Here is a 230,686-nt window from a genome sequence, read left to right as displayed (position 1 = left end):
TTTTTCCAGCGCGTGTTCCGCCAGTTTACGGTAAGTCGTCAGCTTGCCACCGAAAACGGAAAGCAGCGGCGCCTTGCCGTCCAGATCATGAACGTCGAGCGTGTAATCGCGGGTGACCGCCTGCGGTGAATCGGATTCGTCATCGCACAGCGGACGTACGCCGGAGTAAGTCCAAACGATGTCTTCGGTGGTCAGCTGTTTCTTGAAGTGATCGTTATACACTTTCAGCAGATAGCCGATCTCCTTATCATCAATTTTAACGTCTTTCGGATCGCCGTGATATTCCACATCGGTGGTGCCGATAATTGAGAATTCATCCAGCCACGGGATCACAAACACAATACGGTGATCTTCGTTCTGCAAAATGTACGCCTGCGGCTGATTGTGCGCGCGTGGCACCACAATGTGACTGCCTTTAATCAGGCGAATACCGTACGGCGATTTCAGTTTCAGGCCGTCGTCGAAGAAATGTTTTACCCACGGGCCAGTGGCGTTCACCAGACCTTTAGCGCGCCAGGTGAAGGTTTTGCCGGTGTCGATATCTTCGGCTTCGACCATCCACATACCGTCTTCGCGCCATGCACGGGTTACGCGGGTGCGGGTACGGACTTCGCCGCCGCGCTCTTCTACTTCCTGCGCGTTAACGACGACTAAGCGCGCATCGTCAACCCAGCAGTCTGAGTATTCAAAGCCTTTGGTCAGTTCAGGTTTGAGCACCGACTCGCTGCCGAATTTCAGGCCTTTACTGGCCGGCAGGCTGGTGCGTTTGCCCAGATGGTCATAAAGGAACAGACCGGCGCGGATCATCCAGGCTGGGCGCAGGTGCGGCTGATGCGGCAAACGGAAACGCATCGGGAAGGCAATGTGCGGTGCCATTTTCAGCAGCACTTCACGTTCAGCCAGCGCTTCGCTGACCAGACGGAATTCATAATGTTCCAGATAGCGCAGGCCACCGTGGATCAGTTTAGAACTGGCCGAAGAGGTCGCGCAGGCCAAGTCTTGCGCTTCAAGCAGCAGTACAGACAGCCCGCGGCCAGCTGCATCTGTTGCGATGCCGGTACCATTAATACCGCCACCAATTACGATCAAGTCTTTGGTTTCCACGTCATCTTCCTCCAGATGTTCGCAATAGCTCTTTTATGTTCGTTTTCGCTCACGATTGTAATCGAGAATCGACAAACAAGCCAAGCGTTAACCAAATAAAAACAATTATGCGTGATGAAGGTAACATTTTTGTGTCGGTTTCGAGCAAAACGGAGAGAAGAGAAAGAAAGCGAACGTAGCTGCGCGTTAAGTTTTTCGAAATTGTTCGTTTAGGGCAAAGGATTAAGAAGAGTGAAAAGCAGGAGCGCCAGCGCGGCGCTCCAAAAGGGCGGGCAATCAGCAGAGTTCGAGCTGGACGTCGTATTTGTCGATAATTTGCTTCACGCTATCCGGCGGCTGTTTGTCGGTAAACAGATAGTGGATCAAATCCATTTTACCGAGGTTAACCATCGCGTTACGCCCGAACTTGGAATGGTCGGTCACCAGCATGACGCAGCGGGAGTTTTCGATAATCGCGCGCTTGGTTCGTGCTTCATGATAATCGAATTCGAGCAGCGAGCCGTCCATATCAATGCCGCTGATGCCGAGAATGCCGTAATCGAGGCGGAACTGAGAGATGAAATCGAGCGTCGCTTCGCCCATGATGCCGCCGTCGCGGGCGCGAACTTCGCCCCCGGCGAGAAACAGACGGCAGTCATCTTTCGCGCTGTAGAGCGTTGCCACGTTCAGGTTGTTGGTGACGATACGCAGATCTTTATGATTGAGCAGCGCGTGCGCCACGGCTTCCGGCGTCGTGCCGATGTCGATAAACAGCGTCGAGCCGTCGGGGATCTGGCTGGCGACGCGTTCGGCGATACGCGCTTTCGCTTCCGACCACATCACTTTACGGTCGTTATACGCCGCGTTCACCGAGCTCGACGGCAGCGCCGCGCCGCCGTGATGACGATGGATCTTGTTCTGTTCAGCCAGATCGTTCAGATCGCGGCGAATAGTTTGCGGGCTGACGGCGAAATGCTCGACCAGCTCTTCGGTGCTGACATATCCCTGCTGACGGACTAAATCGATAATCGCATCATGGCGTTGTGTTTGTTTCACCCGAATCCCCTACTTGCTTTTTTTACGCGGTGTACGCGTATCAACAAATGCCATCACCAGGCCAAGACCCAGACCAAACGCGTGCGCGGCATTGGACACAGCAGCGCCGCCTGTAGCATAACCGATAAACATAAAGATCAGCGAAATCACCAGCAGTCCGCCCGGCACGTACAGCTTGCTTTCCGGTTTCAGCTGGCCGGTCAGCCAGGCGTAACCCATCAATGCGTACACCACGCCCGACAGGCCGCCGAACCAGGCGCCGCTGACCATCGATTGCCCCCAGCCACTGATCAGTGCCGAAACGATCGTGACCGTAAACAGTTTACCGCTGCCCAGATGCATCTCAATCTGGCTGGCCAGATACCACCACCACGCCAGATTAATCAGCAGCGCGATAAAAGAGAAATTCATCAGCGCGGGGGTAAACCAGCGCCAGATCTGGAAAACGCGTGAACTGTCCGGCCACGCCAGCCAGCTCATCACCAGCGGATCGCCGACCAGCTGTTGCAGGATAAACACCGCGAGGCTGAGCACAATCATGCCAATGGTTAGCGGCCCGGCGCGGCTGCGCAGGCTTTTGAGAAATGGCGTGTGTGACATCTTTAAATGCGGCTGCGCCTTGCCGGTTTTCCAGCTGGCTTCCTGATAACGCGGATGCAGCGGATCGCGGACAAACAGCGCGACTTGTTTTTCGGCTTCTTCCAGACGGGATTCGTCATCCAGCCAGATCTGCACTTCCTGGCTCTCGTGTTTCATCGTCAGCGTGAATCCCAGCGTTGCCATGTAATCGACAAACGCCTGAGCGAGACGGGGGTTGTTCAGGTTAAGAATGCGCACCATAGCGTTAAGCGATTTCCCTAATGGTTTGATTTGTTGCCGTCATTTTAGGGCAATACCTTATCTGCCAGCGTGTGGGAAGTCGATTATAACGTCAGTCATTAAAAGGAGGGGAATTTACGAATGCTGTGAAGCCAGTGGTGAAGAAATAATTAACACGGGTGTGAGATGGATCGGGATCTGATGCAACATCGCTGTTGAACGATGTTGCAATCATTAATCTTACAGGCCTTCAAGCGCCTGTTCCAGATCGGCGATCAGGTCATCGGTGTCTTCAATACCGATGCTGATGCGTACCAGTCCGTCGGTGATTCCGCTTTGACGACGAATTTCTGGCGCGACGGCACTGTGCGTCGTGGATGCCGGGTGGCAGGCCAGCGAATCGGTATCGCCAAGAGAAACCGCCTGAGTGATGATGCTCAGCTTATCGAGGAAAGTCCGCGCGGCGTTCAGTCCACCTTTCAACTCGATCGCCATAATCCCGCCGAACAGTTTCATCTGTTGCGATGCCACCGCATGGCCTGGATGCTGTTTCAGCCCCGGATAAAAGACGGTTTCTACCGCGCTGTGCCCGTCAAGGAATTCCGCCACGGCCTGCGCACTCAGCGAACTGGCTTCGACGCGCAGCGGCAATGTTTTCAATCCACGGATAAGCAAACTGGCTTCGAACGGGCTGAGGCAACCGCCGAACTGTTTCAGGCTCAGGGTGCGGATTGGCGTAATCAGCGCCGCTGCACCGGCTACCACGCCGCCGGTTGCATCGCCGTGACCGCTGATGTACTTGGTCGCGGAGTGCAGAACGATATCAATGCCCAGCTCGAGTGGACGCGTCAGGTATGGCGTCGCAAAGGTGTTGTCGGCGACGCTCACCGCACCGGCGGCTTTCGACAGACGGGCGATTTGCGCCAGATCCGCGATATCCAGACCCGGATTCGCCGGTGTTTCGACCAGCACAACTTTGGTTTTTTTGGTGAATGCAGCTTCCAGTTCAGCGACGTTCGCGACGTGAACCGGTTTGATGCCGTAACGCGGCAGCAGATTACGCACTACGCCTTCGGTGCCGCCGTACAGCGTACCGATATGAATGATTTCATCGCCCGGCACCAGCAGGGCAAACAAGGTGGCGCTGATTGCCGCCATGCCGCTGGCACAGGCGACGGCGGTTTCTGCGCCTTCCAGCGCCGCCAGTTTCTGCTCGAAAACGGTCACCGTCGGATTGGCAAAGCGACTGTACATATAGCCCGGCTCTTCACCGCTGAAACGGCGCGCGCCGCTGTCAAAATCGGGGTAAGAAAATGCAGAAGACGCCGTGATGGGTGTTGCGATGGCGCCCGTCTGGGTATCGGGCTGCTGGCCGCCATGAACGGCGAGGGTACGCATCCCTAAAGAACGTGAAGTGTTCAGATGTTTCATCTTGAAATCCTGTCGTTGGTAGAAGGAAATTATATCAAGACTGAAGATGTGTAGCTTTTTCCGCTTAAGAACATTTTCGGCGCAGACCGATCGGGCTGGTTATAAAGAAAAGTGCGTCTGCGCCGGTAAAAACAACCGAAAATCAGGCTTCGATATCCTGAGGGAAGGTTTTTGACCAGGCTTCGAATCCGCCATCGACACTGTAAACCGATTCGAAACCCTGACCGATCAGGAACTGCGCTGCGCCGCGGCTGCTGATGCCGTGGTAGCACATCACCAGCACGGGTTTTTGGGCGTCGGCCTGATCCATAAAGGCACGCATGCTGTCGTTGCTCAGGTGGAATGCACCGGGAGCGTGGCCTGCGCTGAACGTCTGCGGATCACGGATGTCGACCATCACCGCTTCGCCTGATGTCAGACGGTTGTGCGCTTGTTCAACGCTTATTGCTTCAAATTGTTCCATTGGGCCGTGCCTCATTCGTCAGTTATCGAGGCATTCTACCTAATTATCCACCAATCAAGACCAGACAAACCGCATGGGTACCCGTTAAACCAGCACCACTTTGACGCCTTTTTCGCGAAGCTGGCCGATTATCTCAGCGTTAGCTTCTTTGCCGGTGATCAGCACGTCGATCTGCTCAGTTCGGCTGAACAACATGCCTGCGCGCTGACCGACTTTGCTGCTGTCTACCAGCACCGCCAGATTCCCGACGTAATTCAGCATCTTCTGTTCTGCCATGGCGGTCAGCATATCGGTTTTGTACAGGCCATCGGGCGTCAGCCCTGCGCCGCTGGTAAACATCCAGTGACCGGCATACAGGCTGGCGTCGCCGTCCTGCGGGGCGAGGGTGATCGACTGACTTTTATTGTACTGCCCGCCCATGATAACCACGCTGTCATGCTCCTGCTCAATCAGATAATTGGCCAGCGGCAGATAGTTGGTGATCACCTGAATGTCTTTCCCGCACATTTCGCGCCCGAGCAGAAACGCCGTTGAGCCGCAGTTAATGACCACGCTTTCGCCCGGCTGGCACAGTTCGGCAGCGGCTTTGGCGATACGCATTTTTTCGTTGAGATTGTGGGTCTGGTGGATATTCAGCGGCGTCCAGTTCTGACGTGGCTGATTGACGGCTTCGGCACCGTTACGCACTTTGCGCAATTTGCCTAATTCATTGAGTTTGGTGATGTCACGACGCGCTGTCGCCGGTGAAATATCAAAATGATCAATCACATCAGCGACGGAAATCTGCCCCTGACGCTGCAAAAGATCAAGGATGGCATTGTGGCGTTGTGGCTCAGTCATGGTGGCTCCGCGAGTAAATCGAATCAGAATGATTACCGCGTGATTATAAACGAGCAGTAATGGCAATTACATTGTTTATAATGAGGCGGAGTAAATCGTCTCCGCCTCTTCTTAACACGTTTTAAAGGAATGATTTAAACGGTAAATCGGTGTCTGTCGTGAAGCAGTCCTCGAATCCACGCGGATAGTGATATTCGAAATTGTCTTTGTCATTCGGGTAAGTGAATTTGCCTCCGACCTGCCAGATAAACGGCTTGAAACCATATTTCAGCCGGTCTTTTTTCATCTCCCACAGTACGCGTATTTCCTGCGGATCGGCCTGAAAATTCGACCAGATATCGTGATGGAACGGGATCACCACTTTGGTGTTCAGCGATTCCGCCATGCGCAACATATCGACGCTGGTCATTTTATCGGTCACACCGCGGGGATTCTCACCGTAGGAGCCGAGCGCCACGTCTATCTGATACTCGTTACCGTGTTTGGCGTAATAGTTGGAATAGTGCGAATCGCCACTGTGATACAGGTTTCCGCCCGGCGTTTTGAACAGGTAGTTCACCGCGCGTTGGTCCATCATGTCTGGCAGAACGCCAGCCGCTTTCTGGTCGGCGGGCAGCGTGATGAGCACCGTGCGGTCGAAGGAATCCAGCGCGTGAATTTCCACATCTTTGATGCGTACGACTTTGCCCGGCGTCATCACGATGCAGCGTTCAGCGGGCACGCCCCAGCTCATCCACAGATCCACGCAGGTTTGCGGGCCGATGAATGGCACGTCGGAGGCGCAGTTTTGCATGACGGCTGCCGCGACGTTTACGTCAATGTGATCGTTATGATCGTGCGTGGATAACACGGCGTCGATCTCGCGGATCGCAAAGGGATCGAGCACGAACGGTGTGGTGCGCAGATTGGGCTGCAGCTTCTTCACGCCTGCCATGCGTTGCATCTGATGCCCGGTTTTCATCAGCGGACTGCTGTGATTTTGCTTACCGACGCCGCACCACAAATCGACGCAAATGTTCGCGCCGCCTTCTGACTTCAGCCAGATTCCTGTACAGCCCAGCCACCACATGGCAAAAGTGCCCGGCGCGACTTTTTCCTGCTCGATTTCTTCATTCAGCCAAGTGCCCCATTCCGGGAAAGTACTCAGGATCCAGGACTCGCGGCTGATCGTTTCTACTTTGCTCATGGTGTTCCCTCATCGTCATAACAGTGTGAATAAGTCGTCACATTTAATCATTTGGTGACTTGATGTGATTTGTTCATGCGAAAGTTATCACCGAAATATCGTCATGACAATGACTTTTCCAGAGGGTTTTGTGAGGGGGTTGACGTGGGATCCTGACGGGAAATCGAAGGATGCGATCGTTTTAATAGCAGAGGGTTATATTTAATGAATTGAAATATATATAAAAATAATGATTCATGTGACTTGGTGAAAGTTTCCCTGATGACGATAACTTGCGAGACTGCTCACAAATAATCATTTCGAATCTTTACCTGATTCAATGTGAGCATTAGGGTGCATCTGTCCCTCACTTTTTGGCGCAACGTTAGCGCCAAAAAGATCAAACAAGGTCAGACGGAGAGTTTTATGGAAATGCTCTACACCCTCTTTACCGTATTTTTTAATCAGGTAATGACCAATGCGCCGCTGCTGTTGGGTATTGTGACCATGCTCGGTTACATCCTGCTCAGAAAGAGCGCGACGGTAATTATCAAAGGCACCATCAAAACCATTATCGGCTTTATGTTATTGCAGGCCGGGTCCGGCATTCTGACCGGCACGTTTAAACCTGTGGTAGCCAAGCTGTCAGAAGTCTACGGCATCAACGGTGCGATTTCGGACACCTACGCCTCCATGATGGCGACGGTTGAACGTATGGGCGATGCCTATAGCTGGGTCGGTTACGCGGTGCTGATCGCCCTCGGTCTGAACATTCTGATGGTGGTTTTCCGCCGTATCACCGGCATCCGCACCATCATGCTCACCGGCCACATCATGTTCCAGCAGGCCGGGCTGATTGCGGTCTTCTTCTTTATCATGGGTTACCCGATGTGGACGACGATCTGGTGCACGGCGATCCTGGTTTCGCTGTACTGGGGCATTACGTCCAATATGATGTACAAACCGACGCAGTCCGTGACCGAAAACAGCGGTTTTTCCATCGGCCACCAGCAGCAGTTTGCGTCATGGATTGCCTATAAAATCGCGCCATATCTCGGTAAGAAAGAAGACAGCGTCGAAGACCTGAAACTGCCGGGCTGGCTCAATATTTTCCACGATAATATCGTTTCCACCGCCATCGTCATGACCGTGTTCTTCGGCATCATTCTCTGCTCGTTTGGCCTGGATACGCTGCAACAAATGGCCGGTAAAACCCACTGGACGATATACATCCTGCAAACCGGTCTGATGTTTGCGGTGGCGATTTTCATCATCATTCAGGGCGTACGCATGTTTGTCGCCGAACTGACTGAGGCCTTTAACGGCATATCCCAACGTTTAATTCCTGGTGCCGTTCTGGCGATCGACTGCGCAGCGATTTACAGCTTTGCGCCGAACGCCGTGGTCTGGGGCTTTATGTGGGGCACTATCGGCCAGCTGATTGCCGTGGCTATTCTGTTCGGCCTCGGTTCTTCCATCATGATCATCCCCGGCTTTATCCCGATGTTCTTCTCCAACGCCACTATCGGCGTGTTTGCCAACCACTTCGGCGGATGGCGCGCCGCGCTGAAAATCTGTCTGGTAATGGGGATGATCGAAATCTTCGGCTGCGTCTGGGCCATCAAACTCACCGGCCTCAGTGCGTGGATGGGGATGGCCGACTGGTCGATCCTCGCACCGCCAATGATGCAGGGCTTCTTCAGCCTCGGCATGGCCTTTATGGGTGTCATTGCGGTGATTGCATTGATGTACATGTTCTTCGCGGGCCGTACTTTGCGCGCCGAAGAAGACGCTGAAAAACAAGCGCTTAACCAATCCACTTCTCACTAATCAACGAGGTTCCCATGACAGTACGAATTCTGGCGGTATGCGGTTGCGGGCAAGGCAGTTCGATGATCATGAAGATGAAAATCGGCCAGTTCCTGACGCAGGAAGGTGTGGATCACACCATGAACAGCTGCGCGGTGGGCGAGTACAAATCAGAGCTGGGCGGTGCGGACATTATTGTCGCCTCTACGCACGTTGCGGATGAGATTACGGTCAGCGGTAACAAATACGTCGTTGGCGTCCGCAACATGCTCTCGGCGGCGGACTTCGGGCCGAAAGTGATGGAAGTGATTAACGCGCACTTCCCCACCTCGCTGAAAAAGTAGGGAGCGAAAGATGAAACTGCGAGATTCGCTGGCTCAGAACGATTCAATTTGCCTGAATGCAGAAGCAGAAACCTGGCAGGACGCGGTAAAAATTGGCGTCGATATGCTGGTGAAAGCGGGTGTGGTGGAGCCGCGCTATTACCAGGCGATTCTGGACGGCGTCGAACGTTTCGGGCCGTACTTTGTGATAGCGCCTGGTCTGGCAATGCCGCATGGCCGTCCGGAAGAGGGCGTGCTCAAAACAGGTTTCGCGCTGGTGACGCTGAAAAAACCGCTGGTGTTCAACCATGAAGATAACGATCCGGTGGACATTCTCATCACGCTGGCTGCCGTGGATGCCAATGCGCATCAGGAAATCGGCATCATGCAGGTGGTGGATTTGTTTGAGGATGAGGCCAATTTCGATCGCCTGCGTGCCTGTACTACAGCGCAGCAGGTGCTGGATTTGATCGACCAGACGTCCGCCGCGGCGCACTAATTTCCATTACGCTCTCAGAGAAGGAATTCAATATGTCTCATTCATTACCGATGTTGCAGGTGGCATTAGATAACCAGTCGATGGACGACGCCTACAAAACTACGCGTTTGATTGCTCACGAAGTGGACATCATCGAAGTCGGCACTATTTTGTGCGTCGCCGAAGGCGTGCGTGCGGTACGTGATTTGAAAGCGCTGTATCCGGAAAAAATCGTGCTGGCCGACGCTAAAATCGCCGATGCCGGAAAAATTCTTTCGCGCATGTGTTTTGAAGCTAATGCCGACTGGGTGACGGTGATTTGCTGCGCTGATATCAACACCACCAAAGGCGCACTGGAGGTAGCGGAAGAGTTTAACGGTGACGTGCAGATTGAGCTGACCGGTTACTGGACGTGGGAACAGGCGCAGGAATGGCGCGAAGCAGGCATCGGGCAAGTGGTGTATCACCGCAGCCGTGACGCACAGGCTGCAGGTGTGGCGTGGAGCGAAGCCGATATTACTGCCATCAAACGTCTGTCCGACATGGGCTTTAAGGTCACCGTCACCGGCGGGCTGGCGCTGGAAGATTTGCCGCTGTTTAAAGGCATTCCGATCCACGTCTTTATCGCCGGTCGCAGCATCCGCGATGCCAAAGATCCGGTTGGTGCGGCGCGTCAGTTCAAAAAATCCATCAGCCAGCTCTGGGGCTAAGGAATCTCGCATGATGCACAAAGCCGTTCCACTGGGTATCTATGAAAAAGCCCTGCCAGCGGGCGAAGACTGGCTGATGCGCCTGACGCTGGCGAAAGAGCTGGGCTTCGATTTCGTTGAAATGTCGGTGGATGAAACCGATCACCGGCTGGCGCGGCTTGACTGGTCACGCGAGCAGCGTCTGCTGGTGGTCGATGCGATTTCGCGCACCGGTATCCGCATTCCGTCGATGTGCCTGAGCGCGCATCGTCGTTTTCCGCTCGGCTCTGAGGATGATGAAACCCGCAATCAGGGGCTGGAAATCATGCGTAAAGCCATCGTGCTGGCGCAGGATTTGGGTATCCGCGTGATCCAGCTGGCCGGTTATGACGTGTATTACCAGCAGGCTAACGATCACACCCGCGAACGCTTTCGCGCAGGTTTGCAGGAATCGGTCGAAATGGCCAGCCGCGCACAGGTCACACTGGCGATGGAAATCATGGACTATCCGCTGATGAATTCGATCAGCAAGGCGCTCGGTTATACCCATTACCTGAACAATCCGTGGTTCCAGCTTTATCCGGATATTGGCAATTTGTCCGCGTGGGATAACGACGTGCAGATGGAGCTGGCGAGCGGTGCGGGGCACATCGTCGCCGTGCATATCAAAGATACGCAGCCCGGCGTGTTTAAAAACGTTCCCTTTGGCAGCGGCGTGGTGGAATTCGAACGCTGCTTTGAAACGCTGCAAAAAAGCGGCTATCGCGGGCCATACCTTATCGAAATGTGGAGCGAAACCGCCGCCGACCCGATGCAGGAAGTGCGCAACGCGCGTGCCTGGGTGGTGGATAAAATGCAGAAAGCCGGGCTTAACATGAAGGAAATAGCATGACGGAGTCACTGAAGCAGCGGGTGTTTGAGGCCAATATGGCGCTGCCGGCGTTCGGTCTGGTGACTTTCACCTGGGGCAACGTCAGCGGCATCGATCGCCAGCGCGGCCTGATGGTGATCAAACCGAGCGGCGTGGAATACGAAAAAATGCACGCCAGCGACATGGTGGTGGTGAACCTGCAAGGAGAGGTGGTCGAAGGGCATTACAAACCTTCTTCCGACACCGCAACGCATCTGGAACTGTACGCCCGCTTCCCTGAACTCGGCGGCATCGTTCATACCCATTCCACCCATGCGACGTCATGGGCGCAGGCGGGCGTCGCCATTCCGGCGCTTGGCACCACGCACGCGGATTATTTTGCCGGTGCGATCCCTTGTACGCGGGCATTAACGCGCGAAGAAGTCGCCGGGCAGTACGAACTGGAAACCGGCAAAGTGATCGCCGAAACGCTGGCAGGTATTCAGCCGCTGCACATGCCGGGGATTCTGGTGGCGCAGCACGGCCCGTTTTGCTGGGGAACGACGCCGGAGCAGGCGGTTCACAACGCCGTCGTGCTGGAAGAAGTCGCGAAAATGGCGTGGATCACCGGCACTCTGCAACGCGCGCAACCGCCGATGGACGATTATCTGCTGCACAAACATTTCAGCCGAAAACATGGGCCGGATGCGTATTACGGGCAGAAATAAAAAATACGTAAAACAGGTTTAGAAACAAACGACAGTGAGCATTTTTTCGACATAGGGTTTATACATAAGTGTATTGGGATCACACTTTTTACCGCAATCAGGCTTTTTCTCACGGAAATATTCCGTCCCCTCTGACAGAAAAGAGACTGCCCTATGTCGAAGCTCACGCTCAAGCAGGATGTTTTTTTGGCGGCGTTAACCCGCCAGTGGCAAGCGTTCGGACTCACCAGTGCGAAGGACATGACCCGGCATCAGTGGTGGCATGCGGTCAGTGCCGCGGTTGCCGAACAGCTGCCGCCGCAAAACGATACCGTCACCCGTAAAAGCAAAAACGTCACCCGCCACGTTAACTACATTTCGATGGAGTTCCTGGTCGGGAGGCTGACCGGCAATAACCTGATCAACCTTGGCTGGTATGAGAAAATCGCCAGCGCGCTGGAACAGTTTGATATCAATCTGACTGACCTGCTGGAAGAAGAAATCGACCCTGCGCTCGGCAATGGCGGGCTCGGACGGCTGGCAGCCTGTTATCTCGATGCAATGGCGTCGGTCGGGCAACCGGGCATCGGCTATGGCCTGAATTATCAGTACGGCCTGTTCCGTCAGCGGTTTGTCGACGGCAAACAAAAAGAGTCGCCGGACGACTGGCACCGCAACGACTATCCGTGGTTTCGCCATAACAGCTCGCTGGCGGTGAGCGTCGGTATCGGCGGTAAAATCGTCAAAAATGAGCAGGGCGTTCCGCGTTGGGAACCGGAGTTTACCCTGCGTGGCGAAGCCTGGGATCTGCCGGTAATGGGTTATCGCAACGGCGTTACCCAGCCGCTGCGACTGTGGGAAGCCACCCATCCACATCCTTTTGATCTCGATAAGTTTAATGACGGCGAGTTCCTGAAAGCGGAACAACAGGGCATTGACGCCGCCAAACTCACCAAAGTGCTTTATCCAAATGATAACCATCAGGCCGGTAAACGCCTGCGCCTGATGCAACAGTATTTCCAGTGTGCCTGCTCGGTGGCCGATATCCTGCGGCGTCATCATTTTCTTGGCCGCAAAATCAGCGAGCTGCCGGATTACGAAGTTATCCAGCTCAACGATACCCACCCGACTATCGCCATTCCTGAAATGTTACGCGTGCTGATCGACGAACATCAGATGAGCTGGAACGACGCGTGGCACATCACCAGCCGCACCTTTGCTTATACCAACCACACCTTAATGCCTGAAGCGCTGGAAACCTGGGATGAAAGTCTGGTGCGCAGCCTGTTGCCGCGCCATTTCCAGATCATCAAGCAAATTAACGCCAACTTTAAGAAACTGGTCAGCAAAGAGTGGCCGGGCGATGAGGCGGTGTGGGCGAAGCTGGCGGTGCATCACGACAAACAGGTGCGCATGGCGAATTTGTGCGTTGTTGCCGGTTTTGCGGTGAACGGCGTTGCGGCGCTGCATTCGGATCTGGTGGTCAAAGATCTCTTCCCGGAATATCACCAGCTTTGGCCGGAAAAATTCCACAACGTCACCAACGGTATCACCCCGCGCCGCTGGCTGAAGCAGTGTAACCCTGCGCTGTCATCACTGATTGATGACCGCCTGAAAACCGATACCTGGGTAACGAATTTAGATCTGCTGAAAGAGCTGGAAAGCGGCGTTAAAGACAAAAAATTCTGCAAACAGTACCGAAAAATCAAGCACGACAACAAAGTGCGTCTGGCGGAATATGTCTGGCATCGCATGGGTATCCGGCTCAATCCGGATGCGATTTTCGATGTGCAAATCAAACGCCTTCATGAGTACAAACGTCAGCATCTCAACCTGCTGCACATCCTTTCACTGTACCGCCAGATCCGCGATAACCCGAAACTGGATATCGTGCCGCGCGTTTTCCTGTTCGGTGCCAAAGCCGCGCCCGGTTATTACCTCGCTAAAAATATTATTTATGCGATCAATCAGGTCGCGGAGAAGATCAACAACGATCCGATCGTCGCGGATCGTATCAAAGTGGTGTTTATTCCAGATTATTGCGTATCGGTGGCCGAACTGATGATCCCGGCGGCGGACGTGTCCGAGCAGATTTCGACGGCGGGTAAAGAAGCCTCCGGTACCGGCAATATGAAACTGGCGCTGAATGGCGCGCTGACCGTCGGCACGCTGGACGGTGCGAACGTCGAGATCGCCGAGCAGGTGGGTGAGGACAATATCTTCATCTTTGGCCTGACGGTGGATGAAGTTAAAGCGCAGCTGAAAAAAGGCTACAAACCTAAAGCGGTGGTGAAAAAAGATAAACACCTGAAAGCGATCCTCGATGAACTGGCCAGCGGTTTTTACGCTAACGGTGACAAAAAAGCCTTCGATCTGATGCTCAACAGCCTGCTCGACGGCGGTGATCCATATCTGGTACTGGCCGATTTCGCCGGGTACTGCGAAGCACAACAAAAGGTCGATGCGCTATATCGCAACGCTGATGAATGGACGCGCCGCGCGTTGCTCAATACCGCACGCGTCGGAATGTTCAGTGCTGACCGTTCCATCCGCGATTACCAGCAGCGCATCTGGCAGGCCAAACGTTAGGAGCCGACATGGAGGATAAGCAACTTGTTGAAGCCGCCCGACGGGCGGGGATTTTAGACAGCTTTATTAACATGGCCGATGACGTCGAAACGATCTCTGATGACACCCGCATTGCGCTGCTGGCAGCGATGGGACGCGACCCGCAGGACGTCGAAGACATCACGCCGGTTCCGCCGGTGAAAGTATTTACCGCGGGAAAAGAAATGCTGCTAACGCCAGAAGGCAGCGGCATTTTTTCGTGGCAGCTGACGCTGGAAAACGGCGACCAGACGCAGGGGGAAATTCACAGCGGCGACGTACTGGATTTCCGTGTCGATCTGCCAACGGGTTATCACCAGCTGACCCTGTCGCAAAATCGTCAGGTCTGGCAGTGCCGGATTATCGTGGTGCCGCCGCGCTGTTTCGAGCCGCAGGCATTGCGCAAAGGTAAAAAACTGTGGGGCGCGACCCTTCAGCTGTATACGCTGCGTTCGGAGAATAACTGGGGCGTCGGTGATTTTGGTGATCTTAAAAAAATGGTCGAAGAAGTCGGAAAACGCGGCGGTGCGTTTGTCGGGCTTAATCCCATTCATGCGCTTTATCCGGCGAATCCGCTAAGCGCCAGTCCGTACAGCCCGTCGTCCCGTCGCTGGCTGAATCTGACGTATATCGACGTAAATGCCGTGGAAGAGTTTGCTGTGAGCGATTTGGCGCAAAGCTGGTGGCACTCTGTCGAAACGCATGAGGCGTTGTTGCAGGCGCGCAGCACGGAGTATGTCGATTATCCGCTGGTGATGAAGCTCAAATCTGCCGCGCTGAAACTGGTATGGCCGCTGTTTGGTGAGTTGCCAGAGGCCAGTCAGCGTAAGCGTGATTTTCGGCGCTTTGTGCAAAACGGCGGCGACAGTTTACGCCAGCAAGCGCTATTCGACGCGCTGCATACCCACTTGCGGGAGCTGGATTTAGGCCAGTGGGGCTGGCCGGTCTGGCCAGATGCGTACCGTGATGCGAAAGGCGCAGGCGTGGCTGAATTCAGCGAGCGTTACGCCAATGAAATTGAGTTCTACATGTGGCAGCAATGGCTGGCGCATACGCAGTTTTCGGCATGTTATCAGCGCAGCCTGGAACTGGAGATGCCCATCGGTTTATATCGGGATTTAGCGGTCGGTGTCGCCGAGGGCGGGGCAGAAACCTGGTCGGATCCGGCTTTATATTGTCTGAACGCCACCATCGGCGCACCGCCGGACATCCTCGGCCCGCAGGGGCAAAACTGGGGGCTGCCGCCCATCGATCCGCATGAAATGAAAGCCCGTGCCTATCAGCCGTTTATCGATTTGCTGCGCGCGAATATGGCGGAATGCGGCGCGCTGCGTATCGATCACGTGATGGGGTTGCTGCGGCTCTGGTGGATACCGGCCGATCAGGAAGCGGACAAGGGCGCGTACGTGCGTTACCCGCTGGAAGATCTGCTCGGCGTGCTGGCGCTGGAGAGTCAGCGACACCGGTGCATGGTGATTGGCGAAGATCTTGGCACCGTGCCAAAAGAGATTGTCGCCAGCCTGCGCGACAGCGGCGTTTATTCCTACAAAGTGTTGTATTTCGAGCACGACAAAACCTTTACCTGTCGCCCGCCGCAGGATTACGTGGCGCAGGCGATGGCCACGGTTACTACGCATGATTTACCGACGCTGCGCGGATACTGGGAGGGCGGTGATTTAACCCTCGGTGAGTCGCTGGGCGTGTATCCGGATCCGCAGGTATTGGAGAAGTTGCGCGGCGAGCGTGAGCGCAGTAAACAGGGGCTGCTGAACGCGCTGCATCTGCAACACTGTGTGCCGAAAGGGACATCGCGCAATGCCGAAAACATGCCGATGACGCCGGAGCTGAACTGGGGTTTGCAGTGTTATCTGGCAGACAGCGCCAGCGCACTGCTCGGTCTGCAACCGGAAGACTGGCTGGACATGGCGACGCCGGTCAACGTTCCCGGCACCAATACGGAATACCCTAACTGGCGGCGTAAACTCACACATACGCTCGAAGAGATGTTTGCCGACGAGCACATTGAAGCGCTGCTGGCGGAGGTGAACCTGCGCAGGCAGGCATAAAAAAAGCACCCGGTTCACAGGGTGCTTTTTGCATTCTGGCCGATCAACGGTTAATCAGTAGAAGGAGTGCTCGCCGCGCTGGTGTTCGGTCAGATCGCGAACGCCTTTCAGCTCAGGGAAGTTTTGCAGCAGTTCTTTCTCGATGCCGTCTTTCAGGGTGACATCAATCATGGAACAGCCGTTACAGCCGCCGCCGAATTGCAGGATTGCGATGCCGTCGTCAGTGATTTCCATCAGGGAAACACGGCCGCCGTGGCTGGCTAACTGCGGGTTAATCTGCGATTGCAGCTGGTATTCAACACGTTCCATCAGCGGCGCATCGTCAGACACTTTACGCATTTTGGCGTTTGGCGCTTTCAGCGTCAGCTGAGAACCGAGCTGGTCGGTCACGAAATCGATCACCGCATCTTGCAGATAAGGTGCGCTGAGCTCATCGACGAAAGCAGACAGCTTCTCGAACTTCAGTTCGGTATCCGTCGCTTCAACCGCGTCGGGTGGGCAATAGGAGACACCGCACTCTGCGGTTGGCGTACCCGGATTGATCACGAATACGCGGATTTGGGTGCCTTCTTCCTGGTTTGCCAGCAGTTTGGCAAAGTGCTCTTGGGCAGCATCGGTAACAAGGATCATAACATTAGCTCAATAGTTGACTATTCCAGTTGGTTATAATACGCCCTTTGCATTTACCCGTCATCCCTCGTGTTGCCGCAGTGTTAGCAGCACGTGCTCATGCTTACAGCGTCCGGCAAATACAGCCGATTTGCAGCGAAGCAACTCCCTGTTTACGCAGGATTTTACTGATTTCCCGCACCGTGCTGCCGGTGGTGACTACATCGTCAATCAACATCACGTGCTTATTGTGCAGATTTTCATGACAAGTAAACGCTTTGCGCAAATTCCACTTTCTTTCCCGCTCGGTCAGGCTTTGCTGCGGCGGCGTACGCCGGTCGCGGCTGATGGCATAGGGCCGAAAATCGCAGTGCAACCAGTGCGCCAGAGGGCGGGCGAGCAGTTCACTTTGATTATAGCCGCGTGAGAAATAGCGCTTTTGGTGCAGCGGAACGCTGAGGACAACATCCGGCCTTGGCAACGCACTTTCGCGCCGGCGTGCCTGCCAGCGCAGTAAAAGCAGGCGGGCGAGGGCGGTATCCAGCTCAGGCTGTTTAGAGAATTTCAGGCGCAGCACCAGCCCGCTGACCGGCATTTCATAAGGGCTGGCGAAGACCATCGCATCCCACGGCGGCGGTTTTTGCAGGCAACGGCCACACTCCAGATGTGCAGCGGCGCTCGGCAATCCGCAGCGCGGGCAGCAGGGAGGTATAGCGGGCAGATTTTTTAAACACAGACTGCAAATCCCCTGAACTGCAAGATGCAGCGGACACTGGCATAGCCAACAGCGGCTGGCAATTGTTAGCATAGTGGCGGGTTCCTTTTGCCATTCAGACAGACATGGACAATACGCTATGAACACGCTTTACCGGGAGACAATCGGCGAGGGAGATCGCCATCTTGTGCTGCTTCACGGATGGGGGCTGAACGCGCAAGTGTGGCGTTACACCGCCGGGCGACTTGCGCCGCATTTTTGTCTGCATCTGATCGACCTGCCGGGCTATGGTCGCAGTGAAGGATTTGGCGCGATGACGCTCGACCAAATGGCGGAAACCGTGCTGGCCGCTGCCCCTGAAAAATCCGCCTGGCTTGGCTGGTCTTTAGGCGGACTGGTCGCCAGTAAGATTGCGCTGACAGCGCCGCAGCGGGTGGAAAAACTCATTACCGTCGCCTCCTCGCCTTGTTTCGCTGCAGAGGACGACTGGCCGGGCATCCGCCCCGAAGTGCTGCATGGGTTCCAGCACCAGCTGAGTGAAGATTTCCAGCGCACGGTCGAGCGTTTTCTGGCGTTGCAAACGCTGGGCAGCGACAGCGCGCGGCAGGATGCGCGTCTGCTGAAATCCATCGTACTCGGCTTGCCGATGCCTGATGTGGATGTGCTCAACGGTGGCCTGGAGATTTTGCGCAGCGTTGACCTTCGCCAGCCGATGACCGCGCTGACTGTGCCGTTGCTGCGAATTTATGGCGCGCTGGACGGTCTGGTGCCGCGTAAGGTGGTGCCGTTGCTGGATCAACTCTGGCCGTTTTCACGTTCGGAAATCATGGCGAAGGCCTCACACGCGCCGTTTGTCTCGCATCCAGACGCCTTCTGTTCGATTGTTGAGTCCTTCCTGATTGCAGAATGAAAGGCAATGTAAATATTTTTTTCAAATTTCTGGATAATTTCCCAAGGTGACCAATACTTAAGCCGATATGACGGAGTGACTGGCAAGCGTAAGTTGTTACGCCTGCCTGTTTGCGTCTCTGGGGAGTTTACTGGTGTTTAACCATGAAGGTCATGCCAGCGCAACGACACTTTACGTTCATATCCTGACGGCTTTTTTGAAAACTATTCATCTAATTTAAAGGTAATGTCATGAAAACTAATAAAATTATCGTTGCGGCAATGCTGACCGGGTTATTCTCAATTAACGCCATGGCGGCGGATATGATCTCCAAAGAAGAAGCCAAAGAGAAGGGTTACACCAGCCTGGGTGTAGTCACCACCAGCAATGAATACACCGCGCCAATGGATGCCAAAGAAGAGCTGTCCAAACTGGCTGATGAAAAAGGCGGAAAATATTACGTTGTGATTGCAGCCCAAGAGAAAAAGAAAATCACTGCAACGGCAGAAGTCTTCAAATAATGCTGTTGAACTGAACCTGACTGAGGGATGCCACTGCGCATCCCTTTTTATTTCCACGCGTTTTGTGCGTCATCTCCCTTTCTGCATACTCCATTCTGCTGATTTATCGACGTTAATTTTAATCGTTACTCTTAGAGTAACGAAGTGTCAGCGCACTTAATTGATGGGCTCCCTTTAGATTCCTACACTTAACCCGTTACCTAAACAGGTCAAATGTGATGCAACCGCCACTTGCCTGAACCTCCCCCCGTTCTTTCTGTTTCGTCACGTCGGGAAGGCTTCAGCAAGCTCAACCCAGGGAGGTTTGGCATGCCGCAACATCCGCAGACCACGAAAGCGTGGGACACCCGCCGCAATGAAAAACAACGGCGTATCGACAGTGTCCGTTCCGTGGCCGAGGGTAAAGTGTTACCCACCGATAAAATCATTCCTATTCTTGAAGCGCTGATTGCTTCCGGCGACCGCGTGGTGATGGAAGGGAATAATCAGAAACAAGCCGATTTCCTGTCCCGTTCGCTGGCCAAAGTGAACCCTGAAAAGCTGCATGATTTGCATATGATCATGCCGAGCGTCAGCCGTGCCGAACATCTGGATCTCTTCGAACGCGGCATTGCCCGCAAACTCGATTTCGCCTTCTCCGGCCCGCAAAGCCTGCGCATCGCGCAGCTGCTGGAAGACGGTCAGATGGAAATCGGCGCTATTCACACTTACATCGAACTCTATTCCCGCCTGTACGTCGATCTGGTGCCAAACATCGCGCTGATCGCCGGTTTTAAAGCGGACCGTAAAGGCAATCTCTACACCGGTGCCAGCACCGAAGATACGCCCGCACTGGTCGAAGCTGCTGCCTTTAAAAACGGCATTGTCATTGCGCAGGTTAACGAACTGGTTGAAGACGACTGTGACCTGCCGCGCGTTGATATTCCGGGTGACTGGATTGATTTCGTGGTAGTGGCCGATAAGCCGTTCTTCATCGAACCGCTGTTTACCCGTGATCCGCGCCTGATTAAACCGGTTCACGTGCTGATGGCGATGATGGCTATCAAAGGTATCTACGCTAAACACAACGTGCAGTCGCTGAACCACGGCATCGGCTTTAACACCGCGGCTATCGAACTACTGCTGCCGACCTACGGCGAACAACTCGGCCTGCGCGGCAAAATCTGTAAACACTGGACGCTGAACCCGCACCCGACGCTGATCCCGGCCATCGAAAGCGGCTGGGTGGACACCGTTCACTGCTTCGGCGGCGAACTGGGGATGGAAGAGTACATCCGAGCCCGTCCTGACGTGTTCTTCACCGGTTCCGACGGCTCAATGCGTTCTAACCGCGCGTTCTGCCAGATGGCCGGTCAGTACGCGGTGGACATGTTCATCGGGTCTACTTTGCAGGTTGATGGCCTCGCCAACTCCTCCACCGTGACCCGCGGGCGTCTGGCCGGTTTCGGCGGTGCGCCAAATATGGGGCATGATCCGCACGGTCGTCGCCATGCGACGCCTGCCTGGCTCGATATGATTGAAGAGCCGGATCCGATGGCGCGCGGTAAAAAACTGGTCGTGCAGATGGTGGAAACTTTCCAGGCCGGTGGCAAACCGACGTTCGTAGAAAAACTCGAAGCGGTCGATGTGGGTAAAGAATCCGGTATGCCGCTGGCACCGGTAATGATTTATGGCGACGACGTTACCCACGTGCTGACTGAAGAAGGCATCGCCTATTTGTATCGCGCCCGCTCTCTGGAAGAACGCCGTGCGATGGTGGCCGCAGTGGCCGGGATCACCGACATCGGGCTGGGCGTTGACGCCAAACGCGTTGCCGACCTGCGTCGTCAGGAACTGGTGGTCTTCCCGGAAGACATGGGCATTCGCCGCACCGACGCCACCCGTTCTTTACTGGCGGCAGGTAGCGTGAGTGATCTGGTTGACTGGTCCGGCGGCTTGTATAACCCGCCCGCCAAATTCCGTAGCTGGTGACTCCGATGCCGCAGACTTTAACGATTGGCGCTGTGCTGACAGCGGAAGAACTGGCCGGAAGGCTGGCACACACGGCGACGCAGGCGCTGATCGACGAAGCGCGGCTTAGCCCGAAACCGGGGCTGGTGGACAGCCGGAGTTCTGGCGCACATCAGGATTTGAATCTGGATCTGATGGTGCGCTCGGCGCGCAGCCTGACCCCGACGTTTTATGCGCTGGCGTTACACAGCTGGCAGCGCCCGGCGGATATCGCCCTGCGTCAGGACATCGGACGTTTAGGCCGTGCAGGTGAGGCGCAGATGATGGCGGAAACCGGTGGAGTCAATACGCACCGGGGCGCTATCTGGGCGATGGGGTTGCTGGTCTGCGCCGTTGCCATGCAGCCGGAAAGCCTGCTGCCGCAGGATATTGCACAGCGTGCCGCAAAAATCGCGGCGTTGCCCGATGTGTTCAGCCCGAAAAAATTCAGTAAAGGCTCGCACGCCGTGCAGCGTTATCAGGTGCACGGCGCCCGCGAAGAGGCGCAGGGAGGATTCCCGCACATTATCGACTGCGCTCTGCCGCAGCTCCATCGCAGCCGTTCCCGCGGTGCCAGCGAAAGCGAAGCGCAGGTCGATGCCTTACTGGCGGTGATGACCCGACTTTCCGATACCTGCGTGCTGTCGCGTGGCGGATTACCGGCGCTGAATGCCATGCATCAGGGCGCACAGGCCGTGCTCGATGCCGGTGGGTTGTGCACCGATGCAGGCAGACAGCAGTTACGGAGTCTGGAACGCCGGATGCTGGCGGATAACGTCTCGCCCGGAGGAGCCGCCGATTTACTGGCTGCGACCCTGTTTCTGGACCGCGTCAGCGAACCCGACATGATACGAATTAACTAACATCAGTAAAAAGAGGTGTTATGGAACGTTTTGAATTTAATTACCCGGCGGCCAAACCGCTGGCAGTTCACGCCCAGGCGGGCGTGGTAGGTTCCGGTGACTTAGAAGCGCTGTACGAACCCCACGCGACGCAGGCGCTGAAAATTTCAGTGACCACTTCCGTCGATGGCAGCCACAGCCTGTGGCAGCACTTTTTCGACCGTCTGAGCAGCCTGCGTCAATTACCGGCAGGTCGCCTCGACATCCATGATTTTGGCGCCACACCAGGGGTTGCCCGTCTGCGTATCGAACAGGTCTTTGAGGAGGCTGAACATGCAAACTGATGCCGATCAGAGCTTTATCGAGCTAAATGCCCGCCAGCGCGCCCGCAAATTGCTGGACGCCGGGACTTTCCGCGAACTGCTGGGGCCGTTCGACCGCATCATGTCGCCGTGGCTGGAACCGCAGGGTATCGTCCCGCAGGCCGATGACGGCATGGTGGTCGCCAAAGGCCAGATCAACGGCCAGTCTGCGGTAGTTATCGCGATTGAAGGCAGTTTCCAGGGCGGCAGCATGGGCGAAGTGTCCGGTGCCAAAATGGCCGCCGCGCTGGAAATGGCGGCGGAAGATAACCGCAACGGTATCCCGACGCAGGCAGTTCTGCTGCTGGAAACCGGCGGAGTACGTTTGCAGGAAGCCAATCTGGGGCTGGCGGCAATCGCCGACATTCACGCTGCAATTGTCGATTTACGCCGCTATACGCCGGTGATTGGCGTCGTGGCCGGAACCGTCGGCTGCTTCGGCGGGATGTCGATTGCCGCCGCGCTGTGCAGCTATCTGATTGTCACCCGTGAAGCACGCCTCGGCCTGAACGGCCCGCAGGTGATCGAACAGGAAGCCGGTATCGATGAATACGATTCCCGCGACCGTCCGTTTATCTGGAGCATGACCGGCGGCGAAGTGCGTTATCACAGCGGCTTCGTGGATGCGCTGGTGAAAGATTCACTCGCAGAGGTAAAAGACAACGTGCTGGCCTTCATCAAAAAAGGTGTCCCTGCGACTCACCGTTCTGATAATTATGATTATTACCTGCCAAAACTGACCGGTTTTGACACCGCGCAGCAGGCCAGCCGTGACGTGACGGAAGCTTTGTTTAACCGGGAGGATCGCGCATGAGCAATTTTAATAGCAAGACCGTCAGCCGGGGTGATTACTGGTTTGCTGAACTGACCAAAGACGCTACGCCGGTGGCCGGTTTGTGTCCTTCCGTGAAAGCGGCGGACGGCAAAATCAACGATCAGGCCGTGCGTTTTATCGCCGTCGTGCCGGATAAAAACAACCATTATCCGCGCGCCGCAGGCGGTGAGGTCGGTCTGCTGGAAGGCTGGACGCTGGCGAAAGTGGTCAACGATGTGATTGCCGCCGATGCCCACGCTGCCACCAAACGCGCCATCGTGGCGGTCATTGATGTGCCGAGTCAGGCATATGGCCGTCGCGAAGAAGCGTTCGGCATTCATCAGGCGCTGGCCGGTGCCGCAGGCGCTTACGCCAATGCGCGTCTTGCCGGGCATCCGGTGGTCGGGCTGATTGTCGGCAAGGCGATGTCCGGGGCGTTTCTGGCACACGGCTATCAGGCCAACAAGTTGATCGCGTTCAAAAATAACGGCGTGATGATCCACGCGATGGGCAAAGAATCCGCTGCACGTATCACCTTACGCTCGGTGGACGCACTGGAAAAACTGGCCGCGACTATTCCGCCAATGGCCTATGACATCGAAAACTACGCCACGCTGGGTCTGTTGTCGCAACTGCTCGACATTGCTGACCCCGACAGCGCAACACCTGACGATATCGCACGTGTCGAAAACACAGTCTGGCAAAACATTCAGGACGCACGCAAAGAAGGCGTAAGCCTCAGCAATCGTCTGGGTGCCGAAAACCGCGCCAGTTCGCAGCGCGTTCGCCAGCAGATGCGCCAGGAATGGTAATTCGTTAACTACTTTCAGTCTCAACCGGTAACGCACCTGCAAACAGCGTGACGCAGCCGCATTGCGGGTTCCGCCCTGATGATTTTCAGGGTGCGAACCTGCTGTTGTCTGCAACTGGACTGTCATACTAAAAAAACCATCGCACCGGCGCTGACTGAGCATTCATTTTTGTCTCAGGAAACTCGCTATGACTTACGTAATTTTGCACGCGCTTGCCCCTATTTTCGTCATCATGATCCTCGGTTTTTATGCCGGGAAAGCGAAAATGGTGGATAACCAGAATGTCTCTTTACTGAATATTTTCGTGATGGATTTCGCTTTACCCGCTGCGCTGTTTGCAGCGACGGTACAAACGCCGTGGTCGGGCATTGTCGAACAGTCACCGCTGATTCTGGTGCTGGTGCTGGCGATGTGGATAACCTACGCGGCGATCTACTTTATCTGCACCAAAGTGTTTAAGAAGTCCGCGCAGGACGCCGCCGTGCTGACGCTGACCGTCGCGCTGCCAAACTATGCCGCGCTCGGTCTGCCGATTCTGAGCAGCGTAATGGGCGATGCGCCTTCGACGTCGCTGTCTGTGGCGGTTTCGATTGCCTGTGGTTCCGTGCTGATGACGCCATTCTGTCTGCTGATCCTGGAACGTGAAAAAGCGCGTTTAAGTGGCGAAAATCAGGGTTCATCGCTGGCGTTGCTGCCGGTACTGATGTGGCGTTCGGTAAAAAAACCGATCGTCTGGGCACCGCTGCTGGGTGTGATTCTGGCGGCGATTGGGATTAAAATGCCGGAAATTTTCCTGGCATCGATCAAGCCTCTGGGTCTGTCAGCGACCGCGTCTGCGCTGTTCCTGACCGGGGTGATCCTCTCCGCCCGTAAGCTGAAAATTAACGGTCCGGTGCTGTTATCCTGTATCGCAAAAAACCTGATCCAGCCGTTTATCGCCTGGGGTCTGGTCCTGGCGTTTGGCCTGAGCGGTCAGGTAGCGGTGACGGCGATTCTGATGATTGCGCTGTCTGCCGGTTTCTTCGGTATCGTGTTTGGAAACCGTTTTGGTGTGCAGTCGCCGGATGCCGAAGCGTCACTGCTGATTAGCTCGGTGTTGTGTATTGTGACGCTGCCGCTGTTTATCACGCTGACCGCTTCACTTCACTGATAAGAAAGGATGCAGAACGATGTCTCAACCGCGTGCCCATGATTTTATCTGGATCAATGACCGCTCAGCGCTCGACAGTGACGACGCCTTACCCGCGTGGGTAAACAGCAGCTGGCGCACCGCGCTGCCGCTGGTGGTGCGTCGCGATGCGCGTGCTGACGGCGCTGTTCCGGTGGGCATTCGCGGGCTGACCCGTATTCAGCGTGCCGCCGCCTGGGTCAGCCCGGCGGCGATCGTGCGGGTCGTGACGCCTGAATCACTGGTCAGCGACGTCAACGTGCTGCTGCACTCGCCGTTTGTGTCGCAACAACCGGTGCAGGCGTTGATCACGTTGTGCAGAATGCAGCTGCCCTTTACATGGGGCGTGACGGGCAGTTGCGCCTATGCGCTGGCCAGTGATCTTCCGGTGATGCACGCCGACAGCGATCTGGATTTACTGGTGCGCTGTGACGAAGCGGTCAGCCGCGCACAGTTCACCGAATTTTATGACCAGCTTCAGCGGCTTGTCTGCCGCGCCGATGTCCAGATCAATACACCACAAGGCGGATTTGCTCTCAGCGAATGGCTGCGTGGTGGTGATGTGATGCTGAAAACCGACACCGGCCCGTTGCGGGTCCGCGACCCGTGGCAATCGCCGGCAGGCTGATACCTGCTACCAGCAAGGAGTCCGATGAAAATCCTCTTTACCTTCCCCGGTCAGGGGCCGCAGGTGCCGCAGATGCTGCACCGTTTACCGGACAATGCCCTGACGCATTCACTCATTGAGCAGGCCAGCCGCGCACTCGGCGAAGACGTCCTGCACCTCGATACTGCCGACGCGTTACGCGACACTCGCGCGGTTCAGCTCTGTTTATTAATTGCCGGTGTGGTCTGGGCAAAACAATGTCAGGCCGAAGGCATCGACGCCGATTTTTGCAGCGGCCTGTCGATTGGTGCGTTTCCCGCCGCAGTGATCGCCGGTGCGCTGGAATTTTCACAGGCGGTAAAACTGGTCGCTTTGCGCGGCGAACTGATGCAACAGGCGTATCCGCAGGGCTTCGGCCTTTCGGCGATCACCGGCCTGCGTCAGAACCAAATAGAAGTGTTAGTGGCGCAGGTCCATACCCCGGAAACACCGGTATATCTGGCTAATATCAATGCCGAAGACCAGCTGGTGATCGCCGGGAGTGATGTTGCGATGCACGAAGTGATGCATCTTGCTAAAGCGCAGGGCGCGCAGAAAACCCACCGGCTGGCGGTCAGTGTGCCGTCGCACTGTGCCTTGCTCGACGCGCCTGCGGCAAAACTGGTGGACGCATTCAAAGACGTGATAATTTCCCGCCCGACCTGTGGCTATCTTAGTGGGACTACCGGACGGGTTTACTGGCAGCCGGAGAAAATTGCCGACGATCTGGCGATGAACATGGCGCGCACCGTCAACTGGCGTGACGCGATGGTCGCGGCGTATGAGCGTGATGTGCGTCTGGCACTTGAAATGCCACCTGGCGCAGTTCTTAGCGGCCTCACCCGACGCGCGATGGAGCAGGGCGAGGCGCTGTCTTTATGTCAGTCAGGTATGCAGGTCGCGAAACGTCTCGCAGCCCGGTTGCGGGAAAATGAGCGGTAGGACGGTCAGCGCTTGCGGCTCGCCAGCGCATACATCCGGCTTTCGGCTGCGAGGGCAAGCAGGTTTGGATCGTGCTCGCGGCTGTGCGGGAATACCAACGCGATGGTCTGGCGCATCTGGTAGGCTTCGGCCAGCGGCAGTAACCGTACCGTATTCTCATAAACACCCTTCATCCGGCCGGGGATCAGCGTATAGCCGACGCCTGCCTGCACCAGACTCAGCATCGAGAAAATATCATTCACCCGCGTCACAATATCCGGCTCAAATCCGGCAATCTGAAACGCTTCCTGAAAACCGTGATAAGTCGCGAACCCTTCGGCCAACGAGACGAATTTTTCCTGTTTGAAATCCCGTAAATCCGCCGTGCCTTCGGTCGCCATTTCTGAACTGGCGGGCGCCGCGAGAAAAATATCATCCTGAAAAAGTGGCAGCTGATCGTAACGCTGGGCGTCGATACTGGAGTCGCTGGTGGAAATCAGGATGGCATCGAGTTGGCCATCTTCCAGCTTGTGCAGTAAATCATTGTTTGACCCCATCACCAGTTCCAGCTCAAGCTCCGGACGGCGCAGTTTCAGCCCCATGATGAGGCGCGGAATGGTTTCCAGCGTCAGGGAATACAACGTACCGAGCTTCAGTCGTTTGTCGCCAAACCCGGCGGCACGCTGGGTGGCCTGAATACCGTGCTCCATCTGCTCGATGACCTGCGTGGCGTGTTCCAGCAACGCTTCGGCGGCGGGCAGTGGCAGCAGGTTGCGGCCTTTGTGGATGAACAGCGGACAGCGCAAACCTTCTTCCAGAGAATGTAGTGCGCGATGGACACTGACGCTGCTCAGCCCTAGCTGTTCGGCAGCACGGCTGATGTTCTGCTTTTCCATGTAGGCGAGGAAAATTTCGAGTTTGCGGAAAGTGATTTCACTGTCGATCATACGGGTTCCTGCGGCACGTTTGCGGCCTGAGGATAATAGCCGCAGTGCGGCTATTGAGAAAGAATTGGAATCACTGCGGGATGAGCTGATAGCTGACCGTCAGGCATTTTTTCCCTTCGGCGCAGCTTTTGCAGCCGCCGGAGAGGCAACTGTCGTCGGCTTCGACCGCTTCGGCTTTGCGCATCGCGACCAGCCTTTCGAGCATCGCCTGCACCAGCGGCTGTGGAGTATTGAGTTGCAGACTGAGCTGGCGGGCATCTGCCCTGCCAGCCAGTGCGAGGCTGTCACGTACCTGAATCAGACTGGCCATCATGTCTCCTAGTGGCAGTCGCTGCCGGTGGCGGGCGCACAGCAGGCTGCCGCTTTATGCGGTTGCAGATGCACGCTGACACGGCTGCGGGCCTTGCGCAGGGCGATAAGCACCAACGCGTTAAAGGCCAGCACGATAAGAATGAGGGTCATACTGTGTCCCGGATGATCGCGGAAGGTGGCTGCCTGATAGAACAACGTTGCCAATGAATAGGCGACGTTCAGACCCCAGAAGATGGAGAAAGTCATCCAGCTGCGGCTGGTTTCACGGGCAATCGCCCCCATCACCGACACACAGGGCACATACAGCAGCACGAAGATCAGATAGCTGTAGGCCGAAATTGCTGAGCCGAATTTGCTGCTCATTACGCCCATCGAGCTGACACCCATTTCGCCGTCGCCTTTGCTGGCTTCGATTGGGTTAGACAGCACGCTGATGCTGAATGTGTCTTTCAGCCCCTGCCAGGTCTCTTTCACCGCGCCGCCTAGTTCATCCACCAGGTTGAAATTCGCAGCATCAAATTCTTCATTGGTGATGTGTTCGGCGGTGTAAAGGGTGTTCAGCGTACCGACGACCACTTCTTTCGCCATCGCACCGGTCACCAGACCCACGGTCGCCTGCCAGTTATCGGTGTGCACGCCCATCGGCGAGAGTACCGGCGTCAGTACTTTACTGACTGAAGCGAGTGCCGAATCATTGATGTTATTCACCGCATTGCCGCTGAACGAGAAGCTATTCAGTGCGCCAATGAAAATACTGGCGATGACGATGACTTTACCGGCGCGCAGTACGAAACCTTTCAGGCGCTGCCAGGTTTGCAACAGCAGGCTTTTCAGATGCGGAACGTGGTACACCGGCAGCTCCATCACGAACGGTGATGCTTCGCCGCGCATGATGGTGTATTTGAGCAGCAGACCAGTGAGGATGGCGACCACAATGCCTAACAAATACAGTGAGAAGACCACGGAGGCGCCGTCCTGCCCGAAGAACGCTGCTGAGAAAACAGCGAAGATAGCCAGACGTGCGCCGCAGGACATAAACGGCGCCATCATAACGGTGATCAGACGTTCGCGCGGGGCATCCAGCGTACGGGCACCCATAATCGACGGGACGTTACAGCCGAAACCGACGATCAGCGGCACGAAGGATTTGCCTGGCAGGCCGAGCGCCTGCATCAGTCTGTCCATCACAAATGCGGCGCGCGCCATATAACCGGAATCTTCAAGGAAGGAGAGGAACAGGTACATCATGCCGATTTGCGGCACCAGTGGCAGAACGGTGTTGATCCCGCCGCCCACGCCCTGCGCGAGGAAAATCGTCAGCCACTGCGGGAAGTGCAGGGTATAACCAATCCACTGCATGCCCTGAATGAAAATCGCCGCCGAGCCGATATCGAAAATCGGCTGCAATGCACCGCCGATGTTGATCGCCAAAACGAACATCAGGTACATCACCAGCAGGAAAATCGGTACACCGAGGAAACGGTTGAGGATCACGCGGTCCAGCACCTGCGTCAGTTTATTCGGCGCGGTGAGGTGTGAGTTGCTGATTTCAGCACTCAGCTGGGCGATGGACTGATAGCGCGCATCGGCGATCAGCAGCGCCGGGTCATCCAGCTCCTGTACCGCCAGTCGGGCTTTCACTTCCGGCAGCAGCTGTTGCGCATTACCGGCGTGAGTCTGGCTGTAGATATCGCCTTCGAGAATTTGCAAAGCCAGCCAGCGACGTTGTTGCAGCGCCATCTCTGACGGCATGGCAGCAGCCAGCACGTCCACTTCTTGTTGCAGCAGCGGATGATAGGTTACGCGCCCAAGCGTGGTGGCCGGTGGCAACTGGTCGATGGCCATTTTCAGTTCTTTAATGCCGGAAGCGCGGGTAGACACCAGCGCGATGACCGGGCAACCCAGACGTGCAGACAGCGCCGGGATATCGATATTGATGTTTTGAATTTTGGCGATGTCGAGCATGTTCAGCGCGACGATGCACGGAATGCCGAGCTCGAGCAGTTGCAGCGTCAGGTACAGATTGCGCTCAAGGTTGGAGGCATCCACGACGTTAATCATCAGATCGGCATCGCCGCTGAGAATGTAGTGGCAGGCAATCTGTTCGTCGAGCGAGGTTTGTTCGGAAATGGTGGTCAGGGAGTAAGTGCCCGGTAAGTCCACCAGCGTGATTTTATGATCTTCGGTGGCGAACTGGCCTTCTTTGCGTTCGACGGTTACGCCTGCCCAGTTGCCTACGCGCTGGCGGGAACCGGTCAGCTGATTAAAAAGGGTGGTTTTACCTGAGTTGGGATTACCAATCAGGCCAATGGTCAGTGCTTTCATACGTTCAGATCTACGTGTGAGAAAGGAGAAACGCGCAGGGGATCAGTGGGGCCTGCGCAAAAAGTCAGGCCAGCATTTCGAGCTTGAGCAGATCGAGATCTTTCCTGCGCACGACCAGACTGGTGCGGCGGGTCTCGATTTGTACCGGGTCGCCCATCGGTGCAACGCGGATAATGTTGAAGAACGATCCCGGCAGCATGCCGAGTGACAGCAGTTTCTGACGAAAGGCCGGACTGATTTCATGAGAAAAGCCGGTAATTTTGTAAGCACGTTGTGACTGAAGTTGCATGAGTTCCTCGCGAAGCGATCAGGCGTTGTGGGGGCAGCGTTGAAAAGACTACGTCGCGCTTCCCTGCCCGGTTATTCCACTTAAATGCGATTTATGTTGCAAAAAAACTGCTCAGAAATTGTCCCTGGTGGGCAAATGCCAGCGGGTCGCTGACGGCGTACTGAATACGCAAAGTAGTACAAACGAAAATAGTTATCATAATTAGTACGCATGGCGAGACAAAAAGAAAAGAGGCTTGCCTCTTCACGGATGTCCCTACCGCGTTGCTATCCTATGCCTGTGGAATCTCGGTTTTATTGATTTACCGCAGTGATTGATTCATTAGGAGACACTTTAAAAAGTGTCGAAAAAAAGTACATAAAAAAGCCGCTAAAATTCAGCGGCTTTCGTTGGATGGCTTAAAACGTAAAAATTAGCGTTTTTTACCCAATGCGGCAGCAAGTGCATCGGCCATTGCATTATTGCCCGCCGGAGCCGCATTGCGTCCCGCCGGTTTGTTTTGCGCCGGACGTTTCTGACCTTCGCGGTTGTCCCCTGCGGCAGGCGCGGAGGCGCGTCGTCCCGGCGCTTCTCCCGGTTGCTCGTCCAGACGCATGGTCAGCGCGATACGTTTGCGTTGCAGATCGACTTCCATCACTTTGACTTTAACGATATCGCCGGCTTTCACCACCGTGTGGGGATCTTCGACGAATTTGTTGGCCAGAGATGAGATGTGCACCAGCCCGTCCTGATGAACGCCGATATCGACGAACGCACCGAAGTTAGTGACGTTAGTGACCGAGCCTTCAAGGATCATGCCCGGCATCAGGTCGTTCATGGTTTCCACGCCATCGGCAAAAGTCGCGGTTTTAAACTCAGGGCGCGGATCGTGCCCCGGTTTTTCCAGCTCTTTGATGATGTCAGTGACGGTCGGCACACCAAATCTATCATCGGTGAATTCGCTGGCTTTCAGGCCGCGCAGCGCATTCGAGTCGCCCATTAGATCTTTCAGCGCCAGCTGCGTCGCCGCCAGTATGCGCTCCACCACCGGATATGTTTCCGGGTGAACCGTTGAGGCGTCGAGCGGGTTATCACCCTGGTTGATGCGCAGGAAGCCCGCACACTGTTCGAAGGCTTTCGGCCCCAGACGGCTGACTTTCAGCAGCTGTTCACGATTGCGGAACTGACCATTCTCATCACGCCAGTTGACGATATTCTGCGCCATCATGCGGGTCAGACCGGCAACGCGGGTCAGCAGCGGCACGGACGCGGTGTTGAGATCCACACCCACGGCGTTCACGCAGTCTTCCACCACGGTATCGAGCTTTTTCGCCAGCTGTGACTGGCTGACATCGTGCTGATACTGACCGACACCGATGGATTTAGGATCGATTTTCACCAGCTCGGCCAGCGGATCCTGCAAACGACGGGCGATAGACACCGCACCACGAATGGATACGTCGAGATCCGGGAATTCCAGCGCCGCCAGTTCGGAGGCGGAATAGACTGATGCCCCGGCTTCGCTGACGATAACTTTCTGCGCTTTTACCGCCGGGAACTGTTTTTGCAGCTCAATGAAGAAACGTTCGGTTTCGCGCGATGCAGTCCCGTTGCCGATCGCCACCAGCTCGACGTTATGTTTGATGCACAGTGCCGCGACCTGCTGGGCGGCTTTCGCAGCCTGACCAGTGTGTGGATAAACGGTATCGATACCCACCAGTTTGCCGGTGTTATCCACAACCGCGACTTTCACACCGGTACGCAGACCCGGATCGAGACCCATCGTGGCGCGCATACCCGCCGGGGCGGTCATCAGCAGATCGTGCATATTACGGGCGAAAACGTTAATCGCTTCGTCTTCGGCGCGTTCTCGCACGGTGCCCATCAGCTCGGTTTCAAGGTGCAGCAACACTTTAATGCGCCAGGTCCAGTTAACCACCGCACGGCGCCAGACATCAGCCGGTGCGTTGTTGAGGCGCAGGCCCAGATGATCGATGATCAGCTGTTCTGCATAGCTCTCTTTCGGCGGTTCGTCGTGCTGCGGATCGGCATTCAGCGCCAGCTGTAAGACGCCTTCGTTGCGGCCACGGAACATCGCCAGCGCACGGTGCGACGGGACTTTGGCAATCGGTTCGTGATGATCGAAATAGTCGCTGAATTTTGCGCCTTCCTGCGCTTTGCCTTCAACCATTCGCGAAGTCAGATGGGCATTTTTCCACAGGTAGTCGCGGACTTTCGCCAGCAGCGCGGCATCTTCTGCGAAACGTTCCATCAGGATGTAGCGCGCGCCGTCCAGTGCGGCTTTAGTGTCGGCGACACCTTTTTCAGCATCGACAAATTTTGCAGCCGTCGCGTCAGGCTCGTTTTGCGGATCGTTCCACAGCAATTCTGCCAGTGGCTCCAGTCCGGCTTCGATAGCGATTTGCCCGCGCGTGCGGCGCTTCGGTTTGAAGGGCAGGTAAAGGTCTTCCAGCTCGGTTTTGCTCAGCGTGGTGTTGATCGCTTTCGCCAGACTGTCGCTCAGTTTACCCTGTTCCTCGATGGATTTGAGGATAGTCTGTCGGCGGTCTTCCAGTTCACGCAGATAGCCCAGACGGGTGTCCAACTGACGCAGCTGGGTATCATCCAACCCACCGGTGACTTCCTTACGATACCGCGCAATAAACGGCACGGTATTACCTTCATCCAGCAAGCGCACCACGGAAGCAACTTGCTCCGGGCGAACCTGCAATTCACTTGCGATAATGCGGCTCAGTTGATCATTCATAGGTCTGGTATCAGTTTTTCATTAGTGAGTGACGTAAAAAGCAGGGGCACAGTTATACGGTTTGAAGGCTGAAAATGCCAGCCGTCAGGAGGATGTGCCTCACGTTTTGAGAGTTAGCTGATCATTTAACGTATTCAATGTTATTGACGTACCAGGTGGCGTCACCGACGGGCGTGGTGACCACCAGACTGTCACCGACTTCCTTTTTCAGCAGCGCACGCGCCATCGGGGAGTCGATAGAAATATAGTCTTTGCGGCCAAAGATTTCGTCATAGCCAACGATGCGAAAACGCTTGATGTCGCCGTCGTCGTTTTCCACTTCTACCCATGCGCCAAAGAACACTTTGCCGTCCTGCTGCGGCGAGTAATCGACAATGCGCAGCTGTTCCATGCATTTGGTCAGATAGCGGATGCGGCGGTCGATCTCACGCAGGCGCTTTTTGTTGTACTGGTAATCGGCATTTTCGCTGCGATCGCCCAGACTGGCGGCCCAGGTGACCTTTTTGGTGACTTCCGGACGTTCTTCGCGCCACAGAAAGTCCAGCTCAGTTTTGAGTTTGTCGTAGCCTTCGCGGGTTATGAGTTTGGTCTTCATGCTACCTGTCGCCTTCCACACGTGTGTATTCCAAAATTCCTGCAGCCATTGTTTCACACAATCGCATGGCTGACAGCGCAGAAATTGGTCGAAAAATCCGATGGGATGCTACGCTTTATCTGATGGCTTTTTAGTCGAATAATTATTATCCTTCGCCGCGCTATTACGGTTTTGTTAACATTTAAGAAATTTCGCAATATTCTGAATACATAAAAGTTTTACTAAAAAATCACTTCTGGTTACGGGTCACAGGGATTAGGGGTACAGCTACAAATGGATTTACTCAAATTTTTACTTCGTCTGCCTTTTACTTTGATAAGAGGCGTCCTGCGCGCGCTGGCCTTTATTTTCGGGCTGCTTGGTCGTGTCATTAAACCTGTTGTCGGCAACATCGACTGGCGTGCGCCGGTCTGGTGGACGGCAATGTCCGGCGGGCTGAAACGCATTTTTGCGCGTATGGAAGGCGGGGTGGATAAAAATCCGAAAGCCATCAGCCTGTCAATTTTGGTGTTGCTGTGCGTCGCGGGTGCAGGCGTTTATGGCTACCACTGGTGGTTAAACCGCCCGCAGCCGATCGAACCGGCACCGATGGTGTATCAGGAAACCAGCGTGCGCGTCAGCGGCCCGGAAGTGGTGAACTACGCCGCGCAAAAGCCGGCACCGCAGCAAGTGTCGTTTTACTTCAAAAACTCTGTCGCGCCGCTGACTGACGTCGGCAAAGTGGTCGAAAAAGGGGTTTCCCTGAAACCTGCCGCTGAAGGTGAGTGGAAATGGCTGAGCGGCTATACGTTAGCCTTCGTACCGAAAAATCCGCTGCCGATGGGCACCAAATATGAAGTGAATTTCACCCCCGATGTGCTGCTTGCCCCGCAGATCAAACTGGCGGTGACCAAGTATGAATTCACGGCGCCAGCGTTTGATTATCAGCTTGGTGAAGCCGAGTATTATCAGGACCCGCAGGATCCTCAGAAACGCAGCGCGATTTTTAACGTCAAATTCAATGCGCCGGTGGATGTTGCCAGCTTTGAGAAACAGATTTCTCTCGGCCTGACCGAAGGCAAAGCCAAAACCGAATCCAGACTCAACTACTCCGTGGTTTATGACCAGAAAAAACTCAATGCCTGGGTGCATTCCGAACCGCTGAAATCCCTCGATCACGGCGGTGCAGTGCATGTGACGATAGGTGAGGGCGTGAAAGCCTCGGTCGCGTCGAATGCCACCACGCAGGCGCGTAACGGCTGGGTTTCCGTGCCAACGCTCTATAGCCTGGCGGTCAGCGAAGCCAGTGCGCAGGTCGTGGACGCCGAAGGTTCGAAAGGTCAGCGAGCGTTGATCGTCGGGTTCAGTGATGCGGTGAAAGACAAAGATATCCGTCGTGCGGTAAAAGTCTGGCTGTTGCCGCAGCATGACCCGAATGATTCGCAATCTGCGACCGGCCCGGATGATTACGCCAGCTGGGATGTGCAGAGTGTGGAAAACAACGTGCTGGCGCAGTCCACACCGTTAAATATTCAGCTTAATGATGCCGAAAGCGATTATCAGCCACAGTTCAGTTTCCGCTTCGATGCGCCTGCGCATCGTTCCATGCTGGTGGAAATCGATAACGTGCTGACGTCCTCCGGCGGCTACAAAATGCCGGAAAAAGTCTACCGCATTGTACAGGTACCGGATTATCCGAAATCGCTGCAATTTATGTCGCAGGGTTCGCTGCTGTCGGTCAACGGTGATAAACAAATCAGCGTCGCGGCGCGCAATGTGCCGGGCATGCGTCTGGACATCAAACGTGTGATCCCAAGCCAGTTGCAACATATCGTTTCCTTCAAAAGCCGTCAGTACTCTTCGGCGGAATTTAACCGCCTGAACGACGAGTACTTCACCGAGCACTTTAAATACCAGACGGCGGTGAATAACGATAAACCGGGTGAAGTGAATTATCAGGGCGTCGATCTTTCCCGTTATCTTTCGACCGATCCGGCCTCCCATCGCGGCGTGTTCCTGCTGACGCTGTCAGAATGGGATCCGAAGAAGAAAGAAGATAAACCGGCCACCGATGACGATGGCAATCAGTATGAAGAGGGCGATCAGAGTGGGGACGACGCGCCGGTCGGCGATTCCCGCTTTGTGGTGGTTACCGATCTGGGCATTATTGCCAAGCGTTCGCAGGATAAAACCCGCGATGTGTTTGTGCAGTCGATTCACAGCGGTACGCCGGTCAGTAACGCCAAAGTGTCGGTGATTGCGAAAAACGGCGTGACGCTGCTTTCTCAAACTACCGGTGCCGACGGCCATGTGCGGTTCCCTGCGCTGGACGTTTATACCAGCGAACGTCAGCCGGTGATGTTCCTGGTGGAAAAAGAGGGCGATGTCTCCTTCCTGCCTGCCGATCGTGATAACGACCGCGGCCTCGACTTCTCACGTTTTGATGTCGACGGCGAAATCACCCCGAACGACCCGCGCACGCTGAGCAGCTACCTGTTCTCCGACCGCGGCGTTTACCGTCCGGGTGATACGTTCAATATTGGTCTGATCACCCGCGCCGCCGAGTGGAGCAATGGTCTGGCGGGCGTGCCGGTACGTGCAGAAATTCACGACCCGCGCGACAAGCTGATGAGCACTATTCCGCTGACGCTCGGTGCCAGTGGTTTCAACGAACTGAGCTACACCACTGACGAGAATTCGCCGACCGGCGAGTGGAACGTCTATCTGTATCTGATCGGCAAAGATAATGAATCTTCAACGTTCCTTGGGCATACCTCGGTGAACGTCAAAGAGTTCGAGCCGGATCAGCTGAAAGTTAAACTCCAGCTGACGCCGGAACGCAAACAGGGCTGGGTGAAACCTTCAGAATTACAAGCCAATATCGATGTGCAAAATCTATTCGGTACGCCTGCGCAGGATCGTCGTGTGGCCTCGAAACTGACGCTGCGCCCGATGTACCCGAGCTTCGATCAGTTCCCTGAATACGCGTTCTACGAGAATCGCCAGAACAGCGACGGTTTTGAAACAGAGCTGGAAGACCGTACCACCGATGAAAAAGGGGGCGCGACTATTCCGCTGGATCTGAAATCTTACGCCGATGCGACCTATCAGCTGCAACTCCTGTCGGAAGCCTTTGTGGCGGGCGGCGGGCGCTCTGTATCCGCTACCGCACGGGTCCTGGTGTCGCCGTATGATTATCTGGTCGGTGTGAAACCGGACGGCGATCTGGGGTACATCAACCACGGCGCGGTGCGTCATCTGAACGTGATTGCCGTTGACCCGACGCTGAAACAAATCGCCCTGCCTGCGCTGAAAGTGGCGCTGATCGAACAGAAATACATTTCTGTACTGACCAAACAGGATTCTGGCGTTTACAAATATCAGTCGAAAATGAAGGAAGTGCAGCTTTCAGAGCAGCCGCTAGCGCTGACCGCACAGGGCAATGACCTGACACTTGCAACCGATAAGCCGGGTGATTTCGTGCTGGTCGTCGAAGATGCGCAGGGCAACGTTCTAAATCGCATCGGTTATACCGTCGCCGGTAACGCCAACCTCAGCCGTTCGCTGGACAGAAACGCCGAGCTGAAGCTGAAACTGAATCAGGGCGAATATCTGCCGGGCGATGAAATCGAAGTGTCAGTCAACGCGCCTTACACCGGCAGCGGTCTCATTACCATTGAGAAAGACAAAGTCTACAGCTGGCAGTGGTTCCACACCGATACCACCAGTTCGGTACAGAAAATTCGCGTACCGGCGGGCATGGAAGGCAACGGCTACATCAACGTACAGTTCGTGCGTGATGTTAATTCTGATGAAATTTTCATGAGTCCGCTGAGCTACGGTGTGATGCCGTTCAAAATCAGCACCAAGGCGCGTCAAAACTCTCTGCAAGTCCATGCGCCGGACGTGATCAAACCGGGTGAGAATCTGGCGATGACGGTCACGACCGACGGTCCGCAGCAGGTCGCGTTGTTTGCCGTGGATGAGGGCATCTTGCAGGTGGCTCGTTATCGCCTGAAAGATCCTCTGGAGTATTTCTTCCGCAAGCGTGAACTGGGCGTGGAAAGCTCGCAAATTCTCGACCTGATCCTGCCGGAGTTCAGCAAGCTGATGCAGCTGGCGGCGGCACCGGGCGGTGACGGCGGCGAAGGGCTGGATCTGAACGTCAATCCGTTCAAACGCAAACGCGATAAGCCGGTGGCCTACTGGTCTGGCATCACTGAAGTCAACGGCCAGAAGCAGTTCGATTATCAGGTACCAGATTATTTCAACGGTAAAATCCGCGTAATGGCAATCTCCGTCACGCCGGACAAAATCGGCAAAGCGCAGACGTCTGCCACCGTGCGTGACAACTTCATCATGACGCCGAACGTGCCGTCGATGGTGGCGCCGGGCGATGAGTTTGACGTCAGCGTGGGCGTGAGTAATAACCTCGAAGGGCTGAATGGCAAGAGCGTGGCGATCGCCGTGCATCTGGCCGTACCGCCGCAACTGGACGTGGTCGGCAAAGCGGATCAGAGCCTGTCGCTGGCAGAAAAACGCGAGGGCGTGATTAACTTCCGTCTGCGCGCCAACGCCGTTCCTGGCGATGCGCCGCTGGTGTTTGAAGCGACCTATGCAGATAAAACCAGCCGCCGCACCATCAGTACGTCGGTGCGTCCGGCGATGCCGTTCCGCACGCAGTCCGTTATGGGCCGCATGAGCGGCAGCAGCCAGAACGTCGATAATCTGCGTCAAATGTTTGATGCCTACGCGGTACGTAAGGCAGCGGTCTCCAATTCACCGCTGGTGCTGACCAGCGGACTGTCACAGTATCTGGCGGATTATCCGTACTACTGTTCTGAGCAGATTGTCAGCCGTTCGATTCCGATGATCCTCGAAGGTCTGCATCCGGAGATGAAAGGCAGCCTGAGCCAGGCCGAGACCAGCAAAAAACTGAAAGACATGCTGGCCATCCTGCGCTCGCGTCAAAACGACAGTGGCGCGATTGGCCTGTGGCGTTCGTCGCCGGAAACCGATCCGTTCGTCACGCCTTACGTGGTGCAATATCTGCTGGAAGCCAAAGCGGCGGGTGTGGCATTACCGGCCGGCATGCTTGAAGAAGCCAATGCGGCGCTGCGCGTGCTGGCGGCAAATCAGAATGACGATTTGTATAATCTGCGTCTGCGCGCATGGGCGGTGTATCTGCTGACGCGTCAGGGTGAAATCACCACCAGTTCATTGGCGTCGGTGCAGGATACGCTGCAACAACGTTATCCGGACACGTGGAAAACCGATCTCAGTGCGATGTATCTGGCCTCGTCTTACCGCATGCTGAAAATGGATGATGAAGCCAATACGCTGTTGCAGCCGACGTGGAAACAGCTGAGCAAGGCGTACGACAAAGGCTGGTGGACGCAGAGTTACTTCGACCCGCTGGTGCAGGACGCGACGCGGCTGTATCTGATTACCCGTCACTTCCCAGAAAAAGTGTCGGCGATCCCGCCACAGGTATTGGAAAACATGGTCCGGTCGCTGAAAGAAGAGCGTTACACCACGTATTCCTCTGCGATGAGTATTCTGGCGCTGGAGAGTTATTCCGCACAGGTCGCGGCGCAGGCAACTGCACCAGATGCGCTGAAAATCACGCAGATCAGCAAAAACAAAAATGTTGAACCGCAGCTGATTTCAAGCGTTCAGGGGCTGTTTGCCAAAGCCAATTTCACTGCCGATGCCAAAGCCATTCGGATGGAAAACGGTAACGATGCGCCCGCCTGGTATGTGGTCACTCAGGCTGGTTACGATCTGGCGGCACCTAAAAAAGCCATCTCGCGCGGTTTGGAAATCACCCGTGATTACACCGACGAAAAAGGCAATCCGGTCACGCAGGTGACGCTGGGGCAGAAGATCAATGTACACCTGAAGGTTCGCGCTAATTCGAAAGAAGGGCAGAGCAATCTCGCGATTGTCGATTTGCTGCCGGGCGGATTTGAAGTGGTACAACAGACGCCACCGGAACCGGAAGCTGACAGCAGTGACGAAAGCAGTGAGGCCGATGCGTCGGCGTCCTGGCAGTCACCGCTGGCCGCATCGGGCTCGACGTGGGCGCCGGACTACAGTGATATTCGCGAAGATCGCGTGGTCATTTACGGCAGCGCCAGTACCGACGTGCAGGAGTTTGTGTATCAGATCAAAGCCACCAACACCGGTAGCTTTGTGATCCCGCCAGCGTATGGCGAGGCGATGTACGACCGCGAAGTTCAGGCATTGTCGGTCAGTGATAAAAAACTGGTTGTCGTGCCTGCGGCTGACAATAAATAACAGCGGGTGCAACACACTCACTGAAGACTGCGCCCCGCCATTGCTCGCGGGGCGCAATTTTTCCAGAGTAGCCAGACGATGACCTTTCCCGCATTTTCCAAAGCAGCGAAACGCCTGCTGCAAAACATTGCCATGGGCGTCTTTTTACTGGCGCTGATTGTGCTGGCTTTCCGTTTGTGGCCGCATCCGCCGCTTTCTCAGGGGCAACCTTTCTCCTCGGTCTATTACGACCGTCAGGGCATGCTGATGCGCATCACGCTGGCCAACGACGACCGCTACCGGTTATGGACGCCACTGGAGCAGGTTTCTCCGCTGGCCGTCGACGGTTTGTTGCTGCACGAAGACCGGTGGTTCTACGTTAATCCGGGTTTCAATCCGTTCAGCCTGATGCGCGGCTTCTGGCGCAGCTATGTCGCGGGCGGCAAAATGCAGGGCGGATCAACCATCACCATGCAGCTGGCGCGTATGCACTGGCATCTCAATACCCGCACACCGTCGGGCAAAATCATGCAGGTGTTGCGGGCGGTGCAGCTGGAACTGAGTTATTCCAAGCACGACATTCTCGAAGCCTATCTGAACTACGCGCCTTACGGTCGCAATATCGAGAGCATTGGCGCGGCCAGCCTGATCTATTTCGACAAAGTGCCGAAAGACCTGACGTTGCCGGAAGCGCTGACGCTGGCGGTGCTGCCGCAATCTCCCAGTTTTCGTATTGATGCTAAAACCGGCGTGCTCGGCATGGCGCTGACGCAGGCCCGCAACCGGTTGTTCCTTCGCTGGCAGGCGCAGTACACCACCGACAGCAGCCAGCTTTCACTGTTTAAACTGCCGCTGGCGCTGCGTCAGCCTGAGCGAATGCCGTATATCGCGCCGCATTTTATCGAACAGCTTCGCCAGCAAAATCAGCAGTTAATTCAGACGAATAACCGCGTCGATACCACGCTGGACGCCGGTTTGCAGCGGCTGGTCGAGCGGCAGGTGAACGCGTTTATTACCCGTAACCAAAGTCGTGGGATCCGGAACGCGGCGGTGTTGCTGGTCGATACTCGTGATATGGGTGTGCGGGCGCTGATGGGCTCGGCGGATTATTACAACCGCAGCATTCAGGGACAGGTCAACGGCACCAATGCCAAACGCTCGCCGGGTTCCGCGCTCAAGCCATTCATCTACGCACTCGGGATGGAGCAGGGCGTGCTGCACCCGATGACCATCCTGAAAGATGTGCCATCGGCGTTTGGGGCTTACGCGCCGGAGAACTTCGACCGGCGCTTTCTCGGACCGGTCACCGCGACCGATGCCCTGAACTTCAGCCGTAATATTCCCGCCGTGTATGTCGCGTCGCAGCTGCGTCAGCCGTCGTTCTATCAGTTCCTGCGGCTTTCCGGCGTCGCTAACATGTCCAGCGAAAATCACTATGGCTTGTCGCTGGTGCTGGGCGGTGGCGAAGTGACGATGCAGGAACTGGCAAAACTCTATGCCCTGCTCGCCAACCGGGGCGTGCTGCAACCGCTGCGGATGCAAAAAAGTGATTCGACTCCGACCACGCCGGTCCGGCTGTTAAGCGAAGAAGCCAGTTTTATGACGCTGGATATGCTGCGTCAGCACCGCCGCCCCGGCGATACGCTGGCGCAACAGCCGTCTTCTCTGCCGGTCTACTGGAAAACCGGCACGTCCTGGGGATTTCGCGATGCGTGGAGCGTCGGGATTTTCGGGCCCTACGTACTGGTGGTATGGGAGGGAAATTTCGATAGCAAAGGCAACAACGTGTTTGTCGGTGCTGAAGCCGCCGCCCCGCTGTTTTTCAACATTATAGACAGCATCAGTGCCAGCTATCCGGATTTGCAGGAACCTATTCGCCCGTTCCCGAAACAGCTAAAACGGGTGGATATTTGCCTCGCCAGCGGTGACTTACCGACGCCATGGTGTCAACAAAAAGGCAAAACCTGGTTCATTCCCGGCAAATCGCCGATCAAAGTCGATACCGTTTATCGCCCGGTGCGGCTGGATAAACTGACCGGTGACGTGGCCTGTCCGCCTTTTGATGAAGACGAGACCCGCATCGAAGTGTTCGAGTTCTGGCCATCAGATTTGGCGAACGTCTTCGCGCAGGCAGGATTGCCTAAGCGTAAACCGCCGGTGAACAGCTGCAAAGATAACGGCGTCGACGTCAGCGGCAATCCGCCGCGCATTACGTCGCCGCTGAAAAACACCACGTATACGCTGCGACAATCCCAGCAGGGGCGCGACCGTATCGCTTTTAACGCGGTCACCGATGCCGACAGCAAAACGGTGTACTGGTTTGTCGATGATATTTACCTCGGCAGTTCCGCCAGTAAATCGGCCATCGACTGGCGGCCGATCAACAACGGCCAGTACCGCATCCGCGCCGTGGACGATCGCGGACGGGCGGACAGCAGGCTTATCAGTATTGAAATTGTGAATTAGGATTGAGGCCGCAGCAGGAAGTTATTGCGCGGCCTTTGTATCATTATGACATCAGCGGATATCGACTTTGAGCGTTGCAGTGGCGTCAAAATCACCGGTATCCAGTTCGCTGCCGACCAAATTTATCGGAAAGGCGGTCAGCGTAATTTTCCCCAGTCCGTTCTGATTCATTGGCAAAACACCTTGTGCAAATGGCACGTAAGTCCCACCGGCATCTTCTACGACGATCCCTATATCTGCTTTATTGTCGGACTGACGACGCCGGGCTACCAGATAGTACTGATTCTCAACGTCCTGGCCATCGAGGATCATCATGATTTTATTATTGAGAGGAATGACCGGCAGGCCATTTTCCGTACAGTCATAAAGGATATTGAACGTTACGGGCCGATAGCCTTCTGGAGGATTGTTTTTTTTAGTGAATTTACTTGCCTCAATGGTTCCGAAATTAACTGAGATAGTTTCTCCCTGATTGATTTCACAACTTTGCGGTACTGTCATAGTACCACTGAGATAAACAATGGCTACGGGTGAGCCCAACGGGGGAGCAGTGGTAGTTACCGTGGCAGAAGAGGTGTAAATGCGGGCAATTTCCGTGCGTGGGATCGTAATTTCCCCGACGAAAGGTGTAGTGATATAAAATGTCACTTTCCCCTGTGAGCCAGTGTTCAGGTTATCTTGCGAAGTTTGTTGCTGACAGATACCGGTATTTTCTTTATCCCAGTGGTGTGTTCCATCACTGACTGCTTTTCTGGTAGGGACGGTAACATAGTCATTTTTCGGAATAGCAATTTGGGTCATGACATCCAGATGATCATTAATTTTATAGTAATCTGTCGTGTGTCCGAGGGGTAACGACGTTTGCAGACTGTACATAATTAACACTCCATTAGTACTCGCCGCATCGGTATCTGAGCAGTTGCAGGTGATACGATAATTTTGCTGGCTGCTGTTGAGTGCCTCCTCGAAACTATTGCCCCTCGAATTTTCGTCGTCGCGTAAATCGTGCAAGATCATGTTTTCATAAGAGGTCGCACCACCATTGGTGGGTTCACAAATGGCCGTGCTCGCATAACCCGGGGCGATGCAGGCGCCTGTAATCATCAGCACCATTCCCAATATTTTTCCGGCATTCTTCTTCATTATTGTTGTCCTTAAACACAGGGGGCCGTGACGGATTGAACAGAGGCCGCTGCTTGCCTGAGGTTGAGACTGGCTTTGCATTGCTGGTTTGCGCTGGTGCCCCATTTCACATGTAACTTGATGGGTTCATCCACTTTCACACCGGATAGATACAGAACCCCGCCATCATCAACGATATTCTCTAATGTCTGGTCTTCGCTGACCGCCACAGCGCCGAATGGCACAACAGATCCGTCAAACCGAGTGAGTTTAATCAATACACGCACGCCAATACGTGCGTCGAAATGTGCAACGACCATGGCACCTTTATTAGGGATAACCAGTTCTGAAGTATTTGTGACATCCACATCTGCCGGCAGTGTGGTGGTATCAATCACGATGCGATTTTCAGTATAAGAAGTGAGATAAGGCACCACGGCGTAGCCGCGCCAGTCTGTTTTAAGGCCGGGAATATTTTGCACCCGCGCACCGCTGGCGCCATTGGTATCAATTAGTGCAAAAGAGTCCCCAAGCGGCTGAGAAAGTGTGATCCCCTTTTCATGGGCAACAATCCCGCCTGCAAGGCCATAGCTGGTTTGCTGTGAATGGTCGTCGTAGTAATAACCGGCATTCAATGTGCCGTAGGATGAGCGATAGGATGCATTCAGGTTACTGCTGTTGCCACCTCCCTGATCTGCATGGCTTTGCTGAAGAGAATAGCTGAGACGGTAATCATCCAGCGCAGTCCCGCTGAGTCCAACCTGTTGGCGTGTGTCACCATTTTTCTGATGCGTAACGTTATACGTCGCCCAGCTTTGCGGTAGCCATCGACTTAAAGGAACACGAATATTCAGTGCAAGCTGCTGATCGTTTTCCTGATTTTCCATCTGGCTGTAAGAGTAAGAAAGGTTGTAGCTGATCCCGTACCAGCTGGTATTCATGCCGAGGGAGATATTTTTCTCTTTGTTGGTACTGCGCCAGTAGTCTTGCTGATAAGCCGATAAATAGAGACTCGCCCCTTCCCATAGTGCCTGATTAATACTGACCTGGTATTTGCTGCGTTTATGTCCGTCCTGAGGCGCATTGTCCTGAGACTGATTAGCTTCGTCAAAATCGTAAAAACCGCTGGTTGAATAGCGATAGCTGGCCACGGAAAAGTTTGTGTCCGTTGTTTCGACATTTTTTGAATATTGAATACGATAAGACTGACCGCTGCTATTCTGGTCGTTGTCCAGATGGGTCTGAGCCTGAGTGACATCGACAGAGATTGAACCGAGGGCGAACAGGCTGAACCCCATCCCTGCCTGACCCGCGCGATAATCAGGCGACAGTAATAAGCCAACATAAGTGGTTATTTCATTTGAAACCCCGTAGATCACCGTCCCTTGTGCAAATTCTGGTTCTTTATCGCCGCTATCGTTTGAGCGGTAGCGGCCAACGGTGCTGCTGTACTTCAAGCGTCCAGGTCGCTGCATAACGGGCACGGCAGAAAAAGGCTGGTTAAATTTGCGTTCAGTGCCGTCGGCTTCTTTCACCGTTACTTCCAGATCACCACTGTAAGACGAAGGATAAAGGTCATTAATTTCGAACGCACCCGGCGCGACATAGCTTTGATAAATGATGTAGCCGTCTTGTCTGATGGTCACTTCGGCATTGGAATTTGCAATACCGCGAATGGTGGGTGCGAAGCCACGCTGGCTGTTGGGCAGCATATTGTCGTCGGAAGACAATTGAACCCCAGTAAATTGCAGGCTTGGAAAGAGATCGCCCGGCGTGGAGCTTTCCCCTATCAGCAACTGAGACTTGAGGGCTTTAATATCCCGTTGCGCATAAGTGGAGATCGCATCCCAACTTTGTTGGCCATCGCTATTACTATACGTGCTGTAGTTGCGAAGGCGCCATGCGCCCAGATTTAAGCCGTTTTGCAGATTCAAATACTGACTGGAATCATCACTGCCGTTTTTATTGTTCCGTTGTGAGCCTGAAAAAGCGTAGTTAGAAAACAGGACTGGTACGCCATCGTCCCATTTTTTGGGATCAATATAGCCACTGGCTTTTTGTTCCATAGCGGCTTGTGGAATGCTGAAATCCAGACGCATTCTGTTAAAGTCGAACTTTGCGTCCGCTGCCGGAATATATAGGGTCAGGTTGTCGAGTGGTGCGTCATGCGGGTGTTGCGTCAGGGACGGAAATGCGTCAACGCGAACATTCAACGCACGAAGTAAATCAGGGGTGATTTCCGGGATCAAAGAGCCGTCCGACTTTTGGTTATAGCGGATGTTTTGCTGTAATACTTTTTCCTGATTCACGTAAATTGCCGTGTTATAGACACCGGCAACCTGCGCCTTGTCACTTAGCGCGAACACCGAGAGATCTACCTTTACGGCTGCCTGATCATTGTTTTCCAATAATCTCGGATCGAAATAGACTTCCTCAGCGTGGACCGAATGAACAATAAATGTGATCACAAAAAAAATACAACTTACCCCAGGCGCTAAGGTTTTACCTTGCTGACGGGGAGAAGACATGTCGTTTTCCGGTCTTTGTGCATTCGTATCATTACCCATAATCATCTTCCCTGCTCTTCCTGATGGCGAATCAACGCATGGTCAAACTAAAGCGCTCGCTTTTCCGACTCGGTATCTCCGCCGTAGTCGTTGATTGCTCTCCACTCAATGGTATTCCCGGTAGTGTTCGCAGGTAATATCACATTGAGCTGGCTGCCTGGGGCAATCATGTCGGTATCCTTAAGTATGCTGTTACCGACGATCAGGTAGCTGAATACCACGTAATAAGGAGAAGGATTATTGATAATAAGATGGCCGTTGACGCGTGAAAAAGTCAGCAATTTGTAAGCATCAAATGCTTTACCTTGTAATTTATCAGGGCGATAAAAAAGTTTTATTCTTGTCTTAATGACGAGTCGTAACTCGTTTGATTCATTTTTCGGTGTAGAAGGTATAGCCCGGACATTAATGTAAAATATCGATTCTTTGTCATTGGGGAGTTCACCACCTGTATACGATATGCGTAAATTATTCTCCTCATTAGCGTTTAACCTAAATAGCGGTGGAGTCACCACAAAAGGCCCGCGCGTTTTACCATCACCATTATCGATCCACGATTGGATCAGAAACGGCTTACTGTCGGATTTATTACTGAGAGGTAATGAGGCTTCCTTTTTATTTGCTTCATAAATTATCCGTGTGCGACCCACAAGAATTCCGCCACCATAGCTCAGCTGAATCGGTAGAAAAAACAGAAGAGTCAATGTAATGATTGAATTGATGATATTACGCATTTAGATAATTGCATCCAGTAATGAATGATAAATATTCCGTTACTCAGGTAATGAAAAATGGCCCATTTTACTGGGCCTGCCGCTCAGGAGCGGCTTAACGGTAATCGAGTGTCACATTGACGCTGGCATCGGCTGGACCCGCAGTGATCAGATCAGGGGTTTTGTAGGACTGATAATTCGCCAGCAGGTTGATGTTCATGGTCGCGCTGGTGATGTCGTAAGTTATGGTTGGTAATGTATTGAGAAGCATCACGTCTTTTGTTGTGGCATCCAGAATCTGGATCCCTACGCCGTCGGCCATGGTATCGCCAAAACTATTTCCCAATTTCACTAAATTAGGATGCGTTGCGTCTACCGCTTCGGCTTCCAGCCACACACGAAAGTGCGGGATGGGGTCATTTTGCACCTTAGCGACAGGGCAGTTAGCCAGGGGCAGAGTAAAAGGAATATTGGGTGAGGTATCATTAACTTCGCGGAATTGTGCTGCTGAATAAGTACCTAATTCAACTTCAATATCATTACCCCCATTAATGATACAGGCAGTTTTAATAATTTCACCGTGAAAGTTTATTCTCCCATCTATCGCATAACTGTTACCGGCTAATGCCAGCAGTAACCCACTTACTATGAGCTTGTATGTCTTTTTCATTTTCGCATCCATTCTGAAAGAAAAAACTAAGAGTTTAGTCACATGTACGCTTGGCTAATATATTAGCGATACTAATTAAATGCCAGCAAATGCGGATTCTATCAACTGTTGTAGACATTGAATAGAGGGTGGCGATCATTATTATATCAGGTTGATAAGATCGAAGTTGTTATATTCATTTAAATGATCTTTTAGTTAACCTTAATTCACCTCAGTTATTATTTGAAGTATTGATTAAAGAAATTTAGCGAAGAATATTTTTACAGGGATCATTTTATTAGACATTTTAATTTAATGATTAAGGTAAGGAAGTGCCTTAAAAAGTCAGCCTCTGCAAGGAAGGGTTATATTTATTCGTTCATTTTAAAATGATTTAATTTCCGAAATTTCTTTTTATCATGGGATATTGAAAAGTAAGGGTTGATTGTTGAACCGTTAAGTCCCAAGGGGGAGTAACACGCCTCCAACTGGCATCGCGACAAACCGTAACAAACCAACCGTAGATGGCGAGAGATTCCTCTGATATTGTTGATAAATTAGGAAATCCGTATTCATTGTTACAATTTCGACTAGAATATATACCATTAAACGCTGTCTGTTTTGGCTCATATTTCTAACAATAGAAGCTTCAGGCATTCACGCCTTTGGGAGAGTTACATGCAAGAAAATCACAAAATTCTGGTTGTCGATGACGACATGCGCCTGCGCGCACTTTTAGAACGTTATCTGACAGAGCAGGGCTTCCAGGTGCGCAGCGTCGCGAATGCCGAGCAGATGGATCGCCTGCTGACCCGTGAATCCTTCCATCTGATGGTGTTGGATTTGATGTTGCCGGGCGAAGACGGTTTGTCTATCTGCCGCCGCCTGCGCAGCCAGAGTAACCCGATGCCGATCATTATGGTCACAGCGAAAGGTGAAGAAGTTGACCGTATCGTCGGCCTGGAAATTGGCGCTGACGACTACATTCCTAAGCCATTCAACCCGCGTGAACTGCTGGCGCGTATCCGTGCCGTGCTGCGCCGTCAGGCTAACGAGTTGCCGGGCGCACCTTCTCAGGAAGAAGCGGTGATTTCGTTCGGTAAGTTCAAACTGAACCTCGGTACCCGCGAAATGTTCCGCGAAGACGAGCCTATGCCGCTGACCAGTGGTGAATTCGCCGTACTGAAAGCGCTGGTGAGCCACCCGCGTGAACCGCTGTCCCGCGACAAGCTGATGAATCTGGCGCGTGGCCGTGAATACAGTGCGATGGAGCGTTCTATCGACGTGCAGATTTCCCGTCTGCGCCGCATGGTAGAAGAAGATCCGGCGCACCCGCGTTATATCCAGACCGTTTGGGGTCTGGGTTACGTCTTCGTCCCGGACGGCAGTAAGGCATGAGACGAATACGCTTTTCACCGCGTAGCTCGTTTGCCCGAACACTGTTATTAATCGTCACCTTGCTGTTCGTCAGCCTGGTGACGACCTATCTGGTGGTGCTGAACTTCGCCATTTTACCGAGCCTGCAACAGTTCAATAAAGTGCTGGCATACGAAGTACGTATGCTGATGACCGACCGTTTGCAGCTGGAAGATGGTACGTTGCTGGCAGTACCCCCGGCGTTTCGTCGTGAGATTTATCGCGAACTGGGCATCTCGCTTTATACCAACTCTGCGGCCGAGGAGAGTGGTCTTCGCTGGGCGCAGCACTACGAATTCCTGAGTCAGCAGATGGCTCAACAGCTCGGTGGGCCGACCGACGTGCGTGTGGAAGTAAACAAAAACACGCCGGTGGTGTGGCTGAAAACCTGGTTGTCGCCTGATATCTGGGTACGCGTTCCCCTTACTGAAATCCATCAGGGTGATTTTTCCCCGTTGTTCCGCTATACGCTCGCGATAATGTTGTTGGCGATCGGCGGCGCGTGGCTATTTATTCGCATCCAAAATCGACCCCTTGTGGAACTTGAACACGCTGCGTTGCAGGTAGGTAAAGGGATTATCCCTCCGCCCCTGCGCGAATATGGCGCGTCTGAAGTCCGTTCGGTAACGCGCGCTTTTAACCAGATGGCTGCCGGTGTAAAACTGCTGGCCGATGACCGTACTTTACTGATGGCGGGCGTCAGCCATGATTTACGCACCCCGCTGACGCGTATCCGTTTAGCCACAGAGATGATGAGTGACGGCGATGGATATCTTGCGGAGTCGATCAATAAAGATATCGAAGAGTGCAATGCCATCATCGAGCAGTTTATCGATTATTTGCGCACCGGTCAGGAGATGCCTACCGAAATCACCGATCTTAACGGTATTTTGGGCGAAGTGATCGCGACGGAAAGCGGCTATGAGCGTGAGATTGACTCCGGTCTGGCCGACGGTGAATTGCTGGTGAATGCGCACCCGCTTTCCATTAAACGTGCCGTGGTGAACATGGTGGTGAATGCCGCCCGCTACGGTGACGGCTGGATAAAAGTCAGCAGTGGCCGCGAGCTCCAGCGTGCATGGTTTCAGGTCGAAGACGATGGTCCTGGTATTGCACCCGATCAGCTCAAGCATCTGTTCCAGCCATTTGTGCGCGGTGAAAGTGCCCGAACCACCAGCGGTACCGGGCTTGGACTGGCTATCGTCCAGCGTATTATTGATGCGCACTCGGGGACGTTAGATATCGGGAAAAGTGACCGGGGCGGATTGAGAATAAGAGCTTATTTACCGTTACCGGTGGAGATGCTTAAAGCGGTGGCGGTACAGCAGAAACCGGTGTGAATTAAGGGGCCTTAATAATCCCGGCGATGCCTATGCAATGAAGGCTTCAATATTGAACCGGGATTATTTCGGTTTCTCAATGGCAGCGATCACATGACCTCCTGCGCCGAAACCGAGCAGAGGGGAAAGGCTTTTCCCCTCTGCACTCCCCTCGCTTTTTCAAACACGTGCCATGCAGACGGGCTATGTTTCAGGTACTTCTGCTATTGCCGCAAAATCCCGCCGCTGCGCGGTGCCCTTCGCTCGGATTACAACCCGCGCAAAAAGACGCGCGGTTTTTCATCTCTCGCTCCGGCGTAATTTTTGAAAGCGGCTAATGGCTTCTAGGTCAGCTTCACCTGATGGGAGCATTTCAAAAAGCCAAACACTAAACTCTTTTTTTGTTTTAAAAATGGTGAGATGGCGCGATCAAAAAATCCTGCTGAACGGGCGGCTTCGAGACCTGCGGCTCGAAGACCGAGAGAAGGGACGCGCAGCGGCAGGGGTTTGCGCCACCCACGTAAGTATCTGAACATGTCCTTCGACCTAGCGGCAGCGCGCAGTTAAAAAGACGGAGAGATCCAAGAGAGGCCCGTCCTGGCCTCTCTTGGGCGGTTTTGGCGCAGTGAGTTAAGCGATCACTGCTATTGAGAAACCGAAACTTTCTCGTTCTGCTTTAAGGTCGCCAGTGCGCGGCATTCGCACCTAAGAAACCGAAACTTTCCCCGTCGGCTTTAAGCCACCACCGTGCGATGACTCAGCGGGATTAAACGCCCGCCTGCGCTTTAATTCTTCCGACTCATCACATAATACTCCGCCGCTTCCTCCCGCCACCTCGGCGCCTGCACCACGTCCCACGGATTCACCACAACCACGCCCGTGTGTGCAAACATCCCGACGTTATGTGTCACCAGCGACGCCTGATGGTTCAGGCATATCGCGACAAGCTGTGCATCGCGCTCTTCCATCGTCACGCCTGCCTGCTTTGATAAGGTGAGTACGCGCGAATAATGCAGGGCGCTGGCGGCGTCGAACGGCAGCAGGCGTCCGGCGAAATCGTGATTAAACATATCCAGTAAAGCGTCATTAAGCGGTGCTCTGGGCTGCTCATCGGGCAGGCCGTCGACCCATGTGAACAGTTCGGCTACGCTCAGGCTGGTGAGATACAGCTGGCTGGCATCCTGCGCGTCGAGCCACTGCAGAACCGTTTTATGCGGTTTGGGAGTGATCATCTCAAAGATGACGGAGGTATTGAGAATGATCATTTTGGCGGCAATTCCAAAGGACTGATGCTCAGCGCGGAGAAACGCTGGTGCAACTGGCTGCCGAGGCCGAATTCAGGCGGAGTGCTGGTGAGTGCCTGTTTCAGAATTAAACGCGCCTCCTCTTCCATCGAGTGCCCTTTTTTGGCGGCAGCGATGCGCAGCAGGTCTTTTATCTCTTCATCCAGATTGCGAACCGTGAGGGTAGCCATAATTAGCTCCAGTGAAATCAATGCAAGCAGTGCTGCCATAGTGCGACGTGCAGAAATTTTTGCAATAAAAAGGCGCGGGATCCGCGCCTGATAAGTATCGGTAAATTAACGCTGAGGGCCTGCGCTGACCAGCGCTGCACCCGCAGGGGTGTCGGTATATTTATCGAAATTATCGATAAACAGCTGAGCCAGATGCTGTGCCTTTTCCTGCCACTGTTCACGGCTGGCGTAAGTATTGCGCGGATCGAGGATGTGCGGATCAACGCCCGGCAACGCGGTCGGCACGGCGAGATTAAACATTGGCAGGGTGAAAGTCTCAACGTCGTCTATCGTACCGTTGAGTATAGCGTCGATGATAGCGCGGGTATTTTTGAGCGAAATACGTTTACCGGTGCCGTTCCAGCCGGTATTCACCAGATATGCCTGCGCGCCGACGGCTTCCATGCGCCTGACCAGCACTTCAGAGTATTGCGTCGGATGCAGCATCAGGAACGCTGCGCCGAAACAGGCGGAGAAGGTCGGAGTCGGTTCGTTGACACCGCGTTCGGTGCCTGCCAGTTTAGCGGTAAAGCCTGACAGAAAATGATACTGCGTCTGAGAAGCCGTCAGGCGGGAAACCGGCGGAAGAACACCAAAGGCATCGGCGGTCAGGAAGATCACTTTGCTGGCGTGGCCCGCTTTGGAGACTGGTTTCACGATATTCTGGATGTGATAAATCGGGTATGACACGCGGGTGTTTTCGGTTTTGCTGTTGTCATCGAAATCGATTTTGCCGTCTGCGCTAACCACGACATTTTCCAGTAATGCATCCCGCTTAATCGCGCCAAAAATTTCCGGCTCGGCTTCTTTGCTGAGTTTGATGGTTTTCGCGTAGCAGCCGCCTTCAAAGTTGAAGACGCCGTCATCGTCCCATCCGTGTTCATCGTCACCAATCAGCTGACGCTTTGGATCGGTCGAGAGCGTGGTTTTACCGGTGCCGGAGAGGCCGAAGAAGACTGCCACATCGCCTTTTTCACCGACGTTGGCTGAGCAGTGCATGGAGGCGATACCCTTTAGCGGCAGCAGGTAGTTCATCACGGCGAACATGCCTTTCTTCATTTCGCCGCCGTACCACGAGCCGCCGATCAACTGGATGCGCTCGGTCAGGTTGAAGGCGATGAAGTTTTCAGAGTTCAGCCCCTGCTTCTGCCAGTCGGGATTGGTGCATTTCGCGCCGTTCATGACGATAAAGTCAGGCTCAAAATTTTCCAGTTCCCCGTCGGTCGGGCGGATAAACATGTTCTTGACGAAGTGTGCCTGCCAGGCCACTTCAGTGATGAAACGGACTTTCAGGCGGGAGTCGGCGTTGGCACCGCAGAACGCATCAATGATAAACAGCCTTTTGCCCGAAAGTTGCTTGCCGACCAGCGCCTTCAGCGATGACCAGACTTCCTGCGACAGCGGTTTGTTGTCATTCTTGCCTTTGCCCTGATCGGACCACCAGACGGTGTCGCGGGTGACATCGTCGCGGACAATGTATTTATCTTTAGGCGAACGGCCGGTGAAAATGCCGGTATCGACGTTCACTGCGCCTAGTTCTGTCACCTGCCCGCGCTCAAAACCTTCCAGACCCGGTGCGGTTTCTTCTTTGAAAAGGGTTTCGTAATCAGGGTTATAGATGATTTGACTGCTTTGATGAATCCCGTAACGGGCGAGTGTTTCGGCGGTGATACCGAGAGTGGTTGGCATTTCCCTGCTCCTTTCCTGCGCATAGAACCCCAAAGGGCGTAGGCCTTTAGGGATAAATTAGTTGTAATTGTAGGTATTTATCGCGCACGAACAGCGATAGCTATCAAAGATTAACGGGAGATGTGAATTTTTTTCTCGAATTGTGATGGAATACCAACAAATTGTGCAAGGACGTTATAAACAAGCATTAAAAAAGGGACTTTCAGCAGAAAGTCCCTTTTGATTTAGTCAGTTAACGATCAGTGAACGTTATCAGTTCCGGAGATAACGTTGCCGCTTGCCTTCAGTGTCGCCATATCCATCGCGTCAAATGCGTAATCTGAACCGCAATAATCACAATGCATCTCGATTTTGCCATCTTCTTCCAGCATTTCGAGAATCTCGTCATCAGGCATCGTCAGCAGCGCACCGGCGCAGCGTTCACGCGAGCAGGTACAGCGGAAACACACGCTCTGCGGTTCGTACAGGGTGACTTCTTCCTGATGATACAGACGATAAAGCACTTCATTGGGAGGCAAATTGAGCAACTCTTCGGCTTTAATGGTCGCTGTAAGCTGCGCAAGATGGCTGAATTCTTCCGGATCGGTCTCTTCAGCAGGCAGAACCTGTAACAACATACCGCCGGTCGCTGGCTTACCTTCCACTTCACCGCTGCGGATGAAAATACGGGTCGGCAACTGCTCGGACTGCATGAAATAGTTTTCCAGACACTCAGCCAGGTTCTCGCCTTCCAGCCCGACAACGCCCTGATAACGTTCACCCGCGGTCGGAGAAATAGTGATCACCATATAGCCATTGCCAATCATCTCTTTCAGCGAGCTGCCTTCTTTGATTTCGCCTTGCAGACGCGCGAGACCGCGCAATTCCTGAAGATTATTACCGTTAATCACTGCGAGCTTCAGCGGGCCATCGCCCTGCAGTTGCACGGTGATATCGCCGTCAAACTTAAGCATGGCGGTCAGCAGGCTGGTCGCGACCAGCATTTCGCCCAGCAGGTTACGGACGTCTGCCGGATAGTCATGCCCGGCTACGATCTGCTGGAAAGTCTCGTGAAGCGAAACCAGTTCGCCGCGTACAGCGTGATGGTTGAACAGGTAACGGTGTAACTGGTCGTGATTAGACATAACGTTCTCTCTGTTTGGCGACGTTTATTCGGTGTCACCATATTTAAATTTGATCAGGTTGCGGCGTTCCTTTTTATCCGGACGTCTGTCCGGATGGGGCATCGCATTCATTTTCCGTGCCTGGGAAATTTTCTCCCGGCTGGCAATGCTGGCCTCGGTTTCCTGATAAAGCGTTTGTGCTTCTTCCGCACTGCGGCGCTGAGTTGTCAGCCCCAGCACAATGATCGTTTTTGCATCGGTTCCCTGACGCAGGGTAATTTCGGCATTCAGTTCCATCAGCTTGCTCGGTTTCCCTCGCTGGCCGTTGTAATGCACTTTACCGCCGTCAATCATCTCGCGCGCCAGCGCACGGGTCTTATAAAAACGAGCCGCCCACAGCCATTTATCGAGACGTACAGCGTTATCGTCTTCTTCCTTTTTACCTTTCATCTTTCCCCCTGAAACGTGCCAGAACTACTGAGCAGGGCCTGTTATCGGGTGAATCGAAGGCAACAGGTCGCGGTAGTCATTGATCGAAGGATGTCCTTGAAATGACTTGTTCGCACCGCTTGAATCCGGATTCTCTATACCCAGACAATAGCGGATACCAAAGGTTTTTGCCGCATTCAGAATCGGCTCCCCGTCATCGACAAACAGCGTTCTCTCGGGGTTAAAGCCCGTTTGCTTCTGCACGGCAGCCCACAAACGTTGATCTTCCTTTGGATAACCAAATGTGTGGGTGGAAAGTAATAAATCAAGGTGCTTATCCAAACCGGTGTGTTCAATCTTCACTGACAGGCTATGAGGATGCGCATTGGTCAGCAAAATAGTTTCGCGGCCACTTGCCCTCAGATGCTGTAAGAACGGCATCGTATCGTCGCGAAGTTTTGCATTTTTGCCGATGTTAGTCGTCATCTGGTAGATGTCCAGATCCAGCCGCTCGCTCCAGTAGTCAAAGCAATACCAGTTCATGGTGTGCTGGACGGCCAGGTATTCGTCATGAATTATCTGACGGGCATTTTCCAGCGGGATAGCGCGTTGCACGCTCAACGCCTGAGGCACATCTTGCAACCAGAATTGGCTATCGAAGGCCAGATCAAGCAGCGTACCGTCCATATCCAGCAAAACGGTATCGATATTGTTCCAGTCGAGATCAAGGGGCATGAAAACTCCATATCCTGCGGGCCTGGGCATGGCAGAAGATAATAAACGTAAGCAGGGAAGGGCGTCAGAATAGCATAATCTCTCAGGATGGCGCAGAGCTACCCTGAGTTTCAGCTCAGGGTATGCGCAGGTACGGGCATCATCGTGGAGTGAAAGGAGACGTTATAATGCTGCTCAATATCGTCAATACGGCGCTTATCTTTGATAAAACGGCGGATAAAGAGAACGGTATTGACCAGCAGAGTGCCAAGTAGCAAAAACAGCAGCAGGCTGGTGCCCAGATAGCGCCACAGTGTCGAAATATCCGGTTCACTGTGCAGCGATATATGGCGTGTACCGTTGGCATCGATGCTGATACTGGTGATCACCCCCTGAGCGCTGAACGGCGTATGCAGCAGCTGCCTCGAAAGGTGTTGCAACTGCTTCCACTGTTCCTGCGGCGGATTACCGTACAATCCGACCGGCGGTACAGGTTGTTCCACCAGCTGACGACCTTCGTCATTGCTGATAAGGAACCCACCCGGAGGAGGACTGTTCAGGCTTTCTGCGGCGCGGCGGGTTTCCTGCATGAAGAATGAGGACGTCGCGTTATTTACCAGTTCACTCAGTGACTGCGCGCTGACCGGCCGCAACAGGACGTTGATCCCCTGCAACGAGCCCGCTTTCGCACGTTTCACCAGAGTACTCCAGTTATTGGAGTTCCCCAGATTCACCAGCGCATTTTTAAGGCGCACACATTCGTTGGTTTTGCTGCCGCACAGCGTGTCCGTTTTCAGGACAATATCGGCAAAATCATCCAGCAAAATCATGCCAGATTTCTCGATCGCGGTCGCCAGCTGCGGGTTGATGTTTTGTTCCAGATTTTCGCCCGGATGCATTTGGTTGTTCACCGTAGTTTGCAGCGCAGTGGCGGCATCGATAATTTCAGACTGCGGAACCGGCAGCGGTGCGGCGTTGTTCCAGTAAATGCCTGAACAGTCGAATGGCAGAAAACCCGATGCGCTGCGGTTGGCCGCCGGTGGCACGTAACACATGCCTGTACCCTGAACTTTCAGGGTGTCGCCAACGCGCAGTGCTGTTTTTTCCAGATCCTGCACACTGTTGACCTGCGCACTTTGCGCGCCCTGTAACCACGCGATGCTGAGTTTCAGTGGCAAGCCGAGAGGCACATAGACCAACAGCAAAAGCAGCAGCAGGAAGGCGCTGGTCGCCAGCACCAGATTCTTGCCCCAGAGCTGCAGCGGGAATTTTTTTACTTCATCGTGCAACGACAAATAGCTGCCCTGACGGACGACGTGGCTGTTCATGTACAGCTCGATATCCGTTGGCTGGCCGAGATCGCGGCCGATAAACGGTTGCCAGTGTGGCGGATAAATCAGGTCGACGGTGCCGAGCGAAATATTGCTGATATCACCCTGCTTAGATTCGCCAAACAGTCCCCAGCGTTTAGGTAAGCCTCGCAGGCAATGGATTTCTTTGCGGTTTTTACCTAAACGCTCGGAAATCATCCGCCAGCCGATCCAACCTGCGAGCACGGCTGCCAGTGTCAGTAGCCACGGTAAAAATACGACCGGGCTGAGCAATGTAATAAACAGCAGAAGCAAAATACCGGAAACCGCCAGCGCCTCTTTTACACCGTTCGAGCGGGTGAGAGCGTGCTCTTCGCGCGTTTCACGGCGCACCTTCACCATCTCGATATGTTCGCTTTCTTCATGACGAATCGAGGCATTTTGCGGCTGGGAGGGAAGAACAGTTGAAACTGGTACCGGACCTTCATAAACGTGGTCCGCCAGTGTATGACCATTGAGGGAGATCACCAGAGGCATCGATTGCGTTTTAATAAGCTCGACCTGATTTTCCTGCGCTATGTATTGCTCCCAAAAGGGTGGCAGGTGTATTTCAGTCGCATCAAGAAAATAGCGTCCGCTGTTGGTGTCTTCGCTGGCCACGCCGTAGCGAGTGATGGCGCGCTTGAGGCTGTAAACGTGTTCGCTTTTAGTGGTCAGGATGAGTTTATCGCGCAGGATAATCAGATTATTGCGGTGGGTAATCGGCGTTTGTCCCAGCCTTTCACTTTGTCGCAGGTACCGTTCTACGGCGTCGCGCTCTTGTTGCGACAGTTTTCGCTGGCTGGGGGTGGGGAAATGTACAACAGACTCGTCGCGTTGGCGGCGTCGCAAGGCAAACCAAAAGAAACTTCCAGTGGCAATGATTGCGATACACAACAACACCAGTGTCACGACTACTGTGCTCATCCGATCCCCGTTCTGACGTGGGCGACTTACGTCAACTCTGTGAAAGTATTATACATAAATTGAAAAGACATAAACCTCATGCATATTTTGCACGCTACCCTATTTTTTACAGGGTTTTCATTATTTGACTGATATTTATGCACAAGTATTTAAATTATAAAAACACCACGCTAGAGAGTATCCGTAATTGTACTTTAATGGGTATCGGTATAATCCTATTTTGAATCGGTGTGGTTTTTGTTACAGCAAAATTGTGACGCGAACATGGCAACGCGTTCTTTTTGCACGATGTCAGAGATAAAAATCCGACGATTGGCGCTGAATATGGCAGTCTCACGCGAACTTATACGCAGTAAAGATTGCGGTTCAGGCTCGCCTTAACGCACAATGTTTTATGATAGCAATGTTCAATATTCTATATGAACCCATTAAGACACCCGCAGTCAGGTGAATAAAAGCTGGGGATGAAATGACACAACACCTGCAAAAACCAAAAATCCTGAAGGTGGAAACCGTCGCACGTTCGCGTTTGTTCACCATCGAATCTGTAGATTTGGCATTCAGCAATGGCGCGGAACGTGTTTACGAACGCATGCGCCCTTCCGATCGAGAAGCGGTGATGATTGTGCCAGTCATTGGCGATGATCTGCTGCTGATCCACGAATACGCCGTTGGGATCGAAAGCTATGAGCTGGGGTTTCCGAAGGGACTGATCGACGCCGGTGAGAGCGTGCTGGAAGCCGCTAACCGCGAGTTGATGGAGGAAGTTGGCTACGGCGCAGGGCATTTTGACGTGCTGGCAAAGCTGACGATGGCACCCTCGTATTTCTCCAGTCGCATGAACATTGTGATTGCGAAAGGGTTGTACCCGAAGAGTCTGGAAGGCGATGAGCCTGAGCCTTTACCGCAGACTCGCTGGCCGATTGCGCGGATGATGGAACTGCTGCAGCAACCCGATTTTTGCGAAGCCCGCAACGTCAGCGCTTTATTCCTGGCGCATGATTTTCTGACGCGCAACGCCCGCTGAACCGTCCGTTTTCCTGAAAAATCGTCAATAAAAAAGCCGGTCATGCATTACGCAAACCGGCTTTTTTCTATTGGATTGAATCAGGTGTTAAACGCCTGACTCAATATCCCATCAGAACAACTCATGTTCCTGACCGTTATCCATGATGGTCGTTCCGACTTCATGCACCGCATGTTCTGTCGGCTGAGTGCCGTCAATGAAGTACTCCGGACGACTGCCACCGCCACCGTCGGACAATTTCCCGGTGCTCTTATCGATAGTGACCGTCACGATGCCCGGAGGAGGTGTCTGTTTTTCTTCAGGCACGCCTTCCAGTACGGCTTTCATGTAGTCATCCCATGCCGGTTGCGCACTCTTCGCGCCGCCTTCTGCACCGGAGATTTGATCAGGGATCACGCCGGAAGCGGTCGAACGGCCCAGGTCACGGCGGTGATCGTCAAAACCAATCCAGACGGAGGTGACCACGTTCGGGCCATAACCGGAGAACCAGGCGTCTTTTGAACTGTTGGTTGTCCCGGTTTTGCCACCGATGTCGTGGCGCTTGAGATCACGACCCGCGCGCCAGCCTGTTCCCATCCAGCCAGGTTCGCCGAAGATGTTGGAGTTCAGCGCGTCGCTTATCAGGAACGACAGCGGCGTACTGATAACGTGCGGCGCATACTGTTGCTCTGCATCCACCTGTGGAGAATTGGCCGGAACCTGTTCCAGCTGCGGCGTTGGCACGGCGTTGTTGTTGTTATTGACCGAGGTGGCAACGTTTTCCACGTTGTCATCAGACAACACTGCCGATTTCTGCGTATCGCCATAAATCACCGGAATATTACAGGTGCGGCAGGCGATTTTCGGTTTGGCTTCAAACAGAACTTCACCAGATTCCGCTACAATTTTGGTGATGAAATACGGATCAACCAGATAACCGCCGTTAGTCAGCGTTGCATAACCACGCACCACCTGTAACGGGGTGAAGGATGCAGAACCCAGCGCCAGTGATTCGGAATGGACAATGTTGGCAGCCGGGAAGCCGAAGCGCTGCAGATATTCTGCCGCATAATCCACGCCCATCGCACGCATCGCACGCACCATCACCACGTTCTTGGACTCACCCAGCCCCTGACGCAGGCGGATTGGACCCGCATAGGTCGGTGGTGAGTTTTTCGGTCGCCAGTCCTGACCAGCGCCCGGATCCCAGCGTGTAATCGGCATGTCATTGAGGATAGTGGCCAGGGTCAGCCCTTTATCCATCGCCGCGGTGTACAGGAACGGTTTAATGTTTGAACCGAGCTGACGCACAGCCTGGTTCGCACGATTAAATTTGCTCTGGTTGAAATCAAAACCACCGACCAGCGCTTCAATCGCACCGTCGTTTTGATTCAGGGAGACGATGGCGGAGTTCACATCAGGAACCTGCGCCAGCCACCACACATCACCCACTTTACGCACCCAGACCTGCTGACCTGGCTGAACCACGTCAGAGATTTTCTTCGGTGTCGGGCCTTGTGCATTGTCATTACGGTAAGGGCGCGCCCAACGCATGCCGCTGAACGGCAGGCTGATCACGGCGCGATTAGACATCGTCGCGGTGGCTTGCTCATCGTCAATCGAGGTAATGACTGCAGGGAACAGTGGCCCGTAGACCGGCAGCGTTTTCAGCGACTGGACGATTTTATTCTCATCCCACGCCGGTTCGCCCACTTTCCACATCTGATTCGACGGACCGCGGTAACCGTGGCGCATATCGTAATTCAGCACGTTGGTGCGCAGGGCTTCCTGTGCGGCCAGCTGGGTTTTCTTGGTGATGGTGGTGTGAACCATATAGCCGTCGTTGTAGGCGTTATCGCCATAACGTTTCACCATTTCCTGACGTACCATTTCTGTCAGATACGGCGCGGAAAATTCAATATGCGGGGCGTGATAATTCGCGACGACCGGTTCAGCGCGTGCCTGATCATACTGCTCCTGCGTGATGTATTTCTCATCCAGCATACGGGCCAGCACGGTATTGCGACGGGCAACAGAACGATCGTGGGAATAGAGGGGGTTGAAAGTTGACGGCGCCTTCGGCAGACCGGCAATTACCGCCATTTCGCTGAGTGTCAGCTGACTCACGTCTTTCCCGAAGTAAACCTGCGCTGCAGCACCCACGCCATAGGCACGATAACCGAGGTAGATCTTGTTCAGGTACAGCTCAAGAATCTCATCTTTGGTCATCATCTGCTCAATGCGGATGGCCAAAAACGCTTCCTTGATTTTACGTGTCAGCGTGCGTTCAGGACTTAAGAAGAAGTTACGCGCCAGCTGCTGAGTGATGGTACTCGCACCCTGTGAGGCGTGGCCGGACATCAGCGCAACGGAGGCCGCACGGAAGATACCGATCGGATCCACACCATGATGCTCGTAAAAACGGCTGTCTTCTGTCGCGATAAACGCGTGCACCATTTCCGGAGGGATTTGGTCGAGTTTCAGCGGGATACGGCGCTTCTCACCGTACTGGGCGATAAGATCGCCTTCGGCACTGAAGACCTGCATGGGTGTTTGCAAACGCACGTCTTTGAGCGTGGCAACATCGGGTAGCTGAGGCTCGATATATTTATACAAACCGAAGATCGAGGCTGCTCCCAGCAAAATGCAACACACTGCAAGAATCAATAAATACTTTACGAACTTCACCTGAGATTTCCCATTTAGTGTCAATTGGGCAGTTTATAAACAACCGCGCGGTAGTATAAAGGCAAGCCTGCAACATGGATACGTACTTTTATTTACTTGACGATATGGAGATTGGGCGAAAATGCGACTACAAGCATGGCAGGTAGGTCTGGATATTCAAGCCGGTTTTGCCCGTGCGATCGCCGTACAAAGGCGGCGTCATGGCTGGCAATTACGTCACTGGTGGCAGCATCCGCTGCCTGACTTCACGTTGCGGGAGGGGATATTACATGAGACCGCGCCGCTGATCGCCATTTTATCATTCTGGCGCAAAACCTTACCTGCCAGGTTGTCGCTGAGAATCAGCCTGCCCGCCCAGCGCATCATGCAGCAACGCATGGTGGCACCTGATGCACGGATGCAGGAACCCGCCCGTAGCGCCTTTATCTTTAGTCATGCGGCGAAACAATTTCCTCTGGGCGTTGAACATCTGGTGATGGATTACCGTGCAGACCCGTGCGGAGATAATCAGGTCGTGGTCACCGCCGCAAGACAGCAGGAGATAGCGCAGTGGATGCGTTGTCTTGCACAGGCACAGCTTTTTCCTGAGGTTATCGAACTGGTGCCCTGCGCACTTCAGGTGGCTGCTTACGCGGCCCGACTGCCCGGTGACGCGCTACTGATTCATCCGCTGGACGACGCCGTTCTTTGGGCTTCGCCACACAGCCTGCCGTTCCAGTTCGGTTTGTTCGATAGCACGCAAGCACTGTCGGGCATATCCCTTTCTGACCTCGTCCGCTCCCAGTATCGCGCTGGTGCGCTGTGTGCCGGAGCCGGTTATTACAGTGGTGAAAATCCCCCTCCCGGAATGCAATGCTGGTCGCCGCTCAGTGCAATCGGCCAGTTATCCGCCCCTTTGCCCGCCAATCCCGGCGACTTCGCCCCCGCAGTTGGGCTGGCCCTAAGACATAGGGACTGCTGATGCTACAGGTCAACTTATTGCCCTGGCGCAAGGTACATCGACAGCAACGGATGCGTTTCTGGCTGACCGTTTCAGTCTGTTTGCCGACGTTGTTGCTGCTGAGCATGCTGGGTTGTGTCGTTTTTTTGGCTCAGCAACTGACACTTTTGGAGCAGCATCTTGCTGCACTGAAACTCGCTTCTCAGGCACTTTCTCTGCAGCAAAAGCGGGTGGAGACGGCGTCGGCACAGGTAAAAATCCTGCGGGCGCAGCGTCTGCTTAGCCAGCAGCGGGCGCAGCGAAGCAGGGACTCCGTGCAAATGCTGACATTGCTGGCAGAAAAAATACCCGAGGAGGTGCGGCTGAACGAGCTGGTTGAACTTCAGAACCAGCTGACGCTCACCGGCGAAGGGCGGTTTTACCACGACATACTGGCTTTTCGCGACACGCTGGCGGCAAGTGATTTACTCCGGGATGTCACTTTGACCGATGTACGGCAGCATTCCGGTGTGTTGCTGAGCTTTGTGCTGAAGATGCAACTGCGTCAGCCACCTGAACAGGGAGCGTTACCGTGAATCACTTACTTTTGCAGCGGCTTGAGCCGCTGATGCAAAAATCGGGCGGGCAGTTAGCTACGATGCTGACGGGCGCGATAACGCTTATCGCGCTGGTAATATATCAGTGGCTTTTCCGGAGTATCTGGCTGCAACAGACAGAGCTGGAGCAGCAGATAAATGAGAGCCGGCAGGTAGTCACTCATGCGCAGGTTGCCTTACTGCGAGGCGCGCCGCTGTCGCGTTTGCAGCATATGCTGAAAGAAAATTCAGTGGTCGAAAATGACATCCTGCCACTGGACCAGCAATTTGCGCCGCCACTGAAGGCTTCGCAGACCGCGCTGGTACGCTGGTCGCCCGCACCTGATGGGCAAGGCGAACTTCAGCTGCACGGTTCGTTTGGCGCACTGATGCATTTTCTTCAAGTATTACAACAGCGCCAGTGGCATCCGGCGTACAGCGACCTCAATTTTCATGCGACTGAAAACGGCCTCGCAGTGTCTCTATTGCTGACCCAAACAAACGAAGCTGCTGACGGCGGTGAAGTCACTCTCCCGGTGCGTGACCCTTTTGCTCCCTTGCAATCCCAATCTTGTGGCGGTGAAACCCTGGCTCCTGCGTGGAGTCTGGGCGGTATCACGCAATCAGAAGGCCAACAGTTTGGCTGGTTGCTTTCGCCAGATGGCCGGTGGAACAAAGTCGAAACGGGCACGCAGATTGGCACGCCGCTGTGGACGGTCGCATTGCTGGATGCTTCGCAGGTAGAACTCAGCATCAGTGATGCCCGCTGCGGCGAACAACGCCAGACCCTCCGGTTTGGTCACTCAACGATTTCTCCAGAGAATGGAAAACAATGAAACGAGTTTATCTGGCTGCTCTTTGGCTGCCTTTTTTCTTAAATTTCAGCGCCGCCAGAGCGGCAGGGCTTTCGTCGGTGTCTCTTGAGTTTCAAACCGCGCCGATCGAAATGGTATTGCAGGCATTGGCCGATACGCGGCAGCTTAATCTGATTACCGCACCGGGTGTGGAAGGGCAAATCAGCGTAAAGCTCAAAGAAGTGCCGTGGCAGCAGGCGCTCGACATTATCCTGCGCATGAATCATCTCACCAGTGAGCTTGAAGGAAATGTTCTGCTGGTCTCCCCTGCGATGGACCCGCTTGCGCGCCGGCAGCAGATCAAAGATGCCGAAGAACAACAGGCTGACCAGCGGCCAATCGTCAGCCTGACCATTCCGCTTCAATATGCTGATGCCAAAGAAACGGCGCTGAGTCTGAATGCACAAAAAGGCACGCTGTTATCTGTTAAAGGCAATGCGTCCGCGGATAGCCGCACCAATACTCTTCTATTGCGTGATACGCAGGAGGCGCTGGATATCGTCGCGCCGTGGATCAAAGAGTTAGACTTGCCGCTGCAACAGGTACAGCTTGCTGCACACATCGTGACAATGAACAGCGAAAGCCTGCGTGAATTAGGCATACGTTGGGGTTTCACCGGTGAAGAACCGATCACCAAAGCCGTGCGTATGAACAATTTCAGTATGGGTATGCCGGTGGAGAACCCGATATTTACCGCCGGATTTAATCTGGCACATATCAGCGGACGGATTTTGGATCTGGAGCTGACGGCGCTGGAGCAGGAAGACAAAGTCGATATTATCGCCAGTCCGCGCCTGCTGACGGCGCACATGCAAACCGCCAGCATCAAGCAGGGCACGGAGATTCCATATCAGGTGTCCAGCGGGGCGAGCGGCAGTACGTCCATCGAATTTAAAGAAGCGGTACTCGGTATGGAAGTGACGCCAAAAATTCAGCGCGATGGCCGCATTCAGATGGCCTTGCAAATAAGCCAGAATATGCCCGGACGCAGTATCAAGCAGTCCGAAGGCGAGGCGCTGGCGATCGACAAGCAGGAAATCAAAACGCAGGTTACGGTGAAAGATGGCGAAACCATCGTGCTGGGCGGTATTTTTCAGCGCAAAAATCAGAAGACCGACACCAAAGTCCCGGTAATCGGCGATATTCCGGTGGTCGGTTCGTTGTTTAAACACCAGTATATGAATGAACAGCGACGCGAGTTGGTGATTTTCATCACTCCAACCTTAATCCGCGCCCATTAAACGGGTATTTAATGCTAACCTAAATCGCACAATAACGTTGAGCACATGCAACTTTTTGTGTCGTGAGAGGCTTCTGAGTTTGACGCTGCGTTCGATTTAGCTTACAAGGGTTACCGAATTGAGCACCGTGATCTTTTTTTACTGCAGACACGCCGATAAAAACGTACGTTTTCCCTCCTGCGGCGTGCAATGCGATTTATTCGGTTGCCAAACTACCAAGAGTGTTGAGATAATTTTTTTCTGATCTCGCACTATCGCTCATGAGGTTTCAGTTTAGGTCCCGCCGCTAATTTGATTGGCGGGGCGGGTTATCATCAACGAAATAGTCTTAGTAATACCGAAAAACATGGCAGAGAAACGCAATATCTTTCTGGTTGGGCCTATGGGTGCCGGCAAAAGCACTATTGGTCGACAGTTAGCTCAGCAACTCAATATGGAGTTTTTCGACTCCGATCACGAAATTGAGCGACGTACCGGAGCTGATGTGGGCTGGGTATTTGATTTAGAAGGCGAAGACGGATTCCGCGACCGCGAAGAAAAAGTGATCAACGAACTGACCGAAAAACAAGGCATCGTTCTGGCAACTGGCGGGGGTTCCGTTAAATCACGTGAAACCCGTAACCGTTTGTCAGCGCGTGGCGTTGTCGTCTATCTTGAAACTACCATCGAAAAACAACTGGCGCGTACACAACGCGACAAAAAACGTCCATTATTACAAGTGAGTGCTCCGCCGCGTGAAGTGCTTGAAGCACTGGCGAGAGAACGCAATCCTTTGTATGAAGAGATTGCCGATGTCACTATTCGTACCGATGATCAAAGTGCCAAAGTCGTTGCCAACCAGATTATCAACATGCTGGAAAGTAACTGATTATTGGTTTCTATCATTGCCTGAGGGTGTCAGTTAAAGAAGGTCACAGAGCACGACATGGAGAGGATTACCGTAACGTTAGGGGAACGTAGCTACCCCATTACGATTGCTGCCGGATTGTTCCACGATCCGGCTTCTTTTATGCCGGTAAAGGCAGGCGATCAGGTCATGATAGTGACCAACGAAACCCTCGCCCCTCTCTATCTGGACGCTATCCGTTCAGTATTGGAGCAGGCAGGCGTTCGTGTTGATCAGGTGATTCTGCCTGATGGTGAACAATACAAATCCCTGACTGTTCTAAATGACGTGTTCTCCGCGCTGCTTCAAAAGCCGCACGGACGTGATACCACGCTTGTCGCCCTTGGCGGCGGCGTTGTCGGTGATTTAACCGGCTTCGCTGCGGCCAGTTATCAACGCGGTGTGCGCTTTGTACAGGTGCCTACCACGTTGCTCTCTCAGGTCGATTCCTCCGTTGGCGGTAAAACGGCGGTGAACCATCCCCTCGGAAAAAACATGATCGGCGCGTTCTATCAACCTGCGTCGGTGGTGGTTGATCTCGACTGTCTGCGCACTTTACCTGCCCGGGAAATGTCATCGGGACTGGCGGAAGTGATCAAATACGGCATTATTTTGGATGCCGACTTCTTTGTATGGCTTGAAGACAACATGGATGCCCTGTTGGCGCTGGATATGAACGCGCTGGCTTATTGCATCCGTCGTTGCTGCGAGCTGAAAGCTGAGGTTGTGGCGGCCGATGAACGTGAAAACGGCATGCGCGCCTTACTGAATCTGGGCCATACTTATGGTCATGCTATTGAAGCAGAAATGGGTTATGGCAACTGGCTGCACGGTGAAGCCGTCTCCGCTGGGATGGTGATGGCGTGCTATACCGCCCATCGCCTTGGTCAGTTCAGTCTGGGTGATATTGCCCGGGTGAAAACCTTGTTAACTCGCGCGGGCTTGCCAGTGACGGGGCCGCAGGTCATGAAAGCCGAAGCCTATTTGCCGCACATGATGCGTGATAAGAAAGTACTGGCGGGTGAACTGCGTCTGGTTTTACCGAAAGCAATTGGACAGTCCGAAGTACGCTCCGGCGTATCGCATGAAATGGTACTGGCTTCGATTGAAGATTGCCGTTAAGAGTGTGGCCACTTTTTTGGCCAGATAACGACCGATTTCAGCCATGCCAGTAAAGCGTCATATTTTTTAGTCAGGATAGTTGCTCCGCGTGAGGCCTGTTACAGGCTTTTTGCCGGGTTGGAGGTTTTAGATGGATGATTTAACACCGGAAGACGATCTCAAGCCAGATACCAGCGATCGCCGCCCACCGCGCGCGCGCAAACCGTCTCCTTCCCTACCCAAGGTCCCTGTTAATCGTCAGTACGTGATGATTGGCATCGGGATTGTGGTGCTGGTTCTGCTTATCGTCGGCATCGGTTCCGCCATGAAGTCCCCGACATCAAATCAGGCCACTCAGCAGAACAACGGTCCAAAAGACATAAATCTTGCAGGTAATGACGCTGCTGCACCGGCTCAACCGTCAGCACAAGCGCAGGCCAACACTGCACAGGCTGTTAACGGCCAGCAGCCACAAAGTATTGGTTTACCGCCAGTGTCTTCAACCCCTACCGAAGCGCAACCAGTGCCAGACAATGGTCAGAAAGAACGCGTGGATTTGCCTGGTGATATGAGCGATGCCTTATCCTCCCAGCAGAATCAGGTGGATGGCGTAGCGCAGGGCAGTATGGTTCAGGGCGCAGTGGCCACCGGTGCTGCACAATCTCTGACGTCTTTACCTACTGCTGCGGCGACCGTCAACGGTTCAGCGCGCACGCCGACGTCTGGCGTTTCCCAGCCGCAAACCACGCACACCCGTCCGGCTCAAACTGCACGTAATCAGCAGCCTGCCCATACGACGAAGCCGGTTGAGCACAAACCTGCGGCGACGGCCTCGCACACGGCGAAACCTCAGGCGACCAAATCTCAGGCAACCTCAGCACCAGCAGTTTCTGCGCCAGTAGCCTCAGGCAGCGCGTCAGCCATTAAGTCTGCGCCTGGCACACACTTCACCCTGCAATTAAGCGGCGCTTCGCAGTCCAATACGCTGAACGCATTTGCAAAACAGTCAGGCTTGAAAAACTATCTGGTTTATCAGACCGCCCGCGACGGGAAGCCTTGGTATGTGTTGGTGAGTGGTAACTATGCGTCTTCTGCGGAAGCCAAACGCGCAATTGCCAGCCTGCCAGCGGAAGTTCAGGCGAAAAAACCGTGGGTTAAACCTGTACATCAGGTACAGCAAGACCTGAAAAAATGAATTTGATCTCAACGCGATTTGCTGTCTAAAAACAGGATACAATCCGCGGCTGTGAATTGTATAAGTAGCTAACTGACGGCATGAAGAAGAACCGCGCGTTTTTGAAGTGGGCTGGCGGCAAATACCCGCTGATTGATGACATCAAACGTCATCTTCCGGCGGGAGATTGCTTGATCGAGCCTTTTGTTGGCGCGGGCTCAGTGTTTTTAAATACTGAGTATGACGCCTACATTTTGGCGGATATCAACAACGACCTGATCAATCTCTACGATATCGTGAAAACACGCACTGAAGAATTTGTGCGTGATGCCCGTGTGCTTTTCACGCCAGAGTTTAATGATGCAGATCGTTTTTACGTCCTGAGGGCAGAGTTTAATGCCAGCAGCGATCCTTATCGTCGTTCGGTACTCTTCCTCTATCTGAACCGCCATTGTTACAACGGCCTGTGTCGTTATAATCTCAGTGGGGCGTTTAACGTGCCTTTTGGCCGTTATAAAAAACCGTATTTCCCGGAAGAAGAACTCTACTGGTTTGCTGAAAAAGCCAAGAATGCCCTGTTTGTTTGTGAGCATTATGAGGAAACGTTGCTGAAAGCGAAGGCCGGTTCGGTGGTGTATTGTGACCCACCGTATGCGCCCCTCTCAGCAACCGCGAATTTTACGGCGTACCATACCAACAGCTTTAGCATGGACGATCAGCGCAAACTGGCGCGTCTGGCGCACCAGCTCTCCAGTGAGAATGCGGTGCCGGTGCTGATCTCCAATCATGAAACACCCCTGACGCTGGAATGGTACGCAGAGGCGGAACTGCATCGCGTATCTGCCCGACGTACTATCAGCAGCAATATTGCCCTGCGCAGCAAGGTGAATGAACTTTTAGCGCTCTATCGCTGATTGCCGGTTTACGCCGCAGTCAACAGGTAACCTTATCGTTTGGAGAAGCGGATGAAACAGTTTTTGATTGCCCCGTCCATTCTGTCGGCTGACTTTGCCCGTCTGGGTGAAGATACGGCGAAAGCACTGGCCGCTGGTGGCGACGTGGTTCATTACGATGTGATGGATAACCACTACGTCCCGAATTTAACGATGGGGCCTGCCATCCTCAAAGCGTTGCGCGATTATGGCATTACCGCGCCGATTGACGTTCATCTGATGGCTAAACCGGTAGATCGCCTGATACCAGACTTTGCCGAGGCGGGCGCGACCTATATCTCTTTCCATCCTGAAGCCTCCGAACACGTCGACCGCACGCTGCAACTGATTAAAAGCCTCGGCTGTAAGGCCGGTCTGGTTTTCAATCCGGCCACGTCGCTGAGCTATCTCGATTACGTGATGGATAAGCTGGATGTGATCCTGCTGATGTCGGTGAATCCCGGCTTTGGCGGACAGTCGTTTATTCCGGGCACGTACGACAAACTGCGTCAGGTGCGCAAACTGATCGACGACAGCGGATATGATATTCGTCTGGAAGTCGACGGCGGCGTGAAAGCTGAAAACATCCGTGAGATTGCAGCCGCAGGCGCAGACATGTTCGTCGCCGGTTCTGCCATCTTCAACCAGCCGGATTATCGCACCGTGATTGACCACATGCGCAGTGAGCTGGCGCAGGTGTCACATGACTAAAACTCTGACCGCACGTGGTGTAGCATTTGATCTGGACGGCACGCTGGTGGACAGCGCACCGGGTCTGGCGGACGCCGTGGATATGGCGCTGCGCGATTTTGATTTACCTCCTGCGGGCGTTGAACGCATCAGCACCTGGATTGGCAACGGCGCGGATATTATGGTCGAGCGCGCCGTGCGCTGGGCCGAAGGCGATACGTCGCCCGCGTTTTTGCAAAAAATCCGCGACAAGTTCGATCGCTACTATGCCGACACGGCAGCGTCCGGCAGCCGCCTCTATCCGCAGGTAAAAGAAACCCTGGCCGCCCTTGCCGCTCAGGGTTTACCTTTGGGGCTGGTGACCAACAAACCGACGCCGTTTATCGCACCTCTGTTGGAATCACTGGGCATCGGCAACTATTTCACGCTGGTGTTGGGCGGTGATGACGTTGTAGCGAAGAAACCGCACCCGGCGCCACTGTATCTGATGCTGGGCACGCTGGGCTTACGCGCCAGTGAACTGGTGTTTGTTGGCGATTCCCGCAATGACATTCAGGCGGCGCAGGCGGCGGGTTGCCCTTGTGTCGGTATGACTTACGGATATAACTACGGTGAAACCATCGCGCTGAGTAAACCCGATCGCGTGCTGGAAAATTTTGCCGACCTTTTGCCCGCTTTGGGGCTGTCATCTTTAAAAGATCAGGAAGCATAAAATGAGTAAACCCATCGTATTTAGTGGCGCACAGCCCTCCGGCGAATTGACCATTGGCAACTACATGGGTGCGCTGCGTCAGTGGGTCAAAATGCAGGACGATTACGAATGCATTTACTGCATCGTCGATTTGCACGCGATCACCGTGCGTCAAGATCCGGTGAAACTGCGTAAAGCGACGCTCGATACGCTGGCGCTTTATCTGGCCATCGGCATCGATCCGAAGAAAAGTACCATCTTCGTGCAGTCTCATGTTCCTGAACATACACAGCTGAGCTGGGCGCTGAACTGCTACACCTATTTCGGCGAGCTGGGTCGCATGACACAGTTCAAAGACAAATCTGCGCGCTACGAAACCTCTAACAGCGAAAGCATTACTGCGGGTCTGTTCGATTATCCGGTGCTGATGGCGGCCGATATCCTGCTGTACCAAACTAATCAGGTACCGGTCGGTGAAGACCAGAAACAGCATCTGGAGCTGAGCCGCGATATTGCCAGCCGCTTCAATGCGCTGTACGGCGATGTATTCACCGTGCCTGAACCGTTCATTCCGAAATCCGGTGCGCGCGTGATGTCTTTGCAGGAACCGACCAAGAAGATGTCCAAGTCGGATGACAACCGCAAAAACGTGATCGGCCTGCTGGAAGATCCGAAAGCGGTAACCAAAAAAATCAAAAGCGCGATGACCGACTCCGAAGAGCCGCCAGTCATCCGTTACGATGTGAAGAATAAACCAGGTGTGTCGAACCTGCTGGATATTCTGTCCGGCGTGACCGGCCAGACCATCGCAGAACTGGAGGCGCAGTTCGAAGGCCAGATGTATGGTCACCTGAAAGGGGCAGTTGCCGAAGCTGTATCGGGCATGCTGGCAGAGGTCCAGGAACGTTATAACCGTTTCCGCAGTGACGAAGCGCTTCTGCAACAGATCATGCAGGAAGGCGCGGAGAAAGCCCGTACACGCGCCAGCGTCACGCTGAAAAAAGCCTATGAAGCTATTGGTTTTGTCACGTTGCCGTAATCTGGAATTTTGCTGTAAACCAAAAAAACCACGCCTTTGGACGTGGTTTTTTGTTTTCAGGCCAGCTAACGCCCGGCTACGAACCGGCGCTGAAGTTATAGGTAAATGTGGCGTTATAGCGCCAGTCGCGAGAGTTGCTGTCGACCGGCAGATCACCAATTGGCCGCGCCGCTTCTACCGATAACGTATAGTGACGGTTATCACCAAACATCACGCCGATTGCGTATGACGACAGATTTTGCTTCGGTAGCCCCTGCTGATTAAATTCGGTATGGGCTGCATCGACCACCGTGTAAGGCTGAATGGTTTTCACCCATTCGCCCTGATCCAGATTGTGGATGTAGCGCATTTCGACCTGCCCGCCAACGCCATAATCACCCTGGGCATCGCTGTCCGGATATCCCCGCCCGTAATGTAGCGCGCCGAAATTCACCCGTTCAGGCTCTGGTAAGTCATTATCTGACCAGTCACCTTCCACAGATGTACTGAGTCGCCATTTCTTGTCGAACAGGTAGGCCGCGTCACCGTTAAATTTCCAGCGGGTAAACGTCAGATCGGCATTTGGCGTGCTGTTGGTCGCGCCGAGTCCGTCCATCCCCTGGCGCACATCGAATTTGGCATTCCAGTAAGCCTGATCGTATTCGCGGTAACCGGTCAGCGATACTTCCGCCGCCGGATAGCGTATCCGCTGATTGATGCCCGGCAGTTGCACCTGTCGGTCGCCGCGTCGCGCCACTAAATCGTAATCATATTTTTTATCGAGATAATCCAGTTCGCCGCTGACTGTCCACTGCTGTTTGCGCGTCAGCATAAGCGGGTAGCTGAACACCACACCGCCGTTATATTGTGTTTGGGTGCTCTGCGATCCGACGGTAATGTCATCGGGCAACGAGAGTATGGTGTTGTAATCTTTATCTTTTTGTTTGTAATAGCTGCCTTTGAGTTGCATAAGCAGGCCATCGTCGCCGAGATATTGTTGATAGTTCAGCCCGGCGTAGGTTTTGCGGGTATCACTTTCCAGCGGGATGAGCGTCGCGATGCCGAGTTGTTCGCCGTAGGTGCTCAGGCCGCTCAGCGTGGCGTTGACCACTGCGGAGCTTTCGCCTTTGCGGGTATCGACGGCGGTGGCGATGTTCCAGTTACGCGGGCGCAGCGCCTGCACGTCCAGCGTCGTTGCGCCGTAGATGTTATTAGGATTGCTGGCAGACGCGGTTACTTTAGTGTCCGGCGTGCGGCCCATCAGGATCGTATAACGCTCGAAGGTATCCTGCGTCAGGGGCTTTTCCGCCATGATGTGCTGAGACAATTTACTCAGCCAGCGGCCCACCTGCTGATTATCACTGTGGATCTGCGTGCCGGAAATATACCCTTCAACCAGCCCGATTTTCACCACACCGTCCTGGAAATTATCTGCCGGTAAGTAGGCGTAAGAGAGCACAAACCCGTCGCGGTGATAGCGCTGGGTGATCGAATCGGTCGCCGCCAGCAGAGAGGATAAGGGCACTTTCTTGCCGACGTATTGGCTAAAAGGCGCGGCCAGTGAATCCAGTGGATATTCGGTACCGCCGACAAACTGAATATGCTTCACGTCGATCAGCGTCTGTGGCGTCATGCCTGAGCCCGGTTTTTGCGTGGGTAAATTGATTTTCTGCGATTTGGGCGGAGGCTGGGAAATCGGAGGAGCCAGTTTGGCCGGGTTATTCGGGTCGATTAATGTAGGGAACATGTCTGCCGAGCTGTACCCAATGGCAGAACCCAATAAAGCCACTATGCAGGATTTTATTCTCATAAACATTCCTTTGAGCGCACAGGCAAATGTGGGAATTCAGCGAGCGTTGACCCACTTCCGGACGTGCCGGAAGCGGGCTTTTACTGCGTGTTTAACGATAATTAACTACTGCGGTTTGTTCAGCTTCAGCCCAAGGCCGCTGGTCAGCCCACCGACGGTGGTGCCTACACCGGCAATCAACCCTCCAGATTGAGAGACTGACGCGCCTGCACCTGCCGATATTCCGCCGGAGTTACTGGCAGTTGTCGTGGTGGTGTTGCTGGCGGGTACCAGAATTGTCCCTGTTTTAGAGACGGCCTGGCCGGTGTCGGTAACCGCAGTTCCCAGCCCGGCAAGTGCTGGAGTGCTGGTCGACAGCTGCGTACCGGCGGAGCTGACGGTGCCGCCGACCTGATTCAGCAGGCCGTTAACCGGCGCACCCAGACCCGTTGCGCCACCAACCGTTTGGGTGGTGTTCTGTACCTGTGCCACAACCGGTGTGACAATCCCCGTCGCCCCGGTTGTTACGCCCGAAAGTGCGCCACTTTGCACATTCTGCGCCAGCCCGTTACCGGTGCTGGTCACCAACGAACCAACATTATTCACCAGTCCACCCGTCGCGCCGGTCACGCCGCTGAGCGGGGTTCCTGCCGTGTTGGTTGCCAGTGACGTGCCGAGACCCGATACACCGGTGCCTAAATCAGCCACGGCTTTCGGTACGCCCGCGACGGTGGTGCCAATGGCATTTGGATTGGTGCCCAACTGCCCGACGCCGTTCTGTACTCCGCTGCCGACGTCAGTGACGGCTTTGCCCGTGCTGTCGATGATCGTGACAACACCGGTTCCCGCAACCGGAATATTACCGATTGGCGTCTGGCTGGCTATGCTGCTGACCTGGGTTCCCAGTCCGCTGACCGCACCGCCTGCGCTGCTGAGAATGGTACCGCTGGCGAGCGTAGTCGATGTGGTACCGCTACCCGTGCCACTACCCGATCCGGTGCCAGTCCCGGTTCCTGTACCCGTCCCAGTCCCTGTTCCTGTTCCATTGCCGGCGGTGGAGGTGCCATCACCGGTCGTTGTGCCGGTTCCTGTTCCCGTAGATCCGTTACCCGCCGTCGTCGTTCCATCACTGCCTGAAGTGGTTCCATCGCCGGACGTCGCAGAGCCGGTGGTGGACGTTTTTGCCGTATGAGAAGAACCGCCGCCACCGCTGCCACTACAGGCAGCCAGAGACAGGGCGACCAAGATTGCGAGCGCAACCTTGTTAACATGACCAACATGAATGATATGGCGCATGATTTGACCCTCCACGGGGAATACGCCACAGTTGGCGTAAATAAAGCTTAAGACGAAGATGCTTAATATTCCATTTGTGTGGGGTGATTATTTTGCAAACAGATCTGGGTGATCGATAAATCAGGAACTATATTCTGTTATAGGAATTTTCTGATAAAACGGGGCGTGGAAGTGAGGGGAGTTTCACTTCCATGAAATGATTAGAAAAATAACTCGAGTTTTGCAGGGGCATTACCGATTTATTGCTGCGTTTTGCTGGCGAACCAGTTCAGTTTCTCCCGCAGACTGACCACACTGCCGACGATGATCAGGCTCGGGCTTTGTACCTGTGTAGCCAGATTGTGTAGCTCAGTCAGCGCGCCGGTGATGACCCGCTGCTGCTGGCTGGTACCATTTTCCACCAGCGCGACCGGCGTTTCTGCTGGCAGACCATTTTCCAGCAGGCGGCGCTGAATTTCTCCTGCTTGCGTCAGTCCCATATAAAACACCAGCGTTTGCTGACCTTGCGCCAGACAGGCCCAGTCGAGCACGCCGTCTTGTTTTGCGTGACCGGTGATAAGCCGGACGCTCTGCGCATGGTCGCGATGGGTCAGCGGAATGCCGCTGTAGGCGGAGCAGCCCGACGCTGCCGTAATGCCCGGCACGACGGAAAACGCGATACCTGCTGCTTTCAATGCTTCCAGCTCTTCGCCGCCGCGGCCAAAGATAAACGGATCGCCGCCTTTGAGCCTGACCACGCGTTTACCCATCTGCGCCTGTTCCAGCAGGATTTCGTTGATACGTTCCTGCGCAACGCAATGATGCCCGGCGCGTTTGCCGACGAAAATCCGTTCGGCGTCGCGACGGACCAGATTCAGCACGGCATCGGATACCAGCCGGTCATACACCACCACATCGGCCAGCTGCATCTGCTGCAAACCTTTGAGCGTCAGCAAACCGGCATCGCCCGGTCCGGCGCCGACCAAAATCACTTCGCCATGCTTATCCACCGGCTCGCTGAACAGCTCTTCCAGATATTGCTCACTCTGTGCGTCGTCATTATTGGCCAGCGACTGCGCCAGGCGGTGATGATTAAACAGTTTTTCCCACCAGCGGCGGCGCTCGGATATGTCGTTGAAATGCGTTTTGACCCGTGCCCGCAATCCGCCCGCCACCTGTGCCAGTTTGCCCAGATGCTGCGGCAAAATGGATTCCAGACGCTCGCGGAGCAGACGCGCCAGCACCGGCGCATTGCCACCGGAAGAAACGGCAATCATCAGCGGTGAACGGTCGATGATCGACGGCATAATCACGCTGGCGCTTTCCGGCGCATCCACCACGTTACAGAACACGCGGCGATGCTCGGCCGCTTCGCTCACTTCCTGATTGACTAAATCGGAATCGGTAGCAGCCACCACCAGCCATTTTTCATCCACCAGCAGTGGAGAGAATTCGCCTTTCAGCAGGCGAACTTTGCCTTCATCTGCCCATATCTCAAACTGCGGCGTGAAGGTGAGGGCGTTAACCGTCAGTTTTGCACCTGCGTCGAGCAGTAAACGCGCTTTACGTTCAGCAACGTCACCGGCACCCACCAGCAGACAGGCTCTGTTTTTTAACTGACAAAAGAGGGGCAAGTAATCCATGAGCGATGATCTCACAAGCAGATGAAAACGCCGCCCGGAGGCGGCGTGAAGGCGCGGAGTTTAGCAGGTTTTAACCTGAAGACTGGCGGTGTCAATTTCAACATTGCCGTCACGCACGCGGACGTCATAGGCAGGAATCGAATATTGATCGTCTTCCATACAGAAGCCGTCGGTCAGGCGGAAATGCTGTTTTTTCAGCGGACTGGCGACCCATAATTCGCCCTGATGCTCGCCGATTATCCCGCGTGATAACACGCTGGCCTGTGCAAAAGGATCGATATTAGAAATTGCGAAAACCTGCTCATCTGCATACGGGCGGAACAGCGCGACCTGCTCATCACCGGCCAGCGCGCAAACGCCACAGCCCGGCAAGATGTCTTCGACAGAACAAAGAGTTAACCACTGGCTCATAATACTTCCTCCCCGTCGGCGATCACCGTCAGCGGAATTCGTTCGTCAGGGCGCGCCGGACGATGTTGTTGGCGTTCAGAAACGAACTGCACATTCGGGTCGCGCTGCCCGCTGTTAATAAAGTGGGTGAAGCGGGTTTGCGCTGCCGGATCATTCAGCGTTTCCTGCCATTCGCAAACGGCGGATTCACGCAGGCGTGCCAGCTCGGCTTCCAGCTGATCGTTCAGACCCAGTTTGTTGTCGATGATGACTTTACGCAGATACTCGATACCGCCTTCGAGGTTGTCCATCCAGACCGAGGTGCGTTGCAGCTTATCGGCGGTGCGGATGTAGAACATCATGAAGCGGTCGAGATAGCGCAGCAGCGTCTCATTATCCAGGTCTGCCGCCAGCAGATCGCCGTGGCGCGGTTTCATGCCGCCGTTGCCGCAAACATAAAGATTCCAGCCGTTTTCTGTCGCGATAATCCCGACGTCTTTACCTTGCGCTTCGGAGCACTCGCGGGTGCAACCCGATACACCGAATTTCATTTTGTGCGGCGTGCGGATGCCTTTGTAACGATTTTCCAGACTGATGCCGAAACCGAGGCTGTCGCCGACCCCGTAGCGGCACCAGGTGCTGCCGACGCAGGTTTTCGCCATACGCAGCGCTTTGGCGTAGGCCTGACCGGTTTCAAATCCGGCATTTATCAGTTTTTGCCAGATTGCAGGTAAATCGTCTTTCTGTGCACCGAACATGCCGATGCGCTGGGAGCCGGTGATCTTAGTGTAGAGATTATATTCGGCGGCAATAGCGCCAATCGCCACCAGTCCTTGCGGCGTGATTTCACCGCCCGGTGAACGTGGGATCACCGAATAGGTGCCGTCTTTTTGCATGTTGGCAAGGAAGATGTCGTTGGTGTCCTGCAACGGCGTGTGCTGCGCTTTCAGCACGTAATCATTCCAGCAGGAGGCCAGCAGCGAGCCGACGGTCGGCTTACAGACTTCACAGCCGTAGCCTTTACCATATTTGTTCAGCAGATCGTCGAACGAGCGAATACCTTCAACGCGGATCAGGTGATACAACTCCTGACGGGAATAGGCGAAGTGTTCGCACAGATGATGATTGACTTCGATGCCTTGCTTACTCAGTTCGGCATTCAGCACCTGCGTGACCAGCGGAATACAGCCGCCACAGCCGGTACCAGCTTTTGTCGCAGATTTGAGAGCCGCCACCGTATGGCAGCCGCCTTGCACCGCTTTGATGATGTCGCCTTTGGTGACATCGAAACACGAGCATATTTGCGCGCTTTCCGGCAGGGCATCGGTGCCGATTACCGCGCCACCGCTGCCCGCATGAGCAGGCAGGATCAGCGCATCCGGGTTTTCCGGCAGTTCGATGCTATTGAGTACGAGCTGGAGCAGATTGCCGTAATCGCTGGTATCGCCAACCAGTACCGCGCCGAGCAATGTTTTGTTGTCTTCGCTGACCACCAGACGTTTATACAGCGCTTTGTTCTCATCGAGATACACGTAGCTGCGTGCTCCCGGCGTGCGGGCGTGAGCGTCACCGATACCGGCCACGTCAACGCCCAGCAGTTTCAGCTTGGCGCTCATGTCTGCGCCGGTGAAGTTGTTTTCACGTCCCAGCAGATGATCGGCGGTGACCTGAGCCATTTTGTAGCCCGGTGCGACCAGGCCAAATGTACGCTGATTCCAGGACGCACATTCGCCAATGGCGTACACGTCCGGATCGCTGGTCTGACATTGATCGTTGATAACAATGCCGCCGCGTGGCGCGATGTCCAGCTCGCACTGACGCGCCAGCTTATCCTGCGGACGGATACCGGTGGAGAACACGATGAAATCGACTTCAAGCGACGTGCCGTCGGCGAATTCCATGGTTTTACGCGCCGTACTGCCGCCCTGAACGATCTCTTTGGTATTTTTCGCCGTATGAACCTGTACGCCCATGCTTTCGATTTTCTGGCGCAGCTGACTGCCGCCCATCACGTCGAGCTGTTCAGCCATCAGGCCAGGCGCGAATTCCACCACATGCGTTTCCACACCGAGGTTTTTCAGCGCGCCTGCGGCTTCCAGACCCAGCAGGCCGCCGCCGACCACTGCACCGCGTTTACTGCGACGGGCACAGGCTTCGATGGCGTGTAAGTCTTCAATGGTCCGGTAAACGAAACAGTCCTGACCCTCAGAACCGACGATCGGCGGTACCCACGGGTAGGAACCGGTCGCGATAATCAGTTTGTCGTACACCACCGTGCGTCCGCTGCTGGAGTGGATCACTTTCTCTTTGCGGTTCAGCGTGATGGCGCGTTCGCCGATCAGCACGTTGACGTTGTGCTTCTCATAGAATCCTTCGCGTACCAGAGAAAGCTCTTCGGCGGTGTGGTGGGAAAAATAGGAGGAAAGATGGACGCGGTCATAGGCCACGCGCGGCTCTTCACACAGTACCGTGATATCGAACTGACCCGGCTCTGCTTTATCCAGTAAGTCTTCGATAAAGCGATGGCCGACCATGCCGTTACCGATAATCGCGAGTCTGACTTTGCTCATAATTGCCTCAATTTTGATTTTCTGAGGCTAAACATAACGCGCGCGTAACAGAGGGTATTGATGCAAATCAAGCCGCTCCCAATATACTCCCTAGGTGGTACTTGACTGATTTTATTGGGTTTTTATGTAACCTTTCGATTTATAAACAGTTTCAGGCTATTGTTCTGTTATTGCATTCTTTCCACCGTCTTTCTGAAACCATGAGGTCGCGCGTGCCGAAAACCCTTTTGCGTACCATTAAAAATGTCCGGATGCCTGACCGTGAGGGGCTGTGGCAAATCGAGATTGAAGACGGTATTGTCCGCCAGATCCTTTCTCAACCGCATAATGATGAGCAGGGCGGGCACATTCTGGACGGCGAAGGCGGGCTGGCAATTCCCCCCTTTATCGAACCGCATATTCATCTCGATACCACGCAAACCGCCGGTCAGCCCGCGTGGAATCAGTCCGGCACGCTGTTCGAAGGTATTGAGCGTTGGGCAGAGCGCAAGGCGCTGCTGTCGCATGAGGACGTTAAACAGCGCGCCTGGCAGACGCTGAAATGGCAAATCGCCAACGGTATTCAGCATGTGCGCACGCATGTCGATGTGTCCGACCCGACGCTCACAGCGCTGAAGGCGATGCTGGAAGTGAAAGCCGAAGTTGCGCCGTGGGTGACGCTGCAAATCGTGGCGTTTCCGCAGGAAGGGATTATGTCGTACCCCGACGGCGAAGCCCTGCTCGAAGAGGCCTTGAAGTTGGGTGCCGACGTAGTGGGAGCGATCCCTCATTTTGAATTCACCCGCGAATATGGCGTGGAATCGTTGCATAAAACCTTCGCGCTGGCCAGGAAGTACAACAAGCTGATTGACGTGCATTGCGATGAGATTGATGACGAGCAGTCGCGCTTTGTGGAAACCGTCGCTGCGCTGGCACTGCGCGAAAATATGGGCGAGCGCGTGACCGCCAGCCACACCACTGCGATGCATTCCTACAATGGCGCATATACCTCGCGGCTGTTCCGTCTTCTGAAAATGTCGGGTATTAACTTCGTTGCTAATCCACTGGTGAATATTCATTTGCAGGGGCGTTTCGATACTTATCCGAAACGTCGCGGCATCACGCGGGTGAAAGAGATGCTCGACGCCGGGATCAACGTCTGCTTCGGCCACGATGACGTTTTCGATCCGTGGTATCCGCTCGGTACCGCCAATATGTTACAGGTGCTGCACATGGGGCTGCATGTTTGCCAGCTGATGGGTTATCAGCAAATTGACGACGGCCTGAAACTCATCACGACCTACAGCGCCCGTACTATGAATTTGCAGGGCTACGGCCTTGACGCGGGCAACGCCGCCAGTCTGGTGATTCTGGCGGCAGAAAGCGGTTTCGATGCAGTTCGCCGTCAGGCACCGGTGCGGTATTCTGTTCGTGAGGGCGTGGTGATTGCGCAAACCCAGCCAGCGCAAACGGTCATTCATCTTGATAAAGATTATTCCGTGGATTTCAACAGCTAAATGCTTGAGAAATCTGATGTAATATTTTGAAATATCTGGATAAATTTTTCGAAAGCGTAAATATAGGTAAAGGTCTGGCGCTGAGCGTAAAGCCTCTTTAGAATCAGTGAGATCTGTTGTTTGTATTCACGAGAAAGGAACCGTCATGTTTAAACGTACTTTAGTGGCCTTCACTGCGCTGCTATCCCTGACTGCAATGTCGCCGGTTTTTGCTGCCGGTGAAACTCACGTAATGCTGACCACTTCAGCAGGGAATATCGAATTGGAACTCGACAGTGCGAAGGCACCGGTTTCTGTGAAAAATTTCATTGATTACGCCCAGAGCGGTTACTACAACAACACCGTATTCCATCGCGTGATCCCAGGTTTTATGGTGCAAGGCGGCGGTTTCTCAGCTGACATGCAGCAGAAAGCGACCAAAGCACCAATTAAGAACGAAGCCGACAACGGCCTGCGTAACCTGCGCGGCACAGTGGCCATGGCGCGCACCGCCGACAAAGACAGCGCGACCAGCCAGTTCTTCATCAACGTCGCAGATAACGCCTTCCTCGATCACGGCCAGCGTGATTTTGGCTATGCCGTCTTCGGTAAAGTCATCAAAGGGATGGATGTGGTAGACAAAATGTCTGCGGTTAAAACTGATAATGTCGGGCCATACCAGAACGTTCCCACTACGCCGATTGTCATTTTGTCTGCGAAAGTACTGCCTTAATTCTTTTTTAAATGCCTATTCGTTCCTTTCTCAAAGCCTCCGCTCCCGGGGGCTTTTTCAATTTCGTTTCTTGACGCCCATCCCGCTGACTAATAGGTTTTAATAAACGCCCTCGCGTCCCACTTTTAAGGAAAATGAAATGAGTGAAGCCCGTCTGATTGCGAAAGCCTTGCGTGAAGGTAAACCGTTACAAGATCTGGTGATCCTCCCCGCGCTGGCGAACCGGCATGGCCTGATAACCGGCGCGACCGGTACCGGCAAAACCGTCACGCTGCAACGTATGGCAGAACAGTTTTCGCGCATCGGCATCCCGGTATTTCTGGCGGACGTGAAAGGGGATTTATCAGGGATTGGCGCAGCAGGCGTGCCGTCAGAGAAACTCAGTGCCCGGCTGAACAACATTGGCGTGGCCGACTGGCAGCCACAGGCATGCAGTATTATTGCGTGGGATATTTTCGGCGAGAAAGGCCATCCGATCCGTGCGACGATTTCTGATCTTGGCCCGCTTCTGCTGGCGCGATTGCTCAGTCTCAACGACGTACAAAGCGGCGTGTTGCAGCTGGTGTTTAAAATTGCTGACGATAACGGCCTGCTGCTGCTCGACATGAAAGATTTGCGTGCCATGGTGCAGTTCACCGGGGATAACGCCAAACAGTTCCAGACGCAGTACGGCAATATTTCTCCGGCCTCCATCGGCGCTATCCAGCGCGGTCTGTTATCGCTGGAAGGTCAGGGCGCGAATCAGTTCTTCGGCGAACCGATGCTGGATATCAATGACCTGATGAAGACCGATAAAAACGGTCATGGCATCATCAACCTGCTGGCGGCAGATAAGCTCATCAATCAACCTGAACTTTACTCTGTATTTCTGTTGTGGCTGCTGGCGGAGTTGTTTGAGCATCTGCCGGAAGTCGGCGACCCTGAACAGCCGAAGCTGGTGTTCTTCTTCGACGAAGCGCATCTGCTGTTCAATGATGCTCCACAGGCGTTGCTGACCAAAATCGAGCAGGTGGTACGCCTTATCCGCTCGAAAGGCGTCGGGATTTACTTCGTCACCCAGAATCCGCTGGATATTCCCGACAGTGTGCTGGGACAGCTTGGCAACCGCGTCCAGCATGCGCTGCGTGCTTTTACGCCACGTGATCAGAAAGCGGTAAAAGCGGCGGCGCAAACGCTGCGCGCTAATCCGGCGTTCGATGCTGAAACGGCGATCACCGAGTTGGGCGTCGGCGAAGCGCTGGTCTCTTTCCTCGATGAAAAGGGGCGTCCGGAAGTGGTTCAGCGGGCAATGGTCATCGCGCCTGAATCCAAAATGGGCCTGCTGAGCGATGATGAACGTAATAAAGCGATTAACCAGTCACCGCTGTACGGCCGTTACGAAGACAGCATCGACCGCGAATCCGCCTACGAGAAAATCGTCCAACAGGGTTTCGGTACGGTGGAAACGCCGCAGTCTGCGGGTGCTGCAAAACCCGCAGACAAAACCAGCCGCGCAGAAGAAGCCTCTTCCGGCGGCGGACTGATGGGCGGCCTGAACGACATCCTGTTCGGCGGTACCGGTCCTCGCGGTGGCAAACGAGATGGCGTGGTGCAATCCGTTACCAAAAGTATCGCACGCGATCTAGGTCGCCAGATCCTGCGCGGTGTTTTAGGCTCCATCATGGGCGGCCGCAAAAAGTAGTTTTCCCCACTTTTACCGGAAGTAGCTGAACCGCGTCAGCTTCTTCCGGTGGATTCCTGCCGGGCATCGCATTTTTCGCTGCAAATAAATCTGTTCTACACTCCAGATTGCCACGCGAGGCACGTTATTCCCGCTGTTTTTGATGCAAAACTCCGCGTAGTGAAGGCTGTCACGTTTTTCCTCCGGCAGGATTTGTAGGCTGAATTGCTTTTGGGCTAAATCAATTCAGCAAAAAGGAGTGGATGTGAAAAAATTACTCGTAACCGGGATCGTGATGGGGCTTTTTTCGTGGCAGGCTGCGGCGCAAACTATCGTGCTGACGGATGCTGAAGCCGGTACCGAACTGGGAAACTGGAAGACTGACAGCAAAAAGCTGAACCTCGCCGGCGCTGATTTCAGCATTGAACAAAAAGTTCTGCACGGGGGAAAACAGGAAGGCTCTAAAGTTATTACTATTACCAGCAAAGGGCTGACCATCGCCCTCAGCCCGACCCGTGGTATGGATTTATTGCACGTCACCGGTGATAACATTCGTTTAGGCTGGGACTCACCGGTTCAGGAAGTGGTGAATCCGGCTTACATCAATCTGGAAAGCCGCAACGGCGTGGGTTGGCTGGAAGGTTTCAACGAAATGATGGTGCGCTGCGGCTTCGAATGGACCGGCCATCCTGTCACCGCCGACGGCATGATCTACACGCTGCATGGCCGTGCGGGCAACACGCCAGCCTCCAAAGTGGAAGTAGAGATTGCCGACAAAGCGCCGTTTGAAATCACCGTGCGCGGCCTGCTAAAAGAAGACACCTTCAAGAAAGCTAAACTCCAGACCTGGACGGAACTGCGCTACGTGCCGGGCAGCCAGTCGTGGACTGTTCACGATACGCTGACTAACGCGTCGGATTACCCGCACGACTACCAGATTATCTATCACAGCAACTTTGGTCAGCCGATCCTTGAACAGGGCGCGCGCTTTATCGCTCCGCTCAAATCCATCTCTCCGTTCAACGATTACGCCAAAAAAGGTCTGACCGACTGGCAGACTTACGCCGGGCCGACCAAAGGCTTCGACGAAATGGTCTTCAACATGGTGCCACTGGCCGATGCGCAGGGCAAAACGGTGGCGGGAGTGGTGAACAAAGCGGGGGATAAGGGCGCGTCGATTGAGTTTGATACTCATCAGCTTCCGTTACTGACCCTGTGGAAAAACACCGACACGCTGAAACAGGGTTACGTGACCGGCATCGAACCGGGGACTAACTATGCGTATCCGGTGACCATCGAACGTAAACAGGGCCGCGTGAAGCAGTTGCAGCCCGGCCAGAGCACGGTATTTGAACTTAAATACTCGCTGCTGCCGGACGCCAAGGCGGTACAACAGCTTGAGCAACGGGTGAAAACCTTGCAGGGTGAACATAAAACTGAGGTCAGCGATCAACCCATCGCTGTTGAATAATCTGAGTTTAGGGTGCCGGACGTGGCGCCCTTTTTTCTCTGTCTATACTTAACTCCACAAGGTATGTGCCCCAATGGCTGTGCCAGGGAGGAAATGATGGCGAAAAAGACGACGCTCAGACAGCAGGAAAAACTCTTTCGTGAAAGGCAACGACAAAACTTTCAGGCCAGCAGTGCACTGGATGGTTTGCAGGTAGAGATAGTGACGCTAGACAACGAGCAAATCGCACAGCGTCTGGTTGAACTGAGGGGGCACTATGAACGATAAACTCGTGACCGGTGCCGATCCTTACTACTATCGCGGCATTCACGTGCTGAAAAACCGGCTGGAAATCCGCGAGGCGCATCGTCTGCGCGAAGCTGAACTGGCCTTCACTGCATTGCGTGCGGCGGTGATGCCCCTCGGGCCCTCGGTGATGGGGTTGCCGCATCTGTGCGCTATCCATCTGGCGCTTTTTCAGGATATCTACCCGTGGGCGGGCGAGTTCCGCGAAATCGACATCTATAAAGACGACACACAGTTTTGCCATTTCGGTTACATCGAAAAAGAAGGCAATGCACTGATGCAGGAGCTGGAAGATGAAGAGTTTCTGGTCGGGCTGCCGCTGGACAAGTTCGCTGAACGGCTGGCGCATTTCTACACCGGCCTGAATCTGCTGCATCCCTTCCGTGAAGGCAATGGCCGCGCGCTGAGGATCTTCACCGAGCAACTGGTGATTCATGCCGGTTATGACATTCAGTGGGCAAACGTCGAACGCGAGCGCTGGCTCGACGCCAACAAAACGGCGGTGTTTGGCGATGAGTCTGAGCTGGTGGCGATCTTTAAGGACGTTGTTAGCGAAATTGCTGATGAACATTGATCGACAATATGCGTAGAATTGCCCGGTAAATTTTCGTCTTTACCGGGAACACTATGCTGCTGCTGATCGACAACTACGACTCCTTCACTTACAACCTCTATCAGTATTTTTGCGAGTTGGGCGCAGAGGTTAAAGTGGTGCGTAACGATCAGCTGACGCTGGCGGATATCGAAAACCTCTCGCCGTCGCATCTGGTGATTTCTCCCGGCCCCTGTACGCCCGATCAGGCCGGGATCTCCTTACAGGCCATCACTCATTTTTCTGACCGTTTGCCGATCCTTGGCGTATGTCTTGGGCATCAGGCGATGGCGCAGGCATTTGGTGCGGAAATCGTCCGCGCCCGACAGGCCATTCACGGCAAAACCTCACCGATCTACCACACCGGCAACAGCGTATTTACCGGGCTGAACAACCCGCTGACCGTGACGCGCTACCATTCTCTGGTGATTGCGCCTGACACGCTGCCGGACTGTTTTAGCGTTACCGCATGGACTGAGCGGGAAGGCGCGCGCGACGAAATCATGGGCATCATGCACAAGACCTTGCCACTGCATGGCGTTCAGTTCCATCCTGAAAGTATTCTGAGCGAACAGGGTCATCAGCTTTTGGACAATTTCCTTAAGATCTAAACGCTTACGCTCATCAAAAAAATTACTTACCTGACAGGTGTGATTTCTGTTTGCCTGTGAGTGATTTATTATGCATATTTTATGATTATATTTTCACATCCTCAGGATCGTGAACTCCAGAACAGCGTTACTACTCACCGACGCAAACAGGTAAGGGAGCAGGGTTATGGCAGAAAAATCAGCGGTAGACCGGAGCACGTTCGACAAAGTTATTTTGCCGATTTATTCACCAGCGAAGTTTATTCCGGTGAAAGGCAAAGGCAGCCGCGTGTGGGATCAGCAGGGTAAAGAGTATGTTGATTTCGCCGGTGGTATCGCAGTGACCGCGCTGGGGCATTGTCATCCTGCGCTGGTGAAGGCTTTGCACGAGCAAGGCGAAACCCTGTGGCATGTGAGCAACGTGTTCACCAACGAACCCGCTTTGCGACTGGCGCAGAAGCTGATCGACGCCACGTTTGCTGACCGCGTATTTTTCGCCAATTCTGGTGCGGAGGCTAATGAAGCCGCATTTAAGCTGGCGCGTTATTATGCCTCGCATCGCCACAGCCCGTATAAAAGCAAAATTATCGCTTTCCACAATGCTTTCCATGGCCGCACGCTGTTCACCGTTTCGGTCGGCGGCCAGCCAAAATACTCAGACGGCTTCGGCCCGAAACCGGCTGACATCGTCCACGTTCCGTTTAACTGTCTGGACGCGGTCAAAGCAGTCATCGACGATCACACCTGTGCGATTGTGGTCGAACCGGTGCAGGGCGAGGGCGGCGTGACGCCTGCCACTCAGGCGTTCCTGCAAGGCCTGCGCGAGCTGTGTGACAAACATCAGGCGCTGCTGGTGCTGGACGAAGTCCAGAGCGGCATGGGCCGCAGTGGTAAGCTGTTCAGCTACATGCATTACGGCGTGACGCCGGACATCCTGACCACCGCGAAAGCGCTGGGTGGTGGCTTCCCTGTGAGCGCCATGCTGGCAACCGAAGACGTGGCATCGGTCATGGAACCGGGTAAACACGGCACCACCTACGGCGGCAATCCGCTGGCCTGCGCCGTCGCCGAAGCGGCACTGGATATCATTAACACGCCGGAAGTACTGGCGGGCATCGATGAGCGTCGCGAGAAATTCATCAAAGCGCTGGAAGGTATTAACCAGAAATATCACCTCTTCAAAGAATTTCGTGGTCAGGGCTTACTGATTGGTGCCGAACTGGCGGATGCCTTCAAAAACCGCGCCGGGGAATTTCATGCAGCAGCAGCCGAGTTTGGGTTGATGATGCTGGTCGCAGGGCCGAATGTGATGAGATTCGCTCCTTCACTGGTGATCGACTTCGCGGATATTGAAGAGGGAATGGGGCGGTTTGAGAAAGCCGTGGGGAAAGTTGTAGGGGCATAGCCCTCATGCCTCTGATGAAATAGGATCGAGAATATTTCGGTTTCTCACCAGCAGTGATCATTTCACTTTCAGTGCTCATTTCACTTTCAGTGCTCGAAACCGAGCAGAGGGGAAATACTTTTACCCTCTGCACTCCCCTCGCTTTTTCAAACACGAGCACTATGTTTAAGGTCCAAACCTTGGGCTGCCGCCCAAACCGGCCTTAAGAGGCGCCTATCGCCGCGCCTCTTAAGAATCTCCGGCTCTTTAAAACCCGTGCCATGCATACTGACTGTGTTTCAGGTATTCCTGTGATTGCCGCAAAATCCCGCCGCTGCGCGGTACCCTCCGGTCGGGTTACAACCCGCGCAGAAAGACGCGCGGTTTTCCACCTCTTCCTCCGGCGTGATTTTTGAAAACGGCCGCAGGCTTTTTAGGTCACAACTTCACCCGCTCGGATCATTTCAAAAACAAAAAACAAAAAACAAAAAACAAAAAACAAAAAACACTTTGCTGATTCTCCATTGATTTTGTCTTTAAAGATGGTGAGATGGCGCGATTAAAAAATCCTGCCGAACGGAGCGGGCTGGAGACCTATGGCTCCAGCACCGAGAGAGGGAACCGCGCAGCGGCAGGGTTTTGCGCCACATGCGGCAGTCACCGAACACGTCCGTCAGCCCAGCGACAGCGCGTGTTTAAAAAAGCGGGGAGGAATCCAAAGGAGGGAAAGCACTTCCCTCCTTTGGGCGGTTTCGGCGCAGCGAGTAAAGTGAGCCCCGCCCATGAGAAACCGAAATAATCTCTGTCAGCAATTAAAAGCAGTCTGGCTGCAAGCCAGAAATCGGGGATTTGAAAGGGGCTTCAACCCCTTTCACGCCTTCCGCGTCAACCAGATCCCATGATGCGGTCTCTGCTTCCATGCCAAAGACGAGATCGTATGCATGACGCTCAGATGTGAAATCACTCGACGCAGGTGGCGCTCCATCTCGGTCAGCGGCATGTCCGGATGCAGATCCGGGGTGTTAATGAGAGTGTTCTCGCTGCTCGGACCGTCGTAGATCAGCCGCTGCTGACAGCTTTGCAAGGCGATTTCGCAGGACTGCAAATACTCCGTCGCCAGCGCCTCCGGCAGCATGTAATGCTCGCGCGCCAGAATGGTCATTGCGTTGATGTGCTCGACCACAAACTGACTGTGTGTCACCCACAAACGCATATCTGCCAGATAATGCGAGTTAAATCCCGGTTCCTGCATCGCCTGATTCAGTGCGGTGAACAGTTTATTGTGCGCCTGAGTGACCTGCATACGGGCGTAGGCCAGTTTTACGGCGTCTGGATTATCTTGCAGGAGCAAGCGGATCGCCTGCTGATCGGTTTCCAGCGCCTGATGGGCATTTTGCCGCAGCAATCCGCTTTGCCACTGCGGCCACAGCCAGATGGTGCCGCCGAAGGCCAACGCGCAGCCGATGAGCGTATCGATTAACCGTGGTACCAGAAAATGTACGCCGTTCATCGCCAGCAGTTGCAGCGTGTAGACCGCCGTCACCGTCATCCCGACCATCGCCAGTCCGTAGTTTTTACGCAGCACCGTGTACGACACCAGCGTCACCACCAGCATGCACAACAGTGTGATGCCCTCGGGCAGCTCCAGTTTCAGCAATCCGGCTGCGATCAGTAATCCGGCCAGCGTGCCGAGTGCACGGTGCTGGATCCGCACGCGCGTAGCGTTATAGCCGTTCTGACTGACCAGCATGATGGTCAGCAAAATCCAGTAGGGTTTCGGCAGATTGAAGAACAGACCAAGGCTGCTGCCAATAGCCAGGATAATGCCGAGGCGTGCAGCATTGCGCAGAGCAATGGATTTGAAAGACAGATAACTTTTCAGCGCTGGCCAGAAAGGCAGGCGCGGCTGAGAATTCATTAAATCGCGGCGGTACAGCGGCCGCTGAGTACGCAGCAGGCGCGCAATGCGGCTGAAATGGTAATAGCAGAACTGCCCGACCGGATTATCGGGATTGCGTGCGGCAATTTTTTCCAGCGCCGCCAGTTCGTTAGCCATCGTGAAACGCTCGGAAAGCCGGTGATAAAGAATGTCGTCGGCAATCACACGCAGCCGGGCGGAAATCACCTGCGCATTGCGACGGATCACCGCTTCCGCATGGCTTTCTTCCACCAGTTTTTGGACTTCTTCCGGCTGGTGCAGGCTGACGGTGATGTGCTCCTGCAAATCAAGCGCTACCTGAAAACGCTGGAACAGCCGTTTGTGGTGATGATGATGTCCATGCTGCGGCAGCATGTGCAGTTGCTGATAGAGCAGGGCGATAAGATCGATGACCTGCTGCTGACGCTTAAGCAGCGGCGGTAAGGCGGTTTCGGGATCAGTATGTTGCGTCAGCAGGCTGTATTTGGCTTCGAAATAATCCGCCAGTTGCAGATACAGCTGGCTGAGGGTTTCACGCATCGGTTGCTCTTTGGAGATGCGAAACCACGCCCAGTTGAACAGGCCGTACCAGGCGGTACCGGCGGCGAACAGGGCGGGAGCCTGCCACATCGGCCTGACGCCGACCATGCTCAGAGTAAAAATGGTCGCCACCAACGCGCCGGGCAAGAGTCGCGCATGCAGCGGACTGATTTCACCGGTGACGCCGAGCAGTAAGGCCAGTGAGAGCATGATGAGCGGCAGCGGTATGTGCCAGTTTTCCAGCATCAGTTGCAGCAAAATACTGCTGACCGCAAACAGCGAGCCACCAATGATGAGACGTTTGAAGAAGCGTTTGTGCGGCGTATCGAGACCGGCGACGTTACAGCAGGCAGGGCAGAGGGAGAACAGCAGCCCCATTTGCAGATTCCCGAACAGCCAGCACAGGCCGACCGGCAAACATAACACCAGCGTCTGGCGCAGTGCGTAGTTCACTTCAGGGTGGTAAAACAGCCTTCTCCATAGCGTCATAGCTGAAGCTTAGCCCATAAAAAAGGCGCGACAGTAAGCTGCCGCGCCAATTTTTGAGGGATTAACGTGTGCCGTAGACGACAATCGTTTTACCGTGTGCGGAGATCAGGCTCTGATCTTCCAGCATTTTAAGAATGCGGCCGACGGTTTCACGAGAGCAACCGACGATCTGACCGATTTCCTGGCGGGTGATTTTAATCTGCATCCCGTCCGGGTGGGTCATTGCATCTGGCTGTTTGGCCAGATTCAGCAAGGTTTGAGCGATACGGCCCGTTACGTCGAGGAAAGCAAGGTTACCGACTTTCTCAGACGTCATTTGCAGACGGTTTGCCATCTGCGCGGAGAGGCGCATCAAGATGTCTGGGTTAACCTGAATCAGCTGGCGGAATTTTTTATAAGAAATTTCAGCCACTTCACAGGCAGTTTTAGCTCGTACCCAGGCACTGCGTTCCTGACCTTCTTCGAAGAGTCCCAGCTCGCCGATGAAGTCACCTTGGTTAAGGTAGGAAAGTATCATCTCTTTGCCTTCTTCATCTTTAATCAGGACGGCAACCGACCCTTTCACGATGTAGTAAAGCGTTTCGGCTTTTTCACCCTGGTGAATCAGCGTACTTTTAGAAGGATACTTATGTATATGACAGTGAGACAGGAACCATTCAAGAGTCGGGTCTGTTTGTGGCTTGCCGAGAACCATTTGCTATTATCCTCTGTTATTATCGCTGCCCAAAATCACAGGGCTCAGAGTTCCCTGTACGGCGTCTGAATATTAATGCGCCCTTTCAGCATATAGCTCCCCAGAAATGCTGCAAGCGGATGTCGGAGTGAAACCGGCTGTATATTGCCGTTATCACCTTGGGTTCTGTTCTTAAACCGCGAAAACCGTCACCGCAATTTGCTGGAAAGTATGTTTCGGCTTTGTTTGTAACACAGGTTTGCAATGCTGTCTTCTGTTGTCTCGCTTCAGCATGATGGCGATCGGGTTACGTTGCCAGATTTTAGGTGAAAGGGTAGTCTGAGGGGAGAATTTGACGAGTTTATTCACCGGGAGAATATGACATGCACGCACGCGTAAAATGGGTAGAAGGGCTGACGTTTTTAGGAGAGTCAGCGTCAGGCCATCAGATAACGATGGATGGCAATGCGGGCGATAAAGCACCGAGCCCGATGGAAATGCTGCTGATGTCCGCAGGCGGTTGCAGCGCGATCGATGTGGTGTCAATTTTGCAAAAAGGCCGCAACGATGTCCGCGATTGTGAAGTGAAACTGACGTCAGAACGTCGCGAAGAAGCGCCGCGTCTGTTCACGCACATTAATCTGCACTTTATCGTCACCGGTAAAAATCTGACGGATAAAATTGTCGAGCGTGCCGTCAGCCTGTCCGCCGAGAAATATTGTTCTGTTTCTCTGATGCTGGGGAAAGCGGCGTCGATCACCCACACTTTTGAAGTGATCGAAGCGGAATAAGTCACGACCAGTCATACGACTGGCACTGATGGCGCAGTAAATCCAAAAATCGCCGCGCGGCAAACGTCAGCGGCGATTTTTGCGAATAGAGCACGCAGTACTCCGCCTGCGGCAGGGTGTCGATATTCAGCAGACACAGCTGCTCCTGCAAGCCGAACGGCGCCCGCATCGCCCGCGCCACGATGGTCAGATAATCCGACTGCAACACCATATTCAGCCCGCACACCACCGAATCAGTGCGCACCGGCGTTTCACTTCCAGTCTGATAAAACCCGTCCGCCAGCTGTAACTGCTGGTAATAGCCCATGTCCGTTTCCGGCAACACCCAGCGCGCATCCTGTAATTCTTCCAGTCGGGTGGCATTTGCCAGCGGATGGTCACGGCGGGCGATAATCCCGAACGGGGCGGAGAACAGCGGTTCGCGTACCAGATCTTCCAGCGGAAATCCCGGCCCGGCGGTACCGACGGCGAAATCGAGTTTTCCTTCGCGCAGCGCCGGAAGCAGCACCGACAGCTGGCCTTCTTTGATCAACAGTTTCGACTGCGGAAACTGCGTCTTGAATTCCCCGTTCAGCGCCGGAAATACCGTCAGCGCCAGCAGCGACGAAAACCCGATCGCCACCGAGCCTTGCGAATACTGATTGATTTGCTGGATTTCTTCGGCGGCGCGCTCCAGCTCTTCGAGAATAAACTGCATTCGCTGGGCAAACGCGCGGCCGGTTTCGGTCAGCGCCATGCCCTGATTGCCGCGTACGATAAGTTGCGTATCCAAAGTTTGTTCCAGTTCGCGCAGCGTTCTGCTGACCGCCGGCTGCGACTGATTCATCGCCCGCGCCGCGCCGCGAATACTGCCGCTGCGGATAACCTGCTGGAAAACCTTCAGTTGCTGGAGTTTCGGCAAATAGCGCATCACGCCCTCTCGTTAATCATTCATACGCCCTATCAGTAAAAGGCATCACCTGCCTAAAAATTGCATCTTATGGCGTGGCTGTAAAGCTGATAGCGTCAGTCCTGTGGAAAATAATGTGTTGTTATTCAGTTGATTACGTGACACATGTCGCATTTTATCTTTCGCCCGCCAGTGAGAAAGTCTGACGCGGTGATAACAAAAAGGGATATCCGCTATGAAAAGTCGTTCCCTGATGATCTTCCTGCTGTTTGTCGGTTATGTGGTGGTGTATATCGACAAAACGGTGATGGGCTTTGCGCTGCTGCCGATCGAGCGCGAATTTAATCTGCAACCGGAGCAGTTAGGATATATCACCGGGATTTTCTTTCTGGCGTACTCTCTGTTTCAGATACCCGCGGGCTGGCTGAACGATCGCTACGGCTATAAAAAAGTGCTGGCATTGTCGCTCTGCCTGCTCGGCGGATTCGCCCTCTGTTTTGGCGCACTGGGTTTTGGCCTTGGCTTGCTCGTGACGTTCCGCTTTCTGTCTGGTGTGGGTCATTCGGGCTATCCCTCATCGTGCGCTAAAGCGGTGGTTTCCAATTTCGCTCTGGAAAAACGTACGTTTGCTCAGTCCGTTCTGCTGTCCTCCGCGGGTCTTGCGATGACTGCCGGACCGCTGATTGCGGTATATGCGCTGGACAGTGTTGGCTGGCGCGGCTCGTTCTCGATCCTTGGCCTGCTGGCGTTCGTGATTGCTGCGGCGATTATCGTCTTCGTGCCGAATCCGCCGACAGCACAATCCCGCACCGGCGCGGTGACAGGCTATCGCGAGTTGCTGAAAAACCCGATCGTCCTGCTGCTATTCGTCTCCATTTTCTGCATCAACATTCCTTCCTACGGGCTGATGGCCTGGCTGCCGAAATATCTGGTGCAGCAGCGCGGGATGTCGCTCGACGTGTCCGGCATGGTGGTCGCCACCGGCGGGCTCGGTATCTGGATTTCGTCGCTGGCGACCGGATGGCTGGTGGGGCGCTACATGCAAGGCAAAGAGCCGAAGGTGATTTTCTGTTGCGCACTGCTCAGTGCGGTATGCATCTGGCTGGTGTACACCTCAACGTCAGCGGTGACTGCCGGACTATGCCTGTTCCTCGGCTACATTTTCCTGATGGCGGCGTTCGTCACCGTCTTCACGCTACCGATGAAACGCCTGCCTTCTGAAGTCATGGGCGCGGCGATGGGGATAATTAACACCGGCGGTACGCTCGGCGGGTTTGTAGCTCCGATTGCGATGGGATATCTGATCACCGTCAGTCACGGATATCTTTCAACATTTGTTTTTCTGGCGCTGGCGATGGTAGTGGCCGGTCTGGCGATCCTGCCGCTGACGATGAAACCGCGCGCAACGCTGCGTGATGCGGCTTAACTGAGGGAAAGTGTGATGACTATTCATTTCGATGCGATGCTGGCTGAGGTTAAAACGGACGTGCTGCGCTGGCGCAGACATATTCATGCTCATCCTGAGCTGTCATTTCAGGAGCATAAAACTGCAGATTACATCGCTGAACAGCTGGAAAGCTTCGGCGGTCTGACTCTGACGCGCCTGACGCCCAATAGCGTGGTGGCGGATTTGCAGGGCGCGCACCCGGGCCCGAAATATGCACTGCGGGCGGATATTGACGCCTTACCGATTCAGGAAGAAAACGACGAGCCGTTCTGTTCGACAGTACCGGGCGTCATGCATGCCTGTGGACACGATGCGCACACTGCAATGCTGCTGGGTGCGGCGAAAGTGCTGACGCAGTGTCAGTCCGCGCTGCACGGGTCGGTGCGGTTTATCTTCCAGCACGCTGAAGAGCTGCCACCGGGCGGCGCGCAGGAGCTGGTGGAGTTAGGCGTGCTCGACGGCGTGGAGAAAATTTTCGGTCTGCACGTGATGCCTAATTCTCCCACTGGGGAAGTCGGTCTGAAAGAGGGCGTCTTCTGTGCATCCACCGATAATTTCGACATCATCATTACCGGTAAAGGCGGCCATGGTTCAATGCCGCATCTGTGTATCGATCCGGTGGTGATTGGCGCACAGGTGGTGACGGCGTTGCAAAATGTGGTGGCGCGCCGTATCGATCCGCTTCAGGTGCCGGTACTGACCATCGCGACCTTCCAGACCGGCGAAAGCTATAACGTTATTCCGGAGCGCGTGAAGCTGGCCGGAACGCTGCGCACTCATCACAGTGGCGTGCGCGAGCAGGTACCGCAACTGATGGAGCAGATTATTGCGGGGATTACGGCGGCGCATGGGGCGCAGTATGAAATCCGCTGGACGCGGGGCTACGTCAATGGCGATAACCATCCCGACGCCTGTGCGATTGCGCGTCAGGTGATTGCTAACACGCTCGGTGCGCAGGCGCTGCGTGAAGTGAATGAACCGCTGTTTGGCGGTGAAGATTTCTCGTCTTATCAGCAAAAAGTGCCGGGCTGTTTCCTGTTTATCGGCAGTGGCAACGAGAAAGTCGGCGCGACGTATGGCGTGCATAACCCGCGTTTCCGCCTGGACGAAGAGGCAATGCAGATTGGCGTGACACTTCACGTCGGTTTCATTCAGCAGTTACTCATGAACGATGCCTGATCCCATTTACTCGATTTTTTTCCCTTCCATCAGGCGCTGCACCAGCGGCGCCATGATCAGCTCCATTGCCAGCCCCATTTTTCCGCCCGGCACGACCAGCGTTTTGATGTGCGAGATAAATGAGCCCTGCAACATCGCCAGCAGATACGGGAAATCAATATCATCCAGCCCCTGAAAGTGGATCACGACGAAGCTTTCATCCAGTGACGGAATGGCTTTGGCGGCAAACGGGTTCGAGGTATCGATGGTCGGCACGCGCTGGAAGTTGATGTGTGTGCGGGAAAACTGCGGTGTAATGTAGCTGATATAATCGTCCATCGAACGCACCACCGAATCCATCACGGCTTCGCGGGAATGGCCGCGTTCGCCGGTATCGCGCACCAGTTTCTGGATCCACTCAAGGTTAACGATAGGCACCACGCCCACCAGTAAATCAACCTGCGCGGCGACGTCAATTTTGTCCGCGACCACACCACCGTGCAGCCCTTCATAGAATAAAATATCGGTTGGCTCAGGCAGCGCCTGCCACGGCGTAAAGGTTCCCGGCACCTGATTGTAAGGAACGGCTTCGTCATAAGTATGCAGATACTTACGCGAACGCCCGGTCCCCGTCTGGCCGTATTCGATGAAGCTTTTTTCGAGCAGACCGAAGTCATTGGCCTCCGGGCCGAAATAGCTGATATGACGCCCCAGATCGCGCGCCTTACGGATCGCCGCATCCATTTCCGGGCGGGTGAAATGATGGAAGCTGTCGCCTTCAAGCTCGGCCGCGCGCAGGCCAAGCTGTTGGAATATCTTACGAAAAGCCAGGCTGGTGGTAGTGGTGCCTGCACCGCTCGAACCGGTGACTGCAATAACAGGATGTTTGGCTGACATAATGCGCTGTTCTCCATAAAGGTGATGCTGGCAGGCGTGCCCCGGTCTTTTCTGTGATCGAAGACCTGGCGTCCACGCTGCGCATAATTAAGCCTATTGTTACCATATCTATTCCAGAAGTGACAGGCAACGACCGGTTATTTCAGTTGCCCGTAATAGGCGTTTTTGCCATGTTTTCGCAGGTAATGTTTGTCCATCAGCGCGGGCTGCATCGGGCGAAGTTCGGGTGTAATCTGGCGCGAGAAAATCCCCATATAGGCGCACTCTTCCAGTACCACGGCGTTATGCACGGCGTCAGCGGCATTTTTCCCCCACGCGAAAGGCCCGTGCGAATGCACCAGCACCGCCGGGATTTGCATCGCCTCCAGCTGACGCTCCCGGAAGGTTTCGATAATGACGTTGCCCGTTTCCAGTTCGTACGCACCGCTGATTTCCGCCTCGGTCATCGGACGGGTGCAGGGAATGTCGCCGTAAAAATAATCCGCGTGCGTGGTACCCCACGCTGGTAAATCCTGCCCGGCCTGTGACCAGATGGTTGCATGGCGGGAATGCGTATGCACAATGCCGCCGATGTCGGGAAATTGCCGGTAGAGCGCCAGATGCGTGTCGGTATCCGACGACGGATTTTTGCTGCCTTCGACGCGTTCGCCGGTGTACAGATCTACCACCACCATATCGTCAGCGGTCATTGCGGTGTAATCGACGCCCGAGGGTTTGATCACCATCAGCCCTTTTTCACGGTCGATGGCGCTGACGTTACCCCAGGTAAATGTCACCAGATGATGGGCGGGGAGCGCCAGATTAGCGGCAAGCACCTGTTGTTTCAGTTCTTCTAACATGTGAATGCTCCTTCCTGCATTTTGGCTTCAATCCACTGTCGCGCTTTGATGATTTCCAGCACCGGCTCGGCGGCGGTTTCCGTCCACATTTCGATCAGAAATGCGCCGCGATAATTCAGTCCGGCCAGCGTGCGGAAGAATCCGGCGAAATCGACGCAGCCTTCGCCAAATGGCACATCGCGGAACTGCCCTTGCGAAGTCGCGGTGACCGGATAGGTATCTTTCAGATGAATGGCCGCGATGCGATCTATGCCGAGCGCCAGCTCCGTCGCCACATCGTTGCCCCACGCGCTAAGGTTGCCGATGTCCGGATAAACGCTGAACCATGGCGAATTCAGACGGGCGTCCCACGCTTTCCACTTAGTTATGGAGTTCATGAATTCGGTATCCATGATTTCCACCGCCAGCGTCACCTGTGCGGCTGCGGCCTGTTCCACCGCCCAAGCCAGCCCTTCGGCGAACCGTTCGCGGGTACCGGGATCGGACGTTTCGTAATAGACGTCGTAACCGGCTAACTGCACGGTACGGATCCCTAAATCCCGTGCCAGTTTGATCGCCTTGAGCATGATCTCCCGCGCGCGCTGGCGGAGGCTTTCCTCGTGGCTGCCAAACGGAAAACGCCGGTGAGCGGAGAGGCACATCGAGGGGATTGCCACGCCGATTTCCATCATCGCTTCGACCAGCGCCACACGCTGCGTGATGCTCCAGTCGAGGCGCGACAGGCGCTCATCGGTTTCATCCACCGACATTTCGACAAAATCGAAACCGCAGCTTTTCGCCAGCGCCAACCTTTCCGGCCAGCTCAGGTGTTTTGGCAGCGCTTTTTCGTAGATGCCCAGCGGATGCTTTCTCATGCGGTCGCCCCCCAGATGGCGTTGATATGCTGATGAAACGCCTGCGCAATCTGCTCAGGCTTTGCGGCGTCCGATAGCGCTCGTCCGGCGATAAACGCCTGTACGTCGATATCGCGAAACAGCGGCAAATCGGCGGGCGTGATGCCGCCGGTCACCGACAATCTCAGACCGATGTCGGACAACTGCTTCATGCGATCCAGATCCTCTTGTCCCCAGGTTTGTCCGCTGGCCTGCGCATCGCGCCCACGGTGATAAATCGCCTGACGGATCCCCGCCGCGTACCAGTCGCGCGCATTGTGCATCGTCCAGTTGCCGAACAGCTCGATCTGGATTTCGCCCTGATACGTGGTGGCGACGTCGTGGGCTTTGATGATGGTAGCCAGCGGTGCGGCGCAGATGACCGTCATCCAGCTGGCACCGGCCTTGAACGCCTCTTGAGCCAGCGTTTCACCCGCGTCCGCGACTTTCAGATCCGCCACCAGAATCTTTGCCGGGCAAAGCTCCCGCAGCGTTTGTACCGCCTGCAATCCTTCGCACAGACACAAAATGGTGCCCGCTTCGATAATATCCACATGATTTTTCAGCGCTTTGGCAGTGCGCAGCGCCGCCGTCAGGTCTGTGTGATCCAGCGCCAGCTGGAGAAGAGGTTTAGTCATGAGCAGGGCTTCCTTGTGATCCCGCCGTCGCGCAGCGGGCGTGATACGCCCCCAGCGCGTCGATCAGGAACTGGTAACGTTGTAATTTCTTCTGATAAACCGCGTACGCGGCTGCGTCCGGTTCCAGCCGTTTCACCTCATAACGCAGGTGTTGCTGAGCCTGTGAAAACGTTGGGTAAACGCCCGCGCCGACCATCGCCGCCAGCGCGGCACCCAGACAGCCGGTTTCTTCGATCTGCGGCAGTTCCACTGGCATACCGCTGACGTCGGCAAGCATCTGCATCCACACGGCAGAGCGCGCAGGCCCGCCGGTGACGCGCAGGGTTTTCGCCTGCGGAAAGCGCTGGCGCATCCGATGGAGATGAGTCATGTGACTGAACACCACGCCTTCGTACACCGCCTGCCACAGATGCTCGCGCTGGTGCAGCGATTGCAGGCCATAGAATCCGGCGGTCATTTCTGCGCCCTGATTGCTGCCGTAAAGAAAGGGCAGGAACAGCACGTCGGTGTTGGCTTTCGGCAAGGCGCTGACGGCGCGGTTGATCTCCTCAAACGGTACGTCGCCCGTTTGCCGGTTCAGCCAGTCGAGATTGGCGGAAGAAGTCGGGCTGGCTTCGTGGATCAGATAACCTTCGCCCCCCGCATAGCGGCCATATACGTAGGGATGATTCTCGTGCGCGGCGATCTGCGCCGAAATTCCGCTGGTCACCGCCCAGGTTCCCATCACCGCATTGAGGGTGAATTCATCCTGAAGACCGGCGCACAGTGCGGTAGAAACAACGTCGAACAGGCCACCGACCACCGGTGTTCCGGCAGCAAGCCCGGTCATCGCCGCCACACTTTCCGTTACCCTGCCGTAGATTTGTGCCGAGCCGACCACCGGTGGCAGCGCGGCGATAATCTCGCCGATGCCCAGCATCTCCGCCAGCTCCGGCGCATAGTCGCCGCGCGCCAGGTGATACAGATTGGATTCGGAGATGTTGGTTTCTTCGCAGCCGCGTTCGCCGGTCAGGCAATAACGCAGATAGTCGTGCGCCATCATCACCGTACCGATTTGTTGATAGCGTTCTGGCTGATGCAGTTTTATCCAGCGCAACAGCGTCACCGGATGCCCGGCCCACAGCGCCTGTCGGGTCATCGGGTAAATGTGCTCGTGCATCCCGTCACGCTGCCAGGCATCGATCACATCCCCGGCGCGGCGATCGGATGACAAAATGCCGCGCCCGAGCGGTTCACCGGATTTATCCAGCAGAAACAACCCTTTGCCTTGCGCTGAAATGCCGATGCCTTTCACCTGCTGGCCGCTGACGTTTTGTTGGTACAGCAGCGTCGCGATGCAGCTGATGCACGAATCCCACAGCGAGTGCATATCGCGTTCCGCCAGGCCGGGATGGTCGCTCAGCACCGGCAGCGGCTGGCGGCTGACGCCTGCCTCCTGACCCGTCTGGTCGTACAGTCCCGCCTTGAGGTAGGTGCCACCGCAGTCGATGCCTAACCAGTATTCCTGTGAGGAAGTTGTCATGGTGATCCCTCAGGCTGCCGACGTGCGGCCGCCGGGCAGTTTGGTGGTGGATTGCGCCGGGACGTCACAGCGCGCAGGCAACAGCAGGGCCATCAGCGCAGCCAGCGTCAGGGAAATCGCCAGACAGTAAACGCCCGCATCTTTGCTGTAGAACGTGATCAGCAGGCCGACGGCGTAAGGGCCGCAGAAGCCGCCGAGGTTGCCGAGGGCGTTGATTACCCCGCGCGCGCCACCCGCCATTTCTGCACTGAACAGCTTGGCAGGAATGGTCCAAAACACACCGGCTGCGGATTGCAGGAAGAACCCGCAGCCGACCAGCGCGGCGTAGGACACCCAGATGTGATTTTTCAGCATCACCGAGAGGAACATGCAGGCGGCGAAGCCAAGCAGCGGCAGGAAGACGAACAGCTTGCGTTTGCCGGTGCGATCCGAGAGGGAAGAGAACAGCAGCATCCCGGCGACAGCGCCGATGTAGGGCAGAATGGCGAGCACGCCGACCTGTCCCATCGACGAATGTGTCAGTTCTTTCAGAATGGTCGGCAGCCACAGGGTGTAGCCGTAAATACCGGTCTGATAAAAGAAGTTGAGGGCGATCAACTGCCACATGGTTTTGTTGGCCAGCACCGCGCCGAGCGAGGCGTTTCTGACCTCTTTCCCGGCGATGGCTTTCTGCTCAGCGGCCAGTGTGGAAATCAGCCAGTTTTTCTCCTCCGGCGAGATCCAGCGCGCTTCCTGCGGCCGGTCACAGACGGTCAGCATCCACATCACCAGCACCACGGCGGAGAGCAGCCCTTCGATGATGAATAGCCAGCGCCAGTCGAGTGCGCTGATGATCCAGCCGGACAGCGGGGCGGTGATGATCCCGGCGATCGGCACGAACATGATCACAATGGCGTTGGCTCTGCCGCGTTCAGCGTCCGGGAACCAGTTGCTGATCATGGTCAGTACCACCGGCAACATGCCACCTTCAGCGACGCCCAGCGCGAAGCGCAGGAACAGCAGCTGGTACTGATTTACCACCAGACCGGTGAGAATAGAAATAACGACCCACGCCACCAGCGACCAGCCGATAAATTTCTTACCGCTGCCGTGCACCGCGATTTTCCCGCCGGGCACTTGCAGGAATAAATAGCCGATAAAGAATATTCCGCCCGCCAGCCCGGCCATTGACGCTGTAATTCCTAAATCGGCATCCATTCCGCCCGGCATAGCAAAGGCGATGTTTACTCTGTCCATATAAGAAATAATACAGGCGATAAGAACAGGTGGAATTATTCTCAGCCAGCGTTGTCTGGGTATTTCTTTTAAAGATGTATGGTTTTGTAGTGTCTCAGAGTTTTTGTTCATACTGATTACCTTTATTATTAGTTACGCAGCCCGTCTTACAGACGAGCGGCTCTCCCCCTCAGATAAAAAGGGTTGTGTAGAAAAAATAAGAATGATGCGTTTGTAATTATTGTTTTTTATTGGTCGCCAGCTTCAAGGCGTTTATTCCATCCTGTAAAATGGCAATGCGATGATCGACGCTGGCGTCTTTATTGATTTCCAGTAATTTAATACCGGCGAAACTTAACGTTTCCAACGGCGCATGGCGGAACATTTCAGCGGCAAGACTGACGGTCATCAGGCTTTCAGGGCAATCCACTTCGCTGCCGGTAAAGGGCGCGAAAGGCGCGTGCAGATCCTGCCATTCGCCGTAAGCGCCGCCGGTCGCGGTGCCCGAGAACATCAGTGCGCTGAGTGCCCCGGCCTGCTGACAGGTTTGCAAATGTTCAAGCGGTAACGTGGTGTTGCGGCCTTCAATCGCAGACCGCGCCCAGTTGATGCACATCCCGGCGCTTTTTCCACTCTGCGCTTTCGCCTCGCTGATGGCCGCCAGTTCGCTCTCCAGCGGCAGAAAACCTTTGCGTGCGCCGGGCTTGTCCAGCGCATCACAATGCTCGACGATCAGCTCGCAGGGCCAGTCCCAGCTGAGGATCTCCTTTAGCGATTCGGTGAAACAGCGCGTGGCTGGCTCAATGTTTTGCGTTCCCGCCAGCGGCGCAGATTGCAATTCCACGGCCAGAATTCGTTTTCTGCCAGCGGCATCATTGGCGCTGCTGACTTTCTCAAAAATATGGCGATAGAAGCTGACGCAGGCGCGACGCAACTGCTGGTCCTCGGAGGCCAGTCCGAATCCTGGCTGCGAGCCGCGGCGGCGCATGGTTTCCATCACGCCGGTGATCACGATGTCCCATTCCTGCGGTAAATGTGTAAATAAATACGCATCTCCGGTGGGGTGTAATTCCGCCAGACAGGGTTGCTCTATTCCACGAATATCAGGAAGGTCGGCGAGTTTACGCCAGAATTCCGTTTCTTTGTTTTCAGGATGCTGATGAAATGAGGGCGCGCAAGGATAAGCGCCGACAATAAAGCTTGCGTGCTTTGGCATAATTAACTTCCCTAATGAATAACAATGGCCTTACATTGTTGAATTAACCGAGTGCATCCACCTTAACTTTGATCACCACTTTACGGATCTGGCTGATGTTATTATGAATACAGCCGGGGCGGTGCACATCCTGCGGGAAAAATATGGCATAGGAACCGGGTTTCATAATAATTTCGGATTCATTTTCCATCTGGTGATAAAAAATAATATCGCGCTCTTCCAGCAATGACTGTGATATTTCATTAGTTCCGCAATCGGCTGCCACGCCAATGATTTCATCACCCCAGGCTAAAAACTGAATATCAATATAACGGCGGTGAACTTCCGGTGGGTTTTCTGCTTTCGGTTTAGTGGTTAAATCCAGAATCTGTGCGTAAATATCTCGGCCTTCGATCTCCACCACGCCGGTGCCGAGTTGCCGGAAATCGGTCGTACGCAAAAAATTAAGCGCTTTCTCAATCGCCGCCGGTAACGGGCAGGGATTCGGGTTGCTAATATGTCCAAATAGCATGTGCCATCTCCTTATAATGCCTGGATTTTCGCCCAGACGCTGTCGTCCACGGTGATGCCGTTGCGACGGTTTTCGTCCAGCAGGCGCGTAAATTCATGCCCGGGCAGGCGAACCGCGACCTCCGGATTGTTGCGCCCGGCGCTGGTGACGTAATCCATGATGCGTTGCAGTTTTGCATCGCGTGTTGCGCCGTCAATCAGGCGGTCCACTTCTATCGCGATGAAAATTTGTGAGATGCCGTATTCGTCCGAGTTGTCTTCGGTGACTTCTGCAACGGATGCGCCGTCGGAGAGCAGGGTGGCGATCATGTCCAGTACGATGGACAAGCCTGATCCTTTCCAGTAACCCATCGGCAGAATGCGACGGTTTTTCTCGATCACGCCGGGTTCGCGGGTCAGCTCGCCGTTGTCGTCAAAGCCGCCGTCCACCGGCAGTTCGTGCCCGGCCAGACGGTTCACTTCTAACATGCCGTAGGAAAACATCGACATCGACATGTCCACCATGGTGATCGGTGAACCGGGGATGGCGATGATGAGTGGATTGGTGCCGATGCGACACTCTTTTGCGCCCCACGGCGGCATGACCGCGATGGAGTTAGTCCAGCAAATCCCGATGTAGCCTTTCTCCGCCGCCTGCCAGCCGTAGCTTCCGCCGCGCATCCAGTGATTGGCATTACGCACCGCAATCAGCCCGATGCCGTGGTCGGATGCCACCGAGATCGCGCGGTCCATCATTTTTTTGGCGGTCAGATTGCCGATCGATCGTTGTGCATCCCACTGTTCGATCGCTCCCAGCGAAAGGATCTTTTTCGCGACGGCGTCCGGGTGAATATCGCCCTGATCCAGCTGCTGAATAAAACGCGGGAACCGGTTTACGCCGTGGGAATAGACGCCGGACTCGGTGGTTTGCGCGAACATTGTGGCGCAATCAGCGGCCATTTCGGGTTTTACACCTCGTGCTAAAAGCACCCGCTCGAACTCCCTTTTTAGCTCATCAAAACTCAGTTTCATGCCTTTCTCCGCACCAGTTGTTAAATGTTTTGAGTGTTTTTAGATCTCAATATTTCACTATGTGGAATTTGATTTCAAAATCTACTCTTGTGCTGTTTATAAAACAATCCATGTGATGATTTTTAAAACGCCTTTAAATCAACAATATAAAAGGCAGATCTCAGGATCGTGATGGAAGGCACGTTTTCAGGCGAGCAAAAGCCAGCGGGGGAACAGGAGTTACTTCGCGCGTGGAGGGACTTTGCGTTACCATCGTTGAAGCATCGGCATAACAGGAAGCCATCGGGTAATGAAAGACATAGAGAATGAGCAAGTGAAGGATAAACCGGCGGGAAGTCAGAGTTTGTTTCGCGGGTTGCAACTGATCGAGATCCTCAGTAATTATCCGAATGGGTGCCCGCTGGCGCACCTTTCCGAACTGGCAGAGCTGAACAAGAGTACGGTTCACCGGCTGCTTCAGGGGCTGCAATCCTGCGGATATGTCACTCCGGCACCGGCGGCGGGCAGCTACCGTTTAACCACCAAGTTTATCTCCGTCGGACAGAAATCTCTGTCTTCGCTCAATATCATCCACGTCGCTGCGCCGCATCTGGAAGCGCTGAACCTCGCGACAGGCGAAACGGTGAACTTTTCCAGCAGGGAAGACGATCACGCCATCCTGATTTATAAACTTGAACCGACCACCGGCATGCTGCGCACCCGTGCTTATATCGGTCAGCACATGCCGCTGTACTGTTCGGCGATGGGCAAAATTTACATGGCTTACGGACATCCGGATTACGTGCCTGCTTACTGGCAAAGCCATCGCGAGCAGATCCAGCCACTGACCCGCAATACGATTGTTGAACTCAAACACATGAATCAGGAACTGGCACAGATCCGCGAACAGGGGTTGGCGATGGATCGTGAAGAGAACGAACTCGGCGTCTCCTGCCTGGCGGTGCCGGTATTTGATATCCACAACCGCGTGACCTACGCCGTTTCGATTTCACTTTCAACCGCCAAACTTGGCGTGATCGGTGAAGACGCGTTACTGAAACCTCTGAAAGACACCGCCGTAGCGATCTCCGGAGAATTGGGGTTGAAGGTGGGGTGAGGGGATGGCAATGGAAGTTACTGATTCTTTATTTTCGATATTCATTGCCACCTATTTTTCTAAATAAAAAACATAATTATTGTGTTTTAAATGAATATAAAATTAAGTATTTCGCCAGCCGCCAGCTTTTACTGATTTGTGGATACTTGTCATCCCAGACACTGGTAAACGCCATCAACGCGGCCTCCTCTTTCGGAGCCTGGTACACCGCTTTCAGCCCGCTCGTTACACGTTTATAGTCTTTCCACGACACATATTTCAGGCTGTTGCGCACCCAATGCACAAAAGCATTGAGAAACCGTGCCAGTTTTAATGATTTCACTGATGACTCATAACGCAGATAAATACAATAAAATCAATGTGATAAATGAATTCGTGGAAAGGTAAACCTGATGGGTGAGATTAACAGAGAGGGCGATCACAAAGAATAAAGCGTTAAGCAGGAATACAATATCGGGGAGAAGCAATAAAGAAAGGGAGTTTTAAAAAATCCGCAATTGCATCAATGGATTACGGATTTTCATGTCGTGAGTGTGTGGGGAGACTAAACTACCTCTTCACCGTCTTCAAAGCTGCCACGCAGCGATCGACCACGCCGTCGAACTTGTGATCGATATTCACACGCAGGACATCCGGTTCATCTTCACCCGGCTCTTCCAGCGCATCGAACTGGCTTCTCAGTAAATCGGTCGGCATGAAGTGTCCGGCGCGTGCTTTCAGGCGGTCGGCGATTACGTCAAAACTGCCTTTCATGTAGATAAACACCATGCCTTCGTTGTCTTTACGCAGCGCGTCACGGTAGCGGCGTTTCAGGGCTGAACAGACAATCACGCCAGTTTCGTTTTTATGGCGCAAGCTATAGGCCGCGTCGTTTAAACGTAACAACCACGGTGCACGATCGTCATCGTTGAGTGGCGTGCCGCTGGCCATCTTTTGAATATTGGCGCGGGGATGAAGATCATCACCGTCGATGAATTTCGCGTTGATTTCTCGGGCCAGTGCCGCGCCGACGGTGGATTTACCGCTGCCTGACACGCCCATCAGAATGATGCTTTGTCCTGCCATAAGTATGATCTCTATCCCAAAATGAAAATTTTGACTGTGTAGTGAGTCCTAATATTAGCATGTTACCGGTATCATGATACCGGTAACAAATGGAGATGTGACTAATATCACAAAGGAATGCACTGCTGTTTTAGCGGTCTCGGTCTGTACCCGTTGCACTGTTAATTCCTACAACATGTTGAAAATTAAAAACAATGCGTCGCTCACTGGATTACTGCACCGGAGCGGCAGCATGAGGGGAAAAATATGCCACTTGTTATTGTAGCGGTGGGCGTCGCACTGCTCTTATTACTGATGATTCGCTTCAAGCTCAACGGCTTCATCGCACTGATTCTGGTCGCGCTGGCGGTGGGTATCATGCAAGGCATGCCGGTCGATAAAGTTATTACCTCCATTAAAAACGGGGTCGGCGGTACGCTGGGTAGTCTGGCGCTGATCATGGGCTTTGGGGCCATGCTCGGTAAAATGCTGGCCGACTGCGGGGGGGCACAACGGATTGCCACCACGCTTATCGAGAAATTTGGTCGTGAGCACATTCAGTGGGCGATCGTGCTGACCGGTTTTATCGTTGGTTTTGCGCTGTTCTATGAAGTGGGCTTCGTGCTGATGCTGCCGCTGGTGTTCACCGTGGCAGCTGCTGCGCGTCTGCCGCTGCTGTATGTCGGCGTGCCGATGGCGGCTGCATTATCCGTTACCCACGGTTTCCTGCCTCCGCATCCGGGACCGACGGCGATCGCCACCATCTTCCACGCGGATATGGGCAAAACACTGTTGTACGGATCACTGCTGGCGGTGCCGACGGTGATTCTGGCCGGGCCTGTGTATGCGCGCTTCCTGAAAGGGATCGACAAACCGGTGCCTGAAGGCCTGTTTAACCCGAAAACCTTTACTGAAGAAGAGATGCCAAGTTTTGGCGTCAGCGTCGCGACGTCTCTGGTGCCGGTCATTCTGATGGCATTCCGCGCCGTCTGCGAAATGATCCTGCCGAAAGGCCACCCGGTGCTGGCGTACGCTGAGTTCTTTGGTGACCCGGTTATGGCCACGCTGATTGCAGTACTGATCGCCATCTTCACCTTCGGCCTGAACCGTGGCCGTAAGATGGAAGACGTGATGGCGACCGTCAGTGACTCCATTAAAATCATTGCGATGATGCTGTTGATCATCGGCGGTGGCGGTGCGTTCAAACAGGTGCTGGTCGACAGCGGTATCGAGAAATATATCGCCGCAATGATGGACGGCAGTACCTTGTCGCCAATCCTGCTGGCGTGGTCGATTGCCGCCGTTCTGCGTATTGCACTGGGATCTGCCACGGTCGCGGCCATCACGGCAGGCGGTATCGCCGCGCCGCTTATCGCCACCACGGGCGTCAGCCCTGAGCTGATGGTGATCGCCGTCGGTTCCGGCAGTGTAATTTTCTCCCACGTAAACGATCCGGGTTTCTGGCTGTTCAAGGAATACTTCAACCTGAGCATCGTCGAAACCTTCAAATCCTGGTCCGTACTGGAAACCATTATCTCCCTGTGTGGCCTCGGCGGATGTTTGTTGTTGTCGATGGTGGTGTGACGGGAAGTTGTTAGCATACAAAAGGCGAGCCATGTGGCTCGCCTTTTTCGTTTCTGACGAGAAAAACCTCGCGTTGAACTCTTACCCTGTGAGAGTATTATCCCGCCATCTTGAGTCATGGAATGAGTCATATGGAATATCTGGAGTTTATCGAAACCCCGACGTTCAGCCGCAAATGCAAAGAGCTGCTGACCGGGGAGGAATATCGCCAGTTTCAGGAATACCTTACGCATTATCCCGATGCAGGCGCGTTGATTGTCGGAACGGGCGGATGCAGAAAAATCCGTTGGGGTTATCAAAAGCGTGGAAAAAGTGCGGGTGTGCGGGCGATTTACTATTACCTGTGCGCTGATGGGCAGATTTTCATGCTGCTGGTTTATCCCAAGAGTGAGAAAGATTCTCTGACGGAAAATGAGAAATCAATTTTAAAAAACATCGTACAAAGTCTGTCGTGACACAGGAGATAGACCATGAATAAAGAATTATTTGAAGAATTGCGGCAATCGGCTGAAGAGATGATCGCTATCCGCAAAGGCGAAATGGTACCTGCGCATATCACGCGTGTTGCGATGCCTGAAGTGAAACAAATTCGTACAAAAGCGGGAGTTAAGCAGGATGAATTTGCCCGTTTGCTTGGGGTTTCGCCTTCACTTGTTCAGGCGTGGGAACAACAAAAGCGTTTGCCAAATGGCGCAGCATTGAAATTATTAAAAATGCTGGAACTGAACCCACACATTATCCAGACGCTAAAAACCATTTAAAACCGATGTAAAAAAGGCGAACCCTGTGGCTTCGCCTTTTTCGTTTTAGTTTTCTGCTAAATCTTCAAATACGCCCTGATGCCATCAAGGAACATCTGGGTCGAAAGCATAACCAGAATCAGGCCCATCAGGCGTTCGAGGGCGCTGACGCCTTTGTCACCGAGCAGACGCAGAAACAGGTTAGAAAGCAGCAGGATAGCCATCGACAGACCCCAGGCGATAAACAATGCCAGTGTCAGGTGGCTCATCTGGTTCGGGTATTGGTGTGATAACAGCATCAGCGTGGCGAGAATCGACGGACCGGCAACCAGCGGGATGGCCATTGGCACCAGGAACGGTTCTTCACCGGCGGATAAACCAGTGCTGCTTTTCTCTTCAGACGGGAAAATCATTTTGATGGCGATCAGGAAAAGAATGATGCCGCCGGAAATCGAGACGGTTTCAGTACGCAGATTCAGGAACGACAGGATTTTTTCCCCGGCGAACAGGAAGATCAGCATTAGCAGCAGGGCGATCAGCATTTCGCGGATTAGCACCACGCGGCGGCGTTTCGGGTCGAGATGTTTTAACACCGACATGAAAATCGGTAAATTGCCCAGCGGATCCATAATTAAAAACAGCAAGATGGTTGCTGAAATCATTTCGGTCATGACTACCTCAGAATGATAAAACGCCTGTTATAAGTTGTGCTGCTATTAAACGCTGCACTATTGATTAAATTCACTTGCCACTTCTAGTACATTTTGTAAGGTGGTAGACCAGCGCGGAAACAGAGCAGGGCGCATCATAAAAAGGCGCCAACTTAGTGCAAACGCGTGTTCAAGCAGTTTTACACAGCTATCACCCTCAGGGCAGGACAGTCATTATGAAAAATGTAGGTTTCGTTGGTTGGCGCGGGATGGTCGGTTCTGTACTCATGCAACGCATGATTGAAGAACGCGATTTCGACGCTATCCGTCCGGTATTCTTCTCCACCTCTCAGCACGGTCAGCCCGCTCCGGACTTTACGGGGCAGACTGGCACCTTGCAGGATGCTTATGATCTGGACGCACTGAGTGCGCTGGACATTATCATCACCTGTCAGGGCGGCGATTATACCAATGAAATCTATCCGAAGCTGCGTGAAATCGGTTGGTCAGGATACTGGATCGACGCAGCATCTTCTCTGAGAATGAAGGATGACGCGATAATCATCCTCGACCCGGTTAACAGCGCAGTGATCCATCAGGGCATCGATAAAGGTATCAAAACCTTCGTCGGCGGTAACTGTACCGTCAGCCTGATGCTGATGTCCCTCGGCGGCCTGTTTGCTAACGACCTGATCGAATGGGCGTCTGTTGCGACTTATCAGGCGGCTTCCGGCGGCGGTGCGCGCCACATGCGCGAGCTGCTGACCCAAATGGGCATGCTGCACAACAGCGTGGCGAAGGAGCTACAAAATCCTGCGTCCGCCATTCTGGATATCGAACGTAAAGTCACCGCGCTGACCCGCAGTGGCACATTGCCAACCGATAATTTCGGCGTTCCGCTGGCAGGCGGTCTGATCCCGTGGATCGATAAGCAGCTCGATAACGGCCAGACCAAAGAAGAATGGAAAGGTCAGGCGGAAACCAACAAAATTCTCGGCACGTCAAGCATCATTCCGGTAGACGGCCTGTGTGTGCGTATCGGCGCACTGCGCTGCCACAGCCAGGCGTTCACCCTGAAACTGAAAAAAGACGTGTCAATTCCTGAAATAGAGCAAATGCTGGCGACGCACAACGACTGGGTTCGCGTCATCCCGAACGATCGTGAACTGTCGATGCGCGAACTGACTCCGGCAGCGGTGACCGGCACCATGAACACGCCAGTTGGCCGTCTGCGTAAGCTGAATATGGGCCCGCAATATCTGTCTGCGTTTACCGTCGGTGACCAGTTGCTGTGGGGCGCGGCAGAGCCTTTACGCCGTATGTTACGCATTCTTCTTTAACTCGCCTGTTTACGGACAACGGCGCCGTTTTCAGCTCAACGGGACACCAGCACGGTGTCCCGTTTTTGTTTCAGTCATCAATCACTTCACCGTTTATCCGCATTTTGCCAGCGCATCTCTCTGTATTTCATTTTGAGATAAATTCCTCGGTTTCTTCCCGCTGATTTCTTCAACCTTTGTCTATGCTTAGTAGAAGAGCTATGCCTCTTTGAGAAGCCGAAACAGACACTTATTTAAAAAGTGTGAGCATGAGCGCAATCGCGCACTTTTTGGCAAAACTGAAACCGGACGAGATCACAAAGCAACGATAAAAAGGGGAGCACACTGGGTTCACGTTACGTATTGAGTACCTGAATGATTTCATTGGATTTATTGATTTAATTAATCATAGGACGAAATTCATGTCTGTACTTCCCGATCAGCACGTCATTAATCAAATTATATCGGGTCACTACGCTGATCCTTTTTCTCTGCTGGGGATGCACGCCGTCGCCGCCGGACTGGAAGTGCGCGCACTGCTGCCGGATGCCGATCAGGTCTGGGTGATTGATGCAGAGAAAGGTAAAAAAGTTGTTGAACTGCGTCGTACTGACGATCGCGGTTTTTTTGTCGGGCTGATGCCTCGCCGTAAGAATTTCTTTCGCTATCAGCTGGAAGTGCGCTGGGGCGAAAACGTCCATGTGATTGACGATGCCTACCGTTTCGGCACGCTGCTGCAGGAGCTCGATATCTGGCTGCTGTCTGAAGGCACCCACCTGCGGCCTTACGAAAAACTTGGTGCGCATCTGCAAACGCTCGATAACGTCGCGGGCGTCAGCTTTGCTGTCTGGGCGCCGAACGCCCAACGCATTTCGGTCGTCGGTGAGTTCAACTTCTGGGATGGTCGTCGTCATCCGATGCGTAAGCGTCGCGAAAACGGCATCTGGGAATTGTTCATCCCGGCGGTGAGCGAAGGCCAGCTGTATAAATTCGAAATTATTGACTGTCACGGCAATGTCAGCCTGCGCGCTGACCCGTACGCGTTTGAAGCGCAGATGCGACCGGAAACGGCATCCTGCGTCCGCAAATTGCCGGACATCGTGCCGTTTTCAGAAACGCGCAAAAAAGCCAATGCGCTGAATCAGCCGGTATCGGTATACGAAGTGCATCTGGGATCCTGGCGTCGTCATACCGACGACAACTTCTGGCTGAGCTACGGCGAGCTGGCGGAACAGCTGGTGTCCTACGCCAAATGGATGGGCTTTACCCATATCGAACTGATGCCGGTAAATGAACACCCGTTCGACGGCAGCTGGGGCTATCAGCCGCTCGGTATGTATGCGCCGACACGCCGCTTCGGCACGCCGATGGATTTTAAAGCGCTGGTGGATGCTGCACACAATGCAGGGCTGAACGTGATCCTCGACTGGGTGCCGGGGCATTTTCCCAGTGATTCCCACGGTCTGGCCGAATTCGACGGCACCGCATTGTACGAATATGCCGACCCGCGTGAAGGCTATCATCAGGACTGGAACACGCTGATTTATAACTATGGCCGTCATGAAGTACGCAACTATCTGGCGGGGAATGGTTTTTACTGGATCGAGCGTTTCGGCATTGACGGCCTGCGCGTTGATGCCGTCGCCTCAATGATTTACCGTGATTACAGCCGCAAAGCCGGTGAGTGGATCCCCAACTATTACGGTGGCCGTGAAAATCTCGAAGCCATCGCCTTCCTGAAATACACCAACCAGACCATTGGTCGCGAGCTGGGCGGTGCCGTGACGCTGGCGGAAGAATCCACCGATTATCCTGGCGTTACCATGCCGCCGGATGCCAACGGGCTCGGCTTCCACTATAAGTGGAATATGGGCTGGATGAATGACTCGCTCAAATATATGCAGCTCGATCCGGTTCATCGCAAATACCACCACAATCTCATGACGTTTGGCGTTCTTTACGCCTACAGCGAGAATTTCATTTTGCCGTTGTCGCACGATGAAGTGGTTCATGGCAAAAAATCCCTGATCGACAAAATGCCCGGCGATGCCTGGCAGAAGTTCGCCAATCTGCGCGCTTATTACGGCTTTATGTGGGCCCATCCGGGGAAAAAATTGCTGTTCATGGGCTGCGAGTTTGCGCAAGGACGCGAGTGGAATTTCAACGCCAGCCTCGACTGGCATCTGCTTGACGATCCGAATGGCTGGCACGCCGGCGTTCAGCACCTGGTACGCGATCTCAACCATACGTATCGCGACAATGCGCCGATGTACGAGCTGGATTTCAATCCTCGCGGCTTTGAGTGGCTGGTAGTAGACGATCACGCTAATTCAATTTTTGCCTTCGCGCGTCGTGACGAAAACGCCGGTGAGGTGATTGTTATCAGTAACTTTACGCCGGTGCCTCGTTACGACTATCGCATTGGCATCAGCCGTCCGGGGGTGTACCGCGAAATTCTCAATACGGATTCTCACTTCTATCACGGCAGCAACGTCGGCAACGCTGGCGCAGTCCACAGTGAAAATATCAGCCAGCATCAGCGTGAACATTCGATAAGCGTGACCATTCCGCCACTGGCGACGGTCTATTTGCGAAGGGAGCCGTAATGAAGCAGCTCGAGCCCGGTCAGCCCGCGCCATTTGGTGCGCATCTCAGAGATAACGGCGTCAATTTTTGCCTGTATTCCGCTCATGCGGAAAAAGTGGAGTTATGTCTGTTTGATGAGACCGGGAGCGAGCAGCATCTGCCGCTGACCGCACGCACAGGCAATTTGTGGCACGGATTTTTGCCGGGTGCCAAAGCCGGACAGCGTTACGGGTACCGGGTTTACGGACCGTTTGACCCGAAAAACGGCCACCGGTTTAATCCGAAAAAAGTACTGATCGACCCCAGCGCGCGGGCGATTGATGGCGTACTGCTCGACAACGCACGGTTCACCGGCGGCGTCGATGCGCCGGACGATCGCGACAGCGCGGTTGTCGCGCCGAAATCGGTGGTCGTCGCCGGGAAATTTGACTGGGAAGACGACAAACCGCCCGCCACGCCGTGGGGCGACACCGTGATTTACGAAGCGCATGTACGTGGCCTGACCCGTCAGCACCCGCGCATCCCGGCGGCACAGCGCGGCACCTACGCCGGGCTGGCGCATCCGGTCATGCTTGAGTATTTGCAGCATCTTGGCGTCACCGCCATCGAGCTTTTACCGGTGCAGCATCATGCTGATGAACCGCGCCTGCAACGCCTTGGACTGACTAATTACTGGGGGTACAACGTGCTGGCTCCCTGCGCCGTAGACCCGCGTTATGCCAGCGGTCTGGGGGGTGTTTCGGCGCTGAGCGAATTTAAATCGGCGGTGAAGGCGCTGCATCAGGCGGGGATCGAAGTGATTCTCGACGTGGTGTTTAACCACAGCGCTGAACTGGCTATCGACGGGCCGTTTATCTCGTTTCGCGGTATCGACAACGCCAGCTGGTACTGGCTGAACGAAGATGGTTCCGATAACAACATGACCGGCTGCGGCAATTCGCTGCGGCTGGTGGATGACGAGGTGATCGCCTGGACACTCGACTGCCTGCATTACTGGGTGCGCGAATGTCACGTTGACGGCTTTCGGTTCGATTTGGCGACGCTGCTCGGCAGAACGCCGGCGTTCACTGCGCAATCGCCGCTGTTCGAGGCTATTAAGCAGGATGCCGTACTGTCGCAGGTGAAGCTGATTGCCGAACCGTGGGACATCGGCACCGGCGGTTATCAGTTGGGGAATTTCCCCGCACCTTTTGCTGAATGGAACGACGTCTGGCGCGATGAGATGCGTCAGTTCTGGCTGCACGGCGATGTCTCTATCGGGAAGTTTGCTGGTCGCGTTGCGGCGTCAGCGGATAAGTTCGACCCGACGCAGCGCGAATCTTATGCCAGCATCAACATGCTCACCGCGCACGATGGCTTCACACTGCGCGATGTGGTCAGTTTTAACCAGAAACATAACCAGGCCAACGGCGAAGAAAACCGTGACGGCCATAACGAGAACTTCAGCCAAAACCACGGCGAGGAAGGGCTGGAGGCTTCTGCAGACGTCTTGCAGCAGCGACGGCTCAGCCAGCGTGCGCTGCTGGCGACGCTGTTTTTGTCACAAGGCACGCCGATGTTGCTGGCCGGTGACGAGCATGGCAACAGCCAGCTGGGCAACAACAACGCCTACTGTCAGGACAATCCGCTGACCTGGCTCGACTGGGAAAATGCGGATGAAAGCCTGACGGCCTACGTTTGCGCGCTGATTGCGCTGCGCCGGAAAATTCCTGCGCTAACGCAAAACCGCTGGTGGCAGGACGACAGTGGCGACGTGCAATGGCTGAATCAACAGGGGCAACCGATGAGCATCGGCGACTGGGAGCAGGGGCCGCAGCAATGGCTGCAAATTCGCCTGTCACAACGCTGGCTACTTATCGTGAATGCTTCTCTGCACGAGGTGGACGTGCAACTGCCGCCGGGAAACTGGCAGCCGGTGGCACCGTTCAACAGCGTGCTTTTTGACGAGGAACCCCGACGCGTCATGGAAGGCTCGCAATGGCGGGCAGCAGCGAAAACCCTCTGTGTCCTACAAGATTTCACTCCACAGAGTCGGTAACTATAAAAACGAAGGAGTCAGATATGGCTACATTAGATAACCGGGACCCGGTCATGCTGGCGCGACAATTGCCGCTGAAATCCGTGGCATTGATTCTTGCCGGGGGACGTGGTTCACGACTGAAAGATTTAACGGCAACCCGGGCCAAGCCTGCCGTTCACTTTGGTGGGAAATTCCGCATTATTGATTTCGCCCTGTCGAATTGCCTGAATTCGGGCATCCGGCGCATCGGCGTGATCACGCAATATCAGTCGCATACGCTGGTTCAGCATATTCAGCGCGGCTGGTCTTTTCTCAACGAAGAAATGAACGAGTTTGTGGATCTGCTTCCGGCGCAGCAGCGCCACAGTACCGAGCACTGGTACAAAGGTACTGCCGATGCGGTGTATCAGAATCTGGATATTATCCGCCGCTATAACGCCGAATTCGTGGTGATCCTGGCGGGCGATCATATCTACAAAATGGATTACTCGCGGATGCTGATCGACCACGTGCAGAAGGGCGGTGAATGTACCGTTGCCTGTCTCGCGGTGCCGATTGCCGAGGGCAGCGAGTTTGGCGTGATGGACGTCAGTGATGACTACCACATCAAAAGTTTTGTTGAGAAACCGCAAAATCCGCCACCAATGCCAGGTCATCCCGATATGGCGCTGGCGAGTATGGGCATCTACATTTTTAATGCAGACTATCTTTTTAGGATCCTCGAAGAAGATATGGCGGATGAAGGATCCAGCCACGATTTCGGTAAAGACCTGATCCCTAAACTCACGGCGCAGGGCGTGGCGCGGGCGCACCCGTTCAGCCTGTCCTGCGTGACGCAAAATGAAGAACTACCGCCGTACTGGCGTGATGTCGGCACTCTTGACGCTTACTGGCGCGCCAATCTGGATCTGGCATCGGTCACGCCGGAGCTGGACATGTATGACCGGGACTGGCCGATCCGCACGCACATGGAACCGCTACCGCCAGCCAAATTTGTGCAGGATCGTTCGGGCAGCCACGGCATGACCATGAACTCGCTGGTAGCCGGAGGCTGCATCGTGTCGGGCTCGGTGGTGGTGCATTCAGTGCTGTTCCCCCGTGTGAGAATCAATTCTTTCTGCAATATTGATTCAACGATTATTTTGCCGGATGTGAACGTCGGGCGTTCCTGCCGTTTACGTAAATGTGTGATTGATCGCGCCTGCCAGATCCCCGAAGGCATGGTGATTGGTGAGAACGCCGATGAAGACAGCCGCCGCTTTTACCGTTCCGAAGGCGGTGTAGTGCTGGTGACGCGCGCGATGCTGGCGAAGCTGTGATGTTGGCCACAAGCCTAAACGGACTTTTTTAGAACAGATTGTGTCATGCAGTATTTTTCGTCATCCCGGTGAAGGCCGGGATGACCGGGATAATCAGGAGCGCGAATGCAGGTTTTACATGTTTGTTCCGAGCTGTTCCCCCTGTTGAAAACGGGCGGCCTGGCCGACGTCGCCGGGGCGTTGCCCGCCGCACAGATCGCCGAGGGCGCGGATGTCCGCGTCCTCATTCCTGCTTTCCCTGACGTCAAAAAAGGCCTCGGAGAAACGCGGGTGATCGGTACGCTGGATACGTTCGCCGGTTATGTCACGCTGTCGCTGGGCTACTTTGACGGCGTCGGTATTTATCTGATTGATGTCCCCGGTTTGTACGATCGCCCCGGCAGCCCGTATCACGATCAGTCATCCTTCGCCTACGCCGATAACCATCTGCGGTTTGCGCTTTTAAGCTGGATGGCGTGCGAACTGGCGCTGGGGTTTGATCATCACTGGCAACCGAATATTGTGCATTCCCACGACTGGCACGCGGGGCTGGCGTCGGCTTATATCCGCGCGCGTCATGCGCCGGTAAAAACGGTGTTTACTGTGCACAATCTGGCGTTTCAGGGGTTGTTTGGCGGGCACCATTTGGATGAGTTGTACATCCCGCGCGAGTTCTTCCAGATGCACGGGTTGGAGTTTTACGGCCAGATTTCCTATCTGAAAGCCGGTTTGTATTACTCCGATCACGTCACGACCGTCAGCCCGACCTACGCCAAAGAGATCACCCGTCCGGAATATGGTTACGGTATGGAGTCTTTGTTGCAGCAGCGGGAGAGGGAAGGGCGGCTGACCGGGATCCTTAACGGGGTCGATGACGCTATCTGGCAGCCACGCGATGATGTGTTGCTTTCCGCGCGTTACGACGCCGAGGATTTACGATCCAAAGCAATTAATAAGGCCTATCTGCAACGGGCGATGGGGCTCGATGTGGATGATTCGCGGCTGGTGTTTGCGGTTGTCAGCCGTTTGACCAGCCAGAAGGGGCTGGATCTGGTGCTTGAGGCGTTGCCGGATTTGCTTGAGCGCGGCGGACAGCTGGCGCTGTTAGGCGCGGGCGACGCGGTGCTGCAACAGGCGTTTCTGGCGGCGGCGGCGGATAATCCTGGGCAGGTCGGCGTTCAGCTCGGTTATCACGAAGCCTTTTCTCATCGCATTATCGGCGGCGCGGACGTCATTATGGTGCCAAGCCGCTTTGAGCCTTGCGGCCTGACGCAGTTGTACGGTTTAAAATACGGCACCCTGCCGCTGGTGCGCCGAACCGGCGGGCTGGCCGATACGGTGGTGGACTGTGCGCTGGAAAATCTGGCTGACGGAACGGCCAGCGGTTTTGTCTTTGAAGAAGCCACGGGGAAATCGCTGGCCAGTGCTATCCGCCGGGCATTTGTTCTGTGGAGTCGTCCTAAACACTGGCGACATGTGCAACAACACGCCATGGGTATTGATTTTGGCTGGAAGGTTGCGGCGCAGGAATATATCACGCTGTATAACCGTCTTATGTCCTGAACCCCTGAACGTAGCTAACTTGATCGGGAATGTAACGTTATGACTTCACCGTTTAATTACAACTCACCGACAGTCAGTGTCGAAGCGCTAAAGCATTCTATAGCCTATAAGCTGATGTTTATTATCGGCAAAGACCCGTCCATCGCGACGCAGCATGACTGGCTGAATGCCACGTTATTTGCGGTACGCGACCGTATGGTCGAACGCTGGCTGCGCTCCAACCGCGCGCAAACCTCACAGGATGTGCGGCAGGTTTACTACCTGTCGATGGAGTTTCTGATTGGACGCACTCTTTCCAATGCACTGCTGGCGATGGGCATTTACGACGATCTCAAAAGTGCGCTCGATGAAATGGGTTTCGATCTTGAAGAACTGATCGGAGAAGAAAACGACCCCGGTTTAGGCAACGGCGGTCTCGGGCGTCTGGCGGCATGTTTCCTCGATTCTCTGGCGACGCTGGCGCTGCCGGGGCGCGGTTACGGCATTCGCTACGAATATGGCATGTTCGCGCAGAACATCGTCAACGGTGAGCAGAAAGAATCGCCTGATTACTGGCTGGAATATGGCAATCCGTGGGAGTTTCAGCGCTACAACACCCGCTACAAAGTGCGCTTTGGCGGTCGCGTCCAGCATGAAGGTGTGAAAACCCGCTGGCTGGAAACCGAAGAAGTCATCGCCTGCGCTTATGATCAGGTGATTCCCGGTTACGATACCGACGCCACCAATACGCTGCGGCTGTGGGGCGCACAGGCCAGTAACGAAATTAATCTGGGTAAATTCAATCAGGGCGACTACTTTGCGGCGGTGGAAGATAAAAACCATTCCGAGAACGTGTCGCGCGTGCTGTACCCGGACGACTCCACTTACTCAGGCCGTGAACTGCGCCTGCGTCAGGAATATTTCCTGGTCTCGGCGACCGTGCAGGATATCCTCAACCGTCACTACACCACCCACCACACTTACGACAATCTGGCCGACAAAATCGCCATTCACCTCAACGACACGCACCCTGTGCTGTCGATTCCTGAGCTGATGCGGTTGCTGATTGATGAGCATAAATTCGAATGGCTGGCCGCGTGGGAAACTGTTTCGCGGGTATTCTCCTACACCAATCACACGTTGATGACTGAAGCGCTGGAAACCTGGCCGGTGGACATGATTGGCAAGATCCTGCCGCGTCATCTGGAGATTATTTTCCAGATCAACGATCACTTCCTTAAAGAAGTGGCTGTGCAGATCCCGGGCGATGACGGTCTGCTGTCGCGGGTGTCGATTATCGACGAAGGCAATGGTCGCAAGGTGCGAATGGCCTGGCTGGCGGTGATCGCCAGTCATAAAGTCAACGGCGTCTCCGCGCTGCACTCTGATCTGATGGTGCAGTCTCTGTTCGCTGATTTCGCGCATATTTACCCAGATCGCTTCTGCAATAAAACCAATGGCGTGACGCCGCGCCGCTGGCTGGCACTGGCTAACAAACCGCTGTCGGCGGTGATCGACGATGCTATCGGGCACACCTGGCGTTCCGATCTCAGCCAGCTTTCTGAGCTGAATCAGAATCTGGATTATCCGAGCTTCCTCCAGGCTCTGCGCAAGGCCAAGCTGGATAACAAAAAACGACTGGCGCTGTATATCGCGCAGAAACTGAATATCGTGGTGGATCCGAAAAGTCTGTTCGACGTGCAGATCAAGCGCATTCATGAATACAAACGCCAGCTGATGAACGTGTTGCACGTCATCACCCGCTACAACCGCATTCTGGAAGAGCCTGATGCCGACTGGGTGCCGCGCACGGTGATTTTTGCCGGTAAAGCGGCCTCGGCGTATTATGCTGCCAAGCAGATTATTCGCCTGATCAACGATGTCGCGACGGTAGTGAACAACGATCCGCGCATCGGCAACAAGCTGAAAATCGTCTTCATTCCGAACTACAGTGTCAGTCTGGCACAGATGATCATTCCGGCGGCCGATCTCTCTGAGCAGATCTCGCTGGCGGGCACGGAAGCGTCGGGGACCAGTAACATGAAGTTTGCCCTGAACGGTGCGCTGACCATCGGCACACTGGACGGCGCGAATGTCGAAATGCTCGAACATGTGGGCGAGGATAATATCTTTATCTTCGGCAACACCACCGAGCAGGTTGAGGAATTGCGCCGTCAGGGCTACAACTCCCACACCTACTACGAGCAGGACGCCGAGCTGCATCAGGTGCTGACACAAATCGCCACCGGTGTATTCAGCCCCGGCGAACCCAAGCGTTACAGCAACGTGTTCGACACGCTGGTAAACCTCGGAGACCATTATCAGGTACTGGCGGATTACCGCAGCTATGTCGATACGCAGGATAAAGTCGACGAACTGTATACGATGCCGGAAGAGTGGACGCGCTGCACGCTGCATAACATCGCCAACATGGGCTATTTCTCGTCAGACCGTACTATTCAGGAGTACGCCGATGAGATTTGGAACATCAAGCCGGTGAGATTGTAGAGGCGTTTTGAGTGAAATGTTGAAAGGCATCCCCGGCCGATGGTCGGGGATTTTTTTTGTACTGAAAAATATGATCACCAGTCCTGCGGCACTTCTTCCTGTCCGGCGCGGAACTGGCCGCGCGGCATGATATTCAGGGTTTCATGAAGTTCGGACCATACCAGTACAATGTCGCCGGTTTTCAGCTGACGTTTCACGTCATCCACTTTCTGTTCGAGAGAGCGTTCCTGCTCGCCGTAATCGGTGCCTTCGCGCAGGACAAAAGATTCCACCACGCTGGTGAGAATTTCCGCGTCCAGTTCTTGCCAGGGAATAATCAAAACTTTGCTTCCTTTGTTGGGGCGTCTTGCTCTAAATACGGGGCGATCCACGCCGGGATGCGTTGCTCCAGCCACATTTGTGGTTTACGCAAACTGCCGGAAACAAACCCGACATGTCCGCCGTGTTCGGTCAGCTGATACTCGACGCAGTCCGGTAAATCTTCGGCTTTAGGGATGACGTCTGGTGTCATAAACGGATCGTCTTTCGCATGGATAATCAGCAGCGGCGTCCGCACCCGCGACAGTAACGGCAGGCCGCTGCACCGGCGGTAATAATCCAGCGCGTCGGCAAAACCATGGGCTTTAGAGGTGATCGCGTCGTCGAATTCGCGCAGGCGACGCATGGATTTCAACTGTGCCAGCGTAACCGGCAGCGTACCCGGATATTTAGCCAGTTTACGTGAGGCGTTCAGTTTGAGCTGATCGAGCAGATAACGCTGATAAATACGCGATGAACCCTGCTCAAGCCGGTACGCGCAGGGTTCAAGCATCAGCGGCGCCGACACCACGACGGCCGCGCTGAGCGTACAATTTTTGCCCTCCTGACCAAGATAGCAGGCCAGCATATTGCCACCGAGCGAGACGCCGACCGCGCCGGTGGGCACGACGCCGAAGGTTTCATTAAGCCAGCGGATGAAAAAACGGGCATCTTCGGTTTCGCCGGAATGATAAATCCGCTGGAGTTTGTTGGGTTCGCCACTGCATCCGCGAAAATGCATCACTACGCCCAGCCAGCCACGGTCTTTCCACGCCTGTAATAAGCCGTGCGCATACGGGCTGTAGAAGCTGCCTTCCAGCCCGTGAAACAGCACCATACGCGGTTTATGGCGCGCCAGCTGCGGATCTTCGCTCCAGGCTAAATCCAGAAAATCGCCGTCGGGCGTGTCCAGTCTTTGCCAATAGGGTTTAAGTTTTGCGTGCCGCCTGACCAGCCGCGGTAACAGCGTCTGGATATGCGGATTACTGGCCCCGCGCAGGGGGCGAAAGGATTCATACATAAGATGAATAAATTTCTCTTTAGAGTCTCTTGTGCGATCAATATCACGCTGTTAGCTTCAATGCTATCGCACAACTGAATCGAACGTCACCGGGTGAGGAGCACCCAATTAAATGGAACTTAGTTTATTTTTATCTATGCTCGGTTTTTTATGGGTCGCGGCCATTACACCGGGCCCGAATAATATGTTGTTAACCACCTCCGGCGCTAACTTCGGTTTCTTCCGCTCAATATGGCTGATGGTCGGCATTATGCTCGGCATGCAAAGTATTTTGCTGCTTGTGGCGTTTGGCGTCGGCGGGTTGATCACGGTTTATCCGGCGTTACACCTGTTCCTGAAAATCGCCGGTAGTCTCTATCTGCTGTGGCTTGCGTGGAAGATTGCCACCTCCGCCTACGAAAAACTGGAAACCGGGGCGCCGCCGCCGAAGCCGATCCGGTTGTATCAGGGCTGGTTGTTGCAGTTCCTGAATCCAAAAGCATGGCTCATGGGGCTGGGCGCAGTGGCGAGTTTCAGTCTGGCAGGCGCGTACTACAATCATTCGATTGCGGCTATCAGCCTCGGCATGTTCATGGTGAATCTGGTTTCCGGGATTATCTGGCTTGGGTTCGGTACGGTGATTGGCCGCCTGTTACGCAGCCGCCGCGCGTGGTACACGTTTAATATCGCGATGGGTATTCTGACGGCGGCCTGCGTGTTGCTGATCTGGCACTGATTATCTTCTTCGTTTTCTGAGGCCTCCGCCGCGAGGCCTTTTTACTGCACCTATATATTCCAAAAATGCATTAAAGATAATTTCTAATTACTTTATCTATTTTTACGCCTCCGCTACAAATGTGAAACACACAATATGACGCCCTGCGCGGAGCTGACCGACATGACCTCTCTCAATACTTTCCTTTTCCCGGCTGTGAAAAAAAGTGGCCTGGCCATCGCGCTCAGCGTAGCGGCATTCTGCGCGCAGGCAGCGGATGTCACCGTGGCTTATCAGACCTCTGCTGAACCGGCTAAGGTTGCGCAGGCAGAAAATACCTTTGCCAAAGAATCCGGCGCGCAGGTGGACTGGCGCAAGTTTGACAGCGGCTCGAGCGTGCTGCGAGCGCTGGCCTCCGGGGACGTGCAGATTGGCAATATCGGCTCCAGCCCGCTGGCGGTCGCTGCCAGTCAGAAGCTACCGATCGAAGTGTTTTTACTGGCGTCTGAACTCGGCAGTTCCGAAGCGCTGGTAGTGAAGAAAAGCATTAACGATCCGAAAGACCTGATCGGCAAACGCATCGCGGTACCTTTTATTTCCACCACCCATTACAGCCTGCTGGCGGCGCTGAAGCATTGGGGTATCGATCCTAAGCAGGTCACCATCGTGAATTTACAGCCTCCGGCTATCGCAGCCGCGTGGGCGCGTGGCGATATCGACGGTGCGTATGTCTGGGCACCGGCGGTGAATGAACTGGAGAAAACCGGCAAAGTGCTGACCGATTCAGCACAGGTCGGCAAATGGGGTTCACCAACGCTGGATGTGTGGGTTGTGCGCAAAGACTTCGCCAAAGCTCATCCTGATATCGTGACTGCTTTTGCCCGCAGCGCCCTGAAAGCGCAGGGCGATTATCTGCAACAGCCGGAAAAATGGTTACAGGATAAGAAGAATCTCGACACATTGTCGCGTTTGAGCGGCGTGCCGGATGATCAGATCCCCGGTCTGGTGAAAGGTAACCGTTATCTGCCGGTGAGTGAGCAGATTACCCAGCTCGGTGAACCGGTGAACAAGGCCATTAAAGACACGGCGGCGTTCCTCAAAGAGCAGGGGAAAATTCAGCAGACCGACGATGATTACAGCGATTATGTGACCAGCCAGTTTGTGAAAGCAGTCCAGTCTGGCCCGAAATCCTGAGGAACTCGCTATGTTAAACGTCTCACATTTGTCGGCTGAATATCAGGGGAAACCTGCTCTGAAAGACATCTCCTTGCAGATTTCCAGCGGTGAACTGGTGGTGGTGCTCGGGCCCTCCGGCTGCGGAAAAACCACGCTGCTCAACCTGATCGCAGGTTTTCAGCCCGCGTCTTCCGGGAGCATTACGCTGGACGGTCAGCCGGTGAACGGGCCGGGAGCCGATCGCGGTGTGGTCTTTCAGCATGAAGGTTTGCTGCCGTGGCGGGACGTGCAAAGCAATGTCGAATTTGGGCTGGAACTGGCGGGCGTGAAAAAAACACAGCGACGCGATATCGCGCAACGCATGTTAAGTAAGGTCGGTCTGGCCGGATATGAAAAGCATTTCATCTGGCAGCTCTCCGGCGGAATGCGTCAGCGGGTAGGGATCGCCCGCGCGCTGGCGGCAGATCCGCAGCTGCTGTTGCTCGATGAACCCTTTGGCGCACTCGATGCTTTTACCCGCGAACAGATGCAGGAATTACTGCTGACTATCTGGCGCGATACCGGCAAACAGATTTTGCTTATCACCCACGATATTGAAGAAGCGGTGTTTCTGGCGAGCGAACTGTTGCTGCTGTCGCCGGGGCCGGGTCAGGTGGTTGAACGGCTGAAGCTCAATTTTGGCCAGCGTTATGCCAGTGGTGAAAACTGCCGGGCGATCAAATCTGATCCCGAATTTATTGCTCAGCGCGAATACGTGCTGGGTAAAGTCTTCCAGCAGCGCGAGGTGCTGATATGAGCCTGCACTCCGCGTTGAAAACCGCTACACCGTCTGCCGTTTCGGGTCGGAGATTTCGCCTGCCGCGCAATGTGCGCCTGAGCATTGCCACATTGGTGGTGTTGTTGCTGGTCTGGTGGGCGATAACGGCGCTGCATCTCATCAGTCCGTTATTTTTACCCGCGCCGCAGCAGGTTTTACATCAGCTGTATGTGATCGCCAGCCCGCAAGGATTTATGGACGCCACGCTGTGGCAGCATCTGGCCGCCAGCCTGACGCGCATCGTGATTGCGCTGCTGGCTGCGGTGATTCTCGGCGTACCGGTCGGAATCGCCATGGGATTGAATGACACGGTGCGTGGCATTCTTGATCCGCTTATCGAACTGTACCGCCCGGTGCCTCCGCTGGCGTATTTGCCGCTGATGGTCATCTGGTTTGGAATCGGCGAAACCTCAAAGATTTTACTGATTTACCTGGCGATTTTTGCCCCGGTGGCGCTTTCAGCGCTGGCGGGTGTACGCAGCGTGTCGCAGGTGCGGGTTCGCGCTGCCCAGGCCATGGGTGCCAGTAAAATACAGGTTTTGCGTTACGTGATTTTGCCGAGTGCGCTGCCGGAAATCCTGACGGGTATCCGCATCGGACTGGGTGTCGGCTGGTCAACGCTGGTCGCGGCTGAGCTGATAGCTGCCACGCGCGGGCTCGGCTTTATGGTGCAGTCGGCTGGTGAGTTTCTGGCGACAGATGTCGTGATTGCCGGGATCAGCGTCATCGCGCTGATCGCATTTAGTCTTGAACTCGGGTTGCGCGCTTTGCAGCGAAAGCTGACCCCGTGGCATGGAGAACAACAATGAACGAACGTCTGACAATCACGCCGTTAGGCCCGTATATCGGCGCGCAGGTCGAGAATGTGATTCTGAGTAAACCGCTGTCTGATGCGCAGTTTGAACAGCTGTATCACGCATTGTTAAAGCATCAGGTGCTGTTCCTGCGCAATCAGCCTGTTACGCCGGTTGAACAACGTGCTCTGGCAGCCCGTTTCGGCGATTTGCATATTCATCCGGTATATCCACATGCGCCGGGTGTGGAAGAAATCATTGTGCTGGATACGCATGATGATAATCCGCCGGATAATGACAACTGGCACACTGACGTGACCTTTATCGAAACGCCGCCCGCCGGTGCGATTTTAGCGGCGAAAAAGTTGCCTTCTTTTGGCGGAGACACGCTGTGGGCCAGCGGGATTGCCGCGTATGACGCGCTATCTGAGCCTTTGCGGAACTTGCTGACGGGCTTGCAGGCTGAACACGATTTTACCAAATCCTTCCAGGAGTTTAAGTACCGCAAAACGGCCGAAGAACACGCTCAATGGTTGAAAGCCAAAGAGAAGAATCCTCCGTTGCTGCATCCGGTGATTCGAACACATCCGGTGAGCGGTAAACAGGCGTTGTTCGTCAATGAAGGTTTTACGACGCGGATTGTTGGGCTGAGTGAAAAAGAGAGTGCGGCGATCCTGACGTTTCTGTTTAGCCACATCACCAAACCTGAGTTTCAGGTGCGCTGGCGCTGGCAGGAAAATGACATCGCGATCTGGGATAACCGTGTGACGCAGCATTATGCCAATGCGGATTATTTGCCGCAGCGGCGGATTATGCACAGGGCGACGATACTGGGCGACAAACCTTTCTATCGATAGTCGCGTGGTTGTGCGGGGCTGCGGCAGCGTTGCCCCGGGGTGCTCACATACTTGAGTATGCTCCGCTCCCAGGGCGTCTTGCGCCTTGCCTCGCTCCCGCACAATCACGCTTCGTCTTGAGACGGTTATGAACCGAAATTAGTTTTCTAAATCAAACGTTTTTGCCAATGTTTCCAGTTGTTCCTGCGCGTCGAGCCAGGTCATTTCGGTATCATCGAGTGCGCCTTTGACTTTGGTCTGCTGTTGCAGGCATTCCGTCAGTTCAGCTTTACGGCTGATATCATAAATCGCCGAGTCGGCCAGACGGTCTTCGAGCGTGGTCAGTTCGGCGGTCAGTTTTTCCATCTGCGTTTCCAGCTTAGTAATCTGTTTGCGCAGTGGCTGAGTCTGGTTGCGGAAATCGGCTTCGCGACGTTTCTGATCTTTGCGCGACTGCGCGCTGTTGATGCTGCCGTCTTTCGAAGGCGCATCCTGCTGATTTTCCTGACGTGAAATATCCACCAGCCATTGCTGATAATCTTCCAGGTCGCCGTCGAACTGTTCGACTTTGCCACCGTGAACCAGATAAAGATCGTCGGTGGTGGAACGCAGTAAGTGGCGGTCATGCGAGACCACGACCATCGCACCTTCGAAGTCCATCAGCGCTTCGGTCAGCGCCTGACGCATATCAAGATCCAGGTGGTTCGTTGGTTCATCGAGCAGCAACAGGTTCGGTCGTTGCCAGACGATCAGCGCCAGCACCAGACGCGCTTTTTCACCGCCGGAGAAACGCCCGGTCGGATCCGTCACTTTGTCGCCGTGGAAGCCGAAACCGCCGAGATAATCACGCAGCTGCTGTTCGGTTTCTTTTGCTGCCAGTCGCACCAGATGTTGCAGCGGAGAATCTTCCGCACGCAGAAACTCAAGCTGATGCTGCGCGAAGTAACCGAGTTTGACCCCTTTCGACAGGCCGATATCGCCCTGCAGCGGCGCCATGGTTCCGGCGAGTAATTTAATCAGCGTCGATTTACCGGCGCCGTTGCGACCGAGCAGGCCGATACGCGAGCCAGGCACCAGATTAAGTTTGATCGAATCCAGAATGGTGGTTTCGCCGTAGCCAGCGCTGACTTTTTCCATGCGCAGAAGAGGATCAGGTAAACTTTCCGGCGAACGGAAGCTAAAATGAAAAGGATTGTCGACGTGCGCCGGGGCAATCAGTTCCATACGCTCCAGCATCTTGATACGGCTCTGCGCCTGCTTGGCTTTGGTCGCCTGCGCCCGAAAACGATCGATATAGCTTTGCAGATGCGCCACTTTTTCCTGCTGACTTTCAAACAATGCCTGCTGCTGCGACAGTTTGGTCGCACGCTGACGTTCGAAAGACGAGTAGTTGCCGGTGTATTCGTTCAGCGTCTGCTGTTCGATATGCAGAATTTTATCGACGATAGGATCGAGGAAATCGCGGTCATGGGAAATCAGCACCAGCGTGCCGGTATAGCTTTTCAGCCATTTCTCCAGCCAGATCACCGCGTCCAAATCGAGGTGGTTGGTCGGTTCATCGAGCAACAGCAAATCTGAACGGCAGATCAGTGCTTGCGCCAGGTTAAGGCGCATACGCCAGCCGCCGGAAAAGGATTTCACCGGCTGCTGCAGCTGATTCTGACTAAAGCCTAAACCGCTGAGCAGGCTGGAAGCTCGCGCCGGAATGGTCCAGGCATTAATCGCATCGAGTTTGCCGTGCAGCGTGGCGATGGCGTGGCCATCATCACGATCGTTCGCGAGCTGTAATTCGGCTTCTAATTGACGAAATTCGCGATCGCCGTCGATAACATACTCTATCGCAGGCACGTCCAGGGCCGGCGTTTCCTGATTAACCCAGGCAAGCGCCCAGTTTGTTGGAAACGTCAGGTTTCCTGCATCGGCGCTCATTTCACCTTTTAACAGAGAAATAAGGGTGGATTTACCGCAGCCATTTTTGCCCACCAGCCCGACTTTTTGGCCGGGATTGATGGTCGCAGACGCGTTGTCCAGCAGCACGTTTGTGCCGCGTCGGATCTGTAAGGAGGAGAAAACAATCATAAAGCGCCGTGTTGAGAGTATGTTAAATTGTCACGATATTAGTTTAAACAAGACGTATCGCGTCCTATTTTGTCTTTGCGAAGCATGGTAACGGAAAAACCGCACCCTGACGACGCTTTGGAGGTATTGATGTCGCAGCCACCAAAGGTTTTGCTGCTGTACGCCCATCCGGAATCACCCGATTCGGTCGCCAACCGCGTTTTACTGCAGCAGGCACAGCAACTCGGCCATGTCACCGTGCATGATTTGTACGCCCACTATCCCGACTTCTTTATTGATATCCACCGCGAGCAACAGTTGCTGCGCGAACATAAGGTGATCGTCTTCCAGCATCCGCTTTATACCTATAGCTGCCCGGCATTGCTGAAGGAGTGGATGGATCGTGTGCTGGCGCGCGGATTCGCCAGCGGGGCAGGTGGCAACGAGTTGCGCGGCAAATACTGGCGTTCGGTGATCACCACCGGCGAGCCGGAGGGCGCGTATAAAGCGGGCGGGTATAACCGTTATCCGATGTCCGACATCATGCGGCCTTTCGAGCTGACGTCGGCGATGTGCCACATGCACTGGATGACGCCCATCATCATTTACTGGGCGCGCCGGCAGAAACCGGATGTGCTGCAAAGTCATGCTGAAGCCTACGGCGAATGGCTTAAATCGCCGCTGCCGCACGGAGGAATCGCCTAATGGATGGTTCGAATCTGCCCACAGCGATCTTGCTGTTTTTATTCGCTGCGGTGGTCGCAGTCCCTCTTGCGCAACGTTTAGGCATCGGCGCAGTACTCGGCTATTTGCTGGCCGGGATCGCCATCGGCCCCTGGGGGCTGGGCTTTATTCGCGACGTTGATGAAATTTTGCATTTCTCCGAGCTGGGGGTTGTTTTCCTGATGTTTATCATCGGGTTGGAGCTGAACCCCGGAAAGCTCTGGGCGCTGCGGCGGCAAATTTTTGGTGTCGGTGCCGGACAGGTGATCCTCACGGCGCTGGTACTTGGCGGGTTGTTGTATCTGACGAAATTCTCGTGGCAAGCGGCGGTGATCGGCGGTATCGGGCTGGCGATGTCCTCGACGGCGATGGCGTTGCAACTGATGCGTGACAAAGGCATGACCCGCAACGAAGGCGGGCAGCTGGGGTTTGCCGTGCTGCTATTTCAGGATATCGCTGTGATCCCGGCACTGGCGCTGATTCCGATTCTGGCAGGCGGCTCTGAGGGGGGCAATAACTGGGAAATGATCGGCATGAAAGTGCTGGCGTTCGGCGGGATGCTGATTGGCGGACGCTATCTGCTGAGGCCGATTTTCCGGCTGATCGTGGCCTCCGGCGTGCGCGAGGTGTTTACCGCCGCGGCGCTGCTGGTGGTGCTGGGCTCTGCGCTGTTTATGGATACACTGGGCTTCTCGATGGCGCTCGGTACGTTTATCGCCGGTATTTTACTGGCCGAAAGCGAATATCAGCACGAACTGGAAATCGCTATCGAGCCGTTTAAGGGTTTACTGCTGGGGCTGTTCTTTATTTCCGTCGGCATGGCGCTCAATCTTGGCGTGCTTTACACCCATATTCTGCTGGTGCTGGCGGGTGTGATTATTCTGGTGACCGTCAAAGGCGCAGTGCTTTACGGGCTTTCGCGGGTGTTTGGCCTGCGTACGTCGGTACGGTTGCAGTTTTCAGCAGTGCTTAGCCAGGGCGGCGAATTCGCCTTCGTGCTGTTCTCGGCGGCGGGTGCGCAGAAAGTCATTTCCTCCTCGCAGCTCTCCCTGTTGCTGGTGGTTGTCACTCTGTCGATGATGACCACGCCTCTGCTGATGCAGTGGGTCGATCGTATTCTGGTGCGCCGTTATAACGACGGCGAAGAGAGTGACGAGCAACATTTTGTGCAGGATGATGAGCCGCAGGTGATAATCGTCGGCTTTGGGCGTTTCGGTCAGGTGATCGGGCGTTTGCTCATGGCCAACAAGATGCGGATCACCGTGCTGGAACGCGATATCAGCGCAGTCGGCCTGATGCGCACTTATGGTTATAAAGTGTATTACGGCGATGCGACTGAACTCGAACTGCTCAGGGCGTCCGGCGCGGAGAAGGCGAAATCGATTGTCATCACCTGTGATGAACCGGAAGACACCATGACTATCGTCCATTTGTGTCAGCAGCACTTTCCGCATCTGAATATTCTGGCGCGCGCCCGTGGCCGCGTAGAAGCGCATGAACTGTTGCAGGCCGGTGTGGCGAACTTCTCCCGTGAGACGTTCTCCAGTGCGCTGGAGTTAGGCAAGAAAGCGCTGGTGACGCTGGGGATGCATCCCCATAGTGCTTACCGTGCGCAGCAGCATTTCCGCCGTCTCGATATGCGGATGCTGCGTGAACTGGTGCCGCAAAACCGCGGCGATGTGGCGCAGATTTCCCGTGTTAAAGAAGCACGACGCGAGCTCGAAGACATCTTCCAGAGCGAAATGCATAACGAACGTCGCCAGCTTGATGGCTGGGACGACGATGAATAGCCTGGCAGACGAAAAATAATTTCGCCATTTGATCGAAAACTGACCGGACGCAATGTCGGAAAATTCAGGAGAAGTAACATGGCTAGTACCCGTAAACGTTTCATCGCCGGTGCGGTATGCCCGAAATGTAAGGCGCTGGATACGCTGGCGTTATGGCAGGAAGATCAGGTTGAAGTGGTGGAATGCATGAAGTGCGGACACCATCAGCGGCAGACGGATGCACAGGTCAGCAAGAAGCTGCGCCCGGAAGAGCAGGTGATCGGTATTTTTGATCCGAAGTAGCGTTATTGCCCGCGATTTTTTATGCTGTGGGGTACAGCGACGCGGATTTCCGCTACACTCTTCGCCAAATTTATCCGGTATCGCTTTTCGGGATGATCTCATCGAAAAGTGGCCGTCACTGAATTAGTCTTGACCGACGTTGCGTACGTTGTTGAGACGTCCGCAGACAACAAATTAAGTTTCCAACGGTAGGAGTTATCATGAAAGTATCAAAAGACCTGGTCATCAGCGTGGCATATCAGGTACGTACAGAAGACGGTGTGTTGGTTGATGAATCTCCGGTGAGCGCACCGTTGGATTATCTGCATGGCCATGGTTCATTGATCTCTGGTCTGGAAACAGCGCTGGAAGGTCATGCAATTGGTGATGTGTTCGACGTGCATGTTGGCGCAAACGATGCGTACGGCAACTACGATGAGAACCTGGTTCAGCGCGTGCCTAAAGATGTTTTCATGGGTGTTGAAGAGCTGGAAGTTGGTATGCGCTTCCTGGCTGACACAGATCAGGGTCCGGTTCCTGTAGAAATCACTGAAGTTGACGGCGACCACGTTGTTGTTGACGGCAACCACATGCTGGCGGGTCAGGATCTGAATTTCCACGTAGAAGTGGTAGCAATCCGTGAAGCGACCGAAGAAGAACTGGCTCATGGCCACGTTCACGGCGAACACGGCCACGACCATGGTCATGATCACGAACATGGCGACGGTTGCTGCGGCGGCCACGGTCACAGCCATGATCACGATCACGGTCATGACGAACCGAAGAAAGGCGGCTGCGGCGGCAACGGCGGTTGCGGTTGTCACTAATCGCTTTGCGCGTTTAGTTGCATACATATAAGAAAGGCGCCTGATGGGCGCCTTTCTTTTTATCTGCATCCGCCACGCTATCAGTAATGCGGCGGTGGAGTCTCTTCTGACTGATCGGCAATCATCGACGGCTGGCTGGCGCGGAGTTTGTCGGTCAGCAGACGCAGATGATCTTGCAAACGGCTCATCTCGAGCTGGTGTTGCGTAACAATCATGTTCAGCTCTTCTATGGTTACTTCCTGAAAAGCCAGCTTGTTTTCCAGCATTTCCAGACGTTGTTCAACGGTATTTGAGTTCATCTTAATTACCTCATCGTGTGGCTCAAGTTGATCAGATTGAGCACTGACCGGAACTTCATTCTGTATTTAGGGAGGCGATTCTACCTGCAAATACGGCCAATTACCTGACCTCTGTGGTGCTTAACCATCGCTTTTCAACGGTTTTGCGAAACTTATTGATGCACAAAAGGTCTGAAATAGACGCTAATGGCATGTATAGAGATTGTTTTGTCGTGAGACGGACAGTTATAGTAACCGCCGAACTTTCGTAATGATTACCAGAAGACAGAAACTTCTGGTCCTGGAGAAATGGATGAAATCACTGTTTAAAGTCACCCTGCTGGCAACGACCATGGCAATCGCCCTGAACGCGACTCAGGTTATGGCTGCTGAAACTGCACCGGCCGCAGCAGCAACCCCTGCTGCCACCGCGCCAGCCGCAGCTGCACCCGCAGCGGCAGAAGCCTCTAAGTTTAAAAGTGATGACGAGCAGGCTGCGTATGCACTGGGCGCTTCATTGGGTCGTTATATGGACAACTCCCTGAAAGAACAAGAAAAACTGGGCATCAAACTGGACAAAGACCAGCTGATCGCCGGTGTTCAGGATGCGTTTGCGAATAAAAGCAAACTGTCTGATCAGGAAATCGAGAAAACCCTGCAAACCTTCGAAGGCCGTGTGAAAGCTTCTGCGCAAGCGAAGATGGAACAGGACGCAAAAGCGAACTCTGATAAAGGTGATAAATTCCGTGCTGACTTCGCCAAAGAAAAAGGCGTGAAGAAAGCAGAATCTGGCCTGCTGTATCAGGTAGAAAAACCAGGTACCGGCGCAGCACCGAAAGACAGCGATACCGTTGTCGTGAACTACAAAGGCACCCTGACCGACGGTACAGAGTTTGATAACTCTTATACCCGTGGTGAGCCACTGTCTTTCCGTCTTGATGGCGTGATCCCAGGCTGGACTGAAGGCCTGAAACACATTAAGAAAGGCGGTAAAATCAAGCTGGTTATTCCACCGGAACTGGCCTACGGCAAAACCGGCGTGCCGGGGATCCCTGCAAACTCTACTCTGGTGTTCGACGTTGAACTGCTGGATGTGAAAGCAGCACCTAAAGCAGATCCTAAAGCAGCCGAAAAACCTGCTGAAGCTGAAGCCGCGCCAAAAGCTAACTAAGCTCACGCTCAGTGGCTGCACAGAACCGTCGCATAACGCGGCGGTTTTTTTTCGCCAGTGACTTTTATCGCCATCAACCCCTCTTTTTTACTGCGGTTACTCTATGATGATTACTTGACGCGTTTGTCCGTCGGGCATAACGTCACAGATCCGTAAACTCGCAAGGCCGTTTTTTCTGTAGTTTTGATACAGTAACGACCCTGGAATGATGAATAATGCGCCCATGGCTCCATGAGAAGGCGCGATGCAGAGGGTGGTAGCTTCAATGTCTAATTCGCTTATAACTGGCGAAACCGGCGAGCTGGATTTGCTGGACCAACGTCCTTTCAGCCAGGTCGATCACGAAATTTTGTCCTCCTACGAAGCCGTTGTGGATGGACTCGCGATGCTGATCGGTGAGCATTGCGAAATTGTTCTTCACTCGCTGGAAGACCTGAAATGTTCTGCGGTGCGTATCGCCAACGGCGAGCACACGGGCCGCAAGATTGGATCACCTATTACCGATCTGGCGCTGCGCATGTTGCATGACATGACCGGTGCGGACAGTAATGTATCTAAAGCTTATTTCACTCGCGCTAAAAGCGGTGTGTTGATGAAGTCGGTCACAATCGCCATTCGCAATCGCGAACAGCGCGTGGTGGGACTGCTGTGCATCAACATGAATCTTGACGTACCTTTCTCGCAAATCATTCAGACCTTCATGCCGCCTGAAACTCAGGAAGTGGCACCGTCGGTAAACTTCGCCTCGTCTGTCGATGATCTTGTGGCGCAAACGCTTGAATTCACGATTGAAGAAGTGAATGCGGATCGCAATGTGTCTAATAACGCGAAGAATCGTCAGGTGGTGCTGAATCTTTATGAAAAAGGTATTTTTGATATTAAAGATGCCATTAATCAGGTGGCTGATCGCCTGAATATCTCCAAACATACGGTCTACCTGTATATCCGCCAGTTTAAAAGCGGAGATCTGGTGGGGAACGAACGTTGAAACTGCGTTACTGCCTGCTGGTCACCGGCCCGGCCTATGGCACTCAGCAAGCGAGTGCCGCCTATCAGTTCGCGCTGGCGCTTCTCTCCAGCGGTCATCAGCTCGAGAGTGTCTTTTTCTATCGCGATGGTGTGCTCAACGGCAATCTGCTTTCAGCACCGGCGTCTGATGAATTCGATCTGGTTCGCTCATGGCAACGAATGGCAGCGGATCATCAGGTGGCGCTCAACGTGTGCATTGCAGCGGCCCTACGTCGTGGTGTAATCGATGAAAACGAAGCGACCAATCAGGGACATGGCCAGACTAACCTGCAACCCGGTTTTTCATTGACCGGACTCGGCAGTCTCGCGGAAGCCTCGCTGACCTGTGATCGTATGGTGCAATTCTGATGTGTTATGGCTGGAAATAATGATGAAGAAGGTGGCGTTTATTTTCACGCAGGGGCCTCACGGGACTTCCGCCGGCCGCGAAGGGCTGGATGCGTTGCTCGCAACCTCTGCGCTCACCGAAGACATTGGCGTCTTTTTCATGGCCGATGGCGTTTTTCAGCTGATGCCCACCCAGCAGCCGGAAAAAATATTAGCGCGTAATTATATCGCGACATTTGGCGTGTTATCGCTTTATGACGTCGATCAGTGCTTTGTCTGCGCAGAGTCTTTGAAGGCGAGAGGATTATCCGCAACGCATGAATGGGTGCTGGATGTGGTGCCGCTGTCTGTATCTGAAATCAGCAGACAGCTGGCTGAATATGATGTGGTGATGACGTTCTGACTCAGGAATTACAATGCTTTTTACTCTTGCCCATTCCCCGCAACACTGTGATTTCCCGCTGCTTATTAAACTGGTCGCTCCGGAAGATGCGCTGCTGCTGATGCAGGACGGTGTACTGGCAGCTATCGAAGGGAGTCAGGCATGTGAACTGTTGTTTCAGCATGTGCAGAGCGTCTATGTATTAAGCGAGGATTTGGCGGCCAGAGGATTGGTTGGTCAAATTTCGCACAACATCACGCTGATCGACTATACTGGTTTCGTCGCGCTGACGGAGAAACATGCCCAGCAAACGGCATGGTGAATCAATGATGTGCTGTATATTTCTTGACACCCTCCATGGTCAGCTCTAAAATTCTGCGTCCCCATATTAGCTAATGCTTTTTATGGGGCGATTTATCACGCGTTTACAAAGTAGTTTATGAATCAAAATCCAGGAGCTTTTTAATGGCAACAATTAATCAGCTGGTACGCAAACCACGCTCTACGAAGGTTGCTAAAAGCAACGTTCCAGCGCTGGAAGCTTGCCCGCAGAAACGTGGCGTATGTACTCGTGTATATACCACCACCCCTAAAAAACCAAACTCCGCATTGCGTAAAGTATGCCGTGTGCGTTTGACTAACGGTTTTGAAGTTACCTCCTACATTGGTGGTGAAGGTCATAACCTTCAGGAACACTCCGTGATCCTGATCCGTGGCGGTCGTGTAAAAGACTTGCCAGGTGTGCGTTATCACACCGTCCGCGGCGCGCTGGACTGTTCAGGCGTTAAGGATCGTAAGCAATCTCGTTCTAAATACGGCGTTAAAAAGCCGAAGTCTTAATGGTTCTCCGTTAAGTAAGGCCAAACATTTTCACATTACTGTCAAAATAAACTCTTAGAGTTTTGGACAATCCTGAATTAACAACGGAGTATTTCCATGCCACGTCGTCGCGTCATTGGTCAACGTAAAATCCTGCCAGATCCTAAGTTCGGATCCGAACTGCTGGCAAAATTCGTAAACATTCTGATGGTAGATGGTAAAAAATCTACTGCAGAAGCAATCGTCTACACTGCTCTTGAGACCCTGGCTCAACGTAGCGGTAAAGGCCACCTGGAAGCTTTCGAAGTCGCACTGGACAACGTTCGTCCGACTGTCGAAGTTAAGTCCCGCCGCGTAGGTGGTTCTACTTATCAGGTTCCAGTAGAAGTCCGTCCGGTTCGTCGTAATGCTCTGGCAATGCGTTGGATCGTTGAAGCTGCTCGTAAACGCGGTGATAAATCCATGGCTCTCCGCCTGGCGAACGAACTTTCTGATGCTGCAGAGAACAAAGGTACTGCAGTTAAGAAACGTGAAGACGTTCACCGTATGGCTGAAGCCAACAAGGCGTTCGCCCACTACCGCTGGTAATCACTTCGCTGTAGTTATGCTAACCAAGCGGGCGCTTCAAGAAGCCAACCCGCTTGGCTTAACCGAACTTGAACGTCCTAGTTATAGAGGAATCAAATGGCTCGTAAAACACCCATTGAGCGCTACCGTAACATTGGTATCAGTGCTCACATCGACGCCGGTAAGACCACTACTACCGAACGTGTTCTGTTCTACACCGGTGTAAACCACAAAATCGGTGAAGTTCATGACGGCGCAGCAACCATGGACTGGATGGAGCAGGAGCAGGAACGTGGTATTACCATCACGTCCGCTGCGACCACCTGTTTCTGGTCTGGTATGGCTAAGCAGTTCGAACCACACCACATCAACATCATCGACACCCCGGGGCACGTTGACTTCACCATCGAAGTTGAACGTTCCATGCGTGTTCTTGATGGCGCGGTAATGGTTTACTGTGCTGTTGGTGGTGTTCAGCCACAGTCTGAAACCGTATGGCGTCAGGCGAATAAATATAAAGTTCCACGTATCGCGTTCGTTAACAAAATGGACCGTATGGGTGCTAACTTCCTGAAAGTTGTTGATCAGATTGAAAAACGTCTGGGCGCAACTCCGGTTCCTCTGCAGCTGGCTATTGGCGCTGAAGAGAAATTCACTGGTGTTGTTGACCTGGTGAAGATGAAAGCAATCAACTGGAACGAAGCCGATCAGGGCGTGACCTTCGAATACGAAGAGATCCCGGCTGATATGCAAGAACTGGCTGAAGAATGGCGCCAGAAACTGGTTGAAGCCGCTGCTGAAGGCTCTGATGAGCTGATGGAGAAATTCTTTGGTGGCGAAGAGCTGACTGAAGAAGAGATCAAAGCTTCTCTGCGTAAGCGCGTTCTGAACAACGAAGTTATCCTGGTTACCTGTGGTTCTGCGTTTAAAAACAAAGGCGTACAGGCAATGCTGGATGCTGTTGTTGAGTATCTGCCAGCACCAACTGACGTTGAAGCTATCAACGGCTTGTTGGATGACGGTAAAGACACTCCAGCAGTTCGCCATTCTGATGATTCTGAGCCGTTCTCTGCTCTGGCGTTCAAAATCGCAACTGACCCATTCGTGGGTAACTTGACGTTCTTCCGTGTTTATTCCGGTCTCGTCAACTCTGGTGACACTGTATTTAACCCAGTGAAATCACAGCGCGAACGTCTGGGGCGTATCGTTCAGATGCACGCTAACAAGCGTGAAGAAATTAAAGAAGTTCGTGCAGGCGACATCGCTGCAGCGATCGGTCTGAAAGACGTGACTACTGGTGATACTCTGTGTGATCCGGATAACGTGATCATTCTGGAGCGCATGGAATTCCCTGAGCCGGTAATCTCCGTTGCGGTAGAACCAAAAACCAAAGCTGACCAGGAAAAAATGGGTCTGGCTCTGGGCCGTCTGGCGAAAGAAGACCCATCATTCCGCGTATGGACTGACGAAGAATCTGGTCAGACTATCATCGCAGGTATGGGTGAGCTTCACCTGGACATCCTGGTTGACCGTATGCGTCGTGAGTTTAACGTTGAAGCGAACGTAGGTAAGCCGCAGGTTGCTTACCGTGAAGCGATTCGTTCCAAAGTGACTGACGTTGAAGGTAAACACGCCAAGCAGTCTGGTGGTCGTGGTCAGTACGGTCACGTTGTGATCGATATGTATCCGTTGGAGCCGGGCTCGAATCCGAAAGGCTACGAGTTTGTCAACGAAATCAAAGGTGGTGTAATTCCTGGCGAATACATCTCTGCGATTGACAAAGGCATCCAGGAACAGCTGAAATCAGGTCCGCTGGCGGGTTACCCAGTAGTAGATCTCGGTGTGCGTCTGCACTTCGGTTCTTACCACGACGTTGACTCCTCTGAACTGGCGTTTAAACTGGCCGCTTCTATTGCCTTCAAAGATGGCTTCAAGAAAGCGAAACCAGTTCTGCTTGAGCCGATCATGAAGGTTGAAGTGGAAACTCCAGAAGAGAACACTGGTGACGTCATCGGTGACCTTAGCCGTCGTCGAGGTATGCTGAAAGGCCAAGATTCTAACGCTACTGGCGTTGTGATCCATGCCGAAGTTCCGCTCTCCGAAATGTTCGGTTATGCGACTCAGCTGCGTTCACTGACTAAAGGCCGTGCATCTTACTCCATGGAATTCCTGAAGTATGATGATGCGCCAAATAACGTGGCCCTGGCCGTTATTGAAGCTCGTGGCAAATAAGCCACAGGTTTAAACACAATGATCCCGTGCTCTCTCTATGAAGGGAGAGCACAAGAGTAAGGAATATATCCGTGTCTAAAGAAAAATTTGAACGTAACAAACCGCACGTTAACGTTGGTACTATCGGCCACGTTGACCACGGTAAAACTACCCTGACTGCAGCAATCACTACCGTTTTGGCTAAAACCTACGGCGGTTCTGCACGCGCATTCGATCAGATCGATAACGCACCAGAAGAAAAAGCTCGTGGTATCACCATCAACACTTCTCACGTTGAATATGACACCCCGACTCGTCACTACGCGCACGTTGACTGCCCAGGGCACGCCGACTACGTGAAAAACATGATCACCGGTGCTGCTCAGATGGACGGCGCTATCCTGGTTGTTGCTGCGACTGATGGCCCTATGCCACAGACTCGTGAGCACATCCTGCTGGGTCGCCAAGTTGGCGTTCCATACATGATCGTATTCATGAACAAATGCGACATGGTAGATGACGAAGAGTTGCTGGAACTGGTAGAGATGGAAGTTCGTGAACTTCTTACTACTTACAATTTCCCAGGCGACGAAATCCCAGTAATCAAAGGTTCAGCGCTGAAAGCACTGGAAGGCGATGCTACTTGGGAAGCGAAGATCATCGAACTGGCAAATGCCCTGGATACCTACATTCCATTGCCAGAGCGTGCTATCGATAAGCCATTCCTGCTGCCAATCGAAGACGTATTCTCCATCTCCGGCCGTGGTACTGTTGTTACCGGTCGTGTAGAGCGCGGAATCGTTAAAGTTGGCGAAGAAGTTGAAATCGTAGGTATCAAGGACACTGTTAAGTCTACTTGTACTGGCGTTGAAATGTTCCGCAAACTGCTTGACGAAGGTCGTGCAGGCGAGAACGTGGGTGTTCTGCTGCGTGGTATCAAACGTGAAGACATCGAACGTGGTCAGGTACTGTCTAAACCAAGTTCAATCAAGCCACACACCAAATTTGACTCAGAAGTTTATATCCTGAGCAAAGAAGAAGGTGGTCGTCACACTCCATTCTTCAAAGGCTACCGTCCACAGTTCTACTTCCGTACAACTGACGTGACCGGTACCATCGAACTGCCAGAAGGCGTTGAGATGGTAATGCCTGGTGACAACGTGAACATGGTTGTTACCCTGATCCACCCAATCGCGATGGATGACGGTCTGCGTTTCGCAATCCGTGAAGGCGGCCGTACTGTAGGTGCTGGCGTTGTTGCTAAAGTTATCGCTTAATCGCTGATAATTAAGAGCAAAAAAAAGGGTGCCTCGGCACCCTTTTTTATTACCTAATATTCACGTAAAAAGTATGCACTACGCATTTGCAATAATAACCATTCTCATTTAAATTTAGGGTAAGTTTTATGCGAGGTGTGGTTTATATGTACGTGTGTTTGTGTAATTCGGTCAGTGATAAAACAATCAGACAGGCAGTAAGACGTTACCAGCCCCAGACGTTTCAGCAGCTGAGAAATTTTGTCCCGGTAGGGACGCAATGTGGTAAATGTGTTCGCGCGGCACGTCAGATAATGGAAGATGAATTACAGCAGATTCCAGAGTTCAAAAAAATCGCGTAAAAATACTTCATTAAAAAGTGTGCCTTTTTTTTGACTTACTCTGTACCGGTTCTACGCTTTAGATACCGGAACGGAGGAGTTACCTATGAAAGGCGATAAAAAAGTCATTGCACACCTCAACAAACTTCTTGGAAATGAACTGGTTGCTATCAATCAGTATTTTTTGCACGCCCGTATGTTCAAAAACTGGGGGTTAATGCGCCTCAATGGTATCGAGTATCATGAGTCGATAGACGAAATGAAGCATGCTGATATCTACATTGAGCGCATCTTGTTTCTGGAGGGCCTGCCTAATCTGCAAGATCTCGGAAAACTTAATATTGGTGAAGATGTTGAGGAGATGCTGAAGTCAGATTTACTTCTCGAATTGGAAGGTGCGAAAGATCTGCGCGAAGCGATTGCTTACGCTGACTCCGTTCATGACTACGTCAGCCGCGATATTATGATAACTATCTTGGCCGACGAGGAACATCACATCGACTGGCTCGAAACGGAGATTGAACTGATTGACCGCATCGGCTTGCAAAACTATATTCAGTCTCAGTTAAAAGAAGAATCACAGTAAGCATTAGAATTGAATTCGTAAAGATTACATCAGCCAGAGGATGTCACCTGTCTGGCTGATGTAGATAAGGAAACCCGCCACAGAAAGGCTTGGGCCAAAAGGAATCAATTGATGGATATGATGAGTCCTTTGCCAACACAATGAAAACACGATCCCACATAATGCCGCTATTGTACAAACAAGCGGTAGCATTTCCCATCCAACCCAAGCTCCAATGGCAGCGAGCAATTTAAAATCACCGTACCCTATGCCTTCATTGCTAGTAAAAATCAAATACAGCCAATAAAGTCCCCATAATGAAAGGTAACCAAACACTGCCCCGCATATAGCAGACTCAGGACGTATTCCGAACCCGGAGACACTTACCACCAATCCTACCCACATTAGCGGTTGAGTGAGCGCATCTGGCAATTGGAGCGTAAAGTAATCAATCATACTGAGGGCTATAAGAAACCATGCCATTACGCAAAGTTGGACGATGGCGACCGGGGAGGGTGCTAAGAAAGAGATACAAAGGAATACTATTCCGCAAAATACCTCCGTCAGTGGATAGCGTAAAGAGGTAGGCTCATCACAACAATAACAGCGCTCCTTAAGAAGTAACCAACTGACTATGGCGATGTTTGGCCATGTGGCGAATGTATTTTGGCATTGTGGACAATATGATGATGGAGTTGAGTTATCGAAAATAAGATGTGGCTCATCGTGGTAGCACTCGTTTAGACAATGCCGGCAGACCACAACCCTCAGATAGCGGCCTAAGAACAATCCGGCTATCAAAGAGGGGATATGTACGCGATTTGTCAGAAAACTAAAACTCCATAGAAAACCTCGCCAGACTTCCTCCATGATTTTACCACCTTCATCCAATGACGATTAATAGCACTGATTTTGGATTGGGCGGATGAAGAACGCTAAAGAATTCAATCTTAACTGTGATTACATTCTGAAACGGATGACTTGTTCGGCGCATATTCGTGGGATGAATTATTGAATGATGGAGTATCAGGCGGCACGACTGACCTCGATGGAGTGAGTAAAGTAAAAGCATGTTGCCATAATTGGTAGTTGCTTATTCCGACAGTTTACGTATAATGCGCGGGCTTACCTAATATTGGTAAGTCTGATTCAATCAGAGTCAGCTGGCCACTGAGGCAACTCGCTGGTCAACAATACTCCCGATATGGGGGTTATGTGAAGAACGATTACACTCTCCCATCAATCGAAATGGGTATGAGGAGTAATCATTTACGTTTAAAATAATTGGAGCTCTGGTCTCATGCAGAACCAAAGAATCCGTATCCGCCTGAAAGCGTTTGATCATCGTTTGATCGATCAATCAACTGCGGAAATCGTTGAGACTGCGAAGCGCACTGGTGCGCAAGTTCGTGGTCCAATCCCGCTGCCGACACGCAAAGAGCGTTTTACTATTCTGATTTCTCCGCACGTCAATAAAGATGCGCGCGATCAGTATGAAATCCGCACTCATAAGCGTCTGGTTGACATCGTTGAGCCAACCGAGAAAACCGTTGATGCTCTGATGCGTCTGGATCTGGCTGCTGGTGTAGACGTGCAGATCAGCCTGGGTTAATCAGGGTCATTGACGATTGAGAGGTTGAAACAATGATTGGTTTAGTCGGTAAGAAAGTGGGCATGACTCGTATCTTCACAGAAGATGGCGTTTCTATCCCAGTAACCGTTATCGAAATTGAAGCAAACCGCGTTACTCAGGTCAAAGACCTGGACAACGACGGTTACCGCGCTGTGCAGGTTACTACTGGTAGCAAAAAAGCTAACCGTGTAACCAAACCAGAAGCGGGTCACTTCGCTAAAGCTGGCGTAGAAGCTGGCCGCGGTCTGTGGGAATTCCGCCTTGCAGAAGGTGAAGAATTTACTGCAGGTCAGAACATTAGCGTTGAAATTTTCGCAGACGTTAAGAAAGTCGATGTTACCGGTACTTCTAAAGGTAAAGGTTTTGCTGGCACAGTTAAGCGCTGGAACTTCCGTACCCAAGATGCTACCCACGGTAACTCCTTGGCACACCGTGGACATGGTTCAATCGGTCAGAACCAGACTCCAGGTAAAGTGTTCAAAGGTAAGAAAATGGCAGGCCAACTGGGTAACGAACGTGTAACCGTTCAGAGCCTGGATGTAGTACGTGTTGATGCTGAGCGCAACCTGCTGCTGGTCAAGGGTGCTGTTCCGGGTGCTACCGGTGGCAACCTGATCGTTAAACCTGCTGTTAAGGCTTAACGTCGAGGAGATAGGAATGGAATTAGTAGTGAAAGACGCGCAAAGCGCGCTGACTGTTTCCGAAACTACCTTCGGGCGTGATTTCAATGAAGCGCTTGTACACCAGGTCGTTGTTGCTTATGCAGCAGGTGCCCGTCAAGGTACTCGTGCTCAGAAGACCCGTGCTGAAGTAACTGGTTCCGGTAAAAAACCTTGGCGTCAGAAAGGTACTGGCCGTGCGCGTGCAGGTTCTGTAAAGAGCCCAATCTGGCGTTCCGGTGGTGTAACCTTCGCTGCAAAGCCACAGGACCACAGTCAAAAAGTAAATAAAAAGATGTACCGCGGCGCGCTGAAAAGCATTCTGTCCGAACTGGTACGTCAAGATCGTCTGATCGTTGTCGAAACGTTCTCTGTAGAAGCGCCTAAAACTAAGCTGCTGGCACAGAAACTGAAAGACATGGCTCTGGAAGACGTGCTGATTGTAACTGGCGAAGTCGACGAGAATCTGTTCCTGGCCGCACGTAACCTTTATAAGGTTGACGTTCGCGATGTAGCAGGTATCGATCCAGTAAGCCTGATCGCCTTCGACAAAGTGGTTATGACTGCTGACGCTGTGAAGCAAGTTGAGGAGATGCTGGCATGATTCGTGAAGAACGTCTGCTGAAAGTGCTGCGCGCGCCGCACGTTTCTGAAAAAGCTTCTACCGCGATGGAAAAGAACAACACCATCGTACTCAAAGTTGCCAAAGACGCGACTAAAGCAGAAATCAAAGCTGCGGTTTCGAAACTGTTTGAAGTCGAAGTCGAAGACGTAAACACCTTGCTGGTTAAAGGCAAAGTGAAACGTCAGGGTCAGCGTGTTGGTCGTCGTAGCGACTGGAAAAAAGCTTACGTCACCCTGAAAGAAGGCCAGAATCTGGACTTCATCAGCGGCGCTGAGTAAGTCGGAGGAGTAAGAAACAATGGCAATTGTTAAATGTAAACCTACATCTCCGGGTCGTCGCCACGTTGTTAAAGTGGTTAACCCTGAGCTGCATAAGGGTAAACCTTTTGCCCCGCTGCTTGAAAAACTGAGCAAAAGCGGTGGCCGTAACAACAATGGCCGTATCACCACCCGTCATATCGGTGGTGGCCACAAACAGCATTACCGTCTTGTTGACTTCAAACGCAACAAAGATGGCATCGCTGCAGTGGTTGAGCGTCTGGAGTACGATCCGAACCGTTCCGCGAACATCGCGCTGGTTCTGTACAAAGACGGCGAACGCCGTTACATCCTGGCGCCGAAAGGCCTGAAAGTAGGTGATCAGATCCAATCTGGTGTTGATGCTGCAATCAAGACAGGTAACGCCCTGCCTATGCGTAACATCCCAGTAGGTTCAACGGTTCACAACGTAGAAATGAAACCAGGTAAAGGCGGCCAGATGGCTCGCTCTGCTGGTGCCTACGTTCAGATCGTTGCTCGTGACGGTTCCTACGTGACTCTGCGTCTGCGCTCTGGCGAAATGCGTAAAGTTCAGATTGATTGCCGTGCCACCTTAGGTGAAGTCGGTAACTCTGAACACATGCTTCGCGTTCTGGGTAAAGCAGGTGCAAGTCGTTGGCGTGGTATTCGTCCTACCGTTCGCGGTACTGCGATGAACCCAGTCGATCACCCACACGGTGGTGGTGAAGGTCGTAACTTTGGTAAGCACCCGGTAACTCCGTGGGGCGTTCAAACCAAAGGTAAGAAGACCCGTAGCAACAAGCGTACTGATAAATTCATTGTACGTCGCCGTAGTAAAAAATAATTAGAGGATAAGCCATGCCACGTTCTCTCAAGAAAGGTCCTTTTATTGACCTGCACTTGCTGAAGAAGGTAGAGAAAGCGGTGGAAAGCGGTGACAAGAAGCCTTTGCGCACTTGGTCCCGTCGTTCAACGATCTTTCCTAACATGATCGGTTTGACCATCGCTGTCCATAATGGTCGTCAGCACGTACCAGTGTTCGTTTCCGATGAAATGGTCGGTCACAAACTGGGTGAATTCGCGCCGACTCGTACTTATCGCGGCCATGCGGCTGATAAAAAAGCTAAAAAGCGCTAAGGTAGGAGGAAGAGATGGAAACTATAGCTAAACATCGCCACGCTCGTTCTTCTGCTCAGAAGGTTCGCCTTGTTGCAGACCTGATCCGCGGTAAGAAAGTGTCGCAAGCTCTGGAAACTTTGGCCTACACCAACAAGAAAGCTGCTGGTCTGGTTAAGAAGGTGCTGGAGTCTGCCATTGCTAACGCAGAACACAACGATGGCGCTGACATCGATGATCTGAAAGTCACGAAGATTTTCGTAGACGAAGGCCCAAGCATGAAGCGCATTATGCCTCGTGCTAAAGGTCGTGCAGATCGCATCCTGAAGCGCACCAGCCACATTACTGTGGTTGTGTCCGATCGCTGAGACTCTGGAGACTAGCAATGGGTCAGAAAGTACATCCTAATGGTATTCGCCTAGGTATTGTCAAACCTTGGAATTCTACTTGGTATGCAAATACCAAAGATTTCGCTGACAACCTGGACAGCGACTTTAAAGTTCGCCAGTTCCTGACTAAGGAATTAGCGAAAGCTTCCGTTTCTCGCATCGTTATCGAGCGTCCAGCGAAGAGCATCCGTGTGACTATTCACACTGCTCGCCCTGGCATCGTTATCGGCAAGAAAGGTGAAGATGTCGAAAAACTGCGTAAGGTCGTAGCGGATATCGCTGGCGTTCCTGCACAGATTAACATCGCCGAGATCCGTAAACCGGAACTGGACGCTAAATTGGTTGCTGACAGCATCACTTCACAGCTGGAACGTCGCGTTATGTTCCGTCGTGCTATGAAGCGTGCTGTACAGAACGCAATGCGTCTTGGCGCTAAAGGTATCAAAGTTGAAGTAAGCGGCCGCCTTGGCGGTGCTGAAATCGCGCGTACCGAATGGTACCGTGAAGGTCGTGTTCCGTTGCATACACTGCGTGCGGATATCGATTACAACACATCTGAAGCGCACACCACTTACGGTGTAATCGGCGTTAAGGTATGGATCTTCAAAGGTGAGATCCTGGGTGGTATGGCTGCAGTTGAACAACCGGAACCGGCTGCTCAACCTAAAAAGCAGCAGCGTAAAGGCCGCAAGTAAGGAGAGTCGCTGATGTTACAACCAAAGCGTACAAAATTCCGTAAGGTGCACAAGGGCCGCAACCGTGGTCTTGCGCAAGGTACGGATGTGAGCTTCGGCACTTACGGTCTGAAAGCTGTTGGCCGTGGTCGTCTGACTGCTCGTCAAATTGAAGCAGCACGTCGTGCGATGACCCGTGCAGTTAAGCGTCAAGGTAAGATCTGGATCCGAGTATTCCCGGACAAACCGATCACCGAGAAACCGCTCGAAGTTCGTATGGGTAAAGGTAAAGGCAACGTAGAGTATTGGGTTGCTTTGATTCAGCCTGGTAAAGTCCTGTATGAAATGGACGGTGTGCCTGAAGAGCTGGCTCGTGAAGCCTTCCAGCTGGCAGCAGCCAAACTGCCTATCAAAACCACCTTTGTAACTAAGACGGTGATGTAATGAAAGCACAAGAGCTGCGCGAAAAAAGCGTGGAAGAGCTGAACACTGAGTTGCTGAACCTTTTGCGTGAGCAGTTTAACCTGCGCATGCAAACGGCAAGCGGCCAGTTGCAGCAAACACACCTGTTGAAACAAGTGCGTCGTGATGTTGCACGTGTGAAAACTTTACTGACTGAAAAGGCGGGTGCGTAATGACTGATAAGATCCGTACTCTGCAGGGTCGTGTAATCAGTGACAAAATGGAGAAATCCATCGTTGTTGCGATTGAACGTGTGGTGAAGCACCCAATTTACGGGAAATTCATCAAGCGTACGACTAAATTGCACGTACATGACGAGAACAATGAATGTGGTATCGGCGACGTTGTAGAAATCAGCGAATGCCGTCCACTTTCCAAGACTAAGTCCTGGACCTTGGTTCGCGTTGTAGAGAAAGCGATTCTGTAATACAGTAGCGCTTCTCAAAAATAGATAAGCGGCTCATGCACGTGAGCCGTTTATTTTTTCTACCCATGATCGGGAACCGGTGTTATAATGCCGCGCCCTCATATTGTGGGGATTTCTTAATGACCTATCCTGGGTCCTAAGTTGTAGTTGACATTAGCGGAGCACTAACATGATCCAAGAACAGACTATGCTGACCGTGGCCGACAACTCCGGTGCACGTCGCGTAATGTGTATCAAGGTTCTAGGTGGCTCGCACCGTCGCTACGCAGGCGTCGGCGACATCATCAAAATTACCATCAAGGAAGCAATTCCTCGCGGTAAGGTGAAGAAAGGCGATGTGCTGAAGGCGGTAGTGGTGCGCACCAAGAAGGGTGTTCGTCGCCCGGACGGTTCTGTCATTCGCTTCGATGGTAATGCTTGCGTTATTTTAAACAATAACAGCGAACAGCCAATCGGCACGCGTATTTTTGGGCCGGTAACTCGTGAACTGCGTAATGAGAAGTTCATGAAAATTATCTCTCTGGCACCAGAAGTACTCTAAGGAGCGAAACCATGGCAGCGAAAATCCGTCGTGATGACGAAGTTATCCTGCTTACCGGTAAAGATAAAGGTAAGCGCGGTAAAGTAAAAAATGTCCTGACTTCTGGTAAGGTCATTGTTGAAGGCATCAACCTGGTTAAAAAACATCAGAAGCCTGTACCGGCCCTGAACCAACCAGGCGGCATCGTTGAAAAAGAAGCTGCAATTCCGGTTTCTAACGTTGCTCTCTTCAACACGGCTACTGGCAAGGCGGACCGTGTAGGCTTTAGATTCGAAGACGGCAAAAAAGTACGTTTCTTCAAGTCTAACAGCGTAACTATCAAGTAATTTGGAGTAGTACGATGGCGAAACTGCATGATTACTACAAAGACGATGTCGTAAAAAAACTCATGGCTGAGTTTGGTTACAATTCTGTCATGCAAGTCCCTCGGGTCGAGAAGATCACCCTGAACATGGGTGTTGGTGAAGCGATCGCTGACAAGAAACTGCTGGATAACGCAGCAGCTGACCTGGCAGCAATCTCCGGTCAAAAACCGTTGATCACCAAAGCACGCAAATCAGTTGCAGGCTTCAAAATCCGTCAGGGCTATCCGATCGGCTGTAAAGTAACCCTCCGCGGCGAACGCATGTGGGAGTTCTTTGAGCGTCTGGTCTCCATTGCTGTACCACGTATTCGTGACTTCCGCGGCTTGTCTGCTAAGTCTTTCGATGGTCGTGGTAACTACAGCATGGGCGTGCGTGAACAGATCATCTTCCCGGAAATCGATTATGATAAAGTCGATCGCGTTCGTGGTTTAGATATTACTATCACCACTACTGCGAAATCCGATGATGAAGGCCGTGCATTGCTGACAGCCTTTAACTTCCCGTTCCGCAAGTAAGGCAGGGTTACTAATGGCTAAGCAATCCATGAAAGCACGCGAAGTCGTTCGCGTAAAACTGGCTGATAAATACCGCGCTAAACGCGAGGAATTGAAGGCTATTATCTCTGGTGTGAACTCATCCGACGAAGATCGTTGGGATGCAGTTCTTAAGCTGCAGTCTCTGCCGCGTGATTCCAGCCCGTCTCGTCAGCGTAACCGCTGCCGTCAAACTGGTCGTCCGCATGCTTTCCTGCGGAAGTTCGGGTTGAGCCGTATTAAGGTCCGTGAAGCCGCTATGCGCGGTGAAATTCCGGGTCTTAAAAAGGCTAGCTGGTAATTGTCACCAATTGAATCACGGGAGTAAAGACAGATGAGCATGCAAGATCCGATCGCGGATATGCTGACCCGTATCCGTAACGGTCAAGCCGCGAACAAAGTTGCGGTCACCATGCCTTCCTCCAAGCTGAAAGTGGCTATTGCCAACGTGCTGAAGGAAGAAGGCTATATTGAAGAATTTAAAATCGAAGGCGACGCCAAACCTGAACTGGAATTAGTACTGAAGTACTTCCAGGGCAAGGCTGTGGTAGAAAGCATTCAACGTATCAGCCGTCCAGGTCTGCGCATCTACAAGAAAAAAGATGAGCTGCCAAAAGTTATGGCCGGTATGGGTATCGCTGTTATTTCTACCTCTAAAGGTGTTATGACTGATCGTTCAGCTCGCCAGGCTGGTCTTGGTGGCGAGATTATCTGCTACGTAGCTTAATCGGGAGGAAAGCATGTCTCGTGTTGCAAAAGCACCCGTCGTCATTCCTGCCGGCGTAGAGGTAAAACTCAACGGTCAGGTTATTTCGATTAAGGGTAAAAACGGCGAGCTGTCACGTACTATCCATGACGCCGTTGTTGTTAAACAGGAAGAAAATACACTGACTTTCGGTCCAAACGAAGGTTTTGTAGACGGATGGGCCCAAGCGGGTACTACTCGTGCACTGTTGAACTCAATGGTTATAGGTGTTACCGACGGCTTCACTAAAAAGCTTCAATTGGTAGGTGTTGGTTATCGTGCTGCTGTTAAAGGCAACGTGGTGAATTTAGCCTTAGGCTTCTCTCACCCGGTCGATCACCAATTGCCGGAAGGCGTTACTGCAGAATGCCCGACCCAGACTGAAATCGTGCTGAAAGGCGCTGATAAGCAAGTCATTGGTCAGGTTGCTGCAGATTTACGTGCCTACCGTCGTCCTGAGCCTTATAAAGGCAAGGGTGTCCGTTACGCCGACGAAGTCGTGCGTACCAAAGAGGCTAAGAAGAAGTAAGGTAACACTATGGATAAGAAATCTGCTCGTATCCGTCGTGCGACCCGCGCACGCCGCAAGCTCAAGGAATTGGGTGCGACTCGCCTGGTGGTACATCGTACCCCGCGTCATATTTACGCACAGGTTATCGCACCAAACGGTTCCGAAGTATTAGTTGCTGCATCTACTGTAGAAAAAACTATTACTGAGCAACTGAAGTATACCGGCAACAAAGATGCTGCCACTGCTGTAGGTAAAGCTATCGCAGAACGCGCATTGGAAAAAGGGATCACGAAAGTATCCTTTGACCGTTCCGGTTTCCAATATCATGGTCGAGTCCAGGCACTGGCAGATGCTGCCCGTGAAGCTGGCCTTCAGTTCTAAGGAAGAGGTTTAAGATGGCTCACATCGAAAAACAAGCTGGCGAACTGCAGGAAAAGCTGATCGCGGTAAACCGCGTATCTAAAACCGTAAAAGGTGGCCGTATCTTCAGCTTTACCGCACTGACAGTAGTTGGTGATGGTAACGGTCGCGTTGGTTTTGGCTACGGCAAAGCACGCGAAGTTCCGGCAGCGATCCAGAAAGCGATGGAAAAAGCCCGTCGCAACATGATGAATGTCGCGCTGAACAGCGGCACCCTGCAGCATCCTGTTAAAGGTGCTCATACGGGTTCCCGTGTGTTCATGCAGCCGGCTTCCGAAGGTACCGGTATTATCGCCGGTGGTGCAATGCGCGCCGTCCTGGAAGTTGCAGGGGTTCATAACGTATTGGCTAAGGCTTATGGTTCTACAAACCCGATCAACGTGGTTCGTGCAACTATTGATGCTCTGGCAAATATGAAATCCCCACAAATGGTCGCTGCCAAGCGTGGTAAATCCGTTGAAGAAATTCTGGGGTAATTAACCATGGCAAAGACTATTAAAGTTACACAAACTCGCAGTTCCATTGGCCGTCTGCCGAAGCATAAAGCTACTCTGCTGGGCCTGGGTCTGCGTCGTATTGGTCACACCGTTGAGCGCGAGGATACTCCTGCTGTACGCGGTATGATCAACCTGGTTTCCTACATGGTTAAGGTTGAGGAGTAAGAGATGCGTTTAAATACTCTGTCTCCGGCTGATGGTGCCAAACAAGCGCCTAAGCGTGTAGGTCGTGGTATTGGTTCTGGCCTGGGTAAAACCGCTGGTCGTGGTCACAAAGGTCAGAACTCACGTTCTGGCGGTGGCGTACGTCGTGGTTTTGAAGGTGGTCAGATGCCTTTATATCGTCGTTTGCCGAAATTCGGCTTCACCTCCCGCAAAGCTATGATCACGGCAGAAGTACGTCTGTCTGAACTAGCTCTGGTGGAAGGCGACGTGATCGACCTGAACGCGCTGAAAGCCGCTAACGTAGTTGGTATCCAGATCGAATTCGCGAAAGTAATCCTTTCAGGCGAAGTTGGTCGTGCGGTAACTCTGCGTGGTTTGCGTGTCACCAAAGGCGCTCGTGTTGCTATCGAAGCTGCTGGCGGTAAAATTGAGGAATAAGTAGCAGATGGCTAAGCAACCGGGGTTAGATTTCCAAAGTGCCAAGGGTGGACTAGGCGAACTGAAGCGCAGACTTTTGTTTGTTATCGGTGCGCTGATTGTTTTCCGTATCGGCTCTTTTATTCCGATCCCTGGTATTGATGCCACTGTACTTGCCAAATTGCTCGAACAGCAAAGAGGCACCATCATTGAAATGTTTAACATGTTCTCTGGTGGCGCCCTTAGCCGTGCTTCTATATTTGCTCTGGGGATCATGCCGTACATTTCGGCATCGATCATTATCCAGCTGTTAACGGTGGTTCATCCAGCTTTAGCAGAAATAAAGAAAGAAGGGGAAGCTGGCCGTCGTAAGATTAGTCAGTATACCCGTTACGGTACGCTGGTATTGGCAGTGTTTCAGTCGATTGGTATTGCTACCGGTCTTCCGAACATGCCTGGTATGCAGGGCCTGGTGTTAAATCCAGGCTTTGCGTTCTACTTTACTGCAGTTGTGAGCTTGGTTACCGGGACAATGTTCCTGATGTGGCTGGGTGAGCAGATTACTGAACGAGGTATCGGTAACGGTATTTCAATCATTATCTTTGCAGGTATCGTAGCGGGTCTCCCGCCAGCAGTTGCCCATACTATCGAACAAGCTCGGCAAGGCGACCTGCACTTCCTTCTGTTGCTGTTGGTTGCAGTTTTAGTGTTTGCAGTGACTTTCTTTGTGGTGTTTGTTGAACGTGGTCAACGTCGTATCGTCGTTAACTACGCTAAACGCCAACAAGGTCGTCGTGTCTATGCAGCACAGAGCACGCACTTACCGTTGAAAGTGAACATGGCTGGGGTTATTCCTGCTATCTTTGCTTCCAGCATCATTCTGTTCCCTGCCACAATTGCATCATGGTTTGGGGGCGGGACTGGTTGGAACTGGCTGACTACGATTTCGCTGTATTTGCAGCCTGGACAACCGCTTTATGTGTTACTCTATGCGACTGCAATCATCTTCTTCTGTTTCTTTTATACTGCGTTGGTGTTTAACCCGCGTGAGACAGCAGATAACCTGAAGAAGTCCGGTGCATTTGTACCAGGAATTCGTCCGGGAGAGCAAACGGCGAAGTACATCGATAAAGTAATGACTCGTTTAACCTTAATCGGTGCGATGTATATTACTTTCATCTGCCTTATCCCGGAGTTCATGCGTGACGCGATGAAAGTTCCATTCTACTTTGGTGGTACTTCATTACTCATCGTAGTTGTCGTCATTATGGACTTTATGGCTCAAGTGCAAACTCTGATGATGTCAAGTCAGTACGAGTCTGCATTGAAGAAAGCAAACCTGAAAGGCTATAACCGCTAATCTGGTGCGTTTGAGAAGTTACGGAGAGTAAAAATGAAAGTTCGTGCTTCCGTCAAGAAATTATGTCGTAACTGCAAAATTGTTAAGCGTAACGGTATCGTTCGCGTAATCTGCAGCGCAGAACCGAAGCATAAACAGCGTCAAGGCTGATTATCTCGCATATTTTTCTTGCAAAGTTGGGTTGAGCTGGCTAGATTAGCCAGCCAATCTTTTGTATGTAAGCAGCAATACTATTTGAGTATCCTGAAAACGGGCTTTTCAGAATGGTGTTGCCGTATATAAATAGTAGGAGTGCATAGTGGCCCGTATAGCAGGCATTAACATTCCTGATCAGAAACATACCGTGATCGCATTAACTTCGATCTACGGCATCGGCAAAACCCGCTCACAGTCTATCTGTGCTGCATCCGGTATTGCTGAAAATGTTAAGATCAGTGAGCTGTCTGAAGAGCAAATCGAAAAACTGCGTGACGAAGTTGCCAAGTTCATTGTTGAAGGTGATCTGCGTCGTGAAGTCACCCTGAGCATCAAGCGTCTTATGGACCTTGGAACTTATCGTGGTTTGCGTCATCGTCGTGGTCTTCCAGTACGCGGTCAGCGTACCAAGACTAACGCACGTACCCGTAAGGGTCCGCGTAAACCGATCAAGAAATAATCGGGGTGATTGAATAAATGGCAAAGGCACCTGTTCGTACACGTAAACGTGTAAGAAAACAAGTCTCTGACGGCGTGGCTCATATCCATGCTTCTTTCAACAACACCATTGTTACCATTACCGATCGTCAGGGTAATGCTTTGGGTTGGGCAACAGCTGGTGGTTCCGGTTTCCGTGGTTCTCGTAAATCCACTCCGTTCGCAGCTCAGGTTGCAGCAGAGCGCTGCGCAGATGCAGTGAAAGAATACGGTATCAAGAATCTGGAAGTTATGGTTAAAGGACCTGGTCCTGGTCGTGAGTCTACTATCCGCGCGTTAAACGCGGCTGGTTTCCGCATCACTAATATTACTGATGTGACTCCTATCCCTCATAACGGTTGTCGTCCGCCGAAAAAGCGTCGCGTATAACGCTGCTTTTAGGTTTGTTGGAGAGAGAAAATGGCAAGATATTTGGGTCCTAAGCTCAAGCTTAGCCGTCGTGAGGGCACAGATTTATTCCTTAAATCTGGCGTTCGCGCGATCGATACCAAGTGTAAAATTGAACAAGCTCCTGGTCAGCATGGTGCGCGTAAACCGCGTCTGTCTGATTACGGTGTACAGTTACGTGAAAAGCAAAAAGTTCGCCGTATCTTCGGCGTTCTCGAGCGTCAGTTCCGTAACTATTATAAAGAAGCAGCACGCCTGAAAGGCAACACCGGTGAAAACCTGTTGCAACTCCTGGAAGGTCGTTTGGACAACGTTGTTTATCGTATGGGCTTCGGCGCTACTCGTGCGGAATCGCGCCAGTTAGTTAGCCACAAAGCTATCATGGTAAACGGTCGCGTTGTTAACATCGCTTCTTATCAGGTATCTCCGAATGACGTTGTCAGCATCCGAGAGAAAGCTAAAAAGCAATCTCGCGTGAAGGCCGCTTTGGAGTTGGCTGAACAGCGTGAAAAGCCGACTTGGCTTGAAGTTGATGCTGCTAAGATGGAAGGTGTGTTCAAGCGTATGCCTGAACGTACTGATCTGTCTTCCGACATTAACGAACACCTGATCGTCGAGCTTTACTCTAAGTAAAGCTTAGTACCAAAGAGAGGACACAATGCAGGGTTCTGTGACAGAGTTTCTAAAACCGCGCCTGGTAGATATCGAGCAAGTCAGTTCGACGCACGCCAAGGTGACCCTTGAGCCTTTAGAACGTGGCTTTGGCCATACTTTAGGCAACGCACTGCGCCGTATTCTGCTTTCATCCATGCCGGGTTGCGCGGTGACCGAGGTTGAGATTGATGGTGTACTGCATGAGTACAGCACCAAAGAAGGCGTACAGGAAGATATCCTGGAAATCCTGCTCAACCTGAAAGGGCTGGCGGTGAGAGTTCAAGGGAAAGATGAAGTTATTCTTACCCTGAATAAGTCTGGCATTGGCCCTGTGACTGCAGCCGACATTACCCATGATGGTGATGTCGAAATCGTCAAGCCGCAACATGTCATTTGCCACCTGACCGATGAGAACGCAGCTATTAGCATGCGCATCAAAGTTCAGCGTGGTCGTGGTTATGTACCGGCGTCTGCCCGAATTCATTCGGAAGAAGATGAGCGCCCAATTGGTCGTCTGTTAGTAGATGCATGCTACAGCCCTGTAGAGCGAATTGCCTACAATGTTGAAGCAGCGCGTGTAGAACAGCGTACCGATTTGGACAAGCTGGTTATCGAAATGGAAACCAATGGCACGATCGATCCTGAAGAGGCGATCCGTCGAGCGGCAACCATTCTTGCTGAACAACTTGAAGCTTTCGTTGATTTACGTGATGTACGTCAACCGGAAGTCAAAGAAGAGAAGCCGGAATTCGATCCAATCCTGCTGCGCCCTGTTGACGATCTGGAATTGACTGTCCGCTCTGCTAACTGCCTTAAGGCAGAAGCAATCCACTACATCGGTGATCTGGTACAGCGTACCGAGGTTGAGTTACTTAAAACACCTAACCTGGGTAAAAAATCTCTTACTGAGATCAAAGACGTACTTGCGTCCCGTGGTTTGTCACTAGGCATGCGCCTGGAAAACTGGCCACCAGCAAGTATTGCTGACGAGTAACCGGATCACAGGTTAAGGTTTTACTGAGAAGGATAAGGTCATGCGCCATCGTAAGAGTGGTCGTCAACTGAACCGTAACAGCAGCCACCGACAGGCTATGTTCCGTAACATGGCCGGCTCTTTGGTTCGTCATGAGATCATCAAGACGACCCTGCCGAAAGCGAAAGAGCTGCGTCGCGTTGTTGAGCCGCTGATTACTCTTGCCAAGACCGACAACGTTGCAAATCGTCGTCTGGCATTCGCCCGTACTCGTGATAACGAGATCGTGGCAAAACTGTTTAATGAACTGGGCCCGCGTTTCGCGAGCCGTGCCGGTGGTTACACTCGTATTCTTAAGTGTGGCTTCCGTGCAGGCGACAATGCGCCGATGGCATACATCGAGCTCGTTGATCGTGCAGAGTCAAAAGCAGAAGTAGCAACTGCTGAATAATCTGTAGATGCATGAAAAAACCGGGCTTGCCCGGTTTTTTTACATCCAAAATTCTTCCTCCCCCAGTTACAGCATCCCCTATACTTACCCGACCCAGAATAAATCTCCTATTCGCGCTATGTTATCGGAATAAGTCATAGAAGCTTTGCAGAGGTCCTGGCTGTGTTTCTTATTGATCAATGGGTTGAAAAATACATAAAAGATGCCAGTGAGAACGGTGAATTTGATAACTTAGCTGGCAGGGGCAAACCACTGGTTTTAGATGACGACAGCGGTGTCCCTGAAGAGCTACGAGCTGCGTATCGTATTCTTAAAAATGCGGGCTACTTACCTCCTGAGTTGCAAGACAGGAAGGAAGTTATCGAGTTAGATCATATGCTGAAAAGCGTAATGCCTGATAATCCTGAGTTTTATGTCCTTGATAAAAGGCTAAAAGTTCTTAAATTGCGACTGCAGCAGGCAAGCATTAGTACAGATTTTCTCGATGGCCACTACAAAGATGAGCTAAATAAGAAGTTTAAAGGTGATTAATTATGTTCAAAATAGGGGAATTAGCCAGGCTCGCCAATGTATCTAGTGACACTATTCGTTACTATGAAAAACAGGGAATGATGAGTTCAACGATGCGTAATGGCTCTGGATACCGCCAGTATGATGACAGCGACCTTCAGAGACTGCGTTTTATTCGTTATGCAAAATCGACGGGTTTTACACTCGAAGCAATAAAGGAGCTGCTTTCAATCCGTATCGATCCTGCACACCACACTTGTCAAGAGTCGAAGTCCATTGTTGAGGAGCGGCTTGCAGAAGTGGAACTCAAACTCAAGGAGTTGATGCGGATGCGTGAGTCTTTACAAAGATTGAGCAAGGCATGCTGTGGTTCAGCTCATTCCAGCATCAGCTGCTCTATTTTAGAAGCATTGGAGGATGGGGCAGGAAAGGTGGTATAAAAACCGCTTTCGAAGAAGGGATGAACACAGTATTATTCGTTGGTATTTTATGCAGTTATCTTTTTTTACATAGAGGATTTCATGAGTAACTATAAACACCAAAGAGGCACAATTCAGGACAATGCGTTGCAAGCACTACTTCATGACCCATTATTCAAGCAACGTATTGAAAAGAATCAGAAAGGGAAAGGCAGTTACCGTCGTAAAGAAAAGAATGGGAAAGGAAGTTATCTGGAGGGCAGTGTTGAGTGTTCGTTCGAGTATTCAACACTGCCCTTCCTAAATCAAGCTCATTTAGTACACTGATTTCATTAGAATTTCGGTGTCTGTTGTTCTTTCAATAAGTCACGTATTTCTGCTAAGAGTGTTTCTTCAGCCGTTGGCTTCGGTGGTGCAGCTGGTACATCTTCCTTTTTACGGCGCATTTTATTCATGAACGTAATTGCGCAGAAGATCGCTAACGCGACGATGATGAAGTCAAAAATATTCTGGATGAATACACCGTAATGCATCACAACTGCAGGTACGTTCCCCTGAGCTTCTCTTAGCACTAACGCAAACTGTTTAAAGTCTACCCCACCAATCAGCAAACCCAGTGGGGGCATAATAATATCAGCGACCAGCGATGATACGATTTTACCAAAAGCAGCACCGATGATCACACCAACGGCCAGGTCAACCACGTTGCCTCGCATGGCAAACTCACGAAACTCTTTCATAAAACTCATAAAACTCTCCTTGGCAAATTCAACAATTGTGTCAAACAAAGTAAAGACCATTTGCAGCGTCTTCGCTACAAAACTTACCCTCTTAACTCTAATTAATGCAAAAAATCATACCCATTGATGCCTTATAAAAAGAAGGGACTCGGCTGGAATAGACGCTCTACATCCCTTACAAACTTCTTATCAGTTATGAACATGACTACGTGATCGCCTTGTTGGATCCTGCTGTTCCCGTTAGCAATAATCACTTCATTGCCACGTACAATCGCTCCAATTGTCGTGCCGGGTGGCAGCTTTATTTGTTCGACAGTACGGCCGACAACTTTAGATGTCGTTTCGTCGCCATGAGCGATGGCTTCGATGGCCTCGGCAACACCGCGACGCAATGATGACACACTGACAATGTCAGCTTTTCTAACATGGCCCAGCAATGCCGAGATGGTGGCTTGCTGCGGCGAAATTGCAATATCGATGACGCTTCCCTGAACAAGATCGACGTAGGCACTGCGTTGGATTAATACCATCGCTTTCTTCGCGCCCATACGTTTTGCCAGCATCGCTGACATGATATTGGCCTCATCGTCGTTGGTGATGGCAATGAAGACATCGACCTGTTCGATGTGCTCCTCAGCCAGCAGCTCCTGATCAGAAGCATCACCGTAGAACACGATGGTATCTTGCAAAAGCTCCGCCAGTTCGGCTGCGCGTTGCTGATCGCGTTCAATCAATTTTACGCTGTAATTTTTCTCAAGTTTTTGAGCCAGACCGGCTCCGACGTTGCCACCGCCTACAATCATGATACGTTTGTAGGGTTTCTCAAGTCGCTGAAGTTCACTCATTACGGCACGAATATGTTGAGATGCTGCGACGAAGAATACTTCATCACCGGCTTCAATAATCGTAGAACCCTGAGGGCGAATAGGGCGTTCCTGACGGAAGATTGCGGCCACTCGAGTTTCAATGTGAGGCATGTGTTCGCGCATTGATGAGAGTGCATTCCCAACTAGTGGGCCACCGTAGTAGGCTTTCACAGCAGCAATACTGACTTTGCCCTCCGCGAAGTTAACCACCTGAAGCGCACCCGGATATTCAATCAGCTTGTAGATATAGTCAGTGACTAATTGCTCAGGAGAAATCAGATGGTCGATAGGGACGGCTTCAGGGTGGAAAAGCTTCTCTGACTCGCGGATATATTCTGTCGAGCGAATTCGGGCAATACGGTTAGGGGTGTTAAACAGCGAATAAGCTATCTGACAGGCCACCATATTGGTTTCATCCGAATTGGTGACGGCAACCAGCATATCAGCATCTTCCGCACCAGCTTCACGCAAAACGCGAGGATGGGAACCGTGGCCCTGTACGACACGTAGATCAAACTTATCCTGAAGCTGACGCAAACGAACTGTATTGGTATCTACAACGGTTATATCGTTGTTTTCACCTACCAGGTTTTCGGCGAGTGTTCCGCCAACCTGCCCGGCGCCGAGAATGATTATTTTCATATAACTCTCTGCTTTGCCTTAAAAGTATCAGCCTGAGAAGTAAACGCTAATGCAGACGTTTAACTTTTAATCAGTTTAGCGTAATAGAAACCGTCACCATCTTCAGCGTGTGGAAGATTTTGCCGGCCTGGTATTTCAGCTGTACCTGTTTCGACCAGCGTCGCATCAGGATGCGTTTCTAAAAATGTAGCAATTTGCTCGCTGTTCTCCTCAGGCAGAATCGAGCAGGTGGCGTAGACCATCACACCCTGACTTTTCAGACGCGGCCAGACGGCCTCCAGGATTTCTTTCTGCAATCTGGCCAGTTCAGCAATATCACTATCACGGCGCAGCCATTTAATATCTGGATGTCGACGAATAACGCCGGTTGCAGAGCACGGTGCATCGAGCAGGATACGATCGAAGGTACGGTCACCCGCCCAACTCTGCGGCTCACGGCCATCGCCCTGTTTGACTTCCGCACTGAGTTTCAGACGCTGAAGATTCTCATGCACACGTTTAAGGCGTTGTTCATCCACATCTACGGCTAATACATGTGCTTTCGGCGCCGCTTCCAAAATATGCGTGGTTTTTCCGCCCGGCGCACAACATAAATCGAGGATCATCTCGCCATCTTGAGGATCCAGGAGATCAACGCTGCCTTGTGCCGATGCATCCTGAACAGTTACCCATCCCTCTGCGAATCCCGGGAGCAGATTCACCTGACAAGGTGTCACAAGACGCAGTGCATCGCGATATTCTGTATGCGGAACCGCCTCAATCTGTGCTTCCTTCAGTAAATTCAAATATTCATCACGGGTATGATGCAGACGATTAACACGCAGCCACATCGGAGGTCTTTGGTTATTGGCATCAACAATGTTTTCCCATTCGGTGGGATAGGCTTTTTTCAAACGTTTTAGTAACCAGCTCGGATGAAGATGACGGCTTTCGTTGTTCGACATTCGCAGAAGTAATTCTTCCTGCTGCCGCTGGAACTGACGCAGAACACCGTTGATCAGGCCTTTGAGTTGCGGCCGTTTAAGTGCAACGGCACCATCAACGGTTTCCGCTAAAACGGCGTGGGCGGGGATGCGTGTATGTATCAGCTGATATAAGCCGACCATGAGCAAATAATGCAGGGTTCGCTGTTTACCTGTGAGTGGTTTCGCCATCAGCTGCTGCAAACACCATTCGAGTTGAGGTAATACCCGGAGCGTGCCGAAGCAGAGTTCCTGTAGTAGCCCGCGGTCTTTATCTGAGATATTTTTCTGTAAACCGGGCAGAACGGTGGAAAGTGACAAACCTTTGTCTAACACCTGGCTAATAGCTTGAGCTGCAATACTTCGAAGATTATAGGCTGTTTTCATAGTCAAAGAAGCTGACCAGTGTCAGCATTATCATGGAGATAAGCCCGACATTAAGCCGGGCATAGTCATAATGGTCAGGCTATACGGGTGCCTGCGGTAAACCATTCACGACGAGAGTTCAGCAAGTCCTGAGCGGACATTGCCTTTTTACCCGATGGTTGTAGTTGGGTGATGTTCAGAACACCTTTAGCGGTTGCAATCTGAATCCCCTTTTTGTCTGCGGCAATAATGGTTCCCGGCAGCGCACTACTTTCATCAGGTAAACATTTTGCCTGCCAGACTTTTACCGGCTGATCATCAATCATGAAAAAGCTGACGGGCCAGGGATTAAATGCGCGAATGCAACGTTCTAGTTGCTCAGCGGACAGCGACCAGTCCAAACGTGCCTCTTCTTTGCTGAGTTTGTCAGCATAAGTAACGTGCTTTTCATCCTGAACCTCTGGTTGGGCAGTGCCATTTGCCAGTTGCTTCAGTGTATCAAGCATCCCTGACGGCCCCAGCTCGGCTAGTTTGTTATAAAGCGACGCACTGGTGTCATCAGGCAGGATATCGCACTCAACCTTGTGAAGCATGTCACCGGTGTCTAGTCCTATGTCCATTTGCATGATAGTAATACCGGTTTTCGCATCACCCGCCCAAAGTGAACGCTGAATAGGCGCAGCCCCACGCCAACGCGGCAAAAGTGACCCATGGACATTGATGCAGCCCAGTTTAGGCATTTCAAGCACGGCTTTTGGCAGAATCAGCCCATAAGCGACAACCACCATGACATCTGCTTCTAATTCAGAAACCAGTGACTGGTTTTCTTCCGGGCGCAGAGATTTAGGCTGGAAGACGGGTATATTGTTGGCCTCCGCCAGCACTTTTACAGGGCTCGCGGTCAGTTTATTTCCGCGTCCTGCAGGGCGATCGGGCTGTGTAAAAACACCAACAATCTGATGTTCAGATGTTAAAAGCGCGTCAAGATGACGCGCTGCAAAATCGGGGGTACCGGCAAATATAATCCGCAAAGAAGTGTCCTGTAATTGACGAATATTAGTCAGCCCGGGCGTTTAGCTTGGCCATCTTTTCCATTTTCTGACGGATGCGCTGACGTTTCAGTGGAGATAAGTAATCCACAAACAATACGCCAACCAGATGATCCATTTCGTGTTGAATACAAATGGCCAGCAGATCATCTGCTTCAAGCTCAAAGCTTTCACCTTCGCGATCGAGTGCGCGAATTTTCACTTTCTCTGCACGCGGAACAAGTGCGCGTTGATCCGGGATAGACAGGCAACCTTCTTCAATCCCGGTTTCACCGCTTTTTTCCAGCAATTCAGGGTTGATCAGAACCAGACGTTCGTCACGGTTTTCGGACACGTCGATTACGATTATGCGCTGATGGATGTCGACCTGAGTCGCAGCCAAACCAATGCCTTCCTCTGCATACATCGTTTCAAACATATCATCCACGATTTGCTGGATTTTGGCGTCAACTTCTTTGACCGGTTTTGCAGTAATGCGAAGCCGCTCGTCTGGGAAATGTAATATCTGTAATACGGACATATTTTTTTGGATCTTTATTCAAATGATTGAAGATATATAGACTCTATTCTAGACATTTTCAGCTCCGATTGACAGCATCGTGTGCCAATTGAATCAGTCATTGGAAGGCATTGACCGGAGCGGAATTATGACATTACAGGAAGTATGGATTCGTTTGTCGGCGGTTAAACGCCTCGATGCCCATCGCGCAGAAGGAATCATGCAGGCTCTCTTTCGCCAGGGAGATTATGTGGAGTCTGAGTTATTTAGTTGTGGGCTTTTGCCAGAGCAGATTACGGATTTTCTAAAGCTCAATGCGCAATGGATCTCCGCATCTATGAAATGGCTGGAACGAGATAACTGTCATCTCGTGACGTATAACAGTCAGTTCTATCCTCCTCTGCTCGCACAGATATCGTCACCTCCCTTGGTTTTGTTTCTCGAAGGGAAACCTGAATTATTGTTTTCACCGCAGCTAGCTATGGTCGGGAGCCGCCATTTCACCCACTACGGCGAGCAATATGCACAGGTTTTTGCGGGCGGATTGGTCAGCAGCGGCTTCACTGTCACCAGTGGCCTGGCCATGGGTATTGATGGTATCAGCCATAGAGCGGCGCTCGACGCAGGGGGAAAAACCATTGCCGTGCTGGGAAGTGGATTAATTAATCGCTATCCACCGCATCACTCGGCGCTCGCAGATCGTATTCTTGAACAGGGCGGCGCATTAGTTTCTGAGCATTTAGTGACGATGCCTCCCATCGCAGCCAACTTCCCACGTCGTAATCGAATTATCAGTGGCCTGAGTGCCGGCGTTCTTGTGGTTGAAGCAACATTGCGAAGCGGATCGCTAATCACGGCTCGTTATGCGCTGGAGCAGGGAAGAGAAGTCTTTGCTTTGCCCGGGCCGCTGGGGAGTCAGACGTCTGAAGGAACGCACTGGCTTATTCGGCAGGGGGCGTATCTGGTCACAGAACCCAACGATATCGCCGAGCATATTGGCAGCGGGCTGACGTGGTTTCCAGCCATCACGACATCACCAGTCGACCAAACTCCAGCGAATGAGAAAATTTATCCTTCTGAGGCGATTTTTTGTGCGCAAGATGACGAAGTTGAATTGCCATTTGCTGATGTGTTGGCTAACGTAGAATATGAGGTGACATCTGTTGACGTCGTCGCCGAACGTGCCGGCCAACCTGTGCCAGAAGTGGTAGGTAAACTACTCGAACTGGAGTTAGCAGGATGGATCGCAGCTGTACCCGGCGGCTATGTCCGAATTAAGAGGGCAGGCCATGTTCGACGTACTAATGTACTTATTTGAAACTTACATTCACAACGAAGCGGAGATGAATGTTGACGAGGATAGGTTAACGGATGACTTGACCGAGGCTGGTTTCCACCGGGCTGACATTCACAATGCGCTGAATTGGCTTGAAAAACTTGCGGATATGCAGGAGGGTGGTACCCCATCTTACATGCTGGATTCCGATCCTTCAGCATTACGTGTCTACACCGATGAGGAAACGAACCGGTTAGATTGCACATGTCGTGGTTTCTTATTGTTCCTTGAACAGATCAAAGTTTTGAATTTCGATACCAGGGAGATGGTAATCGATCGTGTTATGGCTCTGGACACTGAAGAGTTCGATCTTGAAGATCTCAAGTGGGTAGTGCTGATGGTTCTCTTTAATATTCCCGGATATGAAAGTGCATATCAGCAAATGGAAGAGCTGTTATTTGAAGTTAATGAAGGTTATCTGCATTAAGGGATAACGGGTAAAACATAGCGTATGACAAAAGCAGCAATTTTTGCTGAGAAGCAAAATGAATCCTGTCCGGAATGCGGGGCCGGTCTGGTGATCCGTAGTGGTCGCCACGGCCCTTTTCTCAGTTGTTCTTCTTATCCAGACTGTCAGTATATTCGCCCGCTAAAAGCTCAGGCAGACGGACATATCGTTAAGGTTTTGGACGGCCAGTTCTGCCCTAAATGTGAATCGACACTTGTCTTGCGTCAGGGACGTTATGGGATGTTTATAGGCTGTAGCCAGTATCCAGAATGTGATCATATTGAAGTGATCGACAAACCCGAAGAAACGAGCCTGAGTTGTCCGCAGTGTGGCAAAGGTCATCTGTTACAACGTAAGTCTCGTTTTGGTAAAGTCTTTCATGCGTGCGATCGCTATCCTGATTGCCAGTTTGCTATCAATAATAAACCCGTTGCAGGTGAATGTGCACAATGCCATTACCCGTTGCTAATGGAAAAGAAAACCGCGCAAGGTATTAAGTTATTTTGTGCCAGCAAATTATGCGGCGAAGCCGTAGAAACGAAAGATAATCAAAAAAATGAATAAAGAAGTAAATGGCTCATTGAGCATGGTGCTTGAAGCATTGCAGAAGCAGCAAGTGATTGCATATCCAACAGAGGCGGTATTTGGCCTTGGATGTGATCCGGACAGTGAAAGGGCAGTTGAAGCACTGCTGGCGCTGAAAAAACGCCCTAAAGACAAAGGGCTGATTCTCATTGCGGATAATTATGAGCAACTCCTGCCATATATAGATGACTCGTCTCTGACCGAACAACAACGTCAGACGATACATTCCTCCTGGCCGGGACCGGTAACCTGGGTAATGCCAGCCAAGGCGTCCACGCCGGACTGGCTGACCGGGCGTTTTTCTTCGCTCGCCGTGCGCGTTACTGATCATTCCTTAGTGAAAGAGCTTTGCCAGAAATTTGGCAAGCCGCTGGTATCGACCAGCGCCAACCTCAACGGGCAGCCGCCTTGTCGTGTCGCAGAAGAAGTCAGCCAGCAATTTGGACAGGATTTCCCCGTCCTGGCAGGTAAAGTCGGCGGAAGAGAAAATCCATCAGAAATTCGGGATGCTCTCACCGGCAACCTTATACGCCAAGGCTAAGGAACAAAGGTCATGCCAACTTATGCGGTATTTGGGAATCCCATCAGTCATAGCAAATCCCCACGGATCCACGCCCTCTTCGCCAGACAGACAGGGGTAGAGCATACTTATGGTACGGTGCTGGCGCCACACGAAGGTTTTGAAGAAACATTGAAATCCTTTTTTCACGGTGGCGCTCGTGGCGCAAATATTACCGTGCCTTTTAAAGAGCGTGCTTTTGCCGAGTCCGATGAACTCACCGATCGCGCGGCACTTTCTGGCGCGGTGAATACCTTGAAGAAGCTGGAAGACGGTCGCCTGCTTGGTGATAACACCGATGGCATCGGGATGTTAAGTGATCTCCAACGTCTGAATCTTATCCGCAGTAGCGATCGGGTTTTGCTGGTGGGGGCTGGCGGGGCTGCCCGGGGGGTTATCCTTCCTTTACTGTCTTATGGTTGTTCTGTCGTTGTCACTAACCGTACGTTTGAACGGGCGCAGCATTTAAGTCACATCTTTGAAAGCAGAGGGGAGATCCAGGCCATTGCTCTAAATGAGCTGGCAACTGAATCTTTCAATCTGATCATTAATGCCACAGCCTCAGGTATTAAAGGCGAGATCCCGCCGATCCCGAAAGAAGTCCTAACGCCGCAGACCCGTATCTACGACATGTACTATCAAGCTGGGCCAACACCTTTTATAGATTGGGCTCAAAAGAACGGCGTAACCGAGTATGCGGATGGATTGGGGATGCTGGTGGGTCAGGCTGCCCATGCATTCCAGCTATGGCACGGCGTTATGCCTGACATTGAACCCGTGCTGGCACAATTGCAAAAAGATTTACTGGGCTGATAATGGAACCTGAAGAGGGCTTAATTGACCCTTCAGGTTCCTGAATGTGTTCTTATTGCTCTTCTGCAAGATACACATCTTTCCAGGTAACATAGTTATTAGAAGAGTAAGTTAATCCTGCCAGTTCTTCAGTCGTCAGTTCCCGAATCTGTTTCACAGGGCTACCTAAATAGAGATAACCACTTTCGAGGCGTTTGCCGGGAGGCACCAGACTTCCCGCCCCAATCATAACGTCATCTTCAATGATCGCCCCATCCAGCAATATAGATCCCATTCCCACCAGAACACGGCTTCCAATCGTACATCCATGCAGCATAGCTTTGTGCCCGACTGTCACATCTTCACCAATAATAAGAGGATGGCCTTCCGGGTTGTGACGCGACTGGTGGGTGACATGTAGCACGCTTCCATCCTGCACATTGGTTCGACAGCCAATAACGACATGATTCACATCACCACGAATAACAACTAAGGGCCAGATACTGACATCGTCCGCAAGAGCGACATCTCCAATGACAACACTGGAAGGGTCAATCATGACCTTCTCTCCCAGAGTTGGCATTAATCCCTGATATGCACGTAAAGCCTGAGACATAAGTAAGTACCTCATAATTGATTTTCAACACTGGCAATATAGTTCGGGTGAGATGAAATACCAATTCGTCGGCAGCAAGATTGGTGTTAAAACCCGCGGATCGGGTGAGATCTCCACGAAGGGGTGGAAAAACACGCAGTCGATCCTTTTATTCGAAATTAATGCTTGTGCAAAAAATTCGGATCCCTATAATGCCGCTCCATCGACAGGGAACAACGTGAACAACATCACGAAGTAACCGGGTCGGAAAGATTAAAAACAGCGGCATCCGGCGAAATAAACGGTTGACACTGAATGAGGAAAGCGTAATATACGCCACCTCGAGTTGCCAAGCGAAAGCGCGTAACTCACTGCTCTTTAACAATTTATCAGACAATCTGTGTGGGCACTCACAAGACGATATCAGCCACCTCGGTGGCAAAAAAATATCAAGTCTTAGAGTGACCAAGCAGTAATTCATTTAGTTGAATTATTACGAAGTAATCTTTGAGCACCGCTTAACGTGTTTAAGCAAATCGAACTTTTAATTGAAGAGTTTGATCATGGCTCAGATTGAACGCTGGCGGCAGGCCTAACACATGCAAGTCGAGCGGTAGCACGGGAGAGCTTGCTCTCTGGGTGACGAGCGGCGGACGGGTGAGTAATGTCTGGGAAACTGCCTGATGGAGGGGGATAACTACTGGAAACGGTAGCTAATACCGCATGACCTCGCAAGAGCAAAGTGGGGGACCTTCGGGCCTCACGCCATCGGATGTGCCCAGATGGGATTAGCTAGTAGGTGGGGTAATGGCTCACCTAGGCGACGATCCCTAGCTGGTCTGAGAGGATGACCAGCCACACTGGAACTGAGACACGGTCCAGACTCCTACGGGAGGCAGCAGTGGGGAATATTGCACAATGGGCGCAAGCCTGATGCAGCCATGCCGCGTGTGTGAAGAAGGCCTTAGGGTTGTAAAGCACTTTCAGCGAGGAGGAAGGCGCTGTAGTTAATAGCTGCAGCGATTGACGTTACTCGCAGAAGAAGCACCGGCTAACTCCGTGCCAGCAGCCGCGGTAATACGGAGGGTGCAAGCGTTAATCGGAATTACTGGGCGTAAAGCGCACGCAGGCGGTTTGTTAAGTCAGATGTGAAATCCCCGAGCTTAACTTGGGAACTGCATTTGAAACTGGCAAGCTAGAGTCTTGTAGAGGGGGGTAGAATTCCAGGTGTAGCGGTGAAATGCGTAGAGATCTGGAGGAATACCGGTGGCGAAGGCGGCCCCCTGGACAAAGACTGACGCTCAGGTGCGAAAGCGTGGGGAGCAAACAGGATTAGATACCCTGGTAGTCCACGCTGTAAACGATGTCGACTTGGAGGTTGTGCCCTTGAGGCGTGGCTTCCGGAGCTAACGCGTTAAGTCGACCGCCTGGGGAGTACGGCCGCAAGGTTAAAACTCAAATGAATTGACGGGGGCCCGCACAAGCGGTGGAGCATGTGGTTTAATTCGATGCAACGCGAAGAACCTTACCTACTCTTGACATCCACGGAATTCGCTAGAGATAGCTTAGTGCCTTCGGGAACCGTGAGACAGGTGCTGCATGGCTGTCGTCAGCTCGTGTTGTGAAATGTTGGGTTAAGTCCCGCAACGAGCGCAACCCTTATCCTTTGTTGCCAGCGAGTCATGTCGGGAACTCAAAGGAGACTGCCGGTGATAAACCGGAGGAAGGTGGGGATGACGTCAAGTCATCATGGCCCTTACGAGTAGGGCTACACACGTGCTACAATGGCATATACAAAGAGAAGCAAACTCGCGAGAGCAAGCGGACCTCATAAAGTATGTCGTAGTCCGGATTGGAGTCTGCAACTCGACTCCATGAAGTCGGAATCGCTAGTAATCGTAGATCAGAATGCTACGGTGAATACGTTCCCGGGCCTTGTACACACCGCCCGTCACACCATGGGAGTGGGTTGCAAAAGAAGTAGGTAGCTTAACCTTCGGGAGGGCGCTTACCACTTTGTGATTCATGACTGGGGTGAAGTCGTAACAAGGTAACCGTAGGGGAACCTGCGGTTGGATCACCTCCTTACCTAAAGATACGCATTGTGCAGTGTCCACACAGATTGTCTGATGAAAAAGTAACGAGCAGAAATACCTTTATAGGCTTGTAGCTCAGGTGGTTAGAGCGCACCCCTGATAAGGGTGAGGTCGGTGGTTCAAGTCCACTCAGGCCTACCAATTCGTCCTCATGCTGCGTTGTCGCCACGACTCGTTTGCACGCGCAAACGTCGTATGACTCCGCCTTGCCTGAGAACAAATTGGCTAACTCATCCTCTTGATGTGTTAGTAGATAAGGGTATCTGTAAGTGACTGTATGGGGCTATAGCTCAGCTGGGAGAGCGCCTGCCTTGCACGCAGGAGGTCAGCGGTTCGATCCCGCTTAGCTCCACCATTACCGTACAGCCTTTAAATAATACTTCAGAGTATATTGGTAACAGTATGCTGCGAAGTATTTTGCTCTTTAACAATCTGGAACAAGCTGAAAATTGAAAGATTACAGCTGAACATCACTCTCCGTAGAAGTACTGAGTGGTGCTTTTGTCTGTAATAGAGTCTCTCAAATAATCGCAGCGCGATGATGTCTTTAAGACACCTTCGGGTTGTGAGGTTAAGCGACTAAGCGTACACGGTGGATGCCTAGGCAGTCAGAGGCGATGAAGGGCGTGCTAATCTGCGAAAAGCGTCGGTAAGGTGATATGAACCGTTATAACCGACGATACCCGAATGGGGAAACCCAGTGTGTTTCGACACACTATTGCATGGTGAATACATAGCCATGCAAGGCGAACCGGGGGAACTGAAACATCTAAGTACCCCGAGGAAAAGAAATCAACCGAGATTCCCCCAGTAGCGGCGAGCGAACGGGGAAGAGCCCAGAACCTGAATCAGTTTGTGCATTAGTGGAAGCGTCTGGAAAGTCGCACAGTATAGGGTGATAGTCCCGTACACAAAAATGCACTTGTTGTGAGTTCGATGAGTAGGGCGGGACACGTGACATCCTGTCTGAATATGGGGGGACCATCCTCCAAGGCTAAATACTCCTGACTGACCGATAGTGAACCAGTACCGTGAGGGAAAGGCGAAAAGAACCCCGGCGAGGGGAGTGAAATAGAACCTGAAACCGTGTACGTACAAGCAGTGGGAGCCTACTTTGTTGGGTGACTGCGTACCTTTTGTATAATGGGTCAGCGACTTATATTTTGTAGCAAGGTTAACCGAATAGGGGAGCCGTAGGGAAACCGAGTCTTAACTGGGCGTCAAGTTGCAAGGTATAGACCCGAAACCCGGTGATCTAGCCATGGGCAGGTTGAAGGTTGGGTAACACTAACTGGAGGACCGAACCGACTAATGTTGAAAAATTAGCGGATGACTTGTGGCTGGGGGTGAAAGGCCAATCAAACCGGGAGATAGCTGGTTCTCCCCGAAAGCTATTTAGGTAGCGCCTCGTGAACTCATCTTCGGGGGTAGAGCACTGTTTCGACTAGGGGGCCATCCCGGCTTACCAACTCGATGCAAACTCCGAATACCGAAGAATGTTATCACGGGAGACACACGGCGGGTGCTAACGTCCGTCGTGAAGAGGGAAACAACCCAGACCGCCAGCTAAGGTCCCAAAGTCATGGTTAAGTGGGAAACGATGTGGGAAGGCATAGACAGCCAGGATGTTGGCTTAGAAGCAGCCATCATTTAAAGAAAGCGTAATAGCTCACTGGTCGAGTCGGCCTGCGCGGAAGATGTAACGGGGCTAAACCATGCACCGAAGCTGCGGCAGCGACGCTTAGGCGTTGTTGGGTAGGGGAGCGTTCTGTAAGCCGTCGAAGGTGACCTGTGAGGGTTGCTGGAGGTATCAGAAGTGCGAATGCTGACATAAGTAACGATAATGCGGGTGAAAAACCCGCACGCCGGAAGACCAAGGGTTCCTGTCCAACGTTAATCGGGGCAGGGTGAGTCGACCCCTAAGGCGAGGCTGAAAAGCGTAGTCGATGGGAAGCTGGTTAATATTCCAGCACTTGGTGTTACTGCGAAGGGGGGACGGAGAAGGCTAGGCTAGCCGGGCGACGGTTGTCCCGGTTCAAGCGTGTAGGGGGTGTGACTTGGTAAATCCGGTTGCATATTAACCCTGAGGCGTGATAACGAGCCACTACGGTGGTGAAGTAGTTGATGCCATGCTTCCAGGAAAAGCCTCTAAGCTCCAGGTAACACGAAATCGTACCCCAAACCGACACAGGTGGTCAGGTAGAGAATACTCAGGCGCTTGAGAGAACTCGGGTGAAGGAACTAGGCAAAATGGTGCCGTAACTTCGGGAGAAGGCACGCTGGCACGTAGGTGAAGAGACTTGCTCTCGGAGCCGAAGCCAGTCGCAGATACCAGCTGGCTGCAACTGTTTAATAAAAACACAGCACTGTGCAAACACGAAAGTGGACGTATACGGTGTGACGCCTGCCCGGTGCCGGAAGGTTAATTGATGGGGTTAGCAGCAATGCGAAGCTCTTGATCGAAGCCCCGGTAAACGGCGGCCGTAACTATAACGGTCCTAAGGTAGCGAAATTCCTTGTCGGGTAAGTTCCGACCTGCACGAATGGCGTAATGATGGCCAGGCTGTCTCCACCCGAGACTCAGTGAAATTGAACTCGCTGTGAAGATGCAGTGTACCCGCGGCAAGACGGAAAGACCCCGTGAACCTTTACTATAGCTTGACACTGAACATTGAGCCTTGATGTGTAGGATAGGTGGGAGGCTTTGAAGCGTGGACGCCAGTCTGCGTGGAGCCAACCTTGAAATACCACCCTTTAATGTTTGATGTTCTAACTCGGCCCCGTAATCCGGGGTGAGGACAGTGTCTGGTGGGTAGTTTGACTGGGGCGGTCTCCTCCTAAAGAGTAACGGAGGAGCACGAAGGTTAGCTAATCACGGTCGGACATCGTGAGGTTAGTGCAATGGCATAAGCTAGCTTGACTGCGAGAGTGACGGCTCGAGCAGGTACGAAAGTAGGTCATAGTGATCCGGTGGTTCTGAATGGAAGGGCCATCGCTCAACGGATAAAAGGTACTCCGGGGATAACAGGCTGATACCGCCCAAGAGTTCATATCGACGGCGGTGTTTGGCACCTCGATGTCGGCTCATCACATCCTGGGGCTGAAGTAGGTCCCAAGGGTACGGCTGTTCGCCGTTTAAAGTGGTACGCGAGCTGGGTTTAGAACGTCGTGAGACAGTTCGGTCCCTATCTGCCGTGGGCGTTGGAAGATTGAGAGGGGCTGCTCCTAGTACGAGAGGACCGGAGTGGACGCATCACTGGTGTTCGGGTTGTCATGCCAATGGCATTGCCCGGTAGCTAAATGCGGAAAAGATAAGCGCTGAAAGCATCTAAGCGCGAAACTTGCCTCGAGATGAGTCTTCCCTGTGGCTTTAAGCCACCTGAAGGGACGTTTAAGACTAAGACGTTGATAGGCTGGGTGTGTAAGTGCAGCGATGCATTGAGCTAACCAGTACTAATGACCCGAGAGGCTTAACCTTACAACACCAAAGGTGTTTTTAGAGAGACTCAGCTGCGCGCGAGCGTGGAGAAGTAGATTTTCAGCGAATGTTCCGAGATTGGTTCGTACGGCGGGGTGTGTATAGCACAATGCGGTATGGATGAAACAGAATTTGCCTGGCGGCAGTAGCGCGGTGGTCCCACCTGACCCCATGCCGAACTCAGAAGTGAAACGCCGTAGCGCCGATGGTAGTGTGGGGTCTCCCCATGCGAGAGTAGGGAACTGCCAGGCATCAAATTAGTAAAGTCTGCTCTTAAGCAGACTGTTATAAGAATAAGCGTGCTGATATGGCTCAGTTGGTAGAGCGCACCCTTGGTAAGGGTGAGGTCCCCAGTTCGACTCTGGGTATCAGCACCAGTAATAAGCGTAGAGTTCGGTAAATTAACAGAATTTGCCTGGCGGCAGTAGCGCGGTGGTCCCACCTGACCCCATGCCGAACTCAGAAGTGAAACGCCGTAGCGCCGATGGTAGTGTGGGGTCTCCCCATGCGAGAGTAGGGAACTGCCAGGCATCAAATAAGTAGAAAGCCCTGTACTGACGTACAGGGCTTTTTGCTATGTGAGATATGAGTAAATATCTATGACTAGTCCTGATATAGATTTACACTTTTAGTCTTAAAACACCCGATGAACTTCATCGGGCATTTTGTATTTTAATGACAAATGAGGACGCTGGGTGTTGTAAATTTCCACCGACCCCCTAACCACCTTTCTTACCTGCACGATATCTTCCAGCTTAACGAGCAGATATTCAATTTTTAAAATCCCATTTATGCGTTCTGCCAATGCATTCTGATAACAGTCATATCCATGTGTCATTGAGCAGATGACACCATGTCGTTCATGTAATTTCTGATATTTTGCAGAGCAATACTGGATCCCGCGATCCGAGTGATGTACCAGCGGTGAGTTTGTGCGCCTGTTATCCAACGCCATCTTAAATGCCCTCACAACATGATGCATATGGAGACTCTCATTCACATGGTAATTCCCATGAACCGGCACGCGCCCGTTAATGTGAGTCCCGGCGCTTGTGCTTGCGTGGTAATGTGGCCAACTGCTTTTTGTCAGAGTGGCTCCGAACTCCGTGTTCATTACCTTCACTACCGCTTCAAACACTGAGCTTTGACTTCTGATTCAGCGAGTTAAATGTGTCAACGTTATTTAGGACGGGTCACGCATAAAAGAAAAGGCCAGCTTTCGCTGGCCTTTTGCATTTCAGCTATCTGAGCGTTCAATAGCTCAGTGATTAGAGCTTTGCGAAATCCCAATGCCAGTCTGCGAACGTACGAACTGTGGATAAAAGCGTTCTCTCTCCTTCTGTCCTTCAAGCGAGTGATCGGTAATTGAAAAGAACCATGTGCCTACAAAAGCAACGATCATGGAGAACAGTGCCGGATATTCATATGGATAGATTGGTTTTGCATGTCCCAGAATCTGCACCCAAATGGTTGGTCCCAGGATCATCAGGATCACAGCCGTCAGCAACCCGAGCCAGCCGCCAATCATTGCGCCGCGCGTCGTCAACTTTGCCCAATACATCGACAAAATAATGATCGGGAAGTTACAGCTCGCTGCGATTGAGAAGGCCAAACCGACCATGAAAGCAATATTCTGTTTTTCAAACAAAATACCCAACCCGATAGCCACAATCCCGAGAATGATAACCGTGATCTTTGATACACGCAGCTCATCGCGCTCTGTGGCTTTTCCATCTTTTATTACACTGGCATAAAGATCATGCGACACCGCTGATGCTCCCGCCAGAGTTAATCCGGCCACGACGGCTAGGATAGTAGCGAACGCGACGGCAGAGATGAAACCAAGGAAGAAACTGCCACCGACGGCATCAGCCAAATGCACTGCTGCCATATTGTTACCACCCAGCAGGATGCCGCTTGCATCTTTGAAGGCCGGGTTAGAGCCCACCAGTACTATCGCACCAAAGCCAATGATGAAGGTCAGAATGTAAAAATAACCAATAAATCCAGTTGCATAGAACACGCTTTTTCGGGCTTCTTTGGCATCGTTAACGGTGAAAAATCGCATCAGGATGTGTGGCAGCCCGGCAGTACCGAACATCAATGCCAGGCCCAGAGACAGTGCCGATATAGGGTCGGATACTAACCCTCCAGGGCTCATGATCGCGATACCTTTAGGATGAGATGCCACTGCCTGAATGAACAGTGTGTTGAAGTTAAAGTTAACGGATTTCATGACCATCACGGCCATAAATGTCGCGCCGGCCAACAGCAGAATAGCTTTGATGATTTGCACCCACGTCGTGGCTAACATGCCGCCGAACAGGACATACATCACCATCAGGATCCCTACCAGCACGACCGCTACATGATAGTTCAGGCCGAACAGCAGCTGAATCAGCTTACCCGCACCGACCATCTGGGCGATCAAATACAGTGCGACGACAACCAGCGAGCCGCAGGCGGATAGCATACGGATAGGTTTCTGCTTAAGCCGGTAAGATGCCACATCAGCAAAGGTGTACTTGCCAAGATTGCGAAGACGCTCGGCGATCAGGAATAAAATGATTGGCCAGCCAATCAGGAAACCAATGGAATAAATCAGGCCGTCATAACCTGACGTATAAACCAGTGCGGAGATCCCGAGGAAAGACGCGGCAGACATGAAATCCCCCGCGATAGCCATACCGTTTTGCAGCCCGGTAATCTTTCCACCCGCTGTGTAATAATCCTGACGGGAGCGGGTTCGCTTGGATGCCCAATACGTAATGTAAAGCGTTGCACCCACGAAAAGAACGAACATTACGATGGCTTCAATATTCAGAGGCTGCTGTTTCACTTCTCCGGCAATACCTTCTGCTGCGAAAACGCTGAAAGGGAAAACCATGGAAAGCATCAGAAGCAGGGAACCGCGGCGCGCAATCATGGCTGTACCTCACGAATGATATCGGCGGTAAGCCGGTCAAACTCACCATTAGCGCGGATGACATAGATACCAGTGAGTACGAAGGAAATCACGATCAATCCGACACCGACCGGGATCCCTCGGGTGATAGTGGCACCTTCATACAGCGGGGTACCCAGCCATTGTGGGTCGAATGCGATCAGTAAGATGAAGGCGACATACATCGCCAATGTGATACCTGAAAGCAACCAGGCAAAGCGGCTGCGTTTTTGCACTAATTCCCTGAAGCGCGGATTGTTTACAACTCTCTGATAAATGAGATCATTCATCTCAGTGACTCCTTTGAGGCATTGATAGAGTTCACCGCGCCAGGGCGGTGAAAATTACGACGGCACTTTCATTGATTGTTTTTCTTCCAACAATTTTTCTACTACACCAGGATCCGCCAGCGTAGAGGTATCTCCCAAATTGCTTGTGTCCCCGGCGGCAATTTTGCGCAGAATGCGTCGCATAATTTTGCCGGAACGGGTTTTAGGTAGTGAATCGGTCCAGTGAAGAATGTCAGGTGTCGCAATAGAACCTATCTCTTTACGTACCCAATTTCTGACTTCGGTATAGAGTTCCGGAGACGGTTCTTCGCCGTGATTGAGGGTAATGTAGGCGTAAATCGCCTGTCCTTTGATGCTGTGCGGGATGCCCACTACTGCGGCTTCTGCGATTTTAGGATGTGAAACAAGTGCAGATTCAATTTCTGCAGTACCCAAACGGTGGCCGGAAATATTTAGCACATCATCTACGCGACCGGTTATCCAGTAGTAACCGTCCTCATCACGACGAGCACCATCACCGCTGAAGTACATGTTTTTAAACGTAGAGAAGTAGGTTTGCTCGAAACGCTCATGATCGCCAAACAGGGTGCGCGCCTGACCCGGCCATGAATCAATGATTACCAGATTCCCTTCGCAGGCTCCTTCCTGAGGTACACCTTCGTTATCGACCAGCGCGGGTTGTACGCCGAAGAAAGGACGTGTGGCTGAGCCGGCTTTAAGTTCAGTCGCGCCTGGCAGCGGCGTGATCATGAAACCGCCGGTTTCAGTTTGCCACCACGTATCGACGATCGGGCATTTACTGTTACCGATGGTTTTGTAGTACCACTCCCAGGCCTCAGGATTAATCGGCTCACCCACGGATCCCATAATCCGTAGTGATTCCCGGCTGGTGCCCTTCACGGCTTTATCCCCTTCGGCCATAAGTGCACGAATTGCGGTTGGCGCGGTATAAAGAATATTTACTTTATTTTTATCAATAACCTGTGCCATGCGTGCTGGTGTCGGGTAATTCGGTACGCCTTCAAACATCAGACTGATCGCTCCACAGGCCAGCGGGCCATAGAGCAAATAGCTATGGCCGGTAACCCAGCCGACGTCAGCAGTACACCAGTAGATGTCACCATCGTGATAGTCGAAGGTATATTTGAAGGTCAGGGCGGCATATACGAGATAACCGCCGGTGGTATGCAATACGCCTTTAGGTTTGCCAGTTGAGCCTGAGGTATAAAGGATGAATAACGGGTCTTCTGCACTCATTTCTTCGGCAGGGCAATCTGCTGATACGTTTTTTATAGCATCATGCCACCAGATATCTCGCCCTTCTTTCCATTCGCCCTTTTTACCGGTGCGTTTGAAAATGATGGAATGAGTGACACTGGTCACTGAAGGATTTTTCAGAGCGTCATCGACGTTTTGTTTCAGCGGAATGGTTCTGCCTGCGCGTAATCCTTCATCCGCAGTGATTACCACTTTTGCGTTGGAATCGACAATACGTCCAGCCACAGCTTCGGGAGAGAAACCTGCAAATATTACCGAATGCACTGCACCGATACGTGCACACGCCAGCATTGCCACGGCCGCTTCCGGTACCATCGGCATATAAATGGCCACCACATCGCCCTTCTTCACGCCCAGACCTTTCAGCACATTAGCAAACTGACACACGTCATGATGAAGTTGTTTGTAGGTGACATGCTGATTTTCGGCGTTCGGATCATCTCCTTCCCATATTAATGCCGTCTGGTCGCCTTTTTCTGCCAAATGACGATCCAGACAGTTGGCTGCGAGATTAAGAGTGCCGTCCTCAAACCAACGAATATCGATATTTCCGGGGGCAAAAGAGGTGTTCTTCACTTTTGTGAAAGGTTTGATCCAGTCGAGAACTTTCGCCTGCTCCCCCCAAAATTTATCCGGGTCCTCTACAGACTGTTGATAGTACTGTTGATATTTCTCAGGTGTGATCAGGGTACGTTCTGCCACAGAGGCAGGAATAGGGTGCTTATAAACATGGCTCATGATTTTTCTCCTTTGATTTGTTAATGATATGTCAATCAAAGGTTAAGTGTAGTTTGCGTCAGGGCTTTGTTTGCTTTTTGGGTGTCAGATCACGCAAGCAGGCATAAAGCAGCAGGATATCTGCAACATCGCTGCGGGGCATACCACATAAGTTCGTGGAAGAAAGGATAATTCCGGGCAAATTAACGGGCCAAAACAATAAGCATGTTTTCCCTCAATTAACTGAACAGGTAATGAAAGATGTTTTATAACGAAAATGATCCTGGACCCAATATCCTACCTTTCAACGGCAAAATGTTTTTGAGCTGTGGAAGGGTTTTTCTGATCTCGAGGAGCGGAATTGTGTCAGTAAATGCTTAAAAGTAAAAATAGTTTAATGAAAACGTAACTGTTTGGTTAAATAAAGCTTAATTCGGTGCATAAATAGGAGTGATTTTCATTCATGGTGTAACATTTAATGTTAATAATTTTTACCTATAAGTTAATTTCCCTTCATAAAGATGAGATTTAAATATTAATGATGGGGTAAAGTTCTTAATATTTGGATTATGCAAATTATTATAACGTTAAAACGTAAATATCAGTATATTGATCTGGCAAGAGAGGGGTGCTCTCTTCGGTACAGCCAAAAATATCGCTTAATAGCTCATGGCTTAATAAATACCGTTAAAAACTCAAGGACACATTATGTTTAACGCTAAGAACAAGACACTGATTATTGCTTTATCTGCCATTATTTCTGCTTCAGCCTTTGCCGAAGACGCAACCGGGACTCCTCCTACAGGTACCGACCAAGGTTCTGGCCGTATTCACTTCACCGGTACCGTTATTAATGCACCTTGTTCCATTGCTGCAGGCGATGAAGACATTAACGTCGATATGGGTCAGGTCGCGAATAAAGTACTGGAAACTGGCAATAAGTATTCTCAAAACGTTAACTACACCATTCATCTGCAAGATTGTAACCTGACCGCGCAAACTGCGGGCTCCGTTGAATATCCGGCGATGTCTAAAGTAGCGGTTTCATTTGCGGGTACACCTGACAGCAGTGCAACAGAATTGCTGGCTAACACCGGCAGCGCGAAAGGTGCGGGCATTCGTTTAATCGATTCGAACGGCGACTTGCTGAAAGTAGGTGATACCTCTAAAGACATCAACCTGGTCACCGGTAACAACGAGCTGGTGTTTGCGGCGCGTGTTGAATCCAATACCCAGCCAGTCTCAACCGGTACTATTGTTTCTCAGGCTACTTACGCTCTGAACTATAAGTAATCGGCTTTTTTATTAAGGGGAGTTGTCTCCCCTTTATTTTTCGGGTGCATCGGGGTTCCGTGCTGGATCTATAAAAATAAAAAAGTGGCGTAATTATGTTGTTTGTCTTGGGCGGAACGTCAGCAGTAAAGAAAATTACCACATGGTGTATTTTCTTATTTTCAGGATGCTTTATTTCCGTTGAAAGCTTCGCTGTCGAGTTCAACGTAAACTTTATTGATTCTGCCGATCGCAATAATGTCGATCTCTCACGTTTCCAGACTGCTAATTATATCGCACCCGGCGAATACCTTTTAGACGTGGTATTGAATGGCCGTACATTGGGCGATCAAAGCCTCATTAAATACATCCCGACAGACGACGTTAAGAATAGTCGCCTGTGTCTGCCGCCTTCTCTGGTCGATAAATTCGATCTGACCAAAGCGGCGCGCGAAAAACTCACGCTCTGGCATCAGGGCCGATGCACTTCTCTGGACCAGGAGAAAGAAGTGACTGCGCGTTACGATCAGGAAAAGCAAACGCTGAACATCAGCATTCCACAGGCATGGTTAACCTTTCATGATGAGAACTGGGTGCCGCCCTCCCAGTGGGATGAGGGCGTGAATGGGGCGTTGCTCGATTACAACCTGCTGGGCAGCAAATATATGCCTCAGCAAGGCGCCAGCTCGACCAGCCTCAGCAGCTACGGAACGACCGGGTTCAATCTTGGGCCGTGGCGTGCACGTGCGGATTATCAGTATTCCGCGGCACGGACGTCAGGCAGTCCTTCAAGCGATAAATTTACCTGGACGCAAACCTATCTGTTTCGTGCATTGCCCTCTATCGGCGCGCGTCTGACCGGTGGCCAGACGTATTTCAACTCCGATATCTTTGATTCATTTCGTTTTGTCGGTGTGTCCGTCAACAGCGATCAGCGGATGCTGCCACCGTCTCTGCGCGGTTATGCGCCGCAGGTAACCGGGATTGCGAAAACAAATGCAAAAGTGAGTATCAGTCAAAACGGCCGGGTGATCTATCAGACTAACGTCTCGCCGGGGCCATTTGTGGTTCAGGACCTGACCGAAGCCGTGCAGGGCGCGCTGGACGTTAAGATTGAAGAAGAAAACGGCAGCGTGACGACATATCAGGTCACGACCGCCACAATTCCCTTTCTGACCCGCAAAGGGCAGGTACGTTTCAAGACCGCGATGGGCAAACCGACGACCGGCAGCAACAACCGTGTTTTACAGCCGGGTTTTTACAGCGGGGAAATGTCCTGGGGGGCAATGAATGATTTCTCGCTCTATGGCGGGCTGATTTCCACTACCGGTAACTACCAGGCGCAGGCATTGGGCGTTGGTCAAAATCTGCAAAAACTGGGTGCGGTCTCTTTCGACGTAACGCGTTCATCGGCCACGGTGCCGGTGGCGGGAAAGCAAACGGGGTTCAGCTACCGCGCAAACTATTCCAAGCGGTTTGAATCCACGGGCAGCCAGATCACTTTTGCCGGTTATCGTTTCACGGAAAAAACGTTCATGTCGTTCAGTCAGTATCTCGACAAGGTCAACGGCGACGGTTATTCCCGCGACGATAAACAAACCTACACCGTGACGGCTAACCAGTATCTGCCATGGCCGGCGATCACCCTCTATCTGTCGGCCACGCACAAGGTCTACTGGAATCAGGACCCTAGCAATAATTACACCGTGTCCGTGAGCAAGATTTTCGACATCGGGAAGTTTACCGGCATCTCCGGCACCTTCTCCGCCAGCAAGCTGAAATACCGTGATACGGATGAAAACCAGATGTTCCTGTCGTTCAGCCTGCCGCTGTCGTCAGGGCAACAAATCAGTTACGACGCACAAAAGGATTCGCAGGGAGGCTTCTCGCAAACCGCTTCGTATTACAACAGCCAGGACCCCAATAACAGCTGGCGTGTTGGTGCGGGTGGTGGCAGCCCTGACCTGCAAAAAGGCGACGGCGTTTTTCGCGCAAACTATCAGCACATGTCACCGTACGGACAATTTGGCGTGAATGGCAGCGTGAAGAACAACGATTACCGTTCTGTAAGTGCCAACTGGTATGGCTCGCTGACGGCGACGGCCGCAGGCGCGGCATTACATCAAAGCAGTGCAGGCAGTGAACCGCGAATGATGGTCTCTACCGGTGTGAAAGGTATTCCGATAAGCGACGGCGCATCAGTCACTAACGATTATGGGATTGCGGTAGTAAATGGCGTCTCAAGCTACCAGACCTCGGATATCCGAGTAGACGTCAACCATTTGCCGGACGACGTGGAAGTCTATAGCTCGGTGGTCAGCAAGACGCTCACCGAAGGTGCGATAGGCTTTCGCAAAATACGCGCGATTAAAGGTGAACGTTTGATGGCGGTGATCCGTCTGGCCGATGGCAGTTATCCACCACTAGGGGCCTCTGTTACCGACAACAGTTCCGGTTTTGAAGCGGGGCTGATCGGCGACGGCGGGCTGGCCTATCTGGCCGGTGTGTCTGGTGAGAAATCACTGACTGTAAGGTGGGGAGACGAAAACCAGTGCCGCATTCAGGTGCCGTCGCAGCCCGCAAGCCAAAGTGGCCAGATGTTATTACCTTGCACGTAAGCGTGCAGACAACAGCATGAAATCAGAACCAATCAGGAAAGGAATGACCGGATGAACAACCCGATATTACGACTCAGTGGCGCATTACTCATGATTGCCGGAATGATCCAACCGGTGCTCGCCGCCGTGAACCTTGACCGCACGCGCATCATTTACAACGCCAGTGATAAATCGGTCAGCGTGATGCTGGAAAACCAGAGCAAGGATTTGCCGTATCTGGCGCAGGTTTGGCTGGAGAATGCGCAGGGTGAAAAAATCAGTTCTCCGCTGGTCGCACTGCCACCGATGCAGCGTATCGATGCCGGTCAGAAGAGCCAGATCCGCATCCTTCAGCTACCGGAAACTGCCGCGTTGCCCAAAGACCGTGAGTCTCTGTTTTATTTCAATGTGCGTGAAGTGCCACCAAAGAGCGATATGGCGAACGTCATGCAGGTGGCGATTCAAAGCCGGGTGAAGCTATTCTTTCGTCCTGTGGAATTACGCAAGCTGGTAAAGGGGAACTGGCAGGAGCAACTTCAGGTAAGCCGTCTGAGTGACGGGCTAAAACTGACCAATCCGACGCCGTTTTACATCACAGTGGGTTATCTGGGAAAAGACAATAAAGGCAATGTGCCCGGTTTCGATAGCGTAATGCTCGCACCTTTTGCCACACAATCGCTTACGGGTAGCCAATACATCAGCACGCTCTACAGCCTGGGTTACATGGACGACTACGGTGGCTTACAGATCAATCAGTACACATGTTCAGCCGTACAATGTCAGCGCATCAGCAAGGATGCCATTAAATAACGTCAGCGCGAACTCTCTATATTAACCGGTTTACCTGAAAGGTAGGGGATAGTTATGCCTGAAGTTTTTAAAGCAACGTGTTGGCGGATGATGATGTTCATCCTTCTTTTCCTCTTTTCCCGTGGCGCACTGGCGCTGGACTGCGTGGAGAAAGGCACTGGCATCGTGGATAAACCGGCTATTCCGGTGGGGCAGTTGGCGATCCCGGCAAATGTGCCCGTCGGTACCAAAGTCTGGGAATCGAACGATATCAACGTTACGGCTTACTGCGATAACGTCCTCGGTTCGATCGTAGACGTTGTTCATTTCTACTTCAACCCGAAGTCCCAGTCGATTGGCGAGGGATTGCTGCTGGGTGTCAGCTACAACGGGCAAGATCTCGAGCAGAACGAACAGCGTCTTAGCACGAACAGTACACCGATCCGAAAAGGGCAGAATGTGACGGTCAATGTGACCTTCCGTCTGTATATCAAGGTCAGCGGCAACGCTCCTTCCAGCGGACACTACCAGGGGGCGGATCAGTTCACCGTATTCCAGCTCGACGGCAGCAGAGGGATAAACAAATCACCGGGGGCGAAAAATCTCAAATACAACCTGTCGGGACTACAGGGCATTCGCTTTCTGGCCTGCGGCTCGGATTTAAAGGTGTATCCGGAATCGCAGATTGTCGATTTTGGCGCAATTCAAAGCACCACACTTTCACGTTCTTCGGGCATTTCCCTGCCTTTTGCTATCAAGGCGGTTAAACAGGGGTGTCTGGACAACTTCTCGTTGCAGGCCGAATTTTCGACGACCAGCCCGTTGCTGGATAACACCGCTATCGATCTGTCGAACGGCGCGAAGCTGATGCTTTACAACGATAAAGAACAAGCGATTACCTTCAATAAATATGAAAACTTTGCTGAGCTAAATAACGTCAATGAAGTCACCAAAAATTTCACTGCCAAACTCAGCGCAATACCGGGGAAAACACTTTCACTTGGACAGTTTGATGCGTCAGTAATCGTCAAGATTAATTATTACTGACCTCATTTCAGAACAGGGAGAACGACATGCTAAGAACGGCTAAATTACGCGCTCAGGCGCTGGAAGAACCGATTTACTCCGCACAGGCGCCGGAGCTTATCGCCGAAACGCAAATCCATGCCATGTTGCAGACTATCCGGGAGGATGCCGGACTGAGTAAAACCGAACTTGCCAGACGCCTCGGAGTGACGCCTCCGGCGATCACTCGCCTTGAGAAGCGCCCGGCTCAGGCCAGTTTTAATACGCTGGCCCGCTATGCGCAGGCCTGCGGTTTTGGTCTCTATCTGTATTACAAATAACCAGTACGCAAGGATGCGATTTCAGATCTCACTTTTGAACACGCACATCATAATCGGGGACTGATTACTCTCAATTAACATCGTGTTTTCATCGTATTTTTTGAGGACCAGCGTGTCCGTATGGCCGGTCAGAAAAAAACTGTTCATCAATAAAAGGGATGACATTCTCCAGTCCATATTATCTACGCTGTCGATATTTATTTGCGTGCTGGTGAGAGAGTAGGTATCGGTAGATTTTCCCTCATGTACATAATCAAAATAGATGTTTCGCAGTAGGGTTTTTCGTTCGATGACCTTGCCTGAGTTGTCATATAAATACCCTGTTCCGCTAAGAGAGAACAGGATTTTATTATTATCAAGGAAACTGAAATAAAACGAACTAGTCAGCCTGGCTCTCTCATTATCGTAAGTCGATTCCACAATCATATTTCCTCTGCATGATGTATTGACGGGGAAGGCAATCTTATTATTTTTTACTGATGCCCCGTATAAATTTGCTGCCAGTAAAGCCACTGCCATTAATAGTATCAATGAGGTGCTTTTCACGCCGGGTGATGGCCATGTTCTAAAACTTATCATGCGTTGTCCTGTCATTCGCATAATAACTGATGCAAATGTTAATTTTGTGAGAGTCATTGGTGCTGCATTGCGCCATAAAATCACGGACAGAACCCGTGTTAATTGGCGTGGTAAATTTCTCGCTTTGAAATAAGAATATATTCCCCGGTGTGCACGTCATTTTATTTTTCAGGATAAAATTCTGAGCCAGCTGTATAAACTCCTGTTTTCTGGATATCGACACCGGTGCAGTAGAATACAGGTCGCAGCCGCCGATTTTACTGACCTGCAGTCTGGCTTTAGGATCGGTCATCACGCCGTGCAGCGTATAAAGTCCCCAGGCAGCAAATGACAACATAAAAAATGTAGTGAAAATAAAAGGATACTTATAGTTAATTTTTTCGGTGGCAGTAGTAAATGTCTCGCTCTGCTCTACAAGTTCACGCAGATCTGCCGGCGTTGCCTGAGGTTCGGTGCGCGGGAGTTCAGACGGCGTGATTTCCGGGGACGCGTTAGTTTCTACCGCAAGCGGTGCAGTTTTCTCCCGAGCAACGTTCAGCTCGAACGGTGCCGTAACATCCGTTTCTTTCTTAATGATAAAACCGACTTTAGGCACAGTGATGATGAATTCGCCGGTATATCCCAGTGTAGAAACCACTTTACGCAATTTACTGATGCAATGATTGAGGTTATTATTACTGGCTGTCAACCCATAATCGTCCCATACTTTTTTAAAGAATGTTTCACGTTGCACAACGGTGCCATGCTGCTCAATAAGTAGTGATAATATTCTCCGCGCAGGATTAGATACCGTGATCTTACTTTCAGTGTCGCCTGGTAATGAAAGTGAGTTATCCTCCGGATTAAAGATTATTTGATTTTCAATCAGATAAATCATTTGCATCCCTATCTCCCTGTCTCGAACATCCTGAGTTTTCACTGCATCAGGTAAATACGTTCAATTGCGTTGGCAATAATTTTACCTTTATATACTAAAATATTAATAGTCAGTATAAATCGTTTATTTATAAAATTGAGTTTGTAAGAATAGTTTACACGTGACCTTACCAAAGTATTCACTTTTTGATGTATTTCTATCAATTTTTTGCGATGAAAAACGATATAAATTATGTACGGAATTTTAGTAGTAAGTGAATTATCAGGATTTGGGACAGGTACTGGCACATTAATTTCATCGAACTGATGTGGAGGTGTGGCTTCTGTTGTTGCAGTCATTGTCAACATCTCCCAACTTTGAACACGCTTTCAACACATACGCTTTTTCCGCCAGAAAAGATTTTCTTCCAGATAACCGCAGGCGTGCATCGAGGGCATTTTACATCCTATAAATTTGTGCAATGTGAAATGTGCAAACTGCAATGTATCAGTTCAAATGTAGGTTTAATATGGCTTTATAGGATAAGTCTGAGCGATTAATGCGGTCGTCGAGAGGGGAGCAAGAGGGGCAAAATTTCTGTAAATGCCAGAAAGCAAAAAACCAGCTGTTAGGCTGGTTTCTTTAAATAGGGCGTCCGGGCCGGACTAACGCCGCAGGCGTTTGAACAACGGCTTTGCCGTTGGCCCGCAGGGCGAGCCTGTTAAGGCGAGTCATCGAACGAAGTTCGATGGAGAGTCCCTATCTCAGAAAGCAAAAAACCCGCCATAGGCGGGTTCTTCTAAATATGGTGCCCGGACTCGGAATCGAACCAAGGACACAGGGATTTTCAATCCCTTGCTCTACCGACTGAGCTATCCGGGCAACGGGGCGCATTAAACCGTATTGGGCCTGAGCCGTCAACGGCTTTGTCACCTAAAACACATAAAACACGTTTGTTTGCTGGCTTTTCATTCAAAAACGATGAAATTAGCGGTCTGTCCCTTCAGAAAATCAGGAAAGCGCGCCGTGTTCGCGACAGCGTGCAACATTCAAAACGTCTTCAGCCAACCGGCGTGCAACTTCCACGTCGTTTAGCTGGCGCTTGACCAGCAGCTTGCTCAGGCAACCCTCAAGGATCAGCTCCATTTGCTGAGCCACCATTTCGGCGTCATCGGAACCCATTTCTTGCAGGAGTGCCAGCGTGTACTCATAAGACGCCAGTTTCTGCTGCTGTGCCAACTGATGGATTGGCATATCGCTGTCTGGAAAAAATGTGCAAGCCGCGATAAACAGGCATCCCGGATAGCGTTTCTGACGAACCTGCTCATCGAGCACTTTGTAGCGTGCCAGTAATTTCTGCGGTGCGCTCAGGGAGTCATCCAGCATCAGCTGCCGACGCCAGACATCGATTTGTTCCCCGTGATAACGCAGACTGTCGTAAAGCAGTGCTTCTGCATCCGGCCAGAAGCGGCGCAACTCATTTAGCGGAACATCAACTTGTTCGGCGACGTTTTCCAGTGACATGGTTGCAAGGCCACGTTGTTCCAGGATATTTAAGGTTTGATCAAGAACTTGTTCGCGTAGCACGTTTGCCTCCTCACAGTTCGCGTTATTCAAAAAATCGCGTTATTCAAAAACCAGTGTCGTTTAATGACGGGCTTTCTGCAAATGCGCGGTAAATGCTGCTGCATCCATAAATCCGGTCACCCGCGACTGGGGTAACTCTTTGCCGTCAGGGCCAAAGAAGATAATCGTCGGTAATCCCAGGACTTCGAGGCGCTTTAATAACGCCTTTTGCTCTGGCGAATTTTTGGTGACGTCTGCCTGAAGCAGCAAAGTATTGGCCAGTTCATTCTGCACCTCTGGCGTTGAGAAGGTGTATTTTTCGAACTCTTTACAGGCGACACACCAGTCGGCGTACAAATCGAGCATTACGCGTTTGTTCTGAGCGCCCGTCAGTGCTGCGTTCAATTCATCGATGTTGTGGATCTTCTGGAAGCTCAGCGCATGTTGTGGTGCAGCGTTATTTACAACCGGTGCAAATGCCCAGTCCTGCAATGGACGGCTTACCACCAGCACCGCTGCGAGGAAAATCAGCTGCAAAATCCTGACCACTCCGCGCTGACTTTTCAGGCTCAGCAGTAAAGCCCAGCCGAAGAACGCGATGCCCAGAAGACTCCACAAACGTAGCCCCCAGACATCGCCCGTCACGCGTTCCAGCAGGAACACCGGCAACGCCAGAATGACAAAGCCGAACCCTTCTTTGACGTTGCTCATCCATGGCCCGCTACGCGGCAGCAGTTTATTGCCGAACATCGTCACGATCATCAGCGGGATGCCCATACCCAACGCATACAGATACAGTGTACCGGCACCGGCCAGCAGATTACCACTCTGGGCGATGTACAGCAGAATGGCGCTCAGAGGTGCAGTGGTGCAGGGAGAGCAAATCAGCCCGGCCAGCGCGCCCATAATAAATACACCCGGAAGCGATCCACCTTTTTGTTCATTACTCCACAGCGCCAGACGGGTCTGAACCGAAGAGGGAAGCTGCAGGCTGAAGGCGCCAAACATCGAAAGAGCCAGCGCGATGAACATCACCGACAGAACGATCAACACCCAGGGACTTTGCAGCGCCGCCTGAAATTGCAAACCGGCGGCCGCCACGATTATGCCAAGAAGGGTGTAGGTCAGCGCCATGCCCTGCACATACACCAGCGACAGCAGGAAAATGCGCTTTATGCTGTGCGGTCGCTGACGGCCAAGAATGATGCCGGAAATCAGCGGGTACATCGGCAATACGCAGGGGGTAAACGCAATGCCGATACCAATCAGCAGCGCCCACAGCGGCGAGAAGGGGAGCTGTGTACTTTGTGGGACGGGCGTGGCGTCCACAGAGGCAATTTGCGCAGGAACAGGAGCTGCCGCTGGTGAGTCTGTCACAGTGCTGAGAGGCACTTCGCGGGTTTCCGGCGGATAACAGAAACCGGCTGCGGCGCAGCCCTGATAGGTCACGCGCACCGTGGCATTGCTGCCAGCCTGACGCAGTGGAACGGTGATACGCAGGGCATTTTCGTAGACTTCGCTGTCGCCGAAAAACTCATCGTGATGTTCGCGGCCCTTTGGCAGGAAGAACGCGGCAAGTTCGGCATTCTTAGGTTCCAGCTCGATTTTGCTACGATAAAGATAATAGCCGTCGCGGATTTGCCAGTTCAGTTTGAGGTCATGTCCCTGCTGCTGGAAATCAAAGCTGAACGCCTGATCGACAGGGACAAACTGCGGCGCAGCGAGTTGGCTAAAGAGCGATGCCTGAGCCTGCAGCGGTAACAGGCACAAGCCGAACAGCACGAAGAAAATACGGAGAATTCGGTGATCCATGCGGAGTTTACATCTCTTTGTCGCGGCGAAAGCAGACAGCCGCTAAGTGGTTCGACAGAAGATGCGGACGGCTTCATGCCGTAACGCGTTAAGGAATTGTGAGTATACCCTGCGTAATCGTTGCACAGAATGTCTTGCGGGACTTTTACAAAAGTCAGTAAGAGAGAAGGCTGATATTACGGGGACCGCAGCCCCCGTAAAAATGTCAGAGAATGAAACTGCCCAAACCGAAGGCAAACAGAACTGACAGGAAAACGCCGACGGTGCCGGGAATAAAGAACGGATGGTTGAACACGAAGCGCCCGATGCGGGTCGTACCGGTATCGTCCATCTGAACCGCTGCGACCAGCGTCGGGTAGGTTGGCAGTATGAACAGGCCGGAGACGGCAGCAAATGAACCCACAGCAGTCAGCGGAGAAACGCTCAGTGCCAGCGCCATCGGCAACAGGGCTTTTGTCGTCGCCGCCTGGGAATACAGCAGTGCCGAACTGAAGAAGAAAATTACCGCCAGCAACCAGGGGTGCGACTGAATAATGCTGCCCGCCGTTTCTTTAATCCAGCCGATATTGGCTTGCACGAAGGTATCGCCTAACCACGCCACGCCGAGGATACAAATACAGGCGCTCATACCCGCTTTGAACGTACCGGAAGTCAGAATCGAATCAGTATCAACGCGGCATAACAGGGTAATTAAAGTCGCCACGCTGAGCATGATAATGAGGATCGCGCTGGTGGTGGTCATCAGTGGCGTAGCCACCAGCCCGAGACTCGGACTGTTGATCACCGCATACCCGACCACCGATAACACACCGAGCAGGAATAAAAGCACGGAGAGTTTTGCGCGCGGTTTGATGTCGATAACGGTATCGCCACGCAGCGTCACCAGACCTTCCTCGTAACGTTTAAGATAGACGGGATCGTTAGAGAGTTTGGAGTCAAAGCACCAGGTCACCATCAAAGACATCACGATAACGGCCGCCAGGGTGGAAGGGATCATCACCATCAACAGGTGCAAATAGCTGACACCGTGATCTTCCATTACTGATGACATATAAACCACTGCTGCCGAAATCGGCGAGGCGGTAATAGCAATTTGCGCTGCGACCACGGCGGTGGACAATGGACGGCAGGGCTTAATGCCTTGCTCTTTGGCGACTTCAGAAATCACGGGTAATGCCGACAGTGAAATGTTGCCCGTTCCTGCGAGGATGGTCAGGAAGTAAGTCACGATGGGGGCGAGGATAGTGATGTGCTTCGGATTACGCCGCAGCAATTTTTCGGTTTGCTGGACCAGATAGTCCATCCCGCCTGCGACCTGCATGGTCGAGATGGCTGCGATCACAGCCATAATGATGGAGATGACGTCGAAAGGAATCGACCCCGGTTTCACGCCGATCATGGCGAGCACCAGTACGCCCAACCCGCCTGCGAAGCCAATCCCGATACCGCCTAAGCGCGCGCCGAGAAAGATCGCTAACAATACGATAATAAGTTCGATGATTAACATGTTTGTCTGCCCATTGCCCAGCACTCCTTAAGGAATTGATAATTATTTGTTATGTAATTGTTGTGTCGTACAAAGTAAAAAGGCCCGCTGTTCCGCAGAACAACGAGCCTTTAAAAGGTCAGTAATGGAGTCTGTTACTGTTCATTTTCATCCGTGTAGCGTTTTGCTTTATATGCCGGGTGTTTAAGATTCTCGATAGAGAAAATATCGTCGAGCTCTGCTTCTGTCAGCAGGCCACGCTCAAGCACCACTTCCCTGACGCTCTTGCCGGTTTCTGCACAAATCTTACCGACGATATCGCCATTGTGGTGGCCGATAAACGGGTTGAGATAAGTGACGATACCGATAGAGTTGAATACGTAAAATTCGCACACTTCTTTATTAGCGGTAATGCCGTTGATGCATTTTTCCAGCAGATTGTAACAAGCGTTCGTCAGGATATGAACTGACTCAAACATCGCCTGGCCGATAACCGGTTCCATCACGTTCAGTTGGAGCTGACCGGCTTCTGCCGCCATGGTGACGCACACGTCGTTACCGATAACTTTAAAGCACACCTGATTGACCACTTCCGGGATGACCGGATTGACCTTGGCGGGCATGATTGAAGAACCTGCCTGCAACTCTGGCAGATTGATTTCGTTCAGGCCAGCGCGAGGGCCGGAAGAGAGCAGGCGCAGGTCGTTACAGATTTTAGAAAGCTTCACCGCCAGACGTTTCAGAGAGCTGTGTACCATGACGTAAGCCCCACAGTCGGAGGTCGCTTCGATCAGGTCTTCAGCCGGAATGCAGGGCAGATTACTGACTTCCGCCAGTTTTTCCACCGCCAGTTGCTGATAACCTTCCGGCGTATTCAGACGGGTGCCGATCGCCGTCGCACCGAGGTTCACTTCCAGCAGCAGTTCGCCGGTGCGAATGAGGTTGCGGGTTTCTTCTTTTAGCAACACGTTGAAGGCATGGAATTCCTGACCAAGGGTCATAGGAACCGCATCCTGCAACTGCGTACGCCCCATCTTGATGATGTTCTCGAATTCTTTAGCTTTACGCTCGAAACCGTCGCCCAGTTGGGAGATGGCATCGACCAGTTTCAGCAGCGAGGCATACACGGCGATACGAAAACCCGTCGGGTAGGCGTCGTTGGTCGACTGGCATTTGTTGAGGTGATCGTTTGGATTGAGGAACTGATAATCGCCTTTCTGGTGTCCCATCAGTTCCAGACCGATGTTAGCCAGCACTTCATTCGTGTTCATATTTACCGAGGTTCCCGCCCCGCCCTGATAGACGTCGATAGGGAACTGGTCCATGCACTTACCTTTATCAAGCACTTCGTCACATGCCTGAATGATGATGTCAGCAATATGGCGTGGGATCGTGCGAAGCTCTTTGTTAGCAAGAGCCGCCGCTTTTTTCACCATCACCATGCCACGGACAAATTCAGGAACATCGCTGATCTTGGTGTTGCTGATATAGAAGTTTTCAATCGCCCGCAGGGTATGAATGCCGTAATAAGCGTCTGCTGGTACTTCGCGCGTGCCCAGCAGGTCTTCCTCGATACGAATGGTGTTTGACATGAGAACCTTCTCTTCGGTACTAAACGCGTTATGCGATGTTTAAAATTATGTTACTTACCGTGGTAAATTTAAAACGATCAACCATCGTTTGAACAACGAAGGCGATCATATGCTGCTTCCAACGAATTGCACGTATTAAGATCACTATCCTGCCCTATTGTTGTGCATGTAATTTGGTATCTGTGAGAATTCTCACAAATCATTTATCTGCTCAATTAAATCAGGTCTGGTGCTTGAAATCATTGGGATGTAGCACCATCTCATTGTAGTCAGCCCGTATGCCTTTGATGGCAAAGATCCCGAGCGGGCCCTCATTCATGGTGTCGGAATATCCTCAGACTGGATTTCCGGAACCTTATTACAAGGAGAATGCGGTGCGCTGGTTACCGTTATTACTGTTATTTTTGCTGGCCTACATTGAAATCACCTTATTTATCAAGGTGGCGGCAGTGGTCGGCGTAGCGACAACATTGTTGCTGGTCGTGTTCACTTCCTGCGTGGGTGTGTCTTTGGTGAAAAATCAGGGCATGAAGACCTTTATGCAGTTACAAGAAAAACTGGCGCTGGGCGAAAGTCCGGCGGCGGAAATGGTGAAAAGCGTATCACTGGTGATAGCCGGTTTTCTGCTGCTGGTGCCGGGCTTCTTTACTGATTTCCTCGGGTTGCTGCTTTTACTGCCGCCTGTCCAGAAACGCCTGACGCTCAAACTGATGCCTCACCTCAATATTGTCCGCTCCGGCGGCAACTGGGGTAACAGCGCGCCGACCGGCAATACCTTTGATGGCGAGTTTAAGCGCACCGATGAAACTCAGGAACGTCTGGTTTCTCTGAAAAAAGATGACGACACAGAGCACCGCGATCGCTAATCTCTGTGCCCTTGATTGTTAAAAAATTGTTGGGGAAACCATATTTCGCCGGTGTGAAGGGCAAAAATATGAAGGAAAAAGCGAAAATTTTTTCTGTGCTTCCCCTTGAAGGGCGATGTATCGCCCCCATTAAACAAACCACGAGGCCGGGCAGCGTACTGTCAGGCATTCAACCCTAAAAATAGATATGGATCCGCTCACAGGAGAGTTATCAATGAAAATTCGTCCATTGCATGACCGCGTTATCGTCAAGCGTAAAGAAGTAGAATCTAAATCCGCTGGCGGCATCGTTTTGACTGGCTCAGCTGCAGGTAAATCTACCCGTGGTGAAATCCTGGCTGTCGGCCATGGTCGCATTCTGGAAAACGGTGAAGTGAAAGCGCTGGACGTGAAAGTTGGCGACATCGTCATTTTCAACGACGGCTACGGCGTGAAAGCTGAGAAAATCGACAATGAAGAAGTGTTGATTATGTCCGAGAGCGACATCCTGGCAATCGTAGAAGCCTGATCCTCCTCCGACCCACTTTTTTCTGAACTGAACGAATTGAAGGGAAATTAACAATGGCAGCTAAAGAAGTTAAATTCGGTAACGACGCCCGTGTGAAAATGCTGCGTGGCGTAAACATCCTTGCTGATGCAGTAAAAGTGACCCTGGGCCCTAAAGGCCGCAACGTGGTTTTGGACAAATCTTTCGGCGCTCCAACCATCACTAAAGATGGTGTGTCCGTTGCACGTGAAATCGAACTGGAAGACAAGTTCGAAAACATGGGCGCGCAGATGGTGAAAGAAGTTGCGTCCAAAGCGAACGATGCTGCGGGTGACGGTACGACTACCGCAACCGTTCTGGCACAAGCGATCATCACCGAGGGCCTGAAAGCCGTTGCCGCTGGCATGAACCCAATGGATCTGAAACGCGGGATCGACAAAGCAGTCATCCATGCGGTTGAAGAACTGAAAAAACTGTCTGTCCCTTGCTCTGATTCTAAAGCGATTGCACAGGTAGGTACCATCTCTGCTAACTCCGATGAAACCGTCGGTAAACTGATCGCAGAAGCGATGGAAAAAGTTGGCAAAGAAGGCGTTATCACTGTTGAAGAAGGCACCGGTCTGCAAGACGAGCTGGACGTTGTAGAAGGTATGCAGTTCGACCGCGGTTACCTGTCCCCGTACTTCATCAACAAACCAGAAACCGGTTCAATCGAACTGGAAAGCCCGTTCATTCTGCTGGCTGACAAAAAGATTTCTAACATCCGCGAAATGCTGCCAGTACTGGAAGCCGTTGCGAAAGCGGGCAAACCACTGCTGATCATTGCTGAAGATGTTGAAGGCGAAGCCCTGGCGACTCTGGTCGTGAACACCATGCGTGGCATCGTGAAAGTCGCTGCGGTTAAAGCACCTGGCTTTGGCGACCGTCGTAAAGCGATGTTACAGGACATCGCAACCCTGACTGGCGGTACCGTTATCTCTGAAGAGATCGGTCTGGAGCTGGAAAAAGCCACCCTGGAAGACATGGGTCAGGCTAAACGCGTCGTTATCAATAAAGACACCACCATCATCATCGACGGTGTTGGCGAAGAAGCGACCATCCAGGGCCGTGTTTCTCAGATCCGTCAGCAGATCGAAGAAGCGACTTCTGATTATGATCGCGAAAAACTGCAAGAGCGTGTGGCTAAACTGGCAGGCGGCGTAGCTGTTCTGAAAGTTGGCGCAGCGACTGAAGTTGAAATGAAAGAGAAGAAAGCCCGCGTTGAAGATGCGCTGCACGCAACCCGTGCTGCCGTTGAAGAAGGCGTGGTTGCCGGTGGTGGTGTTGCGCTGATCCGCGTTGCTCATACTCTGGCTGGCCTGAAAGGCGACAACGAAGACCAGAACGTGGGTATCCGTGTTGCTCTGCGCGCGATGGAATCTCCACTGCGTCAGATCGTGGTTAACGCCGGTGAAGAAGCCTCCGTTATCGCGAACAAAGTAAAAGCGGGCGAAGGCAGCTTCGGCTACAACGCTTATACCGAAGAATACGGCGACATGATCGCAATGGGTATCCTGGATCCAACGAAGGTAACCCGTTCTGCTCTGCAATACGCATCTTCTGTTGCTGGCCTGATGATCACCACTGAGTGCATGATCACTGACCTGCCAAAAGATGATAAAGGCGACATGGGCGGCGCTGGCGGTATGGGTGGAATGGGCGGCATGGGCGGCATGATGTAATCATCATCCCCCTGCGTTCATCCGCAGGTACGTAAAGTCAGCAGGCATTTTTGTTTACTGATGAGCGTGCTGAAGAAACCCGGTCTGAAAAGGCCGGGTTTTTTTATTTGACCATTTTTTATCGCATTCAGTAAGATAAGTCTCAATGTCTTCCACCTTTAGCGTGTAGACTCATTTCTGCGTGGGTTTCGGATTTTTACCGATAGCGCGGAACCTTGGGTATACGTGGCAACGGATGCCTAAGAGAGCCAGGTGTTTTCTGATAGGCTTTATGTGATTACAAAAACAAATGGGGAAAGTGATGCGGATTAAAATGTTACTGGGCCTGTCAGCTATCGCGCTGCTTGCCGGGTGCAGTACCACTCATCAACTGGATGCAGCGGGCCAGCAGGTGAAATTCACCGACGACAAGCCAGCCGCTGAATGTCAGCTGCTTGGTCAGGTCACCGGTTCCCAAAGCAACTGGTTCTCCGGTACCGGCGGCGACGGCAGCTCTATGCGTGGTGCAGCCAACGACCTGCGTAACAAAGCGGCAGCGATGGGCGGCAACACTATTTATGGTGCCAACAGCCCGTCTCAGAACTTCCTGTCCAGCTTTGCACCGGTTGACAGCAAAATGGTCGGCCAGGTTTATAAGTGCCCATAACAGGGCCCCTCGCGGTATAACCGTGTAGAAATAATAAAGGGATGCCAATGGCATCCCTTTTTGCATCTGCAATCTGCACCTTTAGGACTGCTTCAGCCGCAAATCCAAAATCGTTTTACTTGGTTCACCGCCAATCTCACGGGTGAGTTTGGGCACCATATAGCCAGACACTTTGCTCATCAGTCCTTTCATAATGATACGCGCTTCATCGTCGCTCACCATGAAATGTGCTGCGCCCTGGACTTTATCCAGCACGTGAATGTAGTAGGGCAGAATTCCGGCGTCGAACAGCGCATTGCTGAGCTTCGCCAGTACTTCGGCGGAGTCATTCACATTGCGCAGTAATACACTTTGATTGAGCAACGTCACACCGCGTTTTTTCAGCTTTGCCATACTGTCGCGCAGAGCGTCATCAATCTCGTTGGCGTGATTGATGTGGGTCACCATAAGCATCTGTAAACGAGACTGTTCGAGGCGCTGGCATAGGGTGTCCGTGATGCGGGCAGGGATCACCACTGGTAAACGGGTATGGATGCGCAGACGCTTAATGTGAGCGATACCTTCCAGTTCACCGATGAGCCAGTCGAGTTCGTGATCTTTAGCCATCAGCGGATCGCCGCCGGAGAAAATAATTTCATCGAGTTCGGGACGTGTGCGGATATAATCCAGCGCCTGAACCCAGTTGGCCTTATTTCCCTGGTTGTCCTGATACGGAAAATGACGGCGGAAACAGTAGCGGCAGTTCACCGCACAGCCGCCTTTCACCAGTAGCAGGGCGCGATTATTATACTTATGCAACAGACCCGGAACGACGCTGCGTTGTTCATCAAGCGGGTCAGTGGTAAAACCCGGCGCTGCGATGAATTCTTCGCGGGCGGTTAATACCTGAAGCAATAAAGGATCCTGCGGATCGCCCGGCTGCATACGTGCCACAAAGGCGCGGGGCACGCGAAGCGGGAACAAACGACGGGCCTCATGGCCACTTTGCAATTCTGCATTGTCGTTAAGTGCCAGAAGAGTAAGCAGTTCATCGGGGTCAGTGATAACATCGCCGAGTTGATACAACCAATCTTCTCTAAATGGCGTTTTTAGGGTTACAATGTTTGCCATTTTTTGGCTAATACCAGTTTAAAATTAGAGGGCCATCATGGCGACTTATTCTAGCAACGATTTCCGTCCGGGTCTTAAAATCATGTTCGAAAGCGAGCCTTACGCGATCGAAGACAGTGTGTTCGTAAAACCGGGCAAAGGTCAGGCTTTTGCACGTGTGAAAATGCGTCGTCTGCTGACTGGCACGCGTGTAGAAAAAACCTTCAAATCTACTGACTCCTGCGAAGGTGCTGACGTTGTAGATACCAACATGACTTACCTGTACAACGACGGTGAGTTCTACCATTTCATGCACCCGGAGACTTTCGAGCAGCACGGCGTTGAAGCAAAAACCGTGTCCGAAGCGTCCAAATGGCTGCAAGACAATGCGGAATGTATCGTGACTCTGTGGGACGGTCGTCCTATCGCTGTACAGCCACCGAACTTCATCGAAGCAGAAGTAGTAGAAACCGATCCAGGCCTGAAAGGTGATACTGCGGGTACCGGCGGCAAGCCAGCGACCCTGAGCACTGGTGCTGTGGTTAAGGTTCCATTATTCGTACAGATCGGCGAAATCGTCCGTTGTGATACCCGCTCTGGCGAATACGTTTCCCGCGTTAAATAAGTTTTCTTCACTTATTCTGCCGGATGAAAGCTGCCTCAGGTGAAAGCCTGTTGCAGCTTTCCGGGGTTAACCTGTTGAATGGGAATGTGTTTACCATGTTGAAAAAGATCATGCTTATCGTGGTTTCAGTAATGGCGCTGGCTTCCTTATCCGGCTGCAACACGGTTCACGGTTTTGGTGAAGACATCCAGCATCTGGGTGGGGCGATTTCACGCGCGGGCTGACCCCATCAGCCTTGCTGTACCTGTTTTCCAGTTTCCAATATTCTTAAAAACCTTCCTGATTTTCTGCATTCCTGAAAAATTAACTACACTTAATGCGTTGTACTTTACATTCTCCTATAGGAAGGAAATTAATATGCTGAAGAAAAGTATCCTCGCCATCTTATCTGTTCTTGTTTTGTCTTCTGCGTTAACTGCCTGCAATACCACGCGCGGCGTCGGTGAAGACGTTTCTGCCGGTGGCCAGGCCATTCAGAAAAGCGCCCAATAATCTGGCGTGAACGTCATAAATGATAAGAAGTAACCTGAAGTCTGCCTGCACATTAATGCAGGCAGTGTTATTTCTGGAGGGGAGAATACTAAGGCTGTTTAACCCAGACGAGTTTGCTGGTATCGAAACCGTACAGCTGCGCGGTTTGTAGCAACTTCTGTTTCACATCATTGTCCAGCGTAGGCGTACGTGAAAGGATCCACAGATAGCTTTTATCCGGGCCACACACCAGCGCATAGCGATAGTCTTTATCCAGCTCGATGACATTATAGCCGCCATAGAACGGGCCGAAGAAGGATACTTTGAGCGCCGCTCGCGCCGTTGATCCGGTGAAGTAACCTTTCCCTTCGCTTTCCTGCCATTTATTTTTCTTCGGATTAAATCCACGGTTAATGACTTTTACGCCGCCGTCGCCCCGCAGGCTGTAATTCGCCGTCACGCGCTCAAGCCCGCTTTCAAAGCTGTGATCGAGTCTGGCGACTTCATACCAGGTGCCGAGATAACGGTTGAGTTCGAAATTATTGATGACTTTGACGTCTTTCGGCGGGGTAACGCTGCAAGCGACGGATAACAGTGCCGTGACGATGACACCGAGTTTTGACCAGATACGCATAGTTATTCCTTCCTTAGGTAATCACCTAAGTGTAGGTAACAATGGAGAAAAAAGAAAAGAGGGCGGGGGCAAATATCAGCGACCCAAAAGCAGGTCGCTGAAAGGTAAGATCGCAGGGGATCAGAGGCGGATCAATACGATAATCGTGACAATGCTTAAGATCGTCGCCAGACCGTAGAAGACCCATTTACCGGCTGGAACGTGGATTTTCAGGTCGTGCATGGCGTGATGGATCCGGTGCAAACCGCACCACAGTGGCAGGACGATCATCAGCAGCAGGAACAGACGGCCAATCCAGCTTTGCGCGAACGCCAGTACGCGCGGGTAGCTCAGTGCATCACCGGGAAAGAACCCCAGCGGCAGCAGGAAGCACACCAGCAAAATCATCACCGGTGCGAAAATCGCGCTCCACATACCACCGGCACCAAACAGCCCCCAGAACACCGGTTCATCGGAACGTTTAGGCAGAGTATTTTTCATTTCGCCTCCTTAAAGAAACAGTGCGATGGCAAGGATCACCAACGTCGCAACCACGGTCACGCCCCAAAAACCGGCAATGATCGGCTCAGGCCCCATCTTCCTGTCTTTCACAATGATGATGGAGGCTTTGGGCGCCAGCTCGAACCAGGTTTTGGTGTGCAACAAGGCGGCGAGCAGGGCAATCAGGTTGATCAGCATGACGACGGGGTTTTGCAGAAAATGAACAAAACCTCCCCAGCTTTCCGGCCCGTGACGCAGTGAGAACAGCCCGGCCAGCAGTAACAGACTGAACCAGACGGCGGGCACCGACGTCCCTTCGCGCAGCATATAGAAACGGTAGAAAGGTAGCCGTTGCCACCAGCTGGCCTTCATTTCACGCACGTAGGGTTTGCGTTTACTGGCTGTGCGCTGATTTTGAGTGGTCATATTTTCCTCCCTCATTGCGGTCTCAGCCTCGCTATCATGAAGTCTTTTGAGCTTTCGACTTTGCCCTGCTGGATAGCAGCTGCCGGGTCGACGTGCTTCGGACAGACCTCGGAGCAATAACCGACAAAGGTGCAACTCCAGACGCCGTTTTGACCGTTAAGCTGCGGCATACGTTGCGCTTTGCCGTGGTCACGGTTGTCGAGGTTGTAACGATGCGCCAGTGTAATGGCTGCCGGGCCGATGAATTCCGGATTGAGGCCAAACTGCGGACAGGCGGCGTAGCACAGGCCGCAGTTGATACAGCCGGAGAACTGATGGTATTTCTCCATCTGAGCTGGTGTCTGATTGCCCGGCCCCTGATCGACGGTACGTGAATTACCAATGATGTAGGGTTTAATGGCTTCCAGGCTTTCGATAAAGTGCGTCATATCGACCACCAGATCGCGTTCCACCGGGAAATTGCCCAACGCTTCGATCTGCATGCCTTGCGGATACTCACGCAGGAACGTTTTGCAGGCCAGCTTCGGTACGCGGTTGATCATCATGCCGCAGGAGCCGCAAATCGCCATACGACACGACCAGCGGTAAGAAAGGTCTGGCGCCAGATGATCCTTGATATAACCGAGGGCATCGAGAACGGAGGTTGTCTCATCGTAGGGGACGTCATACACCACCGGATGCGGCGCACTGTCCGTCTCCGGGTTATAGCGCATGATTTCAACCTTCAGGCTGTGCGTTTTAGCCACGGGATTGCTCCTTATCTTTTTTATCCTGATTTTCACCTGCACTACCGTAAACACGTTTAGCCGGCGGCAGTGTGGTGATTTTCACGTCGCCATATTCCAGACGCGGTGCGGAATCAGGCTGATAAAATGCCAGCGTATGCTTAAGGAAATTGACGTCATCGCGTTCGGTGCAGCCTTCGTCCAGACGCTGATGCGCACCGCGTGATTCACGGCGATTGAATGCGGAATGCGCCATACATTCGGCGACTTCCAGACCGTGACCCAGTTCGATGGTGTAGAGCAGATCGGTGTTGAACACGCTGGAGGTATCGTTGATTTTCACACGTTTAAAGCGCTCTTTCAGCTCGGCCAGCTTGTCGATAGTTTTTTGCATCAGCTCCGTGGTGCGATAAATCCCGCAGCCTTCTTCCATCGCCAGACCCATTTCGTCGCGGATAGCGGCCCAGCTTTCATCACCTTCCTGCTGCATTAGCGCCGACAGGCGGGTTTCAATGTCCTGCACCTGAGCGTCCAGCGCAGCGGTATTGCCGAAGTCTGTCGCCTGCGCTGCGCGCAATGCAGCCTGTTCACCGGCCATGCGGCCAAAGACCACCAGCTCTGCCAGCGAGTTGGAGCCCAGACGGTTAGCACCATGCAAACCGACCGAAGAACATTCACCGACGGCAAACAGCCCTTTAATGCGGGTTTCGCACTGCCCGTCTGTTTCGATACCGCCCATCGTGTAGTGCGCGGTAGGGCGCACCGGGATCGGATCGGTGATCGGATCCACGCCGACATAGGCTTTCGCCAGTTCGCAGATAAACGGCAGACGTTCGCGTAATTTTTTCTCGCCGAGATGGCGCAGATCCAGGTAGACCACGTCGCCGCGCGGGGTTTCGACAGTGCGTCCGGCGCGCCATTCGTGCCAGAACGCCTGCGAAACCTTGTCGCGCGGGCCGAGTTCCATGTATTTATTTTTCGGTTCGCCGAGCGGCGTTTCGGGCCCCATGCCGTAGTCTTGCAGATAACGGTAGCCGTCTTTGTTCACCAGAATGCCACCTTCACCACGGCAACCTTCGGTCATCAGGATGCCGGAACCGGGCAGGCCGGTCGGGTGATATTGCACAAACTCCATATCACGCAGTGGAACGCCGTGACGGAACGCCATGCCCATCCCGTCGCCGGTCACGATACCGCCGTTGGTGTTGTAGCGATAAACACGGCCTGCACCACCGGTCGCCATCACCACAGCGTTAGCGCGGATCTGTACGCGGGTGCCTTCCATCATGTTGATGGCGACCACGCCGCGTACCTGACCGTCATCGACCAGAATATCGAGGACGAAATGCTCGTCGAATCGTTTGATTTGTGGGTATTTCAGGGAGGTCTGGAACAGCGTGTGCAGCATGTGGAAGCCGGTTTTATCGGCGGCAAACCAGGTGCGTTCGATCTTCATCCCGCCAAAACGGCGGACGTTGACCGAGCCGTCTTCTTTGCGGCTCCACGGACAGCCCCAGATTTCCAGCTGAGCCATTTCAGTCGGGCACTGATGAACGAAATGATCCACCACGTCCTGTTCACACAGCCAGTCGCCTCCGGAAACGGTATCCTGAAAGTGAAAATCAAAGCTGTCGTGATCCTGTGTCACAGCGGCTGAACCGCCTTCGGCTGCCACAGTATGGCTGCGCATTGGGTACACTTTCGAAATCAATGCGATGTTCAGGTCTGGATTGGCTTCCGCTGCGGCTATTGCTGCGCGTAAACCCGCCCCACCTGCACCTATAATTGCTATATCGGCGTTAAAGGTTTGCACTGCATTCCTCCACTATCATCATGAAATCGGGTTTGATACACCCGCGAAACACCTTCGGAATCGAAGGCTTAGTGAACCCTGATGACATACAGGCGCTGTCTCAGAGGGTAATATTCTTATTGTTTGTAAGGGAATTATTATACCTAAGTGGTAGAAGTGGTAATTTGATGTGAACGCGCATTTCGGCTTTCTCTGTGTCAGAGTTCGCAAAATGAGATATTTGTTTGCCCGTGGGGATGCAGGTAGACTGCATGACTTTTCTGAATTCGGAGTAAATCACCATGAGCGAAACAGCCAGCTGGCAACCCAGCGCTTCTGTTGCCAATCTGCTAAAGCGCGCGGCCATTCTTACTGAAATCCGGCGTTTCTTTGGCGATCGCGGCGTGCTGGAAGTTGAAACGCCAGCCATGAGCCAGGCCACGGTGACCGATATTCATCTGGTGCCCTTCGAGACCCGTTTTGTCGGACCGGGTGCCGCCGATGGCATGACGCTCTATCTGATGACCAGCCCGGAATACCACATGAAACGCCTGCTGGCAGCGGGCAGCGGCCCTATCTATCAGATGGGACGCAGCTTCCGTAATGAAGAAGCCGGAATTCACCATAATCCCGAGTTCACCATGCTGGAGTGGTACCGTCCGCGTTATGACATGTACCGCCTGATGAATGAAGTGGATGATTTACTGCAACAGGTACTTGATTGCGCCAGCGCTGAAACGCTCTCTTATCAGCAGGCCTTCACTCGTCATCTGAATATCGATCCGCTCTCTGCCGATAAAGCCGAGCTGCGCGAAGCGGCGGCGAAACTGGATCTGTCCAATATTGCCGACACCGAAGAAGACCGCGACACGCTGCTGCAGCTGTTGTTCACCATGGGCGTTGAGCCGCACATCGGCCGCGATAAACCGGCGTTCGTGTATCACTTCCCGGCATCGCAGGCGTCTCTGGCGGAAATCAGCACCGAAGATCATCGCGTGGCTGAACGTTTCGAGGTGTATTACAAAGGCATTGAGCTGGCGAACGGTTTCCGCGAGCTGACAGACAGCCGTGAGCAGCGTCAACGTTTCGAGCAGGACAACCGCAAACGTGCGGCGCGCGGTCTGCCGCAGCATCCGATTGATAACAATCTGCTGGCGGCGCTGGAACATGGCATGCCGGAATGTTCAGGTGTGGCGCTGGGCGTTGACCGTCTGATCATGATTGCGCTGAACGCCACCAGCCTGAGCGATGTGCTGGCTTTCCCGGTTACGCGTGCCTGATATTCATCACTCCGTCCGTAAACCCCGGTCACCGATCGGGGTTTGTTTTTGAATGTCCCTTCTTTTTTCGCTTCCTGCCCTTCTATTGTGCAAAAACACTAAAACAGCGCATTCCATGAAACAAAAGTACCCAAATGGCGCAGCGCTGATTTTAAAGTTTCAATGGGCGTAGTTTTCAGCAATCCGCTTAAATCGGGCGTTTCGCTTTGTTTAAGGCAAATTATTTCGCCGCTGGCCTGCTTTATGCATAACAGGAATATCTCTCATTTTCCCGGATAACTGTTATGTCAGAAGCCAACGAAAAAGAACTGCTTTATGGACTGGAAGAGCGCATTGCGCCGGTACCGGCTTTTTTCACCGCTGTGCAGCACGTGCTGGCCAGCGTGATCGGGATCATCACGCCGCCGCTGATTATCGGTTCGGTGCTGGGGCTGAATGCCTATCTGCCGTATCTCATCAGCATGTCACTGCTGGCGTCTGGCATCGGGACATTTATTCAGGCGCGCCGGTTTATGTCGGTAGGTGCGGGAATGATTTGCCTGCAGGGCACCAGTTTTGCATTTCTGGGTGTGATCCTCTCCGGCGGGATGCTGGTGAAAAGCCGTGGCGGTTCGCCTGAAGACATCATGGCGATGATTTTTGGCGTGAACTTTGTCGCCGCGTTTATCCCGCTGCTGGTCAGTCGCTTTATCGGCCAGATGCGCCGGGTATTCACGCCGTTAGTGAGCGGAACGGTGATTGCGCTGATTGGCATCAGCCTGATTAAAGTCAGTATCACCGACTGGGCGGGGGGACACGGTGCGGCGAATTTTGGTGCGCCGGCCAATCTCGGACTGGGAGCGCTGACGCTGTTGGTGATCGTCGCCTGTAACCGGATTAATGTGCGTTGGGTTCGTCTGGCTTCGATCGTATTGGGGATTATTACCGGCTGCGTCGCCGCCGCTCTGAGCGGACATCTGCCGGTGAAACCGGTGCAGGGCGACTGGTTTGCGCTGCCGCAACTGTTCCGCTTCGGCTTCAAATTTGACTGGATTATCTTCGTACCTATCGCGCTGGTTTCTTTCATCAGCATTCTGGAGGCCGTGGGCGATCTCACCGCAAACTGCATGCTCTCACAGCAACCCATTGAAGGTGAGAGTTTTCGCAAACGGTTGAAGGGCGGAATTCTTGCAGACGGCATCAGCTGTATGGTCGCGGCGATGTTCTCCTCCTTCCCGAATACCACCTTCGCGCAAAACAACGGCGTGATCCAGATGACCGGCGTCGCCAGCCGCTTTGTCGGCATGTATATCGGTGGTGTGCTCATTGTGCTCGGACTGTTCCCGTTTATCGGCGGCGTATTACAGCAAATCCCCGCGCCGGTGCTGGGGGGAGCGACGCTGGTGATGTTCGGCAGCGTGGTGGCGGCAGGTATTCGTATCATGACGCAGTCGCCTGTCGGTCGCCGCGAAATGCTGATCATCGCCATCTCCTTCGGTATCGGGTTGGGCATCGAAGCAGTGCCAGAAGCGCTCAGCCAGTTCCCGCAAATCGTCGGGAATATCTTCGGCCATGCGGTCACCAGTGGCGGTGTGGTCGCCATTCTGCTGAATTTGCTGATGCCCGCAGAGCGCGTCAGCGTCGTGGCAGAGGAAGTTAAGGTTCACTGATTTTTCGCGCTTGCGCCCCTGGATCAGCAGACAGGGCATAACTGAGCTGACTCACTTTTTGAATATTATTTCTATCTAAAAAGGATGTCAGTTATGCCTATACAACGTATGTGGCTCCAGAATCCGCTGGCCGTTTTCACCGCAAATGAACTGGATGCCCGCGGTGGCATCGTCATCGAAGGCACGAAGATTGCCGAAGTACTGGCCGTCGGCCAAAGCCCTTCACAGCCAGTTGATCAGGTATTTGATGCTACCGACTGTGTACTGATGCCGGGCCTTATCAACACCCATCACCATTTCTATCAGACGCTGACCAGGGCCTGGGCGCCGGTGGTTAACGTGCCGTTGTTTCCATGGCTAAAAAAGTTGTATCCGGTCTGGGCGCGTTTGCAGCCGGAAGCACTCGGGCTTGCCAGCCGCGTGGCGATGGCCGAATTATTGCTGTCCGGTTGCACCACCACCACGGATCACCACTACCTGTTTCCGCAGGGAATGGAAGAGGCTATCGATGTGCAGGTCGACGTGGTGCGGGAGTTGGGCATGCGCGCTTTACTGACGCGCGGTTCGATGAGCCTTGGCGAAGAGCAGGGTGGTCTGCCACCGAAACAGACGGTGCAGTCCGGCGAAACCATTCTGCGCGACAGTCAGCGGCTGATTGATTGTTATCATCAGCGCGGCGAAGGCGCGTGGATACAAATTGCTCTGGCGCCCTGTTCGCCGTTCTCCGTCACCACCGAAATAATGCGTGAAAGCGCGATGATGGCCCAGCGGGAAGATGTCCGGCTGCATACCCATCTGGCCGAAACGCTGGACGAAGAGGCGTTCTGCCTGAAAATGTTCGGGCTGCGCACGGTGGATTATCTCGACAGCGTCGGCTGGCTGAGTGACCGCACGTGGCTGGCGCACGGCATCCACTTCAATGCCGATGAAATTCAGCGCCTGGGTTCTGCAGGCACCGGTATTTGTCATTGTCCGGTGTCGAATATGCGGCTGGCATCCGGCATGTGTCCTACGCGCGATCTGGAAGTTGCGGGCGTTCCCATCGGCTTAGGCGTGGACGGTTCCGCCTCCAACGATGCGTCGAATTTGATGTACGAAGCGCGGCAGGCGCTGTATTTGCAACGTCTGCGCTACGGTGCGGAGTATGTCACGCCGGAACGGGTTTTAGGCTGGGCAACTCGCGGTTCAGCGAAGCTGATTGGACGTGATGATATCGGGCAAATCGCGGTGGGGAAGCAGGCGGATCTGGCGTTATTCCGGCTGGACGAGCTGCGTTTTAGCGGCAGCCATGATCCGATCTCCGCGCTGCTGCTGTGCGGGGCTGAAAGGGCGGACAGAGTCATGGTCGGCGGTAAGTGGCGGGTGATTGACGGACAAATCGTGGATATGGATATCAAATCGCTGATTTCTCAGCACCGTAAAGCGGCGGCGGCGCTCATTGCCGATCTGTAACGTTCAGGGGCAGAAAATCTGCCCCTGAATATCTGTTATAAATCGCCCGGAGAACGCGAACTGTTACTGCTACGGCCACTGCCACTGCTGCTGGTAAAGGTCGCGTTATTGCCATTTTGTGCGCGATGCAAGGTTTCCATCCGCACCTGGAACGGCGGGAATGGCAGGGTGATGCCGTGTTCGCGGAATCCGGCCAGAATCAGCTGATGGATCTCGTGGCGAAGCGGCATGCGGTGTGCCATTTCAGCGGCGTGCATACGCAGTTCGAAAATCTGAATACCCTGCTGTAAATCCACCAGATAGGCTTCAGGTGCTGGTGTGTCCAGTACCAGTGAACAGCGGTGCGCGGCATTGAGCAGGATTTCAGTCACTTCTTCGCTGTTGGCTTCCGACGGTGCGGGCACTGTCAGTACTACACGGGTCACAGAGTCGGAAAGCGACCAGTTGATAAATTGCTCGGTGATAAAGGCCTTATTCGGCACGATGATCTCTTTGCGGTCCCAGTCGGCGATCGTGGTGGCACGGGTGTTGATCTTGGTGATGCTGCCGGTGAGATTGCGGATCGTTACGGTATCGCCGATACGGATCGGTTTTTCGAACAAAATGATCAGGCCGGAAATAAAATTAGCGAAGATCTCCTGCAAACCAAAGCCGAGCCCGACACCCAGCGCTGCCACTAACCATTGCAGCTTCGCCCATTCGATCCCAATCAGTGAGAAGCCCACCAGGCCGCCAATCAGCAACAGTACGTATTTGGTGATGGTCAGCACCGCATAACCGGTGCCCGGCGTCAGATCAAGATGTTGCAGCAGCGCCAGTTCAAGCAGAGCGGGTAAATTGCGCACCAGCTGCGTGGTGATGATCAGCACCAGAATAGCGATCAGCACCGATCCCAGCGTGATCGGCTGCATGCTTTCGACGCCCTGAACGGTGGATGATACTTGCCAGAGATGAATATTTTCCAGGAACGAAAACGCTGAATGGATCTCAGACCACAGGAAGATCACCGAGATCAGCGCGATCAGCGTCAGCAACGATCGTACCAGCCGCAGCGACTGCGCGGAAATTGCATCCAGATCGACCACCGGTTCTTCAATTTCCACCGTGCCTTCGTTGCTGGTATTGGCATGATGACCTTCGTCTTCGCCGCGTGCCCGTTGGTTAAGCATTTCCGCGCGGCGCTGTTTGGCGCGTTCAAAGGCGATGCGGCGTCGCTGGATAAGCATCCAGCGACGGATAATGTGATAAATCACCAACAGTACAAACCAGATGGCGACTGAGGTTTCCAGACGTGCCAGTAACGCCTGCGATGTGGCGAGGAAGCCCATCAGGGAAGCAAGCGCGGCGACAATCGGTGCGCCGAGCAGCATCCACCACAGTGCATTGTTGAGCATGTTCTCGCTGTTACCTTTCTTATCGAGGTACAGCGGAATGCCCGCGCGTTTCAGACTGTGCGTCACAAGCGCCACGACCAGACACAAAATCACAAAGCACAGGCGTCCAAGGGTGTTGGAGAATTCGCGATCATTGAGATTATCAAAGGTAATCAGCGCCATAATCAGCGGCACAATTACCCAGATGGAGAGCGCGTAATAGCGCAGTGCGCGGGACACGGCGCGCTGCGGCCAGCCGAAGTGGGTGACAAACAACCCTTGCGGATGCGCCAGTGCAGCGCTGACCATAAATGCCCACAGGATTGGCAGCGTAGCAGTCACACCGTCGCCAATCGCAACGGCAATCGGATACGGCCATGCGCTTTGCAGCCCGAAGCCTAGTGCCGCCCAAAGCACTGGCAGCGGCATCGCCACCAGAATCGACCAGAACACGGTGCGCATCGTCAGCGAGAAATGATCTTGCGTAACTTTGCCGACCTTACTGCTGGCGCGCGCTAAAAATGCATAGTAGTGCTTGCGGGAACTGATACTAATAATCACCAGGATCAGCGCGCCAAACAGCGGCAACAGCGTTTCTTTACTGGTGATCATCATCATTCCCGCGCCGCCCAGCTGGCTCAGGGAATCCAGCGACACCAGACGTTTCAGGTCATGCGCCAGCATCATCGGATAAGAAAGGCTGACAGGGCTGACGTCAGCGACCCAGAACAGATAACGGTGTGCGGCTTCGTGAACATCATTCAGCGCTTCCACCAGCTGGCTGTTGGCCACTTTCAGCTTGGTCAGTTCGAGAATTTGCGTGTCACAGCCGGAGAGCAGCGAATTAAGCAAATCACGCTGCGTGCGCAGCTGTGCGTCGAGAATTTTTTGCTGCGCGGCGGTCAGCGGTTTGCCATCGTCCTGACGGCCCTGCCGGTAAACTGCCTGCTTATCGAGTAAATCTTCATAATGCAGACGCTGAACGCGCAACTGACCCATATCGCGATCAAGCTGCTGCGGTTTCGGCATATCCGGCAGGCGTGAAACCTGCGCCCGCAGCGTTTCACCCAGCAGATTGGACGCACCGAGCCATTGCGCCTGTTCACGAATGGTATTGATCGCCTGCCGGACCTGCTGCGTTTGCGCGGCCGCCTGACGTTGCTGAGAGGAAATCAGATCCATCCGCTGCGCTTGCTGATTCAGCGCCAGTGAAAGTTCGCGGTTGGATTGCAATTGCTGGCTGATGGAGTGGGGCAGTTCGCCGCTCTGTTCCGCCAGCAACTCGGTTTTTTCCAGCGCCTGTTCCGCTTCTCGCTGACGCTGATTGTTGAGCGTATTGCGCAAGGCCTGTAGCTGTTGATCCAGATAATCCGCACGCTTTTTGTAGAGATCGGCGCGCATCCGCGACAATTCCTGCCGGTTATTCGACGAGAGCTGAGCCAGTTCAAGCTCATCGACTTTTGCTTTACGCGCCGCAGATTCCGCCTGCAAAGCGCTAAGCTGAGCCTGTGCCAGAATAGAGGACGAAGCAGCTGCCGTGGCTGCCTGAATGCGCTGATCGATATCGCCAAGCGCATTGCGTGCTTCAGATTGTTGCTGTGGGATCTGGCTAAGGGAGTCGCTGATATCGCGTGAGCGATCCTGCTCCTGACGCAGCTGGCGGGTTTCTTCCAACTGCTGACTGCTGATTTGCAAAATTTGCTGATCGAGCTCTGCACTCGATAAATCGGTGCTTACCGCAGGCGGCTTTTCGGGCTGATTTTGCAGTTCCTGACGCAGTGACTGCGTCAGTTTCGGGAAGTCATCGATGACCTTTTGATATTCCGCAGTGCGCCCGGCAGATACTTTGGCCTCGTTCAGCCAGTTGAGTGCACTTTGCAATGCCTCAACGACCTGCGCCTGATTGGCCATTTCTTTGTTGGCTTCCGCCTGTTTCAGTTCCTGTTTGAGCTGATCTTCGGTCGGCGCAGCGCCTGCCATGAGCGGCAGAGACAACAGTAGACTCATCAGCAAGGCGGGGATCAGGCGCACTCGTCACTTCCTTTTTTCAGTTCTTTATGACTGTCAGTTCAGACGAAATCAGACGTCTTTGGTTCTTGTGGTGCAGCAGCTGGCGCACGAAGGGCTTCGGCGAAAGGTTCGCCCATGCGGGTAACCGTACCGTTGTTGAGCTGTGGCATAAAGCGTACCTGACCGGCAGCAAACAGGTTAATCACCGTTGAACCAAGTTTAAAGCGACCCATCTCCTGGCCTTTTTCCAGCGCGATAGCGCCTTCTTCACCGGCGGCTGGGTATGTCCAGCGTTTAATGATGCCTTCACGCGGCGGCGTAACGCAGCCAGCCCACACGGTTTCGATGCTGCCGACAATCGTCGCACCAACCAGAATCTGCACCATAGGGCCGAATTCAGTATCAAATACGCTGATGACGCGCTCATTACGGGCGAACAGGTTCGGCACGTTGGCGGCGGTCAGCGGGTTCACCGAGAACAAATCGCCCGGCACATAAATCATTTCACGCAGTACGCCGTCACACGGCATATGCACGCGGTGGTAATCGCGCGGTGCCAGATAAATGGTGGCGAACTGGCCGTCTTTGAACTGCTCCGCAAGCTGATAATTCCCCGCCAGCAGCGCTTCAAGGCTGTAGAAGTGGCCTTTTGCCTGGAAAAGTTTGCCGTCGGTAATGGCCCCTAACTGGCTGACTGCGCCATCGGCGGGCAGGCAAAGCATGTCCAGACCGCTGACCACAGGACGCGCGCCGTCGCGCAGCGGGCGAACGAAGAATTCATTGAACGTGGCGTAAGACTTGATATCCGGGTTTTGTGCTTCTTTCATGTCGACGCTGTAAAAGCGTGCAAAGGCTTTGATCACCCAATGCGTCAGCGTGGCAGCACGTTTTTCCGCGCCCCAGCCTGCCAGACGGGTCAGGCCTTGTTTAGGAAGTAAGTATTGAAGTTTGATTTTGATACTGTCCAGCACGGGGAAAACCTCTTGGATGGTATGAATAACCGGCATGACCGGCCATTTTTGCAGGAGACCGCCACTCATGTGGACGGTCACACATCGTGTTATTGCGAGAAGCGTTTTTACTGGCGCTGATTGTAACGGTGAGAAATCAACGGTTCAACGTCCGTTAACCTCCCCCGTTTATCATTAACCTGTTAACTCAATAAGTTAACATCAAAGTGCGTCGAAGTTTTTACGCGTTTTTACGTCTTCCATACTTTCCAGAATACGATGGTAGTTGTCGAAACGCTCTTCGGCGATGTCGCCACGGTCTACGGCATCACGGATAGCACAACCCGGATCGCTGCCATGTTTGCAGTCGCGGAATTTGCAGTACCCGAGGAAAGGACGGAATTCGACAAAGCCCTGCGTAATTTGCTCTGGCGCGAGATGCCACAGACCAAATTCACGGACTCCTGGTGAGTCGATGACGTCGCCGCCGCGCTGGAAGTGGTAAAGACGCGCTGCGGTAGTCGTGTGCTGACCCAAACCGGAGTTGTCGGAGACTTCATTGACCACGATCTGTTTTTCTTCCGGCGGCAGCAGGGCGTTCAGCAGGCTGGATTTGCCCACGCCTGATTGTCCGGCGAAAATACTGATGCGATCCGTCAAGGCGGTTTCAAATGCCGGCATGCCTTCGCCAGTCTGGCTGGAGACTTCCAGCACGCGATAATTGATGCGGCGGTAGATAGCCATCATACCATCGACGAATTTACGGCCTTCGTCGTCGAGTAGGTCAATCTTGTTGAGCACAATTAGTGGCTCAACTTCAACGGTTTCGCAAGCCACCAGATAGCGGTCGATAATGTTCAGCGACAGCTCTGGCAAGATTGCGGAGACAATGACGATCTGGTCAATGTTGGCGGCGATAGGTTTTACGCCGTCATAGAAATCAGGGCGTGTCAGGACGGAGGTGCGCTCGTGTACCGCTTCAACGATACCTTTTACGCTGGCGTTCTCGCCGGCGCGCCATACAACGCGGTCACCGGTGACCAGAGAACGGATGGTACGGCGGATATTGCAACGGTGCTGGCTGCCGTCGGCTGCTTCAACGTCCGCATGCATTCCAAAACGGCTGATGACGATGCCGTCCTGCGGTTCGCCATGCAGAGAATCGTCCAGCTCTTTCCGCTTGTCGGTCTGTGTCAGACGACGCTGATGGTTAGTCTGAACGCGACGTTGTTGCCCTTTAGACAGTTTTGACTTAGTCACTGCGCCTCACTTGACTGGCTTTAATCGCTCGGTGCGACCAAAACGTCTATGATACCAGCTATATCTCTTTCTTTGTAATAGGACACATCATGGCTGCAAATGACTCGAATTTGATTTGGATTGACCTGGAAATGACCGGTCTTGATCCTGAACGTGACCGCATCATTGAAATCGCCACGCTGGTGACCGACGCGCACCTGAATATTCTCGCCGAAGGCCCGGTCATGGCCGTGCATCAGTCCGACGCACAGTTGGCACTGATGGATGACTGGAACGTGCGCACCCATACCGGCAGCGGTCTGGTTGAGCGCGTAAAAGCCAGCCCGTTTGACGACAATGCTGCGCAGCAAAAAACCATCGAGTTCCTGCGCGAGTGGGTGCCTGAAGGCAAATCGCCAATCTGTGGTAACAGCGTCGGGCAGGATCGCCGCTTCCTGTTTAAGTACATGCCGGAGCTGGAAACCTATTTCCACTATCGTTATCTGGATGTCAGCACGTTGAAAGAGCTGGCGCGTCGCTGGAAACCAGAAGTGCTCAGCGGCTTTAAGAAACAGAATACTCATCAGGCGCTGGACGATATCCGCGAATCCGTGGCTGAACTTGCCTATTACCGTGAGCATTTCATCCAGTTGTGATGAAACACTAAAATACCCGAAATCTTTTTAGAAACGCTGCGGGACACAAAAGCACCGTGTTTCGCCGCTTAAATCACCGCTTTGATGGTTTAATCGGCACTTGAACGAAAATATCATTTTTTTGCTTTCAGGGGGTTGCGGCTAAAAGGATTTCTCGTATAATGCGCACCCCGTACCGATGAAGAATTTCGTTGAGTGCGCAGAGCGGGAATAGCTCAGTTGGTAGAGCACGACCTTGCCAAGGTCGGGGTCGCGAGTTCGAGTCTCGTTTCCCGCTCCAATTTTTTAAAGGTTTTAGATTCAACGTTTTATCAGTATGATTTGATACGTAAAACAAAAGCAGTGCCATGCGACGCGGGAATAGCTCAGTTGGTAGAGCACGACCTTGCCAAGGTCGGGGTCGCGAGTTCGAGTCTCGTTTCCCGCTCCAAAAATTTCAAATGCTGTAAGTTTACAGCAGATGCACCAAGCATCTCTAAGCGGGAATAGCTCAGTTGGTAGAGCACGACCTTGCCAAGGTCGGGGTCGCGAGTTCGAGTCTCGTTTCCCGCTCCAATTTTCTTCTTCAATACAAAATCATTTCTTATCACTAAACTCATGCATAGTTTGTGCGTGATGAATCCGATCTATACACGATTTGTAGTAATGTTTTAAACAGACTTATCCACAGGTTTAGCTGTTTTTTTAAACTGTCTGTTTTTTGCGCTCTCCGTATTGCCAATTCATAATTAGTTGTTTTAAAACATAATATATTTATAGCGAAACGTTATGGGGATCACTTGCTTCTTTTTTTGCACTTGATTGGCAAAGCATTTTTATTTTTATGCACAGAAAATCAGGCATTGCGAATTAAGTGCTATAGGAATTGTTATGCATCTCGCGGCAACCCTTTTTCCACTGCGCGGATCAACCGTTTCTGCTGCGAAGTTTGTACTTCCACACGATATTCACTTCTTCTTTCTGTCTGTTGGCAGATTGCCCATTCGATATGTTCATCCAGCAACGCATTTTCGCCTTTCCGTGACAGCAACGCAGTCAGCACCTCTTCCGAGTAGGGCGCATTGCCCAATGCCACAGAAATATTCCGCAACCAGCGTAAATGACCGATGCGGCGGATAGGGGAGCCTTCGGTAATGCGCAGAAACTTCTCTTCCGTCCAGCCAAATAAAGCAATCAGCTCCGGGGCGTGCAGCGCGGCGCGTGGGCTGAAATCATCTTCGTCCGTCAGTTGAGAATAACGGTTCCATGGGCAAATCAGCTGGCAGTCATCGCAGCCATAAATTCGGTTACCCATCATCGGCCTGAATTCTTCCGGGATCGGCCCTTCCAGTTCAATAGTCAGATAGGAAATACAGCGGCGGGCATCGACAGTGTAAGGCGCGACAATCGCACCGGTCGGGCAGGTAGTGATGCAGGCGACGCACTTTCCGCACTTTTCTTCCTGCGGCTGATCGACCGGCAGAGGCAAATCAATCAGCAGTTCACCCAGAAAGAACCAGGAACCGGATTCGCGGTTGAGAATAAGTGAGTGTTTACCAACCCAGCCTAGTCCTGCCTTGGCCGCGAGAGGGCGTTCCATTACCGGTGCGGAATCGACAAACGGGCGGAACGTCACCGCATGGTCAGATTGTTGTTCGGTGCAGTAAGCCTGAATCATGTCGCCGAGCTTTTTTAGCCGCTGGCGAAGCACTTTGTGATAGTCGCGCCCCAGCGCGTAACGGCTAACGTAGCCGAGTTGCGGGTTATTCAGTGTCCTGGCAAAGGCGGCTTTGGCGGGCAAATAATTCATTCTGACGCTGATCACCCGCAGCGTACCGGGCAGCAACTCATGAGGACGCGCACGCAACATGCCGTGGCGCGCCATCCATTCCATCTCGCCATGATATTGTTTATCAAGCCAGTCCTGCAGTTTAGGTTCTTCTGCAGATAAGTCTGTATCGCAGATGCCAACCTGCTGGAAGCCTAGCGATTGGCCCCATTGCTTGATATGTTGAGCCAGTTGAACGAGATCGAGAGGGAGTGTCATGACGAACCAACGTGAAAAACGAAACGAGGCGAGTTTACCACATTCCGTATTTTCTGCTGAATGGCTGCGTAAGGTTGAAGGTCAGGCCGCGCAGGAAACGGGGGTTTCTCTGTTCACCCTGATGCAGCGAGCGGCTGCGGCGGCTTTTTCGCTGACGCAGCGCATTTATCCTGATGCCCGACACTGGCTGATTGTGTGCGGCCACGGTAATAATGGCGGGGATGGCTATGAAGTGGCGCGACTGGCCAAAAACGCCGGTCTTCACGTGACGCTGCTGGCTGTCGAAAACGACAAAGTTCTTCCTGATGAAGCGCAACAGGCGCGTCAAGGCTGGCTGGCGTGCGGTGGCACCGTCGAGACTTCCGCTGCTAAATGGCCGGAAGAAGCCGATGTGATTATCGACGGATTGCTGGGCACGGGTTTGTCTTCCGCCCCGCGAGCGCCCTACGACGCAATGATCGACGCCATTAACGTCGCCTCTGCGCAGGTCATTTCTCTGGATATTCCCTCCGGGCTGAACGCACAAACCGGGCAGGCTGCTGGCAGAGCAGTTCACGCTAATCACACGATCAGCTTTATTGGACTTAAACCGGGCCTGCTTACCGGGCAGGCGCGTGATTATGTCGGCGAATTACATTGCGATGCGCTGGGTCTGGAAAGCTGGCTCGAGAGCCATGCACCGTTATTGCAGCGTCTGGACGCCACGCAGACAGGCCAATGGCTGCATCCGCGCCGGCCTTGTTCCAACAAAGGCGAGCATGGCCGGTTAGTGGTTATCGGCGGCGATATGGGCTTTGCCGGGGCTATCCGTATGGCGTCGGAGGCCGCGTTGCGCGCGGGTGCCGGATTAGTGCGAGTACTCACTCACAAAGAACATGCAGGGCCGTTACTCACTGCCAGACCTGAGCTGATGGTGCAGGAACTGACGGACGAATCCCTTCAAGAGGCGCTGGAATGGGCGGATGTTGTTGTTATTGGTCCCGGTTTAGGTCAGAAAACCTGGGGCAAACAGGCACTGGAACGCGTGGCGAAATGCGATAAACCGGCTTTATGGGACGCGGATGCGCTGAACCTGCTGGCAATCACACCGGAGAAACGGCAAAATCGCGTACTGACGCCGCATCCCGGTGAAGCAGCCCGTTTACTCGGCTGTACAGTGAAGGATATTGAGAGTGACCGCTTACTTTCCGTCAGAAAACTTGTTGAGCAATACGGCGGCGTGGTGGTGCTCAAAGGCGCAGGCACGCTTGTCGCCAGCGAAAAAGGCGAACTGGCGGTGGCTGATGTCGGCAATGCCGGTATGGCATCAGGCGGCATGGGTGACGTGCTTTCTGGTATTATTGGCGGCTTGCTTGCTCAAAAACTGAATGTATATGATGCGGCCTGCGCGGGAACAGTGATTCACGGTGCTGCCGCAGACCACATCGCCCGGCAGCAGGGAACGCGCGGTATGCTGGCGACCGATCTTTTAGCGGTGATTGCTCCGTTAGTTAATCCAGACCTGAAGAAATAGATATCACTGAATGAATCAACTTACTCTCTCACTACCCGACGAAGCGGCAACGCTGCAACTAGGTGCTTCTCTGGCAAAAGCCTGCGAAGGCTCAACGGTTATCCATTTGTATGGCGATCTGGGAGCCGGTAAAACAACCTTTAGCCGGGGATTTCTTCAGGCATTAGGGCATCAGGGCAACGTGAAAAGCCCGACGTACACACTGGTAGAACCCTATCAGCTGGAAAGTATTGCGGTGTATCACTTTGATTTATATCGTCTGGCTGACCCTGAAGAGCTCGAGTTCATGGGGATCCGCGATTATTTCGCACAGGACGCCATTTGTCTGGTCGAGTGGCCACAAAAAGGCGAGGGCGTTTTGCCTGAACCGGACATCGAGCTGACGCTGGATTACCAGCCTCAGGGGCGTACGGCGACACTGGTCGCGGTTTCTGAATCTGGCATGAATTTGCTGCATCGTGTTCAACAGCAAGGATGATTACGCGATGAATTCACGTATTACTTCTCTTTTTTCTTCAGCGGCGATGCTCTTATCGACGCTGATGCTTTGTGCTGTGCTGGCACCCGCTTCCGCCTTTGCGGCTGGCATGAAAAATATCAATGTATCGAACGGGGCGTCGCAGTCGACTGTCACCATTACCTTCGACGGTTCCCCGGATTATTCTTTTTTCCCTCTGCATAACCCTGAGCGTGTGGTGATGGATATCCGTCAGGACGGCGTGATGAAAGGCCTGCCTCTGACCTTCAACGGACAGAATCTGGTGACTCGGGTGCGGGCGAGTACGCCGCCAAACGCGCAAAGCCAGCGTCTGGTGTTTGAATTAAATCAGAAGGTCAGGACTAACGCGACCAAGCAGAAAGACGGCAGCCAGTACACCGTGGTGCTGACCATGAATGCAGCGGCCGCACCGCGCAACGCAGCGCCGGTTTCAACTGTGACCAATACGCCATCGCCGAATGCCAACAGAACGCCGGCGGTGTCGACGAAATCTAATCCGTTTACCAATGACAAGACCACGGTTGCCTCGACGGCCGTTGCGCCAGACAACTCGCGTTCTTCCACCATTTCCACCAGCGACAGCAAAATCATTGTTGCCATTGATGCCGGACACGGCGGGCAGGATCCTGGCGCTATCGGCGCGGGCGGCCTCAAAGAGAAAAACGTCACTATCGCGATAGCCCGTAAATTGCAGGCGATCCTCAACGCGGATCCCATGTTTCAGCCGGTGCTGACCCGAGATGGCGATTACTTTATTTCGGTGATGGGCCGTTCCGATGTCGCACGTAAGAAAAACGCCAATGTTCTGGTGTCGATTCATGCGGATGCCGCACCAAGCCGCAGTGCACGCGGAGCCTCCGTGTGGGTGCTCTCGAACCGTCGTGCAAACAGTGAAATGGGTAACTGGCTGGAGCAGCATGAGAAACAGTCTGAATTACTCGGTGGTGCAGGCGACGTGCTGGCCAATACTGCCTCTGACCCTTATCTGAGTCAGGCAGTATTAGACTTACAATTCGGTCATTCACAACGCGTGGGTTATGACGTGGCGACCCGAGTATTGCGCGAACTGCGCAGCGTAGGCTCACTGCACAAAGCTAAACCCGAGCACGCCAGTCTGGGCGTATTACGCTCGCCAGATATCCCTTCCCTGCTGGTGGAAACCGGCTTTATTAGTAACGGAACCGAGGAGCGGCTGCTGGGCAGCAGCGCGTACCAGGATAAAATTGCGCGAGCCATTCACATTGGCCTGCGTAATTATTTCCAGTCGCATCCGATACAAAACGGCCCAAAGGTCGAAAACCGCCCGCTGCTGGCCTCATCAGCAGCGGCGGGAGACAGTAGCCCGGCAGGTAATACTGCCGTAAATCAACCAGGACCGATTGAAGTGACCGCCGGTGCCGCCGGTGCCACGCAGATCCACAAAGTGACGCGGGGCGAAACGCTGACGGGGATTGCCAGCAGTTACGGTACGACTAATGCCGCGCTGCGCGATCTCAATAAACTGAAAAAAGACGGCGTTTGGGTTGGCCAAAGATTGAAAGTCCCGGCAGGTACCCGCACATCAGTTGCTACAGGGGCGTCGGCTTCAACGGCGAAAGTCTCGAAAGCGACGAAGAAACCCTCGAAGCACAAGGTTCAGCGTGGCGATACGCTGTCGGCGATTGCCAGTAAATATGGCGTCAGCATGACGGATATTAAAACCGCGAATCACATGAAGTCTGGCGAGGTGCAGCTCGGCCAAACCCTGACTATTCCACAGTCGTAAAGGCGGTCTGACCGACCGTTTTCCACAGGAGCCGCTATGCCGATCAAGGTACTGCCCCCGCAACTGGCTAACCAGATTGCCGCGGGTGAAGTTGTCGAAAGGCCGGCCTCCGTGGTGAAAGAGCTGGTGGAAAACAGCCTCGATGCAGGCGCAACGCGCATTGATATTGATATCGATCGCGGCGGTGCCAAGCTCATCCGCATACGTGATAATGGCTGCGGAATAGGTAAAGGCGATTTAGCACTGGCGCTGGCGCGTCACGCCACCAGCAAAATCACCTGTCTGGACGATCTGGAAGCGATTCTGAGCCTCGGGTTTCGCGGCGAAGCGTTGGCGAGTATCAGTTCGGTATCGCGCCTGATGTTGACTTCGCGTACAGCAGATCAAAGTGAAGCCTGGCAGGCTTATGCCGAAGGGCGCGATATGGCCGTCACGGTGAAACCGGCTGCGCATCCGCAGGGTTCCACTGTCGAAGTGCTGGATCTGTTTTACAACACGCCTGCCCGTCGCAAATTCATGCGCACTGAGAAAACTGAATTTACCCACATTGATGAAGTTGTCCGCCGCATTGCACTGGCGCGTTTCGACGTCTCCGTTAATCTGAGTCACAACGGCAAGCTGATACGTCAGTACCGCGCGGTGAAAGATCCCTCCCAGTCCTCCCGCCGTCTGGCGAGTATTTGTAGCCCGACGTTTGTCGAGCACGCGCTTGAAGTGGAATGGACACACGGCGATTTGGGGATCCGTGGCTGGGTCGCCGATCCGGCCGGATCACGCAGCCTGACCGACATGCAATATTGTTATGTGAACAACCGAATGATGAAAGATCGCCTGATTAATCATGCGATCCGCCAGGCGTACCAGGATCAGCTCAAAGACGATCAGCAACCGGCATACGTGCTGTATCTGGATGTCGATCCGCATCAGGTGGACGTCAACGTGCATCCGGCGAAACACGAAGTGCGCTTCCATCAGTCGCGGCTGGTACACGATTTTATCTATCAGGCCGTAATGTCGGTGTTGCAGCAGGCGGGAAATCCGGTTCTGGTGGAACCGCAGGCAGAAGAAACGCCGCGCTGGCAACCGGAAAATCGTCCGGCAGCGGGCGGCAATCATTTTTCGCAACCCGCAGAAAAATCAACACATTCTCAGCGTGATAAACCGGCTGAGCGTGAAAACGTATTCCCGGCAACGTCAAGGGCCAGCCATCCGCGTGAATCCGCGACGCATAGCAATGAACCCGTTTACAATCGCTCTGAAGGTAAAGCCTATCAGCGTTTGTTGCAGCCTTCTTCCGAAACATTTTCTCTGCAGGAACCCGCGCCTGCCGTGGCACAGGCCGCTAAGCCTGTCGTATCACCAACCCGTACACTCGCTGAACCGGCGCTTGAGTCGCACAGTCAGAGTTTCGGACGCGTGCTGACAGTCTGCGCTGCAGAATATGCATTGCTCGAACGGGGCAAACAGCTAATGATGCTGTCGTTACCGGTCGCGGATCGCTGGCTTAAATGGGCTCAGCTGACGCCGCCAGAAGAAGGTCTGCGTCCGCAGCCGTTACTCATCCCGCTGAAGCTGACTATTACTAAAGATGAGATCGCTGTGCTGGCGAAAAATCAGCAGTTATTACAGCATTTTGGTTTAGAAATGCTCAGCGAGTCACAGCGTGTGACGGTACGCGCAGTACCTTTACCATTACGCCAACAAAATTTACAAAAGTTGATACCTGACCTGTTAGATTACCTTGCTGTTCAGCAGGAGGTGACTTCTGATGCGGTAGCCATGTGGTTTGCCCGCCATTGTGGCTGCGAGCACGAGGTCTGGACAATTTCCCAGGCTATACAATTACTCACGGATGTTGAGCGTCTATGCCCTCAGTTGGTGAAATCGCCTCCGTCCGGACTTCTGCAACCTCTTGATTTACAGCCCGCGCTGGCGGCTTTTAAGCATGATTGATTCTGAAAAACATTCTGTTCCCCCGGCTATCTTTATTATGGGACCGACCGCATCCGGTAAAACTGCGCTGGCGATATCGCTGATGAAGCATCTCCCCGTTGAACTGATCAGTGTGGACTCTGCACTCATCTATCGCGGGATGGATATCGGTACCGCCAAGCCCACCGCGCAGGAGCTTGCGCAAGCCCCGCATCGTCTGATTGATATCCTTGATCCGACCCAGGCTTACTCGGCGGCGGATTTCCGTGCTGACGCATTACGTGAAATGGCAGAAATTACCTCACGCAATAAGATCCCGTTATTGGTGGGTGGGACTATGCTTTATTTCAAGGCGTTGCTTGAAGGATTGTCACCTTTGCCTCAGGCTGATGCCACAGTGCGTGAGCGTATAGAAAAACAGGCGGCAGAGCAGGGCTGGAACGCGTTACATGATCAATTGCGCGAGATTGATCCGGTCGCCGCGATGCGAATTCATCCGAATGATCCGCAGAGACTGTCCAGAGCACTGGAAGTTTTTTATATTTCAGGTAAAACTTTAACGGAACTGACTAAAATTTCGGGTGAAACGTTGCCTTACCGCGTACACCAGTTTGCGATAGCACCTACCCGCCGTGAAGTAATACATCAGCGGATTGAGGAACGTTTTAGTCAGATGTTGTCCAATGGTTTTGAAGACGAAGTCAGAACGCTGTTAGCTCGGGGCGATTTGCATACGGATTTGCCTTCCATTCGCTGTGTCGGCTACCGCCAGATGTGGTCATATTTAACTGGTGAATTCGATTACGATGAAATGGTTTATCGTGGTGTTTGCGCGACACGACAGCTGGCCAAACGCCAGATGACCTGGTTGCGGGGATGGGAGGAGGTTGAATGGCTGGATTCACAGAAGCCGGACGACGCCTTAAGCCGTGTAATTCAGGTTGTTAGTGCATAGGTTGGGTGATTGTGTACAATTGATAAGTACTCAACGCGCGAACTTTTTATGTGATTTATTTTCGAGCCGATAGGCTCAAAGTTACAAACAACAAACTAATAAGGAAAAGATAGAATGGCTAAGGGGCAATCTTTGCAAGATCCGTTCCTGAACGCATTGCGTCGCGAACGTGTTCCGGTTTCTATTTACTTGGTGAATGGTATTAAGCTGCAAGGCCAAATTGAGTCTTTTGACCAGTTTGTCATTCTGTTAAAAAATACGGTTAGCCAGATGGTGTATAAACACGCTATCTCCACCGTAGTGCCGTCCCGCCCGGTGTCACATCATAGCAATAATCCAGGTACGGGCAGCACCAACAACTATCATCAAGGCAGTACTCCGTCTGCGCAGCAACAGCCGCAGCAGGAAAACGATGACGCTGAATAAAGCGCAACGTTGGTCAACCACGAAGGGGTTCATAAGTATTTCCACTCTGCTTATGTACCCCCGGCTGTCGAATTTTATCCAAATGAGAGGTCGCAAGCTTGTTTGACCGTTATGAAGGCGGCGAACAGGCCGTTCTGGTTCATATTTATTTCTCGAGAGACAAAGACACGGAAGACCTGAGCGAATTCGAATCGCTGGTTTCTTCTGCCGGTGTAGAGGCGCTGCAAGTCGTCACCGGGAGCCGCAAGGCACCGCACCCTAAATACTTTGTCGGCGAAGGGAAAGCCCAGGAAATTGCAGACGCAGTCAAAGCAACGGGCGCTTCTGTCATCCTATTTGATCACTCGCTTTCTCCTGCTCAGGAACGAAACCTGGAAGCATTATGCGAATGTCGCGTTGTCGATCGCACCGGATTAATTTTAGATATCTTTGCCCAGCGGGCACGAACACACGAAGGTAAGCTACAAGTAGAATTGGCGCAGTTACGCCACATCGCTACCCGACTGGTTCGCGGCTGGACACACCTTGAGCGTCAGGGTGGCGGCATCGGTGCACGTGGGCCGGGTGAAACCCAGCTCGAAACTGACCGTCGCTTACTGCGCGACAGAATTACCCTGATCCTCAGCCGTCTTGAAAAAGTGGCTAAGCAGCGTGAAACAGGTCGTCGTTCGCGCGTCCGTGCGGATATTCCAACGGTGTCTTTGGTCGGTTATACCAACGCCGGAAAATCCACACTCTTTAACCGTATCACTCAGGCCGATGTTTACGTGGCCAATCAGTTGTTTGCTACGCTGGATCCTACGCTGCGACGCATTATGGTTGCGGATGTCGGGGAGACGGTTTTGGCGGACACCGTAGGGTTTATTCGTCACCTGCCCCATGATTTAGTTGCCGCTTTTAAAGCAACATTGCAGGAAACCCAACAGGCATCTCTGTTATTACATGTTATTGATGCAGCGGACATCCGGGTTGAAGAAAATATCGACGCGGTAAATACGGTGCTGGCAGAGATCGAAGCAGATGAAATACCTGCGCTGTTAGTGATGAACAAAATAGATATGCTGGATGATTTTGTTCCGCGTATCGATCGCAACGAGGAGAATTTACCGATCAGGGTCTGGCTTTCAGCCGTGACTGGTGAAGGTATTCCGTTGCTCTTTCAGGCATTAACGGAGCGACTCTCTGGCGAAATCGCGCAGCATGAATTGTGTTTGCCGCCGGAAGCAGGCCGCCTTCGTAGCCGTTTTTACCAGCTTCAGGCGATAGAAAAAGAATGGATTGAAGAGGATGGTAGTATTGGTCTGATGGTGCGAATGCCCATCATTGACTGGCACCGCCTCTGCAAACAAGAGCAGGAACTGGCCAGCTATGTCCGCAACCAGAGTCTGTCTGATTTGTCCTGAAGAACACCAATCATAGAATAATGGAGCTATAACATGGCGTGGAATCAGCCCGGTAATAACGGACAGGACCGCGACCCCTGGGGCAGCAGCAATAATAATAGCGGCAACTCTGGTGGAAATTCTGGTGGAAATAATGACAACAAAGGCGGCCGCAATCAGGGGCCACCTGACCTGGATGATATCTTCCGTAAACTCAGCAAAAAGCTGGGCGGTTTCGGTGGAAAAGGTTCAGGCAACAATAACAATAACGGTGCGCCATCAGGTTCCGGTCACGGAATGAGTGGCAGCCGGATGGCTGGCATCGCGGTCGCCGCAGTGGTGGTTATCTGGGCTGCGACGGGTTTCTATACCATTAAAGAAGCCGAACGTGGCGTGGTCACCCGTTTTGGTAAGTTCAGCCATCTGGTTGAGCCGGGCCTGAACTGGAAACCGACCTTCATCGATCAGGTGCGCGCAGTGAACGTAGAATCGGTACGTGAACTGGCCGCATCCGGTGTGATGTTGACCTCTGATGAGAACGTGGTGCGCGTTGAGATGAACGTACAGTACCGCGTGACCGATCCGGAGGCCTATTTGTTCAGCGTCGCCAACCCTGACGACAGCCTGAGTCAGGCGACTGACAGCGCATTACGTGGTGTTATCGGCAAATACACGATGGATAAAATCCTGACTGAAGGCCGTACTACCGTGCGTAGCGATACCCAACGTGTACTGGAAGAAACGATTCGTCCATACAAAATGGGTATCACTATTCAGGACGTCAACTTCCAGACGGCGCGCCCGCCTGAAGAAGTAAAAGCCTCCTTCGATAACGCGATCGCTGCCCGTGAAAGGGAACAACAGTCGATTCGTGAAGCAGAAGCGTACGCAAACCAGATCCAGCCTCTGGCAAACGGTGAAGCACAACGCCTGCTTGAAGACGCCAAAGCTTACAAAGATCGTACCGTGCTGGAAGCGCAGGGTGAAGTTGCCCGCTTCTCCAAACTGTTGCCGGAATATAAAGCCGCACCGGAAATTACCCGCGAGCGTCTGTATATCGAGACAATGGAAAAAGTTCTCAGTCACACCCGTAAAGTTCTGGTGAGTGACAAAGGGAACAACCTGATGGTGTTACCTCTGGATCAAATGCTGCGTGGCAACAATGCTGCAGCCAGCGATACCAAGAGTGATGAAACAGGTTTGTTGCCTTCCGTTCCGGGTTTAACTGGCAATAATGGCAAAAGCAGTGCCGATAGCAGCAGTTCCCGTTCGTCTGGCAGTGTCATGGATCAGCGTCGTGTGAATGCACAACGTGACGATACACTTCGCGTAGGGAGAGAATAACAATGCGTAAGTCATTATTACTTATCGTCGTTGTGGTGCTGGTGGCGCTTTATGCCTCACTGTTTGTAGTTCAGGAAGGTCAGCGCGGTATCGTGCTGCGTTTCGGCAAAGTTCTGCGCGACAGCGATAACAAACCTCTGGTGTATGCGCCGGGCCTGCATTTTAAAGTTCCTTTCGTGGAATCGATTAAAATGCTCGACGCACGTATTCAGACCATGGACAACCAGGCTGACCGTTTCGTCACCAGCGAGAAGAAAGACTTAATCGTCGATTCTTACCTGAAATGGCGTATCAGCGATTTCAGCCGCTACTATCTGGCTACGGGCGGCGGTGACGTCTCTCAGGCAGAGATTCTGCTTAAACGTAAATTCAGTGACCGTCTGCGTTCTGAAATTGGTCGTCTGGATGTCAAAGACATCGTGACCGATTCACGTGGTCGTCTGACGCTGGATGTGCGTGATGCGCTGAATACCGGTAGCGTAGGTGATGAGCCAGAAGCCACCACCGAAGCGGATGATGCGATTGCCTCTGCAGCCAAACGTGTTGAGCAGGAAACTAAAGGCAAACAGCCTGCGGTGAACCCGAACAGTATGGCGGCGCTGGGTATCGAAGTGGTCGATGTGCGTCTGAAACAAATCAACTTGCCGGAAGAAGTGTCCAGCGCGATTTACGATCGTATGCGCGCTGAGCGTAATGCAGTTGCATTGCGTCACATCTCTCAGGGTAAAGAAGAAGCGACCAAGATTCAGGCTGCAGCGGATTACGAAAGAACCCGTACTGTGGCTGAAGCAGAACGTACTGCACGAATCACCCGCGGTGAAGGCGATGCCGAAGCGGCGAAACTGTTTGCTGATGCTTTCAGCCAGGATCCCGACTTCTACGCATTCATTCGTAGCCTGCGTGCTTACGAAGCCAGCTTCAAGAGCGGTAACGACGTCATGGTATTAAGCCCTGACAGCGATTTCTTCCGCTTCATGAAGTCACCTGAAAAAAATAAATAATTGCTTCTGTAATTTCCAAAAGGCCCTGAGGGGCCTTTTGTCTTTTCTAAAACCCTTCTGTTTTTTCTCAAGGGAAGCACAGAGACACTCTGAACATGAATTCGACAATTTTGCTGGCGCTGGCATTAGTTTTGGTTCTTGAAGGCCTGGGGCCGATGCTTTATCCAAAATCATGGAGAAAAATGATCCTGGCTTTAGCAAATCTTCCGGACGCGGTTTTACGCCGTTTTGGCGGGGCACTTGTGGTTGCAGGCTTCGTAATTTACTACATGTTGCGTACGCGTCTCGGTGGTTGAGTATTTGTTACATACCTCGTGTCACGTCTGCCCGAGACCGGTAGCACGCAATTGAAATTTTTCCCGCAAACGTATGCTAAAAGTACTGGAAAGCACAGAATGAGATGTTAGAATCCTTTTTTAAGCAACCTGGTGATTCTTGAGATGGGTAAGAACGTCGTCGTACTCGGCACTCAATGGGGTGATGAAGGGAAAGGCAAGGTCGTAGACCTGCTTACTGAACGGGCTAAATATGTTGTGCGCTATCAGGGCGGTCACAACGCCGGTCACACTCTGGTTATCAACGGTGAAAAAACCGTTCTTCATTTAATTCCTTCTGGCATTCTGCGTGAAAATGTCACCAGCATCATCGGTAACGGTGTTGTTCTGGCGCCTGACGCCTTAATGAAAGAGATGGGAGAACTTGAAGCTCGTGGCATCCCTGTACGCGAACGTCTGTTACTCTCTGAAGCCTGCCCGCTGATTCTTCCTTACCATGTCGCCTTAGACATGGCGCGTGAAAAAGCGCGTGGCGATAAAGCCATCGGCACTACCGGTCGCGGTATCGGCCCGGCTTATGAAGATAAAGTTGCCCGTCGCGGTCTGCGTGTTGGCGATCTCTTCAACAAAGAAACTTTCGCTATCAAGCTGAAAGAAATCATCGATTATCATAACTTCCAGCTGGTCAACTACTACAAAGTAGAAGCCGTTGATTTCCAGAAAACGTTAGATGATGTCATGGCTATCGCCGACATCCTGACTGCAATGGTTGTTGATGTGTCTGAGCTGCTGGATGGCGCGCGTAAGCGTGGCGATCTGATCATGTTTGAAGGCGCGCAGGGCACGCTTCTGGACATCGACCATGGTACTTATCCGTACGTGACCTCTTCCAACACCACCGCAGGCGGCGTCGCTACCGGTTCTGGTATTGGTCCACGTTACGTCGATTATGTGCTGGGTATCGTAAAAGCCTATTCCACCCGCGTGGGTGCAGGTCCGTTCCCAACCGAACTGTTCGACGAAACTGGCGAGTTCCTGCGTAAGCAAGGTAACGAGTTTGGCGCGACTACCGGTCGTAGCCGTCGTTGCGGCTGGCTGGACATCGTGGCTGTACGTCGTTCCGTACAGATCAACTCCCTGTCTGGTTTTTGTCTGACCAAACTGGACGTGCTGGACGGTCTGAAAGAAGTGAAGCTGTGTATTGGTTATCGCATGCCTGATGGCCGCGAAATGACCACCACTCCGCTGGCGGCAGAAGGCTGGGAAGGTATCGAGCCAATCTACGAAATCATGCCGGGCTGGACCGAAACCACCTTTGGTGTGAAACAGGTCGATAAACTGCCGCAGGCAGCCCTGAACTACCTCAAGCGCATCGAAGAGCTGACCGAAGTACCGGTAGATATCATCTCGACAGGCCCTGACCGTAGTGAAACCATGATTCTGCGTGATCCGTTTGACGCATAACAGCCTGAGCTGATTGTGTAAAAACGTCATAACCGGGCATATTTGCCCGGTTTATTTTTTTCTGCCTGTCTGCGCTTGTTTACTTCCCATAAAGCATCCACTATTTAAATGATTAGCCGCAAACTTGCCGGCTGGTTTATCATCATTGTGCTTTCTTAAAAAAATCAATTTTTCCCTTTGTCTTCATTGATGTGGAAAGAACGGGTAAAACTACCCAGAGGTATGTGTGCAGTTAACGAGTTTCACTGATTATGGTTTGAGAGCGTTGATTTATATGGCGTCGTTGCCTGACGATCAGATGACCAACATTTCGCAGGTCACCGAGGTTTACGGTGTGTCGCGTAACCACATGGTGAAAATCATAAATCAGTTGAGTCGTGCAGGTCTGGTGACCGCCGTTCGCGGAAAGAACGGGGGCATAAAGCTGGGTAAACCGGCACAGACAATCCGCATTGGCGATGTGGTTCGCGAACTAGAGCCGCTTTCACTGGTCAACTGTGACAGTGATTTTTGTCATATCACGCCCGCATGCCGGCTAAAACACGTCCTGCACACTGCTGTAGAACATTTTCTTGATGAGCTGAATCAGTACACTCTGGCTGATATGGTCAAAGATAACTCTCCGCTCTACAAATTATTGCTTGTTGAATGAAAGACCTTCAACAAACTGCTGATGGCAACGGAGGAACCGCTATGTCAAAAGATCCATTCCTGGAACGAGAAGCAGAAAAATACGAATCACCTATTCCTAGTCGTGAATTTATTCTCGAACACCTCGCGAAACGTGAAACACCTGCCAGCCGTGAAGAGATCGGTAACGAACTGAACCTGTCCGGCGAAGAATCGCTGGAAGCCCTGCGTCGCCGTCTGCGCGCGATGGAACGTGATGGTCAGCTGGTTTTCACACGCCGCCAGTGTTACGCGCTGCCGGAACGTCTGGATCTACTGAAAGGTACAGTCATCGGTCATCGTGATGGTTACGGTTTCCTGCGCCTCGAAGGCGTGAAGAAAGATGACGTTTACCTTTCTGCTGAACAAATGAAAATGTGTATCCACGGCGACGTGGTATTAGCACAGCCGGTCGGAACCGATCGTAAAGGCCGTCGTGAAGCGCGTATCGTGCGTGTTCTGGTGCCGAAGATGAGCCAGATCGTAGGCCGGTACTTTACTGACGCCGGTGCAGGTTTTGTGGTGCCCGACGACAGCCGTCTGAGCTTCGATATCCTGATCCCAGCCGATGCCATTAATGGTGCGCGCATGGGCTATATGGTAGTGGTCGAGCTGACTCAGCGTCCGACCCGCCGTACCAAAGCGGTCGGTAAAATTGTCGAAGTGCTGGGCGATAAAATGGGCACCAGCATGGCGGTGGATATTGCACTGCGCACCCATGAAATCCCGCACGTCTGGCCGCCACAGGTGCTGAAACAGGTCGAAGACCTGAGCGAACAGGTGCCGGAAGAAGCGAAAAAAGGCCGCGTCGATTTACGCAGTTTGCCGCTGGTCACCATTGATGGTGAAGACGCGCGTGACTTCGATGACGCCGTGTACTGTGAGAAAAAACGCGGTGGAGGATGGCGCCTTTGGGTGGCTATCGCCGACGTGAGCTATTACGTGCGTCATGGCACCGCGCTGGACGACGAAGCGCGCAGCCGCGCCACCTCTGTGTACTTCCCGTCGCAGGTTGTTCCGATGCTGCCGGAAGTGCTGTCCAACGGCCTGTGCTCCCTGAATCCGCAGGTTGACCGTCTGTGTATGGTCTGCGAGATGACTATTTCCGCACAGGGCAAGCTGACCAGTTCCAAATTCTACGAAGCGGTGATGAGTTCCCACGCACGACTGACCTACAACAAAGTCTGGCGCATCATTGATGGCGACGAAGAGCTGCGTGAGCAATATTCGCCGCTGGTTAAGCATCTGCAAGAACTGCACACCATGTACAAAATGCTTGATCAGGCACGTGCAGAGCGTGGCGGTATCGCCTTCGAAACGGAAGAAGCGAAGTTCATCTTCAACGCTGAACGCCGTATCGAACGTGTCGAACCGACCGTTCGTAATGACGCGCACAAACTGATCGAAGAGTGCATGATCCTCGCGAACATCGCGGCTGCGCGTTTTGTTGAAAAACATAACGAACCTGCGTTGTTCCGTGTGCATGACCGTCCAAGCGATGACCATATCTCGGCGCTGCGAAGCGTGCTGGGTGAGTTAGGTCTGGTGATGGGCGGTGGTCTGAAACCTGATCCGAAAGATTACGCTCAGATTATGGATGAACTGGCGGGGCGTCCTGACCGTGAAATGCTGCAAACCATGTTGTTGCGTTCGATGAAACAGGCGATTTACGACCCGGAAAACCGCGGTCACTTCGGTCTGGCGCTGCCGTCCTACGGGCACTTCACATCGCCGATTCGCCGCTATCCGGACCTGGCGCTGCACCGTGCGATCAAGTACCTGCTGGCGAAAGAGCACGGTACTCTGAAAGATCGCTGGACGCCGACCGGCGGCTGGCACAGTGATTATGAAGACATGTTGCAACTGGGCGAGCATTGTTCGATGGCCGAACGCCGTGCGGACGAAGCTACCCGCAACGTGGCTGACTGGCTGAAATGCGACTTTATGCAGGATCACGTCGGTGAAGTCTTTACCGGCACCATCGCCAGCGTAACCGGTTTCGGTTTCTTCGTGCGTCTCAACGATCTGTTTATCGATGGTCTGGTGCACGTGTCTTCGCTGGACAACGATTACTACCGTTATGACAACATCGGTCAGCGTCTGGTAGGCGAATCATCCGGTGCGGTTTACCGCCTGGGTGATACAGTGGAAATTCGCGTTGAAGCCGTTCACATGGATGAGCGTAAAATCGACTTCGCTCTGGTTTCCAGCACCCGCAAAGCGCGCGGTGAAGGTAAAACAGCGCGCGATCGCGAGAAGAAAGGCGGCGAGCGCACTATGCGCTCCACCGCACCTGCTAACGCAGGTCGACGCCGGACAGGCAAAAAAGGCGCTAACTTCGAGCCGGACAGCGCATTCCGCAAAGACGACGCGAAGCCTGCAAAGCCGAAGAAAGAAAAAGCGGTGAGCGCAGTGGGCAAAGACGGTAAGCCGAAGAAAGCCAAAAAGCCTTCTGATAAAACGGCGAAAATCGCTGCGGCGACCCGATCTAAACGCGCTAAGAAAAAGTCAGTAGAAAGCTGAGCCTGACGGGCGATTCTTCTATGATAGAATTGCCCGCAATCCTTCGTTATATTGCGGACAGCATGCTGTCCGCAAGTCTATTTTAAAGAGCATCATGAGCGAAATAATCTACGGTATTCATTCCGTTAAAGCCTTACTCGACAACGATCCGCAGCGCTTTCTGGAAGTCTTTATTCTCAAAGGCCGTGACGACAAACGTCTGAAGCCGTTGATCGACGAGCTGGAAGCCAGCGGTATTGTGATCCAGGTGGCTAATCGCCAGTGGCTGGATGAGAAATCCGAAGGTGCCGTGCATCAGGGGATCATTGCCCGCGTGCGCGAAGGCCGCCAGTATCAGGAAAACGATTTGCCTGCGCTGCTGGAAAGCCTTGAGTCCCCGTTCCTGCTGGTGCTGGATGGCGTGACTGACCCGCATAACCTAGGTGCATGTTTGCGTACTGCCGATGCGGCCGGTGTACATGCGGTGATTGTTCCGCGTGATCGCTCGGCCAAACTGAACGCAACGGCGAAAAAAGTCGCCAGCGGCGCGGCGGAAAACGTGCCGTTGATCAACGTGACCAATCTGGCCCGCACATTACGTGTGTTGCAGGAGCACAACGTCTGGATCGTCGGCACGGCGGGCGAGGCCGATCACAATCTTTATCAGAGCAAAATGACCGGACCGATGGCGCTGGTGATGGGCGCGGAAGGCGAAGGTATGCGCCGTCTGACCCGTGAACACTGCGACGAGCTGATCAGCATTCCGATGGCTGGCAGCGTGTCGTCACTGAACGTCTCCGTCGCGACCGGCGTTTGCCTGTTCGAAGCCGTACGCCAGCGTGGTCTGAAGAAGAGCTGATTTGAGTTTTCCTCACACTTGCTTAAAACGGGAGCCTCAGGGCTCCCGTTTGCATTCCAGTCTTTGTGATCTGTCCGCCTGTTAATTCCCCCATTTTTACCATACTGATGCCATGTCCTTTTAAAAGGGAGCAGGCGATGAACTGGGAAACACACCGGGTTTTCAATCAACCCAAACCTCTGAGTAACAGTAATTTATTTCTCTCCGATACCCCGCTGCGGGAAGCCATATCACGGCAGCAGGCCGGATGGGATGCTGACGTGCTGGCCTCCCTGGGGCAGCAGTTGGGCTCAGCCGAATCGATGGAACTTGGCCGGCTGGCCAATGCCAATCCGCCCGATCTTCTGCGTTATGACACTGCCGGAGAACGCCTCGACGACGTGCGTTTTCACCCGGCGTGGCATTTGCTGATGCAGGGGCTGATCGCCAACCGCG

General features: G+C 52.9%; 219 protein-coding genes, 7 tRNA genes, 4 rRNA genes and 2 pseudogenes (2 of these 232 cut by a window edge). 152 read left to right on the top strand and 80 right to left on the bottom strand.

Going from position 1 to position 230,686, the window contains the following annotated elements:
- The 7 genes from GE278_20140 to ulaG all read right to left on the bottom strand — a co-directional run.
- Positions 1–1,104, bottom strand: the 5' portion of a protein-coding gene (locus tag GE278_20140; protein QLK62918.1) for a glycerol-3-phosphate dehydrogenase. The gene continues 408 nt to the left of window position 1, outside the view; the window shows 1,104 of its 1,512 coding nt (coding positions 1–1,104); its start codon is at positions 1,102–1,104; its stop codon lies off the left edge, out of view.
- Between the two features lie 276 nt (positions 1,105–1,380).
- Positions 1,381–2,139 carry a DeoR/GlpR family transcriptional regulator gene (locus tag GE278_20135; protein ID QLK62917.1) on the bottom strand — a complete coding sequence of 253 codons (759 nt, stop codon included), beginning with the start codon at positions 2,137–2,139 and terminating at the stop codon, positions 1,381–1,383.
- Between the two features lie 9 nt (positions 2,140–2,148).
- Positions 2,149–2,979: a rhomboid family intramembrane serine protease GlpG gene (gene glpG / locus GE278_20130; GenBank protein ID QLK62916.1), complete on the bottom strand. Its 831-nt coding sequence runs from the start codon at positions 2,977–2,979 to the stop codon at positions 2,149–2,151.
- A 219-nt stretch (positions 2,980–3,198) separates the two neighbouring features.
- The gene (locus GE278_20125; protein ID QLK62915.1) at positions 3,199–4,389 is read right to left on the bottom strand and encodes an aminotransferase class I/II-fold pyridoxal phosphate-dependent enzyme; all 1,191 of its coding nucleotides are present in this window, start codon (positions 4,387–4,389) and stop codon (positions 3,199–3,201) included.
- 142 nt (positions 4,390–4,531) lie between these two features.
- Entirely contained in the window at positions 4,532–4,852 is a 321-nt protein-coding gene (glpE, locus tag GE278_20120; protein QLK62914.1) for a thiosulfate sulfurtransferase GlpE, read from the bottom strand.
- An 84-nt stretch (positions 4,853–4,936) separates the two neighbouring features.
- Complete coding sequence (ulaR, locus tag GE278_20115; protein ID QLK62913.1) at positions 4,937–5,692, bottom strand: HTH-type transcriptional regulator UlaR; 756 nt, start codon at positions 5,690–5,692, stop codon at positions 4,937–4,939.
- Between the two features lie 121 nt (positions 5,693–5,813).
- A complete protein-coding gene (ulaG, locus tag GE278_20110; GenBank protein ID QLK62912.1) occupies positions 5,814–6,878 on the bottom strand; it encodes an L-ascorbate 6-phosphate lactonase in 1,065 nt (354 codons plus the stop codon).
- A 405-nt stretch (positions 6,879–7,283) separates the two neighbouring features.
- Between ulaG and ulaA the strand changes: the two genes are divergently transcribed.
- The 8 genes from ulaA to malQ all read left to right on the top strand — a co-directional run bounded on the left by ulaA (position 7,284) and on the right by malQ (position 16,386).
- Entirely contained in the window at positions 7,284–8,687 is a 1,404-nt protein-coding gene (gene ulaA / locus GE278_20105; protein QLK62911.1) for a PTS ascorbate transporter subunit IIC, read from the top strand.
- 14 nt (positions 8,688–8,701) lie between these two features.
- A complete protein-coding gene (gene ulaB / locus GE278_20100; protein QLK62910.1) occupies positions 8,702–9,010 on the top strand; it encodes a PTS ascorbate transporter subunit IIB in 309 nt (102 codons plus the stop codon).
- 10 nt (positions 9,011–9,020) lie between these two features.
- Positions 9,021–9,488 carry a PTS ascorbate transporter subunit IIA gene (gene ulaC / locus GE278_20095; protein ID QLK62909.1) on the top strand — a complete coding sequence of 156 codons (468 nt, stop codon included), beginning with the start codon at positions 9,021–9,023 and terminating at the stop codon, positions 9,486–9,488.
- A gap of 32 nt (positions 9,489–9,520) precedes the next feature.
- Entirely contained in the window at positions 9,521–10,177 is a 657-nt protein-coding gene (locus GE278_20090) for a 3-dehydro-L-gulonate-6-phosphate decarboxylase (GenBank protein QLK62908.1), read from the top strand.
- Between the two features lie 10 nt (positions 10,178–10,187).
- Positions 10,188–11,048 carry an L-ribulose-5-phosphate 3-epimerase gene (locus GE278_20085; GenBank protein ID QLK62907.1) on the top strand — a complete coding sequence of 287 codons (861 nt, stop codon included), beginning with the start codon at positions 10,188–10,190 and terminating at the stop codon, positions 11,046–11,048.
- Positions 11,045–11,734 carry an L-ribulose-5-phosphate 4-epimerase gene (locus GE278_20080; protein QLK62906.1) on the top strand — a complete coding sequence of 230 codons (690 nt, stop codon included), beginning with the start codon at positions 11,045–11,047 and terminating at the stop codon, positions 11,732–11,734. The genes GE278_20085 and GE278_20080 overlap by 4 nt, the downstream gene beginning before the upstream one ends.
- Positions 11,735–11,887: 153 nt before the next feature.
- Positions 11,888–14,302 carry a maltodextrin phosphorylase gene (gene malP / locus GE278_20075; protein QLK62905.1) on the top strand — a complete coding sequence of 805 codons (2,415 nt, stop codon included), beginning with the start codon at positions 11,888–11,890 and terminating at the stop codon, positions 14,300–14,302.
- Between the two features lie 8 nt (positions 14,303–14,310).
- Entirely contained in the window at positions 14,311–16,386 is a 2,076-nt protein-coding gene (malQ, locus tag GE278_20070; protein QLK62904.1) for a 4-alpha-glucanotransferase, read from the top strand.
- Positions 16,387–16,440: 54 nt separating this feature from the next.
- Here the strand turns inward: malQ and nfuA are convergent, their stop codons facing one another.
- Complete coding sequence (gene nfuA, locus GE278_20065; GenBank protein ID QLK62903.1) at positions 16,441–17,016, bottom strand: Fe-S biogenesis protein NfuA; 576 nt, start codon at positions 17,014–17,016, stop codon at positions 16,441–16,443.
- Positions 17,017–17,119: 103 nt separating this feature from the next.
- Complete coding sequence (gntX, locus tag GE278_20060) at positions 17,120–17,803, bottom strand: DNA utilization protein GntX (protein QLK62902.1); 684 nt, start codon at positions 17,801–17,803, stop codon at positions 17,120–17,122.
- Positions 17,804–17,849: 46 nt separating this feature from the next.
- On the opposite strand from gntX, the gene bioH reads away from it, so the two are divergent.
- From bioH to mdcH, 10 genes are all read left to right on the top strand, one after another.
- A complete protein-coding gene (bioH, locus tag GE278_20055; GenBank protein ID QLK62901.1) occupies positions 17,850–18,620 on the top strand; it encodes a pimeloyl-ACP methyl ester esterase BioH in 771 nt (256 codons plus the stop codon).
- A 230-nt stretch (positions 18,621–18,850) separates the two neighbouring features.
- The gene (locus GE278_20050; GenBank protein ID QLK62900.1) at positions 18,851–19,120 is read left to right on the top strand and encodes a DUF1471 domain-containing protein; all 270 of its coding nucleotides are present in this window, start codon (positions 18,851–18,853) and stop codon (positions 19,118–19,120) included.
- 309 nt (positions 19,121–19,429) lie between these two features.
- The gene (gene mdcA / locus GE278_20045; protein ID QLK62899.1) at positions 19,430–21,091 is read left to right on the top strand and encodes a malonate decarboxylase subunit alpha; all 1,662 of its coding nucleotides are present in this window, start codon (positions 19,430–19,432) and stop codon (positions 21,089–21,091) included.
- A 5-nt stretch (positions 21,092–21,096) separates the two neighbouring features.
- Complete coding sequence (locus GE278_20040; protein ID QLK62898.1) at positions 21,097–21,972, top strand: triphosphoribosyl-dephospho-CoA synthase; 876 nt, start codon at positions 21,097–21,099, stop codon at positions 21,970–21,972.
- Positions 21,973–21,992: 20 nt separating this feature from the next.
- Positions 21,993–22,295: a malonate decarboxylase subunit delta gene (locus GE278_20035; GenBank protein QLK62897.1), complete on the top strand. Its 303-nt coding sequence runs from the start codon at positions 21,993–21,995 to the stop codon at positions 22,293–22,295.
- On the top strand, positions 22,285–23,127 hold the full coding sequence (locus tag GE278_20030; protein QLK62896.1) for a biotin-independent malonate decarboxylase subunit beta: 843 nt from the start codon (positions 22,285–22,287) through the stop codon (positions 23,125–23,127). Before GE278_20035 ends, GE278_20030 begins: the two co-directional genes overlap by 11 nt.
- Positions 23,124–23,939, top strand: a complete 816-nt coding sequence (gene mdcE, locus GE278_20025) for a biotin-independent malonate decarboxylase subunit gamma (protein QLK62895.1) — start codon at positions 23,124–23,126, stop codon at positions 23,937–23,939. The genes GE278_20030 and mdcE overlap by 4 nt, the downstream gene beginning before the upstream one ends.
- Before the next feature lie 187 nt (positions 23,940–24,126).
- Entirely contained in the window at positions 24,127–25,089 is a 963-nt protein-coding gene (locus GE278_20020; GenBank protein QLK62894.1) for an AEC family transporter, read from the top strand.
- Between the two features lie 19 nt (positions 25,090–25,108).
- On the top strand, positions 25,109–25,735 hold the full coding sequence (locus GE278_20015) for a malonate decarboxylase holo-ACP synthase (protein QLK62893.1): 627 nt from the start codon (positions 25,109–25,111) through the stop codon (positions 25,733–25,735).
- Between the two features lie 24 nt (positions 25,736–25,759).
- Positions 25,760–26,695: a malonate decarboxylase subunit epsilon gene (mdcH, locus tag GE278_20010; protein ID QLK62892.1), complete on the top strand. Its 936-nt coding sequence runs from the start codon at positions 25,760–25,762 to the stop codon at positions 26,693–26,695.
- 5 nt (positions 26,696–26,700) lie between these two features.
- Here mdcH and GE278_20005 read toward each other — a convergent pair whose 3' ends face one another.
- The 6 genes from GE278_20005 to greB form a co-directional block, all read right to left on the bottom strand.
- Positions 26,701–27,621, bottom strand: a complete 921-nt coding sequence (locus tag GE278_20005; GenBank protein ID QLK62891.1) for a LysR family transcriptional regulator — start codon at positions 27,619–27,621, stop codon at positions 26,701–26,703.
- A 70-nt stretch (positions 27,622–27,691) separates the two neighbouring features.
- A complete protein-coding gene (locus tag GE278_20000; protein QLK63362.1) occupies positions 27,692–27,931 on the bottom strand; it encodes a ferrous iron transporter C in 240 nt (79 codons plus the stop codon).
- Between the two features lie 8 nt (positions 27,932–27,939).
- Positions 27,940–30,258, bottom strand: coding sequence for a Fe(2+) transporter permease subunit FeoB (gene feoB / locus GE278_19995; GenBank protein QLK62890.1), 2,319 nt, complete (start codon positions 30,256–30,258; stop codon positions 27,940–27,942).
- 64 nt (positions 30,259–30,322) lie between these two features.
- Positions 30,323–30,547, bottom strand: a complete 225-nt coding sequence (gene feoA / locus GE278_19990; protein ID QLK62889.1) for a ferrous iron transporter A — start codon at positions 30,545–30,547, stop codon at positions 30,323–30,325.
- 412 nt (positions 30,548–30,959) lie between these two features.
- Positions 30,960–33,293: a S1 RNA-binding domain-containing protein gene (locus GE278_19985; GenBank protein QLK62888.1), complete on the bottom strand. Its 2,334-nt coding sequence runs from the start codon at positions 33,291–33,293 to the stop codon at positions 30,960–30,962.
- 121 nt (positions 33,294–33,414) lie between these two features.
- Positions 33,415–33,888, bottom strand: coding sequence for a transcription elongation factor GreB (gene greB / locus GE278_19980; GenBank protein QLK62887.1), 474 nt, complete (start codon positions 33,886–33,888; stop codon positions 33,415–33,417).
- Positions 33,889–34,161: 273 nt separating this feature from the next.
- Between greB and GE278_19975 the strand changes: the two genes are divergently transcribed.
- Positions 34,162–40,167, top strand: coding sequence for an alpha-2-macroglobulin family protein (locus tag GE278_19975; protein QLK62886.1), 6,006 nt, complete (start codon positions 34,162–34,164; stop codon positions 40,165–40,167).
- Between the two features lie 78 nt (positions 40,168–40,245).
- A complete protein-coding gene (gene pbpC, locus GE278_19970) occupies positions 40,246–42,612 on the top strand; it encodes a penicillin-binding protein 1C (GenBank protein ID QLK62885.1) in 2,367 nt (788 codons plus the stop codon).
- A 51-nt stretch (positions 42,613–42,663) separates the two neighbouring features.
- Here pbpC and GE278_19965 read toward each other — a convergent pair whose 3' ends face one another.
- From GE278_19965 to GE278_19950, 4 genes are all read right to left on the bottom strand, one after another.
- The gene (locus GE278_19965) at positions 42,664–43,671 is read right to left on the bottom strand and encodes a fimbrial protein (protein ID QLK63361.1); all 1,008 of its coding nucleotides are present in this window, start codon (positions 43,669–43,671) and stop codon (positions 42,664–42,666) included.
- 95 nt (positions 43,672–43,766) lie between these two features.
- Positions 43,767–46,307, bottom strand: coding sequence for a fimbria/pilus outer membrane usher protein (locus tag GE278_19960; protein ID QLK62884.1), 2,541 nt, complete (start codon positions 46,305–46,307; stop codon positions 43,767–43,769).
- A 41-nt stretch (positions 46,308–46,348) separates the two neighbouring features.
- Positions 46,349–47,035: a fimbria/pilus periplasmic chaperone gene (locus GE278_19955; GenBank protein QLK62883.1), complete on the bottom strand. Its 687-nt coding sequence runs from the start codon at positions 47,033–47,035 to the stop codon at positions 46,349–46,351.
- A 94-nt stretch (positions 47,036–47,129) separates the two neighbouring features.
- The gene (locus tag GE278_19950) at positions 47,130–47,684 is read right to left on the bottom strand and encodes a fimbrial protein (GenBank protein ID QLK62882.1); all 555 of its coding nucleotides are present in this window, start codon (positions 47,682–47,684) and stop codon (positions 47,130–47,132) included.
- Positions 47,685–48,341: 657 nt separating this feature from the next.
- On the opposite strand from GE278_19950, the gene ompR reads away from it, so the two are divergent.
- Positions 48,342–49,061, top strand: coding sequence for a two-component system response regulator OmpR (ompR, locus tag GE278_19945; GenBank protein QLK62881.1), 720 nt, complete (start codon positions 48,342–48,344; stop codon positions 49,059–49,061).
- Positions 49,058–50,419 carry a two-component system sensor histidine kinase EnvZ gene (envZ, locus tag GE278_19940; GenBank protein QLK62880.1) on the top strand — a complete coding sequence of 454 codons (1,362 nt, stop codon included), beginning with the start codon at positions 49,058–49,060 and terminating at the stop codon, positions 50,417–50,419. The genes ompR and envZ overlap by 4 nt, the downstream gene beginning before the upstream one ends.
- A gap of 764 nt (positions 50,420–51,183) precedes the next feature.
- Here envZ and GE278_19935 read toward each other — a convergent pair.
- The 7 genes from GE278_19935 to GE278_19905 form a co-directional block, all read right to left on the bottom strand.
- The gene (locus tag GE278_19935) at positions 51,184–51,663 is read right to left on the bottom strand and encodes a PIN domain-containing protein (protein ID QLK62879.1); all 480 of its coding nucleotides are present in this window, start codon (positions 51,661–51,663) and stop codon (positions 51,184–51,186) included.
- The gene (locus GE278_19930) at positions 51,660–51,872 is read right to left on the bottom strand and encodes a plasmid stabilization protein (GenBank protein ID QLK62878.1); all 213 of its coding nucleotides are present in this window, start codon (positions 51,870–51,872) and stop codon (positions 51,660–51,662) included. Before GE278_19930 ends, GE278_19935 begins: the two co-directional genes overlap by 4 nt.
- A gap of 105 nt (positions 51,873–51,977) precedes the next feature.
- Positions 51,978–53,600: a phosphoenolpyruvate carboxykinase (ATP) gene (gene pckA, locus GE278_19925; protein QLK62877.1), complete on the bottom strand. Its 1,623-nt coding sequence runs from the start codon at positions 53,598–53,600 to the stop codon at positions 51,978–51,980.
- A 239-nt stretch (positions 53,601–53,839) separates the two neighbouring features.
- Positions 53,840–54,724 (bottom strand): Hsp33 family molecular chaperone HslO, encoded by an 885-nt coding sequence (locus GE278_19920; protein ID QLK62876.1) that lies wholly within the window; start codon positions 54,722–54,724, stop codon positions 53,840–53,842.
- 24 nt (positions 54,725–54,748) lie between these two features.
- Positions 54,749–55,153, bottom strand: coding sequence for a ribosome-associated heat shock protein Hsp15 (hslR, locus tag GE278_19915; protein ID QLK62875.1), 405 nt, complete (start codon positions 55,151–55,153; stop codon positions 54,749–54,751).
- Between the two features lie 24 nt (positions 55,154–55,177).
- Positions 55,178–55,867 (bottom strand): GMP/IMP nucleotidase, encoded by a 690-nt coding sequence (locus GE278_19910; GenBank protein QLK62874.1) that lies wholly within the window; start codon positions 55,865–55,867, stop codon positions 55,178–55,180.
- Positions 55,868–55,977: 110 nt separating this feature from the next.
- Entirely contained in the window at positions 55,978–58,107 is a 2,130-nt protein-coding gene (locus GE278_19905; protein ID QLK63360.1) for an Intracellular growth attenuator protein igaA, read from the bottom strand.
- 484 nt (positions 58,108–58,591) lie between these two features.
- Here GE278_19905 and nudE point away from each other — a divergent pair, with 484 nt between their 5' ends.
- Positions 58,592–59,149 (top strand): ADP compounds hydrolase NudE, encoded by a 558-nt coding sequence (nudE, locus tag GE278_19900; GenBank protein QLK62873.1) that lies wholly within the window; start codon positions 58,592–58,594, stop codon positions 59,147–59,149.
- Positions 59,150–59,260: 111 nt separating this feature from the next.
- Here nudE and mrcA read toward each other — a convergent pair whose 3' ends face one another.
- Complete coding sequence (mrcA, locus tag GE278_19895; protein ID QLK62872.1) at positions 59,261–61,816, bottom strand: peptidoglycan glycosyltransferase/peptidoglycan DD-transpeptidase MrcA; 2,556 nt, start codon at positions 61,814–61,816, stop codon at positions 59,261–59,263.
- Between the two features lie 121 nt (positions 61,817–61,937).
- Here mrcA and GE278_19890 point away from each other — a divergent pair, with 121 nt between their 5' ends.
- The 11 genes from GE278_19890 (at position 61,938) to trpS (ending at position 71,939) form a co-directional block, all read left to right on the top strand.
- Entirely contained in the window at positions 61,938–62,777 is an 840-nt protein-coding gene (locus GE278_19890) for a pilus assembly protein HofM (GenBank protein QLK62871.1), read from the top strand.
- Positions 62,777–63,331, top strand: coding sequence for a fimbrial assembly protein (locus GE278_19885; GenBank protein ID QLK62870.1), 555 nt, complete (start codon positions 62,777–62,779; stop codon positions 63,329–63,331). The genes GE278_19890 and GE278_19885 overlap by 1 nt, the downstream gene beginning before the upstream one ends.
- Positions 63,328–64,167: a pilus assembly protein PilO gene (locus tag GE278_19880; GenBank protein QLK62869.1), complete on the top strand. Its 840-nt coding sequence runs from the start codon at positions 63,328–63,330 to the stop codon at positions 64,165–64,167. Before GE278_19885 ends, GE278_19880 begins: the two co-directional genes overlap by 4 nt.
- A complete protein-coding gene (gene hofQ / locus GE278_19875; GenBank protein ID QLK62868.1) occupies positions 64,164–65,426 on the top strand; it encodes a DNA uptake porin HofQ in 1,263 nt (420 codons plus the stop codon). Before GE278_19880 ends, hofQ begins: the two co-directional genes overlap by 4 nt.
- 346 nt (positions 65,427–65,772) lie before the next feature.
- Positions 65,773–66,294 carry a shikimate kinase AroK gene (gene aroK / locus GE278_19870; GenBank protein ID QLK62867.1) on the top strand — a complete coding sequence of 174 codons (522 nt, stop codon included), beginning with the start codon at positions 65,773–65,775 and terminating at the stop codon, positions 66,292–66,294.
- Between the two features lie 57 nt (positions 66,295–66,351).
- Positions 66,352–67,434, top strand: a complete 1,083-nt coding sequence (aroB, locus tag GE278_19865; GenBank protein QLK62866.1) for a 3-dehydroquinate synthase — start codon at positions 66,352–66,354, stop codon at positions 67,432–67,434.
- 130 nt (positions 67,435–67,564) lie between these two features.
- Complete coding sequence (locus GE278_19860) at positions 67,565–68,608, top strand: SPOR domain-containing protein (protein QLK62865.1); 1,044 nt, start codon at positions 67,565–67,567, stop codon at positions 68,606–68,608.
- An 80-nt stretch (positions 68,609–68,688) separates the two neighbouring features.
- Positions 68,689–69,501, top strand: coding sequence for an adenine-specific DNA-methyltransferase (locus GE278_19855; protein QLK62864.1), 813 nt, complete (start codon positions 68,689–68,691; stop codon positions 69,499–69,501).
- A 51-nt stretch (positions 69,502–69,552) separates the two neighbouring features.
- A complete protein-coding gene (locus tag GE278_19850) occupies positions 69,553–70,230 on the top strand; it encodes a ribulose-phosphate 3-epimerase (GenBank protein QLK62863.1) in 678 nt (225 codons plus the stop codon).
- The gene (locus GE278_19845; protein ID QLK62862.1) at positions 70,223–70,921 is read left to right on the top strand and encodes a phosphoglycolate phosphatase; all 699 of its coding nucleotides are present in this window, start codon (positions 70,223–70,225) and stop codon (positions 70,919–70,921) included. Before GE278_19850 ends, GE278_19845 begins: the two co-directional genes overlap by 8 nt.
- Before the next feature lies 1 nt (position 70,922).
- Entirely contained in the window at positions 70,923–71,939 is a 1,017-nt protein-coding gene (trpS, locus tag GE278_19840) for a tryptophan--tRNA ligase (protein ID QLK62861.1), read from the top strand.
- Positions 71,940–72,015: 76 nt separating this feature from the next.
- Here the strand turns inward: trpS and GE278_19835 are convergent, their stop codons facing one another.
- From GE278_19835 to nirB, 5 genes are all read right to left on the bottom strand, one after another.
- Positions 72,016–73,728 (bottom strand): ShlB/FhaC/HecB family hemolysin secretion/activation protein, encoded by a 1,713-nt coding sequence (locus tag GE278_19835; protein ID QLK62860.1) that lies wholly within the window; start codon positions 73,726–73,728, stop codon positions 72,016–72,018.
- Positions 73,729–73,833: 105 nt separating this feature from the next.
- Positions 73,834–75,003, bottom strand: coding sequence for a Nuclear pore complex protein-Nup96 precursor (locus GE278_19830; GenBank protein ID QLK62859.1), 1,170 nt, complete (start codon positions 75,001–75,003; stop codon positions 73,834–73,836).
- A 239-nt stretch (positions 75,004–75,242) separates the two neighbouring features.
- Complete coding sequence (gene cobA / locus GE278_19825) at positions 75,243–76,625, bottom strand: uroporphyrinogen-III C-methyltransferase (protein ID QLK62858.1); 1,383 nt, start codon at positions 76,623–76,625, stop codon at positions 75,243–75,245.
- Between the two features lie 60 nt (positions 76,626–76,685).
- Positions 76,686–77,036 carry a nitrite reductase small subunit NirD gene (gene nirD / locus GE278_19820; protein ID QLK62857.1) on the bottom strand — a complete coding sequence of 117 codons (351 nt, stop codon included), beginning with the start codon at positions 77,034–77,036 and terminating at the stop codon, positions 76,686–76,688.
- Positions 77,033–79,585: a nitrite reductase large subunit gene (gene nirB / locus GE278_19815; GenBank protein ID QLK62856.1), complete on the bottom strand. Its 2,553-nt coding sequence runs from the start codon at positions 79,583–79,585 to the stop codon at positions 77,033–77,035. The genes nirD and nirB overlap by 4 nt, the downstream gene beginning before the upstream one ends.
- Positions 79,586–79,785: 200 nt before the next feature.
- Here nirB and codA point away from each other — a divergent pair, with 200 nt between their 5' ends.
- The 8 genes from codA to astC all read left to right on the top strand — a co-directional run bounded on the left by codA (position 79,786) and on the right by astC (position 87,796).
- Complete coding sequence (codA, locus tag GE278_19810; GenBank protein QLK63359.1) at positions 79,786–81,081, top strand: cytosine deaminase; 1,296 nt, start codon at positions 79,786–79,788, stop codon at positions 81,079–81,081.
- Between the two features lie 145 nt (positions 81,082–81,226).
- The gene (gene ppiA, locus GE278_19805) at positions 81,227–81,793 is read left to right on the top strand and encodes a peptidylprolyl isomerase A (GenBank protein QLK62855.1); all 567 of its coding nucleotides are present in this window, start codon (positions 81,227–81,229) and stop codon (positions 81,791–81,793) included.
- A 139-nt stretch (positions 81,794–81,932) separates the two neighbouring features.
- Positions 81,933–83,474 (top strand): DUF853 family protein, encoded by a 1,542-nt coding sequence (locus tag GE278_19800; GenBank protein ID QLK62854.1) that lies wholly within the window; start codon positions 81,933–81,935, stop codon positions 83,472–83,474.
- Positions 83,475–83,718: 244 nt separating this feature from the next.
- Positions 83,719–84,924 (top strand): DUF4432 family protein, encoded by a 1,206-nt coding sequence (locus GE278_19795; protein QLK62853.1) that lies wholly within the window; start codon positions 83,719–83,721, stop codon positions 84,922–84,924.
- A 96-nt stretch (positions 84,925–85,020) separates the two neighbouring features.
- Entirely contained in the window at positions 85,021–85,191 is a 171-nt protein-coding gene (locus GE278_19790) for a DUF2559 family protein (GenBank protein ID QLK63358.1), read from the top strand.
- Positions 85,181–85,783 carry a putative adenosine monophosphate-protein transferase Fic gene (locus GE278_19785; protein QLK62852.1) on the top strand — a complete coding sequence of 201 codons (603 nt, stop codon included), beginning with the start codon at positions 85,181–85,183 and terminating at the stop codon, positions 85,781–85,783. Before GE278_19790 ends, GE278_19785 begins: the two co-directional genes overlap by 11 nt.
- Positions 85,784–85,836: 53 nt before the next feature.
- On the top strand, positions 85,837–86,412 hold the full coding sequence (locus GE278_19780; protein ID QLK62851.1) for an aminodeoxychorismate synthase component II: 576 nt from the start codon (positions 85,837–85,839) through the stop codon (positions 86,410–86,412).
- Between the two features lie 166 nt (positions 86,413–86,578).
- Positions 86,579–87,796: an acetylornithine/succinylornithine family transaminase gene (gene astC / locus GE278_19775; protein QLK62850.1), complete on the top strand. Its 1,218-nt coding sequence runs from the start codon at positions 86,579–86,581 to the stop codon at positions 87,794–87,796.
- A gap of 850 nt (positions 87,797–88,646) precedes the next feature.
- On the opposite strand, the gene GE278_19770 is transcribed toward astC, so the two are convergent.
- Positions 88,647–90,722: a hypothetical protein gene (locus tag GE278_19770; protein ID QLK62849.1), complete on the bottom strand. Its 2,076-nt coding sequence runs from the start codon at positions 90,720–90,722 to the stop codon at positions 88,647–88,649.
- A 61-nt stretch (positions 90,723–90,783) separates the two neighbouring features.
- Complete coding sequence (gene crp, locus GE278_19765) at positions 90,784–91,416, bottom strand: cAMP-activated global transcriptional regulator CRP (GenBank protein ID QLK62848.1); 633 nt, start codon at positions 91,414–91,416, stop codon at positions 90,784–90,786.
- 362 nt (positions 91,417–91,778) lie between these two features.
- Between crp and GE278_19760 the strand changes: the two genes are divergently transcribed.
- A complete protein-coding gene (locus tag GE278_19760; GenBank protein ID QLK62847.1) occupies positions 91,779–92,186 on the top strand; it encodes an OsmC family protein in 408 nt (135 codons plus the stop codon).
- Position 92,187: 1 nt separating this feature from the next.
- Here the strand turns inward: GE278_19760 and GE278_19755 are convergent, their stop codons facing one another.
- A complete protein-coding gene (locus GE278_19755) occupies positions 92,188–93,096 on the bottom strand; it encodes a LysR family transcriptional regulator (protein QLK62846.1) in 909 nt (302 codons plus the stop codon).
- A gap of 214 nt (positions 93,097–93,310) precedes the next feature.
- Between GE278_19755 and GE278_19750 the strand changes: the two genes are divergently transcribed.
- Positions 93,311–94,501 (top strand): MFS transporter, encoded by a 1,191-nt coding sequence (locus GE278_19750; protein ID QLK62845.1) that lies wholly within the window; start codon positions 93,311–93,313, stop codon positions 94,499–94,501.
- Positions 94,502–94,516: 15 nt separating this feature from the next.
- Positions 94,517–95,701: an amidohydrolase gene (locus GE278_19745; GenBank protein ID QLK62844.1), complete on the top strand. Its 1,185-nt coding sequence runs from the start codon at positions 94,517–94,519 to the stop codon at positions 95,699–95,701.
- A gap of 6 nt (positions 95,702–95,707) precedes the next feature.
- On the opposite strand, the gene GE278_19740 is transcribed toward GE278_19745, so the two are convergent.
- The 9 genes from GE278_19740 to GE278_19700 all read right to left on the bottom strand — a co-directional run bounded on the left by GE278_19740 (position 95,708) and on the right by GE278_19700 (position 104,400).
- The gene (locus GE278_19740; protein QLK62843.1) at positions 95,708–96,577 is read right to left on the bottom strand and encodes a phosphoribulokinase; all 870 of its coding nucleotides are present in this window, start codon (positions 96,575–96,577) and stop codon (positions 95,708–95,710) included.
- 137 nt (positions 96,578–96,714) lie between these two features.
- Positions 96,715–97,416, bottom strand: coding sequence for an L-ribulose-5-phosphate 4-epimerase (gene araD, locus GE278_19735; protein QLK62842.1), 702 nt, complete (start codon positions 97,414–97,416; stop codon positions 96,715–96,717).
- Positions 97,410–98,270: an L-ribulose-5-phosphate 3-epimerase gene (locus GE278_19730; protein ID QLK62841.1), complete on the bottom strand. Its 861-nt coding sequence runs from the start codon at positions 98,268–98,270 to the stop codon at positions 97,410–97,412. Before GE278_19730 ends, araD begins: the two co-directional genes overlap by 7 nt.
- Complete coding sequence (gene ulaD, locus GE278_19725; GenBank protein ID QLK62840.1) at positions 98,267–98,926, bottom strand: 3-keto-L-gulonate-6-phosphate decarboxylase UlaD; 660 nt, start codon at positions 98,924–98,926, stop codon at positions 98,267–98,269. Before ulaD ends, GE278_19730 begins: the two co-directional genes overlap by 4 nt.
- Positions 98,919–100,448 carry a carbohydrate kinase gene (locus tag GE278_19720; GenBank protein QLK62839.1) on the bottom strand — a complete coding sequence of 510 codons (1,530 nt, stop codon included), beginning with the start codon at positions 100,446–100,448 and terminating at the stop codon, positions 98,919–98,921. The genes ulaD and GE278_19720 overlap by 8 nt, the downstream gene beginning before the upstream one ends.
- A gap of 9 nt (positions 100,449–100,457) precedes the next feature.
- Positions 100,458–101,795 carry an MFS transporter gene (locus tag GE278_19715; protein ID QLK62838.1) on the bottom strand — a complete coding sequence of 446 codons (1,338 nt, stop codon included), beginning with the start codon at positions 101,793–101,795 and terminating at the stop codon, positions 100,458–100,460.
- A gap of 106 nt (positions 101,796–101,901) precedes the next feature.
- On the bottom strand, positions 101,902–102,879 hold the full coding sequence (locus tag GE278_19710; GenBank protein QLK62837.1) for a DUF4862 family protein: 978 nt from the start codon (positions 102,877–102,879) through the stop codon (positions 101,902–101,904).
- Between the two features lie 43 nt (positions 102,880–102,922).
- Positions 102,923–103,390 carry a YhcH/YjgK/YiaL family protein gene (locus GE278_19705; GenBank protein ID QLK62836.1) on the bottom strand — a complete coding sequence of 156 codons (468 nt, stop codon included), beginning with the start codon at positions 103,388–103,390 and terminating at the stop codon, positions 102,923–102,925.
- Between the two features lie 11 nt (positions 103,391–103,401).
- The gene (locus tag GE278_19700; GenBank protein QLK62835.1) at positions 103,402–104,400 is read right to left on the bottom strand and encodes a 3-dehydro-L-gulonate 2-dehydrogenase; all 999 of its coding nucleotides are present in this window, start codon (positions 104,398–104,400) and stop codon (positions 103,402–103,404) included.
- Positions 104,401–104,689: 289 nt separating this feature from the next.
- Between GE278_19700 and GE278_19695 the strand changes: the two genes are divergently transcribed.
- On the top strand, positions 104,690–105,496 hold the full coding sequence (locus tag GE278_19695; protein QLK62834.1) for a helix-turn-helix domain-containing protein: 807 nt from the start codon (positions 104,690–104,692) through the stop codon (positions 105,494–105,496).
- 118 nt (positions 105,497–105,614) lie between these two features.
- On the opposite strand, the pseudogene GE278_19690 reads toward GE278_19695, so the two are convergent.
- Together GE278_19690 and GE278_19685 are read right to left on the bottom strand one after the other, a co-directional pair.
- Positions 105,615–105,779, bottom strand: a pseudogene (locus GE278_19690) (IS256 family transposase).
- Positions 105,780–106,045: 266 nt separating this feature from the next.
- The gene (locus GE278_19685) at positions 106,046–106,561 is read right to left on the bottom strand and encodes an AAA family ATPase (protein ID QLK62833.1); all 516 of its coding nucleotides are present in this window, start codon (positions 106,559–106,561) and stop codon (positions 106,046–106,048) included.
- A gap of 246 nt (positions 106,562–106,807) precedes the next feature.
- Between GE278_19685 and gntT the strand changes: the two genes are divergently transcribed.
- From gntT to GE278_19670, 3 genes are all read left to right on the top strand, one after another.
- Positions 106,808–108,124 carry a gluconate transporter gene (gene gntT / locus GE278_19680; GenBank protein ID QLK62832.1) on the top strand — a complete coding sequence of 439 codons (1,317 nt, stop codon included), beginning with the start codon at positions 106,808–106,810 and terminating at the stop codon, positions 108,122–108,124.
- Positions 108,125–108,255: 131 nt separating this feature from the next.
- Positions 108,256–108,579 carry an addiction module toxin RelE gene (locus GE278_19675; protein ID QLK63357.1) on the top strand — a complete coding sequence of 108 codons (324 nt, stop codon included), beginning with the start codon at positions 108,256–108,258 and terminating at the stop codon, positions 108,577–108,579.
- 15 nt (positions 108,580–108,594) lie between these two features.
- A complete protein-coding gene (locus tag GE278_19670; protein QLK62831.1) occupies positions 108,595–108,885 on the top strand; it encodes a helix-turn-helix domain-containing protein in 291 nt (96 codons plus the stop codon).
- Positions 108,886–108,941: 56 nt separating this feature from the next.
- On the opposite strand, the gene GE278_19665 is transcribed toward GE278_19670, so the two are convergent.
- Positions 108,942–109,526 carry a YhgN family NAAT transporter gene (locus GE278_19665; protein ID QLK63356.1) on the bottom strand — a complete coding sequence of 195 codons (585 nt, stop codon included), beginning with the start codon at positions 109,524–109,526 and terminating at the stop codon, positions 108,942–108,944.
- Positions 109,527–109,750: 224 nt separating this feature from the next.
- On the opposite strand from GE278_19665, the gene asd reads away from it, so the two are divergent.
- The 6 genes from asd to GE278_19635 all read left to right on the top strand — a co-directional run bounded on the left by asd (position 109,751) and on the right by GE278_19635 (position 120,787).
- Positions 109,751–110,854 (top strand): aspartate-semialdehyde dehydrogenase, encoded by a 1,104-nt coding sequence (asd, locus tag GE278_19660; protein ID QLK62830.1) that lies wholly within the window; start codon positions 109,751–109,753, stop codon positions 110,852–110,854.
- A gap of 401 nt (positions 110,855–111,255) precedes the next feature.
- On the top strand, positions 111,256–113,439 hold the full coding sequence (gene glgB, locus GE278_19655) for a 1,4-alpha-glucan branching enzyme (GenBank protein QLK62829.1): 2,184 nt from the start codon (positions 111,256–111,258) through the stop codon (positions 113,437–113,439).
- Positions 113,439–115,457, top strand: a complete 2,019-nt coding sequence (gene glgX, locus GE278_19650) for a glycogen debranching protein GlgX (protein ID QLK62828.1) — start codon at positions 113,439–113,441, stop codon at positions 115,455–115,457. The genes glgB and glgX overlap by 1 nt, the downstream gene beginning before the upstream one ends.
- A 23-nt stretch (positions 115,458–115,480) precedes the next feature.
- Positions 115,481–116,758, top strand: coding sequence for a glucose-1-phosphate adenylyltransferase (gene glgC, locus GE278_19645; GenBank protein ID QLK62827.1), 1,278 nt, complete (start codon positions 115,481–115,483; stop codon positions 116,756–116,758).
- A gap of 105 nt (positions 116,759–116,863) precedes the next feature.
- Positions 116,864–118,300 carry a glycogen synthase GlgA gene (gene glgA, locus GE278_19640; GenBank protein QLK62826.1) on the top strand — a complete coding sequence of 479 codons (1,437 nt, stop codon included), beginning with the start codon at positions 116,864–116,866 and terminating at the stop codon, positions 118,298–118,300.
- 39 nt (positions 118,301–118,339) lie between these two features.
- Positions 118,340–120,787, top strand: coding sequence for a glycogen phosphorylase (locus tag GE278_19635; protein QLK62825.1), 2,448 nt, complete (start codon positions 118,340–118,342; stop codon positions 120,785–120,787).
- Between the two features lie 74 nt (positions 120,788–120,861).
- Here GE278_19635 and GE278_19630 read toward each other — a convergent pair whose 3' ends face one another.
- Complete coding sequence (locus GE278_19630; GenBank protein ID QLK62824.1) at positions 120,862–121,107, bottom strand: YheU family protein; 246 nt, start codon at positions 121,105–121,107, stop codon at positions 120,862–120,864.
- Positions 121,104–122,105: a hydrolase gene (locus GE278_19625; protein QLK62823.1), complete on the bottom strand. Its 1,002-nt coding sequence runs from the start codon at positions 122,103–122,105 to the stop codon at positions 121,104–121,106. Before GE278_19625 ends, GE278_19630 begins: the two co-directional genes overlap by 4 nt.
- A 112-nt stretch (positions 122,106–122,217) precedes the next feature.
- Between GE278_19625 and GE278_19620 the strand changes: the two genes are divergently transcribed.
- From GE278_19620 to tauD, 5 genes are all read left to right on the top strand, one after another.
- Positions 122,218–122,820 carry a LysE family translocator gene (locus GE278_19620; GenBank protein QLK62822.1) on the top strand — a complete coding sequence of 201 codons (603 nt, stop codon included), beginning with the start codon at positions 122,218–122,220 and terminating at the stop codon, positions 122,818–122,820.
- A gap of 162 nt (positions 122,821–122,982) precedes the next feature.
- Positions 122,983–123,993 carry a taurine ABC transporter substrate-binding protein gene (tauA, locus tag GE278_19615; protein ID QLK63355.1) on the top strand — a complete coding sequence of 337 codons (1,011 nt, stop codon included), beginning with the start codon at positions 122,983–122,985 and terminating at the stop codon, positions 123,991–123,993.
- Between the two features lie 10 nt (positions 123,994–124,003).
- A complete protein-coding gene (gene tauB, locus GE278_19610; GenBank protein ID QLK62821.1) occupies positions 124,004–124,771 on the top strand; it encodes a taurine ABC transporter ATP-binding subunit in 768 nt (255 codons plus the stop codon).
- Positions 124,768–125,601, top strand: coding sequence for a taurine ABC transporter permease TauC (tauC, locus tag GE278_19605; GenBank protein QLK62820.1), 834 nt, complete (start codon positions 124,768–124,770; stop codon positions 125,599–125,601). The genes tauB and tauC overlap by 4 nt, the downstream gene beginning before the upstream one ends.
- Positions 125,598–126,443 (top strand): taurine dioxygenase, encoded by an 846-nt coding sequence (gene tauD, locus GE278_19600; protein QLK62819.1) that lies wholly within the window; start codon positions 125,598–125,600, stop codon positions 126,441–126,443. Before tauC ends, tauD begins: the two co-directional genes overlap by 4 nt.
- Before the next feature lie 138 nt (positions 126,444–126,581).
- Here tauD and GE278_19595 read toward each other — a convergent pair whose 3' ends face one another.
- Positions 126,582–128,501 carry an ABC transporter ATP-binding protein gene (locus GE278_19595; protein ID QLK62818.1) on the bottom strand — a complete coding sequence of 640 codons (1,920 nt, stop codon included), beginning with the start codon at positions 128,499–128,501 and terminating at the stop codon, positions 126,582–126,584.
- A gap of 129 nt (positions 128,502–128,630) precedes the next feature.
- On the opposite strand from GE278_19595, the gene kefG reads away from it, so the two are divergent.
- The 4 genes from kefG to GE278_19575 all read left to right on the top strand — a co-directional run bounded on the left by kefG (position 128,631) and on the right by GE278_19575 (position 132,081).
- Complete coding sequence (gene kefG, locus GE278_19590) at positions 128,631–129,185, top strand: glutathione-regulated potassium-efflux system ancillary protein KefG (GenBank protein ID QLK62817.1); 555 nt, start codon at positions 128,631–128,633, stop codon at positions 129,183–129,185.
- Positions 129,185–130,993 (top strand): glutathione-regulated potassium-efflux system protein KefB, encoded by a 1,809-nt coding sequence (kefB, locus tag GE278_19585; GenBank protein QLK62816.1) that lies wholly within the window; start codon positions 129,185–129,187, stop codon positions 130,991–130,993. The genes kefG and kefB overlap by 1 nt, the downstream gene beginning before the upstream one ends.
- Positions 130,994–131,071: 78 nt before the next feature.
- On the top strand, positions 131,072–131,275 hold the full coding sequence (locus GE278_19580) for a YheV family putative metal-binding protein (protein QLK62815.1): 204 nt from the start codon (positions 131,072–131,074) through the stop codon (positions 131,273–131,275).
- A 200-nt stretch (positions 131,276–131,475) separates the two neighbouring features.
- Entirely contained in the window at positions 131,476–132,081 is a 606-nt protein-coding gene (locus GE278_19575; protein ID QLK62814.1) for a peptidylprolyl isomerase, read from the top strand.
- Positions 132,082–132,161: 80 nt separating this feature from the next.
- Here the strand turns inward: GE278_19575 and GE278_19570 are convergent, their stop codons facing one another.
- Positions 132,162–132,380 carry a lysis protein gene (locus tag GE278_19570; GenBank protein QLK62813.1) on the bottom strand — a complete coding sequence of 73 codons (219 nt, stop codon included), beginning with the start codon at positions 132,378–132,380 and terminating at the stop codon, positions 132,162–132,164.
- A 292-nt stretch (positions 132,381–132,672) separates the two neighbouring features.
- On the opposite strand from GE278_19570, the gene fkpA reads away from it, so the two are divergent.
- The 11 genes from fkpA to GE278_19515 all read left to right on the top strand — a co-directional run bounded on the left by fkpA (position 132,673) and on the right by GE278_19515 (position 141,048).
- On the top strand, positions 132,673–133,530 hold the full coding sequence (fkpA, locus tag GE278_19565; protein QLK62812.1) for an FKBP-type peptidyl-prolyl cis-trans isomerase: 858 nt from the start codon (positions 132,673–132,675) through the stop codon (positions 133,528–133,530).
- 253 nt (positions 133,531–133,783) lie between these two features.
- Positions 133,784–134,518 (top strand): hypothetical protein, encoded by a 735-nt coding sequence (locus tag GE278_19560; GenBank protein QLK63354.1) that lies wholly within the window; start codon positions 133,784–133,786, stop codon positions 134,516–134,518.
- Entirely contained in the window at positions 134,515–134,907 is a 393-nt protein-coding gene (gene tusD / locus GE278_19555; protein ID QLK62811.1) for a sulfurtransferase complex subunit TusD, read from the top strand. Before GE278_19560 ends, tusD begins: the two co-directional genes overlap by 4 nt.
- Before the next feature lie 22 nt (positions 134,908–134,929).
- The gene (gene tusC / locus GE278_19550; GenBank protein QLK63353.1) at positions 134,930–135,289 is read left to right on the top strand and encodes a sulfurtransferase complex subunit TusC; all 360 of its coding nucleotides are present in this window, start codon (positions 134,930–134,932) and stop codon (positions 135,287–135,289) included.
- 13 nt (positions 135,290–135,302) lie between these two features.
- Positions 135,303–135,590 (top strand): sulfurtransferase complex subunit TusB, encoded by a 288-nt coding sequence (gene tusB / locus GE278_19545; GenBank protein QLK62810.1) that lies wholly within the window; start codon positions 135,303–135,305, stop codon positions 135,588–135,590.
- A gap of 143 nt (positions 135,591–135,733) precedes the next feature.
- Positions 135,734–136,108, top strand: coding sequence for a 30S ribosomal protein S12 (gene rpsL / locus GE278_19540; GenBank protein ID QLK62809.1), 375 nt, complete (start codon positions 135,734–135,736; stop codon positions 136,106–136,108).
- Positions 136,109–136,204: 96 nt separating this feature from the next.
- Positions 136,205–136,675 (top strand): 30S ribosomal protein S7, encoded by a 471-nt coding sequence (rpsG, locus tag GE278_19535; protein QLK62808.1) that lies wholly within the window; start codon positions 136,205–136,207, stop codon positions 136,673–136,675.
- 96 nt (positions 136,676–136,771) lie between these two features.
- Positions 136,772–138,886: an elongation factor G gene (gene fusA, locus GE278_19530; GenBank protein ID QLK62807.1), complete on the top strand. Its 2,115-nt coding sequence runs from the start codon at positions 136,772–136,774 to the stop codon at positions 138,884–138,886.
- A gap of 71 nt (positions 138,887–138,957) precedes the next feature.
- The gene (gene tuf / locus GE278_19525) at positions 138,958–140,142 is read left to right on the top strand and encodes an elongation factor Tu (protein ID QLK62806.1); all 1,185 of its coding nucleotides are present in this window, start codon (positions 138,958–138,960) and stop codon (positions 140,140–140,142) included.
- A 146-nt stretch (positions 140,143–140,288) separates the two neighbouring features.
- Entirely contained in the window at positions 140,289–140,483 is a 195-nt protein-coding gene (locus tag GE278_19520) for a bacterioferritin-associated ferredoxin (GenBank protein ID QLK63352.1), read from the top strand.
- A gap of 85 nt (positions 140,484–140,568) precedes the next feature.
- Complete coding sequence (locus tag GE278_19515) at positions 140,569–141,048, top strand: bacterioferritin (GenBank protein ID QLK62805.1); 480 nt, start codon at positions 140,569–140,571, stop codon at positions 141,046–141,048.
- Between the two features lie 24 nt (positions 141,049–141,072).
- On the opposite strand, the gene GE278_19510 is transcribed toward GE278_19515, so the two are convergent.
- Entirely contained in the window at positions 141,073–141,897 is an 825-nt protein-coding gene (locus tag GE278_19510) for a prepilin peptidase (protein ID QLK62804.1), read from the bottom strand.
- A 430-nt stretch (positions 141,898–142,327) separates the two neighbouring features.
- On the opposite strand from GE278_19510, the gene rpsJ reads away from it, so the two are divergent.
- From rpsJ to arfA, 31 genes are all read left to right on the top strand, one after another.
- Entirely contained in the window at positions 142,328–142,639 is a 312-nt protein-coding gene (rpsJ, locus tag GE278_19505; protein ID QLK62803.1) for a 30S ribosomal protein S10, read from the top strand.
- A 32-nt stretch (positions 142,640–142,671) separates the two neighbouring features.
- Complete coding sequence (rplC, locus tag GE278_19500; GenBank protein QLK62802.1) at positions 142,672–143,301, top strand: 50S ribosomal protein L3; 630 nt, start codon at positions 142,672–142,674, stop codon at positions 143,299–143,301.
- A gap of 16 nt (positions 143,302–143,317) precedes the next feature.
- Positions 143,318–143,923, top strand: a complete 606-nt coding sequence (gene rplD / locus GE278_19495; protein ID QLK62801.1) for a 50S ribosomal protein L4 — start codon at positions 143,318–143,320, stop codon at positions 143,921–143,923.
- The gene (gene rplW, locus GE278_19490; GenBank protein ID QLK62800.1) at positions 143,920–144,222 is read left to right on the top strand and encodes a 50S ribosomal protein L23; all 303 of its coding nucleotides are present in this window, start codon (positions 143,920–143,922) and stop codon (positions 144,220–144,222) included. Before rplD ends, rplW begins: the two co-directional genes overlap by 4 nt.
- Positions 144,223–144,241: 19 nt before the next feature.
- Entirely contained in the window at positions 144,242–145,066 is an 825-nt protein-coding gene (gene rplB, locus GE278_19485; GenBank protein QLK62799.1) for a 50S ribosomal protein L2, read from the top strand.
- A gap of 14 nt (positions 145,067–145,080) precedes the next feature.
- Positions 145,081–145,359, top strand: a complete 279-nt coding sequence (rpsS, locus tag GE278_19480; protein ID QLK62798.1) for a 30S ribosomal protein S19 — start codon at positions 145,081–145,083, stop codon at positions 145,357–145,359.
- A gap of 14 nt (positions 145,360–145,373) precedes the next feature.
- Positions 145,374–145,706 carry a 50S ribosomal protein L22 gene (gene rplV, locus GE278_19475; GenBank protein ID QLK62797.1) on the top strand — a complete coding sequence of 111 codons (333 nt, stop codon included), beginning with the start codon at positions 145,374–145,376 and terminating at the stop codon, positions 145,704–145,706.
- 17 nt (positions 145,707–145,723) lie between these two features.
- Positions 145,724–146,422, top strand: a complete 699-nt coding sequence (rpsC, locus tag GE278_19470) for a 30S ribosomal protein S3 (GenBank protein QLK62796.1) — start codon at positions 145,724–145,726, stop codon at positions 146,420–146,422.
- A gap of 12 nt (positions 146,423–146,434) precedes the next feature.
- Positions 146,435–146,845 (top strand): 50S ribosomal protein L16, encoded by a 411-nt coding sequence (gene rplP, locus GE278_19465; protein ID QLK62795.1) that lies wholly within the window; start codon positions 146,435–146,437, stop codon positions 146,843–146,845.
- Complete coding sequence (gene rpmC / locus GE278_19460; GenBank protein ID QLK62794.1) at positions 146,845–147,036, top strand: 50S ribosomal protein L29; 192 nt, start codon at positions 146,845–146,847, stop codon at positions 147,034–147,036. Before rplP ends, rpmC begins: the two co-directional genes overlap by 1 nt.
- Positions 147,036–147,290, top strand: a complete 255-nt coding sequence (rpsQ, locus tag GE278_19455) for a 30S ribosomal protein S17 (GenBank protein ID QLK62793.1) — start codon at positions 147,036–147,038, stop codon at positions 147,288–147,290. The genes rpmC and rpsQ overlap by 1 nt, the downstream gene beginning before the upstream one ends.
- Before the next feature lie 169 nt (positions 147,291–147,459).
- Complete coding sequence (gene rplN, locus GE278_19450) at positions 147,460–147,831, top strand: 50S ribosomal protein L14 (protein ID QLK62792.1); 372 nt, start codon at positions 147,460–147,462, stop codon at positions 147,829–147,831.
- An 11-nt stretch (positions 147,832–147,842) separates the two neighbouring features.
- Positions 147,843–148,157 carry a 50S ribosomal protein L24 gene (gene rplX / locus GE278_19445; GenBank protein QLK62791.1) on the top strand — a complete coding sequence of 105 codons (315 nt, stop codon included), beginning with the start codon at positions 147,843–147,845 and terminating at the stop codon, positions 148,155–148,157.
- Positions 148,158–148,171: 14 nt separating this feature from the next.
- A complete protein-coding gene (gene rplE, locus GE278_19440) occupies positions 148,172–148,711 on the top strand; it encodes a 50S ribosomal protein L5 (GenBank protein QLK62790.1) in 540 nt (179 codons plus the stop codon).
- A 13-nt stretch (positions 148,712–148,724) separates the two neighbouring features.
- Entirely contained in the window at positions 148,725–149,030 is a 306-nt protein-coding gene (gene rpsN / locus GE278_19435; GenBank protein QLK62789.1) for a 30S ribosomal protein S14, read from the top strand.
- 33 nt (positions 149,031–149,063) lie between these two features.
- Positions 149,064–149,456: a 30S ribosomal protein S8 gene (gene rpsH, locus GE278_19430; protein ID QLK62788.1), complete on the top strand. Its 393-nt coding sequence runs from the start codon at positions 149,064–149,066 to the stop codon at positions 149,454–149,456.
- Positions 149,457–149,469: 13 nt separating this feature from the next.
- The gene (gene rplF, locus GE278_19425; GenBank protein ID QLK62787.1) at positions 149,470–150,003 is read left to right on the top strand and encodes a 50S ribosomal protein L6; all 534 of its coding nucleotides are present in this window, start codon (positions 149,470–149,472) and stop codon (positions 150,001–150,003) included.
- Between the two features lie 9 nt (positions 150,004–150,012).
- On the top strand, positions 150,013–150,366 hold the full coding sequence (gene rplR / locus GE278_19420) for a 50S ribosomal protein L18 (GenBank protein ID QLK62786.1): 354 nt from the start codon (positions 150,013–150,015) through the stop codon (positions 150,364–150,366).
- 14 nt (positions 150,367–150,380) lie between these two features.
- Positions 150,381–150,881 carry a 30S ribosomal protein S5 gene (gene rpsE, locus GE278_19415; GenBank protein QLK62785.1) on the top strand — a complete coding sequence of 167 codons (501 nt, stop codon included), beginning with the start codon at positions 150,381–150,383 and terminating at the stop codon, positions 150,879–150,881.
- Between the two features lie 6 nt (positions 150,882–150,887).
- Complete coding sequence (gene rpmD, locus GE278_19410; GenBank protein ID QLK62784.1) at positions 150,888–151,067, top strand: 50S ribosomal protein L30; 180 nt, start codon at positions 150,888–150,890, stop codon at positions 151,065–151,067.
- A 3-nt stretch (positions 151,068–151,070) separates the two neighbouring features.
- Entirely contained in the window at positions 151,071–151,505 is a 435-nt protein-coding gene (rplO, locus tag GE278_19405; GenBank protein QLK62783.1) for a 50S ribosomal protein L15, read from the top strand.
- Between the two features lie 7 nt (positions 151,506–151,512).
- The gene (gene secY / locus GE278_19400; GenBank protein QLK62782.1) at positions 151,513–152,844 is read left to right on the top strand and encodes a preprotein translocase subunit SecY; all 1,332 of its coding nucleotides are present in this window, start codon (positions 151,513–151,515) and stop codon (positions 152,842–152,844) included.
- Between the two features lie 33 nt (positions 152,845–152,877).
- Positions 152,878–152,994, top strand: a complete 117-nt coding sequence (gene rpmJ / locus GE278_19395) for a 50S ribosomal protein L36 (protein QLK62781.1) — start codon at positions 152,878–152,880, stop codon at positions 152,992–152,994.
- Positions 152,995–153,142: 148 nt separating this feature from the next.
- Positions 153,143–153,499: a 30S ribosomal protein S13 gene (rpsM, locus tag GE278_19390; GenBank protein ID QLK62780.1), complete on the top strand. Its 357-nt coding sequence runs from the start codon at positions 153,143–153,145 to the stop codon at positions 153,497–153,499.
- Between the two features lie 17 nt (positions 153,500–153,516).
- The gene (gene rpsK / locus GE278_19385) at positions 153,517–153,906 is read left to right on the top strand and encodes a 30S ribosomal protein S11 (GenBank protein ID QLK62779.1); all 390 of its coding nucleotides are present in this window, start codon (positions 153,517–153,519) and stop codon (positions 153,904–153,906) included.
- Between the two features lie 30 nt (positions 153,907–153,936).
- Positions 153,937–154,557: a 30S ribosomal protein S4 gene (gene rpsD, locus GE278_19380; GenBank protein ID QLK62778.1), complete on the top strand. Its 621-nt coding sequence runs from the start codon at positions 153,937–153,939 to the stop codon at positions 154,555–154,557.
- A 25-nt stretch (positions 154,558–154,582) separates the two neighbouring features.
- Positions 154,583–155,572, top strand: coding sequence for a DNA-directed RNA polymerase subunit alpha (gene rpoA / locus GE278_19375; GenBank protein QLK62777.1), 990 nt, complete (start codon positions 154,583–154,585; stop codon positions 155,570–155,572).
- A gap of 40 nt (positions 155,573–155,612) precedes the next feature.
- Complete coding sequence (rplQ, locus tag GE278_19370; GenBank protein ID QLK62776.1) at positions 155,613–156,002, top strand: 50S ribosomal protein L17; 390 nt, start codon at positions 155,613–155,615, stop codon at positions 156,000–156,002.
- A gap of 162 nt (positions 156,003–156,164) precedes the next feature.
- Positions 156,165–156,533: a DUF1992 domain-containing protein gene (locus tag GE278_19365; GenBank protein QLK62775.1), complete on the top strand. Its 369-nt coding sequence runs from the start codon at positions 156,165–156,167 to the stop codon at positions 156,531–156,533.
- A 2-nt stretch (positions 156,534–156,535) separates the two neighbouring features.
- The gene (gene zntR / locus GE278_19360) at positions 156,536–156,952 is read left to right on the top strand and encodes a Zn(2+)-responsive transcriptional regulator (protein QLK62774.1); all 417 of its coding nucleotides are present in this window, start codon (positions 156,536–156,538) and stop codon (positions 156,950–156,952) included.
- Between the two features lie 81 nt (positions 156,953–157,033).
- Positions 157,034–157,258 carry a ribosome alternative rescue factor ArfA gene (arfA, locus tag GE278_19355; GenBank protein ID QLK62773.1) on the top strand — a complete coding sequence of 75 codons (225 nt, stop codon included), beginning with the start codon at positions 157,034–157,036 and terminating at the stop codon, positions 157,256–157,258.
- 5 nt (positions 157,259–157,263) lie between these two features.
- On the opposite strand, the gene mscL is transcribed toward arfA, so the two are convergent.
- The 5 genes from mscL to GE278_19330 all read right to left on the bottom strand — a co-directional run bounded on the left by mscL (position 157,264) and on the right by GE278_19330 (position 162,076).
- Complete coding sequence (gene mscL / locus GE278_19350; GenBank protein QLK62772.1) at positions 157,264–157,680, bottom strand: large-conductance mechanosensitive channel protein MscL; 417 nt, start codon at positions 157,678–157,680, stop codon at positions 157,264–157,266.
- Positions 157,681–157,802: 122 nt separating this feature from the next.
- Positions 157,803–159,179 (bottom strand): Trk system potassium transporter TrkA, encoded by a 1,377-nt coding sequence (gene trkA / locus GE278_19345; GenBank protein QLK62771.1) that lies wholly within the window; start codon positions 159,177–159,179, stop codon positions 157,803–157,805.
- A gap of 59 nt (positions 159,180–159,238) precedes the next feature.
- Complete coding sequence (gene rsmB / locus GE278_19340; protein ID QLK62770.1) at positions 159,239–160,528, bottom strand: 16S rRNA (cytosine(967)-C(5))-methyltransferase RsmB; 1,290 nt, start codon at positions 160,526–160,528, stop codon at positions 159,239–159,241.
- A gap of 74 nt (positions 160,529–160,602) precedes the next feature.
- The gene (locus tag GE278_19335) at positions 160,603–161,538 is read right to left on the bottom strand and encodes a methionyl-tRNA formyltransferase (protein QLK62769.1); all 936 of its coding nucleotides are present in this window, start codon (positions 161,536–161,538) and stop codon (positions 160,603–160,605) included.
- Between the two features lie 25 nt (positions 161,539–161,563).
- Positions 161,564–162,076, bottom strand: coding sequence for a peptide deformylase (locus GE278_19330; GenBank protein ID QLK62768.1), 513 nt, complete (start codon positions 162,074–162,076; stop codon positions 161,564–161,566).
- Positions 162,077–162,203: 127 nt separating this feature from the next.
- On the opposite strand from GE278_19330, the gene dprA reads away from it, so the two are divergent.
- From dprA to aroE, 5 genes are read left to right on the top strand one after another with little or no spacing between them, the layout of a single operon-like run.
- Entirely contained in the window at positions 162,204–163,373 is a 1,170-nt protein-coding gene (gene dprA, locus GE278_19325) for a DNA-protecting protein DprA (GenBank protein ID QLK62767.1), read from the top strand.
- Positions 163,345–163,818 (top strand): DUF494 family protein, encoded by a 474-nt coding sequence (locus GE278_19320; protein ID QLK62766.1) that lies wholly within the window; start codon positions 163,345–163,347, stop codon positions 163,816–163,818. Before dprA ends, GE278_19320 begins: the two co-directional genes overlap by 29 nt.
- 24 nt (positions 163,819–163,842) lie before the next feature.
- Entirely contained in the window at positions 163,843–164,403 is a 561-nt protein-coding gene (locus GE278_19315; protein ID QLK62765.1) for a hypothetical protein, read from the top strand.
- Complete coding sequence (gene tsaC / locus GE278_19310) at positions 164,396–164,965, top strand: L-threonylcarbamoyladenylate synthase type 1 TsaC (protein QLK62764.1); 570 nt, start codon at positions 164,396–164,398, stop codon at positions 164,963–164,965. Before GE278_19315 ends, tsaC begins: the two co-directional genes overlap by 8 nt.
- Before the next feature lie 12 nt (positions 164,966–164,977).
- Positions 164,978–165,796 (top strand): shikimate dehydrogenase, encoded by an 819-nt coding sequence (aroE, locus tag GE278_19305; GenBank protein QLK62763.1) that lies wholly within the window; start codon positions 164,978–164,980, stop codon positions 165,794–165,796.
- A 52-nt stretch (positions 165,797–165,848) separates the two neighbouring features.
- Here the strand turns inward: aroE and GE278_19300 are convergent, their stop codons facing one another.
- Complete coding sequence (locus tag GE278_19300; GenBank protein ID QLK62762.1) at positions 165,849–166,391, bottom strand: gamma carbonic anhydrase family protein; 543 nt, start codon at positions 166,389–166,391, stop codon at positions 165,849–165,851.
- 523 nt (positions 166,392–166,914) lie between these two features.
- Here GE278_19300 and GE278_19295 point away from each other — a divergent pair.
- The 7 genes from GE278_19295 to rrf (GE278_19265) all read left to right on the top strand — a co-directional run bounded on the left by GE278_19295 (position 166,915) and on the right by rrf (GE278_19265) (position 172,474).
- Positions 166,915–168,466, top strand: a 16S ribosomal RNA gene (locus GE278_19295).
- 64 nt (positions 168,467–168,530) lie between these two features.
- Positions 168,531–168,607, top strand: a tRNA-Ile gene (locus tag GE278_19290).
- 138 nt (positions 168,608–168,745) lie between these two features.
- Positions 168,746–168,821, top strand: a tRNA-Ala gene (locus GE278_19285).
- Between the two features lie 205 nt (positions 168,822–169,026).
- Positions 169,027–171,962, top strand: a 23S ribosomal RNA gene (locus tag GE278_19280).
- Positions 171,963–172,079: 117 nt separating this feature from the next.
- Positions 172,080–172,195 (top strand): 5S ribosomal RNA (gene rrf, locus GE278_19275).
- A gap of 50 nt (positions 172,196–172,245) precedes the next feature.
- Positions 172,246–172,321, top strand: a tRNA-Thr gene (locus GE278_19270).
- A 37-nt stretch (positions 172,322–172,358) separates the two neighbouring features.
- Positions 172,359–172,474 (top strand): 5S ribosomal RNA (rrf, locus tag GE278_19265).
- The 16S, 23S and 5S rRNA genes sit together here with 3 tRNA genes alongside, the layout of an rRNA operon.
- A 104-nt stretch (positions 172,475–172,578) precedes the next feature.
- On the opposite strand, the pseudogene GE278_19260 reads toward rrf (GE278_19265), so the two are convergent.
- From GE278_19260 to acs, 4 genes and pseudogenes are all read right to left on the bottom strand, one after another.
- Positions 172,579–172,950, bottom strand: a pseudogene (locus GE278_19260) (transposase).
- 255 nt (positions 172,951–173,205) lie between these two features.
- Positions 173,206–174,870: a cation/acetate symporter ActP gene (gene actP, locus GE278_19255; protein QLK62761.1), complete on the bottom strand. Its 1,665-nt coding sequence runs from the start codon at positions 174,868–174,870 to the stop codon at positions 173,206–173,208.
- Positions 174,867–175,178 carry a DUF485 domain-containing protein gene (locus GE278_19250; protein QLK62760.1) on the bottom strand — a complete coding sequence of 104 codons (312 nt, stop codon included), beginning with the start codon at positions 175,176–175,178 and terminating at the stop codon, positions 174,867–174,869. Before GE278_19250 ends, actP begins: the two co-directional genes overlap by 4 nt.
- Positions 175,179–175,232: 54 nt before the next feature.
- On the bottom strand, positions 175,233–177,194 hold the full coding sequence (gene acs, locus GE278_19245; GenBank protein QLK62759.1) for an acetate--CoA ligase: 1,962 nt from the start codon (positions 177,192–177,194) through the stop codon (positions 175,233–175,235).
- A 687-nt stretch (positions 177,195–177,881) separates the two neighbouring features.
- On the opposite strand from acs, the gene GE278_19240 reads away from it, so the two are divergent.
- The 5 genes from GE278_19240 (at position 177,882) to GE278_19220 (ending at position 183,177) form a co-directional block, all read left to right on the top strand.
- Entirely contained in the window at positions 177,882–178,466 is a 585-nt protein-coding gene (locus GE278_19240; protein QLK62758.1) for a fimbrial protein, read from the top strand.
- A 95-nt stretch (positions 178,467–178,561) separates the two neighbouring features.
- Complete coding sequence (locus tag GE278_19235) at positions 178,562–181,063, top strand: fimbria/pilus outer membrane usher protein (GenBank protein ID QLK62757.1); 2,502 nt, start codon at positions 178,562–178,564, stop codon at positions 181,061–181,063.
- Between the two features lie 51 nt (positions 181,064–181,114).
- A complete protein-coding gene (locus tag GE278_19230; protein QLK62756.1) occupies positions 181,115–181,852 on the top strand; it encodes a fimbria/pilus periplasmic chaperone in 738 nt (245 codons plus the stop codon).
- 54 nt (positions 181,853–181,906) lie between these two features.
- The gene (locus GE278_19225) at positions 181,907–182,878 is read left to right on the top strand and encodes a fimbrial protein (GenBank protein ID QLK62755.1); all 972 of its coding nucleotides are present in this window, start codon (positions 181,907–181,909) and stop codon (positions 182,876–182,878) included.
- A gap of 26 nt (positions 182,879–182,904) precedes the next feature.
- Entirely contained in the window at positions 182,905–183,177 is a 273-nt protein-coding gene (locus GE278_19220) for a helix-turn-helix domain-containing protein (protein QLK62754.1), read from the top strand.
- Positions 183,178–183,198: 21 nt separating this feature from the next.
- Here GE278_19220 and GE278_19215 read toward each other — a convergent pair whose 3' ends face one another.
- From GE278_19215 to aspA, 8 genes are all read right to left on the bottom strand, one after another.
- Positions 183,199–183,603, bottom strand: a complete 405-nt coding sequence (locus tag GE278_19215) for a hypothetical protein (GenBank protein QLK63351.1) — start codon at positions 183,601–183,603, stop codon at positions 183,199–183,201.
- A 139-nt stretch (positions 183,604–183,742) separates the two neighbouring features.
- Entirely contained in the window at positions 183,743–184,639 is an 897-nt protein-coding gene (locus tag GE278_19210; GenBank protein QLK62753.1) for a CadC family transcriptional regulator, read from the bottom strand.
- A 32-nt stretch (positions 184,640–184,671) separates the two neighbouring features.
- Positions 184,672–184,971 (bottom strand): hypothetical protein, encoded by a 300-nt coding sequence (locus tag GE278_19205; GenBank protein ID QLK62752.1) that lies wholly within the window; start codon positions 184,969–184,971, stop codon positions 184,672–184,674.
- 447 nt (positions 184,972–185,418) lie between these two features.
- Positions 185,419–185,494: transfer RNA gene (locus tag GE278_19200), tRNA-Phe, on the bottom strand.
- A gap of 129 nt (positions 185,495–185,623) precedes the next feature.
- Entirely contained in the window at positions 185,624–186,199 is a 576-nt protein-coding gene (locus tag GE278_19195; GenBank protein QLK62751.1) for a transcriptional regulator, read from the bottom strand.
- A gap of 60 nt (positions 186,200–186,259) precedes the next feature.
- The gene (dsbD, locus tag GE278_19190; protein ID QLK62750.1) at positions 186,260–187,990 is read right to left on the bottom strand and encodes a protein-disulfide reductase DsbD; all 1,731 of its coding nucleotides are present in this window, start codon (positions 187,988–187,990) and stop codon (positions 186,260–186,262) included.
- Positions 187,991–188,195: 205 nt separating this feature from the next.
- Positions 188,196–189,497, bottom strand: a complete 1,302-nt coding sequence (locus tag GE278_19185) for an anaerobic C4-dicarboxylate transporter (protein QLK62749.1) — start codon at positions 189,495–189,497, stop codon at positions 188,196–188,198.
- A 134-nt stretch (positions 189,498–189,631) separates the two neighbouring features.
- Positions 189,632–191,068, bottom strand: coding sequence for an aspartate ammonia-lyase (aspA, locus tag GE278_19180; protein ID QLK62748.1), 1,437 nt, complete (start codon positions 191,066–191,068; stop codon positions 189,632–189,634).
- A 374-nt stretch (positions 191,069–191,442) separates the two neighbouring features.
- On the opposite strand from aspA, the gene fxsA reads away from it, so the two are divergent.
- The 4 genes from fxsA to GE278_19160 all read left to right on the top strand — a co-directional run bounded on the left by fxsA (position 191,443) and on the right by GE278_19160 (position 194,788).
- The gene (gene fxsA / locus GE278_19175) at positions 191,443–191,934 is read left to right on the top strand and encodes a membrane protein FxsA (protein QLK62747.1); all 492 of its coding nucleotides are present in this window, start codon (positions 191,443–191,445) and stop codon (positions 191,932–191,934) included.
- 214 nt (positions 191,935–192,148) lie between these two features.
- Complete coding sequence (gene groES, locus GE278_19170) at positions 192,149–192,442, top strand: co-chaperone GroES (GenBank protein ID QLK62746.1); 294 nt, start codon at positions 192,149–192,151, stop codon at positions 192,440–192,442.
- 53 nt (positions 192,443–192,495) lie between these two features.
- Positions 192,496–194,142 (top strand): chaperonin GroEL, encoded by a 1,647-nt coding sequence (groL, locus tag GE278_19165; protein QLK62745.1) that lies wholly within the window; start codon positions 192,496–192,498, stop codon positions 194,140–194,142.
- 301 nt (positions 194,143–194,443) lie between these two features.
- Positions 194,444–194,788 carry a DUF4156 domain-containing protein gene (locus GE278_19160; protein QLK62744.1) on the top strand — a complete coding sequence of 115 codons (345 nt, stop codon included), beginning with the start codon at positions 194,444–194,446 and terminating at the stop codon, positions 194,786–194,788.
- Between the two features lie 81 nt (positions 194,789–194,869).
- Here the strand turns inward: GE278_19160 and epmB are convergent, their stop codons facing one another.
- Positions 194,870–195,898, bottom strand: coding sequence for an EF-P beta-lysylation protein EpmB (gene epmB / locus GE278_19155; protein ID QLK62743.1), 1,029 nt, complete (start codon positions 195,896–195,898; stop codon positions 194,870–194,872).
- Between the two features lie 37 nt (positions 195,899–195,935).
- Here epmB and efp point away from each other — a divergent pair, with 37 nt between their 5' ends.
- From efp to GE278_19140, 3 genes are all read left to right on the top strand, one after another.
- A complete protein-coding gene (efp, locus tag GE278_19150) occupies positions 195,936–196,502 on the top strand; it encodes an elongation factor P (protein ID QLK62742.1) in 567 nt (188 codons plus the stop codon).
- A 95-nt stretch (positions 196,503–196,597) separates the two neighbouring features.
- A complete protein-coding gene (locus GE278_19145) occupies positions 196,598–196,726 on the top strand; it encodes an entericidin A/B family lipoprotein (protein ID QLK62741.1) in 129 nt (42 codons plus the stop codon).
- A gap of 133 nt (positions 196,727–196,859) precedes the next feature.
- Positions 196,860–196,994 (top strand): entericidin A/B family lipoprotein, encoded by a 135-nt coding sequence (locus GE278_19140; protein ID QLK62740.1) that lies wholly within the window; start codon positions 196,860–196,862, stop codon positions 196,992–196,994.
- 88 nt (positions 196,995–197,082) lie between these two features.
- Here the strand turns inward: GE278_19140 and blc are convergent, their stop codons facing one another.
- The 5 genes from blc to frdA all read right to left on the bottom strand — a co-directional run bounded on the left by blc (position 197,083) and on the right by frdA (position 201,051).
- Positions 197,083–197,607, bottom strand: coding sequence for an outer membrane lipoprotein Blc (gene blc, locus GE278_19135; GenBank protein ID QLK62739.1), 525 nt, complete (start codon positions 197,605–197,607; stop codon positions 197,083–197,085).
- 120 nt (positions 197,608–197,727) lie between these two features.
- Complete coding sequence (gene frdD, locus GE278_19130; GenBank protein ID QLK62738.1) at positions 197,728–198,087, bottom strand: fumarate reductase subunit FrdD; 360 nt, start codon at positions 198,085–198,087, stop codon at positions 197,728–197,730.
- 9 nt (positions 198,088–198,096) lie between these two features.
- The gene (gene frdC / locus GE278_19125) at positions 198,097–198,513 is read right to left on the bottom strand and encodes a fumarate reductase subunit FrdC (protein QLK62737.1); all 417 of its coding nucleotides are present in this window, start codon (positions 198,511–198,513) and stop codon (positions 198,097–198,099) included.
- Positions 198,514–198,524: 11 nt separating this feature from the next.
- On the bottom strand, positions 198,525–199,259 hold the full coding sequence (locus GE278_19120) for a succinate dehydrogenase/fumarate reductase iron-sulfur subunit (protein ID QLK62736.1): 735 nt from the start codon (positions 199,257–199,259) through the stop codon (positions 198,525–198,527).
- Positions 199,252–201,051, bottom strand: coding sequence for a fumarate reductase (quinol) flavoprotein subunit (frdA, locus tag GE278_19115; GenBank protein ID QLK62735.1), 1,800 nt, complete (start codon positions 201,049–201,051; stop codon positions 199,252–199,254). The genes GE278_19120 and frdA overlap by 8 nt, the downstream gene beginning before the upstream one ends.
- A gap of 281 nt (positions 201,052–201,332) precedes the next feature.
- Between frdA and epmA the strand changes: the two genes are divergently transcribed.
- The 3 genes from epmA (at position 201,333) to GE278_19100 (ending at position 205,411) form a co-directional block, all read left to right on the top strand.
- Positions 201,333–202,310 (top strand): elongation factor P--(R)-beta-lysine ligase, encoded by a 978-nt coding sequence (gene epmA / locus GE278_19110; GenBank protein QLK62734.1) that lies wholly within the window; start codon positions 201,333–201,335, stop codon positions 202,308–202,310.
- A gap of 284 nt (positions 202,311–202,594) precedes the next feature.
- Positions 202,595–203,959, top strand: a complete 1,365-nt coding sequence (locus GE278_19105) for a xanthine permease XanP (protein QLK62733.1) — start codon at positions 202,595–202,597, stop codon at positions 203,957–203,959.
- Positions 203,960–204,052: 93 nt separating this feature from the next.
- Complete coding sequence (locus GE278_19100; GenBank protein ID QLK62732.1) at positions 204,053–205,411, top strand: 8-oxoguanine deaminase; 1,359 nt, start codon at positions 204,053–204,055, stop codon at positions 205,409–205,411.
- Between the two features lie 35 nt (positions 205,412–205,446).
- Here GE278_19100 and mscM read toward each other — a convergent pair whose 3' ends face one another.
- From mscM to rsgA, 3 genes are all read right to left on the bottom strand, one after another.
- On the bottom strand, positions 205,447–208,815 hold the full coding sequence (mscM, locus tag GE278_19095) for a miniconductance mechanosensitive channel MscM (protein ID QLK62731.1): 3,369 nt from the start codon (positions 208,813–208,815) through the stop codon (positions 205,447–205,449).
- A gap of 38 nt (positions 208,816–208,853) precedes the next feature.
- Entirely contained in the window at positions 208,854–209,765 is a 912-nt protein-coding gene (gene psd, locus GE278_19090; GenBank protein ID QLK63350.1) for a phosphatidylserine decarboxylase, read from the bottom strand.
- Between the two features lie 201 nt (positions 209,766–209,966).
- On the bottom strand, positions 209,967–211,004 hold the full coding sequence (gene rsgA, locus GE278_19085; GenBank protein QLK62730.1) for a small ribosomal subunit biogenesis GTPase RsgA: 1,038 nt from the start codon (positions 211,002–211,004) through the stop codon (positions 209,967–209,969).
- Positions 211,005–211,093: 89 nt separating this feature from the next.
- Here rsgA and GE278_19080 point away from each other — a divergent pair, with 89 nt between their 5' ends.
- From GE278_19080 to GE278_19065, 4 genes are all read left to right on the top strand, one after another.
- Positions 211,094–211,639 carry an oligoribonuclease gene (locus GE278_19080; protein QLK62729.1) on the top strand — a complete coding sequence of 182 codons (546 nt, stop codon included), beginning with the start codon at positions 211,094–211,096 and terminating at the stop codon, positions 211,637–211,639.
- A 204-nt stretch (positions 211,640–211,843) separates the two neighbouring features.
- A tRNA-Gly gene (locus GE278_19075) sits at positions 211,844–211,919 on the top strand.
- A 74-nt stretch (positions 211,920–211,993) separates the two neighbouring features.
- A tRNA-Gly gene (locus GE278_19070) sits at positions 211,994–212,069 on the top strand.
- Positions 212,070–212,118: 49 nt separating this feature from the next.
- Positions 212,119–212,194: transfer RNA gene (locus GE278_19065), tRNA-Gly, on the top strand.
- Between the two features lie 313 nt (positions 212,195–212,507).
- Here the strand turns inward: GE278_19065 and queG are convergent.
- Positions 212,508–213,665, bottom strand: coding sequence for a tRNA epoxyqueuosine(34) reductase QueG (gene queG, locus GE278_19060; protein ID QLK62728.1), 1,158 nt, complete (start codon positions 213,663–213,665; stop codon positions 212,508–212,510).
- On the opposite strand from queG, the gene GE278_19055 reads away from it, so the two are divergent.
- From GE278_19055 to GE278_18985, 15 genes are all read left to right on the top strand, one after another.
- Positions 213,664–215,178 carry a bifunctional ADP-dependent NAD(P)H-hydrate dehydratase/NAD(P)H-hydrate epimerase gene (locus GE278_19055; protein ID QLK62727.1) on the top strand — a complete coding sequence of 505 codons (1,515 nt, stop codon included), beginning with the start codon at positions 213,664–213,666 and terminating at the stop codon, positions 215,176–215,178. The genes queG and GE278_19055 overlap by 2 nt on opposite strands.
- A gap of 10 nt (positions 215,179–215,188) precedes the next feature.
- The gene (gene tsaE, locus GE278_19050) at positions 215,189–215,656 is read left to right on the top strand and encodes a tRNA (adenosine(37)-N6)-threonylcarbamoyltransferase complex ATPase subunit type 1 TsaE (protein ID QLK62726.1); all 468 of its coding nucleotides are present in this window, start codon (positions 215,189–215,191) and stop codon (positions 215,654–215,656) included.
- 7 nt (positions 215,657–215,663) lie between these two features.
- Entirely contained in the window at positions 215,664–217,442 is a 1,779-nt protein-coding gene (gene amiB, locus GE278_19045; GenBank protein ID QLK62725.1) for an N-acetylmuramoyl-L-alanine amidase AmiB, read from the top strand.
- Positions 217,443–217,478: 36 nt separating this feature from the next.
- Entirely contained in the window at positions 217,479–219,395 is a 1,917-nt protein-coding gene (mutL, locus tag GE278_19040) for a DNA mismatch repair endonuclease MutL (GenBank protein QLK62724.1), read from the top strand.
- Positions 219,388–220,329, top strand: coding sequence for a tRNA (adenosine(37)-N6)-dimethylallyltransferase MiaA (gene miaA / locus GE278_19035; GenBank protein ID QLK62723.1), 942 nt, complete (start codon positions 219,388–219,390; stop codon positions 220,327–220,329). The genes mutL and miaA overlap by 8 nt, the downstream gene beginning before the upstream one ends.
- A 114-nt stretch (positions 220,330–220,443) precedes the next feature.
- Positions 220,444–220,755 carry an RNA chaperone Hfq gene (gene hfq / locus GE278_19030; protein QLK62722.1) on the top strand — a complete coding sequence of 104 codons (312 nt, stop codon included), beginning with the start codon at positions 220,444–220,446 and terminating at the stop codon, positions 220,753–220,755.
- A 98-nt stretch (positions 220,756–220,853) separates the two neighbouring features.
- On the top strand, positions 220,854–222,158 hold the full coding sequence (hflX, locus tag GE278_19025; GenBank protein QLK62721.1) for a GTPase HflX: 1,305 nt from the start codon (positions 220,854–220,856) through the stop codon (positions 222,156–222,158).
- 33 nt (positions 222,159–222,191) lie between these two features.
- Positions 222,192–223,481 (top strand): FtsH protease activity modulator HflK, encoded by a 1,290-nt coding sequence (hflK, locus tag GE278_19020; protein QLK62720.1) that lies wholly within the window; start codon positions 222,192–222,194, stop codon positions 223,479–223,481.
- 2 nt (positions 223,482–223,483) lie between these two features.
- The gene (gene hflC / locus GE278_19015; GenBank protein ID QLK62719.1) at positions 223,484–224,482 is read left to right on the top strand and encodes a protease modulator HflC; all 999 of its coding nucleotides are present in this window, start codon (positions 223,484–223,486) and stop codon (positions 224,480–224,482) included.
- Positions 224,483–224,577: 95 nt separating this feature from the next.
- On the top strand, positions 224,578–224,778 hold the full coding sequence (locus GE278_19010; GenBank protein ID QLK62718.1) for a DUF2065 family protein: 201 nt from the start codon (positions 224,578–224,580) through the stop codon (positions 224,776–224,778).
- Positions 224,779–224,922: 144 nt separating this feature from the next.
- The gene (locus tag GE278_19005) at positions 224,923–226,221 is read left to right on the top strand and encodes an adenylosuccinate synthase (protein ID QLK62717.1); all 1,299 of its coding nucleotides are present in this window, start codon (positions 224,923–224,925) and stop codon (positions 226,219–226,221) included.
- Between the two features lie 226 nt (positions 226,222–226,447).
- Complete coding sequence (gene nsrR, locus GE278_19000; protein QLK62716.1) at positions 226,448–226,873, top strand: nitric oxide-sensing transcriptional repressor NsrR; 426 nt, start codon at positions 226,448–226,450, stop codon at positions 226,871–226,873.
- 41 nt (positions 226,874–226,914) lie between these two features.
- The gene (locus GE278_18995; protein QLK62715.1) at positions 226,915–229,413 is read left to right on the top strand and encodes a ribonuclease R; all 2,499 of its coding nucleotides are present in this window, start codon (positions 226,915–226,917) and stop codon (positions 229,411–229,413) included.
- 94 nt (positions 229,414–229,507) lie between these two features.
- The gene (rlmB, locus tag GE278_18990) at positions 229,508–230,251 is read left to right on the top strand and encodes a 23S rRNA (guanosine(2251)-2'-O)-methyltransferase RlmB (protein ID QLK62714.1); all 744 of its coding nucleotides are present in this window, start codon (positions 229,508–229,510) and stop codon (positions 230,249–230,251) included.
- A 137-nt stretch (positions 230,252–230,388) separates the two neighbouring features.
- A protein-coding gene (locus GE278_18985; GenBank protein QLK62713.1) for an isovaleryl-CoA dehydrogenase crosses the window boundary here: on the top strand, positions 230,389–230,686 show its 5' portion. The gene runs 1,334 nt beyond the window's last position; only the first 298 of its 1,632 coding nucleotides appear in the window; it begins with the start codon at positions 230,389–230,391; the stop codon falls past the right edge of the window.

This window comes from Enterobacteriaceae bacterium Kacie_13, from assembly GCA_013457415.1.
Lineage (GTDB): Bacteria > Pseudomonadota > Gammaproteobacteria > Enterobacterales > Enterobacteriaceae > Rahnella.
This window is presented reverse-complemented; position numbering and strand designations above follow the sequence as displayed.

Excerpts from the sequence above, each read along its gene's own strand:
- glpG (QLK62916.1), bottom strand. The coding sequence starts at position 2,979 with ATGGTGCGCATTCTTAACCTGAACAACCCCCGTCTCGCTCAGGCGTTT.
- GE278_20125 (QLK62915.1), bottom strand. The coding sequence starts at position 4,389 with ATGAAACATCTGAACACTTCACGTTCTTTAGGGATGCGTACCCTCGCC.
- glpE (QLK62914.1), bottom strand. The coding sequence starts at position 4,852 with ATGGAACAATTTGAAGCAATAAGCGTTGAACAAGCGCACAACCGTCTG.
- ulaR (QLK62913.1), bottom strand. The coding sequence starts at position 5,692 with ATGACTGAGCCACAACGCCACAATGCCATCCTTGATCTTTTGCAGCGT.
- ulaG (QLK62912.1), bottom strand. The coding sequence starts at position 6,878 with ATGAGCAAAGTAGAAACGATCAGCCGCGAGTCCTGGATCCTGAGTACT.
- ulaA (QLK62911.1), top strand. The coding sequence starts at position 7,284 with ATGGAAATGCTCTACACCCTCTTTACCGTATTTTTTAATCAGGTAATG.
- ulaB (QLK62910.1), top strand. The coding sequence starts at position 8,702 with ATGACAGTACGAATTCTGGCGGTATGCGGTTGCGGGCAAGGCAGTTCG.
- ulaC (QLK62909.1), top strand. The coding sequence starts at position 9,021 with ATGAAACTGCGAGATTCGCTGGCTCAGAACGATTCAATTTGCCTGAAT.
- GE278_20090 (QLK62908.1), top strand. The coding sequence starts at position 9,521 with ATGTCTCATTCATTACCGATGTTGCAGGTGGCATTAGATAACCAGTCG.
- GE278_20085 (QLK62907.1), top strand. The coding sequence starts at position 10,188 with ATGATGCACAAAGCCGTTCCACTGGGTATCTATGAAAAAGCCCTGCCA.
- GE278_20080 (QLK62906.1), top strand. The coding sequence starts at position 11,045 with ATGACGGAGTCACTGAAGCAGCGGGTGTTTGAGGCCAATATGGCGCTG.
- malP (QLK62905.1), top strand. The coding sequence starts at position 11,888 with ATGTCGAAGCTCACGCTCAAGCAGGATGTTTTTTTGGCGGCGTTAACC.
- malQ (QLK62904.1), top strand. The coding sequence starts at position 14,311 with ATGGAGGATAAGCAACTTGTTGAAGCCGCCCGACGGGCGGGGATTTTA.
- nfuA (QLK62903.1), bottom strand. The coding sequence starts at position 17,016 with ATGATCCTTGTTACCGATGCTGCCCAAGAGCACTTTGCCAAACTGCTG.
- gntX (QLK62902.1), bottom strand. The coding sequence starts at position 17,803 with ATGCTAACAATTGCCAGCCGCTGTTGGCTATGCCAGTGTCCGCTGCAT.
- bioH (QLK62901.1), top strand. The coding sequence starts at position 17,850 with ATGAACACGCTTTACCGGGAGACAATCGGCGAGGGAGATCGCCATCTT.
- GE278_20050 (QLK62900.1), top strand. The coding sequence starts at position 18,851 with ATGAAAACTAATAAAATTATCGTTGCGGCAATGCTGACCGGGTTATTC.
- mdcA (QLK62899.1), top strand. The coding sequence starts at position 19,430 with ATGCCGCAACATCCGCAGACCACGAAAGCGTGGGACACCCGCCGCAAT.
- GE278_20040 (QLK62898.1), top strand. The coding sequence starts at position 21,097 with ATGCCGCAGACTTTAACGATTGGCGCTGTGCTGACAGCGGAAGAACTG.
- GE278_20035 (QLK62897.1), top strand. The coding sequence starts at position 21,993 with ATGGAACGTTTTGAATTTAATTACCCGGCGGCCAAACCGCTGGCAGTT.
- GE278_20030 (QLK62896.1), top strand. The coding sequence starts at position 22,285 with ATGCAAACTGATGCCGATCAGAGCTTTATCGAGCTAAATGCCCGCCAG.
- mdcE (QLK62895.1), top strand. The coding sequence starts at position 23,124 with ATGAGCAATTTTAATAGCAAGACCGTCAGCCGGGGTGATTACTGGTTT.
- GE278_20020 (QLK62894.1), top strand. The coding sequence starts at position 24,127 with ATGACTTACGTAATTTTGCACGCGCTTGCCCCTATTTTCGTCATCATG.
- GE278_20015 (QLK62893.1), top strand. The coding sequence starts at position 25,109 with ATGTCTCAACCGCGTGCCCATGATTTTATCTGGATCAATGACCGCTCA.
- mdcH (QLK62892.1), top strand. The coding sequence starts at position 25,760 with ATGAAAATCCTCTTTACCTTCCCCGGTCAGGGGCCGCAGGTGCCGCAG.
- GE278_20005 (QLK62891.1), bottom strand. The coding sequence starts at position 27,621 with ATGATCGACAGTGAAATCACTTTCCGCAAACTCGAAATTTTCCTCGCC.
- GE278_20000 (QLK63362.1), bottom strand. The coding sequence starts at position 27,931 with ATGGCCAGTCTGATTCAGGTACGTGACAGCCTCGCACTGGCTGGCAGG.
- feoB (QLK62890.1), bottom strand. The coding sequence starts at position 30,258 with ATGAAAGCACTGACCATTGGCCTGATTGGTAATCCCAACTCAGGTAAA.
- feoA (QLK62889.1), bottom strand. The coding sequence starts at position 30,547 with ATGCAACTTCAGTCACAACGTGCTTACAAAATTACCGGCTTTTCTCAT.
- GE278_19985 (QLK62888.1), bottom strand. The coding sequence starts at position 33,293 with ATGAATGATCAACTGAGCCGCATTATCGCAAGTGAATTGCAGGTTCGC.
- greB (QLK62887.1), bottom strand. The coding sequence starts at position 33,888 with ATGAAGACCAAACTCATAACCCGCGAAGGCTACGACAAACTCAAAACT.
- GE278_19975 (QLK62886.1), top strand. The coding sequence starts at position 34,162 with ATGGATTTACTCAAATTTTTACTTCGTCTGCCTTTTACTTTGATAAGA.
- pbpC (QLK62885.1), top strand. The coding sequence starts at position 40,246 with ATGACCTTTCCCGCATTTTCCAAAGCAGCGAAACGCCTGCTGCAAAAC.
- GE278_19960 (QLK62884.1), bottom strand. The coding sequence starts at position 46,307 with ATGATTATGGGTAATGATACGAATGCACAAAGACCGGAAAACGACATG.
- GE278_19955 (QLK62883.1), bottom strand. The coding sequence starts at position 47,035 with ATGCGTAATATCATCAATTCAATCATTACATTGACTCTTCTGTTTTTT.
- GE278_19950 (QLK62882.1), bottom strand. The coding sequence starts at position 47,684 with ATGAAAAAGACATACAAGCTCATAGTAAGTGGGTTACTGCTGGCATTA.
- ompR (QLK62881.1), top strand. The coding sequence starts at position 48,342 with ATGCAAGAAAATCACAAAATTCTGGTTGTCGATGACGACATGCGCCTG.
- envZ (QLK62880.1), top strand. The coding sequence starts at position 49,058 with ATGAGACGAATACGCTTTTCACCGCGTAGCTCGTTTGCCCGAACACTG.
- GE278_19935 (QLK62879.1), bottom strand. The coding sequence starts at position 51,663 with ATGATCATTCTCAATACCTCCGTCATCTTTGAGATGATCACTCCCAAA.
- GE278_19930 (QLK62878.1), bottom strand. The coding sequence starts at position 51,872 with ATGGCTACCCTCACGGTTCGCAATCTGGATGAAGAGATAAAAGACCTG.
- pckA (QLK62877.1), bottom strand. The coding sequence starts at position 53,600 with ATGCCAACCACTCTCGGTATCACCGCCGAAACACTCGCCCGTTACGGG.
- GE278_19920 (QLK62876.1), bottom strand. The coding sequence starts at position 54,724 with ATGTCTAATCACGACCAGTTACACCGTTACCTGTTCAACCATCACGCT.
- hslR (QLK62875.1), bottom strand. The coding sequence starts at position 55,153 with ATGAAAGGTAAAAAGGAAGAAGACGATAACGCTGTACGTCTCGATAAA.
- GE278_19910 (QLK62874.1), bottom strand. The coding sequence starts at position 55,867 with ATGCCCCTTGATCTCGACTGGAACAATATCGATACCGTTTTGCTGGAT.
- nudE (QLK62873.1), top strand. The coding sequence starts at position 58,592 with ATGACACAACACCTGCAAAAACCAAAAATCCTGAAGGTGGAAACCGTC.
- GE278_19890 (QLK62871.1), top strand. The coding sequence starts at position 61,938 with ATGCGACTACAAGCATGGCAGGTAGGTCTGGATATTCAAGCCGGTTTT.
- GE278_19885 (QLK62870.1), top strand. The coding sequence starts at position 62,777 with ATGCTACAGGTCAACTTATTGCCCTGGCGCAAGGTACATCGACAGCAA.
- hofQ (QLK62868.1), top strand. The coding sequence starts at position 64,164 with ATGAAACGAGTTTATCTGGCTGCTCTTTGGCTGCCTTTTTTCTTAAAT.
- aroK (QLK62867.1), top strand. The coding sequence starts at position 65,773 with ATGGCAGAGAAACGCAATATCTTTCTGGTTGGGCCTATGGGTGCCGGC.
- aroB (QLK62866.1), top strand. The coding sequence starts at position 66,352 with ATGGAGAGGATTACCGTAACGTTAGGGGAACGTAGCTACCCCATTACG.
- GE278_19860 (QLK62865.1), top strand. The coding sequence starts at position 67,565 with ATGGATGATTTAACACCGGAAGACGATCTCAAGCCAGATACCAGCGAT.
- GE278_19855 (QLK62864.1), top strand. The coding sequence starts at position 68,689 with ATGAAGAAGAACCGCGCGTTTTTGAAGTGGGCTGGCGGCAAATACCCG.
- GE278_19850 (QLK62863.1), top strand. The coding sequence starts at position 69,553 with ATGAAACAGTTTTTGATTGCCCCGTCCATTCTGTCGGCTGACTTTGCC.
- GE278_19845 (QLK62862.1), top strand. The coding sequence starts at position 70,223 with ATGACTAAAACTCTGACCGCACGTGGTGTAGCATTTGATCTGGACGGC.
- trpS (QLK62861.1), top strand. The coding sequence starts at position 70,923 with ATGAGTAAACCCATCGTATTTAGTGGCGCACAGCCCTCCGGCGAATTG.
- GE278_19835 (QLK62860.1), bottom strand. The coding sequence starts at position 73,728 with ATGAGAATAAAATCCTGCATAGTGGCTTTATTGGGTTCTGCCATTGGG.
- GE278_19830 (QLK62859.1), bottom strand. The coding sequence starts at position 75,003 with ATGCGCCATATCATTCATGTTGGTCATGTTAACAAGGTTGCGCTCGCA.
- cobA (QLK62858.1), bottom strand. The coding sequence starts at position 76,625 with ATGGATTACTTGCCCCTCTTTTGTCAGTTAAAAAACAGAGCCTGTCTG.
- nirD (QLK62857.1), bottom strand. The coding sequence starts at position 77,036 with ATGAGCCAGTGGTTAACTCTTTGTTCTGTCGAAGACATCTTGCCGGGC.
- nirB (QLK62856.1), bottom strand. The coding sequence starts at position 79,585 with ATGAGCAAAGTCAGACTCGCGATTATCGGTAACGGCATGGTCGGCCAT.
- codA (QLK63359.1), top strand. The coding sequence starts at position 79,786 with ATGAGGTCGCGCGTGCCGAAAACCCTTTTGCGTACCATTAAAAATGTC.
- ppiA (QLK62855.1), top strand. The coding sequence starts at position 81,227 with ATGTTTAAACGTACTTTAGTGGCCTTCACTGCGCTGCTATCCCTGACT.
- GE278_19800 (QLK62854.1), top strand. The coding sequence starts at position 81,933 with ATGAGTGAAGCCCGTCTGATTGCGAAAGCCTTGCGTGAAGGTAAACCG.
- GE278_19790 (QLK63358.1), top strand. The coding sequence starts at position 85,021 with ATGGCGAAAAAGACGACGCTCAGACAGCAGGAAAAACTCTTTCGTGAA.
- GE278_19785 (QLK62852.1), top strand. The coding sequence starts at position 85,181 with ATGAACGATAAACTCGTGACCGGTGCCGATCCTTACTACTATCGCGGC.
- GE278_19780 (QLK62851.1), top strand. The coding sequence starts at position 85,837 with ATGCTGCTGCTGATCGACAACTACGACTCCTTCACTTACAACCTCTAT.
- astC (QLK62850.1), top strand. The coding sequence starts at position 86,579 with ATGGCAGAAAAATCAGCGGTAGACCGGAGCACGTTCGACAAAGTTATT.
- GE278_19770 (QLK62849.1), bottom strand. The coding sequence starts at position 90,722 with ATGACGCTATGGAGAAGGCTGTTTTACCACCCTGAAGTGAACTACGCA.
- crp (QLK62848.1), bottom strand. The coding sequence starts at position 91,416 with ATGGTTCTCGGCAAGCCACAAACAGACCCGACTCTTGAATGGTTCCTG.
- GE278_19760 (QLK62847.1), top strand. The coding sequence starts at position 91,779 with ATGCACGCACGCGTAAAATGGGTAGAAGGGCTGACGTTTTTAGGAGAG.
- GE278_19755 (QLK62846.1), bottom strand. The coding sequence starts at position 93,096 with ATGCGCTATTTGCCGAAACTCCAGCAACTGAAGGTTTTCCAGCAGGTT.
- GE278_19750 (QLK62845.1), top strand. The coding sequence starts at position 93,311 with ATGAAAAGTCGTTCCCTGATGATCTTCCTGCTGTTTGTCGGTTATGTG.
- GE278_19745 (QLK62844.1), top strand. The coding sequence starts at position 94,517 with ATGACTATTCATTTCGATGCGATGCTGGCTGAGGTTAAAACGGACGTG.
- GE278_19740 (QLK62843.1), bottom strand. The coding sequence starts at position 96,577 with ATGTCAGCCAAACATCCTGTTATTGCAGTCACCGGTTCGAGCGGTGCA.
- araD (QLK62842.1), bottom strand. The coding sequence starts at position 97,416 with ATGTTAGAAGAACTGAAACAACAGGTGCTTGCCGCTAATCTGGCGCTC.
- GE278_19730 (QLK62841.1), bottom strand. The coding sequence starts at position 98,270 with ATGAGAAAGCATCCGCTGGGCATCTACGAAAAAGCGCTGCCAAAACAC.
- ulaD (QLK62840.1), bottom strand. The coding sequence starts at position 98,926 with ATGACTAAACCTCTTCTCCAGCTGGCGCTGGATCACACAGACCTGACG.
- GE278_19720 (QLK62839.1), bottom strand. The coding sequence starts at position 100,448 with ATGACAACTTCCTCACAGGAATACTGGTTAGGCATCGACTGCGGTGGC.
- GE278_19715 (QLK62838.1), bottom strand. The coding sequence starts at position 101,795 with ATGAACAAAAACTCTGAGACACTACAAAACCATACATCTTTAAAAGAA.
- GE278_19710 (QLK62837.1), bottom strand. The coding sequence starts at position 102,879 with ATGCCAAAGCACGCAAGCTTTATTGTCGGCGCTTATCCTTGCGCGCCC.
- GE278_19705 (QLK62836.1), bottom strand. The coding sequence starts at position 103,390 with ATGCTATTTGGACATATTAGCAACCCGAATCCCTGCCCGTTACCGGCG.
- GE278_19700 (QLK62835.1), bottom strand. The coding sequence starts at position 104,400 with ATGAAACTGAGTTTTGATGAGCTAAAAAGGGAGTTCGAGCGGGTGCTT.
- GE278_19695 (QLK62834.1), top strand. The coding sequence starts at position 104,690 with ATGAAAGACATAGAGAATGAGCAAGTGAAGGATAAACCGGCGGGAAGT.
- GE278_19685 (QLK62833.1), bottom strand. The coding sequence starts at position 106,561 with ATGGCAGGACAAAGCATCATTCTGATGGGCGTGTCAGGCAGCGGTAAA.
- gntT (QLK62832.1), top strand. The coding sequence starts at position 106,808 with ATGCCACTTGTTATTGTAGCGGTGGGCGTCGCACTGCTCTTATTACTG.
- GE278_19675 (QLK63357.1), top strand. The coding sequence starts at position 108,256 with ATGGAATATCTGGAGTTTATCGAAACCCCGACGTTCAGCCGCAAATGC.
- GE278_19670 (QLK62831.1), top strand. The coding sequence starts at position 108,595 with ATGAATAAAGAATTATTTGAAGAATTGCGGCAATCGGCTGAAGAGATG.
- GE278_19665 (QLK63356.1), bottom strand. The coding sequence starts at position 109,526 with ATGATTTCAGCAACCATCTTGCTGTTTTTAATTATGGATCCGCTGGGC.
- asd (QLK62830.1), top strand. The coding sequence starts at position 109,751 with ATGAAAAATGTAGGTTTCGTTGGTTGGCGCGGGATGGTCGGTTCTGTA.
- glgB (QLK62829.1), top strand. The coding sequence starts at position 111,256 with ATGTCTGTACTTCCCGATCAGCACGTCATTAATCAAATTATATCGGGT.
- glgX (QLK62828.1), top strand. The coding sequence starts at position 113,439 with ATGAAGCAGCTCGAGCCCGGTCAGCCCGCGCCATTTGGTGCGCATCTC.
- glgC (QLK62827.1), top strand. The coding sequence starts at position 115,481 with ATGGCTACATTAGATAACCGGGACCCGGTCATGCTGGCGCGACAATTG.
- glgA (QLK62826.1), top strand. The coding sequence starts at position 116,864 with ATGCAGGTTTTACATGTTTGTTCCGAGCTGTTCCCCCTGTTGAAAACG.
- GE278_19635 (QLK62825.1), top strand. The coding sequence starts at position 118,340 with ATGACTTCACCGTTTAATTACAACTCACCGACAGTCAGTGTCGAAGCG.
- GE278_19625 (QLK62823.1), bottom strand. The coding sequence starts at position 122,105 with ATGTATGAATCCTTTCGCCCCCTGCGCGGGGCCAGTAATCCGCATATC.
- GE278_19620 (QLK62822.1), top strand. The coding sequence starts at position 122,218 with ATGGAACTTAGTTTATTTTTATCTATGCTCGGTTTTTTATGGGTCGCG.
- tauA (QLK63355.1), top strand. The coding sequence starts at position 122,983 with ATGACCTCTCTCAATACTTTCCTTTTCCCGGCTGTGAAAAAAAGTGGC.
- tauB (QLK62821.1), top strand. The coding sequence starts at position 124,004 with ATGTTAAACGTCTCACATTTGTCGGCTGAATATCAGGGGAAACCTGCT.
- tauC (QLK62820.1), top strand. The coding sequence starts at position 124,768 with ATGAGCCTGCACTCCGCGTTGAAAACCGCTACACCGTCTGCCGTTTCG.
- tauD (QLK62819.1), top strand. The coding sequence starts at position 125,598 with ATGAACGAACGTCTGACAATCACGCCGTTAGGCCCGTATATCGGCGCG.
- GE278_19595 (QLK62818.1), bottom strand. The coding sequence starts at position 128,501 with ATGATTGTTTTCTCCTCCTTACAGATCCGACGCGGCACAAACGTGCTG.
- kefG (QLK62817.1), top strand. The coding sequence starts at position 128,631 with ATGTCGCAGCCACCAAAGGTTTTGCTGCTGTACGCCCATCCGGAATCA.
- kefB (QLK62816.1), top strand. The coding sequence starts at position 129,185 with ATGGATGGTTCGAATCTGCCCACAGCGATCTTGCTGTTTTTATTCGCT.
- GE278_19580 (QLK62815.1), top strand. The coding sequence starts at position 131,072 with ATGGCTAGTACCCGTAAACGTTTCATCGCCGGTGCGGTATGCCCGAAA.
- GE278_19575 (QLK62814.1), top strand. The coding sequence starts at position 131,476 with ATGAAAGTATCAAAAGACCTGGTCATCAGCGTGGCATATCAGGTACGT.
- GE278_19570 (QLK62813.1), bottom strand. The coding sequence starts at position 132,380 with ATGAACTCAAATACCGTTGAACAACGTCTGGAAATGCTGGAAAACAAG.
- fkpA (QLK62812.1), top strand. The coding sequence starts at position 132,673 with ATGAAATCACTGTTTAAAGTCACCCTGCTGGCAACGACCATGGCAATC.
- tusC (QLK63353.1), top strand. The coding sequence starts at position 134,930 with ATGAAGAAGGTGGCGTTTATTTTCACGCAGGGGCCTCACGGGACTTCC.
- tusB (QLK62810.1), top strand. The coding sequence starts at position 135,303 with ATGCTTTTTACTCTTGCCCATTCCCCGCAACACTGTGATTTCCCGCTG.
- rpsL (QLK62809.1), top strand. The coding sequence starts at position 135,734 with ATGGCAACAATTAATCAGCTGGTACGCAAACCACGCTCTACGAAGGTT.
- rpsG (QLK62808.1), top strand. The coding sequence starts at position 136,205 with ATGCCACGTCGTCGCGTCATTGGTCAACGTAAAATCCTGCCAGATCCT.
- fusA (QLK62807.1), top strand. The coding sequence starts at position 136,772 with ATGGCTCGTAAAACACCCATTGAGCGCTACCGTAACATTGGTATCAGT.
- GE278_19520 (QLK63352.1), top strand. The coding sequence starts at position 140,289 with ATGTACGTGTGTTTGTGTAATTCGGTCAGTGATAAAACAATCAGACAG.
- GE278_19515 (QLK62805.1), top strand. The coding sequence starts at position 140,569 with ATGAAAGGCGATAAAAAAGTCATTGCACACCTCAACAAACTTCTTGGA.
- GE278_19510 (QLK62804.1), bottom strand. The coding sequence starts at position 141,897 with ATGGAGGAAGTCTGGCGAGGTTTTCTATGGAGTTTTAGTTTTCTGACA.
- rpsJ (QLK62803.1), top strand. The coding sequence starts at position 142,328 with ATGCAGAACCAAAGAATCCGTATCCGCCTGAAAGCGTTTGATCATCGT.
- rplC (QLK62802.1), top strand. The coding sequence starts at position 142,672 with ATGATTGGTTTAGTCGGTAAGAAAGTGGGCATGACTCGTATCTTCACA.
- rplD (QLK62801.1), top strand. The coding sequence starts at position 143,318 with ATGGAATTAGTAGTGAAAGACGCGCAAAGCGCGCTGACTGTTTCCGAA.
- rplW (QLK62800.1), top strand. The coding sequence starts at position 143,920 with ATGATTCGTGAAGAACGTCTGCTGAAAGTGCTGCGCGCGCCGCACGTT.
- rplB (QLK62799.1), top strand. The coding sequence starts at position 144,242 with ATGGCAATTGTTAAATGTAAACCTACATCTCCGGGTCGTCGCCACGTT.
- rpsS (QLK62798.1), top strand. The coding sequence starts at position 145,081 with ATGCCACGTTCTCTCAAGAAAGGTCCTTTTATTGACCTGCACTTGCTG.
- rplV (QLK62797.1), top strand. The coding sequence starts at position 145,374 with ATGGAAACTATAGCTAAACATCGCCACGCTCGTTCTTCTGCTCAGAAG.
- rpsC (QLK62796.1), top strand. The coding sequence starts at position 145,724 with ATGGGTCAGAAAGTACATCCTAATGGTATTCGCCTAGGTATTGTCAAA.
- rplP (QLK62795.1), top strand. The coding sequence starts at position 146,435 with ATGTTACAACCAAAGCGTACAAAATTCCGTAAGGTGCACAAGGGCCGC.
- rpmC (QLK62794.1), top strand. The coding sequence starts at position 146,845 with ATGAAAGCACAAGAGCTGCGCGAAAAAAGCGTGGAAGAGCTGAACACT.
- rpsQ (QLK62793.1), top strand. The coding sequence starts at position 147,036 with ATGACTGATAAGATCCGTACTCTGCAGGGTCGTGTAATCAGTGACAAA.
- rplN (QLK62792.1), top strand. The coding sequence starts at position 147,460 with ATGATCCAAGAACAGACTATGCTGACCGTGGCCGACAACTCCGGTGCA.
- rplX (QLK62791.1), top strand. The coding sequence starts at position 147,843 with ATGGCAGCGAAAATCCGTCGTGATGACGAAGTTATCCTGCTTACCGGT.
- rplE (QLK62790.1), top strand. The coding sequence starts at position 148,172 with ATGGCGAAACTGCATGATTACTACAAAGACGATGTCGTAAAAAAACTC.
- rpsN (QLK62789.1), top strand. The coding sequence starts at position 148,725 with ATGGCTAAGCAATCCATGAAAGCACGCGAAGTCGTTCGCGTAAAACTG.
- rpsH (QLK62788.1), top strand. The coding sequence starts at position 149,064 with ATGAGCATGCAAGATCCGATCGCGGATATGCTGACCCGTATCCGTAAC.
- rplF (QLK62787.1), top strand. The coding sequence starts at position 149,470 with ATGTCTCGTGTTGCAAAAGCACCCGTCGTCATTCCTGCCGGCGTAGAG.
- rplR (QLK62786.1), top strand. The coding sequence starts at position 150,013 with ATGGATAAGAAATCTGCTCGTATCCGTCGTGCGACCCGCGCACGCCGC.
- rpsE (QLK62785.1), top strand. The coding sequence starts at position 150,381 with ATGGCTCACATCGAAAAACAAGCTGGCGAACTGCAGGAAAAGCTGATC.
- rpmD (QLK62784.1), top strand. The coding sequence starts at position 150,888 with ATGGCAAAGACTATTAAAGTTACACAAACTCGCAGTTCCATTGGCCGT.
- rplO (QLK62783.1), top strand. The coding sequence starts at position 151,071 with ATGCGTTTAAATACTCTGTCTCCGGCTGATGGTGCCAAACAAGCGCCT.
- secY (QLK62782.1), top strand. The coding sequence starts at position 151,513 with ATGGCTAAGCAACCGGGGTTAGATTTCCAAAGTGCCAAGGGTGGACTA.
- rpmJ (QLK62781.1), top strand. The coding sequence starts at position 152,878 with ATGAAAGTTCGTGCTTCCGTCAAGAAATTATGTCGTAACTGCAAAATT.
- rpsK (QLK62779.1), top strand. The coding sequence starts at position 153,517 with ATGGCAAAGGCACCTGTTCGTACACGTAAACGTGTAAGAAAACAAGTC.
- rpsD (QLK62778.1), top strand. The coding sequence starts at position 153,937 with ATGGCAAGATATTTGGGTCCTAAGCTCAAGCTTAGCCGTCGTGAGGGC.
- rpoA (QLK62777.1), top strand. The coding sequence starts at position 154,583 with ATGCAGGGTTCTGTGACAGAGTTTCTAAAACCGCGCCTGGTAGATATC.
- rplQ (QLK62776.1), top strand. The coding sequence starts at position 155,613 with ATGCGCCATCGTAAGAGTGGTCGTCAACTGAACCGTAACAGCAGCCAC.
- zntR (QLK62774.1), top strand. The coding sequence starts at position 156,536 with ATGTTCAAAATAGGGGAATTAGCCAGGCTCGCCAATGTATCTAGTGAC.
- arfA (QLK62773.1), top strand. The coding sequence starts at position 157,034 with ATGAGTAACTATAAACACCAAAGAGGCACAATTCAGGACAATGCGTTG.
- mscL (QLK62772.1), bottom strand. The coding sequence starts at position 157,680 with ATGAGTTTTATGAAAGAGTTTCGTGAGTTTGCCATGCGAGGCAACGTG.
- trkA (QLK62771.1), bottom strand. The coding sequence starts at position 159,179 with ATGAAAATAATCATTCTCGGCGCCGGGCAGGTTGGCGGAACACTCGCC.
- rsmB (QLK62770.1), bottom strand. The coding sequence starts at position 160,528 with ATGAAAACAGCCTATAATCTTCGAAGTATTGCAGCTCAAGCTATTAGC.
- GE278_19330 (QLK62768.1), bottom strand. The coding sequence starts at position 162,076 with ATGTCCGTATTACAGATATTACATTTCCCAGACGAGCGGCTTCGCATT.
- dprA (QLK62767.1), top strand. The coding sequence starts at position 162,204 with ATGACATTACAGGAAGTATGGATTCGTTTGTCGGCGGTTAAACGCCTC.
- GE278_19320 (QLK62766.1), top strand. The coding sequence starts at position 163,345 with ATGTTCGACGTACTAATGTACTTATTTGAAACTTACATTCACAACGAA.
- GE278_19315 (QLK62765.1), top strand. The coding sequence starts at position 163,843 with ATGACAAAAGCAGCAATTTTTGCTGAGAAGCAAAATGAATCCTGTCCG.
- tsaC (QLK62764.1), top strand. The coding sequence starts at position 164,396 with ATGAATAAAGAAGTAAATGGCTCATTGAGCATGGTGCTTGAAGCATTG.
- aroE (QLK62763.1), top strand. The coding sequence starts at position 164,978 with ATGCCAACTTATGCGGTATTTGGGAATCCCATCAGTCATAGCAAATCC.
- GE278_19300 (QLK62762.1), bottom strand. The coding sequence starts at position 166,391 with ATGTCTCAGGCTTTACGTGCATATCAGGGATTAATGCCAACTCTGGGA.
- actP (QLK62761.1), bottom strand. The coding sequence starts at position 174,870 with ATGATTGCGCGCCGCGGTTCCCTGCTTCTGATGCTTTCCATGGTTTTC.
- GE278_19250 (QLK62760.1), bottom strand. The coding sequence starts at position 175,178 with ATGAATGATCTCATTTATCAGAGAGTTGTAAACAATCCGCGCTTCAGG.
- acs (QLK62759.1), bottom strand. The coding sequence starts at position 177,194 with ATGAGCCATGTTTATAAGCACCCTATTCCTGCCTCTGTGGCAGAACGT.
- GE278_19240 (QLK62758.1), top strand. The coding sequence starts at position 177,882 with ATGTTTAACGCTAAGAACAAGACACTGATTATTGCTTTATCTGCCATT.
- GE278_19235 (QLK62757.1), top strand. The coding sequence starts at position 178,562 with ATGTTGTTTGTCTTGGGCGGAACGTCAGCAGTAAAGAAAATTACCACA.
- GE278_19230 (QLK62756.1), top strand. The coding sequence starts at position 181,115 with ATGAACAACCCGATATTACGACTCAGTGGCGCATTACTCATGATTGCC.
- GE278_19225 (QLK62755.1), top strand. The coding sequence starts at position 181,907 with ATGCCTGAAGTTTTTAAAGCAACGTGTTGGCGGATGATGATGTTCATC.
- GE278_19220 (QLK62754.1), top strand. The coding sequence starts at position 182,905 with ATGCTAAGAACGGCTAAATTACGCGCTCAGGCGCTGGAAGAACCGATT.
- GE278_19215 (QLK63351.1), bottom strand. The coding sequence starts at position 183,603 with ATGATTGTGGAATCGACTTACGATAATGAGAGAGCCAGGCTGACTAGT.
- GE278_19210 (QLK62753.1), bottom strand. The coding sequence starts at position 184,639 with ATGCAAATGATTTATCTGATTGAAAATCAAATAATCTTTAATCCGGAG.
- GE278_19205 (QLK62752.1), bottom strand. The coding sequence starts at position 184,971 with ATGACTGCAACAACAGAAGCCACACCTCCACATCAGTTCGATGAAATT.
- dsbD (QLK62750.1), bottom strand. The coding sequence starts at position 187,990 with ATGGATCACCGAATTCTCCGTATTTTCTTCGTGCTGTTCGGCTTGTGC.
- GE278_19185 (QLK62749.1), bottom strand. The coding sequence starts at position 189,497 with ATGTTAATCATCGAACTTATTATCGTATTGTTAGCGATCTTTCTCGGC.
- aspA (QLK62748.1), bottom strand. The coding sequence starts at position 191,068 with ATGTCAAACACCATTCGTATCGAGGAAGACCTGCTGGGCACGCGCGAA.
- groES (QLK62746.1), top strand. The coding sequence starts at position 192,149 with ATGAAAATTCGTCCATTGCATGACCGCGTTATCGTCAAGCGTAAAGAA.
- groL (QLK62745.1), top strand. The coding sequence starts at position 192,496 with ATGGCAGCTAAAGAAGTTAAATTCGGTAACGACGCCCGTGTGAAAATG.
- GE278_19160 (QLK62744.1), top strand. The coding sequence starts at position 194,444 with ATGCGGATTAAAATGTTACTGGGCCTGTCAGCTATCGCGCTGCTTGCC.
- epmB (QLK62743.1), bottom strand. The coding sequence starts at position 195,898 with ATGGCAAACATTGTAACCCTAAAAACGCCATTTAGAGAAGATTGGTTG.
- efp (QLK62742.1), top strand. The coding sequence starts at position 195,936 with ATGGCGACTTATTCTAGCAACGATTTCCGTCCGGGTCTTAAAATCATG.
- GE278_19145 (QLK62741.1), top strand. The coding sequence starts at position 196,598 with ATGTTGAAAAAGATCATGCTTATCGTGGTTTCAGTAATGGCGCTGGCT.
- GE278_19140 (QLK62740.1), top strand. The coding sequence starts at position 196,860 with ATGCTGAAGAAAAGTATCCTCGCCATCTTATCTGTTCTTGTTTTGTCT.
- blc (QLK62739.1), bottom strand. The coding sequence starts at position 197,607 with ATGCGTATCTGGTCAAAACTCGGTGTCATCGTCACGGCACTGTTATCC.
- frdD (QLK62738.1), bottom strand. The coding sequence starts at position 198,087 with ATGAAAAATACTCTGCCTAAACGTTCCGATGAACCGGTGTTCTGGGGG.
- frdC (QLK62737.1), bottom strand. The coding sequence starts at position 198,513 with ATGACCACTCAAAATCAGCGCACAGCCAGTAAACGCAAACCCTACGTG.
- epmA (QLK62734.1), top strand. The coding sequence starts at position 201,333 with ATGAGCGAAACAGCCAGCTGGCAACCCAGCGCTTCTGTTGCCAATCTG.
- GE278_19105 (QLK62733.1), top strand. The coding sequence starts at position 202,595 with ATGTCAGAAGCCAACGAAAAAGAACTGCTTTATGGACTGGAAGAGCGC.
- GE278_19100 (QLK62732.1), top strand. The coding sequence starts at position 204,053 with ATGCCTATACAACGTATGTGGCTCCAGAATCCGCTGGCCGTTTTCACC.
- GE278_19080 (QLK62729.1), top strand. The coding sequence starts at position 211,094 with ATGGCTGCAAATGACTCGAATTTGATTTGGATTGACCTGGAAATGACC.
- GE278_19055 (QLK62727.1), top strand. The coding sequence starts at position 213,664 with ATGACGAACCAACGTGAAAAACGAAACGAGGCGAGTTTACCACATTCC.
- queG (QLK62728.1), bottom strand. The coding sequence starts at position 213,665 with ATGACACTCCCTCTCGATCTCGTTCAACTGGCTCAACATATCAAGCAA.
- tsaE (QLK62726.1), top strand. The coding sequence starts at position 215,189 with ATGAATCAACTTACTCTCTCACTACCCGACGAAGCGGCAACGCTGCAA.
- amiB (QLK62725.1), top strand. The coding sequence starts at position 215,664 with ATGAATTCACGTATTACTTCTCTTTTTTCTTCAGCGGCGATGCTCTTA.
- mutL (QLK62724.1), top strand. The coding sequence starts at position 217,479 with ATGCCGATCAAGGTACTGCCCCCGCAACTGGCTAACCAGATTGCCGCG.
- miaA (QLK62723.1), top strand. The coding sequence starts at position 219,388 with ATGATTGATTCTGAAAAACATTCTGTTCCCCCGGCTATCTTTATTATG.
- hfq (QLK62722.1), top strand. The coding sequence starts at position 220,444 with ATGGCTAAGGGGCAATCTTTGCAAGATCCGTTCCTGAACGCATTGCGT.
- hflK (QLK62720.1), top strand. The coding sequence starts at position 222,192 with ATGGCGTGGAATCAGCCCGGTAATAACGGACAGGACCGCGACCCCTGG.
- hflC (QLK62719.1), top strand. The coding sequence starts at position 223,484 with ATGCGTAAGTCATTATTACTTATCGTCGTTGTGGTGCTGGTGGCGCTT.
- GE278_19010 (QLK62718.1), top strand. The coding sequence starts at position 224,578 with ATGAATTCGACAATTTTGCTGGCGCTGGCATTAGTTTTGGTTCTTGAA.
- GE278_19005 (QLK62717.1), top strand. The coding sequence starts at position 224,923 with ATGGGTAAGAACGTCGTCGTACTCGGCACTCAATGGGGTGATGAAGGG.
- GE278_18995 (QLK62715.1), top strand. The coding sequence starts at position 226,915 with ATGTCAAAAGATCCATTCCTGGAACGAGAAGCAGAAAAATACGAATCA.
- rlmB (QLK62714.1), top strand. The coding sequence starts at position 229,508 with ATGAGCGAAATAATCTACGGTATTCATTCCGTTAAAGCCTTACTCGAC.